At 63.5% G+C, this 226,109-nt stretch carries 220 protein-coding genes, 4 tRNA genes and 1 other RNA gene (2 of these 225 cut by a window edge); 130 read left to right on the plus strand and 95 right to left on the minus strand.

The window, feature by feature from the left end; all coding sequences use genetic code 11:
* On the plus strand, positions 1–268 hold the 3' portion of the coding sequence (locus A9D13_RS18055; RefSeq protein WP_066776961.1) for an efflux RND transporter permease subunit. It extends 2,933 nt beyond the left edge of the window; only the last 268 of its 3,201 coding nucleotides appear in the window; the start codon falls outside the window, past its left edge; its stop codon occupies positions 266–268.
* Entirely contained in the window at positions 265–1,755 is a 1,491-nt protein-coding gene (locus A9D13_RS18060; RefSeq protein ID WP_082922552.1) for an efflux transporter outer membrane subunit, read from the plus strand. Before A9D13_RS18055 ends, A9D13_RS18060 begins: the two co-directional genes overlap by 4 nt.
* A gap of 1 nt (position 1,756) precedes the next feature.
* On the opposite strand, the gene A9D13_RS18065 is transcribed toward A9D13_RS18060, so the two are convergent.
* Positions 1,757–2,965, minus strand: a complete 1,209-nt coding sequence (locus tag A9D13_RS18065; RefSeq protein WP_066776965.1) for an NHL repeat-containing protein — start codon at positions 2,963–2,965, stop codon at positions 1,757–1,759.
* A gap of 41 nt (positions 2,966–3,006) precedes the next feature.
* Positions 3,007–3,819, minus strand: a complete 813-nt coding sequence (locus A9D13_RS18070) for a sulfite exporter TauE/SafE family protein (protein WP_066777568.1) — start codon at positions 3,817–3,819, stop codon at positions 3,007–3,009.
* A 191-nt stretch (positions 3,820–4,010) separates the two neighbouring features.
* Here A9D13_RS18070 and A9D13_RS18075 point away from each other — a divergent pair, with 191 nt between their 5' ends.
* Both A9D13_RS18075 and A9D13_RS18080 read left to right on the plus strand, forming a co-directional pair.
* Positions 4,011–4,598: a malonic semialdehyde reductase gene (locus A9D13_RS18075; RefSeq protein ID WP_066776966.1), complete on the plus strand. Its 588-nt coding sequence runs from the start codon at positions 4,011–4,013 to the stop codon at positions 4,596–4,598.
* 189 nt (positions 4,599–4,787) lie between these two features.
* Positions 4,788–7,079 carry a putative bifunctional diguanylate cyclase/phosphodiesterase gene (locus tag A9D13_RS18080; RefSeq protein WP_066777571.1) on the plus strand — a complete coding sequence of 764 codons (2,292 nt, stop codon included), beginning with the start codon at positions 4,788–4,790 and terminating at the stop codon, positions 7,077–7,079.
* A gap of 6 nt (positions 7,080–7,085) precedes the next feature.
* Here A9D13_RS18080 and A9D13_RS18085 read toward each other — a convergent pair whose 3' ends face one another.
* Both A9D13_RS18085 and A9D13_RS18090 read right to left on the minus strand, forming a co-directional pair.
* Positions 7,086–7,535, minus strand: a complete 450-nt coding sequence (locus tag A9D13_RS18085; RefSeq protein WP_066776967.1) for a cytidine deaminase — start codon at positions 7,533–7,535, stop codon at positions 7,086–7,088.
* A gap of 6 nt (positions 7,536–7,541) precedes the next feature.
* Positions 7,542–8,414: a mechanosensitive ion channel family protein gene (locus A9D13_RS18090; RefSeq protein WP_066776969.1), complete on the minus strand. Its 873-nt coding sequence runs from the start codon at positions 8,412–8,414 to the stop codon at positions 7,542–7,544.
* A 577-nt stretch (positions 8,415–8,991) separates the two neighbouring features.
* On the opposite strand from A9D13_RS18090, the gene A9D13_RS18095 reads away from it, so the two are divergent.
* A complete protein-coding gene (locus A9D13_RS18095; protein ID WP_066776972.1) occupies positions 8,992–9,798 on the plus strand; it encodes a S1/P1 nuclease in 807 nt (268 codons plus the stop codon).
* A 19-nt stretch (positions 9,799–9,817) separates the two neighbouring features.
* Here the strand turns inward: A9D13_RS18095 and A9D13_RS18100 are convergent, their stop codons facing one another.
* A complete protein-coding gene (locus tag A9D13_RS18100) occupies positions 9,818–10,492 on the minus strand; it encodes a queuosine precursor transporter (protein WP_066776974.1) in 675 nt (224 codons plus the stop codon).
* A 170-nt stretch (positions 10,493–10,662) separates the two neighbouring features.
* Here A9D13_RS18100 and A9D13_RS18105 point away from each other — a divergent pair, with 170 nt between their 5' ends.
* Entirely contained in the window at positions 10,663–12,021 is a 1,359-nt protein-coding gene (locus A9D13_RS18105; RefSeq protein WP_066776976.1) for a NupC/NupG family nucleoside CNT transporter, read from the plus strand.
* An 11-nt stretch (positions 12,022–12,032) separates the two neighbouring features.
* Positions 12,033–12,980 carry an isopenicillin N synthase family dioxygenase gene (locus tag A9D13_RS18110; protein WP_066776979.1) on the plus strand — a complete coding sequence of 316 codons (948 nt, stop codon included), beginning with the start codon at positions 12,033–12,035 and terminating at the stop codon, positions 12,978–12,980.
* Between the two features lie 16 nt (positions 12,981–12,996).
* Here A9D13_RS18110 and pabB read toward each other — a convergent pair whose 3' ends face one another.
* The 6 genes from pabB to A9D13_RS20250 all read right to left on the minus strand — a co-directional run bounded on the left by pabB (position 12,997) and on the right by A9D13_RS20250 (position 19,161).
* Complete coding sequence (gene pabB / locus A9D13_RS18115) at positions 12,997–14,124, minus strand: aminodeoxychorismate synthase component I (protein WP_066776983.1); 1,128 nt, start codon at positions 14,122–14,124, stop codon at positions 12,997–12,999.
* A 150-nt stretch (positions 14,125–14,274) separates the two neighbouring features.
* Positions 14,275–14,586 (minus strand): hypothetical protein, encoded by a 312-nt coding sequence (locus A9D13_RS18120; protein ID WP_066776986.1) that lies wholly within the window; start codon positions 14,584–14,586, stop codon positions 14,275–14,277.
* A 202-nt stretch (positions 14,587–14,788) separates the two neighbouring features.
* On the minus strand, positions 14,789–17,203 hold the full coding sequence (locus A9D13_RS18125; protein ID WP_066776989.1) for a fimbria/pilus outer membrane usher protein: 2,415 nt from the start codon (positions 17,201–17,203) through the stop codon (positions 14,789–14,791).
* Entirely contained in the window at positions 17,175–17,927 is a 753-nt protein-coding gene (locus A9D13_RS18130) for a fimbrial biogenesis chaperone (protein ID WP_066776993.1), read from the minus strand. Before A9D13_RS18130 ends, A9D13_RS18125 begins: the two co-directional genes overlap by 29 nt.
* 35 nt (positions 17,928–17,962) lie before the next feature.
* Positions 17,963–18,454: a Csu type fimbrial protein gene (locus A9D13_RS18135; RefSeq protein WP_066776995.1), complete on the minus strand. Its 492-nt coding sequence runs from the start codon at positions 18,452–18,454 to the stop codon at positions 17,963–17,965.
* A gap of 200 nt (positions 18,455–18,654) precedes the next feature.
* Positions 18,655–19,161: a Csu type fimbrial protein gene (locus tag A9D13_RS20250; RefSeq protein WP_172808224.1), complete on the minus strand. Its 507-nt coding sequence runs from the start codon at positions 19,159–19,161 to the stop codon at positions 18,655–18,657.
* A gap of 242 nt (positions 19,162–19,403) precedes the next feature.
* On the opposite strand from A9D13_RS20250, the gene A9D13_RS18145 reads away from it, so the two are divergent.
* On the plus strand, positions 19,404–20,297 hold the full coding sequence (locus A9D13_RS18145; RefSeq protein WP_066777574.1) for a CHAD domain-containing protein: 894 nt from the start codon (positions 19,404–19,406) through the stop codon (positions 20,295–20,297).
* 2 nt (positions 20,298–20,299) lie between these two features.
* Positions 20,300–20,770, plus strand: a complete 471-nt coding sequence (locus tag A9D13_RS18150; protein WP_066777000.1) for a CYTH domain-containing protein — start codon at positions 20,300–20,302, stop codon at positions 20,768–20,770.
* 21 nt (positions 20,771–20,791) lie between these two features.
* Here A9D13_RS18150 and A9D13_RS18155 read toward each other — a convergent pair whose 3' ends face one another.
* A complete protein-coding gene (locus tag A9D13_RS18155) occupies positions 20,792–22,216 on the minus strand; it encodes an alkaline phosphatase (RefSeq protein WP_066777003.1) in 1,425 nt (474 codons plus the stop codon).
* 164 nt (positions 22,217–22,380) lie between these two features.
* Here A9D13_RS18155 and A9D13_RS18160 point away from each other — a divergent pair.
* Positions 22,381–22,454 (plus strand) — tRNA-Gly (locus A9D13_RS18160).
* A gap of 72 nt (positions 22,455–22,526) precedes the next feature.
* Here A9D13_RS18160 and A9D13_RS18165 read toward each other — a convergent pair.
* The 16 genes from A9D13_RS18165 to A9D13_RS18230 form a co-directional block, all read right to left on the minus strand.
* Positions 22,527–23,828 (minus strand): hypothetical protein, encoded by a 1,302-nt coding sequence (locus tag A9D13_RS18165; protein WP_156522163.1) that lies wholly within the window; start codon positions 23,826–23,828, stop codon positions 22,527–22,529.
* A 1-nt stretch (position 23,829) separates the two neighbouring features.
* Positions 23,830–24,129 carry a hypothetical protein gene (locus A9D13_RS18170; RefSeq protein WP_066777010.1) on the minus strand — a complete coding sequence of 100 codons (300 nt, stop codon included), beginning with the start codon at positions 24,127–24,129 and terminating at the stop codon, positions 23,830–23,832.
* Between the two features lie 62 nt (positions 24,130–24,191).
* Positions 24,192–24,845 carry a hypothetical protein gene (locus tag A9D13_RS18175; protein ID WP_066777013.1) on the minus strand — a complete coding sequence of 218 codons (654 nt, stop codon included), beginning with the start codon at positions 24,843–24,845 and terminating at the stop codon, positions 24,192–24,194.
* Positions 24,842–25,363, minus strand: a complete 522-nt coding sequence (locus A9D13_RS18180; protein WP_066777015.1) for a hypothetical protein — start codon at positions 25,361–25,363, stop codon at positions 24,842–24,844. Before A9D13_RS18180 ends, A9D13_RS18175 begins: the two co-directional genes overlap by 4 nt.
* Positions 25,360–25,581 carry a hypothetical protein gene (locus A9D13_RS18185; protein WP_066777017.1) on the minus strand — a complete coding sequence of 74 codons (222 nt, stop codon included), beginning with the start codon at positions 25,579–25,581 and terminating at the stop codon, positions 25,360–25,362. Before A9D13_RS18185 ends, A9D13_RS18180 begins: the two co-directional genes overlap by 4 nt.
* On the minus strand, positions 25,578–25,853 hold the full coding sequence (locus A9D13_RS18190; RefSeq protein WP_066777021.1) for a hypothetical protein: 276 nt from the start codon (positions 25,851–25,853) through the stop codon (positions 25,578–25,580). Before A9D13_RS18190 ends, A9D13_RS18185 begins: the two co-directional genes overlap by 4 nt.
* Positions 25,850–26,095, minus strand: coding sequence for a hypothetical protein (locus tag A9D13_RS18195; RefSeq protein WP_066777024.1), 246 nt, complete (start codon positions 26,093–26,095; stop codon positions 25,850–25,852). The genes A9D13_RS18190 and A9D13_RS18195 overlap by 4 nt, the downstream gene beginning before the upstream one ends.
* A complete protein-coding gene (locus A9D13_RS18200; RefSeq protein ID WP_066777579.1) occupies positions 26,095–26,370 on the minus strand; it encodes a DUF2312 domain-containing protein in 276 nt (91 codons plus the stop codon). Before A9D13_RS18200 ends, A9D13_RS18195 begins: the two co-directional genes overlap by 1 nt.
* A 32-nt stretch (positions 26,371–26,402) precedes the next feature.
* Positions 26,403–26,909, minus strand: coding sequence for an ASCH domain-containing protein (locus A9D13_RS18205; protein WP_066777026.1), 507 nt, complete (start codon positions 26,907–26,909; stop codon positions 26,403–26,405).
* A complete protein-coding gene (locus A9D13_RS18210) occupies positions 26,902–27,219 on the minus strand; it encodes a hypothetical protein (protein WP_066777027.1) in 318 nt (105 codons plus the stop codon). The genes A9D13_RS18205 and A9D13_RS18210 overlap by 8 nt, the downstream gene beginning before the upstream one ends.
* Positions 27,209–27,427, minus strand: a complete 219-nt coding sequence (locus A9D13_RS18215; RefSeq protein ID WP_066777031.1) for a hypothetical protein — start codon at positions 27,425–27,427, stop codon at positions 27,209–27,211. Before A9D13_RS18215 ends, A9D13_RS18210 begins: the two co-directional genes overlap by 11 nt.
* The gene (locus A9D13_RS20650) at positions 27,424–27,588 is read right to left on the minus strand and encodes a hypothetical protein (RefSeq protein WP_156522164.1); all 165 of its coding nucleotides are present in this window, start codon (positions 27,586–27,588) and stop codon (positions 27,424–27,426) included. The genes A9D13_RS18215 and A9D13_RS20650 overlap by 4 nt, the downstream gene beginning before the upstream one ends.
* Before the next feature lie 94 nt (positions 27,589–27,682).
* Entirely contained in the window at positions 27,683–27,808 is a 126-nt protein-coding gene (locus A9D13_RS21320; protein ID WP_268235845.1) for a hypothetical protein, read from the minus strand.
* Entirely contained in the window at positions 27,805–28,185 is a 381-nt protein-coding gene (locus tag A9D13_RS18220) for a hypothetical protein (protein ID WP_066777034.1), read from the minus strand. The genes A9D13_RS21320 and A9D13_RS18220 overlap by 4 nt, the downstream gene beginning before the upstream one ends.
* Positions 28,186–28,246: 61 nt before the next feature.
* On the minus strand, positions 28,247–28,726 hold the full coding sequence (locus A9D13_RS20655; protein WP_156522165.1) for a hypothetical protein: 480 nt from the start codon (positions 28,724–28,726) through the stop codon (positions 28,247–28,249).
* 31 nt (positions 28,727–28,757) lie between these two features.
* On the minus strand, positions 28,758–29,150 hold the full coding sequence (locus A9D13_RS18230) for a helix-turn-helix domain-containing protein (RefSeq protein WP_082922554.1): 393 nt from the start codon (positions 29,148–29,150) through the stop codon (positions 28,758–28,760).
* 84 nt (positions 29,151–29,234) lie between these two features.
* On the opposite strand from A9D13_RS18230, the gene A9D13_RS18235 reads away from it, so the two are divergent.
* The 8 genes from A9D13_RS18235 to A9D13_RS18275 all read left to right on the plus strand — a co-directional run bounded on the left by A9D13_RS18235 (position 29,235) and on the right by A9D13_RS18275 (position 34,932).
* On the plus strand, positions 29,235–29,468 hold the full coding sequence (locus tag A9D13_RS18235) for a helix-turn-helix domain-containing protein (protein WP_066777045.1): 234 nt from the start codon (positions 29,235–29,237) through the stop codon (positions 29,466–29,468).
* Between the two features lie 102 nt (positions 29,469–29,570).
* Positions 29,571–29,885, plus strand: a complete 315-nt coding sequence (locus A9D13_RS18240; RefSeq protein ID WP_066777048.1) for a hypothetical protein — start codon at positions 29,571–29,573, stop codon at positions 29,883–29,885.
* A 4-nt stretch (positions 29,886–29,889) separates the two neighbouring features.
* On the plus strand, positions 29,890–30,105 hold the full coding sequence (locus A9D13_RS18245) for a hypothetical protein (protein WP_066777053.1): 216 nt from the start codon (positions 29,890–29,892) through the stop codon (positions 30,103–30,105).
* Position 30,106: 1 nt separating this feature from the next.
* On the plus strand, positions 30,107–31,225 hold the full coding sequence (locus A9D13_RS18250) for a DUF7146 domain-containing protein (protein ID WP_066777056.1): 1,119 nt from the start codon (positions 30,107–30,109) through the stop codon (positions 31,223–31,225).
* Positions 31,226–31,528: 303 nt separating this feature from the next.
* Complete coding sequence (locus A9D13_RS18260) at positions 31,529–31,717, plus strand: Acb2/Tad1 domain-containing protein (RefSeq protein WP_066777063.1); 189 nt, start codon at positions 31,529–31,531, stop codon at positions 31,715–31,717.
* Between the two features lie 179 nt (positions 31,718–31,896).
* A complete protein-coding gene (locus tag A9D13_RS18265; protein ID WP_066777066.1) occupies positions 31,897–32,085 on the plus strand; it encodes a hypothetical protein in 189 nt (62 codons plus the stop codon).
* Entirely contained in the window at positions 32,072–32,965 is an 894-nt protein-coding gene (locus tag A9D13_RS18270; RefSeq protein ID WP_066777069.1) for a DHH family phosphoesterase, read from the plus strand. Before A9D13_RS18265 ends, A9D13_RS18270 begins: the two co-directional genes overlap by 14 nt.
* Positions 32,962–34,932, plus strand: coding sequence for a hypothetical protein (locus tag A9D13_RS18275; RefSeq protein ID WP_066777071.1), 1,971 nt, complete (start codon positions 32,962–32,964; stop codon positions 34,930–34,932). The genes A9D13_RS18270 and A9D13_RS18275 overlap by 4 nt, the downstream gene beginning before the upstream one ends.
* A 464-nt stretch (positions 34,933–35,396) precedes the next feature.
* Here A9D13_RS18275 and A9D13_RS20660 read toward each other — a convergent pair whose 3' ends face one another.
* On the minus strand, positions 35,397–35,552 hold the full coding sequence (locus A9D13_RS20660; protein WP_156522167.1) for a hypothetical protein: 156 nt from the start codon (positions 35,550–35,552) through the stop codon (positions 35,397–35,399).
* A gap of 559 nt (positions 35,553–36,111) precedes the next feature.
* On the opposite strand from A9D13_RS20660, the gene A9D13_RS18285 reads away from it, so the two are divergent.
* The 26 genes from A9D13_RS18285 to A9D13_RS18415 all read left to right on the plus strand — a co-directional run bounded on the left by A9D13_RS18285 (position 36,112) and on the right by A9D13_RS18415 (position 63,457).
* Positions 36,112–36,768 carry a hypothetical protein gene (locus A9D13_RS18285; RefSeq protein ID WP_066777076.1) on the plus strand — a complete coding sequence of 219 codons (657 nt, stop codon included), beginning with the start codon at positions 36,112–36,114 and terminating at the stop codon, positions 36,766–36,768.
* Complete coding sequence (locus tag A9D13_RS18290) at positions 36,765–38,372, plus strand: hypothetical protein (RefSeq protein ID WP_066777080.1); 1,608 nt, start codon at positions 36,765–36,767, stop codon at positions 38,370–38,372. Before A9D13_RS18285 ends, A9D13_RS18290 begins: the two co-directional genes overlap by 4 nt.
* 1 nt (position 38,373) lies before the next feature.
* Positions 38,374–38,610, plus strand: a complete 237-nt coding sequence (locus tag A9D13_RS18295) for a hypothetical protein (RefSeq protein ID WP_066777083.1) — start codon at positions 38,374–38,376, stop codon at positions 38,608–38,610.
* A gap of 34 nt (positions 38,611–38,644) precedes the next feature.
* Positions 38,645–39,478: a RyR domain-containing protein gene (locus A9D13_RS18300; RefSeq protein WP_066777086.1), complete on the plus strand. Its 834-nt coding sequence runs from the start codon at positions 38,645–38,647 to the stop codon at positions 39,476–39,478.
* 86 nt (positions 39,479–39,564) lie between these two features.
* On the plus strand, positions 39,565–41,214 hold the full coding sequence (locus A9D13_RS18305) for a portal protein (protein WP_066777088.1): 1,650 nt from the start codon (positions 39,565–39,567) through the stop codon (positions 41,212–41,214).
* A gap of 112 nt (positions 41,215–41,326) precedes the next feature.
* Positions 41,327–41,653: a Bbp19 family protein gene (locus A9D13_RS18310; RefSeq protein ID WP_156522168.1), complete on the plus strand. Its 327-nt coding sequence runs from the start codon at positions 41,327–41,329 to the stop codon at positions 41,651–41,653.
* Positions 41,643–42,668, plus strand: a complete 1,026-nt coding sequence (locus A9D13_RS20995; protein ID WP_066777094.1) for a hypothetical protein — start codon at positions 41,643–41,645, stop codon at positions 42,666–42,668. The genes A9D13_RS18310 and A9D13_RS20995 overlap by 11 nt, the downstream gene beginning before the upstream one ends.
* Before the next feature lie 698 nt (positions 42,669–43,366).
* Positions 43,367–44,302 (plus strand): phage capsid protein, encoded by a 936-nt coding sequence (locus A9D13_RS18325; RefSeq protein WP_066777101.1) that lies wholly within the window; start codon positions 43,367–43,369, stop codon positions 44,300–44,302.
* Between the two features lie 4 nt (positions 44,303–44,306).
* Positions 44,307–44,744 (plus strand): hypothetical protein, encoded by a 438-nt coding sequence (locus A9D13_RS18330; protein ID WP_066777104.1) that lies wholly within the window; start codon positions 44,307–44,309, stop codon positions 44,742–44,744.
* A gap of 123 nt (positions 44,745–44,867) precedes the next feature.
* Positions 44,868–45,071: a hypothetical protein gene (locus A9D13_RS18335; RefSeq protein WP_066777106.1), complete on the plus strand. Its 204-nt coding sequence runs from the start codon at positions 44,868–44,870 to the stop codon at positions 45,069–45,071.
* Between the two features lie 20 nt (positions 45,072–45,091).
* Positions 45,092–45,718 carry a phage connector family protein gene (locus tag A9D13_RS18340; RefSeq protein WP_066777109.1) on the plus strand — a complete coding sequence of 209 codons (627 nt, stop codon included), beginning with the start codon at positions 45,092–45,094 and terminating at the stop codon, positions 45,716–45,718.
* The gene (locus A9D13_RS18345) at positions 45,715–47,964 is read left to right on the plus strand and encodes a phage tail protein (protein WP_066777111.1); all 2,250 of its coding nucleotides are present in this window, start codon (positions 45,715–45,717) and stop codon (positions 47,962–47,964) included. The genes A9D13_RS18340 and A9D13_RS18345 overlap by 4 nt, the downstream gene beginning before the upstream one ends.
* Entirely contained in the window at positions 47,948–48,475 is a 528-nt protein-coding gene (locus A9D13_RS18350) for a hypothetical protein (protein WP_066777120.1), read from the plus strand. The genes A9D13_RS18345 and A9D13_RS18350 overlap by 17 nt, the downstream gene beginning before the upstream one ends.
* Positions 48,475–48,915 carry a hypothetical protein gene (locus A9D13_RS18355; RefSeq protein ID WP_066777124.1) on the plus strand — a complete coding sequence of 147 codons (441 nt, stop codon included), beginning with the start codon at positions 48,475–48,477 and terminating at the stop codon, positions 48,913–48,915. Before A9D13_RS18350 ends, A9D13_RS18355 begins: the two co-directional genes overlap by 1 nt.
* A complete protein-coding gene (locus tag A9D13_RS18360) occupies positions 48,915–50,849 on the plus strand; it encodes a hypothetical protein (RefSeq protein WP_066777127.1) in 1,935 nt (644 codons plus the stop codon). The genes A9D13_RS18355 and A9D13_RS18360 overlap by 1 nt, the downstream gene beginning before the upstream one ends.
* Positions 50,846–53,311 (plus strand): glycosyl hydrolase 108 family protein, encoded by a 2,466-nt coding sequence (locus A9D13_RS18365; protein ID WP_066777130.1) that lies wholly within the window; start codon positions 50,846–50,848, stop codon positions 53,309–53,311. Before A9D13_RS18360 ends, A9D13_RS18365 begins: the two co-directional genes overlap by 4 nt.
* Positions 53,308–53,688 (plus strand): hypothetical protein, encoded by a 381-nt coding sequence (locus A9D13_RS18370; RefSeq protein ID WP_156522170.1) that lies wholly within the window; start codon positions 53,308–53,310, stop codon positions 53,686–53,688. Before A9D13_RS18365 ends, A9D13_RS18370 begins: the two co-directional genes overlap by 4 nt.
* Positions 53,685–55,727: a hypothetical protein gene (locus A9D13_RS18375; RefSeq protein WP_156522171.1), complete on the plus strand. Its 2,043-nt coding sequence runs from the start codon at positions 53,685–53,687 to the stop codon at positions 55,725–55,727. The genes A9D13_RS18370 and A9D13_RS18375 overlap by 4 nt, the downstream gene beginning before the upstream one ends.
* Positions 55,724–58,675 (plus strand): right-handed parallel beta-helix repeat-containing protein, encoded by a 2,952-nt coding sequence (locus A9D13_RS18380; RefSeq protein ID WP_066777142.1) that lies wholly within the window; start codon positions 55,724–55,726, stop codon positions 58,673–58,675. Before A9D13_RS18375 ends, A9D13_RS18380 begins: the two co-directional genes overlap by 4 nt.
* Complete coding sequence (locus A9D13_RS18385; protein WP_066777145.1) at positions 58,672–59,115, plus strand: hypothetical protein; 444 nt, start codon at positions 58,672–58,674, stop codon at positions 59,113–59,115. Before A9D13_RS18380 ends, A9D13_RS18385 begins: the two co-directional genes overlap by 4 nt.
* On the plus strand, positions 59,064–59,612 hold the full coding sequence (locus A9D13_RS18390) for a hypothetical protein (protein WP_156522172.1): 549 nt from the start codon (positions 59,064–59,066) through the stop codon (positions 59,610–59,612). The genes A9D13_RS18385 and A9D13_RS18390 overlap by 52 nt, the downstream gene beginning before the upstream one ends.
* Positions 59,605–60,306 (plus strand): lysozyme family protein, encoded by a 702-nt coding sequence (locus tag A9D13_RS21000; RefSeq protein WP_188713477.1) that lies wholly within the window; start codon positions 59,605–59,607, stop codon positions 60,304–60,306. Before A9D13_RS18390 ends, A9D13_RS21000 begins: the two co-directional genes overlap by 8 nt.
* Positions 60,303–60,575, plus strand: coding sequence for a hypothetical protein (locus tag A9D13_RS18400; protein ID WP_066777150.1), 273 nt, complete (start codon positions 60,303–60,305; stop codon positions 60,573–60,575). The genes A9D13_RS21000 and A9D13_RS18400 overlap by 4 nt, the downstream gene beginning before the upstream one ends.
* Positions 60,572–61,012, plus strand: coding sequence for a hypothetical protein (locus A9D13_RS18405; protein WP_066777152.1), 441 nt, complete (start codon positions 60,572–60,574; stop codon positions 61,010–61,012). Before A9D13_RS18400 ends, A9D13_RS18405 begins: the two co-directional genes overlap by 4 nt.
* A gap of 4 nt (positions 61,013–61,016) precedes the next feature.
* The gene (locus A9D13_RS20670; protein ID WP_156522173.1) at positions 61,017–61,160 is read left to right on the plus strand and encodes a hypothetical protein; all 144 of its coding nucleotides are present in this window, start codon (positions 61,017–61,019) and stop codon (positions 61,158–61,160) included.
* Complete coding sequence (locus A9D13_RS18415; protein ID WP_156522174.1) at positions 61,160–63,457, plus strand: glycoside hydrolase family 26 protein; 2,298 nt, start codon at positions 61,160–61,162, stop codon at positions 63,455–63,457. Before A9D13_RS20670 ends, A9D13_RS18415 begins: the two co-directional genes overlap by 1 nt.
* Before the next feature lie 264 nt (positions 63,458–63,721).
* Here the strand turns inward: A9D13_RS18415 and A9D13_RS18420 are convergent, their stop codons facing one another.
* Positions 63,722–64,378, minus strand: coding sequence for an alpha/beta hydrolase (locus tag A9D13_RS18420; RefSeq protein WP_066777160.1), 657 nt, complete (start codon positions 64,376–64,378; stop codon positions 63,722–63,724).
* A 149-nt stretch (positions 64,379–64,527) separates the two neighbouring features.
* Here A9D13_RS18420 and A9D13_RS18425 point away from each other — a divergent pair, with 149 nt between their 5' ends.
* From A9D13_RS18425 to A9D13_RS18440, 4 genes are all read left to right on the plus strand, one after another.
* Positions 64,528–65,592 (plus strand): cysteine desulfurase family protein, encoded by a 1,065-nt coding sequence (locus A9D13_RS18425; RefSeq protein ID WP_066777164.1) that lies wholly within the window; start codon positions 64,528–64,530, stop codon positions 65,590–65,592.
* On the plus strand, positions 65,589–66,677 hold the full coding sequence (locus A9D13_RS18430) for a cysteine desulfurase family protein (RefSeq protein WP_066777583.1): 1,089 nt from the start codon (positions 65,589–65,591) through the stop codon (positions 66,675–66,677). Before A9D13_RS18425 ends, A9D13_RS18430 begins: the two co-directional genes overlap by 4 nt.
* Before the next feature lie 5 nt (positions 66,678–66,682).
* Complete coding sequence (locus tag A9D13_RS18435; protein WP_066777170.1) at positions 66,683–67,015, plus strand: 2Fe-2S iron-sulfur cluster-binding protein; 333 nt, start codon at positions 66,683–66,685, stop codon at positions 67,013–67,015.
* Between the two features lie 242 nt (positions 67,016–67,257).
* Positions 67,258–68,196: a transglutaminase-like cysteine peptidase gene (locus A9D13_RS18440; RefSeq protein ID WP_066777173.1), complete on the plus strand. Its 939-nt coding sequence runs from the start codon at positions 67,258–67,260 to the stop codon at positions 68,194–68,196.
* A 9-nt stretch (positions 68,197–68,205) separates the two neighbouring features.
* On the opposite strand, the gene A9D13_RS18445 is transcribed toward A9D13_RS18440, so the two are convergent.
* The 8 genes from A9D13_RS18445 to A9D13_RS18480 form a co-directional block, all read right to left on the minus strand.
* The gene (locus A9D13_RS18445) at positions 68,206–69,477 is read right to left on the minus strand and encodes an HlyD family type I secretion periplasmic adaptor subunit (protein WP_066777176.1); all 1,272 of its coding nucleotides are present in this window, start codon (positions 69,475–69,477) and stop codon (positions 68,206–68,208) included.
* Positions 69,474–70,325: a cell wall hydrolase gene (locus A9D13_RS18450; RefSeq protein ID WP_066777179.1), complete on the minus strand. Its 852-nt coding sequence runs from the start codon at positions 70,323–70,325 to the stop codon at positions 69,474–69,476. Before A9D13_RS18450 ends, A9D13_RS18445 begins: the two co-directional genes overlap by 4 nt.
* The gene (locus A9D13_RS18455) at positions 70,318–72,456 is read right to left on the minus strand and encodes an ATP-binding cassette domain-containing protein (protein WP_066777584.1); all 2,139 of its coding nucleotides are present in this window, start codon (positions 72,454–72,456) and stop codon (positions 70,318–70,320) included. The genes A9D13_RS18450 and A9D13_RS18455 overlap by 8 nt, the downstream gene beginning before the upstream one ends.
* 53 nt (positions 72,457–72,509) lie before the next feature.
* Positions 72,510–73,925, minus strand: coding sequence for a TolC family protein (locus A9D13_RS18460; protein ID WP_066777181.1), 1,416 nt, complete (start codon positions 73,923–73,925; stop codon positions 72,510–72,512).
* A gap of 11 nt (positions 73,926–73,936) precedes the next feature.
* Entirely contained in the window at positions 73,937–74,686 is a 750-nt protein-coding gene (locus tag A9D13_RS18465; protein ID WP_082922557.1) for an OmpA family protein, read from the minus strand.
* 92 nt (positions 74,687–74,778) lie between these two features.
* Positions 74,779–83,688: a DUF5801 repeats-in-toxin domain-containing protein gene (locus A9D13_RS18470; RefSeq protein WP_066777182.1), complete on the minus strand. Its 8,910-nt coding sequence runs from the start codon at positions 83,686–83,688 to the stop codon at positions 74,779–74,781.
* A 572-nt stretch (positions 83,689–84,260) separates the two neighbouring features.
* A complete protein-coding gene (locus A9D13_RS18475) occupies positions 84,261–84,806 on the minus strand; it encodes a type 1 glutamine amidotransferase domain-containing protein (RefSeq protein WP_066777183.1) in 546 nt (181 codons plus the stop codon).
* A gap of 112 nt (positions 84,807–84,918) precedes the next feature.
* Positions 84,919–85,800 (minus strand): DUF4349 domain-containing protein, encoded by an 882-nt coding sequence (locus A9D13_RS18480; RefSeq protein WP_229665468.1) that lies wholly within the window; start codon positions 85,798–85,800, stop codon positions 84,919–84,921.
* A 146-nt stretch (positions 85,801–85,946) separates the two neighbouring features.
* On the opposite strand from A9D13_RS18480, the gene parC reads away from it, so the two are divergent.
* Complete coding sequence (gene parC, locus A9D13_RS18485; protein WP_066777189.1) at positions 85,947–88,259, plus strand: DNA topoisomerase IV subunit A; 2,313 nt, start codon at positions 85,947–85,949, stop codon at positions 88,257–88,259.
* A gap of 7 nt (positions 88,260–88,266) precedes the next feature.
* Here parC and A9D13_RS18490 read toward each other — a convergent pair whose 3' ends face one another.
* Positions 88,267–89,526: a multidrug effflux MFS transporter gene (locus tag A9D13_RS18490; protein WP_066777193.1), complete on the minus strand. Its 1,260-nt coding sequence runs from the start codon at positions 89,524–89,526 to the stop codon at positions 88,267–88,269.
* 172 nt (positions 89,527–89,698) lie between these two features.
* Here A9D13_RS18490 and dinB point away from each other — a divergent pair, with 172 nt between their 5' ends.
* Positions 89,699–90,772 carry a DNA polymerase IV gene (gene dinB / locus A9D13_RS18495; RefSeq protein WP_082922575.1) on the plus strand — a complete coding sequence of 358 codons (1,074 nt, stop codon included), beginning with the start codon at positions 89,699–89,701 and terminating at the stop codon, positions 90,770–90,772.
* Here dinB and A9D13_RS18500 read toward each other — a convergent pair.
* From A9D13_RS18500 to typA, 5 genes are all read right to left on the minus strand, one after another.
* Positions 90,769–91,251, minus strand: a complete 483-nt coding sequence (locus A9D13_RS18500) for an NUDIX domain-containing protein (RefSeq protein ID WP_082922558.1) — start codon at positions 91,249–91,251, stop codon at positions 90,769–90,771. The two genes, dinB and A9D13_RS18500, sit on opposite strands and share 4 nt — an antisense overlap.
* Positions 91,252–91,295: 44 nt before the next feature.
* Entirely contained in the window at positions 91,296–91,919 is a 624-nt protein-coding gene (locus A9D13_RS18505) for a 6-phosphogluconolactonase (RefSeq protein WP_373288762.1), read from the minus strand.
* Positions 91,920–91,987: 68 nt separating this feature from the next.
* Positions 91,988–92,380 (minus strand): VOC family protein, encoded by a 393-nt coding sequence (locus A9D13_RS18510; protein ID WP_066777196.1) that lies wholly within the window; start codon positions 92,378–92,380, stop codon positions 91,988–91,990.
* Between the two features lie 120 nt (positions 92,381–92,500).
* Positions 92,501–93,985 carry a sodium/proline symporter PutP gene (gene putP, locus A9D13_RS18515; RefSeq protein WP_066777198.1) on the minus strand — a complete coding sequence of 495 codons (1,485 nt, stop codon included), beginning with the start codon at positions 93,983–93,985 and terminating at the stop codon, positions 92,501–92,503.
* A 113-nt stretch (positions 93,986–94,098) separates the two neighbouring features.
* Positions 94,099–95,919: a translational GTPase TypA gene (gene typA, locus A9D13_RS18520; RefSeq protein ID WP_066777201.1), complete on the minus strand. Its 1,821-nt coding sequence runs from the start codon at positions 95,917–95,919 to the stop codon at positions 94,099–94,101.
* A 320-nt stretch (positions 95,920–96,239) separates the two neighbouring features.
* On the opposite strand from typA, the gene A9D13_RS18525 reads away from it, so the two are divergent.
* Together A9D13_RS18525 and A9D13_RS18530 are read left to right on the plus strand one after the other, a co-directional pair.
* Complete coding sequence (locus tag A9D13_RS18525) at positions 96,240–98,870, plus strand: TonB-dependent receptor (protein WP_066777203.1); 2,631 nt, start codon at positions 96,240–96,242, stop codon at positions 98,868–98,870.
* 180 nt (positions 98,871–99,050) lie between these two features.
* Positions 99,051–99,461, plus strand: a complete 411-nt coding sequence (locus A9D13_RS18530; protein WP_066777206.1) for a DUF805 domain-containing protein — start codon at positions 99,051–99,053, stop codon at positions 99,459–99,461.
* A gap of 13 nt (positions 99,462–99,474) precedes the next feature.
* Here the strand turns inward: A9D13_RS18530 and A9D13_RS18535 are convergent, their stop codons facing one another.
* Both A9D13_RS18535 and A9D13_RS18540 read right to left on the minus strand, forming a co-directional pair.
* On the minus strand, positions 99,475–102,018 hold the full coding sequence (locus A9D13_RS18535; RefSeq protein WP_229665465.1) for an ABC transporter permease: 2,544 nt from the start codon (positions 102,016–102,018) through the stop codon (positions 99,475–99,477).
* Positions 102,015–102,758 carry an ABC transporter ATP-binding protein gene (locus A9D13_RS18540; RefSeq protein WP_066777600.1) on the minus strand — a complete coding sequence of 248 codons (744 nt, stop codon included), beginning with the start codon at positions 102,756–102,758 and terminating at the stop codon, positions 102,015–102,017. The genes A9D13_RS18535 and A9D13_RS18540 overlap by 4 nt, the downstream gene beginning before the upstream one ends.
* A 73-nt stretch (positions 102,759–102,831) precedes the next feature.
* Between A9D13_RS18540 and A9D13_RS18545 the strand changes: the two genes are divergently transcribed.
* Entirely contained in the window at positions 102,832–103,515 is a 684-nt protein-coding gene (locus A9D13_RS18545; protein ID WP_229665463.1) for an arylesterase, read from the plus strand.
* On the opposite strand, the gene recF is transcribed toward A9D13_RS18545, so the two are convergent.
* On the minus strand, positions 103,512–104,600 hold the full coding sequence (recF, locus tag A9D13_RS18550) for a DNA replication/repair protein RecF (protein ID WP_066777602.1): 1,089 nt from the start codon (positions 104,598–104,600) through the stop codon (positions 103,512–103,514). The two genes, A9D13_RS18545 and recF, sit on opposite strands and share 4 nt — an antisense overlap.
* A gap of 221 nt (positions 104,601–104,821) precedes the next feature.
* Here recF and A9D13_RS20675 point away from each other — a divergent pair, with 221 nt between their 5' ends.
* Positions 104,822–104,962, plus strand: a complete 141-nt coding sequence (locus A9D13_RS20675; protein ID WP_156522176.1) for a hypothetical protein — start codon at positions 104,822–104,824, stop codon at positions 104,960–104,962.
* On the plus strand, positions 104,959–105,168 hold the full coding sequence (locus A9D13_RS18555) for a PspC domain-containing protein (RefSeq protein ID WP_066777215.1): 210 nt from the start codon (positions 104,959–104,961) through the stop codon (positions 105,166–105,168). Before A9D13_RS20675 ends, A9D13_RS18555 begins: the two co-directional genes overlap by 4 nt.
* 34 nt (positions 105,169–105,202) lie before the next feature.
* Here A9D13_RS18555 and A9D13_RS18560 read toward each other — a convergent pair whose 3' ends face one another.
* Positions 105,203–106,021, minus strand: coding sequence for a queuosine precursor transporter (locus tag A9D13_RS18560; protein WP_229665461.1), 819 nt, complete (start codon positions 106,019–106,021; stop codon positions 105,203–105,205).
* Positions 106,022–106,090: 69 nt separating this feature from the next.
* On the opposite strand from A9D13_RS18560, the gene A9D13_RS18565 reads away from it, so the two are divergent.
* From A9D13_RS18565 to A9D13_RS18590, 6 genes are all read left to right on the plus strand, one after another.
* Positions 106,091–106,167, plus strand: a tRNA-Arg gene (locus A9D13_RS18565).
* A gap of 662 nt (positions 106,168–106,829) precedes the next feature.
* Positions 106,830–107,312, plus strand: coding sequence for a (2Fe-2S)-binding protein (locus A9D13_RS18570; protein ID WP_066777218.1), 483 nt, complete (start codon positions 106,830–106,832; stop codon positions 107,310–107,312).
* Positions 107,309–109,543: a xanthine dehydrogenase family protein molybdopterin-binding subunit gene (locus A9D13_RS18575; RefSeq protein ID WP_066777221.1), complete on the plus strand. Its 2,235-nt coding sequence runs from the start codon at positions 107,309–107,311 to the stop codon at positions 109,541–109,543. The genes A9D13_RS18570 and A9D13_RS18575 overlap by 4 nt, the downstream gene beginning before the upstream one ends.
* Before the next feature lie 141 nt (positions 109,544–109,684).
* Positions 109,685–110,599, plus strand: a complete 915-nt coding sequence (locus tag A9D13_RS18580; RefSeq protein WP_172808227.1) for a LysR substrate-binding domain-containing protein — start codon at positions 109,685–109,687, stop codon at positions 110,597–110,599.
* A 31-nt stretch (positions 110,600–110,630) separates the two neighbouring features.
* Positions 110,631–110,864 carry a Rieske (2Fe-2S) protein gene (locus A9D13_RS18585; protein WP_066777228.1) on the plus strand — a complete coding sequence of 78 codons (234 nt, stop codon included), beginning with the start codon at positions 110,631–110,633 and terminating at the stop codon, positions 110,862–110,864.
* Positions 110,865–110,877: 13 nt separating this feature from the next.
* Complete coding sequence (locus tag A9D13_RS18590) at positions 110,878–113,109, plus strand: CehA/McbA family metallohydrolase domain-containing protein (protein WP_156522177.1); 2,232 nt, start codon at positions 110,878–110,880, stop codon at positions 113,107–113,109.
* A 691-nt stretch (positions 113,110–113,800) separates the two neighbouring features.
* Here the strand turns inward: A9D13_RS18590 and A9D13_RS18595 are convergent.
* The 11 genes from A9D13_RS18595 to A9D13_RS18640 all read right to left on the minus strand — a co-directional run bounded on the left by A9D13_RS18595 (position 113,801) and on the right by A9D13_RS18640 (position 122,878).
* Complete coding sequence (locus A9D13_RS18595) at positions 113,801–114,877, minus strand: phytase (RefSeq protein WP_066777610.1); 1,077 nt, start codon at positions 114,875–114,877, stop codon at positions 113,801–113,803.
* A gap of 14 nt (positions 114,878–114,891) precedes the next feature.
* Entirely contained in the window at positions 114,892–117,762 is a 2,871-nt protein-coding gene (locus A9D13_RS18600; protein ID WP_066777231.1) for a TonB-dependent receptor, read from the minus strand.
* A 211-nt stretch (positions 117,763–117,973) separates the two neighbouring features.
* A complete protein-coding gene (gene grxD, locus A9D13_RS18605) occupies positions 117,974–118,306 on the minus strand; it encodes a Grx4 family monothiol glutaredoxin (protein WP_066777235.1) in 333 nt (110 codons plus the stop codon).
* A 43-nt stretch (positions 118,307–118,349) separates the two neighbouring features.
* Entirely contained in the window at positions 118,350–118,583 is a 234-nt protein-coding gene (locus A9D13_RS18610) for a BolA family protein (RefSeq protein ID WP_066777237.1), read from the minus strand.
* Between the two features lie 3 nt (positions 118,584–118,586).
* On the minus strand, positions 118,587–118,910 hold the full coding sequence (locus tag A9D13_RS18615; RefSeq protein WP_066777240.1) for a DUF1476 domain-containing protein: 324 nt from the start codon (positions 118,908–118,910) through the stop codon (positions 118,587–118,589).
* A gap of 84 nt (positions 118,911–118,994) precedes the next feature.
* Entirely contained in the window at positions 118,995–119,606 is a 612-nt protein-coding gene (gene leuD, locus A9D13_RS18620) for a 3-isopropylmalate dehydratase small subunit (protein ID WP_066777243.1), read from the minus strand.
* 82 nt (positions 119,607–119,688) lie between these two features.
* Positions 119,689–119,856: an isopropylmalate isomerase gene (locus A9D13_RS20680; protein ID WP_156522178.1), complete on the minus strand. Its 168-nt coding sequence runs from the start codon at positions 119,854–119,856 to the stop codon at positions 119,689–119,691.
* 106 nt (positions 119,857–119,962) lie between these two features.
* Positions 119,963–120,469 carry a DNA-deoxyinosine glycosylase gene (locus A9D13_RS18625; protein ID WP_066777246.1) on the minus strand — a complete coding sequence of 169 codons (507 nt, stop codon included), beginning with the start codon at positions 120,467–120,469 and terminating at the stop codon, positions 119,963–119,965.
* Between the two features lie 2 nt (positions 120,470–120,471).
* A complete protein-coding gene (locus tag A9D13_RS18630) occupies positions 120,472–120,888 on the minus strand; it encodes a GFA family protein (protein WP_156522179.1) in 417 nt (138 codons plus the stop codon).
* Entirely contained in the window at positions 120,885–122,336 is a 1,452-nt protein-coding gene (leuC, locus tag A9D13_RS18635; RefSeq protein ID WP_066777252.1) for a 3-isopropylmalate dehydratase large subunit, read from the minus strand. The genes A9D13_RS18630 and leuC overlap by 4 nt, the downstream gene beginning before the upstream one ends.
* A 77-nt stretch (positions 122,337–122,413) precedes the next feature.
* A complete protein-coding gene (locus tag A9D13_RS18640) occupies positions 122,414–122,878 on the minus strand; it encodes a hypothetical protein (protein WP_066777271.1) in 465 nt (154 codons plus the stop codon).
* A 174-nt stretch (positions 122,879–123,052) separates the two neighbouring features.
* Between A9D13_RS18640 and A9D13_RS18645 the strand changes: the two genes are divergently transcribed.
* Positions 123,053–123,577 carry a sterol desaturase family protein gene (locus A9D13_RS18645; protein WP_066777273.1) on the plus strand — a complete coding sequence of 175 codons (525 nt, stop codon included), beginning with the start codon at positions 123,053–123,055 and terminating at the stop codon, positions 123,575–123,577.
* Positions 123,578–123,664: 87 nt separating this feature from the next.
* Here the strand turns inward: A9D13_RS18645 and A9D13_RS18650 are convergent, their stop codons facing one another.
* Positions 123,665–124,315, minus strand: a complete 651-nt coding sequence (locus A9D13_RS18650) for a hypothetical protein (protein ID WP_156522180.1) — start codon at positions 124,313–124,315, stop codon at positions 123,665–123,667.
* Between the two features lie 8 nt (positions 124,316–124,323).
* Complete coding sequence (locus tag A9D13_RS18655; protein ID WP_066777279.1) at positions 124,324–124,632, minus strand: chorismate mutase; 309 nt, start codon at positions 124,630–124,632, stop codon at positions 124,324–124,326.
* Between the two features lie 120 nt (positions 124,633–124,752).
* On the opposite strand from A9D13_RS18655, the gene A9D13_RS18660 reads away from it, so the two are divergent.
* The 5 genes from A9D13_RS18660 to A9D13_RS18680 all read left to right on the plus strand — a co-directional run bounded on the left by A9D13_RS18660 (position 124,753) and on the right by A9D13_RS18680 (position 129,924).
* Complete coding sequence (locus tag A9D13_RS18660; protein ID WP_066777280.1) at positions 124,753–125,763, plus strand: polyprenyl synthetase family protein; 1,011 nt, start codon at positions 124,753–124,755, stop codon at positions 125,761–125,763.
* A 19-nt stretch (positions 125,764–125,782) separates the two neighbouring features.
* On the plus strand, positions 125,783–128,209 hold the full coding sequence (hrpB, locus tag A9D13_RS18665) for an ATP-dependent helicase HrpB (RefSeq protein WP_066777281.1): 2,427 nt from the start codon (positions 125,783–125,785) through the stop codon (positions 128,207–128,209).
* Between the two features lie 50 nt (positions 128,210–128,259).
* On the plus strand, positions 128,260–128,538 hold the full coding sequence (locus tag A9D13_RS18670; protein WP_066777613.1) for an ETC complex I subunit: 279 nt from the start codon (positions 128,260–128,262) through the stop codon (positions 128,536–128,538).
* 77 nt (positions 128,539–128,615) lie between these two features.
* An RNA gene (gene ffs, locus A9D13_RS18675) (signal recognition particle sRNA small type) lies at positions 128,616–128,710 on the plus strand.
* Positions 128,711–128,745: 35 nt separating this feature from the next.
* A complete protein-coding gene (locus A9D13_RS18680; RefSeq protein WP_066777616.1) occupies positions 128,746–129,924 on the plus strand; it encodes a BaiN/RdsA family NAD(P)/FAD-dependent oxidoreductase in 1,179 nt (392 codons plus the stop codon).
* On the opposite strand, the gene A9D13_RS18685 is transcribed toward A9D13_RS18680, so the two are convergent.
* Positions 129,921–131,507, minus strand: a complete 1,587-nt coding sequence (locus tag A9D13_RS18685; protein ID WP_066777283.1) for a tetratricopeptide repeat protein — start codon at positions 131,505–131,507, stop codon at positions 129,921–129,923. The genes A9D13_RS18680 and A9D13_RS18685 overlap by 4 nt on opposite strands.
* A 140-nt stretch (positions 131,508–131,647) precedes the next feature.
* Between A9D13_RS18685 and A9D13_RS18690 the strand changes: the two genes are divergently transcribed.
* The gene (locus A9D13_RS18690; RefSeq protein WP_156522181.1) at positions 131,648–132,550 is read left to right on the plus strand and encodes a TolB family protein; all 903 of its coding nucleotides are present in this window, start codon (positions 131,648–131,650) and stop codon (positions 132,548–132,550) included.
* A gap of 187 nt (positions 132,551–132,737) precedes the next feature.
* Positions 132,738–133,193 (plus strand): MaoC family dehydratase, encoded by a 456-nt coding sequence (locus A9D13_RS18695; protein ID WP_066777289.1) that lies wholly within the window; start codon positions 132,738–132,740, stop codon positions 133,191–133,193.
* A gap of 4 nt (positions 133,194–133,197) precedes the next feature.
* On the opposite strand, the gene A9D13_RS18700 is transcribed toward A9D13_RS18695, so the two are convergent.
* Positions 133,198–134,556, minus strand: coding sequence for an L-serine ammonia-lyase (locus A9D13_RS18700; protein ID WP_066777619.1), 1,359 nt, complete (start codon positions 134,554–134,556; stop codon positions 133,198–133,200).
* Positions 134,557–134,751: 195 nt separating this feature from the next.
* Positions 134,752–135,864: an alanine dehydrogenase gene (ald, locus tag A9D13_RS18705; RefSeq protein ID WP_066777292.1), complete on the minus strand. Its 1,113-nt coding sequence runs from the start codon at positions 135,862–135,864 to the stop codon at positions 134,752–134,754.
* A 128-nt stretch (positions 135,865–135,992) separates the two neighbouring features.
* Here ald and A9D13_RS18710 point away from each other — a divergent pair, with 128 nt between their 5' ends.
* Complete coding sequence (locus A9D13_RS18710) at positions 135,993–136,496, plus strand: Lrp/AsnC family transcriptional regulator (RefSeq protein ID WP_066777622.1); 504 nt, start codon at positions 135,993–135,995, stop codon at positions 136,494–136,496.
* On the opposite strand, the gene hemN is transcribed toward A9D13_RS18710, so the two are convergent.
* From hemN to A9D13_RS18765, 11 genes are all read right to left on the minus strand, one after another.
* Positions 136,480–137,793, minus strand: coding sequence for an oxygen-independent coproporphyrinogen III oxidase (hemN, locus tag A9D13_RS18715; protein WP_066777299.1), 1,314 nt, complete (start codon positions 137,791–137,793; stop codon positions 136,480–136,482). The genes A9D13_RS18710 and hemN overlap by 17 nt on opposite strands.
* An 8-nt stretch (positions 137,794–137,801) precedes the next feature.
* Complete coding sequence (locus A9D13_RS18720) at positions 137,802–138,047, minus strand: hypothetical protein (RefSeq protein ID WP_066777302.1); 246 nt, start codon at positions 138,045–138,047, stop codon at positions 137,802–137,804.
* On the minus strand, positions 138,044–138,208 hold the full coding sequence (gene ccoS, locus A9D13_RS18725) for a cbb3-type cytochrome oxidase assembly protein CcoS (RefSeq protein WP_066777304.1): 165 nt from the start codon (positions 138,206–138,208) through the stop codon (positions 138,044–138,046). The genes A9D13_RS18720 and ccoS overlap by 4 nt, the downstream gene beginning before the upstream one ends.
* On the minus strand, positions 138,205–140,319 hold the full coding sequence (locus tag A9D13_RS18730) for a heavy metal translocating P-type ATPase (RefSeq protein WP_066777625.1): 2,115 nt from the start codon (positions 140,317–140,319) through the stop codon (positions 138,205–138,207). The genes ccoS and A9D13_RS18730 overlap by 4 nt, the downstream gene beginning before the upstream one ends.
* A 35-nt stretch (positions 140,320–140,354) precedes the next feature.
* On the minus strand, positions 140,355–140,837 hold the full coding sequence (locus A9D13_RS18735; protein WP_066777307.1) for a FixH family protein: 483 nt from the start codon (positions 140,835–140,837) through the stop codon (positions 140,355–140,357).
* A gap of 2 nt (positions 140,838–140,839) precedes the next feature.
* A complete protein-coding gene (gene ccoG, locus A9D13_RS18740; RefSeq protein ID WP_229665458.1) occupies positions 140,840–142,384 on the minus strand; it encodes a cytochrome c oxidase accessory protein CcoG in 1,545 nt (514 codons plus the stop codon).
* A complete protein-coding gene (gene ccoP, locus A9D13_RS18745) occupies positions 142,371–143,309 on the minus strand; it encodes a cytochrome-c oxidase, cbb3-type subunit III (RefSeq protein WP_066777310.1) in 939 nt (312 codons plus the stop codon). The genes ccoG and ccoP overlap by 14 nt, the downstream gene beginning before the upstream one ends.
* Positions 143,299–143,463 carry a cbb3-type cytochrome oxidase subunit 3 gene (locus A9D13_RS18750; RefSeq protein WP_066777313.1) on the minus strand — a complete coding sequence of 55 codons (165 nt, stop codon included), beginning with the start codon at positions 143,461–143,463 and terminating at the stop codon, positions 143,299–143,301. The genes ccoP and A9D13_RS18750 overlap by 11 nt, the downstream gene beginning before the upstream one ends.
* Positions 143,460–144,290, minus strand: a complete 831-nt coding sequence (gene ccoO / locus A9D13_RS18755; protein ID WP_082922563.1) for a cytochrome-c oxidase, cbb3-type subunit II — start codon at positions 144,288–144,290, stop codon at positions 143,460–143,462. The genes A9D13_RS18750 and ccoO overlap by 4 nt, the downstream gene beginning before the upstream one ends.
* 11 nt (positions 144,291–144,301) lie before the next feature.
* Entirely contained in the window at positions 144,302–145,981 is a 1,680-nt protein-coding gene (gene ccoN / locus A9D13_RS18760) for a cytochrome-c oxidase, cbb3-type subunit I (RefSeq protein ID WP_066777318.1), read from the minus strand.
* 103 nt (positions 145,982–146,084) lie between these two features.
* The gene (locus tag A9D13_RS18765; protein ID WP_066777631.1) at positions 146,085–146,801 is read right to left on the minus strand and encodes a Crp/Fnr family transcriptional regulator; all 717 of its coding nucleotides are present in this window, start codon (positions 146,799–146,801) and stop codon (positions 146,085–146,087) included.
* 172 nt (positions 146,802–146,973) lie between these two features.
* On the opposite strand from A9D13_RS18765, the gene A9D13_RS18770 reads away from it, so the two are divergent.
* From A9D13_RS18770 to A9D13_RS18785, 4 genes are all read left to right on the plus strand, one after another.
* On the plus strand, positions 146,974–147,648 hold the full coding sequence (locus A9D13_RS18770) for an OmpW/AlkL family protein (protein ID WP_066777320.1): 675 nt from the start codon (positions 146,974–146,976) through the stop codon (positions 147,646–147,648).
* 199 nt (positions 147,649–147,847) lie between these two features.
* Positions 147,848–148,060, plus strand: a complete 213-nt coding sequence (locus tag A9D13_RS18775) for a hypothetical protein (RefSeq protein WP_066777328.1) — start codon at positions 147,848–147,850, stop codon at positions 148,058–148,060.
* A gap of 92 nt (positions 148,061–148,152) precedes the next feature.
* Entirely contained in the window at positions 148,153–148,905 is a 753-nt protein-coding gene (locus tag A9D13_RS18780; protein WP_066777331.1) for a phosphatidylserine decarboxylase, read from the plus strand.
* Between the two features lie 14 nt (positions 148,906–148,919).
* Positions 148,920–149,756 carry a CDP-alcohol phosphatidyltransferase family protein gene (locus A9D13_RS18785; protein WP_082922577.1) on the plus strand — a complete coding sequence of 279 codons (837 nt, stop codon included), beginning with the start codon at positions 148,920–148,922 and terminating at the stop codon, positions 149,754–149,756.
* Here A9D13_RS18785 and A9D13_RS18790 read toward each other — a convergent pair.
* Positions 149,725–149,979 (minus strand): hypothetical protein, encoded by a 255-nt coding sequence (locus tag A9D13_RS18790; RefSeq protein WP_156522182.1) that lies wholly within the window; start codon positions 149,977–149,979, stop codon positions 149,725–149,727. The two genes, A9D13_RS18785 and A9D13_RS18790, sit on opposite strands and share 32 nt — an antisense overlap.
* A gap of 342 nt (positions 149,980–150,321) precedes the next feature.
* Between A9D13_RS18790 and rpsB the strand changes: the two genes are divergently transcribed.
* Both rpsB and tsf read left to right on the plus strand, forming a co-directional pair.
* A complete protein-coding gene (gene rpsB, locus A9D13_RS18795; RefSeq protein ID WP_066777338.1) occupies positions 150,322–151,074 on the plus strand; it encodes a 30S ribosomal protein S2 in 753 nt (250 codons plus the stop codon).
* A 133-nt stretch (positions 151,075–151,207) separates the two neighbouring features.
* Complete coding sequence (gene tsf / locus A9D13_RS18800; RefSeq protein WP_066777342.1) at positions 151,208–152,149, plus strand: translation elongation factor Ts; 942 nt, start codon at positions 151,208–151,210, stop codon at positions 152,147–152,149.
* A gap of 103 nt (positions 152,150–152,252) precedes the next feature.
* Here the strand turns inward: tsf and A9D13_RS18805 are convergent, their stop codons facing one another.
* Positions 152,253–153,077 (minus strand): DUF2711 family protein, encoded by an 825-nt coding sequence (locus A9D13_RS18805; protein ID WP_066777346.1) that lies wholly within the window; start codon positions 153,075–153,077, stop codon positions 152,253–152,255.
* Positions 153,078–153,216: 139 nt separating this feature from the next.
* Between A9D13_RS18805 and pyrH the strand changes: the two genes are divergently transcribed.
* The 9 genes from pyrH to fabZ all read left to right on the plus strand — a co-directional run bounded on the left by pyrH (position 153,217) and on the right by fabZ (position 162,391).
* Complete coding sequence (gene pyrH, locus A9D13_RS18810) at positions 153,217–153,945, plus strand: UMP kinase (RefSeq protein ID WP_066777349.1); 729 nt, start codon at positions 153,217–153,219, stop codon at positions 153,943–153,945.
* Positions 153,946–153,976: 31 nt separating this feature from the next.
* The gene (frr, locus tag A9D13_RS18815; RefSeq protein WP_066777351.1) at positions 153,977–154,534 is read left to right on the plus strand and encodes a ribosome recycling factor; all 558 of its coding nucleotides are present in this window, start codon (positions 153,977–153,979) and stop codon (positions 154,532–154,534) included.
* Between the two features lie 65 nt (positions 154,535–154,599).
* Positions 154,600–155,244 carry a polyprenyl diphosphate synthase gene (gene uppS, locus A9D13_RS18820; protein ID WP_066777638.1) on the plus strand — a complete coding sequence of 215 codons (645 nt, stop codon included), beginning with the start codon at positions 154,600–154,602 and terminating at the stop codon, positions 155,242–155,244.
* On the plus strand, positions 155,231–156,022 hold the full coding sequence (locus A9D13_RS18825; RefSeq protein WP_082922565.1) for a phosphatidate cytidylyltransferase: 792 nt from the start codon (positions 155,231–155,233) through the stop codon (positions 156,020–156,022). The genes uppS and A9D13_RS18825 overlap by 14 nt, the downstream gene beginning before the upstream one ends.
* The gene (gene dxr, locus A9D13_RS18830) at positions 156,019–157,176 is read left to right on the plus strand and encodes a 1-deoxy-D-xylulose-5-phosphate reductoisomerase (RefSeq protein WP_066777355.1); all 1,158 of its coding nucleotides are present in this window, start codon (positions 156,019–156,021) and stop codon (positions 157,174–157,176) included. The genes A9D13_RS18825 and dxr overlap by 4 nt, the downstream gene beginning before the upstream one ends.
* A 52-nt stretch (positions 157,177–157,228) precedes the next feature.
* Positions 157,229–158,350 (plus strand): RIP metalloprotease RseP, encoded by a 1,122-nt coding sequence (gene rseP, locus A9D13_RS18835; RefSeq protein ID WP_172808228.1) that lies wholly within the window; start codon positions 157,229–157,231, stop codon positions 158,348–158,350.
* Positions 158,351–158,651: 301 nt separating this feature from the next.
* A complete protein-coding gene (gene bamA / locus A9D13_RS18840; RefSeq protein WP_066777646.1) occupies positions 158,652–161,231 on the plus strand; it encodes an outer membrane protein assembly factor BamA in 2,580 nt (859 codons plus the stop codon).
* Positions 161,231–161,911 carry an OmpH family outer membrane protein gene (locus tag A9D13_RS18845; RefSeq protein WP_066777357.1) on the plus strand — a complete coding sequence of 227 codons (681 nt, stop codon included), beginning with the start codon at positions 161,231–161,233 and terminating at the stop codon, positions 161,909–161,911. The genes bamA and A9D13_RS18845 overlap by 1 nt, the downstream gene beginning before the upstream one ends.
* A 9-nt stretch (positions 161,912–161,920) precedes the next feature.
* Positions 161,921–162,391 (plus strand): 3-hydroxyacyl-ACP dehydratase FabZ, encoded by a 471-nt coding sequence (gene fabZ, locus A9D13_RS18850; RefSeq protein ID WP_066777360.1) that lies wholly within the window; start codon positions 161,921–161,923, stop codon positions 162,389–162,391.
* 39 nt (positions 162,392–162,430) lie between these two features.
* Here fabZ and A9D13_RS18855 read toward each other — a convergent pair whose 3' ends face one another.
* Complete coding sequence (locus tag A9D13_RS18855) at positions 162,431–163,297, minus strand: MipA/OmpV family protein (RefSeq protein ID WP_066777363.1); 867 nt, start codon at positions 163,295–163,297, stop codon at positions 162,431–162,433.
* A 218-nt stretch (positions 163,298–163,515) separates the two neighbouring features.
* On the opposite strand from A9D13_RS18855, the gene rpmE reads away from it, so the two are divergent.
* Positions 163,516–163,740: a 50S ribosomal protein L31 gene (gene rpmE, locus A9D13_RS18860; RefSeq protein ID WP_066777647.1), complete on the plus strand. Its 225-nt coding sequence runs from the start codon at positions 163,516–163,518 to the stop codon at positions 163,738–163,740.
* A gap of 125 nt (positions 163,741–163,865) precedes the next feature.
* On the opposite strand, the gene A9D13_RS18865 is transcribed toward rpmE, so the two are convergent.
* Both A9D13_RS18865 and A9D13_RS18870 read right to left on the minus strand, forming a co-directional pair.
* Complete coding sequence (locus A9D13_RS18865) at positions 163,866–164,135, minus strand: hypothetical protein (RefSeq protein WP_172808229.1); 270 nt, start codon at positions 164,133–164,135, stop codon at positions 163,866–163,868.
* An 82-nt stretch (positions 164,136–164,217) separates the two neighbouring features.
* On the minus strand, positions 164,218–164,862 hold the full coding sequence (locus tag A9D13_RS18870) for a prolyl hydroxylase family protein (protein WP_066777372.1): 645 nt from the start codon (positions 164,860–164,862) through the stop codon (positions 164,218–164,220).
* 125 nt (positions 164,863–164,987) lie between these two features.
* Between A9D13_RS18870 and A9D13_RS20875 the strand changes: the two genes are divergently transcribed.
* From A9D13_RS20875 to A9D13_RS20685, 15 genes are all read left to right on the plus strand, one after another.
* Positions 164,988–165,464: a GspH/FimT family pseudopilin gene (locus A9D13_RS20875; protein WP_066777374.1), complete on the plus strand. Its 477-nt coding sequence runs from the start codon at positions 164,988–164,990 to the stop codon at positions 165,462–165,464.
* A 1-nt stretch (position 165,465) separates the two neighbouring features.
* On the plus strand, positions 165,466–165,837 hold the full coding sequence (gspI, locus tag A9D13_RS18880) for a type II secretion system minor pseudopilin GspI (protein ID WP_066777376.1): 372 nt from the start codon (positions 165,466–165,468) through the stop codon (positions 165,835–165,837).
* The gene (gene gspJ, locus A9D13_RS18885) at positions 165,834–166,475 is read left to right on the plus strand and encodes a type II secretion system minor pseudopilin GspJ (protein WP_066777379.1); all 642 of its coding nucleotides are present in this window, start codon (positions 165,834–165,836) and stop codon (positions 166,473–166,475) included. Before gspI ends, gspJ begins: the two co-directional genes overlap by 4 nt.
* Entirely contained in the window at positions 166,472–167,476 is a 1,005-nt protein-coding gene (gene gspK, locus A9D13_RS18890) for a type II secretion system minor pseudopilin GspK (RefSeq protein WP_082922569.1), read from the plus strand. The genes gspJ and gspK overlap by 4 nt, the downstream gene beginning before the upstream one ends.
* A 253-nt stretch (positions 167,477–167,729) precedes the next feature.
* Positions 167,730–167,806 (plus strand) — tRNA-His (locus tag A9D13_RS18895).
* Between the two features lie 59 nt (positions 167,807–167,865).
* Complete coding sequence (locus tag A9D13_RS18900) at positions 167,866–168,915, plus strand: Glu/Leu/Phe/Val family dehydrogenase (protein ID WP_066777382.1); 1,050 nt, start codon at positions 167,866–167,868, stop codon at positions 168,913–168,915.
* A 159-nt stretch (positions 168,916–169,074) separates the two neighbouring features.
* Complete coding sequence (gene ccmC / locus A9D13_RS18905; RefSeq protein ID WP_066777385.1) at positions 169,075–169,845, plus strand: heme ABC transporter permease CcmC; 771 nt, start codon at positions 169,075–169,077, stop codon at positions 169,843–169,845.
* A gap of 31 nt (positions 169,846–169,876) precedes the next feature.
* Positions 169,877–170,020 (plus strand): hypothetical protein, encoded by a 144-nt coding sequence (locus A9D13_RS20880; protein WP_172808230.1) that lies wholly within the window; start codon positions 169,877–169,879, stop codon positions 170,018–170,020.
* Complete coding sequence (gene ccmE, locus A9D13_RS18910) at positions 170,020–170,478, plus strand: cytochrome c maturation protein CcmE (RefSeq protein ID WP_066777390.1); 459 nt, start codon at positions 170,020–170,022, stop codon at positions 170,476–170,478. The genes A9D13_RS20880 and ccmE overlap by 1 nt, the downstream gene beginning before the upstream one ends.
* Positions 170,479–170,490: 12 nt before the next feature.
* Positions 170,491–172,470, plus strand: a complete 1,980-nt coding sequence (locus tag A9D13_RS18915) for a heme lyase CcmF/NrfE family subunit (RefSeq protein WP_066777393.1) — start codon at positions 170,491–170,493, stop codon at positions 172,468–172,470.
* A complete protein-coding gene (locus A9D13_RS18920) occupies positions 172,467–173,030 on the plus strand; it encodes a redoxin family protein (RefSeq protein ID WP_066777396.1) in 564 nt (187 codons plus the stop codon). Before A9D13_RS18915 ends, A9D13_RS18920 begins: the two co-directional genes overlap by 4 nt.
* On the plus strand, positions 173,027–173,479 hold the full coding sequence (locus A9D13_RS18925) for a cytochrome c-type biogenesis protein (RefSeq protein WP_066777399.1): 453 nt from the start codon (positions 173,027–173,029) through the stop codon (positions 173,477–173,479). Before A9D13_RS18920 ends, A9D13_RS18925 begins: the two co-directional genes overlap by 4 nt.
* Positions 173,476–174,198, plus strand: a complete 723-nt coding sequence (locus A9D13_RS18930; protein WP_066777402.1) for a tetratricopeptide repeat protein — start codon at positions 173,476–173,478, stop codon at positions 174,196–174,198. Before A9D13_RS18925 ends, A9D13_RS18930 begins: the two co-directional genes overlap by 4 nt.
* A 217-nt stretch (positions 174,199–174,415) precedes the next feature.
* Entirely contained in the window at positions 174,416–176,368 is a 1,953-nt protein-coding gene (locus A9D13_RS18935; RefSeq protein ID WP_066777406.1) for a potassium transporter Kup, read from the plus strand.
* A 114-nt stretch (positions 176,369–176,482) separates the two neighbouring features.
* Positions 176,483–176,638, plus strand: coding sequence for a hypothetical protein (locus A9D13_RS20685; RefSeq protein WP_156522186.1), 156 nt, complete (start codon positions 176,483–176,485; stop codon positions 176,636–176,638).
* A gap of 57 nt (positions 176,639–176,695) precedes the next feature.
* Here the strand turns inward: A9D13_RS20685 and A9D13_RS18940 are convergent, their stop codons facing one another.
* The 5 genes from A9D13_RS18940 to A9D13_RS18960 form a co-directional block, all read right to left on the minus strand.
* Positions 176,696–177,346 carry an inner membrane-spanning protein YciB gene (locus A9D13_RS18940; RefSeq protein ID WP_066777409.1) on the minus strand — a complete coding sequence of 217 codons (651 nt, stop codon included), beginning with the start codon at positions 177,344–177,346 and terminating at the stop codon, positions 176,696–176,698.
* Positions 177,346–178,266 carry a signal recognition particle-docking protein FtsY gene (ftsY, locus tag A9D13_RS18945; RefSeq protein ID WP_066777412.1) on the minus strand — a complete coding sequence of 307 codons (921 nt, stop codon included), beginning with the start codon at positions 178,264–178,266 and terminating at the stop codon, positions 177,346–177,348. Before ftsY ends, A9D13_RS18940 begins: the two co-directional genes overlap by 1 nt.
* Positions 178,263–179,456: a MiaB/RimO family radical SAM methylthiotransferase gene (locus A9D13_RS18950; protein WP_082922570.1), complete on the minus strand. Its 1,194-nt coding sequence runs from the start codon at positions 179,454–179,456 to the stop codon at positions 178,263–178,265. Before A9D13_RS18950 ends, ftsY begins: the two co-directional genes overlap by 4 nt.
* On the minus strand, positions 179,453–180,280 hold the full coding sequence (gene dapF, locus A9D13_RS18955; protein WP_066777416.1) for a diaminopimelate epimerase: 828 nt from the start codon (positions 180,278–180,280) through the stop codon (positions 179,453–179,455). The genes A9D13_RS18950 and dapF overlap by 4 nt, the downstream gene beginning before the upstream one ends.
* 67 nt (positions 180,281–180,347) lie before the next feature.
* Complete coding sequence (locus A9D13_RS18960) at positions 180,348–182,045, minus strand: putative bifunctional diguanylate cyclase/phosphodiesterase (protein ID WP_066777418.1); 1,698 nt, start codon at positions 182,043–182,045, stop codon at positions 180,348–180,350.
* Positions 182,046–182,472: 427 nt separating this feature from the next.
* Between A9D13_RS18960 and ffh the strand changes: the two genes are divergently transcribed.
* Genes ffh through rimM form a run of 3 tightly spaced genes read left to right on the plus strand, consistent with a single transcriptional unit; the run spans position 182,473 to position 185,019 of the window.
* The gene (gene ffh, locus A9D13_RS18965) at positions 182,473–183,969 is read left to right on the plus strand and encodes a signal recognition particle protein (protein WP_066777421.1); all 1,497 of its coding nucleotides are present in this window, start codon (positions 182,473–182,475) and stop codon (positions 183,967–183,969) included.
* A gap of 51 nt (positions 183,970–184,020) precedes the next feature.
* Positions 184,021–184,467 (plus strand): 30S ribosomal protein S16, encoded by a 447-nt coding sequence (gene rpsP / locus A9D13_RS18970; RefSeq protein ID WP_066777424.1) that lies wholly within the window; start codon positions 184,021–184,023, stop codon positions 184,465–184,467.
* A gap of 6 nt (positions 184,468–184,473) precedes the next feature.
* The gene (gene rimM / locus A9D13_RS18975) at positions 184,474–185,019 is read left to right on the plus strand and encodes a ribosome maturation factor RimM (RefSeq protein WP_066777427.1); all 546 of its coding nucleotides are present in this window, start codon (positions 184,474–184,476) and stop codon (positions 185,017–185,019) included.
* Between the two features lie 69 nt (positions 185,020–185,088).
* Here rimM and A9D13_RS18980 read toward each other — a convergent pair whose 3' ends face one another.
* Positions 185,089–185,250 carry a YqaE/Pmp3 family membrane protein gene (locus tag A9D13_RS18980; protein WP_268235843.1) on the minus strand — a complete coding sequence of 54 codons (162 nt, stop codon included), beginning with the start codon at positions 185,248–185,250 and terminating at the stop codon, positions 185,089–185,091.
* A gap of 143 nt (positions 185,251–185,393) precedes the next feature.
* Between A9D13_RS18980 and A9D13_RS20690 the strand changes: the two genes are divergently transcribed.
* Positions 185,394–185,780 carry a hypothetical protein gene (locus A9D13_RS20690; protein WP_156522187.1) on the plus strand — a complete coding sequence of 129 codons (387 nt, stop codon included), beginning with the start codon at positions 185,394–185,396 and terminating at the stop codon, positions 185,778–185,780.
* 281 nt (positions 185,781–186,061) lie between these two features.
* On the opposite strand, the gene A9D13_RS18985 is transcribed toward A9D13_RS20690, so the two are convergent.
* From A9D13_RS18985 to A9D13_RS18995, 3 genes are all read right to left on the minus strand, one after another.
* Positions 186,062–186,961 (minus strand): hydrogen peroxide-inducible genes activator, encoded by a 900-nt coding sequence (locus tag A9D13_RS18985; RefSeq protein WP_229665455.1) that lies wholly within the window; start codon positions 186,959–186,961, stop codon positions 186,062–186,064.
* A 16-nt stretch (positions 186,962–186,977) separates the two neighbouring features.
* Positions 186,978–188,162, minus strand: coding sequence for a ribonuclease D (rnd, locus tag A9D13_RS18990; RefSeq protein ID WP_066777433.1), 1,185 nt, complete (start codon positions 188,160–188,162; stop codon positions 186,978–186,980).
* Positions 188,163–188,316: 154 nt separating this feature from the next.
* The gene (locus tag A9D13_RS18995; protein WP_066777436.1) at positions 188,317–189,297 is read right to left on the minus strand and encodes a hypothetical protein; all 981 of its coding nucleotides are present in this window, start codon (positions 189,295–189,297) and stop codon (positions 188,317–188,319) included.
* Positions 189,298–189,786: 489 nt separating this feature from the next.
* Between A9D13_RS18995 and aspS the strand changes: the two genes are divergently transcribed.
* The 7 genes from aspS (at position 189,787) to A9D13_RS19030 (ending at position 196,832) form a co-directional block, all read left to right on the plus strand.
* Entirely contained in the window at positions 189,787–191,604 is a 1,818-nt protein-coding gene (gene aspS / locus A9D13_RS19000; RefSeq protein WP_066777445.1) for an aspartate--tRNA ligase, read from the plus strand.
* A 164-nt stretch (positions 191,605–191,768) separates the two neighbouring features.
* On the plus strand, positions 191,769–192,005 hold the full coding sequence (locus A9D13_RS19005) for an acyl carrier protein (RefSeq protein ID WP_066777448.1): 237 nt from the start codon (positions 191,769–191,771) through the stop codon (positions 192,003–192,005).
* A 174-nt stretch (positions 192,006–192,179) separates the two neighbouring features.
* Positions 192,180–193,439 (plus strand): beta-ketoacyl-ACP synthase II, encoded by a 1,260-nt coding sequence (gene fabF, locus A9D13_RS19010; protein WP_066777459.1) that lies wholly within the window; start codon positions 192,180–192,182, stop codon positions 193,437–193,439.
* 5 nt (positions 193,440–193,444) lie between these two features.
* Positions 193,445–194,419 carry an endolytic transglycosylase MltG gene (gene mltG / locus A9D13_RS19015; RefSeq protein WP_066777461.1) on the plus strand — a complete coding sequence of 325 codons (975 nt, stop codon included), beginning with the start codon at positions 193,445–193,447 and terminating at the stop codon, positions 194,417–194,419.
* Between the two features lie 287 nt (positions 194,420–194,706).
* Positions 194,707–195,234 carry a 2'-5' RNA ligase family protein gene (locus A9D13_RS19020; protein ID WP_066777464.1) on the plus strand — a complete coding sequence of 176 codons (528 nt, stop codon included), beginning with the start codon at positions 194,707–194,709 and terminating at the stop codon, positions 195,232–195,234.
* Between the two features lie 89 nt (positions 195,235–195,323).
* Positions 195,324–195,400: transfer RNA gene (locus A9D13_RS19025), tRNA-Met, on the plus strand.
* A gap of 178 nt (positions 195,401–195,578) precedes the next feature.
* Positions 195,579–196,832 carry a tyrosine-type recombinase/integrase gene (locus A9D13_RS19030; protein ID WP_066777467.1) on the plus strand — a complete coding sequence of 418 codons (1,254 nt, stop codon included), beginning with the start codon at positions 195,579–195,581 and terminating at the stop codon, positions 196,830–196,832.
* A 7-nt stretch (positions 196,833–196,839) separates the two neighbouring features.
* On the opposite strand, the gene A9D13_RS21200 is transcribed toward A9D13_RS19030, so the two are convergent.
* Together A9D13_RS21200 and A9D13_RS19035 are read right to left on the minus strand one after the other, a co-directional pair.
* Positions 196,840–197,064 carry a DUF5818 domain-containing protein gene (locus A9D13_RS21200; RefSeq protein WP_306823374.1) on the minus strand — a complete coding sequence of 75 codons (225 nt, stop codon included), beginning with the start codon at positions 197,062–197,064 and terminating at the stop codon, positions 196,840–196,842.
* Positions 197,040–197,624: a lytic transglycosylase domain-containing protein gene (locus tag A9D13_RS19035; RefSeq protein WP_066777654.1), complete on the minus strand. Its 585-nt coding sequence runs from the start codon at positions 197,622–197,624 to the stop codon at positions 197,040–197,042. Before A9D13_RS19035 ends, A9D13_RS21200 begins: the two co-directional genes overlap by 25 nt.
* Before the next feature lie 144 nt (positions 197,625–197,768).
* Here A9D13_RS19035 and A9D13_RS19040 point away from each other — a divergent pair, with 144 nt between their 5' ends.
* From A9D13_RS19040 to A9D13_RS19090, 11 genes are all read left to right on the plus strand, one after another.
* The gene (locus A9D13_RS19040) at positions 197,769–198,683 is read left to right on the plus strand and encodes a DUF7146 domain-containing protein (RefSeq protein ID WP_066777469.1); all 915 of its coding nucleotides are present in this window, start codon (positions 197,769–197,771) and stop codon (positions 198,681–198,683) included.
* Positions 198,684–198,758: 75 nt separating this feature from the next.
* Positions 198,759–203,006 (plus strand): strawberry notch family protein, encoded by a 4,248-nt coding sequence (locus tag A9D13_RS19045; RefSeq protein ID WP_066777471.1) that lies wholly within the window; start codon positions 198,759–198,761, stop codon positions 203,004–203,006.
* 104 nt (positions 203,007–203,110) lie between these two features.
* Positions 203,111–205,084 carry a ParB/RepB/Spo0J family partition protein gene (locus A9D13_RS19050; RefSeq protein WP_066777473.1) on the plus strand — a complete coding sequence of 658 codons (1,974 nt, stop codon included), beginning with the start codon at positions 203,111–203,113 and terminating at the stop codon, positions 205,082–205,084.
* A 254-nt stretch (positions 205,085–205,338) separates the two neighbouring features.
* The gene (locus A9D13_RS19055; protein ID WP_188713476.1) at positions 205,339–205,851 is read left to right on the plus strand and encodes a hypothetical protein; all 513 of its coding nucleotides are present in this window, start codon (positions 205,339–205,341) and stop codon (positions 205,849–205,851) included.
* Positions 205,852–205,860: 9 nt separating this feature from the next.
* The gene (locus A9D13_RS19060; protein ID WP_066777478.1) at positions 205,861–206,796 is read left to right on the plus strand and encodes an MvdC/MvdD family ATP grasp protein; all 936 of its coding nucleotides are present in this window, start codon (positions 205,861–205,863) and stop codon (positions 206,794–206,796) included.
* A complete protein-coding gene (locus A9D13_RS19065; protein ID WP_066777484.1) occupies positions 206,793–207,620 on the plus strand; it encodes a hypothetical protein in 828 nt (275 codons plus the stop codon). Before A9D13_RS19060 ends, A9D13_RS19065 begins: the two co-directional genes overlap by 4 nt.
* A gap of 184 nt (positions 207,621–207,804) precedes the next feature.
* Positions 207,805–208,734 (plus strand): ArdC family protein, encoded by a 930-nt coding sequence (locus A9D13_RS19070; RefSeq protein ID WP_066777487.1) that lies wholly within the window; start codon positions 207,805–207,807, stop codon positions 208,732–208,734.
* Between the two features lie 11 nt (positions 208,735–208,745).
* Positions 208,746–209,186 carry a hypothetical protein gene (locus A9D13_RS19075; protein WP_066777490.1) on the plus strand — a complete coding sequence of 147 codons (441 nt, stop codon included), beginning with the start codon at positions 208,746–208,748 and terminating at the stop codon, positions 209,184–209,186.
* Positions 209,187–209,404: 218 nt separating this feature from the next.
* Complete coding sequence (locus A9D13_RS19080) at positions 209,405–210,340, plus strand: DUF2493 domain-containing protein (RefSeq protein ID WP_066777495.1); 936 nt, start codon at positions 209,405–209,407, stop codon at positions 210,338–210,340.
* Positions 210,341–210,409: 69 nt separating this feature from the next.
* Entirely contained in the window at positions 210,410–210,679 is a 270-nt protein-coding gene (locus tag A9D13_RS19085) for a hypothetical protein (RefSeq protein ID WP_066777497.1), read from the plus strand.
* 267 nt (positions 210,680–210,946) lie between these two features.
* Positions 210,947–211,345, plus strand: coding sequence for a single-stranded DNA-binding protein (locus tag A9D13_RS19090; protein WP_066777499.1), 399 nt, complete (start codon positions 210,947–210,949; stop codon positions 211,343–211,345).
* Positions 211,346–211,411: 66 nt separating this feature from the next.
* Here A9D13_RS19090 and A9D13_RS19095 read toward each other — a convergent pair whose 3' ends face one another.
* The gene (locus tag A9D13_RS19095) at positions 211,412–211,678 is read right to left on the minus strand and encodes a DUF6437 family protein (protein ID WP_066777502.1); all 267 of its coding nucleotides are present in this window, start codon (positions 211,676–211,678) and stop codon (positions 211,412–211,414) included.
* Positions 211,679–212,021: 343 nt separating this feature from the next.
* Here A9D13_RS19095 and A9D13_RS19100 point away from each other — a divergent pair, with 343 nt between their 5' ends.
* The 4 genes from A9D13_RS19100 to A9D13_RS19115 all read left to right on the plus strand — a co-directional run bounded on the left by A9D13_RS19100 (position 212,022) and on the right by A9D13_RS19115 (position 216,393).
* Positions 212,022–212,243: a hypothetical protein gene (locus A9D13_RS19100; protein WP_066777505.1), complete on the plus strand. Its 222-nt coding sequence runs from the start codon at positions 212,022–212,024 to the stop codon at positions 212,241–212,243.
* Positions 212,244–212,844: 601 nt separating this feature from the next.
* Positions 212,845–214,017 carry a site-specific integrase gene (locus tag A9D13_RS19105; RefSeq protein WP_066777657.1) on the plus strand — a complete coding sequence of 391 codons (1,173 nt, stop codon included), beginning with the start codon at positions 212,845–212,847 and terminating at the stop codon, positions 214,015–214,017.
* Positions 214,014–215,210, plus strand: a complete 1,197-nt coding sequence (locus tag A9D13_RS19110) for a tyrosine-type recombinase/integrase (protein WP_066777508.1) — start codon at positions 214,014–214,016, stop codon at positions 215,208–215,210. The genes A9D13_RS19105 and A9D13_RS19110 overlap by 4 nt, the downstream gene beginning before the upstream one ends.
* A gap of 121 nt (positions 215,211–215,331) precedes the next feature.
* The gene (locus A9D13_RS19115; RefSeq protein ID WP_066777510.1) at positions 215,332–216,393 is read left to right on the plus strand and encodes a phospholipase D family protein; all 1,062 of its coding nucleotides are present in this window, start codon (positions 215,332–215,334) and stop codon (positions 216,391–216,393) included.
* 6 nt (positions 216,394–216,399) lie between these two features.
* Here the strand turns inward: A9D13_RS19115 and A9D13_RS19120 are convergent, their stop codons facing one another.
* Genes A9D13_RS19120 through A9D13_RS20885 form a run of 3 tightly spaced genes read right to left on the minus strand, consistent with a single transcriptional unit; the run spans position 216,400 to position 220,222 of the window.
* The gene (locus tag A9D13_RS19120) at positions 216,400–219,072 is read right to left on the minus strand and encodes an N-6 DNA methylase (protein ID WP_172808231.1); all 2,673 of its coding nucleotides are present in this window, start codon (positions 219,070–219,072) and stop codon (positions 216,400–216,402) included.
* A 44-nt stretch (positions 219,073–219,116) separates the two neighbouring features.
* Positions 219,117–220,019, minus strand: a complete 903-nt coding sequence (locus tag A9D13_RS19125) for a DNA-methyltransferase (RefSeq protein WP_066777515.1) — start codon at positions 220,017–220,019, stop codon at positions 219,117–219,119.
* Complete coding sequence (locus A9D13_RS20885) at positions 220,016–220,222, minus strand: ribbon-helix-helix domain-containing protein (RefSeq protein ID WP_172808232.1); 207 nt, start codon at positions 220,220–220,222, stop codon at positions 220,016–220,018. Before A9D13_RS20885 ends, A9D13_RS19125 begins: the two co-directional genes overlap by 4 nt.
* Before the next feature lie 616 nt (positions 220,223–220,838).
* Here A9D13_RS20885 and A9D13_RS19130 point away from each other — a divergent pair.
* The 3 genes in view from A9D13_RS19130 to mobF are tightly spaced (at most 48 nt apart) and all read left to right on the plus strand, a layout consistent with a single transcriptional unit that may run on beyond the window.
* Positions 220,839–221,147 (plus strand): hypothetical protein, encoded by a 309-nt coding sequence (locus A9D13_RS19130; RefSeq protein WP_228275086.1) that lies wholly within the window; start codon positions 220,839–220,841, stop codon positions 221,145–221,147.
* On the plus strand, positions 221,137–223,476 hold the full coding sequence (locus A9D13_RS19135; protein ID WP_066777521.1) for a type IV secretion system DNA-binding domain-containing protein: 2,340 nt from the start codon (positions 221,137–221,139) through the stop codon (positions 223,474–223,476). The genes A9D13_RS19130 and A9D13_RS19135 overlap by 11 nt, the downstream gene beginning before the upstream one ends.
* 48 nt (positions 223,477–223,524) lie before the next feature.
* Positions 223,525–226,109, plus strand: partial view of a MobF family relaxase gene (gene mobF / locus A9D13_RS19140; protein ID WP_066777522.1) — the 5' portion only. The gene runs 328 nt beyond the window's last position; 2,585 of the gene's 2,913 nt are visible here — the first part of the coding sequence; it begins with the start codon at positions 223,525–223,527; its stop codon lies off the right edge, out of view.

Here is a 226,109-nt window from a genome sequence, read left to right on the forward strand (position 1 = left end):
GCTGGATGCGGTCAAGGCGGCAGCCCGGCTGCGGCTGCGTCCGATCATCATGACCTCGCTCGCCTTCATCCTCGGCATGGTGCCGCTGGTCATCGCCAGCGGTGCAGGTGCTGCCAGCCGTATCGCGGTCGGGACCGGCGTGATGGGCGGCATGATCGCGGCGACGCTGCTGGGTATCTTCGTGATCCCGATGCTGTACCTGCTGGCGCGCCGCTATCTCAGCCGGAGCCAGCCATCTGCCGCAGGCCATATGGAGGAGGAGGCATGAGCATGCCTGTGAAGCTCTCGCGATTCCGCCTCGGCACCGCGCTGGCGCTGGCGCTGGCGCTGCCCGGCTGCGTCAACATGGCGCCTGCCGATACGCAGCCGCCTCTGGCCAGCCCTGCCGTCTACGCCCCCTCGCACGGGCCGGATGGCAGTGCGGTGGCGACCAATCTCGATTTCCGCGAATGGTTCGTCGATCCCCGGCTGGACGCGATGATAGAGGCCGCCCTGGTCAACAATCGCGATCTCGTCGCCTCCACCGCGCGGATCGAGCAGGCGCGCGCGCAATACCGGATACAGGACAGCCGCCGTCTGCCCGCGCCGGTCGTCAGCGGCAGTGCGACGCGCAGCCGCACGCCGATCACCGCGACGGATGACAATGGCAACCCCGTGGTCGTCCCGATCGAGATCGACAATTACCAGATCGGCGTCGGCGTATCCGCGTTCGAGCTGGATTTCTGGGGCCGGGTCAAGAACCTCTCCGATTCCGCACAGGCGAGCTATCTGTCGACCGTGGCGGCGCAGCGGGCATTCTATATCTCGCTGATCGCCGATGTCTCGACCACCTATTTCGAACTGGTGGAAACGCAGCAGCAGCTGGCCTTGGCCGAAGCGACGGTGCGCAGCCGTGAGGACAGCTTCGAAATCGCGCGCAAGCGCCTCGACGCAGGCGTGACCTCCGCTCTCGACATGCGGCAGGCCGAGGCGCTGTTGACCGCAGCGCAGCAGCAGGTGGCAGCGGAGCGATTGACCGAGGCGCAGTTGAAGAACCAGCTGCTCGTGCTGGTGGGCGGCCGTTTGCCGGTCGATATGCCGCAGGGGCTGACGCTGGAGCAGCAGGCCAATGGCATGCGGCTCGACGCGGGGCTTCCCTCCGATCTGCTGCTGGCGCGCCCCGACATCATTGCGGCAGAGCAGTCGCTGACGGCTGCGCGGGCCGATATCGGCGCGGCGCGCGCGGCGTTCTTCCCGACGATCTCGCTGACCGGCAGCGCGGGGTTCAGTTCCACTTCGCTGTCCGGCCTGTTCGGGTCCGACGGTCTGACGTGGAGCTTTGGCCCCTCACTCTCGCTCCCCATCTTCAACTGGGGTGAGTTGAAGGGGCAGTTGAACCAGGCCAAATGGGTCGAGGTCGAGCAGGTCGCGACCTATGACAAGACGGTTCAGACCGCCTTTCAGGAAGTGTCGGACGCGCTCGCGGGTCGCCGCTGGCTGACCGAGCAGGTTGCTGTGCTTGAGCGCAATCTCGCCGCACAGGAAGAGATCGCCCATATCGCGCGCCTGCGCTACCGCGAAGGCGTGACCGGCTATCTTGAGGTGCTGGACGCGGAACGCACCTTGTTCAGCGCGCAGCAGGACCTGCTCACCATGCGGCGCTCGCTGCTGCAAAACGGCGCGACGCTTTATGTCGCGCTGGGCGGCGGGTTCGAGGAAGGCGGGGCCGAGATCGAGGGCGCGGGCACCGGCACGACGCCGGCACCCGCTGAATAATTCACTCCGACAGGCCCTGGAACACGAAGCGCTGCACGCGGCGTCCGGTGCCGACTTCGCTGGTATAGACATTGCCCGCGGAATCGACATCGACGCTGTGCAGCCAGAACATCTGCCCCGGATAGCGCCCGACACGCCCGAAATGGCCCACGACCTCATGCGTTTCGCGCAAGAGCACCCAGACGCGCGCGTTCATCATGTCGGCGACATAGACATAGGTGCCATCGGGGCTGAAGGCGACATCGCTGGCCGTGCGCAGGCCGCCAGTGCCTTCGCCGATGACGATATCGCGCACGAACTCGACCTTGCCGCCCGACTGGCGGAACATCTGCAGCCGGTTGTTGCGCCGGTCGCAGACATAGATCGTGCTGTCGGGGCCATGCACCACGCAATGGACGATATCGCCAAAGCTCTTTGATTCAGGATTGGGGCCACCGTCGCCGGTGCTTGACGCCTGCGACTGGTCGAACACGCCTTCGCGCGTCTCATCGCCCGGATCGACGGCATAGGCGCCGAAGATTGCGCGGGCATCCAGATCGCCTTCGGCCAGAGCGATGATGCGCTTGTTGATATAGCCATCGGCCACCAGCACGCTGTCGCCATCGTCGGCGATATCGGCGGGATTGCCCAGAGTATCGGGCGACCCATTGCCATCGGTCGCGCCGCGCTTGCCGAACTGGCGGATGAATTCGCCATCCTTCGTGAATTCCAGGACGACATGGTCATCCTCGCCATTGCCGCCGATCCAGACAGTGCCCTTATCCGTGACGTAAAGGCCGTGGACATTCGATGGCCATTGCTCGGTTTCGCCATCGCCGGGGGCATGGTCGGGCCCGCCCCATGCTGACAGCAGCGCGCCATCCTGATCAAAGCGCAGCACATGCGGCGGCGCCTTGCAGCAGCCCAGCGCCATGGGCGGATCCTGCGACAGGCCCGATTCCAGCGGGTTCAGGGAATTGGGACGGGTGAGGATCCAGATCGTGTCCTCGCTATCGACCGAAAGGCCCGGCGTCTGCCCCAGGATCATGTCGGCGGGAAGGCGCGGCCATGAGGCATCGACCTTGAACATCGGCATCGGGACCGACGTGTCCACATGCTCGCTTTCGACCGGAAGCAGCGTATCGGCAATGGCGGGAAGCGAGGCGGCTGCGGTGGCCGCGCCCAGAATGGCGATCGCGCCCCTGAGGGCAGTCCTTGGCGTAATGATCATATGTCCCCCTTGTCGGTCCGGCCGGAGAGGGGGCCGGATCGTCAGGTCAGCATGGTGACCCCAACGAAGATCAGATACAAACCGAAAATGCGCTTCAACAGCGCGGGGCTGAGCTTATGCGCGGCGGCAACGCCCAGCGGGGCGAAGATCATGGCTGTCACCACGATGGCGGCGGTGGCGGGCAGGCTGACATGGCCGATGGACAGGGCCGGCATGCCCGCTTCGCCCCAGCCGGTATAGATGAAGCCGATGGTCGCCGGCACCGCGATGAAAGCGCCCACGCCCGATGCCGTGCCGATGGCGCGGTGGATCGATGTGCCATAGCTCGTCATCAAGAGCGTGGTGATCGTGCCCCCGCCAATGCCAAGCAGCGAGGAAAACGTGCCAAGGCTGGTCGCGATGCTCAAACGCGCCGCCGTGCCCGGCTCCCCCTTCAGCAATTGTTTTTCGGTGTTGATCGGGGCGAGGAAATAGACCGCGAACAGGAGCACGCCGATGCCGAAAGTGACGGCAAGGCCGCGGCTGGTGAAATAGTCGGCGATGAACGCGCCCAGCACGGATCCCGCCGCAATCCAGATGCCCCAGCCGCGCAGGAAGCCGAAATCGACCGATCCGCGCGCCGCATGCGATCTGACAGAGCGGATCGACGTGAAGATGATGGTCGCCAGCGACGTGCCGACCGCGACATGCATCACCTGATCGGGTTCGGTCCCCATCAACGGCAGGATCAGGGTCAGCGCCGGGACCACGACGAAGCCGCCGCCGATACCGAAAAGGCCACCGGCAAAACCGGCGCCGCAACCGGCCAGCAAAAGGGCGACATAGGGGATGAGGGCGGTGAGAGTATCGTTCAAGGCGGGCGCATCATACGGCTTGATCGGAAACAATCGAGCAAAATGTTGCACTGCAAAACAAGGGGTCAGCCGCTTCGGCGCATTTGCCCTGCGCGGCGCGGAGCGGCACAAGCCGGTCATCCGGGCTGCGCGCGATTCGATCCGCAATCGAAGCTGCGCCGCCTATCCGTTGCTTTTGCGCAGGAGCATTGATGACCGAACGACTTTCCGACGACGCCCTTTCGCAGCTGTTCCTTGACGCGCGCAGCCGCAACGCCTGGAAAAAGGAGGTGCTGCCCGAAAGCACTTGGCATGAGTTGTACGAGATCCTGCGCATGGGCCCGACCTCGGCCAATGTCAGCCCGGCGCGTTTCGTTTTCATCACCAGCGATGAGGGCAAGGCGCGAATCGCCCCGCTGATGAGCGAGAGCAATGCGAAAAAGAGCATGGATGCGCCCGCCATCGTCATCATCGCGCAGGACATGGACTTTGCCGAGAAGATGGACGTGCTCTTCCCGCACAACCCCGGCGCCGCCAGCTGGTTTTCCGCGCCGGAGGTGAAGGAAGCCACCGCCTTCCGCAATTCGACGCTGCAGGGTGCCTATCTGATGCTGGCGGCCCGCGCGTTGGGCCTGGACTGCGGGCCGATGTCGGGCTTTGACAATGCGGGTGTGGATGCCGAGTTTTTTGCCGGCACCAGCATCAGGTCCAATTTCCTGTGCACATTGGGCCATGGCATAGACGAGCCGTTCGACCGCCTGCCGCGCCTTCCGTTCGAGGATGCCTGCGAGATTCTTTGACGCCCTTCGTTCGATGATGCCCCGCGCGATTGGCCGGGGCGTCGTTAACCGAAAGCTTACCAAGACCCGCGTATCCCGTTGAGCGTGATGTTCTCTCTCGCTCGCAAAGAGGGCCGCAAGGGCCATTCGTCGGCTGACCATGATTCGGCGCCTGTCCGCAACGCGCGTGGGCGCTCGGGCGGGGGGCTGATGTCCGTCTTCGGTTTCGGCGGCGCGCAGCCGCCAAAGCTGGTCGGCCTGCAATATGCGGCGCTCGCGCGCTCGGCGACGTTGCGATTCGGCGTATTCGTGGGCGCGGCAATCCCGGCGATCACATTCTGGGAAGACAGCGCAGGAATCTGGCTGGCGGGCGGCTGGTTCGGCCTCGTATTCATGCTGGCGGCGGCGCTCCTGCGGCTTGAGCGCGGTTTCATCGATGCCGAACGCCGCACGCTGAGCAAGGAAGAGCAGCGCACCCATATCGCGACCGTGGGCCTTGCCGGCATGCTGTGGGCCGGGCCGATGCTGGCGTTCCCCGATGCGATGGCCAGCGGCAATGCCCCGCAATATGCGGTGATGGCGCTGCTGATCGGTGTATTCGTGCTGGCGCTGTCGGTGGTGCCGCGCGCGGCGCTGACTTTCGTTGGTATCTTTGGCGTTGCCGGGACGACCGCCATGGCGCTGGCTGGCGATATCTCGGGCACGATCGCAGAGCTTGCTTATTCGCTGGTCGTGGCGGCGGGCGCGATGTCTTTGTCGCGCCTGTACCTGCGCCTCCGCCTGACCGAGGCGAACCTTGCCGAGAAACAGGAAACCGTTTCGCTGCTGCTGCACGAGTTCGAGGAAAACTCCGCCGACTGGCTGTGGCAGGTCGATGCCTCGCGCCGGGTGCGCGGCGTTTCGCCCCGTTTCGCCCATGCGCTGATGATGGAACCGCGCGAGGCCGATGGCCAGCCGCTGCTTCGCCTGATCGCGGGTGAGGGCTGGGAATCGGGCGCATTGCCATCGTCCCTGCGCGACCTTGCCGAACGGCTGAAGCGGCGTGAGAGCTTTTCGAACATGATGGTCCGCGTCTCCATGGGCGGGCGCACGCGCTGGTGGGAATTGTCGGGCACGCCCAAGCACGACGAGCATGGCCAGTTCTCGGGCTTTCGCGGCGTCGGCTCCGATGTGACCGAACAGCGCGAGTCGGCCGAAAAGATCGCGCAGCTCGCGCGTTATGATCAGCTGACGGGCCTGCCGAACCGGATGATGCTGACCGAAGCGCTGGGGACTGCGCTGCAGCGCGCCGAACAGTGGCGCACGCGCTGCGCGTTCCTGATGATCGACCTCGACCGGTTCAAGGCGGTCAACGATACGCTGGGCCACCAGATCGGCGACAAGCTGCTGGCGCAGGTATCGCGCCGCCTGCGGGTGCTGATGGGCCAGCACGACACCTGCGGCCGCCTGGGCGGTGACGAATTCGCGGTGGTGATGGCCGATGTGAACGACCGTGAGGCAGTGGACCGCATGGCGCATGCGATCATCGACGTTCTGTCCAAGCCCTATGATGTCGATCACCACACGCTCTATGTCGGCGCGTCGGTAGGGTCTGCGGTCGGCCCGCGCGATGCGCGCACGGTCGAAACGCTGATGCGCAATGCCGACCTCGCGCTCTATCGGTCAAAGGACGAAGGCGGCGGCAGCCATTTCGCTTACGAACCGCAGATGCACGCGCATGCCGAAGAGCGCCGCAAGCTGGAATTCGCGCTGCGCCACGCGCTGGAGCGGGACGAGCTGGAGCTGGCCTATCAGCCGGTCGTCGATGCCGAGACCGAGGAAGTGCTGAGCTTCGAGGCGCTGATGCGCTGGAACAGCGCGGAGTTTGGCCGCGTCAGCCCGGCCAAATTCATCCCGATCGCCGAAGACACGCGCCTGATCGTCCCCATCGGCGAATGGGCCCTGCGCCGCGCCTGTGACGAGGCGGCGCGCTGGCCCAGCAATATCCGCGTCGCGGTGAACGTGTCGGCAGAGCAGATGCTGGACGCGAATTTCGCCAGCACGGTCGTTTCCGCTCTCGCCAGCAGCGGGCTTGCGCCTGAAAGGCTGGAGCTGGAGGTGACCGAATCGATCTTCCTGCGCGATGGCGGGGCGGCGCAGAATACGCTGAACCAGATCCAGACGCTGGGCTGCGGCATCGCGCTTGACGATTTCGGCACCGGCTATTCGTCGCTGGGGTACCTGCGCAACAACCGTTTCACCACGATCAAGATCGACCGCAGCTTCGTCACGGGCGCTGCCAAGGACAGCCCGGAATCACTGGCGATCATCCGCGCCGTCGTCGCCATGTGCGATGCGCTGGGGATGGAGACGACGGCAGAGGGCGTGGAGAGCGAGCGCGAGCTGGAGCGTATCCGCCAGCTTGGCTGCACCAAGATCCAGGGTTTCCTCTTCGGCCGCCCGATGGGCGCGCTGGAAGCGAGCGCCCTTTTGGAAAGCCGGACCGAGCGCCGGATCGCCTGATTGCGATCAGGCGTCCGGCAGGACGTCGGCCCCAAAGCTGTGCGGGAGGAGCGCGGAGATCGTCGTCTCCAGCACTTCATCGCCCGTCGCACTGGCTGCGATCACCACGATATCGCGTCCCGATAGCGAAGCCGCCTCGGCAATTGCCTGACGGCAGCCGCCGCAAGGAGTGATCACGGCATCACCCGAGATCGCGCCATCGGCCAGCGGGCCGCCCGCGACCACGACATGGGTGATTTGTGCCAGCCCGAACTGGTGCTGCGCCGTGGTCAGGGCCGATTGTTCGGCGCACAGGCCAAGGCGGTAGCAGGCGTTTTCCATGTTCGCGCCAGTCGCGATGGAGCCATCCTGCGCCAACACCGCCGCCCCCACGCCAAAGCGGGAGTAGGGGGCGTGAGCGCGCAAGGCAGCCTTGCGCGCGAGGTCGATCAGGCGGTCGCGCTTTGCCGTGTCCATTCGGGCTTACTCCGCCGCTTCCTTGGCAGGCTGGGCCAGCGGAACCGGCTCCTTGAAGGTATGGGTGATATAGGGGAAAGGGATCTCGATCCCTGCGTTGTCCAGCGCCTTCTTGATGTTGCGCACGACCTCGCTCTTCGTCTCGCGGCGGTCGCGGGGGCGTGCGTCCGACCACCACTGGACAAGGAAATCGACCGAGCTGGCGCCATAGTTCCATGCGAACACGCTCATCGGCCGCTCTGTGTCGATCGCCTCGATCCCGTCCAGCGCGCCGCGGATGACTTCCAGCGCATGGTCGAGATCGGTGTCGTAGCTCACGCCGACCATCAGCTCGTCACGGCGCACATGCGCGTCGGTAAGGATCTTGACCGGATTCTTGAAGAGCATGGAATTGGGCATGATCGTCAGCTCGTTCGTAAGCTGGCGCAGGTGCGTTTCGCGCAGGGAGATATGCTCGACCTTGCCCATCACGCCCTCGACCTCGATCAAATCGCCGATCTCCATGCTTTCGCGCAGCATGATGAGCACGCCTGCGAGGAAGTTTTCGAAAATGTCCTGAAACGCAAAGCCGATGGCGACGGTACCCAGGCCCAGGCCCGCGACGAGGCCGCTGGGGTCGAGGCCGGGCAGGACGACGGTGGCGGCGATCATCAGGCCGATGACCCATACGCCGACGCGCGTCACGGTCTGGATCAGCGCCTGCAGGCTTTCACGCAGATTGGCGCGGGCAGAGATGCGCCCCGTGATCCTGACAGCGATCTTGCCCACCACCCAGGTCGCGAAAAGAATGACCACTCCGATAGCGAGGCTGGGGAGTGAGGCGATCAGGCCTTCGCCCATCGAAATGAGCTCTTTTTCGAGCGTATCCATGTAATTCATGTAATTTCCTGCATTCTACCGCGAGCGGTCGCGGCGCATGCGCCGTCCCGTCATTCATCTGGGTGCCGCATAACGTGACCTGTGCGTAGCTTGCAACTCTCCCAACGACCCAGCGGTTTCCACGGCGTCTCGAATTTACGGTATTCTTACGGTTTGAGGGGCGCACCCAATGGGTCAGGCGCGCCCCTCGATCAGTCGAAAAGGCCGCATGGCGAGCGGCTACGAACGCCGGTGCGGGACCGGCATCTGCCATTGGGCAATCGACTGAATCCGCGGCTTTGCACATTTTGAGGCGCTGGCTGGTCGATGGCTGCTTCCATCATTCACAATTCTCCATCAGCCTGCCACGCATGCGGCACTCCGCCAGCCTTGATCGCAAAGCCGGAAAGAGCCGGCAGCCCTGATTTTAGCCATCGAAAAATCAGCGATCCGCAAAGATTTGTCCTTAAAGCGCCTTGACCGTGTCGATCGGAAATTTGACGCAAAATGCGTAGTTTGCTTTTTCCGCGCCAAAGGTCACATAGGGGGCATCGACCGGGTCCCTCACCGGCCAATCTACAACGGAGCATTCCTTCCCATGCGTTCACGTCGCTTCACTGGCCGCCTGCTATGCGCTGTCGCCGCCGCCTCGCTTGCCCTTACCGCCAGCCAGCCCGCGATGGCATGGGGCAAGAACGGGCACCGCATCGTGGGTGAAATCGCCAGCCAGTACCTTTCGCCGCAGGCAAAGGCCGCCGTGGTGGAAATCCTTGGCAGCGAAAGCATGGCCGAGGCTGCGAATTATCCCGACTTCATGCGGGCCAGCGGCGATCCATTCTGGGAAGAGCAGGTCTATCCATGGCACTGGGTCACCGTGCCCAAGGGCGAAACCTATGACGAGGTCGGCCCGCCCGAAGAAGGCGACGCGGTCACCGGCATCGCCTATTTCTCCGACATATTGCGCGATCCCGACGCCAGCCTGTCGGACAAGCAGGGGGCGCTGCGCTATATCATCCATGCCGTCGGCGATCTGGCGCAGCCGCTGCACAACGGCAATGGCACCGACCGCGGCGGCAATCAGCGGCAGGTGAACTGGTTCGGCAAGCCGACCAACCTGCATTCGGTGTGGGACAGCCTGATGATCGAGGACCAGCAGCTGTCATACAGCGAATATGCCAAGCTGCTGGAAGAACGCCTGACGCCGGAAGAAATGCGCGAATGGGCCAATCCCCACCCAAAGGCCTGGGTGGCCGAGGGCACGGCGCTGCGCGACACGATTTATCCCGAAGGCGATGACCTGAGCTACACCTACATCTTTGCGCACAAGGCGCAGATGGAAGGGCAGCTACAGCGTGGCGGCCTTCGCCTCGCGGCCTATCTCAACGCGCTTTACGCGCCGGAATAAGCGGATGGCGGCGCGCCGGTCAGGCCGATTTGAGCTCTGACCGCGCGCTCATCCATTTCGCGAAGCGCACCAGCCCTGCAATCAGCAGCGGCACCAGCACGATCGAAAGCACGACCTTCGCCAGCGCCTGCCCCGCGATCAGCGTGCCCAGCGGGCGTTCGCCGTAAAAGGCGACGGTGATGAAGATCAGCGTGTCGATCACCTGGCTGATGATCGAGGCGATCGCCCCGCGCACGACGGTGGGGATGAATGTCACCGTGGCAAGGCGCGAAAAGATCAGCACATTGAGCGTCATCGAGATGCCATAGGCAAGGATGCCCGCGAGCCACAGCCGCCATGTCTGGCCCAGCACGATGGGAAATGCTTCCTTTGCCGGTTCCCACATGCCTTCATCGGTCGGCAGCGCCAGCACGCCCGCGGTCAGCACCATCGCGCCGATCAGCGGGACAAAGCCGAAGCGGACCATCGTGTCGGCCATGCCCTTGCCGTAAAGCTGCGCCACCGTGCTCGACAGCGAGACCAGCAGCAGGAAGGGAAATATCCCCGCTTCCACCGCCAGCGGCCCCAGCGCCACCTGTTTCGCCCCCAGCACGCCCGCGATGCAGACCATGCCGCCATAGAACAGCGCATAGAGGAACAATGGCTTCGGGATGGAGGGCGAGAGGTCGATCTCGCGCGTGTGATCGTCTTGCATGGACGGTTCCTAACCCACAAGCGAAGCAATTGGAAAGCGCCCATGCGGTGTGATTTCCACACTCACATCGATGTCAGCAGTGGAAGGCAAGGCCCGGAAAGCTTGAGCATTGCCGTTCCATGTAGCACAACATCGCCTTCCTTCCCGCAAGCAGCCGGTAATTCTCCTTCATGCAGACCCCATTCGTGAGCCTTCTGGGCATTGCCCTCATCCTGCTCATCGCCCTTGCGCTATCCAGCAACCGACGCGGCATCCGCCTGCGCATCGTGGGCGCGGCCTTTGCGCTGCAGACGGTGATGGCGATCCTTGTCCTGCGCACGCCATGGGGCGCGGCGGTCATCGCGGGGATGGCGCGCGGCGTGTCGAACCTGCTGGGCTATGCGGCGGAGGGGACCAATTTCATTTTCGGCCCGCTCGCAAGTCCCGAAATCGGCGGCAACAGCTTCGCCATCGCGGCGCTGACGGTGATTATCTTCTTCGCCAGCCTTGTTTCCGTGCTTTACTATATCGGCGTGATGCAGCTGATCATCCGCTGGGTCGGCGGCGCGATCGGCTGGGTCACGGGGATCAGCCGGGTGGAATCGCTGGCGGCGGCGGCGAATATCTTCGTCGGCCAGTCGGAAAGCCCGCTGGTGGTGCGCCCCTATCTCGCCGCGCTGGCACCCAGCCGGCTGTTCACGCTGATGGCGGTGGGCATGGCGGGCGTGGCAGGCACCATCCTTGCCGCCTATGCATCGCTTCTGGGCGAACAATATCTGCCCTATCTGCTGGCGGCTGCTTTCATGAGCGCGCCGGGCGGCATCCTGATGGCCAAGATCATCATGCCCGACACGGCCGAACCGTCGCCCGCGGCAGAGGGTGAAGGCATCGTCACCGGCGCGGATGAGGGCGAACTCGAACTGCCCGATGGCCGCACTGGCGAAGCCCCTGCCGCGATGGTGCCCGAAGGCGCGGAATCGGGTGAAACCGACGAGGGCATTCCCGACGCGCATGACGATGAGGAAAAGCCCGCGAATGTCATCATGGCCGCGGCGCAGGGCGCGCAGACCGGCGTGAAGCTTGCCGTTGCGGTGGGCGCGATGGTCCTGTCCTTCGTGGCGCTAGTGGCTTTGGCGAACGGATTGCTGTCGGGCGCGGGCGAATTGGTCGGGATCGAGGGGCTGACATTCCAGTCCATCCTCGGCTGGATCTTCTCGCCCGTCATGTTCCTCCTGGGCATTCCGTGGAACGAGGCGCAGGTCGCGGGCGGCCTTTTCGGCACCAAGATCGTGTTGAATGAATTCGTCGCCTTCATCGAACTGGGCGGATACGGCCCCGACATTCTCTCGGCCCGCAGTCGGGCGATCGTCACCTTCTCGCTGTGCGGCTTTGCCAATGTCGCATCCATCGCGATCCAGATCGCGGTCATCGGCGGGCTTGCCCCCAACCAGCGCCCCGTCGTCGCCCGGCTTGGCCCCAAGGCGCTGGCTGCGGGCAGCCTGTCGAATCTGATGAGCGCGGCTCTGGCGGGCCTGTTGCTGCCGATGTAAGGGCACCGGTTATGACTGAAACCAATATTTCCGAATCGAAGAACATCGCTTTCGTCTCGCTCGACAAGCCGGTCGAAGAGCTGGCGGACGAGCTGGGCCGCAGCTTTGGCGAATATGGCTTTGCGGTGATCGAAAACCACGGCATCGACCAGGCGTTGATCGACAAGGCGGAGGCGATGAGCCGCGCCTTTTTCGACCTGCCCGAAGACGTAAAGCGTGGCTATTTCATCGATGGCGGCGGCGGTGCGCGCGGCTATACCCCCTATCGCACCGAACGTGCGGTGGGGCAGACGGTCACCGACCTCAAGGAATTCTGGCACGTCGGCCGCACGCTTCCCGCGGGTGATCCGCTGGAAGAATTCATGCCCGCCAATGTCTGGCCGGAAGAGCTTCCCGAATTCCGCGAAATCTTCGAAACGCTTTATGCAGAGTTCGAGAAGGCGGGGGCCAAGATCCTATCGGCCATCGCGCTGCATCTGGGGCTTGAGAAGAACTGGTTCGACGCCACGGTCGAGGACGGAAATTCGGTGATGCGCCTCCTCCATTACCCGCCGATCGAGAATGCCGAGGGCGCGGTGCGCGCGGCTCCGCATGGCGACATCAATACCATCACCCTGCTGCTTGGCGCGGAAGAGGCTGGCCTCGAACTGCTGTCAAAGCAGGACGAGTGGGTGCCCGTGTCGCCTCCGCCGGGAGCCCTGGCCGTCAACATCGGCGACATGCTGGCGCGGCTGACAAACGACAAGCTGCGTTCGACGATCCACCGCGTGCGCAACCCGGAAGGGGAAGCATCGAAGCGCAGCCGCTTCTCCATGCCCTTCTTCCTGCATTTCCGCCCCGATTTCGTGATCGAAACGCTGCCGGGTTGCGTGGATGAAGAGCATCCGAACAAGTACGAACCGCTCTCCAGCCACGAATTCCTGCAGCAGCGCCTGCGTGAGATCAATCTGACGAAGTAATCGGCGGCAGGGCCCGCTATCCGAACAGGAAGCGGGCCTTGTCCATGCATTCGCGCCATTCGCCCGGGCCATCGGAATCGGCGACCACGCCCGAACCGATCCCGAAGGTCGCGCTGCCATCCGCCTTCAGCCATAGCGTCCTGATCGCGACATTGAACTGCGCGCGATCGCCCGACACCATGCCGATCGCGCCGCAATACGGGCCGCGGCGCCAGCCTTCGACCTCTGCCAGTATCTCCATCGCGCGCAATTTCGGCGCGCCGGTGATCGAACCGCATGGGAACAGCGCGCCAATCGCGACGGCCGGATCGAAAGGAGCAGCCAGTTCGCCCGTCACCGTGCTCGTCATCTGGAATACGGTGGGATAGCGCTCGATCCGAAAAGGCTCGCTCACCCGAACGCTGCCCGGCTCTGCAATACGGGACAGGTCGTTGCGCATCAGGTCGGTGATCATCAGGTTCTCGGCCCGGTCCTTGGCGCTCCGCTCGAGGTCTTCCAATTGCGCGGCATCCTGCGCCTCGCTCACGCCGCGCGGGCGGGTGCCCTTCATCGGGCGGGTCTCGATGTGGCGGCCATCGGCGCGGAAGAACAGTTCGGGCGAAAAGGACAGCAGCCAGTCCGCACCATCGAAAATGACCGCGCCAAACCGCGCCGCCGCCCGCGGGCGCAGGGCGCGATAGATCGAGAGTGGATCGCCCTGCCAGCTACCGGTCAGCGGAAAGGTCAGATTGGCCTGATAGATGTCGCCGGCGCGGATCGCTTCGGTCACCACGGCAAATTGCGCGAGATATTCCGCCTGGCTGATCGCGGGGCGCATTTCGCCCAATTGGCCGTCACCGCTCGCCGCCTCGGCCAGCCAGCCATCGACAGCGTCGCTTGCCATGATTGTTTCATCGGCAAAGCGGGCCATCCACATCAGCCGTTCGCCATGATCCCGGCGCAGCGGGGCAAGGCGGTCTTCCAGCCAATGCCCGGCGTCATATCCGATCCATCCCGCCAGCGTGCCCGCTCTCGACAGGCCAGACATGGCGGCGAGAGCCTTGGCCAGGTCGGGGCCTGCCGGACACAGGATCTCGTCGGCTTCGCGCAGCAGACGTGCGTGGCCGTGTTCAAGGTCTTCGATCAGGGCGAAGGGGGCGTGCATGGATCCGAAATTGGCTGGCCAGAGTGGCCGAGGGATTGAGCGCAATACACGTGCGCGCGCCGCCAGACAATTCGGGCCAGCAAGGCTCTTTCAAAGGGCAGATATGGTGATGCGAAACGCGGCAGAACCCGCGTGCGGGAAGAGGGGGGCTTAACGCTGGATCTGTGTGCTGACGCGGTGCAGGAAGGCCGAGTGATTGGCAGGGCCGCGCCTGATATTGGTAAAGGCCCCGCCGGCAAGACTGGCGAGGCGTGCCTCGATCAGCATGACCTCCTCGCTCTTGCGCACGTCGATATGCGCTTTCAGCGTGCCGTCGAAGCTGAGCGTGACGGCAGCCGCTTCGGGAAATTCGCTGCGGAGCATGTCACGCAGCTGGCCAAGGTTCTCGCTCATCGCGCGGGTTGGCGCGTTTTTGGGAAAAGGCTCGATCTGTCCAGACGATTGCACCGCATTGCCGGTCATAAGTCCCCCATGTTTTGCCCCCATCGGCCCTGACCATACCCCAATCCGAGCGATTCGCCGAGATCGCGATTAAGGATTAATTGACCATCATCAGGCTCAATCCGGGACGCTTTGAAAGGATTGGCGCCTGGCATGAGCTTTAAGTTTCCGCACCCGATTGCATCATTGCCTGGATGGCCGAAGCCGAAGTGGAAAACCCGCGTCAGCGTATTGCAATGATGCCGGGATCGCATTTTGCGACCAGCTCCGGCGGTTGACCGTCTTTCAGGCCGGTTGTGGCGAAATCGCGGGGCAGGGCCACCCTGCATCTGTTATTTTCGTCCAGCGCGCCGACCAGTTCCCTTTCGCCCGAAAGCGCGTTGAAATCGATCAGCCCGTCATAGCCGACCATGTAGTCCACGCCGCCGTCCGATGTCAGCATCATGCCCAGCGGCAGCGGCTTGCCGGTTACATCGACGAGCCGCAGCGGCATCGAACGGAACGCGGTGATGTTCATCTCCACCCGGCCCACCGATCCGCGCGCGACGGCGACCCGGCTATAGGTCGAGCGCGCGACGGCATCGGCGGGCAGCTCATCGGGGTCGATGTCGAATTGCACCGGAACCAGCGGGGTGATCTGTTCCACCAGCACTCGGCCCTTGCTGTCCGACACCCCGGCGAAGCGGTTCTCGCGGGTAACGGTGATGCCCCCGATATTGCCGGTCTTGACGAAGGCATAGGCCCCGCCGGTCTGGTTGCGGGCAAAGACCGTGCCGCCTGTTGCGACCAGCGTGCCGCGCAGGTTCCCGCGCACGGCGGAGCGGCCGCCCACCATTTCGGCCTGTCCCTCCACGCGGGTGTAGGCGGTCCGATAGCTGGCCCGGCCCGAGAAGCGGTCGCTGATCGAATGGGTCGCCTCCAGCCCATAGCCGAAATCGCCGGGCTGCACGTCGGGGCGCTGCAGCGTGGCCTGCGCGCCGATGCGCGAATTGGCGTGCTGGACGCTGGCCATCGCCTGCGTCCTTTCGCCAAAGCGATACATCAGCCCCAGCATCGCGGTCAGCTGCGATCCGCTGCCGCGCCGCCAAGCGAGGTCGAACCCCGCATCCAGCTTCTCGGCGATGGAGGTGCGGGTGTTGGCGCGCAATATGTTCGTTGTTTTGGGCAGGGCCGGATAGCGCGGATCGTAGTGGCGGGAGACATGGCTGGCGCTGACGAGCAAGCGGGTTTCGGTCGTTATGTCGAAATTAACCATCGCATTAAGCTGGATCACCGGCAGCGCATCGCCCGAAGCAGAGGCGAGGTCGCGGTAGTTCTTCGTCGGCAGCACTCCTTCGATCCGGCCCGATAGCCCGCGCCCGATGCTTTCCACGCCCAGCCGGATCAAAGCTCCCGCGCCGCTTCCCGATCCGCTGGCGCGCAGTTCCGCAGTGGCCAGCGCGACGCCGCCCAGTGCGGTTTCCGCATGTGCGCCAAGATTGACGATGCCTGCGCCCAATTCGCCCGAAGCGCCAATGGTCCGGTGATCCGAAACGCCCCGGCGATACAGGAAGGTGAGGGCAAGATCGCGGTAGTCGCCGCTCTCCTTGCCGAAATTGCGACGGATCGCGCCGATATTGACGCCGCCTTCCCAAAGACCTTCGCGCAGCAATTCGCGGCTGACGTAAAGCTGCGTCGTTTCCACCCGTTCGCGCCCCAACTCGTCAAGGAGGACCACCGAGACTTCGCCGCGGCCGGGGCTGACCGGGACATTGCGCACGGCGAAGGTGCCTGCTTCCAACTCGCCCGCCGAAAAGCGTTTGTCATTGATGATAAGGTCGATGCCCGTCGGCACTGCGACCTGCCCATCGAAAGCGGGAAGGGGATAGGCGATCAGACCGGGGCGCAATGCGAAATCGCTGGCAAACTGGATGCCGGCAAGACGCAGGGCGCGCATGGAATTGCTGCCGACAGAGATATGGTCGCCCGCCGTCCATGTCACGCCGCGCTCCCGGTCGGCGAAGCTGGCGGCAGTGGCAAGGCGGGTGAGCGTGTCATAGCCGGTGCCGGGATCGGTCAATACGCGAAAGGCGGTGCCTCCCACCATGTCGCCGCGGGTCAGCCGGGCATTGAACGATCCCGCGCCATAGCTGCCGCTGCCACCGGCCGAGCCGGTCAGGTCATAATCGAAGAGGAAGGCGGTCATCGGGCGGAACATCGCGTCTTCGCGCGTGATGTTCGAAAAATCCTTCCAGTTCGGCCCGTCGCTCTTCCTGAATTTCTTGACCAGCAGCGTCTGGTCGAGCTGGCTGAAATCCCAGCTGGCAAGGTGAATATCCTCGACCGGGACATAGCCGGTCATTTCCGCTTCGACAGGAAGGCCCACCGCGCGGGCATCGTCTGCATCGATATTCAGCGCCTCGCCAATCCACGCGAGGCGGACGAGCATGTCCATTTCCCGCCCATCGACCCGGATGGAGGAGAGGCCGGGGCCGGACAGGTCCACCGCATCGGCGATGGTGACGTCACTGGGGAGCGCGAAGGGATCGTTCGATTGCGCGGCGGCGACCGGCGCTGCCAGCACCTGCGCGAAAAGCGCCGCGATCAGCAGCAGTGGCGCGCGGAAAATCTCAGCTGCAAGCGGGCTGGGCCTGGACACGGGTCTCTTCCCCGTCGATCAGGGCCGCGACTTCGACCGGTCCGTTGGGGCAGCCGCCGTCGAGCTGCCATTCGGCGTTGTTGGCACCCTGCACATAGCGGAGGCCATTGCGCAGGATGCCGACCGAGGAACCGGCGGCGTCGTTCAGCTGAAGCCCGGCGATGCGAACGGTCTGGCCGCCGGCATTATCGAGCATCAGCCGGTCGCCGCTGACCGTCCATGCAAGCTCGGCGGGCTGAGCCGCGGCGCGGTCGACGAAAAGCGGGATGGTAAAGCGCAGGCGCGGCGTGAATTCGCCGTGGTGGCGCAAGGAGGGATCGGGCAACTGGTCGATCGCGACGCGATAACGTTGTTCAGCCGTTCCCTGCGGCGTGGTGCGGACCACGCGGAAAACCTGGGTGTCGCCCGGCTTGATCTGGATGATCGAGGGCGAGACCGTGACGTCGCTAGTCGGTGCATAGACATCCTCGCCGTCCACCTGGCTCCAGGCGAAGACGCGGACCTGCACGCCGATCTTACGCGACGCGGGATTGCGGAGCCGCATGGTTGCAGCCGTTGCGGCTCCGTCCAGTTCCAGGCGAAGCGGCGCCACCGAGATATTCGCTCCCCTGTCGCCCGCGTCAGGCACTGGTGCATTTGCCTGCGCGGGATCGACGGGCGTTTGCGCTGCCAGGGGGCTGGCAGCAGCAAGGAGAGCAAAGAAAACGGCGGCGCCTTTACGCATGGATCAGTTCCAAAAGTTCAAAAATGGCCGTGCGATCAGAAATTGACCGTGACGGTGACCGTGTCCGCATAGGAACCGGCGACGACCGGCGTGGCGGATACGGGGATGCGGCCATAGGCAGCGATGTCGACGATACCGGTGGTGGCATTGCCGGCCATGGTGGCGCCAGCGGTGTTGCCCCATACGGTGGTGCGGCCCGCGTCGCTATAGATCTCATAAGGGATCTGGTCGGTGCCGCCTGCCGCGTTGGTCAGGTAACGCTGCGTGCCGCCGGATGCGTTTGCGCCAAAGTCCATGGCAACGTCGTAATTCGCGCCCACGGTGCACAGCAGCGAAATCGTGGCCTGACCGTCGATATCAGCCGAACCGAGCACGGGGATCGTGCCGAACGACATCGGGGTGGCGCTGACTTCGCAGGCGTCCAGCACTTCGGCCGTGACCTGCATCGTGGTGTCGTCGGTGCCGGCATATGCCGGAACCGAGATCAGCGCGAGCGCTGCGGCGCCGATCTTGAAAATGGTCTTCATTGGGGGGTCCTCCCTGGTTTGACCTTGGCGTTAAGGTAAACAGGGGTCCTAATGCGTATTTCTGTATTAATCGCTAAATGGGCGTTAACCCTCCGGTAACTCACGTCAATTTCCGGATATCCGGTAGGGCAGGCCAAATGCATGAAGCCCCGCGCATCACGTGATGCACGGGGCGGGCTGATCGGCTTGTCAGCAGATTGTCAGAAGTTGACGGTGACGACCACGTAATCGGAATATTTGCCGTGGCGAGCGGTCTGGGTCGTCGATTTGATCTTGCCATACGCGGTGAGGATTTCCTCACCCGTTCGGCCCGAACGGCCCGAGACGGTATTGATTCCCGGCCGGTCGCCCCACTGCGCCGTCATCTTGGAATTCGTATAGATCTCATAGGGTAGATAGGTGCCCAGCACCGGGTCGAACATGCGCCGCGTCTGCCCCTGGGGGTGCAGGCCGGTATCGATCGACACATCGTAATCGACCCCCGGCGTACAGCCCAGAGAGATGGTCGAGGTGGCCGTGGTATTGCCGCCCGCACCCGGAGTGGTGATCGGAAAGGCCATGGTCGTGGCCGAAATCGAGCAGCCCTCTGTCACTTCCGCGCCGATCGCCATGGTGCTGCTTTTCTGCCCCGCATAAGACGCCTGCGCGCCCATCGCCACGGCAAGGGCAACGCACGAAATACACAGAAAGGCGCGATTCTGTCTCATAGGCTTACCGTGCTGGTAACCTTGGAGGTTTAACAAAAGGTTTGACGGTGCCCTGCGTTGCAATACGTAATGTCGTGCCCACGCGGCGCAAAGCTCGGCAGATGCGGCAATTGTGAAGCTGATGTGACAGCGCCGCCACAGGTCTGGTATGAACGCGGCCATTGATGCACAGGCCGGACCATTCACGGTGGGCGCAGGTGCAGCACCGGACCGCAATGGAATTCGGAAAGCCAGACAGCACAATGGCATATCGCATTCGCCGCAAGGACCATGGCTGTGAAAAGGCGATGCGCCGCATCGCGCAGGAACAGATCGGCAAGGCGCTGCTGGCAATCGACGATGGCGCCTCCCTTTCCGAAACCGTCCATGACGTGCGCAAACGCTGCAAGAAAATGCGCGCTCTCATCCACCTGATGCGGGCCGCGTTCCCCGATGCCAGCGCCGAGAATGACGCGTTTCGAGATATCGCGAAATTGCTGGCTTCATCGCGCGATGCCCATGTGACGCTGGACTGTTTCGATGCGCTGGCAGGCGATGCCGGACGCCGATTTGGGGCCGAGCGGTTGGCGGCGTTTCGGGGCAGTCTGGCGCAGGACTTCGCTGGTGAAAATGCCGATGGTGAGGGTATCCCGGACCGTCTCGACCAATGCCGCGATCTGCTGGAAGCCGCGCGCCAGCGGTCGCGCAAATGGACGCTCGATGCCGATGGCTGGGGCGCGATGGAGGACGGGTTGAAGCGGAGCTATTCGCGCGCCCATGCCGCCGCCGATACGGTGCGCCGCCATCCCGATGTCGCGGCGTGGCACGAATTGCGCAGGCACATCAAATATCACTGGTATCATACGCGCCTCCTCGAAAAGATCGCGCCATCGGCCATGCGCCAGCGGGCGCGCATGGCGAGAAAGCTGACCGAGGCGATCGGCACGCATCATGACCTTGCCGTGTTTTCCGATCGCCTTTCAGCGATGGGCAGGGACGTCGATCGGGAGCTGGCCGAACTGCTCGCCATATTGTCGCGCCGCCGCCGTGCGATGCTGGAAGCCAAGGCGCAGGAGATGGTGGCGAAGCTTTTGTCCCCATCGCCGGGGGAACTGGTTGCCGACTGGCGCTCGCGCTGGAAACGCTGGCAGGCCTGATCATGGGGCGAGAGATCGAGCGCAAGTACCTCGTGCGCGGCGATGGATGGCGCGCATTGGGCGGGAAGACGCGGCACATCGTCCAGTACTATCTGGCCATGACCGACAAGGCGCAGGTCAGGGTGCGCATCATCGACGATGCCAAGGCCGTGCTGACCATCAAATCGTCCGCCGCCACGCTGGAGCGGCAGGAGCATGAATACGCATTGCCGCTTGAGGAAGCGCGCGCCATGCTGCCGCTGCATATAGGGCAGCCGGTCGAGAAGCTGCGGCACCGCATCATGGGCGCGGATGGCCATGTCTGGGAAATCGACGAATTTGCTGGCGCGCATTCAGGGCTGGTGCTGGCGGAGGTCGAACTGGCCGATGCCGAGGACAGGCCTGTCCCGTTCGACTGGCTGGGGGCCGAGGTTACCGGCGATCCCGCCTTTTATAATGTCTCGCTCGCCATGGCGGGCGAGGCGGCAGGCTGACCGCCGCCCCGGCCCAGCCGGTCATTCGCCTGAGATCGACATCAGATAATCGAAGATCCGGTTCTGCTCGATCACGCCATGCACCGCCGATGAACCGGCGCCCGTGGCATAAAGCGCAACATCTTCGCCGCCATGCGTTTCCGACAGGTCATGCACGCCGTTGAAGACATCGCCGGTCGGCACCAGCGCCTGCTTCACCGCATGCGGATCGTCACTGGGCGCGCTGCGTGGCTGGCCGGGGTGGGCACCCGGGCCGTTCTGATAGCCCAATGTCGTATAGGGCAGGCCATCGGTGGCAAGGATCGGCTCTCCCGTCGGTTCGCCGCGATCGTCATTGCCGCGCGCAAGACCGAGGATCGGATTACCGCGCGTGGGATAGCCGGCCATGGTGAAAACATGGCTGTGGTCTGCCGTGACAAGGATCAGCGTGTCCGACAGGTCGACCTTGCCCAACGCCACTTTCACTGCGCGGGCGAATTCCTGCGTTTCGGAAAGGGCGAGATCGGCACGCCCGTCATGATGGCCATGGTCGATGCGTCCGCCTTCGACCATCAGGTAATAGCCTTTGCCGGTCGATTGCAGCCGGTCGATGGCGGTGGCGGTCATCTCGCTCAAGGTGGGTTCGCTGGTGCCGGGTTTACGCTCCAGCATGTAGGTCATGTGGCTTTTCGAAAACAGGCCGAAGAGCGGCTTGCCGTCGGCGGGCACGGATTTCATCGCGGCTGCCGTGCTGACGAAATGCCCGCCGGTGGCGCTGGCCCATGCCGAGGGCAGGTCGGCGGCGGCATCGCGCCGCTCACCGCCCATGTCGCGGCCGAAGAAATAGCGCGATCCACCGCCCAGCGCGACTTCGAAGGGGAAGCCGGTCAGCTGCTTCGCGATATCGGTGCAGCCCGTGGCGCGGGCCGGTTCGGGCATCTCGCCATCGCCTTCCCAATCACGTTCGGGCGCATGGGCGTAGACGGCGGCGGGCGTCGCATGGGTGATCCGCGCGGTGGAGACGATGCCGATGGCCTTGCCCCTTGCATGCAGCTGTTCCGCCGCATTGGGCATGGTTGCCGCAAGACCTTCGCCGCAATCGCCGCGGTGCGACTGCGCGGCGACATCGATGACTCCAGCGCGCGTCTTGCGCCCGGTGTTCATGGCCGAGGCGGTGCCTGCGCTGTCGGGCACCTGCTGGTTGGTATTGTATGTCTTTACCAGGGCGAGGGCGGGAAACTTCTCGAACGAGAGCAGGTTCTCCTCGCCAGTCTCGCCGCGTGTCTGGCCGTCATAGATGCGCGCCGCCGTCACGGTGGAAACGCCCATGCCGTCGCCGATGAACAGGATGACGTTGCTCGGCTGTGCCGGTGCCTGTTCGGATGATGCAAGGGGGGCGTTGCCGGCGGCGCAGGCTGCAAGCAGCGAGGCCATGCCGAGGGAGAGTGCTATCGCGCTGAGTTTCATGGACTTTCGGACATTGCTGAGAGGGACGCGGCCTATGCCGCCTTGCCACCCGCCTAGCCAGCGAATGCGTCAGAATCGCGACAATTTTCCTTCGGCCGTGGGCGCCGTTACTGTTTCTGTTGACCGATATGCCGAGCCTGTGGCAATCGGCGCGCCGCTGGAATGCGGGTGTAGCTCAATGGTAGAGCAGCAGCTTCCCAAGCTGACGACGGGGGTTCGATTCCCCTCACCCGCTCCAGTCTTTTCAAGCACTTATGAAGAGGCTGGAGCGGCTTTTCAAACTCTTCCAAAGTTTGACTTCAAACTGGCTTTAGCCTTCGGCCTGATTTGAGTCGTCCTGGCGGGGCTTGTTGCGGGCGCTGGCGAGGGCGATCGCGCGGGCGGCGCGGCCGGTTGTGCGGGGCATGTAGGTTTTCAGGATCTTCTGCGTTTCGTCGATATCGTGGCCGGTGATGGCCGCGATCAGATGCGCATCGAGGCCGAGTTCGCCCATGAAAACGACGCAGGTGCGGCGCAGGTCGCGGAATTCGATGCCGGCGAGTTCCTGCGCCAGTTCGGTGTCGCCGGAATTCTCTGCCTGGGCCGCTGCGGCGGTGCGTACAGCGGCAAAGTCGCGCTGAAAGCGGGTCTGACCCGCCTTGCCTTCGTAAAGGCCCTGTAGCCCCCCTTCGCGCGGGCGGGTGTCATCCATCAGCACCGTGGTGACGCCGCCGGCGCGGGCACTGCGGATCGCGGCCTCGATCCTGTTGCGAGTGTCGTTCACCACGGGCACCTCGATCCATGCTTTCGTCTTGCGCTGGCGCACGCGGATGCCGCGCGGGGTATGATCGGGCGCGAGGGCGGCGAGGGTCGCGAAATCCTCGGGCTGCATCTTGTGTTCGGGGATCGCGACATATTGCCGGTGCGACAGGTGCAGGAGATCGGCTTCGCGCTGGCCGGTGGCGAAGCCCAGCTCGACCGCCAGCGCGATCGAGGGCATGCCGGCGGCGGCGGCAGCCGCCATCATCGCTTCGCGCGCGGCCGGGGACCAGATCACGTCGCGCGGGGGCGGCGCGGCCAGTCGGAAATTGTCGAACGGGTTAGTCTCGACCAGCTCGCAGTCGATCGCGAAGGCGAAGAGGGTGCGGCCCATTTTCAGCGTCTGGTGCGCGGCGTGGTGGCCGATGCCGCCCTTTTCGGGGTCTGCCATCATGGCGTTCCTCAGCACGCGCACGCGGCTGCGGGTGATGAAGGCGAGCGGGTGCTTGCCCGCCCATGCCTCCAGTTTCCGGAGCGCGGTGTTGTAGGTCTTTTTGGTGCTGTCGGCGAGAACGGGGGAGCCGTCCTGCTTGGTCCCCTCCATGATCTCCTCGCGGTAGCGGGCGATCAGGCCGGCGACGGTGCCGCGGTTAATCCGCTTCTTGACTTCGCGCGGTTTGGAGCCGCCGTCTTTCCATTCCTCCACCCGCTCGTTTTGCGCGCGGGCGGCGTTGATCGCGTCGGTTTCGTTTTTGCCGAGCGAGATCGCCTTCCATCCGTTTTTGCGGAGATAGGCGCTGGGCTGCCAGTACCAGCTGGTGATGCCGGCGGCGTTGGTCTTGCCGACCAGGCAGGGGATGCGAATTTTGGCCATGTCAGTTCCTCCCGCCGTGGCGACGGGCATCGTCGCGGGTGTCGAGCAGCTGGTCGCGGGTGAGATTGCCGGAAAAGGCGGGATTGATATGGCGTTCGAGGCGGCGGCATTTCTCGCCCCGCTCGATCAGCGCGATCGAGATGCTTTCGAGCCAGGCGCGGTGGATCTCCGCCTCGCCCGAGAGCAGTTTCCGGATCGTGCGTTCGCCGCAGCCAATTGCCTGCGCGGTGGCGTGATTGCCGCCCAGCAGGCGGACGGCCTGCGCAAAGCGATTGCGCTGGAGGTCTTTGTCGATCGGCATGTCTTTGGGCCTTTATGCGACCATTCGCGCGGATGGGTCCAGCGCGTATGTGGGGAGCGGGTTTAGGGGGTGTTGAGGGCTTCGGTTGCTTCGTCGGCCCATCTGGATGCGTCGAACCCTTCGGCAGAATTGAACGGCGCACGGACAGCGAGCGCCTGCAAACGATTGCGCGCAAGGGTCAGCGCATCACGCATCGCATTGCTGTCATTGCTGGCAGAGAGTGAGGCGATGATGGCGGGGAGGCTGTTGCGAAGGGCGAGGATTAAGTCTGCGTCCGCATCTGGGCATTCGCTCTTTTTGCCATCGTCTTCCTCAAACATCCCCGCGAAATCGAAGTCACAAATGAAGCGAGCAACGTGCGGATCGGGACTTTCAGCCATGATGGTCGTTTCAACGTCTCCGCTTATCCAAGGCGGATCGAGACGATACCACGGTCCCGGCGTTGCCTTCGCATCCAGCACCGCCAATTCAGCCGCAAGCCCATCGGGTGCCATCTGTGCGGGCTGGGATGCGATACCGGTCACGCGACCCTCGATCATCTTCCAGACCGTTTCGTATTCCGGCCAATCGCCCTCAACGACCACCGCCAACGGGACTTGTGCAACGTCATACATCTCAAGCGTCTGATCGATTGCGGTCGCCTGCTCTTCGGACAGGTGCTTACGCTTGATGACGATGTAGCGATCTTCACGCTCGAATGCTTCGCTGTCCTTCACATCACCATCCTTTGCTGGGCGTCGGGCTGGGTGGCGGCGATTGCAGCCTGCACGGGGCGCCATTGTTCGTGAAGGGGTCGGCGGTCGGCGGGATCGGGGTGCCAGTCCCAGCCTTCCTCGTAATTTGCCAGCACGGCCGAGAGGCGCGCGGTGCGGGTATCGGCTTCGGCCTGCAGCATGCGCCCTTTCGCGATCCATTCGGGATAGGCGCCGGCGCGCCATGCCAGTTCGCGCTGGAGCGCGGCGCGGCGCTGTGCCCAGGTGAAGCCGTGGCTTTCGGTGCGGCTTGGCTGGCCTGCGATCTGCCGGCGGAAATCGTTGACCATGGCGGCGAATATCTCGCGCTCATACCGGCTTTCGGTGTCGGTCATGCGGCCCTTTTTCAACCATTCGGGAAAGGTGAGGTCGCGGGCGTGATATTCGCGCTGCAGCTCTGCCAGTGCGTCGGCCAGCGTGACATCGCGGTGGCGCAGGCAGGCGGGCAGGCGGGCGCGGTCGATCTTTTCGAGCTGGGTCATGCGGCTCGCCTCACGACAGCGTCGAAGTCTTCCAGCGCCGCAGACAGGCTGTAACCTTGCCCCATGTACATGGTGCGACCTCTGTTGGCCGAGACGGTCCAGAGTTGACGTTTCAGATCATCCGGATGGGGGTATGGCTGGACGCTTAGATCGGTATCGGCACCAAGCGAGTGCATCAGCTTTTCGATCGTGGCGGCGGTGCGGGGCGCGATCTTCATGCGGCGATCCTGTGGACGGTGCGGCGGCCGTTGCAGCGGGGGCAGGTGTGGAACATGCGTTCGGTCCGGGCGCCGGGGGCGCAGCACGGGCAGGGCCTCCCGGTCGTGTCGATCTCGCGCGCGGTGCCGCCGAACTGCTTGTTGTAGATCGAGGCGCAGGAGCGTGAACAGAACGACGCCTTGCCCTGTTTGCGTTCGGCGGTGCGGGCCACGAAGTTCTTGCCGCATGACGGGTTCTTGCAGGCGTAGGTCGCCTTTTCGCCGTAGATCATGTCGCTTTCTCCGGTGTTAAATGGATCGGCCAGCTGCGTCCGGTCGTGTCAATGATGCGCGAGCTGAACAGCATGTTGTCGAGGCTGACGGGCACGCCGCAGAAGCGGGCCAGTACGTTGGTCGGATCTGGTGTGAATTCGCGGATCAAGGCACCGTAATGATCGCTAGTCAGCCAGATCCGTGCGGGCTGGGCATGAGCCAGGACCGTCTGCAGGGCAGCGTCGAGGCGCTGGGCGATCATCAGCCCAGCCCCACCGCGCATTTGTAGGTTTCGAGGATGGTTTCCATCTCGCGGCGATCGTCGGGCTTCATCTTCCGCAGGCGGACGATCTGGCGCATGATCTTGGCGTCGTAACCGACGGCCTTTGCCTCGGCGTAAACGTCGCGGATGTCGTCGGACATCGCCTTTTTTTCTTCCTCGAGGCGTTCGACGCGCTCGATCAGGAGGCGCAGGCGATCGTCGGTAGCGGTCGCATCCTCGCTGGTTTGGTGGCTGTTGTGGCCGGGTTCGGCCATACCCGGGCCGCGGCCGGTGTTGGTGTAGTCGGTCATTGGCTTGGTGCCTCAAAGAGGGAGGGGTGAGTTGTCGAAGAGTGAGGTGCCTTGCCGGGCCAAGCCATCATCCAAGGCAACGGTTCGCGAGGCGCATCGATGCCCGCACGAGCCCATCTAAAAGCGCCAAGTTGACCAATGCAGGGGATGGGAAGGCATGCTTGCGCTTCCGAGAGTTGGATGGCCCATGGGCCAAAGAACCATTTGCTATCGCTTGCTTTGGTGATCCCGGTTACGGCGACGGAGCCGATAATCGCGCCGCGGACCAGTGCTGATGGATGTGGGCATCTCACACCGCACGTCTCGACCATAAAGTCCCGAGCATGTTCGTATTCAGCTTTCGACATGCCTGCCGCTGCGTGGATGGCCAACCGGCTGTGCTGATCCATGCCGCCCATTGTGATCGCTCGCTTGACGCGGTTCTCCACGTCTTTGCCGGCATGGATTATCGCGTAAGCCCAAGGCTGACGGACAGAGATCGCAAACGTCGGAAAATCAGCCATTTTCGGCCTCCATCAGATTGTCGATCATTTCGACCAGGGCGAGGGCGGTGGCGGCGGACTGGATGGCGTGTTTGCGGGCCGTTTCCAGCTTGCCGAATTGCAGATCCTCTCCCGCATCGCGCGCGGTCCGGGCGGCAATGCGGGAGAGGCGGGGGACGCGACTGGGGGCGTCGCGGTGAGCGGCCACGTCTTGCTCCGGAGTGTGGCCGAACTTTTGGATCTGGCGGTGGCGCTCGGCCATGATGTCTTCCATCGCGCGGACGGAAATGGCCTCGATGCGGGGCGGCGCGGGGATGGGTTCATGCTCCATGGGCGCGTCCTTTCGGGTAGGTGCCATTGGCGCGCTGTCTTTCGGCGCGCTGGTGGCGGATGCGGATGAACAGGTCGCGGGTCTCGCGCTCGGCCTCGCTCAGCGGGCGCAGCTGCTCGACGCGGCGGAAATGGGCGAGGCGCGAGGGCGCGATCAGCTCGAGATGGCTGATGCGATTGGCTTCGCGGCGGGTGCGTGGGACGCTCATGACCGGCGGCTCCTGCGGGCGCGGCGGGCAGCGGCGCGTTCGCGGCGGCGCCATTCGCGGCGCTGGACGATGGCGCCCGCGCCTGCGGGCAGACCCAGCGCGAAGGCGAGCATGGCCAGCACGATCGCGGCGTCGGCATGGGAGATGGGAAGGTTCAGCATCGCGGATCTCCACGAAAGAGGAGCCAGACGATCCAGATCGGCCAGAGCAGCGCGATCTGGCGCGCCAGCCCGACGGGGACAGGCTGGCGCGCCGTCACAGCAAGATCGCCGCGACTAAAGGGGAAGCGAGCGCGATCACGCACAGGCAGAAGGCGATGAAGGCCGCCTGCATGATCTCGTCGGGACGGTAATCGTCGTGGCGGTTGCCGGGGATCTTCACTGGCGGCCGCCAGTGACGAGGCGCAGGCCCAGATTGGCCGCGTTGGCGTCCATGTCGTCGGCGGCGGCGCTTTGCGCGGCGCGGTCGAGGAGGGCGGCGGTGTCGGGGGGGAGGAAGTCGTGCAGCCATTCCTCGACCGCGATGCGGTTCCAGCGGCTGTCCATGGCGACTTCGTCGACGAGCTTTGAGCCGCGCAGGTGCGGGAAGGGCGCGGGCAGGCCGCGTTCCTCGACCAGCTTTTTCACATAGGTGACGCGGCGGTGGTTGCCATAGTCGTGACGGCCCAGGGCGCGCACGATGTAATGGATGGTGCAGGTGCGGTCTTCATCGGCCGAGAGGGCCGGGAACGCGCTTGCAGAGCGGTTCTGGTAAGACATTCGGTGCCTCCGTTCGGTGTGAACGGGGCTATATTGCTCACAGTTATTTTATAAGCAAGCGTTATTTTTCTTTATGTGTTGGCTCTGTGATCCAATGGTAAAGGCCGATAAGGGCGATCGCGACGCCCACCAATGCTATCCAGCCATCTTCATGCATGTCGCGCCAGAAGTGGTCGCGCCTGACGAGATCGCCAATTACGAGGCGGTCGGCAGCGACGATCATGATGCCAACGCAAATGACCGCTGCGGCGCGCTTTCGAACGGTTTCCATGAGATTAGCTCCTGCTCGCGCAAGGGTGTGATGGTGGCTCATCAGGGTGAAGCTGATGGCTGTAACAAGGATGAGGCTGCCCGCAGTTATGAGGCCGCTATAGTCGTCACCGGTTGTATCACGGGTGTCTGCAGTTGGCGCGTTTTCAGAGGGCATCGCGTCGCGACTATAATGCAATGCACTCGACGTTTGGTCTTGCCGTGGGGTCATGGTGGAAAGCGTTCCACCGCCGTGGTGGTGTATATCTTCTTGTTCGGAAGATCCCGCCATCAGATCGAACCCTGCCAGAAATTTGATTAGGTCAAGCTATCTTCCGCTTAGTCTGCGGTTCGTCGCCACCCGTCTTTTTGAAGTCGATGGTGATCGTATTGCTCTCGATCGGCTCGGCAATGCGGTGGATCATCTCACGCTGCTGGGCGGTGGCGGCCCGGAAGTTTTCGATCAGTTCGCGCTCTTCGAGGGAAAGGCGGTCTGGGTGATCGTCATCGTCGAGGATATCGGCGGGCGTGACATCCAGAATACGCGCGAAGGTGCGAAGCCAATCCAGCGTAATCGGCCTGGTGTCGTTCTCGATCTGACTGATGGCGGGCTGGGATATGCCGGCGGCCTGCGCCAGCTCAGTCTGGCTCATACCCTTCGCCTTGCGAAGCTCGCGCACTCGGTTTCGCGGTGTCATGGCGAGAATATATCCCATCTGTTTATAATCTGACCCCGCTACTTGCTTATGTCGAGCGGAAAGACATAACTGTCCGTAATATCTTGGCGATGGTACGGATGGATGATCGTGAAACTGGCGAAGTGGCGAAAATTGCGTGGGATGACGCAGGCGCAGCTCGGCGCAGCGATCGCCTGTTCGCAACCCTATGTCAGTCAAATGGAGCGAGCTGTCGAACCGATCGTCCCCGGGGGCGATTTGATGGCTCGGATCTATCAGCTGACGGGCGGGCAGGTTGAACCCAACGATTTCTACGATCTTCCTCGATTGGATGCGGACCGCAAGGACGCCGCGTGAAGCCTGATCAATCATGTTGAATTCCCCGTTTACCAAACCCTGCGCTGGGTTCGAACGGGCGGAAGCTAAAATACCGTTAATCTAACCATTTAGGGGCACGAAATGGCGCTTAACTACTCGATCTTTCCGCCCGCGATGTCCGGCCGTGCCGGGATCGGCGCGGTTTTCAACCTGGTCGGCATGGGCGACGGGCCTGGCGGCGTGCATGGCGTGGTCGCGCTGTCGGCCGATAGTGGCGCGATCGCGGGGCCGTGCTTTCTGGTGCTGACCGCTGACGAGCGCCAGCGCGTGATCGTGCGGCGCGGGGCGGCGGTGGGGGCGGACCCTGACGACACCGATATGCTGCTGGTCGCCGATGCGCCCTATGGCTTCGAGCTGGGCGCGGGGAACTGGTATCTGCGCGCCAAGGCGGCCTGATTTCATGGCGGGGGGTAAGATCACAGAACGGGGCACCGAGATCTCTTGCGAAGGGGTGCATTTTTCCGTTCAGACGGGCGAGCATCGGTACATCGTCCTTGGGCTTCAGACGCCTCACCTGGCCGTGGCGCAATCGCTTTCTCCTCGCATGTCCCGCGAGCTGGCCGCGGCGCTGATCCGGCAGGCCGATGCGACCGAGAAAGCCGCTGTGGCCGCCTGACATGATGGAAGTGGCCGAGATCGAGCAGCGATTGCGCGACCAGGTGGCGGCATTGGCGCCGCACCTGCTGCCCAATGGCGTGCGCGATGGCCATTATCTGAAAGTCGGGTCGATCGAGGGTGAGCGCGGGCAGAGCCTTGTCGTCGAGCTGTCGGGCGCGCGGCAGGGCAAGTGGCGCGATTATGCCGCCGACAGCAATGGCGACATGCTCGATCTGATCGAGGCGACGCAAGGGCTGGCCGACAAGCGCAGCGCGGTGCAGTGGGCCAAGGACTGGCTGGGGATCGAGGAGGAATATTCCCCCGATCGCCCGGCGCGGCTGTCGCCCGAGGAACGAGAGGCCCGCGCCCGCGTGGCGCGCGAGCGGGCGGCCCGACACGAGGCCGAGCTGGAGCGCGAGCGCGCCGCCAAGATGAAGGGTGCGCGCTCGCTCTATCTGCATGCCGAGGCCGAGACGGCGCGCACGCCGGTGGATTTCTATCTGCGGGCGCGGATGCTGCGCCCCGACCCGTTTGACCGGTGGCCGGGTGTGCTGCGCTATCACCCCGAGGTTTTTTGCAAGGAAGCGCGGGTGAAGGTGCCCGCGATGGTGGCCGCGATCTATCTGGCCGATGGCACGCATGTGGCGACGCATCGCACGTTCCTGGCGAACCATCCCGAAAAGGGGTGGGGCAAGATGGATGTGACCCAGCCCAAGAAGGTGCTGGGCCCGATGGGCGGCGGGTTCATCCCGATTTCCAAGGGATCGAGCGGCAAGCCGATGTCGCAGATGGTCGAGGGCGAGCCGGTCTATATGACCGAAGGCATCGAGGACGCGATCGCGGTGCGCATGAAGATGCCCGAGGCGCGGATCGTCGCCGCGATTTCGCTGGGCAATATGGGCGCGGTGATCCTGCCCGAGAAAGCCCGGCGGCTGACCATCGTGACCGACCGCGACGATGGCAATGAAACCGCGCAGGAGGCGCTGGAGCGCTCGATCGGCCGCCAGCAGGCGCGCGGGATCGAGGTGAGCCTGGTCGTGCCGCCCGAGAAGGTGAACGGCCTGCCGGTCAAGGACATCAACGACTGGATCCGCGCCGAGGCGTGGGGTGCGCGGGCGAAGGCCGCGAGGGGAGCATGATGGCACATTACAATCCGACGCAATCCGACGCAATTCGCGCCGCGCTACTGGCTGGCCGATCCGTTCGAACACATGATGCCGGTGCTGCCGCCCAGGCGGGTGGCGGATCGCCCGCGCCTGAAGGCGTTCGCGTTTGCGTCGGTGTCGGTCGAAGCGCTGGCGACGGGGCTTTCACGGTGAGTGTTTTGACGCGCTGGGGTTTCGACCGAGCGGCGGGCTGCAGGCTGCGGCCGGTGCCGCTGGTACGGCGCCATGAGATGCGCGCGGGTGCGCTTTCGCCCGCAATGTCCAAAGGAGAATGCAATGGACAAGGAAACGACCATTCCCGAATTCAACCCGTCAGGCAGCGACGTCGTGGCCGAGATCAAGGCGCGGACCGAGGATCTGATGGAATTCATCCGCGCGAACGTGCCGGACAATCGCCGGCGTTCGATCGCGCTGACGAATTACGAACAGGCCGCGATGTGGGCGGTGAAGGCGAACTTCACCTAGGCGGCGACGATATTGCGGCAGGGGGGTTTTCTCGAGCCGACCGCGGGCGCGGCTTGGCAAAGGAGAGGCACCGGAAGGAACAAGGGCGGTCCCTGCCGTCGTGCGAGATTACTCTCCGCCCGAATGTCTCTCCACGCCCGCAGCCTGTTCGCATCGATCTGAACGCGGCCCCCAGTGCGATGGAGAGCGCCGCCGACAAATGGCTGCGCGAACCCCGGCCCGCGCCTGAGATCGTGGCCGCTGCCGCAGCCGGAAAGGTGTGGTGCAAGGGCTGCGCCGCGCATGTGCCGCCCAGTTTTGCCGATGGCTGCATCGCCGCGAAATGCGGGCTGAAAACCGAAAATGGAGGGTCCAATGTGGGCGCCTGATATCGTCGTCTATCACGACAAGTGCATGGATGGGTTTACCGCCGCGTGGGCGTGCTGGGTCCGCTGGGGCGATAGCTGCGAATATGTGGCGCGCAATTATGGCATGGAACCCGATATCGATGTCGCAGGCAAGAACGTCCTAATCGTCGATTTTTCGTTTCCAGCGCCGGTTATGGCGGATCTCGTCTCTGTGGGGCGGGCTGCGTCGATCGTGGTGCTAGATCATCACAAGACAGCAAGGGAAAATCTGGAACCCTTTGCCACTTACAAGGAAAAACCTGAACGGTTCACGCTGAAAGTCGTTTCCGCGATGATCGCCGATTTGCAGAAGGGCGGCTATACGCCGATCCGCGCCTTGTTCGACATGGATCGATCAGGTGCCGGCATGGCATGGGATTTCGCAAATGAAGGCGGGCCAAGGCCCATGCTTGTCGATCTGGTCGAGGATCGCGATCTTTGGCGCTTCGATTTGGGCGATAGCAGCAAGTTCCTGCATCTGGCCCTGACTGCAGGTGAAGCCAATTTCGAGCGTTGGACGGCCATCAATGCCGATATCGACGGTGCAATAGCCCAAGGCATGGCGATTGCAGCATGGCGGGACCGGTTGGTTGACGAGATTGTCGAGCGAGCGACCTGCGTTGTCATCGACGGCGAATATGGCATCGGCGTCGACTGCCCCTATGGCCTTGCCAGTGACGTCGGTCACCGGCTGCTGCAGGACTGGCCCGATGCGTGCTTTGCCGCTGCGATTGTGCGCGGGGAGCTAACGACCAGCTATTCATTGCGGTCGACCGACGATCGCGCGGATGTATCTGCCATCGCGGCCAAGTTCGGCGGCGGCGGGCATCGCAATGCTGCCGGTTTCAAGGTTCCGAGATGAGCGACCCGATCCGCGATGCATTGGCCTCGCCGGTGGTAGCGCCGGTCATGGCGCAGGAAGGCGAGGCGGTGGAGCTGGCCAAGCGCGAGCGGCCGCCGTTTCCGCCCGGCTGCCCGGTGCGGCCGCTGGGCATATCGAGCAATATCGGCGGGTCGCAGCTGTGTTTCTATCTCGATTACAACGGCCAGTTGGTCGGACTGGAGGCGGGGAACCGCCACGGCAAGAACAGCCTGATCGCGCTGTTCGGCCCGGCCAGCGACTGGCTGGAGGCGAGTTTCCCGCAATGGTCGGCCCCCAAGTTCGAGGGGCGCGGCAAGGACCGTAAGCAGGTCGCGCCGCCCGAGATCGTGGGGTTCGACCAGGCCGAGGCGAGCCGGGCCATGATCGAGGAATGTGCGCGCAAGGGGATATTCGATCCTGCGGGGCGCATGCGCGGCCGCGGGGCGCATCGGCACGAGGCGAATGGCCTTGTCATTCACTACGGCGACAAGATCCTTGCCAGCAAGCACACGGCCAAGGGCGAGATCAGCGGTTGGACCTGGTACGATGCCGGGCTGTTCCAGCGCCATGTCTATCAGGCGGCGACGCCGATACCCCGGCCCTGGCACGAGGACGTGGACAGCGAGCCGGGCGAAAAGCTGCTGGGCCTGCTGAACCGCTGGCACTGGCGCCGCAAGCTGATGGACCCGGTGTTCCTGCTGGGCTGGATCGGCGCGGCGATGCTGGGCGGGGCGCTCGACTGGCGGCCGAATATCTGGATCACGGGTGGGCGCGGCACGGGCAAATCGTCGATCAATGGCGACGATCAGATCATTCACCAGCTGCTGGGCGATGCGCAGTTCCGCACCGCCGAGGCCAGCTCTGCCGCGATCCGCCAGTCGCTGCAGAATTCGACCGTGCCGGTGATCTTCGACGAGATCGAGGCCGAGGCGGATAATCGCCGGGTCAACGAGGTCATCAAGCTGGCGCGTATTTCATCGAGCGGCGGCAAGGCGCATCGCGGGTCGCAGGACCACAATGCCAAGGAATTCACGCTGGCGAGCTGTTTCATGTTCAGCTCGATCCTGATCCCGCCCTTGCCGGCGCAGGACAGGAGCCGTCTGGGCATCCTCGAGCTGCAGCCCTTCAAGCAGGGCGCGGAGCCGCCGGTGCTGGCGAATTACGGCCTGCCCGAGCTGGGGCGCAAGCTGCAGCGCCGGATGATCGATGGCTGGCCGATCCTGATGGAGACGCGCGCCCGGTTTCAGGCGGCGCTGTCCATGGCTGGGCACGATGCGCGCGCCTGCATGCAGTTCGGCACGCTGATGGCCTGCGCCTATCGCCTGCTCAATGACGGGCTGCCCGACGACGAGGCGGTGAATGCGTGGGTCGACAAGTCCCGACCCGATCGTATGGCCGAGATCAGCGAGGCGGAGAGCGAGCAGGCCATGTGCCTGGCGCATGTGCTGACCAGCCCTGTGCAGGCGCGTGGCGGCGAAGAGCGCGAGGCGTTGAGCCATTGGGTCGCGCTGGCTGTCAACGAGCTGATGGTGCCGCTGGACGCCTTTGCCGAGGGCGTGGGCAAATATGACAAGCGCCTGCAGCAGATGGGCCTGAAACTGGTCAATGCGAGCTGGCATCCCGACGAGCGCGATTTCGCTGGCAAGGTGGTTAAGCCGGGCCGCTGGGGCACGAGCATGGCCAGCAAGGAAGATCCGATCTTCCTGGCGGTCGCGGCCAAGCATCGCGGCCTCGATGCGCTGTTCCAGAACACCAAGTGGGCCGGCGGCGTGTGGCGCCAGGCGCTGGAGCGATTTGAGCCCGAAGGCGCGATCGACGGGCCCAAGGTCAAGTTTTCGCACAGCTCGCAGCGGGCGGTGCTGGTGCCGCTGCATGTGGTGCTGGACGAGGATGAATTGCCTGCCGAGAGCAAGCGGGACGCGGTGCTGAAATGGCGCGAAAAGCAAAAATCGGGAGAGGCGGAATGATCGCTGGAACCCCGCATGAATGCGTGTGTCAATCGCGCTATCCACAAGTGAATGGTGCCGTGTATGCGGCCCTGTTTTGCGTGTTCACCCCGATACATCGCGGCCGCAGCGGCGGCGTAGCCGACGCGGTGCGCGGCCGCTCATTCGATCCCCGACCCGCTGGGGAGGGGAGAGCGCTGGGGGTTGCTGTGGCTGGTCGCTTGACCCCGGCCCGTGGCTCTGCGAGGAAATTGGATGTCAATTCTCGGCGTGCCATCGGGTCAGGGGGAGCGGTTCCAGCGGAACCGGCTTGGAACCGCACGCGGAACTGGCAATCCATTGAAATCGCTACGATTTTCTCTCGGTTCCAGCGGTTCCAGCCTGTGGTCTCGCGTCATGTGCGCGCGCCCGTGTGTGCGCGATCACGCGCGCATATACGCGTACGAGACGCTGGAACCGTGGAACCGTATAAACATATCTATGTATTACAGATAGATATAGGTTCCAGAGGCGGTTCCAGAGCGGTTCCAAGCGGTTCCAGAGATGGCGAGCGTGGAACCGGGCCTGCGGATCTCGGTGACGGCAATATTCTGGCGGGTCGATATGACCGCCGCGTCGTCCAGCTGGGCTGGAGGGGTCACTTTCACGCCCCTCTCCGCGAAAACTTTGGGCGTTTTCGCCTGGGCGGGGCGGTGGCCGGCGGGGGCGATGGGCTCGATCGGGGCGGTGCGCGACCGTTGGTCGGGAATGGCGGATTTCTGCGGGTTTCGGGCTGTCGATCAGAGCGAGTTGGAAGACTGCGGTTGGAAGGGTGCGCGCAAGGCGTTGGCGTTGCTGCATTTTCCGGCCTTCGGCATCAGCCTAGCAGGCTACGGCGTCGCATCGCCCAGGCGCGGCAGGGGGGCCTCGATCGGGCCGGGCACCCCCCCATGCCCCCATTTCGCGCGGCGATCTCCCCGAGGGGGCTGGCGCGCGAGGCTGGCCGGAATTTGGATCGGCGTTTCCGATCGGACCTGATTGATCACGGTATCAAGTGCGGCGTGGCCGGAAATCGCCAAGGTTTGAGCGGCACCATCGGGTCGGGGTTGGGGGTCGAGCAGCGCCGGGTGGCTGAACTGGCCACGGGTCGGGGTGCCATGCTTTCCGGATCTGATCGGGAAAAGCTGCGTCGATCGGCACAGGCTAGAGCGGGGGGCTGCGATGTCAACTGACCGCGATGACAGCCGTGGGGAAAAGACCGTGATGGATGCCAGCCTGCGCGAGGCGCAGCAGCTGGTGCGCGACGCGGCGGCCGAGGAAGAGCAGCTGTCGATGCTCGATCCCGTGACGCCTGACGAGCTGGCCGCGTCGGCTGAGGTCCTTGGGCGGTCTGCCGGGCCGCTGGCGGTGGCGCGGCATGCGCGGGAGCAGCGCGAGAAGCGCGGGCGCGGGCGGCCCAAGGGCACGCCCAACCGGCGCAATGACGATTTCCGTAATTTCCTGCTGGCGCATGGGCGGCATCCCGCGCTGGTGATGATGGAGATCGCCTCGAGCCAGCCCGAGGCGCTGATGGAGATCTCGCGCAATCTCGATCCGGAAAAACGCAAGATGACATTTGGCGAGGCGCAGGCACTGCGCGTGCGCTGTGCGGAGGGGCTATTGCCATACGTCGAGAGCAAGAAACCGGTCGCGGTCGATATGTCGATCGACGGCGACTTCGTGCTGGCCGTGCCGGGGCTCAACGTCAATCCGCAGGATGAGGGCGGATTGCTGGGCGGCGATGAGGTGCTGATCGGCGACTGGTCGGAAGTGGACGGGAACGAATGGCCCGACCGCGGCGATGAGGCGGCCGATGCGGATGGGGAGCCGACGCCATGATCGCAGCGCATCAGCGCGAGGCGCGGCGGGCCAATCGGGCATTGAAGCGGATCGGTCCGGTGGCCGATGCGTTCGTGGCGTCCAATGCTTTCATCGTCGGCATCATGGGTCCGGTGGGATCGGGCAAGACGATTGCCAGTGCGCAAAAGATGCTCCAGCTCGCCGCGCGGCAGCTGGGGACGGTGAACGAGCACGGGCAGATCGTGCGCAAGGCGCGCTTTGCATTTATCCGCGACACCTATCCGAACCTCGATCGCAATACGATCCCCAGCTGGTTCAAGGTCGTGCCCAAGCACATGGGGCAGTGGGTCGGCTCTTCGCCGCGCGTCCATCGCTTTACGATGATCCTGCGGCAGGATGCGAATGGGCGGGCTATCGACCTGGTCGAGGTCGAGGTCGAATTCCGCGCGATCGGCGACCAGTCGGTCGAGGATGCGCTGCGCGGGCTGGAGGTGACGGCCGCGTTCATCAACGAAGCCGACCGTACCAGCCCGGAAATCCTGCAGTTCCTTGCCGGGCGCGTCGGCCGCTTTGGCGATATCGGCGTGCCGCAGCCGGTCGATCCGTGCATCATTCTCGATCTCAACGGCGCGGATGATGACAACTGGACCTACAAGGTGCTGGTCGCCGAAGAGCTGGGCGAGGGCGTTACGCAAGCGCTGTCGGACATCATGGGCGGGCGCGAGCTGATCGCCTATTTCCAGCAGCCCGAGGCGGTGAACGACAATGGCGAGGTCAATCCCAAAGCGGAGAACCTGTCGAACCTGCCGCAGGGCTATTACCAGCGGCAATATGCGCTGGCGAAGGCGCGCGGCGATGAGCAATATATCGACCGCATGCTGCGCAGCCGGTTCACCCCGCTGCGCAACGGCCTGTCGGTCTTTCCCGAATATGTCGACAAGATCCATGGCGGTGAGTTCGAGGCCATCCCCGGCCTGCCGCTGATCGTGTGGGCCGACCAGGGCCTTGTCGGCGGGGTGCTGATCGCGCAGCCCGTCAAGGGGCAGCTGCGCGTGCTGGAGGAAATCGCGGCGGTCTTTGAAAGCCATGACGGCGATATCGTCGTCAACCGCATGGGCGGCGAGGCGCTGGGCACGATGACGCGCAATCTGCTCAACCAGAAATACCCGGATTTCGAGCTGGCTGATGCGGTGTGCGATCCCGCCGGGGCGCAGGGCGAAGGCGCGGTGAATTTCCGCAGCTGGCGGCAGGATTTTTCCAAGGGGCTGGGCCACAGGGTGCGCAAGGCCAAGGTGCCCAGGAACGCCATCGGGCCGCGGCTGAAGGCGGCGCGGGCGCGGCTCAACATGCCGTTTGGCGAAGAGCGCGGGCTGCTGATCCACAAGCGCTGCAAGATGCTGCGCCGGGCCTTCATGACCAAATATTACTATGCCCGGGTGCGCGCCAGCAGCGGCGACGGGCATTACACCGACCAGCCCGTCAAGGTGCAGGGCTATGGCGATCTGATGGATGCCTGCCAGTACGGCTGTTTCGAATATGACCGCGCGCCCGCGCTGTCTGCCGGTGGGCAGACGCGGATCGGCGTCGCCACGCTTCCCATCCAGAACGACAGTGATTTCGACGTTTTGCGAGGAGGTTTCTGACATGTCGAAGGTGATCAAGACGGTGGGCCGGTTCGTGACCGGCGGGGTGCTGGGGCTGGCCATGGGCGGCAAGAAAAAGACCGTGGCGCAGCCCGGGCCGGTGTCGCGCGACGATGCGGCCATGGAGGCCGAGCGCAATGACGCGCTGCGCAAGCGGCGCGGCGGCGCGGCGGACATGCTGACCGGGACCGGCGGGGCCGAGGCCGGCGGCGGGGCCAAGTTTATCGCGGGTAATTGAGGCCGGTTTGTCGGCCCTGAAAAGGAGATAGGTGATGGCGAATACGGTAATCGCGTCCGCGTCGATCGAGACGATTGCGGCGATGGCGCATGCGGCGAATGCTGCTTATTGCAAATCGCTTGGTGATGACAGCCAGATGCCATGGGTCGACGCGCCTGAATGGCAGCGCGAAAGTGCGATCAACGGCGTGGAATTTCATATCGCGAACCCCGAAGCGGGCGATGCTGCCAGCCATGAAAACTGGATGAAGGAAAAGCTCGAGGCGGGCTGGAAATACGGCAAGGTCAAGGACGTGGAAAAGAAAACCCATCCGTGCCTGGTCGAATTCGACAAGCTGCCGCCCGAACAGCAGTTCAAGGACGCGCTGTTCCGCCAGATCGTTCACGGGTCGGTGCATCTGCTGCTGCCGGTCGAGGCCGAACTCGCCGCCACGAAACGCCAGCTGACGGCGCAGAAGGGGGTGGCGACGCGGGCCAAGAACGAAGCCGCCGCGATCAGGGCCGAGTTGCCGCCCACGCCGCGTAGCGTCGGGCCGGTCGACAAGCCGCTGAAGGCCGAGGAGCTGCTGGCGCTGATCGAGGATGCCGACAGCGTCATGGTCGTGCTGTCGGATGGCAAGCGCGAGATCGCGGGCGTCGCGCCCTTTACCGTCGAGGGCAATGCCTGGCGCCGATCGGGCGAGCGGCTGCTGCTCGACGTGCCGAGCCTGCAGGTCGAGGGGCCTGCCGCCGGCAAGGGCGGGATCGCCAGACTGGCGGGCTATGGCCTCGTCATCGATGGCGATCTGGTCGCCTATGCCAACCGGCCCGATGCGCTGCCGCTTCCGCCCGGTAGCCGGACCGAGCTGAAACACGACGTGGTGTTCTGACGCGCCACGTTCGTGGTCGCCGCGCGGTGATGGGGATCTTCCGCGCGGCGACATCCTTTTTCCCCTTCACCAAGAGGTGACCCGCAATGGATGACAGACTGCAGGATGAAGAGCTGGCGAAGGCGGATATCCGCGATTTCGGGCGGCTGAAGGAAGAGCGCGGCCCGTATGAAAACATGTGGCGCGAGATCGACGAACGCTTCCCCGACGGGGCGGGCGGGTTCGACCAGGTGACGCCGGGCGGCATTCGCGGGGCGCAGAATTTCGATGTCACCCATGTGACCGCGCTGGAGCGGTTCGCCGCCGCGGGCGTTGCCATCACCACGCCCGAGGAAAGCCAGTATATCCGTCCCAAGTTCGCCGACGATGAGCTGATGAAGATCCGCGAGGTAAGGCTGTGGTGCGAGCGGGCGGGCAACCGGCTCTATGCGATCCGCCATGCATCGCGCACCGGTTTCGGGACGGCGGCGAACGAAGACTGGGACCAGCTTGGCCGGTACGGCACCTCGCCCATGTGGACCGAAAAGCGGCCCGATGGCACGGGGCTGTTCTATCGCACGTTGCATCTGTCGGAGACCTATATCGACACCGATTTTTCGGGGCTGGTCGATACGGTGTTCCGCTGCTTCAAGCGCACGGCGCGGCAGCTGTCGCAGCAATTCGGCAAGGCGGCGCTGACGCCCAAGATGATCGACGCGCTGGAAAACGGGAAGGAACACACCCAGTTCGAGATCCTGCACATCGTCATGCCCAATGACTGGTGGGATAAGGACATGCTGGATTACCGGCGCTTTCCCATCGGGTCGCGCTATCTGGCGCTGGATGAAAAGATCTATTTGCGGCGCGGCGGATATCACACCATGCCGATCGCGGTGTCGCGCCATTCGACAAGCCCGCGCGAGAAATACGGGCGCAGCCCCGCGATCAAGGTGCTGCCCGCGATCCATGGCGCCAATGCGATGCGCCGCACCACTTTGCGCGCCGCGCACAAGGCGGTCGATCCGGCGATCCTGTTCAACAATGACGATGGCGTCACGCGGCTGTCGACCAAGCCGGGCGGGCTGAACCCCGGGCTGGTGAGCGAGGATGGCCGCGTGCTGGTCGCGCGCATGCCGGGGGGCGAAGCTGGCCTGCCCTTTGCCGAGAATGAGATCGAGGTCGAGCGCGGGGTGATCCGCACCGCGTTTCTGGAAGAGTTCTACAAGATCCTGACCGATCCCAATTCGCGGATGACCACGACCGAAGTGCTGGAGGTGATGGCGAAGCAGGGCGTGCTGGTCCGCCCCTTTGCGAGCCGATATGCCACCGAAAAGCAGGATCCGGTGTCGCAGCGCGAGATGGATATCGCCCTGCGTGAGGGCCAGCTGGAGGCGATGCCCGAGGTCGTGCGCGAGGCGGGTGCGTGGCCGGTGATTGAATATGAGAACATGCTGGCCGCGATGGCGCGGGCCGAGGCGGTGGGCCGCACCATGCGGTATATCGAGGCGCTGACCCCGATGGCGCAGATCGATGAAGGCGCGACCTTCGACTGGCTGGACATGGACGAGCTGGCCCCGGGCGTGGCGCGCGAGCTGGGCGTGAACCCCAGCTATATCCGCGACCCCAAGGTGGTGGCGCAGATCCGCAGCCAACGGGCCGAGGATAAGCAGGCGGCGATCGATGCCGAGGCGATGGAGAAATCGGCGGGCGCCGCGCTCGATCTTGCCAAGGCCGGTGCCGTGCAGGGGGGGATGTGATGATTGAGCGGTTTCGACATTTCTTGCATATTTGGCGTCGCCGAGGGGCGGCAACCCTGCCGCTGCGCGTATGGGTTCCTTGGGTGCTGTGGGGCAGCTGGGCAGGTCGCAAGTGAGCGTCACCCCCGGCAACCGGCTGCGCTGGCGCGCGATATGCGTGTCGCGCATGGTCAAGGATGTATTCTGGGCCGTGGTGCCGCGCCGGTGGCTCTGGCGCTGGCTGTTCCTCGATGAGGAGGGGCGGGTGCATCGGCCGGGCGAGGCGGTGCTGGCGGACCTGCGCGATTATGCGGGGCTGGGCCGCAGCAATTTCAATTCCGATCCGCTGATGATGGCGCGGCTTGCCGGACGGCAGGACGTGGCCTTGCGGATCATCAACTATCTGAACCTCGATGAGGCACAGGTGCAGCAACTGATGGAGATCGACGATGGACTTTGAAGGCGGTGATAACGGGGCAGCTGCTGGCGGCGATATCGGCAGCGCGGCGGATATGCTGGGCGGCGATGCTGGTGGCGCTGGTGCGGGGGCCGGTACGGGGGCCGGTGCGGGCGCTGGCGGTGATGCGGGTGCTGGCGGCGATGCCGGTGCTGGTGCGGGACCCGGTGCGGGCGGCGATATCGCGGGCGGTGCCGATCCCGATTGGTATGGCTCGCTTTCGGCCGATACCGATGGCGAGAGCGCGTCGAACCGCGACTGGGTCAAGGCCAAGGGGTTCAAGGATCTTGACGGCATGGCCAAGGCGCTGCGCTCTGCCGAAAAGGCCATCCACGATACGGGCCGCGTGAAGGTGCCGGGCGAAGGCGCGAGCGAGGCCGAGGTCGCCGCGTTTCACAAGGCGATCGGCGTGCCCGACGCGCCCGATGGCTATGCGGTCGAGCCGTTGAAGGGTGAGGATGGCGAGGTCATGCGGCTTGCCAATGGCGAGCCGGTCGAGTTCGACAAGGCGATGATCGACCGCGTCGCGCCGATCGCGCACAAGGCGGGCGTGCCGGCCGCGGCGTTCCAGGCGTTGGTGCAGGAAGTCGCGCGCGCCGATCTGGAGGCGATGGCGACCCGCCAAGCGGCCGAGCTGCAGGAGGCGAACGATATCGCCAAGGGCTGGGGCAAGGACCGGGAGGAAAACCTTGCCGCGATGGATAATGCGGCGCGGGCGCTGGGGCTGGGCCGCAGCGACCTGATTTCGATGCGCGGCGCGCTGGGGCCGGAAAAGGCGATGGGCCTGCTGGTCAAGATCGGCAATGGCATCCGCGAGGATACGATGATCGATGGCGGCGGCCGCCAGTCGTTCGGCCTGTCGGGCAGCGAGGCGCAGGCGGAAATGGACCGGATGAAGGGCGATGCCTCGATCAGCGCCAAGGTGATGGTGCCGGGAACGCCCGAGCATGCACGCTGGAAGCGGCTTGAGGCCGCGGTCGGGCAGGCGGCGGACCGGCGGGCGGCGCAGGGGATTTAGGTTTGAGCGGAGGGTCAATACCCCTTCCGAGATAGTTATGCACAGGTCGATCGTGCGTACGTCTCGACTCGAGCGTCCTTCTCATTAACCACGAAAAAGCCCGGGTGGTGGAACACCCGGGCTTTAAGGAAACCCGCGATCATGGCGCGGATAGTTTTGCTAGCGGCCCGCTTCTGCGTTCCGAGAGTCGGATTGTCAACGTCAATGATCGCCAACTAAGGACGATCGACTATGGCAGTACGGAGAAAAGCATCTCCGCCTGTGACGCCCGAGATGGCGGCACATATCCGGTACCTGGTGAAATCTCAGGGCCTCTACCAGCACCAGGCCGCTGCGCTTGTCGGGGTCAATCCCGGCAGGGTCAGCGAAGTGATGAACGGGCACCGGTATCCCGACGTGCCACCGGCACAGGGTTCTTTCCCGTTCTAAACTTCGGGACTGTGCATAAATCGCCTTGACAGGGAAAAGCACCGGTTGACCGCGAGTCGCGGGTGCGGCATTTTCCTGTTTCTGCGACCCGGCGGGGGTGGCCGATGGCCATCCCCGTTACCGGGTCCAAGTCCCGGGCAAGCCGTTTGGCCCTGGGCCCAGCTGCGGAGCAGCCGCCGACCGCGGGCGTAAAACGATAGAGAGGCCCGGCACCTGACCGGCAAGCCCTTCGCAATCGGTTCAAACCTTTTGACGAAAGGGCACATGCGATGTCGTTTCAGGTACCCGCGTCTTTTCAGACGAAATACAAGAATAATGTCGAGATGGTGCTGCAGCAGCAGCGCTCCAAGCTCCGCGCCGCCGTGATGGAACAGCACGATGCGGGCGCCGAGATGGTCAAGGTCAAGGATCTTGTCGGCAATAGCGCGCCGCAGGAGGCGTCCGAACGCCACGGCGATACCAAATACGGGAACACCTCCCATGACGGCGTGTGGCTGTCGAAGCCCAACGAGCTCTATTTCGCCGAGCTGGTCGACAATGCCGACAAGCTGGCGACCTCGATCGAGCTGACCGGTTCCTATGTGACGGCCGGTGCGGGCACCGTTCGCCGCGCATGGGATCAGCGCATCCTTGAGGGGTTTTACGATCCCATCGTCAGCGGCAGTGACAAGCAGAAGATTTCGACGCCGTTCCCGAGCTCGAACATTCTGCCCGCGACGCTTGGCGGCGGCGGCAGCGCGACCAAGCTGAACACCAACAAGCTGCGCGGGGCGAACAAGATGCTGACGCAGCAGTACGCGCTCGAGGATGAAGAGATCGAGCGCTTCATGGTGTTGACGGCGGACGACAATGACGCGCTCCTGACCGAAGTTCCGGCGACCAGCGAAGACTTCAAGTCGTCCTATGGCGGCGTCGTCTACAAGGGCAAGCTGCAGACCCTGCTGGGGTGGACGTTCATTCACCTCGAACTCGACAACCCGCTGCTTGGCCCGATTTCCGATCTCGCCACCGATGGCAGCGGTTATCGCAAGACGCCGTTCTGGGTGAAGCCGGGCCTGTGCATGAACTTCTGGCAGGAAACCAACACCTCGATCGACAAGGTGCCGACCAAGCAGCTGTCGACGCAGGTTTGGGCCGGCACGACCGCATCTTGCACCCGCACCCAGGCCGGTCAGTCCGGCATCCTCCTGAACGTGAAGGGCTAAGGCGATGGCGACCCATTATGCAAAACAGCAGACCGGCGTGGCCGACGGCACCGTCATTCCGCCCAACAAGGCCGATGGCCGCGAAGTCAATGCCAAGCGCCGTTCGATCCTTGCCAGCAAGGTTACCGGCACCGCCTGGGCATCGGGCGACAAGGTGTTCCTGGGCAAGAAACCGGCGGGCTACAAGGTCACCGCGATCAAGCTCTGCACCGGTACCAGCCTTGGCACCTCCACCGTGTCGATCGGCACGGCGGATACCGCCGACAAATATGTGGCGACCAAGACGCTTACCGCCACCGACGTGCCCACCATGCTGGGCCCGAAGGCTTCGACGCTCGACGACACGCCGGGCGACGAGGAGGATCTGTATGCGACCGTTGGCACAGCCTCGATCGCGGCCGGTACCGAGCTGACCTTCGACATCGAATGCACCGGGCTCTGACCCGGTAACCGATAGGCAGGACCGGCATTGGGGAAGCGGTGCCGGTCCTGCCCCAGGCGGGGGCGCCAGCTGCGTCGATCGGTCAGCGCCCCCGCCGCCTTTCCCTGAGATTTGGAGGCACCCATGCCGCAGACCAAGTTCACGATGACGCAGGGCCAGACCGATGTTGGCGCGGTTCAGCCCGAGGCTGGCGATGCGGAAGCCTCGAGCGAGACGATATCGATCAACATCGATGCCACCAATCTGACCAAGGGCGAGGCGCTGGTGATGATCGAAAAGATCACCGAGACGATCCACCGCGGGGAGTGGCCGCCGGTCGTAGCCTGACGCGCGCGGAGGGGTAGCGCGTGGCGGACAAGACGGCGATCTTCAACGCGGCGGCGGTGCGCATGGGCACCGAGGCGCGCGTCACCGATGCGGAGCTGGACGATCGCCCGCTGCCGCGCACGTTGCGCGAGATCTGGGACATCGAGCGGCAGGGCGCGATCCGCGACGGGGCGTGGAATTTCGCGGTCATGCGCGATGCGCTGGCCGCCGACGCCGGCGTAGTCCCCTATCCATTCCAGTTTGCCTATCCGCTGCCCGCCAAGTGTCTGCGCCTGCTGGAAGTGCTGAACGATCCCGGCCGGGCCAGCTATCAGCTGGAGGGCGGCAAGATCCTGTGCGATGCCGCCGCGCCGCTTTATGTGCGTTATCTGGTCGACATGCCCAATCCCGCGACATGGGATGCGGCTTTTGCCGATGCCTTTGCCTGGCGGCTTGCATGGAAGGCGGGGCCGCGCATCGTCGGTTCGACCTTTGACGAGAATGCGGCCTTTCAGGGCTGGCGCATGGCGGTCAGCGCGGCCAACCGCGTTGATGCGCGCGAGAACCCGCCGATCGAAATGGAAGAAAGCGAGTGGGTGACCGCGCGCTTTGCCGGGTATAGCGGGCCGGTGCCGGGCAGCTATCGCGAGGAGGATTATTCCTCGTGACGACGATCCGCCATCTGATCGCCGGTTTCGTGGGCGGCGAGATCAGCCCGATGCTGTCGGGCCGCGTCGATCTCGACATCTATCCCTATGCGCTGGAAAAGTGCGAAAATTTCGTGCCCGTCAATGAAGGGCCGATCGTCAAGGCGCCGGGGTTCGAATATATCCGCGATGCCGACGATGCGAGCCGCTGGCTGTCGGCGTTTCGCTTTTCGATCACGCAGGAATATGTGCTGGAATGGTCGGAGCAGAAGCTGCGATTGTTCACCAATGGCGGCCGGATCGAGAGCGCGCCGGGGGTGCCGGTCGAGGTGGCAGTGCCCTATGCCGCCGCCGAGGCCCCGTTCCTGTCGTTCCAGCAAAGCTATGACCGGCTGTATATCGATCATGCCGGATATGCGCCGGCGGCGCTGCTGCGCACGGGCGCGACCAGTTTCAGCCATGCCTATTCGGCGCTGAAGAACGGCCCGTTCCTTGACCAGAATACCGACGAAGCGAAGACGGTTACGGTCAGCGCCACGACAGGCAGCGGCATCACGATCACCGCCAATAGTGCGATTTTCGAGGCTGGCCATGTCGGCGCGCTGATCGAGATCGAGGCCAAGGATTATTCGGACGTGCCCGCGTGGGAGCCGGGCATGAAAGGCGTGTCGATCGGCGACAAGGTGCGATCCGATGGCAAGGTCTATCAGGCGGCGACCGCCGGTACGACCGGTTCTGTCGTACCGACGCATGGCGAGGGTGCGGCATGGGACGGGTCGAACAAGAACGATCTGGTCAATGACAAAGGCCCTTATGGCATCAAGTGGACGTTCCTGTACGAGCGGCAGGGCGTGGTAGAGATCACGGCGGTCGCCAGCGGTACCAGCGCCACGGGCACGGTGCAGAAGAGGCTGGCCGATAGCCTGACCAGCGTTCCCAGCTATCGCTGGGCGCATCAGGCGTTTTCGAATGCGCAGGGCTGGCCTTCGCTGGTGCTGCACTGGGCGGGGCGGCAGATCCACGTCAAGGATTTCGATATCGTCGGATCGGTCGTCGGCGATTATGGCGGCGGCACGGTCAATTTTTCGGCCCGCACCAATAGCGGATCGGTCGAGACCGATCTTGCCTTTCGCCGCACCTTGTCGGCCGAGGATCCGCCGCTGTGGATCGCGGGCGACCGCAAGGCGATGATCCTGGGCACCGCGAGCCGCGAATTGGCGGTATCGGCGGTTAATCCCAATGCGGCGCTGTCGGGCGAGAATATCTCGGCCGAGCCGCAGAGTTTCTATGGCAGCGAGCAGATCGCCCCGGTGCAGGTGGGCGCGCAGACCATTTTCGTCGAGCGCGGCGGGCGGCGGCTGCGTTCGGCCAATTACGATTTCAGTTCGGATCGATATCGCGCGGACGACATCACCGCATCGGCGCGGCACATCACGGCGGGCGGGCTGGTGCAGCTGGCCTATCAGCGCATTCCCTATGCGCTGGTCTATGCCGTGCGGGCCGATGGCCAGCTGATCGTGCATCCCGATACGCGGCTCGACATGAAGGGCTTCGCCCGCCGCGTGCTGGGCGGCGATGCGCGCGCGCTGTCGGCGGTTTCAGTCGTCGGCGCCGATGGCAAGACGGACGAATTATGGCTGCTGGTCGAGCGGACCCGCGCCGATGGCGTGAAGAAAGAGATCTGGCGCCAGACCGCATGGCGCGAGCTGGGCGACGATGCCGCCGATAGCTTTTACGTCGATGGCGGGGTGCGGATCGCGGCAACGGGTGGGCAGACGCATTTTTCCGGGCTGGTGCATCTGGCCGGAAAGAGCATTGCCGCGCTTCGCAATGGCGCGGTGGTCAACGGGCTGACGGTTTCGAGCGCGGGCGAGCTCGACGTGCCGAACGCGCCGGCGGATGATTATACGCTGATCGTCGGCCTGCCCTATACCGCCACCGCGATTACCCTGCCGCCCGAACGGCAGCTGCGCGACGGCACGATGCAGGGCCGCATCCAGCGCCTGGTCAAGGTCGTGGCGCGCGTGCTGGAGACGTTCGGCCTGAAAGCGGGCAGCCCGGGCGGCTATGACCCGCAATATCTGCTCGACCGCAATCCCGCCGATGGCATGAACGCGCCGGTGCGGCTGTTTTCGGGCGATACGTCGGGACCGGTCGATGCGCAGCACGATCGCAAGGGGCAGGTGATCTATACCAGCGCCGATCCGCTGCCCGCGATCATCGCCAGCACCATTCTGAAAATCGACGTGGATGACCGCGATGCTTGAGGTCGTGGATCTTTGCGCTGATCATGTCCGCGAGATCGCGGCGCAGCCGTCGCAGGCGATGCAGCTGGGCGTGCCGATCGCGCGCATTTCCGATGACGAAGCGGAGGATCTGGCGAGCCAGCAGACCACGGCGGCATTCCTGCGCGATGGCCGGGTTATCGGCGTGATGGGCGTGGCCGAGACCTTTCCCGGCACCCATGGCGTGGCCTGGGCGATATTCGCCGAGGGGCTGGGCGCCGATCACCTGGCGATCACGCGCGAGGCGCGCCGCCGCCTCGATACATCGCCGCTGGCGCGGATCGAGGCGATTGCGCCTGCCGCCGATGCCGAACCGCTGATGGCCCTGCTGCCCGATATCGATGCATCGGTGCTGACCGCCGCGCTGTCATCGCCGCAGGCCCTCACTCCCGAAATTCGCTGGGCGATGATGATGGGGTTCCAGCCCGTCCACGTCCTCAGGAAATACGGCATGGGGTGCGAGACGCACATGCTGCTGGAAAGGATCGCCTGATGGTCGCCGCCATTCCCGCAGCGCTAGCCGTCGGCGGCCGTGTCATTCAGGGCATCGGCGCATATCAGGCTGGCAAGGCCAATTCCAAGGCCCTGATGGCCGAGCGCCGCGACACCATGCGCGAGGGTGCCGACCGCGAGCTGCAGTCGCGTGCCGAGGCGCGCAGCAAGATCGGCGAGCAGGTGGCGGCGAGCTTTGCCAATGGTTTCGAGGGCGGCAGCGGCACCGCATTGAATGCGCTGAAACAGAGCCAGATCAATGCCGCCATGGACGTGCTGACGATCCGCCGGGAAACGCAGGGCCGCGCGGCCGGCCTGAAAGCCCAGGCGAAACAGGAAAAGCGGCGCGGCAAGTTCGCGCTGATCGAGGGCATATTGTCCGCAGGGTCCGCCGCTGCCGGTGCCGACTGGGGCAGTCCGGCCAAGGCGGGCAGCAGCTGATGGCGGTGCAGCCGACCCGATATGAGCGCCAGCTGGGCCCCGCGCGGGCGCAGCGGGCGGTGCTGTCCAGCCCGGAAGATTTCGGGGCGGGCGTCGGGCGCGGCATGGCGCAGCTGGGCGACCGGTTGCAGGGGCTGCAGGTCGAGGCGCGGCAGAACAGCCAGTGGGCCGAATGGCAGAGCCGGTTCGGATCGGCGCGCGAGAATGCCAGCGGCATGGCGCGCGAGAGCCGCAATGGCGGGGCGGACAACCATGCCGAGCGCATGGGCGAGGCGTGGGAAGCGGGCCGCGAAGCGCTGTTCGACGGGATCACCGATCCTGATGTATTGCGCCGCGCCCAAGCTCAGTTCGACGATTTCGGGGTGCGGTTCCGCACCGGCGAAGCGGATTGGGAAACGGTGCATACCGCCGAGCGTGCGACCGATGATTTTCGCGACGCACGCGATATCCGGTTCAACCGCATTCGGCGCCTCGACAGCCCCGAGGATTACCAGGCGGAGGTCAGCTATGGCCTGCAGGGCATCGATGCGCTGCATGTGCCCGAACAGGTCAAGGAAGGTCTGCGCCGCGAAGAGCAGGAAGGGGCCGGCGAGAACTTCCTGCTGGGCCGGGTCGACGATAATCCCGATGTGGCGATCGGGCTGATCGACAGCGGGGCCTATGATTTCATCGATCCGGGCAAGCTGTCGCAGATCCGCCGCTCGGCCGAGGTCGAGCTGCGCTCGCGCGCGAATGCGGCGAAGACGGCGATCGAGGGTGAGAAATCGGCACTGCGCACCGCCGTCAGGATCGCCAAGGAAGCGGACAGCCAGGGGATCGATACCGGCCCGCTCGACGAATTGCGCCAGAAGGCCGAGGCATTGGGCATGCCCGATGTCGCGCTCGACCTCGACGGCATGGATGCCAATCGCGATTTCGCGCGAGTCTATGAAGGGCAGGCCCCGCTGGTGCGCGAGCGCCGTGCGGCCGAGCTGGAGGCGAAGGAAAACCCGAGCCTTGACGAACAGCGCGAGCTGAAATGGCTGGGCGATCACAAGTCCGCGCTCGACGGCAAGTTCGAGAGTGACCCGGTGGCTTTCGCGGCGCAGAACGCGCCGGCCAGTCTGAAGCCGCCCGCGCTTGACATGACGTCGGGCGATAGCTGGCAGGCGCGCAGCGAATGGGCCGAGACGGCGAGCCGCGCCTATGGCCGCCCGATCCCGATCATGACCAATGCCGAGGCGAAGCAACTGCGCGCCAATGCCGGCGATGCGGGCGGGCAGGCGCAGGTGATGGAGATCCTCGACGAAATCCCCGATGCTTTCGCTCGGGCCGATGCGGCGCGGCAGGTGTTGCCGGACGATCAGCTGTTCCAGCGGCTTTCCATGCTGCAGCCCCATGTGCGCGGGATGGTGCGCGCGGGCTATGAGGCGATCAAGGCGAACCCGGCGCTGATGAAGCCGGAAGATCCCGATACCGAAGAATTGCTGGCGCAGTGGGATGCGGGTCTTCGCGGCGCGCTGCGCGAGTTTTCGCCGGCCGAGGTCGAAAGCGTGCGGGAAACCGGGCGGGCATTGATCGCCGGGCAGCTGACCAAGCACACATTGCCATCGGTCGACGGTATCGGGGAGGATTTCCTGAACAATGCCGTCATGGCGGCGATGGGCGGGGAGCGCCGCAACGGCGTGCAATATGGCGGCCTGGGCACATGGGGCGAACACCGGGTGGCGGTGCCCGAGACGATGACGCCGATGCAGGCGGCGCAGGCGCTGGTCGCCGACGTTCGCCGCAGCAAGAACCCGCCGGTCAATCCCGATGGCAGCCCGGCAAACATCAAGCGGGCCTATCCGGTCTATCAGGGTGCAGGCCGCTATTACTGGATCGCGCCTGATGGCCGCCGCCTGAAGGCGCGCGACGGTTCGCTGTATGTAAGCCAGATCAAGGTGCCCGAATGAGCGGCCCGGGCGTCCTTTCCACGCTGACGCGGCGGCAGGACCAGACGGTGCTGCCCAGCGCGATCGGCGGCGATACGCGCGATGCTCCGAGCCTGATGGAAACAGCGGGCGCCAGCATGCGCAGCGTCGCGGACGACAGCTGGTTCGTGCAGGATCACCGACTGAACGATGCCTATCAGCCCGTCGTCAGTGCGCTGCGCGAGCGCGATGGATCGGGCTATTGGGATTATGCCCGCAGCCCCATCGCGCAGTCGCTGGTGCCATTCGATGACGAGGTGTGGGACGGCAAGGCGATCTGGCGCGCCGTCGAGCGGGCGCGCAAGTCTGATCCCGCAGCCTTTTCCGAACTGCCCAAAACCCGTGAGGAATTCGAGCGCACGGCGCTGCGACGCGGCGATGCGCGTTCGCGCGACCTCGATACGGTATCGCGCGGCGGGATGGTCGCCGGGTTCGCAGGCGGGATGGTCGGATCGTTTGCCGACCCGGTCAACGGCGCGGGGCTGGTCATCGGCGGTGGCGGCAAAACCGTAGCCCAGCGGGTTCTGACCGAAGGGCTGGTCAATGCCGCGCTCGAAACGGCGACACTTCCCGGCACTGCGCAAGCGCGCGCCGCCATGGGCGAAGAGTTGACGCTGGGCGAGGCGGCGACCCGGATCGCCATGGCGGGCGCTGGCGGGATGGTGTTTCGCGGGGGCATCGAGGGCGGTGCCAAGGCGCTGCCCGCGATCGACCGGGCCGGCTATAACGCGATGCGGCCCGTGCGCGAGATGATCGATGGCGTGTTCGCCGATCGCGATCTGGCCCGCGCCTTTGCCGATGCGGTGCCTGAACATGTCCGCACGCCCGAACAGCAGGCGGCGCTGAACGTGCTGGTGCGGCAGGCGGACATCGATGACGCCAGCCCGTTCGCGCGCACCTATGAGGGCTATGCCGCGCATGAGGCGCGGTTGCGCCAGGCAGAGGATGCGCTGGTCAATGGCCGTCCGCTGGCGCCGCGCGCGAAGCCCGCGCCGCTGCGCCCCGCGCGCGAGCTTGATGTCGACGGTTTCCTGAATTTCGCGGTCGATGCGCTGGAAGGTGGCGGCAAGGTCGTTTCCGATACGGGCGGCGTTACCCGCTGGGGCATTTCGTCGAAGGCCAATCCCGGCATCGATGTCGCGCGGCTGTCGCGTGCGGCGGCGATGGATATCTACCGCGAGAAATATGTCGCGCCGCTCGATCTCGCCGGCCGTAATGGCGACGTGGCCGAGGTGGCGATCGATGCCTCGATAAATCATGGCCCGGGCTTTGCCAAGCGCCTGCTGGAGGTAGCGGACGATCCGACCAAGATGATCGCGCTGCGCCGCGCCGAATATGCAAGGCTGCTTCGCGAAGACCCGGCCAAATACGGCAAATATGCCGAGGGCTGGGAAAACCGGCTGCGCAAGCTGGAGGGGCGGTTGGGCCTGCGCCGGGGCGAAGCGGCGGCCAGTGCGCCGGGGCGCATCGCCGATGAAGGCGATGGCGACATGATGCGAGCGCTGGAGGCCGAGCGCGCCGATATCGATGCCGCGCGGACCCGGCTTGACGAAGAGATGGCCGCGCCGCGCAGCGAAGCGGATTGGGCGGCAGATATCGAGGCGGCTGCGCCCGTGCCGCCGCTGCAGCGCGATCTGTTTCCCGATACGAATAGCTGGCGGGTGGCGCAGGCGGCGCAGGAAGCCGAGACACTGGGCCTGTCTGAGCCGATGGTGACGTGGAACCGGATCGGGCAGGAGGCGGTGCAAAAGCTGCTGCGCGAACGCGACGGCGAGGTGAATGCCGCGTTCCATCATCCCGAAATCGGCACGATAGATTTCGTCTGGGGGAAGCCGGGTGATGCCGCGCGCGATTTCAAGGGCGGCAGCGGGATTGCGCATATCGAGGCCAAGCATGGCCACGAAGGCATCCTCGATGATCTTCCCCAGCGCCTTTCGGAAATGAAGGTCGTGGCAAGAACGACCCAGCGCGGACGCCCCAAGATCCAGCTGGAGGGACCGCGGGGCCATGCGACCATTTCGGAAGATTGGCACGGGGCAGAGCGCCGCTGGCTGCTGACTGCATTCGATCCGGAGTGGAAGCCCTCGCCCGGCAAGAGAGCTGGACGGATGCCGGATGCAGACGGGCCCGGCTCTGCCCGTCGCGAGGGTTCTGCTGATATAGGCGAAGCCGCGCCGGTGCGCAATGGACCTGCCGCAGCGGCGCCCGCCAAGACGCCGCGCGCGCTGGAGGATTTCGACGATCCCGCCGGGCCCGGTGTCGCCCGCGCCATGGACAGCACCTGGCACGATATCCGCATGCGGATGGAGGCCGAGCCCGATGCGAAGTTCGACCTGGGCGACGGCAAGGGCGAGCGCAGCGCGCGCGAGATCTTGGACGAGCTCGAGGCCGATGATGCCGATATCGCCGCGATCAAGGGCTGCATGCCGGGAGGCATGGCGTGAGTTTGAGCGAATGCATCGTTGGGCTGGTCGCCGAGGGCCGCATCCGCAAGGGGCAGGCGGGCGAGGCCGAGCGGATCTATACCGAGCGCTTCAATGCGCTGAAAAACCAGATGGGCGCATCCGCCGCGGCCAGCCAGGCGAGCGAGGAAGCGATCGCGGCGCTGGAGGCGCAGGCGCTGCGCCGCAAGTTCCTGGCAGGGTTGCAGCTCGATACGCAGGCGCGGATCTCTGCCGACATGAAAGCTATGCCGGCGGCAGCGGAGATGGCCCCATCGATCCGCGCGCCGGGGCGGCGCTGCTGGGGCGCGATGGCAAGGCGGGCTATTCCAACGTCGAAGGGCGCTGGCAGGCGGTGCGCGGCCGCGCGCATGGCATGATCGACCGGTTGCTTGCCGATCATTCGTCGAACCTGCTTGGCAAGGTGCGGAACAAGGCGCAGCTATCCGATATCGTGCGCGAGCTGTTTGGCGAGAATACCGGCAATGCCAGCGCGCGCGAGCTGGCGCAGGCATGGTCCGATGCGGCCGAGATGCTGCGCATGCGTTTCAACGCCGCCGGCGGCGATATCGGCAGGCTGGAACGCTGGGGCCTGCCGCAGGCGCATGACAGCCAGGCGGTGCGCAAGGCCGGGTTCGATGCGTGGCGCGCCGAGATCCTGCCGCGCCTCGATCCCGAGCGCATGATCGACAAGACGACGGGCCAGCCTTTCACGCCCGAGGCGCTGGATGGTGCATTGCGCGAGATCTTCGAGACGATCCGCAGCGACGGCATGAACAAGGTGGAGAACCCCGGCGCGGCCGGCGGCAAATCGATGGCCAACCAGCGCGGCGATGCGCGGTTTTTCGTCTTCCGGTCGGCCGATGACTGGATGGCCTATTCCGAAGCATTCGGGGCAGGCAATGCGTTCGACGCGATGATGGGGCATATCGACATGCTCTCGCGCGACATCGCCATGATGGAAGTGCTGGGCCCCAATCCCAATGCGACGATCGACTGGGTCAAAGGATCGATCGACAAGAGCGCCAAGATCGATCAGGCGCCCAATAGCGCGGCACCCGAGGCGGCGCACAAGGGCGCGGCGGTGATCGACCGGCTGTGGCGCGAGCTGAAGGGCGAGAACAGCAGACCCGAAAGTCGCAAGCTGGCGCTGGCTTTTTCCTCGCTGCGCAGCCTGCAGACGGCGGCGAAGCTGGGTGGGGCGTTCCTGTCGGGCTTTTCCGACCAGGCGTTTTCGATGACGACGCGCGCGTTCAACGGGCTGTCGATCGCATCCAGTGTCACCGATCACATGAAGCTGTTCCGGCCCGGGTCGAAGGCGGACCAGCTGGCAGCCGTGCGGCTTGGCCTGATCGCGGATGAATGGTCGAGCCGGACCGCGTCGCAGAACCGTTATCTGGCCGAGGAGCTGACGGGCGAAGTATCGCGCCGCTTGGCCGAGGGGGTGCTGCGCGTATCGGGCCTGTCGCGCTGGACGCAGACCGGGCGCTGGGCATTCGGCATGGAATATCTCGGCCATGTCACGGCCGAGGCGGGGAAGAGCTGGGACAATCTGCACCCGGCCTTTCGCGGCTCGCTGGAGCGTTACGGCATCGATGCCGCCGGGTGGGACGCAATCCGCGCGACGCCGACGGTCATGGAAAAGGGCGTGCCCTGGATCAAGCCTGACACGATCGCCGATCGCGAGCTGGGCGACCGGCTGCTGGAGGCTGTGCTGACCGAGACCGATTACGCGGTACCGGTGCCGGATCTGCGCACCCGCGCGGTCATGAATTCGGTTGCGCCCAAGGGCACGATCCCGGGCGAGCTGATCCGTTCGGCCGCGCAGTTCAAGGGCTTTGGTGTGTCGATCGCGCTGATGCACGGCCGCCGCATCATGGAGGCGGGGGGCTGGAAGGGCGCAGGCTATGCCGCGGGACTGGTCGGCCTTTCGACGGTGATCGGCGGGATCTCGGTGCTGTCAAAGGATATCGCCGCCGGGCGCGACCCGCGCGAGGTCGACGGCAATTTCTGGCTGGCCTCGATGCTGCAGGGCGGCGGGCTCGGCATTTTCGGCGATTTCGTCAACAGCGCCAATAGCCGGTTCGGTGGCGGCATCACCCAGACGCTGGCGGGGCCGATGGCGCAGGATGTCGATGGCATTCTGAACATCGCGCATTCGAAGAAGCCTGCCGCCAAGGCGGTGAAGGAAGGCAGCTCGCTGATCCCGGGGCAGTCGCTCTGGTACCTCAGTCTCGCCTTCGACCGGATGGTGGCCGACCAGCTCTATGAAGCGGCGGACCCCGATTACCGCAAGAGCTGGAAGCGGATGGACCGCTGGGCCGACGAACAGGGCACCCAATACTGGTGGGCGCCCGGCGACGCCACGCCCGAGCGCGCGCCCGATATGGGCAATATCACGGAAAGGAATGGACGATGACCGTTGCGGCCAAGACCCCGCGCGTCGAGTATCAGGAAAACGGCGTCACCAAGGTGTTTGCCGTTGGCTTCCGCTTCGACGCGACCTCTCTGCGAGCGCGCCGCTATTTCGCGGACGGATCCGTTGCCGAGCTGGTACGCGGTGTGGATTTCACCCAGTCGGGCGGCGAGACCGACGATGGCGGCGTGCTGAGCGTTACCGCGCCCGCCGCGACCGGGACCAAGCTGCGGATCTGGCGCGAGACCGAAAAGGCGCAGACGGCCAATTACACGGCCACCGACGATTTCCCGGCCGAAACGCATGAGGCCGCGCTCGATCGCGACATGATGATCGCGCAGGAGCAGGAAGTCGCGCGGAGCGACCTTGCCGCGCGCGCGATCCTGATGCCCGAGGGCGAGGGGGGTCTTTCGCTGGGCAAGGCAACCGACCGCAGGCTGCGGCTGCTGGGCTTTACCGATGACGGCGATCCTGCGGCGCTGGGGGCGGCCGCCGTGGTCGACATCCTGCGCGCCCAGCTGACCGCCATCGCCAAGGGCGATCCGGGTGGCAACGTGGAAAGTGTCGGGCTGTTCGCAGCGCTGGAAGGCAAGGCGATCCCTGCCGGGACCGACCGCGTGCGCAGCGCCGGCTATGGAGCGATCGGCGTGGGCATGGCCGAATATGTTGCGGATGCATCGCTGGATGCGGCCTATGCCGCCGCGCATCCGCTGTCGTGTTTTACCGCCGAGGATGGCCGGTTTTTCCGCCTCGACGTGTCGCGCGGCGTATTGCTGACCCAGCTGGGCGCGGTGATCGACGATGCGGTAGCGACGGCCGCGAACGATGCGGCGATGGTCGAGGCGCTGGCGATCAGCGACGTGGTCATCTTCCCGATCGGGACCGTGCATTTCGATGATGCGATCGTCGTGCCGTCGGGCAAGTCGCTTGTTGGCCTCGATCGCAAGCGGTCGAAGATCAGCAATGTCAATGCCGATACCGGCCTGTTCGAAACGCCGGCCATCGCTGGCGGCAGCGAGTTCACGAGCTGGCATACGGATATTCTCTTTGCCAATTTCACGATCGCCAATGCGGCGGTGCAGGAAGCGACGGCAATCGCGCTGCACAATGTGCGTAGGCTGGTTGTGCGCGATATCGATTGCACGAATTATTCGCTGCTTTCGATCAAGCATGGCGCGCAGCTGAACGGGATCTATGACCACACCACCGGGGTGTCGGGCGATGAGGGCGTCGGCGTGGATCCTGCCGTGACGGCGGGCTTTTCCTCGGCCGAGAATGCGGATGATCTTTCCTGCGATATCGTGCTGGCCGGATGCCTGCACGACAGCGGGCGTTACAATGGGACGCTGGCTCGTCTGGAATTCGCGCAGCGCGTGACGATCACCGGCAACGTCTGCCGGGGTGGCAAGGTTAGCTGGTGGGGCGGCGGGGGACCCGTCAGCGAGGGCGGCGAGCCGTGGATGCGCCGACGCGTGCGCAATGTCGCGATCACCGGGAACTACTTCGATTACGTCAATGGCGCGGTCTACGGTAACAACGGCGATGGGATCACTGTTACTGGCAACACCGCGAAGAATATCACCGATACCTGCTATGACATGGAAGGGTGTTTCAACTGCACGATCGTGGGCAACCATGTGCAGGATGCCGGCAATTTCTGCCTGTCGATCTTTTACGCGGCGAAGAATATCGTCTTTTCCGGCAACAGCTGCGTCCAGACGCTGGAGGCACGCAATGTCGGTTTTGAGGATGGTGAGGTCGGTTATTCGGCATCGCGGTCGCCGACCAGCCTGAGCGCAGGTACTGCGAGCCGGGTGCGCATGACGATCGCCGGGCACCGCATGATGACCGGACAAAAGATCTGGATCCCGGCGGCGAGCGCAACCGGATCACTGGCGGCAATGGGCGACATTTGTTGGTCTATTACGAAAATCGACGCCGATAATTTCGAGCTGGACGGATCGGAAGCATATGGCGCGGTGGTCGGATCGGGCGCCATTGCGAGCTTTTATTTCCGCCGTGGCTGGACCTTTTTTGCCGCGAACACCGCAGGCTTCGCGACGGGTGACGATGCGCATACGGTGCTGGTGGCCGATAATGCGTTCGAATATCGAACCGCCGAGGATCTGGGTATTCTGGCTGCCGATCAGGATATCCGCAGTTTCACCCTGCGTTCCAATTACATGCGCAATGTGCGCATCGATCTGACCGGGTCGTCGGCCAAGCATATCGTTGATGGCAATACGCTCGACTTCACGAACGCTGCCTATGCCGGCGATCACCTTTTGCGCGCGATGGGAACGATCAAGGACAACCATCTCGTTATTCTGGCTGCCCAGCCAGCCGGAACGGCCGCGATCGTGGGATATGAGTTCGCTTCAGGCGGCAATTGGAACCGCTGCCAGGGCAACCAGATATCGTTCGGCGGAACCGGTAGCGTGGAAACCGAGCTGGCGATCTATGCGCGGCAGGGGTCGAGCCACACCGCTGACACCCATTACCTGGTCAAGGATAACGTGCTGGTCGATGGCACCTTCGCCGATCTTTCAAGCAATAGGGGCGCTGCCCGCGTCCGCTTTGAGGGAAATAGCAGGTTCCGGCTGAACCGTATCAGCGAGAGCTGGCCCGATGCCGATGGCGAACAGTCTGAAATCGGCGGCATTGTGCATGGGACGATCCTGTTTTCGAATGCGCCGGCGGCATCCGGATATATGGGCCTGATCGCGACGAATGATGGGTGGGCGACCGAACAGCAGTGGGTGAGCGGCGCTGACTATGCGGCCGGTGCCGTCGTCTACAACGGGGCCGAAGTCTACATGACGGTCACGGGCGGCACTGCGGGCGCCAGCGCGCCCGTGCACCCCAGCGGGACCGTCAGCGATGGCACCGTCGACTGGATCTGGATCGCCAAGAAGGTGGTCTGGAAAGGCGTTGGGCAGATTGCGGCATGACTATCGGTGCGGGCATGATGGCGAAGCTGATTATCGCAGGCTATTTCGCGCTGGTGGGCGTGGCGGCGGTGCTGGTGTTCCTTGCGCTGGCGCGGATCGCCTGCCGTGCGCGGGCCAGTATCATCTCCCGCGTGGGTGCGCCGCTGCCCGATATCCCGGCGCCAACCGAACTATGGTGGTGCGCCATGGGGCTGACGCTGGGCGGCGCGGCGATTGCCGGCATGCTCAGCACGATCCTGCGGCTTGACCTGTTGCCGCCGTTCTTCGGCGGGCTGCTACAATGGCATGACGCGCCGTGGATGCAGTTTGCGCGCGTCTATCTGGCGCTGATCGTGCTGGTGATGTTCGTCATGCGGCTTGCGCCCCATCCGCGCTGGAAGCTGGGCTGGTGCGTCCTCTGGACGCTCTGGTGCATGGCATGGGTCATGGTGCTGCGGTGATGCAGCTGGCACCCGCCAAGACCAGCCTAATCGGGGCTGTGAGCGGCGTCGGCGTCGGGCTGGCCGCGCCCGCGCTGTCGAGCGCGGAGCTGGCGTTTATCGTGATCGGCAGCTGCATCATGGGACAGGTCGCGCAGCTCGGCCGCTTGCTGAAAGCGAAAGAAGAAGGCGCCATACTTGGCGTGGCCATGAGCGCGGGCGCGCTGTGGATCGCGGCCTATGCGCTGGCGCTGCTGATGGTGGCGGTGGGCACGCCTGCGCCCTTCATGCTGCCGCTGGCGCTGATGCTGGGGCTGGGCGTCGGGCTGGTGGGCGAACCGATCCTGCAGCCGATCGAGGAATGGGTGAAGCGCAAGGCCGCCTGGGCGACCAGCCTGCGGCTTGTGACCAAGGCCGAGCTGGATGCGCAGCTGGGCGAGGAACGCAACCGCACGCAAGGCGCGATCGCGGAGCAGGCGGTGGAGCGCAAGCATAGCGAGGGGGCCGATAATGACTGATCCGAGGAAAGCGATTTTCGATGCGGTGCGCGCGGCCGCGCCCCAGGGCGTGTTTGAGGATAGCGGCAATATCCTCGCGCTCGACAATCTGCTCGACGCGCTGGGCGTGCCGCGCGCGGGCAAGGTGGCGGGGACGCATGCACTGACCAGGCCGGGCGCGTTCTATGACGCGGTGCGCAAGATCACCGGCGGCATGGGGCAGGCACAGGTCGATAGCGTCAATCTGATCCTGCAGGCGGGCGCGGTGCTGCCGATCGGGTGGATGGCCTATGTGCTGGCCACCGCATGGCATGAGAGCCGTTTCCTGCCGCAGGAGGAATGGGGCAAGGGCGATGGCAAGGAATACGGCAAGCCCGCCAAATATGCGAAGGCCCCATATGGCCGCGGCTTTGTCCAGCTGACATGGGATTACAATTACGAATGGGCAGACAGGGCGCTGGGGCTGAATGGCGCGCTGCTCAAGGATTTCGACATGGCGCTGCAGCCGCGCATCGCCGCCGAAATTCTGGTGACGGGCATGCTGCAGGGGGCGTTCACCGGCAAGTCGCTGGCCGATTACCTCGATCCCGCCGCGCCCACGACCGACCAGTTCACCAAGGCGCGGCGGATCGTCAACGGCAATGACCGGGCGAGCATGATCGCCATGCATGCGGTGGGCTTTCTGGACGCGCTGAAAAAGGGCGGGTTCCAGTGACGCAGGACTGGCAGCGCACGATCGCGGTCTTTCTCCTCGGCGGGCTGGGCGGCGGCGTGCTGTGGATAGTGGGCCTGATGGTCATGGCCGATGGCAAGGTGACGATTGGCGATGCCGGCAACATCACCGCGGGCTGGCTGTCGCTGCGCGAGATCATTTCCAAGATGGAGAAGATCGCGCTGGGCGTGCGCACGCCTGCGCCGCCGGTCGATCCGATCGGGGACCATCCGCTCGCGAATTCACCGACGGCCAAAAGGATCGAGCGATGAGCGTCATAATCATTTCGTGGATCTTCCGGCGCCTGCTGAAAGCGGGTGTGCCCGAGGAATGGGCCGACAGGCTGGCCAAGCCGCTGCTGATCGCGGGGCTGGTGCTGCTGGGGATCGTCTGCGCGATCGGCGCGGTGCAGCTGCACGATCGCGGCGTGATTGACGATTACGAGAAGGATCGCGCCATCGCCTCGATCGAGGCCACCGACAAGGCCGCCGAGCAACGGGCGCGCGACGAGATCGAGAATTTCAAACAGGAACAGGAGATGCGCGATGCGATCGATGCTGCCCCGGAAAGTGATGTGCCTTTGCATCCTGCCATCAGTGCTGCTGTGTGCCTCCAGCTGCGCCCATCGGAACGGGAGCGAACCCCCGCGTGCCGATCTGCAGGCGGTGACGGAGCAGGCACCCGAAGCATCAAGCGAAGCGGCAACTGACCCGGTGGCCTTTGCGCATTTCTATGCGGGCTATGTCGCATGGGCCGGGCGCGTGTCTGACGCGGGCGGACGGCTGTGCCATTATTTCGAGGACACCTACAAGCGGGATTTCGGCTGCCCGGTGAAGCCGGTCGAGGGGGGCGAATAATGCCTGCAATCGGTGTCGGTGTCGGGCCTGTTTTCTGGCGCAGGCGGGGCGGCGGCGGAACGCCTAGCCCGACGCCGAGCCCGTTTTCGTTCGAGAATGGTGTCCATACTGGGAACACCCAGATCGGGCTTGATAGTTTCGACCGGTGGTTGGGGCGTGATGCGGACAGTGTGCAAGTGCACTCTGGGCGCGCCAATAGCAGTGACTATCAATCCTCTGTCGGATGGCTTGCCAACACCGCTACCCAGTTCGGAACCGAGACGCGCGCGATCCGCTGGTCGATCCCAATGTTCTGGCAGGGCGAGACGTTCCTATCGAGCGCGTCGGATACCAAGTTCGATAGTGCGTGGACATCGATTGCTAACACGCTCGCCACTCGCCACCCGACCGGCGACATAAACGTTCGCACGGGCTGGGAGTTCAACGGGAATTGGCAGCCGTGGGCGGCCTCTGGCTCAGAGGCGGCATATGTCACGACTTGGCAGCGAATGGTGGATATTTTCCGTGCGGTGTCGACGCGCTTTCGGTTCGACTGGTGCCCGAATATCGGCGTGGAAAGCATGTCGCAGGCGACTATCGAAGCCTGCTATCCCGGCGACGCCTATGTTGATGTGATCTCCATCGACTTTTACCACAAGCCGGAATACGGCGACAGCACCGACCCCGCGACAGCATGGAACGAGATGCTGACCAAGACATGCGGCATCAATTGGGCGTCGGCCTTCGCAGCGACCCACGGCAAGCCGCTTGGCTTTGCGGAATGGGGTGTGAAGTCCTCTGGTTTTGGCCCCTATGTCTCTGCGGCAAAGGCTTATATGGCCGCCCACGGGAACTTTGAATATCACTGCTATTGGAGCAGTGGGGCCGATTACGACGGCATCATGTCGCTGGGGCAGTATGTTGATACGGGTGACACCTATCGCTCCGAATTCGGCATCCTATCGTTTCCTGCGTCTGACGAGATCACCGACCTTTATCCCGATTATGATTTCGCCTTCGACCCGATCAACGGGTTCTACAAGGTCGATAGCTTTGTCACGGATAGTCTGACCAAGTTCCTCGCGCATCCATCGGTCTATTACTATGATCCTGCGCTGGCGACCTACTTCGACGAAAACGGGTTCACTCCGACAGCAGACGCACAGTTGAAAGTTGCGCTGGACCCATCCACGAACTGGACGATGTATGTTGAAGGCATCCCGAATGCATACACAGCCGGCGTGTATGAGGTTTTTGCCTGTCTCACACACTCCGATGACGACACCGATGCGCTGATAATCGCACGCGATGGATATGCGAACGAGCTGCGCGCGAATGCACGATTGAATAACGGCACTCTTGGAACCGACACGAACATAGGCTGGCTGGCCGCTGGCAGCAGCATCCGCGCTGCCGCGATCCTCGACACGGTGAGCGCCCGGTTCTTCAACCACGGCAGTCTTCAGCACACCAACACGGGTGCCAACGTACTTGCTGCGGCTTCCGCTCTGGATATGATCAACATAGGCGACAGGGGTACTGCGGCGGCGAACTGGCCGAACGCAATTACACTTGTCCTAGCGCGCAAAGCTGCGAACCAAGATAGTGATGCAACGACCTGGACGGGCGGCGGCACAGAGGTGCCCGCGCCAGCACCAGAGGTCACCGATCTTTATCCAGCCTACGACTTTGCATTCGACCCGGTAAATTCGTTCTACAAGGTGGGTTCGTCGATGACGGACAGTTTGGCGACCTTCCTCGGATATAATGAGGTGAGCTTCGCCAGCGATCCTACTTCGAAGATTAGCGCCTCCGGTTATCTGGCTTCCAACGCGGAGGAGCTGAAGGTTACGATGTCTCCCTCTGCGGAGTGGTCTCTGTACGCTCAAGGCGTGATCCCGACATCGGATGGAAGCAGCTACAACAACATCGCTTCCCTAGCCAAGTCATCCGACACGACTACCTACTTCTCGATCACGAGGGAGGCTTGGTCCTACAACATTCGCTCTGGTGTCCGCAAGAACGGTTCGACCATCGGTGCAGACACCAACTTTGACGGCATCGTTGAGCACGCATCCGACAAGTTTGCTGTGGTGGGGGATGCTGCTGGTGTCCGTTTCTACTCGGACAACGCACTCGGCTACAACAATACCGGCGACCTTGCATATATGGCCGACGCCATGCTCGATCAAATCTGGATCGGCGATCGCGCGGGGAGCCAGTCTTGGGCGAACTATGACACCGATGAAGCTTATGTCACACTCATTCTGGCGAAGCGTTCTGCGGACAGTGCAGGGGCGCAGGCTTGGACCGCTTGACCCCTTCCAACATTTTGGCAGGTTAACGCCGGATATGAAGAAATGAAAAAAATAGTCGTTTAAATTCAGTGATGGATTAGTATTCCCAAGCTGACGACGGGGGTTCGATTCCCCTCACCCGCTCCAGCGCCTTCCCCATGGAAACGCAATGGCCGCCGCCCTGACCGGCAGGCGAGCAAACGGCAGGCAGGCAAAAGCCCGCAAACAGGGCGCACCTGTTCGCGGGCTTTCGATGTGCTTCCAAACGCCTTGGCGCTGATCGCCTTAGCGGATCGGGCAATCCGGATTGAGGCGGAAGTTGAGGTAATTGTCCACGCTGCGCATCAGCTCGTCGAACTCATGTTCGAAGAAATGGTTGGCGCGGGGAATTTCCTCGTGATGGATGGTGATGTGCTTTTGCGTGCGCAGCTTGTCGACCAGCTTTTGCACCGCACCCGGCGTAACGACCGTATCGGCCGCGCCCTGAATGATGATGCCGCTGGCAGGGCACGGGGCCAGGAACGAGAAATCATACATGTTCGCCGGCGGTGCGATCGAGATGAAACCGCGAATTTCCGGGCGGCGCATCAACAGCTGCATGCCGATCAGCGCGCCAAAGGATACGCCCGCGACCCATGTAACCTGCGCTTCGGGATGGATGGTCTGCACCCAGTCGAGCGCGGCTGCGGCATCGGACAATTCGCCTACGCCATTATCGAAACTGCCCTGGCTGCGGCCCACGCCGCGGAAGTTAAATCGCAGCACGGCAAATCCGCGCGCGGCGAAATCCTTGTACAGCGCCTGGCTGATCCGGTCATTCATCGTACCGCCCGACTGGGGATGTGGATGAAGGATCAGCGCCAGCGGTGCGCGCGGACGGGGCGCAGGGTGATAACGGCCTTCGAGGCGGCCTTCGGGTCCGGGAAAGATGACGGAGGGCATCGGTTGAGACGGTACCTGTATTTTGCCCCGGCGCGGCCAGATCGGCCGCGGGGGTATGATTGGCTGTTGCAGCCTATATAGATAGCAAGCGCGCAAGCGCAATCTCGATGAAATAACCGCAATAAAGCGAAAGAACAGTTCACCTGCCTGTGCCTGACGATTCACCCCCCTCGATTTACCTCGATCATGCGGCCACCGCGCCCATATTGCCCGCCGCGCGCGAAGCGATGCTGGCGGGCCTCGCCCTCGATGCCAATCCGTCGAGCCCGCATCGCGCGGGCCGCGCCGCCCGCGCCGCGCTGGAGGATGCGCGGGCGCGGGTGAAGGCGGCGCTGGGCTGGGAAGGGGAGGTCATCTTCACCAGCGGCGCGAGTGAGGCGCTGGAGCTGGCGCTGACGCGCAGCCACCTCTCCCGCCATGCCGTGTCGAGCGTGGAGCACGAGGCAGTGATGCGCCATGTGCCGGGTGCGCGGATCATTCCCGTAAATGCGCATGGCCTGGTCGATCCCGATGCTCTGGGTGATGTCAGCGACACTCTGGTCGCGATCCAGCAAGTGAATAACGAGACCGGGGTGATCCAGCCGCTCCACCTGATCCATGACCGCGTGCGCGAAGACGGCGGGATGCTGCTGGCCGATTGCGCACAGGCCGCGGGCAAGATTTACCTGCCGCCATGCGACATGGCCGCGATCAGCGCGCACAAGTTCGGCGGCCCACCCGGCATTGGCGCTCTGCTGCTGCGTGATCTGGGTCTGCTGGCCCCCACGGGCGGGCAGGAACGCGGCTATCGCGGCGGGACCGAGAACGTGGCGGGCGCGATGGCGATGGCCGCCGCGCTGGAAGCGGGACATGATTGGATGGAAGACGCATTGCGCCTGCGCGCGATGCTGGAGGATGCGGTGATCGATGCGGGCGGAGAGGTGATCGCCGCTGCATCGCCGCGCATTGCCGCCATCGGGTCCTATCGCCTGCCGGGGCTGGCGAGCGCGGTGCAGCTGATCCGGCTGGACGGCGCAGGGATCGCGGTATCGGCGGGCAGTGCCTGTTCGTCGGGATCGCTGAAACCCAGCCGCGTGCTGATGGCACTGGGCATGGATGAAAAGGCTGCGGCGGAGGTCATCCGCGTGTCGATCGGGCGCGAAACGACCATTGCCGAGATCGACGCCTTCCTCGGCGTATGGCGCGAATTGGCGGCGCAGGTGGCGGGTTCGTGATCTATCTCGACTATCAGGCGACAACGCCGCTCGCACCCGAAGCGCGCGATGCCATGCTGCGTTGGCTGGACGGGCCGGACGGCATGGGTTTTGGCAATCCGCACAGCCCGCATCGCTATGGCCGGCAGGCCGCCGCTGCCGTCGATCTGGCCCGTGAACGGGTGGCGGCGCTGTTTCCTCCCGGTGGGCGCGTCATTTTCACCGGCACCGCGACAGAGGCGCTGAACATGGCGCTGCTGGGCAACGAACCGGCGCGGGCGGGCAAAGCCTGCGCCATCAGTGCGATCGAACATAGCGCGGTGCATGAAACCGCGGCGCGGCTGGCAGGCGGGCGGCATATCATCCCGGTTGGCGAAAACGGGCTGATCGACGCGAATGCCGAATGGCCGGAAGACACCGGCGTCGTATCGGTCATGCAGGTGAATAATGAGATCGGCACGATCCAGCCCATCACCGAAATCGCCCGGCGGGCCAGAGAGGCGGGCGCGTTCTTCGTCTGCGATGCGGTGCAGGCGGCGGGCAAGCTGGACATCCCCATGGCCGATGCCATCGCCATTAGCGCGCACAAGCTGCACGGACCGAAAGGCATTGGCGCGCTCTGGCTGCGCGAGGGGGTAGAGCTCGCTCCGCTGATTACCGGCGGGGGACAGGAGGACGGGCTGCGATCCGGTACGCTGTCACCCGCGCTGATCGCCGGGTTCGGCGCCGCGGCAAAGCTGGCGAAAGAGCGGATGATCGCCGACCGCGAGCATATTGAAACGCTTTGGGCCAAGGGCCGCCAGTTCTTTTCAGACTGGACGCTGAATGGCAGCGAAGAGGCGCGCTGGCATGGCAATCTGAGCATCCGGCGCGATGGTCTGGATGTGGCGCGTTTGATGAGCGATTGCCGCAATGTCGCCTTTTCGGCGGGGTCTGCCTGCGCATCATCGTCGGTGGAACCAAGCCGGGTCTTGCGGGCCATCGGTTTGGATGCCAAGCTGGCAAAAACAACGATACGGCTAGGGTTTGGCCGATACACAACCGGAGAGGACCTGGAGGAAGCCGCGGCCGCAATCAATGCGGCGGCGTTAGCGCAAGGTGCTTGAGTAAGATGGTCCGCGTCACGTTCGTCACCCCCAAGGGCGAGAAAATCGAAGCCACCGGAAAGGTCGGCGACAGCCTGCTGACCATCGGACAGGCAGCTGGCATGCCGCTGGAAGGGACGTGTGAGGGTCAGATGGCCTGCTCCACCTGCCATGTCATCGTCGTGCCCGACTGGTTCGCGAAATTGCCCGAAGCGAGCGAGGACGAGGAGGACATGCTGGACCTTGCCGCAGGGGCGGGGCCGACGAGCCGCCTTTCCTGCCAGATCATCGTGGATGAGGATATGGATGGCATCATGGTGCGCGTGCCCGATACCGCGCATGACATGATGAAGCGTTGAAGACCGGGATTAACCCCTAATCGTAAAACGTTTTTCTGCGCTTGGGCTGGTAAGGATTAACCGCATCCTCGGCGTGGCATGCAACATCAGATCTGTTTAAAACCTTTATAAAACAGTCATTTGCATCATGAGCGCGAGGCTCGAGATGGCAGGTGCGGGTTTGCGCGAAACTTCTCGTTAACCAGCATTGGAAGCCATTAGTGCAAAGCCTTTGTTGAAGGGCTGTGGGCCATGTTCCAATCATGGCCGGAAAGAAGCATTTCGCACGGATTACAGCGCAGCTGGCGGCAGGCATGGCCGTGCTGGTCGCGCCCGCCGTACATGCCGCGCCCTGGAATGTCGGGGCGGTCAGCGCCGCCACCCAGTTTGCCGCGGGGCATCTTGCCGTTTCGTCGCTGATGACGTCGCAATGTGCTGCCGCCCCATTGGCGGTGACGCGCATCGCCGCGCCGCAGCCGGCAAAGCCCATGTCCGCGCTGGAGCGCATTCGCATGCGTCAGGCCGGCTTTGCAAAGGCGGCCGGGCCCGTCGCATCGGCTGACGTCGAGGCGCAGTCGGCGGGGGTGAAGATGACCCCGGCTGCAGCGGGCATCGGCTGCGCGAACATTGCGCCAGCCGCCGGTTTCGCGTTTCCCGCGAAACCGGCGCTCAATGCCGGGCGCGGCACCGATTTTCTCGCCAGCAAGATTATGCCGATCAGCCGCACCGCTTTCGACAGCGCATGGTCCCGCGTCAGCAGCCATGGGGCAGGCCGCGCCAATGTGCGCGCCGCTTCGCTCAGCGTGGGGCAGGGCGCGACCGCGCGCGACAAGGTGGCGGCGGTCAATCGCTGGGTGAATGCCCGGATCAGCTTTACCGACGACATGCGCAATTACGGGCGCAAGGATTACTGGGCTGACGCTGCCGAAACGCTGCGCCGGGGCAAGGGCGATTGCGAAGATTACGCCATCGCCAAGATGCAGATCCTGGCCGCGATGGGCGTGTCACGCGACGACATGTATCTGACGCTGGCCCGCGACAATATCCGCCGGATCGATCACGCAGTGCTGATCGTGAAGCTGGATGGCGCGGTGCTGATGCTCGACAATGGATCGGACGATCTGCTGGATGGCAGTGCGTCGAATGATTACCGCCCGGTCTATTCCTTCAGCGGCGACAAGCGCTACCTTCACGGCTTTTAAGGCAGGCGGTTACTGTTCCGTCAGCGCGGTCGACAGGCCGCGGGTGAAGGGCGTGAGCAGATAGCCCAGCACGCTCTTGCGGCCAGTGATGATCTCCACCTCGCAGATCATGCCCGGCATGATCGCCAGCTTCTGTCCGCCGCGCTCCATGAAGCTGCGCGTCGTTTCAACCTGGACGAGGTAATAGCTTTCCCGCTCATTCTCGTCATAGACGCTGTCGGCGCTGATCTGCCGGACGGTGCCGTTCAGCCCGCCGTAGATCGAAAAATCATAGGCTGTGACCTTCACATTGGCGCGGTCGCCTACCTTGATGAAGGCGATGTCCGATGGGCGAACCTTGGCCTCTACCAGCAGGCGTTCGCCGGTGGGCACGATCTGCATGATCTTTTCGCCCGGCGACACAAATCCGCCGACGGTGGTGACCTGCAGATCGTTGACGATGCCATCGACGGGCGCGCGCAATTCGTTCCTTTGCACACGCGCCTCGGCCCCCTTGATCGACTGCTCGTTGACTGCGATCCGGGTGGCAAGCTCGCTGCGTTCGTTCAATGCCTGCTGCTGGAAATCGAGGCGGGCGCTGGAGAGATCCGCCTGCGCTTCCGAAACCCCGGCACGGGCACGCTGCACGGCCTGTCGCGCGCCCGACAGGCGGCCCTGGAGATCGGCAAGGTCGCGCTGCGCCGACAGCAGGTCGGTCTGCGGCACGATGTTCTTGGCGGCAAGCGGCGTCAGCATGTCGACCTGCTGCTTGGCCAAGGACGTGCTTTTTTCCAGCGATGCGACCGTGGCCTGCCCTTCGGAAAGGTCGCGGCGGCGTTGTTCGACAGCGGCGGCCAATGCGCTTTCGCGGCTGCGCGCGGCGGCCTGCCGGACCTGCTGCAGACGCTGTTCCTCGGCGCAAATGCTGCCCGGTTCGCAGCCGGTGCCTTCGCCGCTGGCTTCGCGGTTCAGCCGGTCGGCGCGGGCTGACAGCCGCTGCGTTTCGGTTTCCAGCTGGCCCAGCTGGCTCGCGCTTTCGCTGTCGTTGAGGCGCACGAGAAGCTCGCCGCGCTTCACCTGCTGGCCGTTCTGGATCAGGATTTCAGCGACCTGCGCGGGATCGGCGGCCTGCACGACCTGCACCTTGCTCGACGGGATGACCTTGCCCTGTCCGCGCGTGATGTCATCCAGCGGCGCAAAGCTGGCCCAGATCAGCAGCGCCAATACGCCGATGGCGGCGACCACGATCAATCGGCGCGGGGAATCGAGGCGGCTCCATCCGGCCCGTGCAGCAGCGATCATTCGCCAGCCTCCGGCTGGTCATCGGGCGTGATCTTGCCCGCGACCATCTGCGCATAGCGGCCCTGTGTCGGCGCCGGCAGTTCGAGCTTCCAGCCCTTGGTCGTATCCAGCCTGCCGCCGATATCGGCAGGGGCGTGCCGGTCGGCGTCGCTGGGCGCGACGGTGAGGCCATTTTCATACCGCCCGGTCAGCGGATCCGGCCCGCCCGCGACCAGCACGCCATCGTCGGTCTTGATGTCAGGCATCTGTTCGCGCCCGGCGTAAAGCTGGGTAAAGGCGCGCGCACGCCCTGCGCCGCCGTTGAACCGATAGAAGATATGGGTGCCAATCTTGGTGACCTTGCCCATTGTGTAAGCCCATGCGGGGACCACGTAATCGGCGTGATAGTTGATGGCGCTGCCCACGCTTTTCTCAACCCGGCCTGCCAGTGCGTCGCGCGCGATGCGATTGGCATCGGCCCAGGCGGCGGCGGACGGGCGGCGCGACAGCGAGCCGTCGCAGGTGAAGGAGAACTGGCATACGGGCCGGTCGACGCCCTGATAGACGACGCCGCAGACAGAATTGGGGAAGGCGGGATGGCGCACGCGGTTCAGCACGACCTGCGCCACGGCGCGCTTGCCTGCATCGGGCTCGTACCCGGCTTCGTAATAGATCGCCTGCGCCAGACAGCGCTGCGCGGTGGCGCCGGATGGGCCCTGCGCGATAAAGGCCGCCATGGTTTCAACACGTGCGTTCGTGGCGATCGCGGCATTGGTGTCACGCGCACGCTCGGCGTCGCCGGCGGCCATGACGGGCGCGGCGGCGCACAGGGCAAAGCCTGTAACAAGGGCACGGATCGCCTTAACCATCTGAACGCATGCCCACGCTGCGGATCACCTCTTCCTTGGGCCCGTCGGCGGCGATGCGTCCGCCGTCGATCACGATAACCCGTTCACACAGGGAGAATAATGCCGGACGATGGGTCGAGACAATAAGCGTCTGATCGGCTGTCAGGTTTTGCGACAGGCACTGGATGAACAGCTTTTCGGTTTGCGCGTCCATCGCGCCCGTCGGCTCATCCATGAACAAGAGTTTCGATGGCGCGACGAAGGCGCGGGCAAGCGCGAGGAAATTGCGCTGACCGCCCGACAATTGCCGCCCGCCTTCGCCGATGGGCCTGTCAAACCCGCCCGCATCGCGCGACAGGTACCGGTCCGCGCCAACCTTACGCAGCGCCGCGACCAGCTCCTCTTCGCTCGCGCGTGCGGAGGCGAGGGAGAGATTATCCTTGATCGTGCCCGAAAACAGGTTCGAATCCTGCGCGACGAAGCGGAAGTCGCGGCGCAGGTCATGCGGGCGGTACTGGCGGCTGTCGATGCCATCGACCAGCATCGCGCCTTCGCTGGGTTCGAACAGGCCCGAAATGACGCGGCCCAACGTCGACTTGCCCGCCGCCACGCGTCCGATGATGGCGATGCGCTCACCGGGCTTGATCGTGAGGTTGATGCCCAACAGCGAAGCGATATTCGCGCCCGGATAGGTAAAGCTGACATCGCGCAATTCGACATTCGCGCTGCGCACCATGGGCGGCAGCGAGGACGAACCCATGCGGCGCTCGTCCGGCTGGTCCCACAGGCGTTCGATCGAATCGAGCGTCTCCTTCGCCTGCCGCCAGCGAGTGAGGAGATAGGCGAGCTGTCCGGCAGGAGCGAGCGCCCGGCTCGACAGCATGACGATCGCGATGATCGCACCCATGGTGATATAGCCCGCATCGAACAGGTAATAGCCGCCCACGACCAGCGAGATTGTCGAGAATTGCTGAAACGTCGACGCCGCGCCGATGGCGGTGGAATTCACCGCGCGCAGCCGCTTTTGCGAGCGGCTCGCCATGTCGGACAGGCGGCGCCAGCGGCCCAGCATTTCGCCTTCGCCCGCAATGCTTTTCAGCGTTTCGAGGCCCGCGATGCTTTCGACCAGTTGCGTTTGCTGAAGCCCATGATCGGCCTGCGCATCGCGCGCGGCTTCGGTCACCTTGCGCTGAAGATAGAGACCCAGCAGCGCCATGCCGCTGATCGCAAGAATGGGCACCAGCGCCAGTGGCCCGGCAATGATCGCGATGAAGGCCACGAAGATCGCAAGGAAGGCAACATCGACCACCAGCACCACGGTGGTGGAGGCGAAGAAGTCCCTGAGCACGCCATATTCGCTGACCCGCGCGACCAGATTGCCGGTGTGCCCCGCCTTGGCCGACATGGGGGTCGCCATTACGCGGGCATAGATCTTTTGCGACAGCGATATGTCGAGATCGCGGCTGATGCCATCGAGCACGTCGGTGCGGGCGCGCCGCAGGGAAAACTCCAGCGCAAAGGCGATCAGCACCCCGATGGCCAGCACCCAAAGGCTGGCGTCGGCGCGATTGGGGATCACCCGGTCATAGACATTCATGGTGAAGATCGGCAGCGCCACGGCAAGCAGGTTGATCACCACCGAGCCTAGCAGCACCGGCCAGAATTCGCGGCGGCGCTTGACGATTTCCGACCAGAACCAGTGCTGCCGCGCCTTGCGGTGCCATGGCTGGCCCGCATCGCGCAGGGCGGTGGGATCGCCTTCGACCGAAATCAGGGTGAAGGCCTGCTTGCCCGCGAAATCCCTGGCAGGCGTCCACGCGCCCGAAGCGTCCAGCGCCTCACCCGCATGCCAGACGAGCACGTCGTCGTCCTTGCGGTCGAGGAGCAGGGCAATCTCACCATCGCGCCGGAGGATCAGCGGATAGAGCGTGGCGTCGAGGGGCAGCTTCTTCGCCGACCGCTCTTCCCAGTTGAGGCCAAGCAGTTCCAGCGCCGGCCCGGCCTGATGCCATGGCAGCAACCCATCCGCCCCCATGGCGAGCGAGCTTTCCAGCATCGCAGGCGCAAAAGGCGTGTCGAACCGCCTCGCCACTCGCGCTAGGCAAGCGGCCAGCGGATCGACGCCGGAAGCGGTTACGGGGCTGTTAGCCATGTCCATTTGGCAATCGCCTGTCAGTCATCGCAGCGGCTATACCGCATTCCCGCTTATTTTGGGTAAACGCGGCCCTGGCGTTCCGCCGGGACCGAGGGGCCATAGTCGAAACGTTCCCGTTCAGCCTCGCCAGCACCATAATGCGGAGCGACGGCCAGTGCTTCGAGGAAGCGATTGGTCGCGGCCAGCACCTGATATTGCGAGAAAATCTGCGAGAAGCGCGCGCTTTCAAGGCGAACCTGCACGTTATAACGCGTGTTCTGCGCGTCGAGCACGTCGAGCAGCGAGCGGCGACCGACATTGAACTGGCTCTGATAGCTGTCGATCAGCCCGTTGGTGACGGTGCTCTGCTTGCCCAGCTCCGAAACGATGCGGCCCTGCGTCTGCAGCGCGTTCCATGCGGTGCGCACGTCTTCCTCGGCCTCACGCTGACGGGCGTGCATGGCAAAGCGCGCTTCCGACGAACGGCGGACCATCTCCTGATATTTCGCCGCGTTGATGCCGCTGTCGAACAGCTGCCAGCGGACATAGGCGCGGGCCAGCAGGTCGGTCGTCTCACCCTGAAAACCGTCGATGTCGTCACCGGCGCGGGCATAGGCTTCGACGCCGATGGTGGGGTAGAGGTCGCCCTTGGCACTATCGGCCATGGAATTGGCGGCATCGACATCGGCCTGCGCTTCGCGGACCAAAGGGTTCTTGGTGCGGGCAAGGCCCACGGCCTCCGCCTCGCTGCCCGGAATAAACATCGCCAGATCGGGCGGCAGCACCACCGCGTCGACCGGAATGCCGGCAAGGCTCTGGAGGCGCACCTTGGCGTCCTGCATGGTCTGCATCGCCTCGGCCTCGCGCACCAGCGCGGCCTGCAGGCGTTCCTCGGCCTGCTGGCTGTCGGCGATGGAGATCGAGCCCTGGCGCACGCCTTCCTGCAGGTTGGTCACCAGCGTGCGGTGAAAGGCCGTGTTGTCCATGCTGGCCGCGACCACGCGTTCCTGCAGCAGCACATCCAGATACTGGCGCGCGATCTGCAGGGCGATGAATTCGCTGCGTTCGAGGACACGGAGCGACGCGCCATCGACGCGGGCCGACTGACGCAGCAGTTCGCCCCGGCGGCGGCCGAAGTCATAGACGGTCCAGTCGCCGCGGATCTGCGCATCGATCGGGTTGAGCCAATCGTTGGAAATGCCGAGCGAACGGCGCGTCGGATTTTCAAGCCGGCGCGCACCCACGCCCGCCTCGACCTCAACACGCGGGCCATAGAGGCCTTGCGCCTGCTTGCGCTCGAACTGGATGGCTTCCTTGTTCATCTGCGCCTGGCTGATCTGCGGATTGGAATCCACGCCGATCGCGACGACTTCGGAAAGCGACATGGGTTCGGCTTCCTGAGCATGCGCGATGGTCGAGATCGCGACGGTGGAAACGCTGGCGGTCAGCACGGAAGCGATGATCGCGGCTTTTTTAAGCTTCTGCATTGTTCTTCCCCTTACCGGACCGTGATCACGACGCGGCGGTTCTGCGGATTGCGTTCGCCATCGACGGTGGGCACGGCCAGATCGGTTTCACCCACGCCGCGGCTGATGATCGCGGCACGGTCTGCGCCTGCGGCGACCATCACTTCGGTCACGGCATCGGCGCGGGCGATGGAAAGCGCCTCGTTATAGGCGTCGCTGCCCGAACGGTCGGTGTGGCCGACGATCTCGTATCCGCTCCAGCCGCACATCGGCGCGTTCTTCAGCAGGAACTGCGCCGTGCTCATCGTGTTGGCGGGCGCGGTCGCGGAATCGAAGTCGAAGAAGACCTGGTTCGTCGGCTGATTGCAGACCTCGGGCGGGGCCGGCGGCGGCGGCGGTGGCGGCGGCGCCATCGGCGTCGTCGGCGGCGTGCCGGTCAGGCGGCCATAGGCGCCCTGGCACTTTCGGATCGAATCCTCGTCGCGCAGGCCGTTTTTCATAAAGCCGCGTGCGATCGCGCACTGCACCTTTGCTTCGGACGCCCAGTGATAGCGGGCATCCAATGCGTTCACGATTGCCGGGTCTTCCGTTGCGGCCAGCGAAACCTCGTAACGGCGCTCAAGCTCGCTCTTCAGCTCGCTGTCGGAAAGCTGCATCAGGTTCCCGTCGCCCGGCATCACCGTCGTGACTTCCTGCGCGGCGGCAGGCGATGCCAGCGCGCAGGCGAGAGCCAGGGAGGCTCCGCCAGCGGCAGCCATGCTGCGGATCGAGTGAATGGTCATTTCATTGCCCCCTAACTTGCAGGTCTGCGCCTGCTGTTCGGTAATTCTCAAAACATTCCATGCGGACGGTCAGGCCCCCTGCCAGACCGCCCTTAATGCGCCACCGCCGCTGCCAGCGCAGCTTCGTCGGCGCCATCTGTCATCTGCATCGCAGCGCCATGGCCGGCCCCGGCGATCTCACCCCCCAGCAGGGCGGCGATATCGGCAGCGGCGATCGGATGTGCGCCATGGGCAGCGATTGCATGATCGGCCGCGCCGTGGGTCTCTACACCGGCAGTGTCAACAATTTGCTGCACGAGGGCGGAGATATCGTCCTCACCCGTCACCTCGGCCAGCGCCTCGCGCACTGCGTCCAGCGCCTGCATGCCCTGCGCACCTTCTGCCGGGGCAGGGGCGGCGGTAAGGTCGAGCATGGCTTCCATCATCTGCGCCGTCATCGCGCCTGCGCCTGAGAAATCCGCAGCCGCGTCAGAGGACGCGCCGAGATCGGCAGCCTCCACAGCGGCAGGCTCGTTGCTGGCGGTCAGCGCGGTTTCGAGGCCTGCGTCGGCAGCCGCCGTGGCCAGCGAGGACTGGGGCATGGCGTTCTCGACATGCGAAGCGGTGTCGAGCGTCGGCAGATCGGCTGCGGTGAAATCGCCGCCATCGAATGCGGAGAACTTCGTAAACTGCTGGGTAAGGAGAGGTGTTTCATCGAAATTAACCATCTCCGGGGCAGCGAACGATGTCGTCGCCTGGGCGGCCGCAGTTTCCAGCAGGGCAGGGGCGAGAGCGGCGATGGTCGCCATCTCCGCCGTGCGCTGCTGTTCGGTGCCATATTGCGTGCGGAAGGCCGCATCGACCAGCGTGCCGGTCCCGCCGTTGAAGCTGCCGGTGCCCAACACCTGCACTTCGCCGCCATCGACTGCATAAGCCTCGCCATCGCTGGTGAGCTGGATGTCGGTGATGCCGGCTTCGGCCAAGGTCATGTATTCGCCAGCTTCGAACACGCCGTCGCCATCGTCGGCCCATACGCCGAACTGCGCGTAGTCGGCGTCATTGGCATCAAGCGTGTCGCCATAGATCGCGGCCAATGTTTCAAGATCGGTCATGCCGTCATCGTGAAAGATGAACTCACCCGCGTCGTCGACCGCGCCGTTGCCGTTGAGGTCATGGATCAGGATCGCATCGCCTGCGCTGATCCACGATGTCGCATCGGCAATGCCGTCGCCGTTCATGTCATAGGTGACACCCGCATCCAGCGACTGGAAGGCGATGCCATTGCCATCCAGATCCAGCACCACCGGATCGGAGAACGGGTTGATGTGGAAGTCATAGTAATAGCTGTCGCCATCCGCATCGGTCGCGGTCGCGCGAATGTCGAGCGATACGGCCGACTGGTCGATCACCGTGCGGATCAGGCCGATGTCGGAGATCTTGATGACGTCATTGTCATCGGTCGCCGCGCCAAACGCCACCGTGCCCGTGCTACCGCCATCGTCACCGACCGCGCCATTCAGGTCGATGCCGCTGCCCGTAAGCCCGCTCGACGACACCATCAGCTGCGCGCCGACGATCACATAGGCTTCACCATCCTCCAGATAGTCGTTGCCCTCGATGATGACGAACCCGTCATTATTGTCGAGCGTGGGAGCGCCATAGCCATCGGGAATGGCGTCGCCGTTGCGATAGATGTCGTCCGACCCCACCACGACCGCGCGGGTGGTGATGATATTGGTCGGATCGCCGGGATCGGCCAGCTTGAGGATGACGATCAGGTCTTCGTTCGCGCCCACGCCATCAAGGCTCAGCGTCATGCCGGATACAAAGCTGTCCTGCACCTTGTCATATTGCTTCGGGTCGAAGCTGTAGAAGTCGAAATCGAGGACTTCGCCATCCTGGATGGTGTCGCCCGCGACCCCGTTTTCTTCATTGGTGATCGAAACCCAGGTCTGGGTGCCGCCAACTTCGTCGCCTGCGGCAAAGGCATTGTCACCGCCAGCGGTCAGCGTGCCGTTATAGCCGCGGAACTGGACGTAGATCGGATCGCCGTCGCCAATGTCGAGCTTGGACACCACGATCTCGGTCTGGCCACCTGTCATGCCCGGCGCGTCGTAACCGGTGCGAACCGTCGCATCGGACTGGGCGAGGATAGCGCTGAATTCGAAATTATCATCGAGCGTCAGCGTCCACGCATCACCGTCATAGGTGATCTCGCCCGCATTGCTGCCGCTGGTGCCGGTGCTGGTCGTGTACTCAAAGGAGAACTGCCAGCTATCGCTCACCGGATTGTAAACCGGCTGGCTGATGCTGGTGAGCGGGATGGAGTCGACCGAGCTGGTCGAGAGCAGCTCGAACGTCATGCCGGTGCCGAGCGAGCCGCCGAGCGGGCCATCGGTGCCGAAATCGAAGTCGAGGTCGCCATTGGCGATCAGCGCATATTCGGTCGTGCCCGACATTTCGAAGGGCGTGTACTTGGTCTTGGTCCAGACGCTGGGGCCATCGTCCTCGATGGTGAAGGCGCCGTCCGACAGGTCGATCAGGGCAGAGGCGACATCGTTATCGCTGTCGGTGACGGTCGCTTCCAGCGTCAGCGTGCCTTCCGGCATGGAGATGGAAACGCCCTCGTCCATGAAGTTCCAGAAGCCGGGTTCATCGTGCCAGATGTTTTCCGACTGGCTGAAGGTGACGACGCCGGTCGCCTCATCCAGTGCGATGCGGAAATATTCGGTGCCGTTCGCGGTGCCGACGACATCGCCGCCATCCATCGAAAGCAGGATTTCCGTGCCCTGGCCGATCCCGTCGCCATCGCCGTCGGTGACATCGGTGTTGTCGAGCGCATAGAGGCCCGAGCCAACGCCGTCGGCCGAAAGCTGCAGCGCGTAGGCCACTGCGTTCGGTGTGTCGGCGCTGGCCGTGACATTGAAGTTCGCCGAGTAATCGACCGAAACCTCGCGGATGCCGTCATAGGGCACATGGGTAACGCCGTCGCCCGCATCGGGCAGCGGGGATTCGTCGAGCAGGGCGACGGCGGGCGTGCCGGTCGCCTCGATCGCGGGAGCGTCGTCGTTGAAGACGAGATTGCCGCCAAGGTCGATGCTGGCATCGTCGCTAACCGTGTCGCCGTCGCCATCGGTGACGATGACGTCATAGCTCGCTTCGATCAGTCCGGTCGGCAGCGACAGGCTGTCGGTCCCGGTCGCATGGTCGAGCGGCGCATATTGCTGCAGGCCGACTTCGCCGGTCGAGGTGTTCACATCGACGACAAAGACCGTGTTCGCGCTTGCCAGTTCGCCATAGGTCGCTGCGGTCGCGCCGATGACCGTGTTGCCGATCTCATAAAGATAGATCGTCGCCCCGCCCGAAGTCAGCGTAGTGCCGGTACCCGCATCATAGGCGGCGGCGATGTTCAGCGCATAGGTTTCGGAAAGCCCGCCCGAAGCCGCCGCGCCATCGGTGCCGTAATCGAAACTGGTGGTGGCAAAGATCGCGGAAAGCTGCAGCGTGTCGACATTGGGGCTGCCGTCATCGTCGGTCGCGGCCTGTTCGCTGTCGTCGTCCATGGCGGAAACGGTGAGCGAGGGGCCGTCATCCTGTATGCTGAAAACGCCGCCCGACAGGTCAATCGTGTCGCTGGCGCTGTCCGTGTCGAAATCGGTGATGGTGGCGGTGAGCCCCATGGTGCCATCGGCCAGCAGGATCGAGACGGCATCGTCATCGCTGCCGGTATCGCCGTGCCAGACATTGGCGCTTTGGCTGAAATTAACCATTCCGTCGGCAGAGACCGAGATGGCGAAATATGCCTGCCCGCCCGCCGTGCCGACGATCTCTCCGCCGACGAGGTTGAGGACGATTTCCTCACCCATGCCGGTGCCCGTGTCGGACAGGGCGTAAACGCCCGAAGCGACATCGCTGCCGTTCAGGGTCAGCGCGTAAGTGGTCGAACCCGCGCCATCCGCGCCGTAATCGCCGCTGAAGCTGCCCGAGTAATCGACGGTGACGCTGGCAATGCCGTCGCCATCTGCAGGCAGTGGGCTTTCGTCGAGCGTGGCTGCAATCGCCCCGCCGGTCGCCGTGATGGTCGGCGTGTCATCGCCAAAGGCGATATTGCCGCCAAGATCGATATTCGCAGTCTGGGTGACGCTGTCGCCGTCGCCATCGGTGATGGTGACGCTGTAATCGGCCTGAACCAGCCCATCGGCCAGCGTCGCAAGATCGCTGCCCATGGCATGGTCAACGGTCGCCAACTGATCGAGCGTCAGCGTGCCGTCAGCCGCGACGGTGATGGTGAACACGGTGCCTTCACCGGTGGAACCGGTCACCACCGAGCCATCGCCATAGACGGACAGGACGATGGCTTCACCGCCGCTGGTCAGGCCCGAGGGCGAACCCTCGGCCACGAGCAGTGAGAGCGAATAGCTTTCCGTGGTGCTGCCAGCGCCATCCTCGCCGTAATCCGCGCCCGAGAAGCCGAATACCGCCGAGAGGTCGAGGCTGGTCGCATCGCTGTCGGGCAGGGTGGCATCGCTGGTCATCGCCATGCCTGCGTCAATGGCGGCATCGGCGGTGATGGCCGGGCCATCGTCTTCGAACATCAGCGACTGACCGATGTTCAGCGTATCGCTGGCCATATCGCCGTCGCCATCGGTGACGGTGGCGGTCAGGGTGATGAGATCGGCAGAGCTGAGCGTTTCGGCAGCATCGCCGCTTTCGATCGGGTCGGCCGGGCCGCTGTGATAGATCGCGCGAAGCTGGTCCAGCGTGACGGTGCCGGTCGCATCTACGCTGACGGTGAAGGCGATGTCGCCGCTCTCGCCACCGACGCGGCCCACGACTTCGCCGCCCTCGACGTAAAGCAGGATCGCTTCGCCGCTGGCAGTGTCGGTCAGGCCGCTATCCGCGCCCGCTGCCGAAACGCCCAGCACATAGGTGACGCTGTCCGCGCCATCAGCACCCGCGACAATGGTGAACGCGCCTGCGAAATCGGCGCTGGCATCAACCCCAAGCGTCGTATCATCGACCGTCAGAACCGGCGCGCCATCCAGCACCGCATCGGCAGACGGCACATCGTCGACGATGGTCGCGTCAAAGCTGCCCGAGACGGTGTCGATCACGTCGCTGTCCGCCACGGTAAAGCTGATGCCCGCGATGGTGACGCTGTCCTCGCTGCCTGCGGCCGGGTGGTCGACCGGCTGCGACAGGGTGACGGTATAAATATAGGAGACGCTGCCGCCGCTGGGGGCAGAAGCATCGGTCAGCGCGATCGTGATGACATTGGTCGCGCCGCCATCGACGGTGCCCACGATATTGCCATCGCCATCCAGCGCGAAATCGACCGGCTGACCATCCGAGGTGATCGAGCCATCCAGCGCATCGACATTGTCGAAGCTGAAGGCCGCCATCGGATCGGCAGGAACATCCGCGCCGAAATCGACGACGATGGTCCCGGTCACGGTCGCAAGGCCAGTGGACGTGGTCTCTGCCGGATCGGTCTGGCCATCGTCGGCATTGGCGCCGACAAGGCCGTCCTCGTCCACCGTGGCATCGTCGATGCTGCGGATCACGGGCACGCTGTCGGGTGCGATGGTCAAGGACACAGTCGCGGTCGAGGTGTCACCATCGGCATCGGTGATCGAATAGGTGAAGCTGTCGTCGCCGCTCGCGCCCGCATCCGGCGTGTAGTCGAAGGTGCCGTCGCCATTATAGGTGACAGTGCCCTTTGCAGCGTCAGTGACGATGGTGATGCCGGTGGCGAGATCCACACCATCGGTGCCTGCATCGTCATTGCCGAAAACGTCGATGTCGGAGAGGGTCTGGTCTTCATCGACCATGAAGGCGCCGTCATCAGCGGCGGTCGGACCGTCATCCTCGATCACGAAGGTCCCGTTGCCGAGGTCGATTGCCGCGCTGGCGCTGTCGAAGTCGCTGTCGGTTGCGGTGGCGACCAGGGTGAGCACGCCGGTACCTGCCATCAGCGCGGCGGGATCGTCATTGCTGGTCGCGTCGCCATTGGTGATATTGGCGTAGTCGCCGGTGAAGGCAAAAGTGACCGAACCCGACGCATCGACCGAGATGGTGAAATAATCCGTGCCATCGGCCGAACCGGTGATCACCCCGCCCGCGATGTTGAGGACGATCTCCGTCCCATCGAGCGTGTAAAGGCCCGAACCTGCATCGCTGCCGCTAAGCGACAGGGCGTAGGTGACGCTGCCGGGCGCGTCATTGCCATTGTCGGTGGTGAAATTGCCCGAATAATCGACGGTGACGCTGCTGATGCCATCGTCGCTGACCGGGCTTTCATCCAGCACCGCGCTGGCAATGTCGCCGGTCGCCACGATGGTCGGCAAATCGTCGGTGAAAACGAGATTGCCGCCAAGGTCGAAGCTGGCATCGGCAGATGCGCTGTCGCCGTCGGCATCGGTAATCGTGGCGGCGAAAGTCGCCGCGATCAGCCCGTCGGCGAGAGCGACACTGTCGCTGCCTTCGGCATGGTCGATCACGGCTTCCTGGGTAAGGGTGAGCGAGCCGGTTTCGGCATTGACGGTCACGGTGAAGACCGTGCTGCTGGCGGTCGCGCCAGTAACGGTGTCGCCGTCGATGGTCAGCGTGATCGCTTCACCGCCGCTGGTCAGGCCGCTGGCAGGCGAAAGCAGGGCAAGGCCATAGGTGCCAGTGGTCGAGCCAGCGCCATCGGTGCCGTAATCGCCGGTTGCGGCAAAGATCGCGGAGAGATCGAACCCGTCGCTTTCGGTGATCGCACCGTCGCTAGTGGTCGCCGTGTATCCGGCTTCGCCCATGGCGGAAACGTCGATCGCCGGGCCGTCATCTTCGATGGCAAAGGTGCCGGTGCCCAGATCGACCGATGCGCTGGCCGTATCCCCATCGGCATCGGTGACCGTCGCGACCAGCGACAAGGCGCCGCCCTCGATCAGCAGGCTGGCCGCATCGTCGGCGCTGGTGGTGTCGTCATGCGCGATATTGGCATAGGCATCGGTGAAGGCGAAGGTCACCACGCCGCCCGCTTCGACGCTGATGGTGAAATAGTCGGTGCCATCGGCCGAGCCGGTGATTACGCCATCGGCAAGGTTCAGCACGATCTGCGTGCCATTCAGGGCATAAAGGCCCGAGCCGACATCGCTGCCGGTCAGCGACAGGGTGTAATCCACCGCCCCGGCGCCATCCGCGCCGAATGCAGAGGTGAAGCTGCCCGAGAAATCGACGCTGGCGCTGGCGATGCCGTCGGCGGCCAGCGGGCTTTCGTCCAGCACGGCCATGCCGGCTTCGGCGCCGGTCAGAGTGATGATGGGGCTGTCGTCGTCGATGATCACGCTGATCGCGCCGGTCACCGCATCGCCATCGCTGTCGGTGACGGTGACGTCGATGGACAGCGTCGCATCATCCTCGTCGGCGCCGGGGTGCGACACGGGGGAGAGCAGGTTGAATTCATAGGCACCGGTGGCGGTGTCGGTGATGGTCAGCGTAAAGACCGCTTCGCCCGTCACCGCGTCCTGGCCGGTCAGCGTATGCGTCGCCGCGTCCCACACGGTCTCGACCGCATTACCCGCCAGCGTGACAAGGCCGGTATCGGCTTCAGCCGCGAGCACGATGTCACCCGCGCCATCGCCGCCAAAGTCGAGACCCGAGAGCATGCCGCTCGCCGTGATGGTCTCGCCTGTCAGATCGCCTTCACCACCGGCGATACCGCCCGGCAGACCGTCTTCGTCAACCAGGATCGAGGCCGCCTCTGCATCGAGCGCAGGGCCGTTTTCGGTAAGCGTGACGGTGAAGGTCGCCGTGTTCGAAACGCTGCCGTCGCCATCGGTGATGGTATAGGTAAAAGTCTCGACCAGAGTTTCGCCCGGAAGCGCGTCGCCGCCCGCGGTATAGACCAGCTCGCCATCGACGATGGCGATGGTGCCGCCCTGATCGCCGCTGCCGATGTCGATGGCAGGCGTGCCCATGCCATCTGCGCCGAAATCGTCGTTCGCCCAGATCTGCTCCAGAGTGCCGACGACAATGCCGGCAGCTTCATCGGGTAGAGTGGCGAGATTGCCGTCGTCCGTCGTGATCGGCGTATCGTCGATGATCGAAATCACGACATTGCCGGTGTCGCTATCGCCATCAGGGTCGACCACGGTGATGTCGAAATCGACCGTATTGCCATCGCTGATGGTGTTGTCGGTCAGCGTGTAATCATAGGTGATTGTACCCGCGTCGAGATCGACGTCGACAACGGTCAGGATGCCGTTGCCTAGCGGAGTGGGCTCGAAAATGATGACCAGCTCGCCGTCGACGATCTCGAACACCGGCTCGCCATCGATCAGCAGCTGGTCGACGCCGTCAGGCGATACGAAATTGATGACGCCGACGGTGCTTTCATCGTTTGAAGCGGAATCGGTGCCCGCCGGTTCGTCGCCCATGTCGCCTTCGCGCGCGGGCAGGCCGTCTTCATCGACGATGGTCCCGGCATCGCTTTCGGCGATATTGGGGACCGAGGTGACTTCGGGCAGGCCGTTGATCGGTCCGGGAAAAACCTCCGGATCGTCGGCCTGGGTGAACTGCAGCTCGGTATAGGGAAGCAGGTCGCCGATTGCATAGGCGGGATCGATCGGATTGACCGCATCGGCGAAATTGCCGCCCGAACTTTGCGCATTGCCGCCTTCGGGATCGATGGGCACTTCGACGCCTAGGTAATCCTTCCAGTTCTCGTCCGGCACAGTCGTGCCCGCGATGACGAAATCGACATCGTAGAGGACTGCGTCGACGACGGTGATCATGGTGCCATCGGGCAGGCGCACCACGATATTGTCGCCGGAAACTTCCAGGTCGTTGATGGTAACGCCTGCAGGCAGCATCACGGTGTTCTGCTGGCCGGGCTGGGCGATGACGCGCTGGCCAAGGCCTGCCGATGCGGCAGCGGCGGAACCTTGCGCGAAATTTGCGTCAGCAGCGCTCATGTCGCCGAGGCCCTCATGGCCTTCGCCATTGGTGCCGCCATCTTTGCCGCTTGCCTGAAAATCCATCGTCTACGCCTCATCCACACTTCGGAGCCTGCCGCTCCCGGCGGGATGACGATGTCGCCGAACCCCCCGTAACATGCCCGACCGTTTGCGCGTGGGCCGCGCCGTGGCCGGGTACCAAATATCGGCTGGAAGCGTGTCACCGACCCGAAAGGGTGGGTGGCGGCATCGTGCGTGACGGCATCCTCTCCCGGGATTGCGTCAGCCGGTTCGATACCCGCGCGCCAGTTGTTCCGATGTATTTAATGTCTGCCGTTAACGGCCTTCAGGCAAGCTGTGCCCCCCATTTGCGCCAAAATGGGAAGTTCCCGACCATTTGACGTCTTAATATTTGTAGATGCCCCTGATTCTCTTGCAAATTTACGATGCTCAACGATGCGCGGCAAGGGATGTTCCCGCGCCAGTCATGCTTAAGCGGTTTGGTTAACGACAAGTCACTAATCGGGCGTGATTTTCGCGACTCGGACGGGGGTTCAAAAGTGTTAACGAACGCTACCATGAAAAACCCCGCCCGGAGCGGGGTCCGGACGGGGTATTGGCCGCAACGTGATTGCGGCGTTTCTGGCATGGTCGGATCAGGCGGGTTCGGCCTCGCGAACCTTCGCGAGTTCCGAAATCAGCGCCTTGGAAAAGGCGGGAATGTCATCCGGATTACGGCTGGTGATCAGACCGCCGTCGACGGCAACTTCCTGATCGACAACATTGGCACCTGCATTGCGCAGATCGGTGCGGACAGACGGCCAGCTTGTGACCGTTCGGCCTCGAACCAGATCTGCTTCGACCAGAAGCCACGGGGCGTGACAGATGGCTGCAATCGGTTTGCCCGCGTCGGCGAACCCCTTGATCAGGGCGATCGCGTCCTCGTCGATGCGCAGGATATCGGGATTGATCTGGCCACCGGGAAGGACGAGCGCGTCGTAATCCTCCACTTTCGCTTCGGAAAGCGGCTTGTCGACGGTGACGCTGTCGCCCCAGTCGGTGTTGTCCCAGCCCTTGATGCTGCCGCTTTCGGGGCTGGTGACGGTGGTGCGAATTCCGGCCTGCTCGAGGTTGTCGCGGGGACCGGTCAGCTCCGACTGCTCAAAGCCATTGGTGGCGAGAATAAGGACCTGTTGGGTCATGTGAAACCTCCGTATTTTCAATTGTTTGCGTCTTCACCTAACCAACGGGCGAGGGAGGGTGGCGTTCCGGCGATCGCCACGGTTCGTCGTGCCTGAGGCGCGCTCTGGAGTATTAGTCGGAGATGACGGAGCTGCTGTGCGATTTCGCAGCCGACGAGGCCGCTCTCCAGCGCATCAAAAGCCGGACGGTCAGCCATCCGAGCCAGCCGATCAGCCCCAGCGGCAGGGCGATGGTGGCAAGCGTGATCAGCCCCGCGACGATGACGCCCAGAATGCCCGAAATACTGGCCAGTGCCGCGCGGACGGGCGCGGTAAAGCCGCCGCTGACCGGCGCGCCGGAAGAATAGGTGATGCTGACACGGCTGAAGGCGACGTGGCCCTTCATCTCGGCAAGCCAGCTTTGCGCCTGGTCGATTTCCTCGTTCACCTGCGCGACGCTGCGCTCGGCCTCGACCAGCTCCCTGACCGTGCCGCGCCGGGTCTGCAGCACTTCCAGCAGGCGGTCGCGCAGTACGGTGCGGGCGCGCAGGCGCGCCTCGGTGTCGACGATGCGCTTCGACAGGTCCTCGCCGCTGATCGTGCTCGAAATCTGCTCGCCGCCTGATCCTTCCGCCATTTGCGACAGCTGCGTTCCGAATGCGCGGGCGCGGCTGGCGGCGACGGAGAGAGTGAGCGAACCGCCCGCGTAATCGCCCTCCATCCCGTGCTGGCGCATGTCGATGATCCGGCAGATAGATGGCCCTTGCGCCTCGCACAGATCGGCATGGCGCATCTGCAGAGGTGCAATCGCGTCGGAGGCAAGGCGGAAGCCGTAGTCATAGACATAGGCGATTTGCGGCAGCGACACAGCGATGGGACTGGTGCCCGCATCGGCGGCGCTCTCGGCCCTGTCTGCTGTGGGAGCGGCGGCGTCGATGCTGGCCGCCATCGTTTCACTCTGCGCTCCGTCATCTGCCGCGCCGCACCCTGCCAAGGCCAGGGCCATACCCGTCATCAACGCCACCTGCCGCATTCTCGCCTCCTTTATGCCATATTCTTGCCACATTCTGCCTCGGTTCGGGGCATGGCGCAAGCGCGGACCGGTGGATTGCGCGCCCTCTCGCTATTCCCGCGCCTCGTACTGCTTGCTAACCCTCGCAAATGGCCGACGAGATTCCCGACACGCTTGAACCCGATCCCTTCGACCGGCTGGTCGATGCACCCTTCGATGCGGCGCTCTCTGAACGCTATCTCGTCTATGCGCTCTCCACGATCACGGCGCGCTCGCTCCCCGATCTTCGCGACGGGCTGAAACCGGTGCATCGCCGCCTGTTGTGGGCCATGCGGAAATTGCGCCTGTCGCCTGACAGCGGCTTCAAGAAATCGGCGGCCGTCGTTGGCGACGTGCTGGGCAAATACCACCCGCATGGCGATGCATCCGTCTATGACGCGATGGTCCGCCTCGCGCAGGATTTCTCGCTGCGCTATCCGCTGGTGGAAGGGCAGGGGAACTTCGGTAATATCGATGGCGATAATGCCGCGGCCTACCGTTATACAGAGGCGCGGCTGACCCGCACCGCCATTCTGCTGATGCAGGGGCTGGACGAGGGCACGGTCGATTTCGCGCCGACCTATAATAACGAGGACGAGGAGCCGACGCTCTTCCCCGGCATCTTCCCGAACCTGCTTGGCAATGGCGCCAGCGGGATCGCGGTGGGCATGGCGACCAATATTCCGAGCCACAACGTGGCCGAGATCGTCGATGCCACGCTGAAGCTGATCGATAATCCCCGCGCCGAACATGCGGAACTGATGGAAGTCTTCCACGGCCCCGATTTCGCGACCGGCGGCCTTGTCGTCGACAGCGCGGAGATCGTGTCCAAGGCTTACGAGACGGGGCGCGGCTCCTTTCGCATGCGCGGGCGTTTCCACGCGGCGGAGGCTGAAGCAGAGGCCGACCGCGAGGCCGGGATCGAGAGACTGGGCGGCGGGCAGTGGCAGCTGGTCATTTCCGAGATTCCGTACCAGGTGCAAAAGGGCCGCCTGATCGAACAGATCGCCCAGCTGATTGCCGACCGGAAGCTGCCGATCCTTGAGGATGTGCGCGACGAAAGCGATGAGAGCATCCGTATCGTGCTCGTGCCCAAGAGCCGCAATGTCGATCCGGAGCTTTTGAAAGAAAGCATCTACAAGCTCACCGACATGGAAAGCCGCTTCGGCCTCAACCTCAACGTGCTGGATGCGACGCGCACCCCGCAGGTGATGGGGCTGGGCGAGGTGCTGCGCCACTGGATCGCATCGCAGATCGAGATTCTGCTCAGGCGCTCGAACCATCGCCTCGACCAGATCGCGGGTCGGCTCGAGCTGGTCGAAGGCTATATCATCGCCTATCTCAACCTCGACCGGGTGATCGAGATCATCCGCAGCGAGGACGAGCCCAAGCCGATCATGATGGCCGAATTCGGCCTCACCGATCGGCAGGCCGAGGCGATCCTCAACATGCGGTTGCGGTCTTTGCGCAAGCTTGAGGAAATGCAGCTCAAGAACGAGCGCGACGAGCTTTTGGCAGAGCGCGACGAATTGCAGAAGCTCATCGACAGCCCGGCGCGCCAGCGCACCCGGCTGAAGCGCGACCTCAATGCGCTGCGCAAGGAATACGGCCCCGAAACAAAGCTGGGCGCGCGCCGCACCACCATCGCCGAAGCGGAACCGACGGTTGAATTCAGCATGGACGCCATGATCGAGAAGGAGCCGGTTACGGTCATCATCTCGGCGCGCGGCTGGGTGCGCGGCATGAAGGGGCATGTCGATCTTGGCCCAGATGGCAATGGGGCGGAGTTCAAGTTCAAGGAGGGCGACGGCCCGGCCTTCGCGCTTCATGCGCAGACCACCGACAAGCTGCTGATCGCCAGCGGCGACGGGCGGTTCTATACTTTGGGCTGCGACAAGCTGCCGGGCGGGCGCGGCTTTGGCGAGCCTTTGCGCACCACGCTCGACATTGACGCCGGATCGCCGCTGGTGGCGGTGATGGTCTACAGGAAGGGCGGGCAGATCCTGCTGGCCAATAGCGTCGGACGCGGCTTTGCAGCCGAGATGGACGAACTGCTGGCCGAGACCCGCAAGGGCCGTCAGGTCGTGAACCTGAAGGACAAGGTCACGCTGCAGGTCGTGCGCGAGATCGCGCCCGAGGACGACCATGTCGCCGTGGTCGGGGAGAACCGCAAGCTGGTGATCTTCGGCCTCGACGAATTGCCGGTCATGTCGCGCGGGCAGGGCGTGCAGCTTCAGCGCTACCGCGATGGCGGTCTGTCGGATGCGATCACGCTGAAGCTGGAAGACGGCCTGTCATGGACCATGGGCGGCGAAACCGGCCGCACGCGGACGGAAAAGGACATGTGGCAATGGAAGGTCGCGCGCGGCGCTGCCGGCCGTCTGCCGCCGCAGGGCTTCCCCCGCGACAACACGTTCGGCTGACCGGGCCTTATTTCGGACCTATCGGCCCCGCGACCTGCGTTACCGTCTCCTTGCGGCGGCGGAACAGCTTGCCCTTTTCGCTGAACAGCACCAGCAGCAGGCCCAGCAGTGAAAACAGGAACATCGACATGCCGACCGGCTGCGCCGTGCCGTCATAGGCTGATCCCACCAGCGCCCCCAGAATGGCGCCGCCGCCCACGCGCATGGCGTTTTGCAGCGACGATGCCGATCCTGCGAAATGGCGGAAAGGCTGCAAGGCGATCGAGCTGAAATTAGCGCCAAGGAACCCGATCAGCGACAGGTTGACTGCCATCAACGGGGCGAACAGCCAGAAATTGTCCGGCGCGTAATGGGCGGCCAGCCACTGCAGCCCGGCCATCACCACGAACAGCAGCAGCGCCGAATGGCTCACCCGCCGCGCGCCGAATTTCTCGACAATGCGGGCATTCACGAAATTGCTGGCCGCCATGCACAATGCCATGCCGCCGAACACATAGGCGAATTTCTCACCCAGTCCGAAATGATGCGCGACAAGCTGTTCCGAGCTGTTGAGATAGCCATACAGCCCGCCGAACACGAGCGTCGCGCCAAAGACATAGCCGACCGCGTCGCGATTGGTGAGGATAGTGCGGAAATTGCGCCCGACCCTGCCAAGGTCGAGATCCTGCCGGTGATCTGGATGCATCGTTTCGGCAAGGCGCAGATAGACCCAGCAGAACATGATGATCCCCATGGCGAACATCAGCCCGAAGATCGAACGCCAGCCCGCGAAAAGCAGGATCGCCTGCCCGATGGTCGGTGCCAGCACGGGCACCACCATGAATACCACCGCGATCATGGAAACCATGCTGGCCATGGCGTCGCCTTCATACTTGTCGCGCACGACGGCATTGGCGATCACCGCGCCTGCCGATGCGACCATGCCATTGGCAAAGCGAAAGGCGATCATCATCGGGAAGCTGTCGATCACCATGCACAGGAAATCGAAGCAGCAATAGGTAGCGATGCCAGCCAGCAGCACGCGCCGCCGACCGAACCGGTCGGCGAGGAAGCCGAACACCAGCGAACCGGCGCCCATGCCGATGAGATAGCTGCCGACAATGAGCTGGCGATGATTGGGATCGCTCGCACCCAGATCGACCGCCATTTCGCCAAGGGCGGGCAGCATGGTGTCGATGCCAAGGGCCTGAAGGGCCATGACCATGGCAAGCATCATCGTGAACTCGGCGCGGCCGAGTTCTGCCGGAGGGCGGGGAGGGCGGATCATTGGTCATCCCTTGCGCCGATTATTGCCGGCGCTCAACCGAAAAAGCCTGTGACCCATATTGTAAAAGCCGTCTGCCGGTCTGCAATTTTCGCCATTGATCGCCTATCTGTTGGGCGTGAGCGAACAGGATGCCTTTGACGATGAGGAGGACGCGACCCGCGAGGCAGCGGGAATGCGCAAGATCATCCATGTCGACATGGACGCCTTTTTCGCCAGCGTCGAACAGCGCGATAATCCCGACCTGCGCGGCAAGCCCGTGGCCGTCGGCGGGTCATCTGGGCGCGGCGTGGTCGCGGCGGCAAGCTATGAGGCGCGCCGCTTTGGCGTGCGTTCCGCCATGCCATCGGTCACGGCCAAGCGGCTCTGCCCCGATCTCGTCTTCTGCAAATCGCGTTTCGACGTCTACCGCGAGGTAAGCGGCCAGATCCGTGACATTTTCCGCGACTATACCGATCTCGTCGAACCGCTTTCGCTGGACGAGGCCTATCTCGACGTTACGGAGGACCGGCACCAGCTGGGCAGCGCCACAGCCATCGCGCAGGCCATCCGCCGCCGCATCCGGGACGTCACCGATCTGACCGCCAGCGCCGGGGTCAGCTACAACAAGTTCCTCGCCAAGCTGGCATCGGACCAGAACAAGCCCGATGGCCTGTGCGTCATCAGGCCGGGGGAAGGGGCAGCCTTTGTTGCCGGGTTACCCGTTTCGCGTTTTCACGGCGTCGGGCCCAAGGGCGCGGAGAAGATGGCGCGGCTGGGGATCGAAACGGGCGCCGACCTTGCGGCAAGGGACCTGCCTTTCCTCCGCGCCAATTTCGGCAGCTTCGCCGACTATCTGTTCCGCGCCGCACGCGGCGTCGACCTGCGCGAAGTGCGCGCCCACCGTATCCGCAAGTCGCTGGGCGGAGAGCGGACCTTTCATGAAGACCTGTCGGCGCCCGGCCCGCTGCGCGAGGCGATGGACAATATCATCGACATCGTCTGGGACCGGATTGAAAAGGCCGAGGCGCGCGGCCGCACGGTCACGCTGAAGCTGAAATACAATGATTTCCAGATCGCGAGCCGCGCGAAGTCGATCCCGCATTTCGTATCGGGCAAGGCCGAGTTCGCGCAGATCGGGCACGCATTGCTGGCCGAGACGCTCCCCCTCCCGCGCCCGATCCGGTTGATGGGGCTGACCCTATCAAAGCTGGAAGGTGTGGAACCGAAAAAGCGCGGTGATGAGAGGCGCCAGCTCGACCTGTTCTAATTGTCGAGCGCGGCCATCGCATAGCGCCTTGCCCATAGCGACATGTTGGCGGGCAGCGCGTCGGCGGGAAAGAAGCGTGCCTCGGCAATTTCGCGCGCGTCGATGACGGGTTGGCCGGAAACGCTGGCGGCATAGACGATGACATCGTTCACCGCGCCATGCATCTCGACATCCTCGCGCATGACCTGCGCAAGGGCGCTTGCCGTCAGTCCGACCTCTTCGGAAAGCTCGCGATACGCGGCAATCTCATGCGTCTCGCCCTTGTCGACGCCGCCGGTGACGAGCTGCCATTCATCCTGCGCGCGATAGGAATGGCGCACCAGCAGCACCGCGCCCGAGGCATCGCGCGGCACCAGCGCGACACCGCGGATGCATGGCTTTCGCGCCTTCCAATAGAGCCTGCGCACCCTTTCTCCCACGCGCAGCACCGCACGGTGCACGGGCGCGGGCAGGCGATGGACGAGCGGAATGTTGGGCATGGACAGGCAGGCTCAGGGGCAGGCAGGCTCAGGGGCGGGCAGGCTCAGGAGAAGCAGGCGATCTCGTTACGCGCAGCGCCCAGCAGGCGGGCGACCGGCAGATCGTTTTCGCCACGCGCGGCAGCCTCGAACAGCGCCAGCTTTTCATCGCCCTTGACCACGAACATCAGCGCCTCTGCGGTAAGGAATTTCGGCAGGGTTAGCGTGACGCGGTCGAACGGCGCTTCGGGCGGCAGCGGGTCGGGGGTGAGGCGCTTGACCTGCGCCGGATCGTCGACCTTGGGATCGGTATTGGGGAAGAGCGAGGCGACATGGCCATCCAGCCCCATGCCCAGCCATGCCAGCGTGAAATGCGGCGGCTGCGCATCCTCGGTCAGTTCCACGACTTTGGCACCGGTATCGGACAGGGCGGCGGCGAGGCGGCCGTAATTGCTGGCTTCATGCGTGGCAGGCACGATGCGATCATCGCCCGGCCAGATCTCGATCCGGCTCCAGTCGAGATCGTGTTTCGCGAGTTCGGCAAAGATGGGGAAGGGGGTGGACCCGCCCGGAACGGTGATCGCGACCAGCCCCTCGCGCTCTGCCAGTGCCTTGCCCAGATGGCCTGCCAGCCATTCGGCGATCTCACCATCGGTCCAGCCCTTGTGATAGGCGATTTCGGTCATCATGGGCGGGGGCTCCTGTCGTATTCGTGTGAGCCCGCGAGGTGGCGATCCCGCTTATCATTGGCAAGGGGCTAGGCGGGGGCTTCGCACTGATCGGGCGGATTGCCGATCTGCTGCCACAGCTCGATCTTCACGCCATCGGGATCGAGCAGCCATGCGAACTTCCCATAGGGTTCGGCGATGGAATCGAGCACCTCGACCCCGCGCGCAGCGAGATCGGCGATGAACCCGTCCAGATCGTCGACCCGCAGGTTGATCATGAAGGGGGCTGTGCCCGGCTTCATATAGGTGTCGTCCTTGAAATGGCTGACCAGCGAATAGGGCTGCTCGCACGGCTCCTCGCTCCAGCGCAGCATCGGGCCGAAATCGCCATCAATGCCAAGGACGTCGCGATACCACCGGCGCGTCGCCTCGGGGTCCTTCGTCACATAGAATACGCCGCCAAGGCCTGTGATCTTTGCCATGATGTGCCCCCTTGAAATCCATGCGCGATCTTACATGCATGGCGATAGGGCGCCATGAAAAAGGGGAGCGGCAAGGCGGTGCCCCGTCGCTCCCCCTGAATGGGGCGATGGAAACCGCGATCAGTGCATCGTCGCTTCACGCGGGACAGCCGGGCTTGTGCCCAAACGGCTGACCAGCACGATCGCGGCCCACGAAGCGATGAAGCCGGGAATGATCTCATACACGCCGGGGCCGCCAAGGAAGCTGTCGCCAAAGCCTGCCGAGATCCAGCCGATCACCACCAGCGCGCCGGTAACAAGGCCCGCGACCGCGCCCGATCCGGTCATCTTGTCCCAGGTCAGCGCCAGCACGATCAGCGGGCCGAAGGCCGCGCCGAAACCGGCCCACGCGTTGGAGACGAGGCCCAGCACTTCGCTTTCCGGGTCTGCCGCGATCGCGATGGCGGCCAGCGCCACCAGCAGCACGCATACGCGGCTGACGTTCACGGTCTCGCGCTCCGTCGCATCCTTGCGAAAGAACAGGCGGTAGAAATCTTCCGTCAGCGAGGAAGAGGCGACGAGGAGCTGCGAGCTGATCGTCGACATGATCGCGGCCAGCAGCGCCGCCAGCAGGAAGCCGGTGATCAGCGGGTGGAACAGCGTGTCGGCCAAAAGGATGAAGATCGTTTCCGGATCTTCCAGCGTCAGGCCATTCAGTTCCACATGCGCGCGGCCAAGGATGCCGACGCCCAGCGCGCCGATCAGCGAGACGAACATCCAGCTCATCCCGATATTGCGAGCGGTCTTAACCCCGCCTTCCTTCACCGCCATGAAGCGCACGATGATGTGCGGCTGGCCGAAATAGCCAAGGCCCCAGGTGATCGCCGACAAGAAGCCGATGACGCCAAGCCCGTGGAACAGGGACAGGAAATTAGGGTCGACACCGTGCACCGCGCGGCTGGCCGCATCCATGCCGCCATCGCTGGTCAGCACGACGATCGGCATCAGGATCAGCGCGACCACCATGATGCAGCCCTGTACGAAATCAGTAAGCGACACGGCAAGGAAGCCGCCGACCATGGTGTAGGCCAGCACGACGCCTGCGGTCATCCAGATGCCGGTCATGTAATCGCTCATCCCCGTATCGCCGAACAGCCCTGCGAAGGAGGACACGAACAGCTTGCCGCCGCCGACAAGGCCTGCCGCGGTATAGACGGTGAAGAACAGCACGATGATGATGGCCGAAACGACACGCAGCGCGATGGCGCGGTCGGGGAAGCGGTTGGCGAGGAATTCAGGGATCGTCAGGGCATTGCCGTAAGACACGGTCTGGTCGCGCAGCCGGGGCGCGACGACGATCCAGTTGACCAGCGCGCCGATGAACAGGCCGATGCCGATCCATGCCTCGACAAGCCCGCTGGCGTATAGTGCGCCGGGCAGCCCCAGCAGCAGCCAGCCCGACATGTCGGACGCGCCGGCGGACAGCGCCGCGACGGCCGGAGGCAGGTTACGCCCGCCGAGGAGATAGCCTTCCGACGAATCGGTCGACTTCTTCCAGGCGAACAGGCCGATGCCAAGCATCAGCACGAAATAGAGGGTGAGGGATATGAGTGTTCCGGTAGCCATGGGGAGGCCACATAAGGGGCCGAGCCGGTTTTGGCCACCGCCCGACGCAATAAAGACCGGAATCTGCGGAGATTCCGGTCTTTATTCTTGCATCATTGCGTGGGTCGCGCGGCTTACGCGTCAACCTTGCGCTTGGCTTTCTTGCGCTCATGCGGGTCGAGCAGGGCCTTCCTGAGACGGATGTTCTGCGGCGTGACCTCGACCATCTCATCGTCGTCGATATAGGCGATGGCCTGTTCCAGCGTCATCTTGGTCGGCGGGGTCAGGCGGATGGCATCGTCCTTGCCGGTCGAACGGAAGTTCGTCAGCTGCTTCGACTTCATCGGGTTGACTTCAAGATCGTCGGGCTTCGCATTTTCGCCGATGATCATGCCTTCATACAGCTTTTCCTGCGGAGAGACGAACAGGATGCCGCGTTCCTCAAGGCTGTTGAGGGCGTAGCCGACGGCTTCGCCGGTCGCGTTCGAGATGAGCACGCCGTTCTGGCGGCCTTCGATCGGGCCCTTGTAGGGGCCGTATTTCTCGAACAGGCGGTTCATGATGCCGGTGCCGCGCGTGTCGGACAGGAATTCACCGTGATAGCCGATCAGCCCGCGCGAGGGGGCCGAGAAGGCGATACGCGTCTTGCCCACGCCCGAGGGGCGCATTTCGGTAAGGTCGGCCTTGCGGCGCTGCATCTTTTCAACGACCGTGCCCGAATATTCGTCGTCCACGTCGATGACGACGGTTTCATACGGTTCGGTGCGCTGGCCGTCTTCTTCGCCAAAGATCACGCGCGGGCGGCTGATGCCCAGTTCGTACCCTTCGCGGCGCATCGTCTCGATCAGAACGCCAAGCTGAAGCTCGCCGCGGCCGGCAACCTCGAAGCTGTCCTTGTCGGCAGATTCGGTGACGCGGATGGCGACGTTCACTTCGGCTTCGCGCATCAGGCGGTCACGGATCAGGCGGCTGGTGACCTTGTCGCCCTCGCGGCCCGCATAGGGGCTGTCATTGACCGAAAAGCGCATGGCCAGCGTCGGCGGATCGATCGGCTGTGCGGCGATGGGATCGGTGACGGCAGGATCGGCAATGGTGTTCGACACGGTCGCCTTTTCAAGCCCGGCCAGCGCGATGATGTCGCCAGCGCGCGCTTCCTCGACCGGAACGCGGTCAAGGCCGCGGAAGGAGAGGAGCTTCGATGCGCGGCCGGTCTCGATGACCTTGCCGTCGGCGTCCAGAGCGCGGATCGGGTCATTGACCTTGATCGTGCCCGACTGGACGCGGCCCGTAAGGACGCGGCCCATGAAATTGTCGCGGTCCAGCAGAGTGGCGAGGAAGGAGAAGGGTGCGTCCTCGTCAAGGCCCGGCGAGGGGACGTGGTCGCGGATCAGGTTGAACATCGGCGTCAGGTCGCCCGAACGCGCCTCGATGTCCTCGCTCGCATAACCGTTGCGGCCCGAAGCGTAGAGCGTGGGGAAGTCGAGCTGTTCGTCATTCGCGTCGAGCGAAACGAACAGGTCGAAGATCTCGTCCAGCACCTCGTCGGCGCGGCCGTCGGGACGGTCGATCTTGTTGACGACGACGATGGGCTTGAGGCCCAGCGCCAGCGCCTTGCCGGTCACGAACTTGGTCTGCGGCATCGCGCCTTCGGCCGAATCGACCAGCAGGATCACGCCATCGACCATCGAGAGGATGCGCTCCACCTCGGCGCCGAAGTCGGCGTGGCCGGGGGTGTCGACGATGTTGATCCTGAGGCCTTCCCACACGATGGAGGTGGGCTTGGCGAGAATGGTGATGCCGCGTTCTTTTTCGAGATCGTTCGAGTCCATGGCGCGTTCTTCCACGCGCTGATTGTCACGGAACGTGCCCGATTGGCGGAAAAGCTGGTCGACGAGCGTGGTCTTGCCATGGTCGACGTGCGCGATGATCGCGATATTGCGAAGGTCGGCGGACATGAGGTCCCTCTTCAAAAATGCATCTGTCAGCTGGTCGAGGGAGGGCCGGCTGCCCTGCATTCGCCGCGTCGCCCACCCAAACAGGCAGGCCGCGCCCTTTTCACGAGCGCGCCCCTATAGCAGAGTGTGCATTGCAGCAAGTCTTTTGCCTGTTGCCATTGCGCCACACCGCGATCCATAGCAGTGGGAAATTATATTACCCCGATTGCCTGCACACCCCGGCTTTTCTAGGTTTCGCAGCATAGATTGGCTCACCGGGAGGATGCAAAGGCACCACCGGATCGGACAGGGCCTGAGAGGACAAGCAGAGGAACATCATAATGCGAATGACTGGTCGCGGCTATTCGGCCGTGCGCGCTGTCGTATTGTCGGGCGTGAGCCTGGCGGCGGTGGCTGCGCCGGTTCAGGCACTGGCGCAGGACGCCGAAAACCCCACCGAAGAAAGCGCGGAGCCGGTCTATGCCGAGCCCGTCTATGCGGATGCCGCGTTCGAGGATGGCGAGCAGCCGATCGCGCAGGGCAATGACATCATCGTCACCGCGACGAAGCGCGCGCAGACGTTGCAGGATGTACCGGTCGCCGTGACCGTCACCACCGAAGAGCAGCTTGAGCGCGCCGAGATTCGCGATCTGAAGGACCTCACGACCGAGGTGCCCTCGCTGCGCGTGACCCAGCTGCAGTCCAGCGCCAACACCAATTTCATCATCCGCGGTTTCGGCAATGGCGCGAACAATGCCGGCATCGAACCTTCGGTCGGTGTCTTTGTCGACAATGTCTATCGCTCGCGCAGTGCCGCGCGCGTCAACGACCTGCCCGACCTGCAGCGGATCGAAGTGCTCTCAGGCCCGCAGTCGACCCTGTTCGGCAAAAACGCCAGCGCGGGCGTGATTTCGATCACCACGCGCGAACCGCAGTTCGAATTCGGCGGCCAGGGCGAGGTGAGCTATGGCAATTTCAACGCCATCGTCGCCAAGGGGCTGGTCACCGGTCCGCTCACCGACAGCATCGCGGCATCGCTGGCTGGCGGCATCAACAAGCGCGACGGCTATATCCGCGACGCGGCGCAGGGCAAGGACACGAACGAGCGCAACCGCTGGTTCACTCGCGGCCAGCTGATGTTCGAACCCAATGACATCTTCAAGGTCCGCCTGATCGGCGATTACGAGAAGGTGGACGAGGACTGCTGCGCCAATGTGCTGCTGTTCAACGGCCCGACAGGCTTTGCGGTCAATGCGCTGGGCGGCCAGTTCTCCGACCCGGCCGATCCCTATGCCGATGTCGTCTATTCGAACAAGCCTTCGACGAACGACATCAAGAACTGGGGCTTTTCGGGCCAGGTCGATTTCGGCTTCGGTCCTTTCGGGCTGACCTCGATCACCGCCTATCGCGGCGTCGATGCGCTGACCGACCAAGATTCGGACTTCACCAGCGCCGACCTGATCAGCACCAATGCGCAGGACCTGAAGATCCGCACCTTTACGCAGGAGCTGCGCGCCACCGCCGAATTCGGTCCGGTCAGCGTGCTGCTGGGCGCGTTCTATTTCAATGAGAATATCGACCAGACCAACGACCTCCTGCTTGGCAGCGATTTCCGCAATTACGCGGATCTGCTGATCCAGCAGCAGACCGGCGGCGCATTGAACGCCACCTCGGTCGAGGCGACCATCGGGCAGCTGACCACGGGCGATCCAACCACCTATCTCGGCCAGTTCTTTGGCAACGGGCAGGGGCTGGACGAGGCCTACACGCTCGACAACGAGGCGATCAGCCTGTTCGGCCAGCTCGATTTCGAGCTGACTGACCGCCTGACGCTGACGGCGGGCCTCAACTACACGAAGGACAACAAGACCTTCGCGACCGACACTTTTACCACCGACACGTTCTCGACGATCGACCTGGTGCAGGTGGGGCAGACCGCGATCTATGCGCAGGCCGTGGGCGGCGGGCTCGATCCCGCGACGGCGCTTGCCTATGCGCAGGCCAATGCCACGAACCCGGATGTGAACCCGCTGCTGGGGCTGCAGGCGCTGCAGTTCCTGCCGCCGTTCCTCAATGTGCCGAACGTGGTCGAAAACGGAAAGATCAAGGACGACGACCTGTCATACACGCTGCGCGCAGCCTATGACATGACCGATACCGTCAATGTCTACCTGTCCTATGCAACCGGCTACAAGCCGCCGTCGGTCAATCTGTCGCGTGACAGCCGCCCGTTCCCGGCGGACCGCGCCGCGATCCAGGCCGCAGGCATCGACGTGCCGAACCTGACCTACACCAGCCGCTATGCCAATGCGGAGGATTCCAAGGTCTATGAGCTGGGCATCAAGGGCAATTGGGGGCTGGCCTCGGTGAATTTCGCCGCGTTCCGCCAGTCGATCACCAATTTCCAGTCGAACATCTTCACCGGCACCGGCTTCTTCCTCGCCAATGCGGGCAAGCAGCAGGTCGACGGGTTCGAGTTCGACGGCACCGTCACCCCGGTCGATCCGCTGACGCTGCGGCTCGCGGTCACCTATCTAGATGCCGAGTACAAGGATTTCCCCGTCTCGGGCGTGGGCGACCTGACCGGAACGAAGGTCGCGGGCGTGCCGCCGCTGTCGGTGACGTTCTCGGGCCAGTACACGCATGAGCTTTCCAGCGGATCGCTGATCGCGCGCGGCGCGTACCACTATGAATCGCCTGTCCAGGTCATCGAAGGGCTACCGGGCCTCCTTAGCCAGGGACAGGAAGTTGCCATCGGGGCGGTGCGTCCGTTCCCGCGGCAAGTGGATGAATTATCCGCCTCGCTTACCTATGCGATGGACAATGGGTTCGAGATTTCTGTCTGGGGCCGTAATCTTCTTAACGATAGATATTTGCTATCTATCTTCGATACGCCTATTCAACCGGGGAGCTTCTCCGGTTACCCGAACCAGCCTCGCACCTATGGCGCGACGGCACGCTTCAAGTTTTAAGGGGCGTTCGGACCACCGGAACACGAAATCTGACCGTGAGTGTCAGGGGAGAGGGAAGGGGCCGAGCCGTCTGGCATCGGCCCCTTTTTCGTTGAAATTTGCAATTTCCCACCGGCCAAGCGATAGTTGCGCCGGACGTTTCCTCCCGTGGGGTTCGGGAGGGATAAACGGGGGAAATCAATGGAATACATGCTGATGCCGTTCGCGCGCTTCTTCGACTTTTCGGGTCGGTCGCGGCGTAAGGAATACTGGATGTTCGTGCTTTTGAACACGATCGTGCAGATCGTGCTGGCCGGAATCATGTTTGCGGGCGGTGCCAGTTTCGACGTGTACGGGCAGGCCAGCTATGGCCCTATGTTCTGGCTCGGTGGCGGGCTTCTGGCGCTCTATTGGCTTGCCGTATTGATTCCCTCGGTCGCGGTGACGGTGCGGCGTTTCCACGATCAGGACAAATCGGGCTGGCTCACCCTGCTGGTCTTCGTGCCATATCTGGGCGGGCTGATCGTCTTTGTCTTCATGCTGCTGGAAGGGACGCGCGGTCCCAACCGCTATGGCCCCGATCCCAAGGAAGGCCTGCCGCGCGGCGTCTGACTGGCGGCGGTTTCTAAAGACTGCGCAGCGCGCTCGCCGGGCGGGCGCGCAGCACGGGCAATGACGCGGCGGTGGCGGCGATAATCACCAGCGCCGCGCCGCCCAGCAATACCGCGAATACGATGGGCCAGTCAGGCTGAAACGGCAGGTCGAAAAGCTGGACCATCACGCCCCAGCCGACCGCGCCGCCCAGCGCAAATGCGACCAGCGCCAGCAGCCCTGCAAGCAGCGCATAGCGCACGGCCAGCGCGCCCAGCACCTGTGCCCGGCTCGCGCCCAGCACGCGCAGCACCACGGTCTCGTAACTCTCTCGCGCCCGCGCGGCGGCAATCGCGCCCAAGAGCACGGCAAGGCCCGCCAGCACGGTGACGCTGGCCGCGGCAAGGATCGCGGCGGCCATGCTGCCCAATATGTCGCGCGCCTGCCGCAGCACCTGCCCGACCTCGATCACGGCGCTTCCGGGAAATTCGCGAACCAGAGCGCCCAGCAGGGCACGCCTGTCCGCCCCCGGCGACAGCGATACGGTGGCGGCGTAATTATGCGGCGCATCGGCAATCGCGCCGGGGCTGAAGACCAGCACATGGTTGAAGCCGAGGTCATCCCACTCGATCCGGCGCAGCGATGCGATGGTCGCCTCCCGCTCCGCGCCCAAAAGGCTGATGACGAGCGTGTCGCCTACGCCAAGGTCCAGCGCATTGGCCAGATCCTCATCGACGGACACAAGGCTTTGCGATGCGCCTTCCTCCTCGCTCCACCATTCGCCGCTGGTGACCGAATTGCCATCGGGCACATTTGTCGCATAGGTCAGTCCGCGTTCCCCGCGCAGCGCCCATGCGCCTTCGGGGATGTCCTCCAGCTCATCCACCCATGTCAGCGCGTCGGCGGGGCCGTAGGAAAGGATGGAGCCGCGCATGTTGGGCACGCTGCGCACGGCCGATCCGGGGGCCAGCCTGTCGACTTCGGCGGTGAAACCATCCACCCGGCCCGACGGCAGGTCGAGCACGAAGTAATCGGGTGCCGCGCTGGGCAGGCTGTTTTCGACATGATTGTCGAGCGCGGTCTGGATCGCGGCAATGGCGGTGAACGCGGCAAGGCCAAAGCCCAGCGCCGTGGCCAGCGCCACGGTCGGCGCGCCGGGTCGATTCAGTGCAGCCAGCCCCATGCGCACGGCAAGGCCCGATCCGGTGCGCGGCAGGCGGGCAGCCAGAAATTTGATGCCGAACCCGATCAACGCCAGCAGCGCCAGCACCACGGCGGCCCCCACGATGAACCAGACATTCAACAGCGGATCGCGCGCACCCACCAGCACCAGCGCGAAAAGCAGCACGATGCCGATCCCCACTGGCCATGCCGCCGCGCGCCACACCGCCTTTTGCCGCGTCACGGCAGAGCGGAACAGCGCCATGGCCGTCACTTGCCGCGCCGCGATCAGGGGCGGGGCGGCAAAGATCAGCGCGACCAGCAAGGCAAAGGCGGCTGCGCGCAGCAGCGCCCAGACATCGAAGCTGAACTGCGCCTCTACCGGCAAGAGGCCCGACAGCATCGAGGCCAGCAGCGGTACGGCAAGAAAGCCCAGCGCCAGCCCCGCGATCACCCCGACCAGAGAAGCCGCGACGACCTGTATCGCGTGGATGCGCATGACATCGCCGCTGGACGCGCCCACGACTTTCAGCGTGGCGATCGCGCCGCGCCTGCTGTCGAGCCAGCTCGTCACCGCACCCGCGATCCCGATCCCGGCAATGAACAGGGCGGCCAGCCCGACCAGCGTCAGGAATTGCCCCATGTTCGCCATCAGCCTGTCCGCACCGGGCGAAGCGCGATCACGCGTGCGGCTGTCCCAGCTTCCCAGCTTGAACTGTTCCTCGAACCCCTTGGCCGCGGCGTCGACATCGGCAGTAGCGGGCAGCTTTACCCGATATTTGAAGCGCGCCATCGATCCGGGCTGGATCAGCGCGGCATCGTCCAGCGTTGCTTCGGAAATCAGCATCGGCGGGCCGAGCGAGAATCCTTCGGACAAGCGGTCGGGTTCATTGGCGATCAGGCCGGCGATGCGCACCTGCGTGTCGCCAAGGCGAACTTGAGCGCCTTCCTCGATCCCCAGCCGGTCGAGCAGGCCGGGATCGACCCATGCCTCTCCGCGTGGCGGCGCGCCGACGGTGCGGCCATCGCGCAGGGTCAGCTGTCCGTACAGCGGGTATGCGCCGTCGACGGCCTTTAATTGCACGGGCGCGGCGCGGGTGTCGTCGCCGCTGCCGACCGACGCCAGCGCCTGCATCCGCGCTCCGCCGGATACGGCTCCCATGGCCTGCAGTGCGACCAATTCCTCTGGCCCGGCGGGCTGGCCATAGCGGCGCAGTTCGATGTCGCCGCCCAATATTTCCTGCCCGCGCGATGACAGTTCGCCGCGGATCGTTCCTTCCAGCGTGCCGATGGCGGACAGCGCCGCTGCGCCCAGGAACAGGCAGATGATGAGGAGGCGAAGCCCCTTGAACCGCCATGAGAAATCGCGGCGAGCCAGTCGAAGCGCCAGCCCCCAGCGCGAGGAGAAATCGTTCACGCCGGTTCCGCTCCGGCCCGGTCGGAGATGATGCGCCCGTCCGCCAGTTCCAGCACGCGCTGGCATTTCTCGGCGAGCGCAGGGTCATGGGTGATGAGGAACAGGGTCGCCCCGCTCTCGGCCCTGCGGTCAAAGAGCAGGCGGATGATGTCCGTCCCGGTGGTGCTGTCGAGATTGCCGGTGGGCTCGTCCGCGAAGATCAGCGCCGGGCGCGGGGCGAGCGCGCGCGCGATGGCGACGCGCTGCTGTTCCCCGCCCGATAACTGCGTCGGGTAATGATCGATCCTGTGGCCAAGACCCACCGCCTCCAGTTCGGCGCGGGCGCGGCCAAAGGCGTCGTCCATTCCGGCGAGTTCCAGTGGGGTGGCGACATTTTCCAGCGCGCTCATGGTGGGGAGCAGGTGAAATGCCTGCAGCACGATGCCGATGCGGCCCCGGCGCGCGGCGGCCAGCTGATCTTCCGATAATGTCGGCGCGCCCGGTCCTGCGAAATGCGCGCCCGCCACTTCCAGCGATCCGCCGGTGGCGCGTTCCAGCCCGGACAGAACCGCCATCAGGCTGCTCTTCCCCGAACCCGAGGGTCCGAGCAGCGCCACGGTCTGTCCAGCGGGCACCGCAAGGTCGATCCCCTTCAGGATCGGAACTTCTGCCCGCGTGTTGCCCAATGTCAGGGTCAACCCCTGCGCAAGGATGGCGGGGTGGTCGGTGCTGGCGGCGGTGTCGGGGATAGGAGCGGTCATTGTCTCGGCCATGGTGCATGACATAGGGTGCGGCTGGCAACAGGATAAGAGCCGGATGGAAGGAAGTGTCGCAGTGGCCCAACGAATAATGTCGAAATTGATGGTGCCGGTGATGGCGCTGCTGCTTGCCGCCTGCGGGCAGGCCGATGGTGGGGCCGATGCAAAGGAGACCGCAGCGCCGGTCGTTACGGGTGAGCCGGTCACGGTGCTGGCATTCGGGGACAGCCTGTTCGCGGGCTACAAGCTGGCGCGCAGCGAAAGCTATCCGGCAAAGCTGGAGCGGGCCCTGCGCGCGAGGGGGCTGAACGTGACCGTGCGCAATGCGGGCGTTTCGGGCGATACCACGGCGGCGGGGCTGCAAAGGCTCGACTTCGTGCTGGATTCGCTTTCCACGCCGCCGGACCTCGTGCTGGTGGAACTGGGCGCGAACGACATGCTGCGCGGTCTTTCAGCGGGGGATGCGCGGGCCAATCTCGACACCATCATGACGAAGCTGAATGGCCGCGACCTGCCAGTCATGCTTTACGAGATGAAGGCCGCGCCCAATCTGGGCGGCGAATATGGCGGGGAGTTCAATTCGATTTATCCCACGCTGGCGGACAAGCATGACGCCGAACTGGTGCCGTTTTTCATCGAGCCGCTGATCTTTGACCGTTCGCTGGTCCAGTCCGACCAGGTGCACCCCACGGCCGAAGGCGTGGATGCCATGGTCGAAAAGACCGTCGACGACATCGCCGAGCGGGTGGAGGAGCTTTAGGCCTCTTTCTCGACCGCGCCGCCGGTCACGCGCCAGACGGAGGCCTTGCCTTCGAGCCCGGTGAATAGGGCAAGCTCGGTTCCGGTCATCCAGACCTGTGCGCCGCTTGCCTCCAGTCTCTCGAACAGGGCGGCGCGGCGAACGGGATCGAGGTGGGCCGCGACTTCATCGAGCAGTAGCACCAGAGGGCGGCCGCCATCGGCCAGCATCGCATGGGCGAGCGTGATCGCGATCAGCAGCGCCTTTTGCTCTCCGGTCGAGCAATCGGCTGCGGGGCGGCCGGTGCCCGCCATGTGCACCGACAGATCATCGCGATGGGGCCCGTGCAGCGTGCGGCCCGCACCTCGCTCTGCCGGGCGGGCGCTGCGCCAGCGGGCAGCAAGCGCATCGGCATCCGTCGGGCTGGACGGATCAATCGCGATTTCGGGCCGGGCGAAGGGCTGGTCGGGCAGGGTGGCAAGGCGCTCTGCCAGCATCTCCACCACGGCGGCGCGGTTCTCGGCAATGGCGGCGCCTGCCTCGGCCATTTCCTTTTCCAGCGCGTCGAGCCATGTGGGATCGGGCGAGCGGTCGCCCGATAGCAGCCGGTTCCTTTCGCGCAGCGCCTTTTCGTAACGGCCCGAATGGCTGGCGTGTTCAGGCCTTATCGCCAACACCATGCGGTCAAGGAAACGGCGGCGGCCCGATGCGCTGTCCATGAAGAGCCGATCCATCGCCGGGGTCAGCCACGCGACCGAAAGCCATTCGGCAAGGCGCGAGGCGGGAAGCGCCGCTCCGCTTGCCTGCACGATGCGGCGGGAGGGCCCGGAGCCATCACCGGCCTGAACCGCCGTGCCCAGCCGAACCGGGGTCACGCCGCTGACGAGGTCAGCGCCGATGGCAAAGCCGGGCGCATCGTCGCGGCTCATTTCGCTCAATTGCGCGCGGCGCAGCCCGCGTCCCGGTGTGAAAAGCGACAGCGCCTCCAGTACATTGGTCTTGCCCGCGCCATTGGGGCCGACCAGCAGGTTGAAGCGTGCCGTGCCCTCAAGCCTTGTCGCCTGATGGTTCCTGAAATCAGCCAGCCGAATACGGTCGAAAGCCATGCGCGATGCGCTAGCGGCCAGCGCGAGGTGCGACAATGAAAACAGCGATCCCAAAGTTTGGGAAAAATTCCCGAAACATGGTTTCGTTCATCGTGCAGCCAGTTTTAGTATATTCATAAGTCATTGTTAATCCGTGACTTTTAAAACTGGCACGGTCCCTGCAAAGTATTTGGCATGGAGGGCATGTGGCCCGATCCGAACCAAACTAAAGGGGAAATATAATGTTCAAGTCTTCCGAATTCGCCTCGCAGGCCGTTGCCATGGTCATGGCGCTTGCCATCTCGATCTCGGCCTTCGGCGTGACGGTTGCTCCGCAGGATGTTAACCTCGACGCTCCGATCTCGCAGGGGATGATGGCGTGAGCAATCTGATGAATGGCAATAACAACGCCCCGAGCAAGTTTCACCTCGACAAGCGCAATGCGAAATTGATGGGTGTCTGCTCGGGGATCGCCGATTACTTCGGCATCGACGTGACGCTGGTGCGCATCGCCTGGGTTGCAGGCACGCTGCTTGGCGTCGGATCGCTGATCCTGGTCTATATCCTGATCGGGCTTATCGCGGATTGAGGAGCGCTCTCGGGCGCTCCCCAATTTCCAACTCTCATGACTGTTCGCGATGCGCGAAGGGCGAAAAATCGGTGCTGGCATCGAAAACATCCACGCCCTCGCGCCGCTTGAGCCAGCCCACCACGACATAGGTCACCGGAGTCAGCACCGCTTCCCACGTGGTCTTCAGCACCCATTGCGTGATCGCCACCCAGATCACCAGATCGGTCGTCCAGCCCGACACGCCCAGAAAGGCGATGGGGTAAAACAGGGCGCTATCCACCCCCTGTCCGAAAATGGTGGATCCGATCGTGCGGGTCCAAAGCCATTTCCCGCCGGTCCAGACCTTCATCTTCGCCAGCACATAGGCATTGACGAATTCGCCCGCCCAGAACGCGATGATCGAGGCGAGGACGATGCGCGGCACCTGACCGAACACGGCTTCATAAGCGGCTTGATTGCCCCATTCGGGCGCGGGCGGCATGGCGACGACGACCCAGCTCATGAACGCCATGAAGACCAGCGCGCCAAAGCCTGCCCAGATGCAGCGGCGCGCGGCGGCATAGCCATAAACCTCTGTCAGCACGTCGCCGATGACATAGGACACGGGGAAGAACAGCAACCCCGCGCCAAAAGGCCACAGCCCCACCACCGGCAATTCGATCGCGGCCACCTTGCCCGCGCCGATGACGTTCGAGAGCAGCAGGATGGTGACGAAGGCCGCCATCACGAAGTCGAACCAGCGATATTGCGACGGGGCGGGCGCCAGCTTCGGGTCGTGCTGGGCTTCGCCGATCGGCGGTTGGGCGGGATTGCGCGCGGCCTGGGCGGGCGCGTTGCTGTCTGGCTGCATGAGAACGGGCGATAGCGCCATTTGGATTGCTAGCAAAGCGCCTAGCCGATTGCAGGAGCGGGATGACGCCGCTATGCGCATCGCCAGCGCGCGCCCTTAGCTCAGCTGGATAGAGCACGAGACTTCTAATCTTGAGGCCGCAGGTTCGACTCCTGCAGGGCGCGCCAATCTCACCATCCAAGCCGGTTCGCCATCTGGCGGCACATAATGCGGGCGGCAGGCGGGCGTGCTGCTTCTTTCGGGGCAATTTGGTCCGTCTCCGAACCCGATACAAATCGCGACACGTTTCGTCCCATCCGAATGGAAACTTTGATGCCTTTGGACGTTAGGCCGGGCAGAATCCATTTCGGAGTAAGGGTTTGCAATCATATCGGGTAAAGTTCGCCGACGGCAGCGGTATATCGAAGCATCTGAGCTTTCAGGCCGCAAACATCGACCGGGCGAAAGAGCGCATGGACCGCGAGGCATTCGGCAGCTGGGCCTGGCTGTGGGAGAATGACTCGCTCGTTTTCGAAAACAGGATCTGAACGCGGCACGCAGGTCTGCCGATACAGATCTGCCCGACGAGATCCTACCTCTGTGCCGATGGCAATATCAGGCGCGCCTTTGCGCGACGTCTATCCAGAGCATGATGTACCTTGCCCCTGGCGTGCCGGTTCTGACGCCTCGCGGGGAAGCCGGTGTGCGAAACGCAACGCCGGATGGTGATCTTTAGTCACCGCCCACGGGGCTGATAGCGCCTTTCAAATCCCGGGATCCCGTGCAATTGCTGCCAGCCGGCGCGGTCGGCCAAGGTCGCTGCGCAGTTCAATCGGGATCGGGAAAGACCATGGCCTACAGCTTCACCATCAACGACCGGCAGGTCACCGCGGAAGAGGGCGACATGCCCCTGCTCTGGTTCCTGCGCGAAGAGATGGACCTGGTCGGCACGAAATTCGGCTGCGGCATTGGCAGTTGCGGGGCCTGCACCGTGCTGATCGATGGCGAACCGACGCGCAGCTGCGTCATGCCGGTCGAAGCGGTGGACGGCGCCGCCGTCACCACGATCGAGGGGCTGGCGAAGAACGGCGAATTGCACCCGGTGCAGCAGGCCTGGATCGAGGAAGACGTGCCCCAGTGCGGCTATTGCCAGACCGGGCAGATCATGGCGACCATCGGTCTCCTCAAATATACGCCCGACCCCAGTGAGACCGAAGTTCGCGAACAGCTGAACAATTTCTGCCGCTGCGGCACCTATGCCCGCCTCATGAAAGGCGTGAAGCGCGCTGCCGAGCTGACGAAAGCCGCAGGCGAAGCGGGAGAGAAGGCATGACGCTTGCCCTTGATCGTCGCAGCCTGCTTCGGGTCAGCGCCTATGCGGGCGGGATGATGCTGACGGTGGGCGGCGCGGCTGCCCGCGCCGCGCAGGGCGATGCCGCCGCAGCGGCGCAGGACCTTGGGCTTTATGTCCAGATCCGGCCCGATAACACGATCCTGATCCGCACCGCCACGACCGAGATCGGGCAGGGCACGCTGACATCCGTTCCCATGCTGATCGCCGAGGAACTGGACGCGGACTGGAGCCGGGTCGAGACCGAAATGATGACCCCGCAGCTGAAGTCGACCGACACCGGCGGCATGCCCGAAGGCGTGTTTGCGCAAGGGGCGGGCGGTTCGCGCGCGATCATGACAAGCTGGACCCCGGCACGAAAGGTGGGGGCGATCGCCCGCGCCATGCTGGTGGCGGAAGCCGCCGCGCGCTGGAAGGTGAAGCCGGACACTCTCGAAACCGAGAGCGGCTGGGTGGTCGATGCGGCAAGGGATCGCCGTATCGCTTACGGGGAGCTGGCGGCAGGGGCCGCTGTCCGCGCTTTGCCCGATGGCGAAATCGCGCTGAAAGACCCGGCGGATTTCCGCATTGTCGGGCAGCCGCAGAAACAAAAGAATACGCTGGCCATCGTGACCGGCAAGCCGATGTTCGGCATCGACCACAAGATGGAAGGCATGCTCCACGCCGTGGTGCTGCGCCCGCCGCAGGTCGGCGCGCAGGTCGCCTCTGTCGACGATAGCGCGGCCAAGGCGATGAAGGGCGTGCATTCCGTGGTGCGCCTGCCCGACCAGACTCCGGGGCAGGTCTGGGGTTATGACCCGATCGGCGCGGGCGTGGCGGTTGTCGCGACCAGCCATTGGGCCGCGCTGAAAGCGCGCGACGCGCTGGCCGTGGAGTGGACCGACCCGCCGACGGCGGAAAACAGCGCCGACATGGTGGCAGAGGCCGAAGCAAAGCTGGCCGGGGGCGAGGGGCTGAAGGTGCAGGAAGTGGGCGATGTCGATGCCGCCTTCGCCAATGCGGCCAAGGTCGTGAAGGCGCGCTATCAGGCCCCACTCGTGGCGCATGCCACGCTGGAGCCGCAGAACACCATCGCCCATGTCACCGCCGAGAAGGCAACGATCATCACCCCCAGCCAGCAGCCCGGCAGCTGCGCCCGTACGGTGGCGGCCATCACCGGCCTGCCGCTGGAAAAGATCGACGTCACCATGACGCGGTCGGGCGGCGGTTTCGGGCGCAGGCTCGCCACCGATCAGGTCGCCGAAGCGGTCTATATCGCCAAGGCGGTCGACCGTCCGGTCAAGCTGCTGTGGACCCGCGAATGCGACATGCGGACCGATTTCTATCGCAATGGCGGCGTGCATCTGATGGAAGCCGCGCTCGATGCCGATAATCGCGTCATCGGGTGGAAGCATGGCGTCGCCAGCCATTCGATCAATTATCGCCGCAGCGAGGACCAGAGCATCGAGGCGCTATCGAGCCGCGAAGTCCCGACCGAGGATGCGCCGGGCGTGCTGGTCCCCAATCGCCGCTATGATTTCATGCCGATCTATAGCGCGGTGGCGCGCGGATGGTGGCGCGCGCCGCGCGCCAATATTTTCGGCTGGGCGGAACAGGCCTTCGTCGACGAATTGGCCGAAGCGGCGGGCGAGGACCCGCTGGCCTTCCGGCTTAAGCTGTTGGAGGGCGAGGGCAGCTATGGCGACGGGCGCGATCAATACACGCTCGCCCGCTTGTCTGGCGTGCTGCGCCATGTTGGCGAAAAGGCGGCATGGAAGGGGCCGGAAGCGGGCGGCGGCAAGGCGCGCGGGATCGCGGGTCATTTCTCGTTCGGCAGCTATGTCGCCCATGTCGTCGATGTGACCGTGACCGAGGGGGGCGCATTTTCCGTCGACCGGGTCGTATCGGCCATCGATTGCGGCGTGGCGGTCAACCCGAACGGCATCGCCATGCAGAACGAAGGCTCGATCAACGATGCGCTGTCCACCGCGCGCGAGCTTGAGATCACGCTGACGAATGGCGCAGTCGATCAGACCAATTTCGACAGCTATCAGGTCATGCGCATGATCGGGGCGGCAACGCGGATCGAAACGCATATCGTGCCCAGCACCGAGGCGCCTTCGGGCATGGGCGAACCTGCCCTGCCGCCCTTTGCCCCGGCGCTGACCAACGCGCTTTATGCCGCGACGGGCAAGCGTATCCGGCAATTGCCGATCGGCACGCAGCTCGCCTGATTGGAACAGACCCGTCGAAGGTGGTGCGAACTGACAGGGTTTCGCGGGCCTCGCGGTAATGCGGGGCTTGCGTTGCTGCGTCATGCTTCTATCGACGGGGCACGATGCCGCGTCACCTCGCCATGCTCCGGACCAGCGCCCGTGATCGATAAGCGCTTCCTGCCCCCGGTGGCCGCATTGCGCGCGTTCGAGGCGGTCGGAAGACTGGGCGGCATACGCAAGGCGGCAGAGGAGCTGGGCGTCGATCACGCTGTCGTCAGCCGCCATGTCAAATCGCTGGAATCGTTGATGGAAACCCCGCTGATGATCCGCGACGGACAGGCCAGCCGCCTGACCGAGGAGGGCGCCGAATATCACGACAAGATCTCGGTCGCCCTCAACCTGATCGTCAACGCGACGGCAGGCGTGCTGGGGCCCGAAGGTGAGCGGGAACTACGCGTCTGGTGCTCGCCGGGCTTTGCGCTGTTGTGGCTGAGCGATCATATCGGCGAGTTCATCAGCGCCAATCCCGATCTCGACGTCGAATTTCGCCCTGCTGACAATCTGGCCGATTTCCGATCGCGCGAGGTGGATTGCGATATCCGCTATCTGCGCGACTGGCAGACGACCAGCCTGCCGAAAATCCTGCACCGGGCCGATTTCTCGCGCCCCGCCGTGTTTCCGGTGGCCAGCCCGGAATTCATCGCGACCATGCCCCCGATCAGGGATGCAGGCGACATGCTCGGCCTGCCGCTGCTGCATGAAGAGAGCAACGACGAATGGCGCCATTGGCTTGAGGCGCAGGGTGTCAGCGTTTCGGCCCCGATCCCCGGAGCGCGGCTATGGCAGGCGCATCTGACGCTGAGCGCGGCGCGCAAGGGGCATGGCATCGCGCTCGCCAATCGGTTCATCATCGGCGATGCGCTTTCATCGGGAGAGCTGGTCGAGATCAAGCCGGCAAGCGGCGAGTTCGAGGCGGTCTCGTTCGGTGCCTATACCTTCCTCGCGCGGGAAGAGGAGTGGGGTGCCGACCACATACGCCGGTTTCGCCGCTGGCTTCAGGACGTTTCCCTCTAACGCCTCCGCAGGCGAAGCAGATGGTGCAAGCATGACCGAAACAGCCAGAGCCGCCGCCATTACCGCGGTGTGGGACCCGGGCAAGGAGTTGAAGCCGATGTGGCTTAATCTGCCAGATAGCGATGGCCTGTGCATCGAATGCCCGGCGTACTCGCCGCTTTTTGACGTGAAGCATGGCGCAGCGCCTGAAGGGCCGGGCAATATCGCGCTCACCTGCTACAAGTCCGAAATGCGCGATGGCGCGATCCACATCCAGCTGTCCTGACCCGGTGCCTGTTATGCGATTTCCTGTCCTTTTGATTGCCGCCTTTTCCTGCCTTGCTGCTCCGGCGCCGATCCACGCGGCCGAAAGCTGCAGCGTGGATGGCGCGTGGGCGCATGCCGATCTGGCTGCCACCACCATATCGGGCGGGGTGGAATTGGACTGGCGGGGCGGGGACGACCAGCCGATGCGCCTGCGCATGGCGGTAAAGGACGGGCAGCCGGTCATCGAAAGGCTGGACATCGCCGGCACCGCCGTGCTGCGCGATGCGGCGATCGATTATACCATCACCTCTGGCATGCGCCGCATAACGGGCCAGCAGCTTGCCCCGCTGCGCAAGCTGGGCGTGGAGATCACGGCAGAAGAGGTCGACCGCCACAAATGGGACGCGTTCTGGGACGCACCGCTCGACCTGCGCGAACCCGATCCATCGGCCCGGCTCGCTTCATCAAACCAGCCGCCGATCGACGGCATCGCCAACCAGCCCGGCCTGCCGCGTTCACCCGGTGAGATCGAGCGCAGTCAGCTTACCTATGCCATCGACAGCTGCACCGTCACCGGAAAGGGGTCGCGCGCGACCATCCGTTTCGGCGGGGTCAGCGCGGGGCCTTTTGCGGGCGATCTGGTCATCACCGCATTTCGCGGAACCAATCTGATCAAGGTCGAATATGTCGCATCCACCGACAGGCCTTCGGTCGCCTATAAATATGACGTGGGCATCACCGGGATTCCGATCGGCCCCGAAACGCGCGTCGGTTGGCGCGATCTGGCGGGCGGGGCGCAGCATACGACATTGACGGGCCGGGCCAATGACGCGCCAGCCGTGATCAAGGCTGCCAACCGCCTGATCGTCGCCAGCACGGGCAATGGCGCCAGCCTTGCCGCATTCCCGCCGCCGCATGATTTCTTCTGGGCGCGGGAGTTGGAGGAGGTCGTCGGCTATAATTGGTACGAGAAATCGAGCGACGGCACATTTGGCTTTGGCATCAGGCAGGGCGAGCAGGAAGTGCGCGAGAAATTCCGCGCCAACTGGACGCTCTATGGCGCGCCTCCCGGCAGCGAGCAGCGCATGGCGCTCTTCCTTTATCCTACCGCCGATGGGGCCGAAGCCGCGCGTGACGAGGCGCTCGCCTTTACCCGGGGCGATCGTTACGCGCAGCTTCCCGGTTACAAGGTGATGGCGCATCACTATCACCTCGGCATGGGGGAGCGGCTGCTGGCATCTGGCGATCCCGACATGCGCCTGCCTGATTTCGACGCGCTTCGCGCCAGCGGGATCGACATCGCCAGCGTGACCGACATTTTCCCCGACCAGCGCAATCCCGGCGGCCCGATGCGGCTGGAGGTGCTGAAGGCCTATTACGACGGCGCGGCACGGCTTAGCGACAGCGATTTCCTCGTCATCCCCAATGTCGAGGCGATCAACATCCTTGGCGGTCACTGGGACGTGTTGCAGTCACGCCCCGTGCTCTGGCTGGAACACAGGGCCGATGACGAGCCGTTCCGTTCGGTCGATGCAGACGGCGACACGGTCTACAGATTGGGCAATGCCGAAGAAGCGGCGCGCATGATCGAGGAGACCGGCATGCTGGTATACATGCCGCATCCGCGGACCAAGGGATCGACCCATTATCCCGACGCGATCAAGGACGGCCCGGCATTCAATTCCGACTGGTATCGCGGTGCCGGCTGGCGCTGGGGCATGGGGTCGGACTTGTCCGAACGCCGCCTTTCGGGCAAGCGGGTGCTGCCTCTGTTCGACGACATGAACAACTGGGCGGCGGTGCGCGGGACGCGCCCGAAATATCTCCTCGCCATTACCGAGACTTTCGACAAGAAGCCGGGCGACGACATCTATGCCAATAATCCGGTGAACTATCTCAGGCTGGATGCGCTGCCAGCGGGACAGGATTATGGCGCGGTCAATGAAGTGCTCAACCGGGGCGATTACTTCGTCACCTCGGGCGAGGTACTCATCCCCGATGCGGGCATCACCGGGCGGGGCCGCACGGCGCGGCTGGAGGCGGATGTCCAATGGACCTTCCCGCTCGATATCGTGGAAGTCATCTGGGGCGATGGCAGGCAGACGCATCGCGAGGCAGTCGATACCAGCGACCTGCCTGCCATGGGTTCGCGCCATTTCAGCATTCCTTTTGACGGAAGCGGCGCAAAATGGGTGCGTTTCGCCGCCTGGGACACGGCTGGAAACGGCGCGATGACGCAGCCGGTGGTGCCGGGACGCGATTGACCGCAGGGTAACGGGGGCGCGCCGCTGGCCCGGTGCGCGCGACTTGCCGTCCGTTTTCGCGCCTTGCGCAGCGTGTATCGGCTGAATGCGCACAGCCGCGAAACCGCATCGTCATTCGCTGTCGCCAGACGGCGGCGACGACGCTGATCCGGGCGATCGGCGGTGGGCGAAACGGCGAGTGATTCGCAGGTGATTCGCGCCGTTAACCATCGGAATCGACGGGATTCGGCGCAAAACCGCAAAAATTTTTCAAAAAAAATTAACGGCGCCGTTAACCTTTTTGCGCCGCAAAAATGCTTGGCAAAAGGGGTGGTGGCGACAGAATGCCAAGCCGACAGGCATAGTTAACCGGTTCGACACGGGAACCAGCATGTGGCTCTGAGGGTTCAAGCGGCAAGATACAAACTGCATGAGGTAAACCGAGCCATGTTCACGCCCAGCTATCGCACGAGCGCTCCGGATCGTTGGACTCTTCCGCGTCCATATTCAGATGCTTCGCAGCGTTATATGAAATTCGGCGCTTTGCAGCCGATGGATGAACCGACCTTCTGGGAAAAGCTTCTCCGCGCCATCTGAGCGGGGAAAGAATCCTTAAGATGGATATTCTGAAAAGTTAACGGCCGGCACCCTTTCGGGGCCGGCCGTTATCGTATCTGCCATTGTGCAGTTGCGAAATTGCGGGTTTCGGGCGTTAATTTTTCGCCCCCAGCGCCGCGATCAGGGAATCGCCCCGCACCAGCTTGAAATTCTGGGTCGAAGCCCCGCTGATAGACGCGCCTTCGGATGCATTATCGCCATCCTGCGCGATGAAGATGCCGTTCGGGAATGCCGGCCCGAAATCGCCCGCGGCAAAGGCGATCCCGTCGGTTTCGCTGGTCCCGTCGATCATCTCGCCATCGCCGATGCGGACGCGCCCGACATATTCCATTCCGGGCAGCATGAAACCCACATAGGCATTGTCGCCCTGGCTCGACGCGATAAGCATGCCGCCATTCTTGCCCATGGGAGCAAGCGCCAGCCCCTCGACATCGGCCACCAGTGCAAGGCCATCGGCGCTTGCGACGATCTCGCCCTTGGGATCGGCTTCCGAAAGGTCGAAGCGGTGAACGCCGACAAGCTCCTCGCCGACGTAAAGCATATCGGTGCGCGGATCGACGACGCAGCCTTCCGACTGGGTGGGGATCGCAAGCGTGCGGGTGGAAATCGCGATCGGTGCGTCCGCTGTTCCGCCCAGCACGGTTTCGATCACCGGCCCGGCCTTGGTCACGACATAGCTGCGTGCCAGCTGGCCCGGCGCAGCGGCGGGCGCCATGCAAAAGCCATAGGCTTCTCCCGAACCCACCGGCAGTTTCGGGCCGGCCGTCAAAGTGCCATCGGCAGCCAGCGTAAAGAACGCGATGCGCGCCACCGTTTCTTCCGTCCGATCGCTCGCCGCGACAAGCACGGTGCCATCGGCGAGTTCGACGAGGTCGACATTGTTCAAAAGGCCCGCGGGGACGAAATCCATGACTTTTCCCGACAAATCATAGGAATAAATGCCCGCCTTCTTGTCGGTGCCCAGCACGATGGATTTCGCAGGGTCCGCCGCATTGCGCCAGATCGCCGGATCGTCTGCGGCATCGGCATTGGCCGTGCCGACAGGCGCTGTTTCGACCGAGGCGGTGACAGTGCCCGTGGGCCATGGGGAGAAAGCAGGCGCTTCCGCCCCGGCGCAAGCGGCCAGTACGAGTGCGGGCGCAAGGGCGGACAGACCCGCCCTCGCATTCATGATCCGCTCCAGCATCAGAACTTCACCCGCGCGCCGAACTTCATGGTCCAGTTATATTCCTCGTACTGGTAGAGGTTCCGCTGGCCGCCCATCGTGTTGTAGGCGAAATACTTGGCGTTGTTGATGTTCACCCATTCGTAATAGAGCTGGACCGCCTCAGTCAGGCGATACTTGGCCGACAGGTCGAGCTGGAAGTGATCGTCGACCCAGCGGTCTTCCGCTGCCTCGCCGTTCACCTCGTCGAGATATTTGCTGCGCCAGGTACCCGCAAGGCGCAGGCTGACCGGGCCCTTTTCATATCCCAGCACGCCATTGACCGTATGCTTCGACGAAGCGGGCAGGCTGATCTCCCGCGTTTCGGCAAGGCTGCCATCGACCGCCACGTCGCCGGTCGCATCGGTGTAGGTGTAGTTCGCCTGCACGAGGAAGCCCGACAACAGGCCCGGCAGGAAGTCGAGAACCTGCGAGGCCGAGAGTTCCACGCCAAAGACGCTGGCCGACAGGCCGTTTTCGTAGATCACCGCCTCGTCGAAATCGATGCCGCGATAGGATCCGAAATAGGGGCCGTCTTCAGCATTATATTCGGCTTCATAGATGAAATTGTCGATGTCCTTGTAGAACACGCCCGCGCTGATGCCGCCGTTGGAGGACATGTAATATTCGACGCTCGCGTCGAGGTTCCAGCTTTCATAGGGCTTCAGATAGGGATTGCCGAAAGTGCCCTCGATCTCGTCCTCGTCATTGACCTCCACCTCGAAACGCGGGGCGAGGGCGGAGAGCTTGGGCCGCATGATCGAGCGATATCCGGCAAGGCGGACGAGCATCTCGGGCGACAGCTCGTATTTGAGATTGAGGCTGGGAAGCCAGTGGCCATAGCTGCGGCTGAAGTCATAGGTGCCGACGCAGACAAGATCGTCATCGGCCACCACGCCCGCATTGGCGCAATCGGTGCCAAGCGTCGATCCCTCTTCATAAAGCATCGCGGCGTTGCCGGTGGTCCTGTTCTTCGTATGCTCATAGCGCACGCCGCCGATCGCGGTCAGCGGGCCGGTCTCGAAGGTGCCCATCAGATAGCCCGCCATGATGTCCTCGCTGGCGGTGTAATCCTCTACCGCGCTGTCGAACTGGCTGTCGGCCTGCTGCAATTCGAAGCTGTCGAAATTGTCGCGGAAATAATCGGTCGCGCCGTCATAGCTGGGCACCGGGTCGATGGAGATGAGGCGATAGGTGCTCGCGCCCAGCACATCGGCCAGCGTCATGTCGTCGTTTTCATAGAATTCGACCGACTTGTCATAGGTCTTGTCGCGCCAGCGGCCCTTGAAGCCGGCCTGAAGGGTCAGGCTGGACGCATCCATCGCGAATTCGCGGCCAAGGTCGAAGGTCGCGGCATATTCCTCGTCCTGCGCGTCGGAGCCGGTGACATATTCGATGTCCTTCAGCCCATAGGCGGTATCGTCGCGAAACGCATAGCTGTCGCCCACGATCGAGAAGAGCGGCACGCGCGGATCGGAATAGTCGATGGCGACGCCAACGTTCTGATTGTCGAACGACTGCTCGAACTGGGTCGGGTCGAGCGAGCCGTTTTCCTGTTCCGATGCCTTGGCGTAGCTGGCCGAATATTCGGCGAACCAGCCGCTATCCAGCTCGGTCTTGCCGCCTGCGACCACGTTCCAGATGCGCTGGCGTTCGAAACGGTCCTTGATGTCGCGTTCGGCCGTCCATTCCTGGTCGGCGTCGGAATAGGTCACGGTCTGGCCGTCATAGCTGACATCGCCATCCTCGAAATCGCCAAGGTCGAAGGTAAGGCGGCGGCGGTATTCCTGGTCGTCGAACTGGCTGAACACGCCCTTCACGTAAAGCTCGGTCGTATCGCTGGCCCTGAAGTCGAGGCCGAGCGTGGCGCTGATCCGCTCGCGCTCCACGTCATAGTCGCGGTATTGCACCTCGGTCGCATAGGGGATGCCGCCTTCCTGTACCCAGTCGTCGGCCTCGATATTGTCGGTCTCGAATTTGCGCTTGTAGTAAGAGACGCCGCCCGAGATGCCGAGATCGTCGGAAAGCTTGGTCGCGAAATCGAAGCTCATCTTGGGCGTCACGACATTGGCGTAATCGTTGTAGCTGCCTTCGATCCGGGCGCTCCAAAGGTCCTTCTTGCGGTCGAAGGCGCTGGTCGTCTCGATCTCGACGCTGCCCCCGATGGTGTCGCCGTCCATGTCAGGGGTGAGCGATTTCTTGACCGTGATTGATTCGATGATGTCCGAGCTGATCACGTCCAGCGCGACCGAGCGCACATCGCTTTCGGGTGCTGGCAGGCGCACGCCGTTCAGCGAAGTGGAATTCAGTTCCGGATCGAGCCCGCGCACCGAGACGAAGCGCCCTTCGCCCTGGTCGTTGAGGACATTGATGCCGGGCAGACGGCGCAGCGATTCCGCCACGTTCTGGTCGGGAAACTGACCGATGGCATCGCGGGTCAGAACGTCGGAAACCACATCGGCGGCCTTCTTGCGCGACAATGCGCTGGCCTGGTTCGCCAATTGCCCGATGACAAGGATCGAGCTGTCGCTTGCGCCCAGCGCGATTTGCTGCGTGACGCTGCCGGTGGCGCTAACGGTGACGGCCATCGTTTCGGTCGCCGCGCCGACATAGCGGACTTCCAGCGTGTAACTGCCGGCGGGAACGTCGATAAAGCGGAAACTGCCGTCGCGCGCGGCATGGGTGGTGCGGCCCAGTTCGATGATGGTGACTTCGGCTGCCTGCAACGCGCGGGTGCCCGTTGCGTCGACGACCGATCCGTCAATCGTGCCTGCCATGGCCTGCGGCGCGGCGGAGATCGCGGTAATGGCGGTGGTAAGCGCCAAGGCGCGGCGGAATGTGCGATTGCTCATGGATGACCCCCTGAATTGAGCGCGGGGCAACCGGCCCCTTCGTCGGGCCGCTCGCTAGGGGGTGTTCAAGTCAGGGACGCGACAGTTCGGTTGCAGCTTGGTGACATTCGCAATTTTGTCGCCCGGCTGTCACTAGCGCATGGCGCATATGCAAAAGGGGCCGCGCCATTGGCGCCGCCCCTTTTGCGTAATTCGGGTTGAGAAGTGGGCCTCAGCCCTCGGCCTTGGCCACGTTCTTTTCGTTCATCAGCTGCTGCAGTTCGCCCGCCTCGAACATCTCCATCATGATGTCGCTGCCGCCCACGAACTCGCCCTTTACATAGAGCTGGGGGATCGTCGGCCATTCGGAGAATGCCTTGATGCCCTGCCGGATTTCCATGTCCTGCAGCACGTCGACCGAGCCATAGGCGACGCCGCAATGTTCGAGGATCGCGACCGCGCGGCTGGAAAAGCCGCACTGCGGGAAAAGGGGCGTGCCCTTCATGAAAAGGACGACATCGTCCTTGGAGACAATGTCGGTGATGCGATCGTCGATTTCGGCCATTACTGCAGATCCCGCTTGGATATTCAAAAAATCAGTGTGGTGCTCAATTGGGAACCGCGGTGGTCAGTTGCAAGGCGTGAAGTTCCCCGCCCATGCGTCCGCCCAGCGCTTCATAGACCGCCTTGTGCTGCTTCACGCGGGTCATGCCGGCAAAGCTCGCCGACACGACATGCGCGGCGTAATGGTCGCCATCGCCTGCAAGGTCACGGATCGTCACCTCTGCATCGGGGATGCCTGCGCGGATCAGTTCCTCGATCTTTTCTGCTTCCATTGCCATGGATCAGCTCTCGCTCATCAGCTGGCGGCGGGCTTCGATCATCTTTTCTTCAAGGGCGGCGCGCACCTTGGCATCGTCGGCATCGACCCCTGCGCTGGTCAGGTCGCCCAGAACCTTGCGGATCACGTCCTCGTCGCCCGCTTCCTCGAAATCGGCCTGCACGACCGCTTTCTTGTATGCCTCGGTCTCGACGTCCGAGAGGTTCATGAGGCCAGCGGCCCATTCGCCCACCAGCCGGTTGCGGCGCGCGGTGATGCGGAACAGCATCTCTTCGTCCATCGCGGCCTTGGCTTCCTCGGCGCGGCGGCGGTCGTTGAAATCGGTCATCGCTTGTGTCCTTTCACGTGGCGCCCGGCGGGCGCTCCCCCTTTATATAGTCAGGCCCAATGTATGATCAGGCCCAATTCTTTTTCAGGCGGCGCCGGGAACGGCGACCTGCTGGCCGGAGAGGAAGGACAGCGCATCGGCTGACTTTGCCTCATAGGCCGAAATAGCGTCCTTGCGCTCCAGCGTCAGCCCGATTTCGTCGAGGCCATTGAGGAGGCAGTGGCGGCGGAACGGATCGATCTCGAAAGTGAAGCGATCCTGAAACGGCGTCGTCACGGTCTGGTTTTCAAGATCGATCGAGATCTCGTCGGTCTCGGCCACTTCCATCAGCCGGTCGACCTGTTCCTGCGGCAGCGCCACGGTCAGGATGCCGTTCTTGAAGGCATTGCCCGAGAAGATGTCGGAAAAGCTCGGCGCGATCACCGCGGTCACGCCCATGTCGAGCAGGGCCCATGCGGCATGTTCGCGGCTGGAGCCGCAACCGAAATTATCGCCGGCGATCAGGATCGGCGCGCCGGCATTGCGCGGATCGTCGAAGACATTGCCTTCCTTCGCACGCACCGTTTCGAACGCACCTTGTCCCAGCCCCTCACGCGTGATGGTCTTCAGCCAGCGGGCGGGGATGATGACGTCGGTGTCGACGTTCTTCGCTCCGAAGGGAATCGCACGCCCTTCGATATGGTCGATCTTCTGCATGGGCCCAGCCTATATGGGGCTTTGGCGGCGTTCTCAACGCCGATTGCGCATGATTCCGCCCGTCGGAGCGGGAAAAACGCGATCAATCGGTTTCAGGCGCTTCGCCGGTGGGCACAGGCGAGGTGGCGGGCTTCTTCTTGCCGCGCTCCATCCGGCGCGATGCATAGAGCACGGCGGCTGCCAGCGCCGCCGAACCGATCGCGGCCCCGGCCATCGCGGCCTTCGAGGTCCAGCTGTTGTCTTCGCTCATCAGATCATCCGTTTCATGTCTTCGGGCGTGTTCACCCTTTACCTGATGCTATCGCCAGTGTGCCGGGGCGAATGCAACCGGACGCACCGGTTTATCCGCCAGAGCGTCACCGGCATGCGATCCACGGCGAAAGGGCAGACCATCGCTCCTGCTTTTGCTCGCGGGTCATGGCGGCATGGGCCGGGCTGGAGGAAGGCAGGTCGATCAGCGTGATTCGCAGGGAATCGGCCATCATCCGTGGCCCGATCTTCGCAGCGGTCGCGCCGTTGAAGCCGATCGCTTCCAGTTTCGGCAATCGCGCGGCGAGGGCGGGCAGGTCCGCATGGTCGATATCGCGCATGGCGGCATCGAGGCTGCCCCTGCGGCTGGCCGAGCGCGCCACATCCCAAAGCCCGATGCCGCGATCGAGCAGGGCGGCAAGGCGGTCGTCATAGGGCAGGGCAGGCAGGTTGGCGATGCCCGCAGCATGGCCGATCAGGTGCCAGAACAGATTGCGCGGATGGGCGTAATATTGCGCTGCCTGCAGCGAGGCGTCGCCCGGCAGGCTGCCGCAGACCAGCAGGCGTGTGCGGTCATCGACAACAGGCTCGAAACCGGTTTTTCGGTCGGACAAAATCAGGGTGCGAGGTCCGGCTGATATGGGCTCGGCGGTGCGTAATAGCGGGCCTCGCCGCTATCATCGTCACCATCGGTCCATGACAGGCCATCGGGAAAGCGCGTTTCGATCCCGGTCAGCAGACCGGGTTCGAACAGGCGCATGTTGACGCCCATCCGGTCATAGCCGGGCTCTGTCGAAACCCACGCGACCGTGTTGCCGCAATTGGGGCAGAACAAGGTGGCGAGACAGGCCTTCGCCAGATCGCCGCGCACGAACCGCCGCGTTTCGCCGGTAATGGTGACCTCATCCGGCGCGTAATAGCCCCACATCCCGCCAGTGCGGCGGCACAGGGTGCAATTACAGCGGTTCAGATAATCGGGCAGCCGCGCTGCCGAGACGGTGACGTCCCCGCAGGCGCAGCGGCCCTCTATCATGCCGGTTCTTCGGCCAGCACACCCAGTTCGCGCACATCGGTCAGGCGACCCGTGACAGCAGCAGCTGCCGCCATCGCCGGGCTGACGAGATGGGTGCGCGCGCCCGGTCCTTGCCGTCCGACGAAATTGCGATTGCTGGTCGACGCGCAGCGTTCGCCCGCAGGCACCTTGTCGGGGTTCATGCCAAGGCAGGCCGAACAGCCCGGCTCCCGCCATTCGAGGCCTGCATCGGTAAAGATCTTGTCGAGACCCTCTTCCTCAGCATGCATCTTCACGAGGCCGGAGCCTGGCACGACGATGGCCCATTTGATGTTGGGCGCGATTTTCCGGCCCTTCAGCACGGCGGCCGCGGCGCGCAGATCCTCGATCCGGCTGTTGGTGCACGAACCGATGAAGATGTTCTCCACCTCGATCTCGTTCATCGGCGTGCCCGGCTGGAGGCCCATGTATTCAAGGCTGGCCTTCGCCGCCGCCTGCTTCGCCGGATCGGCAAAGCTGGCCGGATCGGGCACCATGCCCGTGATGCCGATGGTGTCTTCGGGGCTGGTACCCCATGTCACGGTCGGCTCGATATCGGCGGCGTCGATCACGACCGACTTGTCGAATTTCGCGCCCTCGTCGGTGGGCAGCGTCTTCCACCACGCCAGCGCCTTGTCCCAGTCCTCGCCCTTGGGCGCCATGGGGCGGCCCTTGATAAAGGCGAAGGTCTTTTCATCGGGCGCGATCAGGCCAGCGCGCGCACCGCCCTCGATCGCCATGTTGCACACGGTCAGGCGGCTCTCGATGCTCATGTCCTCGAACACCTTGCCGCGGTATTCGACAACATAGCCGGTGCCGCCAGCCGTGCCGGTGACGCCGATCACGTGCAGGATCACGTCCTTCGCCGTCACGCCGGGGGCAAGTTCGCCATCGACGCGCACTTCCATGGTCTTCGACCGCTTCAATTGCAGCGTCTGCGTTGCCAGCACATGCTCGACCTCGCTCGTGCCGATGCCAAAGGCCAATGCGCCCAGACCGCCGTGGCAGGCGGTGTGGGAATCGCCGCACACGATGGTCGCGCCCGGAATGGAAAAGCCCTGTTCGGGCCCCACGACATGGACGATGCCCTGCTGCAAATCGGCATCGCCAATATAGCGGATGCCGAATTCGGGCGCGTTCTTTTCCAGCGCGGCAAGCTGCTGGGCGCTTGCCGGATCCTCGATCGGGATGCGGTTGCCCGCATCGTCGCGCCGCGCGGTGGTGGGCAGGTTGTGATCGGGCACAGCCAGCGTCAGGTCGGGGCGGCGCACCTTGCGCCCGGCAAGGCGTAGCGCCTCGAAGGCCTGCGGGCTCGTCACCTCGTGCACGAGGTGGCGGTCGATATACAGGATGCTGGTGCCATCGTCGCGGCGTTCCACGACATGGGCGTCCCAGATCTTTTCGTACAGGGTGCGCGGATTTTCAGTCATGAACGCGCGATTAGGCGCGCTCGCCACGCAATTCAAGCGGGACGAGCGCGCCCTTGCGCGTCATGTCATTGCGCGCATCAGCCGCGGCGGCGGTCGTTGTCCCGGCGCTCGGCACGCAGGGCCAGTTCGAGCCGGTTCACACGCTTTGACAAAGTGCTGATTTCCGAGCGGTTAAGCCCGTTTCGGGCATAATTGCGATAGAGCCTCTGAAGCTGCGCGGCATCGCGGCTCAGCGAATTGGCTTCGCGGCGGCTGATCGCGCCGCGCCGCTCGGCCCGGTCGATGCGGTTGGACAGGGCGGCAATGTCGCTGCGGATCGAAGCACCGCGATCCGACATGCGCGAGTCCCTTGCGTCATAGCGCGCCTCATGGCGGTTATCCCGCGCATCGTTGCGGTTAGACGAACTGCCCGATTCATAGCGCGAATGGCTTGCCGTCGGTCCGTCATGGGCTGCCGCCATCGCGGGCGCGGGCGCGGGGACGAGGGCGACCATGCCCATTGCTGCGATCGCGGGGGTGAGGATCTTGGTCATCTTACGCATATTCTTGCACTCCTTTGCCTGATGGGACCGGATGAAAGCGCTCTCTTGCGAGCGCCTCCTGTGCATTCATAAATACGGCCATGAAAATGAACGCCGGGAATATCGACTGCATCAAAAAGCATCGCGATGGTAAGAGATTGTCGCAATGCGCTCAGGCGGTGCTATAGGCGGTTCATGCCTGTTTTGAGTGCCATAGCGATCACCCTTGCCGCCTGCGCCGCGATGGAAGGCGTCGCATGGGCGAGCCACAAATATATCATGCATGGCTGGGGCTGGGGCTGGCACCGCGACCACCACGAAAGGCACGACGGTTTCTTTGAGCGGAACGACCTTTACGCACTGGTCGGCGCGGCGATGAGCATTGCCATGTTCGCCGTCGGCAGTCCGCTGGTGATGGGCGCCTCGGCATGGGAGCCGGGGACGTGGATCGGGCTTGGCATTCTTTTATACGGGGTGATTTATACACTGGTGCATGACGGCCTCGTTCACCAGCGCTGGTTCCGCTACGTGCCGCGCGGCGGCTATCTCAAACGGCTGGTGCAGGCGCACCACCTCCACCACGCGACCCAGTCGAAGGAAGGCGGGGTCAGCTTTGGTTTTGTGATTGCGCGCAGCCCGGCGGCGTTGAAGCGCGATTTGAAAGCGCAGAAGGCGGCGGGGAAAGCGGTGCTGCGCGATGGGGCGGTGTCTGCGGATTAGCGCGGGCTGTGGGCTGCGGGAGGTACGGCAGCTTTCGGGTGTTGTGGTATTTGGCGCTGATGGCCGAAACGGGGTGGGAAGCGGACATTAGAAATTGAAGTTTACAGCGGTGCTGACCTGAGACGAGGCCAACTTTTGAGTATTCGACTTGCCAGACTGGAACGCTCGATGGCCACAGATTTCTTCGAGTTTATCAAGTGGCGATCGGGGAAGATAAATCTGTACCATCCTCGAGGCGTTTGTCCATGCGATGTTCTTTAGCTGCGCCTTGATTTTTATTTCGTCCCAATCAGCATCTTCGTCGAAGATTGCAAGCCAAAGTGCGCAGAATTTGGCTACATAATCGTCATCCGCACTATCAGCATTCTTCGCAAGCTTTTCACTTTCCTTAAGGCGCGTATGCGCTTGTTCGTAACGCCCTTCGCCAATCATCAGTAGCCCGTCGAACGCCGCGATAAATGCAGAGGGCTCCGGGCTTGAAATAATGGCGAGTTCCATTCGTTTTCTTGCTCTGGCCCACCTCCCTTTACGTTTATGCAACCACGCTAAATAGAGGTGGAAGAGTTGCTTAAACTCGCCAAATGGGAAGTCCTTCAACATTATTCCAACATCAGCGATGTACGCGAGCAATGCAAGGTCGGCACCATAGGAATTGGCAAGACGGCCAACGTCCGCAATCGGTCGCTTGCCGCCAGTCCGCTTTTGTCTGAAAATTTCCAATAGCGGACGCGCCAGCAACCTCAGCCTCAATCCTTCGCAGCCGCCGCCCGCTCATGATGCCGGATCACCTCATCGATGACGAAGCGCAGGAACTTTTCGCTAAACTCGGGATCGAGATCGGCCTCTTTCGCCATGGCGCGCAGGCGCTCGACCTGCCGCGCTTCGCGATTCGGGTCGGCGGGAGGCAGTTCCACCTTCGCCTTGTACTCGCCCACGGCCTGGGTGATGCGAAACCGTTCTGCCAGCATGTGAATCAGTGCCGCATCGATGTTGTCGATGCTCTTGCGAAAAGCGGCGAGCGTGGCATCGGGCGTCTTGCTGGCGTTATCGGTCATGGCATCGGCCTATAATGCGGGTTCTTGCGGGCGCAAACCCCTATGGGTCATGCCAGTTCTATGCCGCGCCCGCGAAGATGATGCTTGCCATCGCCCGCCTTGCTTCACTAGGGAGGCTCGGTGAGCGCGACCGTCCATACCCTGCCTCGTAGCGAAGCTTCGCTCGGCCCCATCCTGTCTCTGACCGCAGACGGCATGAACCAGGTCAATTCCATCATCCTCGATCGCATGCAGTCGAAGATCCCGCTGATCCCGGCGCTTGCCGGCCACCTGATCGCGGGCGGGGGCAAGCGTCTGCGCCCGATGCTGACGCTGGCGAGCGGTGCGCTGCTGGAATATGGCGGCACGCGCCATCACAAGCTGGCGGCGGTGGTGGAGTTTATCCATACCGCGACCCTGCTCCACGACGATGTGGTGGACGGGTCCGACATGCGCCGCGGCAAGCAGGCCGCCAATGTCGTGTTCGGCAATCCCGCCGCCGTGCTGGTGGGCGATTTTCTCTTTTCCCGCAGCTTTGAGCTGATGACCGAGGATGGCAGCATCAAGGTGCTGAAGATCCTGTCCAACGCCAGCGCCATCATCGCCGAAGGCGAGGTCGACCAGCTGACCGCGCAGCGCCAGCTGGAAACGACGGAAGAGCGTTACCTGCAGATCGTGGGTGCAAAGACCGCCGCCCTGTTCGCTGCCGCCTGCCGCATCGCCGCCGTGGTGGCAGAGCGCGATCAGGACACGGAAGAAAAGCTCGACGCCTATGGCCGCAATCTGGGCGTGGCCTTCCAATTGGCCGACGATGCGATCGATTACGATTCCGAAGTCGGCGAAAGCGGCAAGGACAAGGGTGACGATTTCCGCGAAGGCAAGATGACGCTGCCGGTAATCCTCGCCTATGCGCGCGGCACGGATGAAGAGCGCGCATTCTGGACCGATGCGATGAAGGGCAAGCGCACATCTGACGAGGATCTGGCCCACGCCATCAAGCTGATCGCCAAATATGACGCGGTGAACGCCACCCGCGAACGGGCGCGTCACTATGCCGATCGCGCGATTGACGCGATTTCGGGCTTTCCCGCCAATGCCGCCCGCGCCGCCATGATCGAGGCTGCGCAATTCGCGGTGGCGCGCCGCTTCTGATCCGATTAGGCGGGCCGGAATGAGCCTGCCCGTCGAAGAAATCCTGCCCCAGCTGCTGGCCGCGCTGCGTGCCGGGCCTAATGCCGTGCTGGTCGCACCGCCGGGTGCGGGCAAGACCACTGCGGTGCCGCCTGCGCTGATTCATGAACCGTGGTGCACGGGGCAGGTCTGGGTGCTGTCCCCCCGCCGCGTCGCCGCGCGCGCCGCTGCCGAACGCATGGCGCAGATGTTGGGCGAAAAAGCGGGCGAGACGATCGGCTATCGCACCCGCATGGACAGCCGCGTGGGCGCAAAGACCCGCGTCGTCGTCATGACTGAGGCGATCTTCGTTAACGCCATTGCCGAGGACCCGGAATTGTCCGGCGTTTCCGCCGTGCTGTTCGACGAGGCGCATGAGCGCCATCTCGATTCCGACCTCGGCCTCGCTCTGGGGCTGCAATCGCAGGAAGTGCTGCGCGAAGACCTGCGCCTCTTGGTCATGAGCGCGACCATCGACGGCGCGCGTTTCGCGGCGCTGATGGGGGCGGGCGTGCCGGTGCTGGAAAGCGCGGGCAAGGCGTGGCCGCTGGATGTGCGCTGGCTGGGTGCGAACCCGGCGCAACGATTGGACGAGCGCATGGCGAGCGCGGTGCTGACCGCGTGGCGCGAAACGGATGGCGACATCCTCGCCTTCCTTCCCGGCGTGGGCGAGATCGAGCGCGTGCGCGAGAGGCTGGAGGAACGGCTGAAGCATGTGCCCATCCTCCCGCTCCACGGCCAATGCGAACCCGCCGCCCAGCGCGAGGCGATCCGCAAGGATGGCGAAGGCCGCCGCCGCATCGTCCTCGCGACCGCGATTGCGGAAACATCACTGACTTTGGACGGGGTGTCGGTCGTCGTCGATTCCGGCCTTTCGCGCCATGCTCAATTCGACGTGGCAGCGGGCACCAGCCACCTCGTCACCCGGCAGGCGAGCCGCGCCGCATCCGACCAGCGCGCAGGCCGCGCCGCGCGTCAGCAGGCGGGCGTCGCCTATCGCTTGTGGGAGCAGGCAGGCCATGCGGGCCGCCCCGCCTATGACCCGCCCGAAATCGCGACCGCCGATCTTGCCCCGCTGGTGCTGACATTGGCACGGATCGGGGAGGGCGATCCGGCGGCATTGTGCTGGCTGGACGAACCGCCTGCGCCATCCATCGGCGGCGCGCGCGAACGGCTGCAGGCGCTGGGCGCGCTGGATGCGGATTACAGGACAACCGATTTCGGCGAAGCCTTGGCCAAGCTGCCCATGGACCCGGTGCATGGCGCGTTGGTGCTGCATGGTGCTCGCGCCGGAGAAGCGGAGCAGGCCGCGAAGCTGGCGTTGCTGCTTCAGGAACGCGCCCTTGGCGGAAGAGGGGAAGACCTGCACCAGCGGTTGATGCGCTGGGACGGGCAGTCTGGCGGCAAGCCTTCACAGGCAAGGAAACTGGCCGCAGGCTGGGCGAAACGCGCCGAAAAGCTGGTCGAGAGCGCGTCCGATGCGCCCGGCGGTCATCCCGGCATCCATCTTGCGCTTGCCATGCCGGGCCATGTGGCAAAACGCCGCGACCAGAGTGGTGAGAACTGGATCAGCGCAGGCGGGCGCGGTTTTATCCTCGATCCCGCATCGCCACTGGCGCGCAGCGAATGGCTGGCCATCGGCGATGCGCAAGGGCAGGCAAAGGGCGCGCGGATCACCGCGGCGTGGCCGCTGGACGCGGCCGATGTCGAGCTGGCGCTGGGCCAGCGGGTTGAAAAACGCCAGACCCTGCGCTGGAACGCAAGCGAAGAGCGGGTCGAGGCGCGGCAGGAAAAGAAGCTGGGCGCGATCACCCTGTCGACCGGGCCGGACCCTGATCCGGACGCGGAAGCGGTTGTGGACCTGCTTGTGGAAAAGCTGTTGGCGGACTCGGCAAAACATCTGCCGCCCGCGCTGATGGCGCGTGCGGGCTATGCCGGTCTGGACGCGCTCTCGCCCGAGGCGCTGGCAGCCGATGCGGAGCTTTGGCTTCGGCCCCTGCTGGCGGGGCGGCGCGATTTGAAATTGGGGCGCGGGAAATTGACCGAGGCGTTGCTGAACCGACTCGACTGGAACGAGAGGCAAGCGCTGGACCGGCTGGCGCCGAAGGAATTCACCAGCGCGGCGGGTACGCATCATGCCATTGATTACGAAGGCGAGGGCGCGCCTTCGGTGGAGGTGCGGGTGCAGGCCCTGTTCGGGATGGACCGGCACCCGATGATCGCGGGCACGCCGCTGCTGCTGCAACTGACCAGCCCTGCGGGGCGGCCCATTCAGGCGACTCGCGACCTGCCCGGTTTCTGGCGCGGAAGCTGGGCGGACGTGGCCAAGGACATGAAAGGGCGATACCCCAAACACCGCTGGCCCGAGCGTCCTTGGGAAGAGGCAGCGTCCTTGAAGACCAAAAACGCCTTCAACCGGCAGGGCTAGGGCGCATTTGCCCGCTTGATTTTCGCGCCGTCTTGCGCAAATGCGGGATCATGCCTGCAAACATCTACCAGCGCCCGAAGAACGCCATGCAGTCGGGCAAGGCCCGCACCTCCGACTGGGTGCTCGATTTCGTGCCCGCAGAGGCGAAGAAGCCCGACCCGCTGATGGGCTGGGCCGGTTCGGGCGATACGCAGCAGCAGGTGCAGCTGAGCTTCCCCGACAAGGACGCTGCCGTCGCCTATGCCGCGAAATACGGGATCGAGGCGCATGTCGTGCCGACCCCGCCCAAGCGGCTGAAGATCCAAGCCTACGCCGACAACTTCCGCTGATCGCCCTGTTGCGCGGGTGATGTAAGGCCCGCCGATCACAGGACTTGCCAAGCGGATCATCCGTCGCCATATGGGCGCCGGGAGTCGGGCGGACGTTCGCGTTCGCCAACCTGGTCAGGTCCGGAAGGAAGCAGCCACAACGGATTGCTGCGGGTCGCTCGGCTCCTTTTTACCCCTCCATTTCAGCAGCGCTAGCGGGGCATGCACATGGTCAGCCCCGATTACGACGCGATCATTCTGGGCGCAGGCGCGGCCGGCATGATGTGCGCTATGCGCGCCGCCCAGCGTGGCCGCCGCGTGCTGGTGGTCGAACGCAATGACGCGCCGGGTCGCAAGATCCTAATTTCGGGCGGGGGGCGGTGCAATTTTACCAATATCCATACCGCGCCCGATCGCTTCCTCTCTTCCAATCCGCATTTCGTGAAATCGGCCTTGAGCCGCTACACACCGCGCGATTTCCTTGCGCTGGTGGAAGCACATGGCATCGCATGGCACGAAAAGACATTGGGCCAGCTATTCTGCGACGGCTCCGCGCGGCAGATCGTCGACATGCTGGTCGAGGAAGTGACCAGGGCGGGCGGCGAATTCGCGTTTGGGCAAGAGGTGGAGGCCGTCACTCATGACGGCGAAGCGTTCACCGTCCGCACGCAAGCGGGTGAGGTCAGCGCCCCTGCGCTGGTGATCGCCACGGGCGGCCCCTCGATCCCCAAATTGGGTGCGAGCGGCTTCGCCTATGACCTCGCGCGTCAGTTCGGGCTGAAAGTGGTGGAGCCGCGCCCGGCGCTGGTGCCGCTGACGCTGGCGGGTGATGACCTGCTTTTCCGCGAATTATCCGGCGTATCGAGCGAGGTCGTGGCCAGTGCGAAAAAAGCGAAATTTCGCGAGGCCGCGCTGTTTACCCATCGCGGGCTTTCGGGCCCTGCTATCCTGCAGATTTCCAGCCATTGGTATCCCGGCGAAAGCATCGCCATCGACTTCTTCCCCGATCTTCCGGCCGACTGGCTGATCGCGGCAAAGCGTGAACAGCCGCGCCGCCGGTTCGACGATCTGCTGGGCGAAATGCTCCCGGCGCGACTGGCGGGCGTGCTGGCGGAGAAGCTGGAGCTGGACGGCCCGCTTCAGGAACTGGCCGACAAGAAACTGCGCGCGGCGCAAGAGCGGCTTAAACGCTGGCCGTTCACGCCCAATGGCAGCGAGGGTTTCGCCAAGGCCGAAGTGACGGTGGGGGGCATCGCCACCGCCGAACTATCGTCGCAGACGATGGAGGCGAAAAAGCGCCCCGGCCTTTACGCCATTGGCGAGGCGGTGGACGTGACCGGCTGGCTGGGCGGGTATAATTTCCAATGGGCATGGGCATCGGGCCATGCCTGCGGCGAAGCGCTTTAGTCCGCACTCTGGCCTGAAGGCAGGCCCAGTCGCGCAAAATCGCTGCACATGCGCTGCCGCATCGCCGCCGGATAGGCGAGCGCGTTTTCAAGGCTGGCGACCGTCAGATCCGGATAGTGACGCCGCACTTCGTTCAGCGCCGCGCGGGCGGCGCGGTCCTGCCCCATGGCGGCATGGGCGGAGGCGAGATGGCGATAGATCCAGGTCGCGCTCGGCCTTTCGCGCAGGGCGCGGTGATAATGGGCGATGGCGGCTTCGTGATCGTCCGAAAGCTCGCAAGCAGATCCCAGCCCTGCATGGACGTTGAAGTTCATCGGGTCGAAAGGGCTGAGACGCAGGGCCCGCTGCAGCGCCTTGCGCGCCTTGGCCGGGCGACCGCAATAGACTTCCAGCCAGCCGAGGCGTTGAAAGCCGATCGCGCTATTGGGATCGATGGCAAGCGCCCGTTCGATCAGCAACCGCGCCTTTTCCGTGTCGCGGGCGATCGAATGGATCGCGCCCATGATTGTCAGCACCAGCGGATCGTCGCTGGCCTGCGCCGCGCGTTCGGCATGGCTGCGGGCGCTGGCCCATGCTGCCTCGACATCGAAGCTCCAGTTATAGACCGAGCGCTGGGCATGGCACCAACCCGCCAGCGCCAATGCCAGCGGGTAATCGGGATCGGCGACAAGCGCACGTTCCAGCAGGGTCAGCGCCTGTGCGCAGGCATCGCGGTCTAGCTGCCAGACATGCGCCATCGCCTGCATCGTGCAGTCATAGCTGTTGAGATCGCCCGGGCTCTTGCGCAGTGCCTGCGCGATCTCGGCCCGCTGGATCGAGGGCTGGACCTGCCCGACCAATGTTTCGACCACGGCGTCCTGCAGGGCGAAGAAATCGCCGATCGTGCCGGATAGGCTGTCGGACCAGATGACATTGCCGTAGCGGGTCTCGACCAGTTCCACCTGCACGCGCAGATTGGGGCCGATGCGCTGGACGCTGCCCTCGATCAGGAATGAGACGCCAAAGCTGCGCCCTGTCGCCACCGGATCGGGCGTGGCCGCGCCGAAATGCATCCGGTCGCTCGACCCGCGAGAGATGACGAAGCACGATCCCAGCCGGGACAATGCCGCGATCAGGGTTTCCTGCATGCCGTCGGCAAGGAAATCGCTGCCTTCCTCCATCGCGATCACGCGAAACGGCAGCACGGCAAGCGAAGGGCGATCGACCACCGGGCGCGGCAGCGTGGCCGGCGTGGTCACGTGGGCTGCGGCGGGGTTGATCGGGCGCAGGCGATAGCCGGTCTTGGTGATCGACTGGACGGTAAAGGCGCCGTGCCCCTTGCCCAGTTTCCTTAGCCGGACGATGCAGCGATGCACCGCGCTTTCGCCGACGATCCGCCCCGCCCAGCAGCTGGCGATCAGCTCTTCGCGCGACACCACCTCTCCACCTGCCCGGGCAAGCGCGACGAGCACCTGCATGACGCGCGGTTCCAGCCTGTCGCGTCCGTTAACGGACCACACCTCGTGGCTGCGCGGCCTTACCTGCAGATCCGCCAGGGCAAAATCGCCCTCTTCGGCAAGCGAGATGGGTTTGTCTTTCGACACCGGATTGCCCCGTTAAATGATCATCATGAAATGATCATGAAATCATCAGCAACGATCTGTCTTAGCTTCCCTTATAGTCGGATCATCAATGGCGGGCCGAAAATTCAGTCGCAGCTGTATACGCCAAGGGGGAAAGTATCATGCAACGGATTAACAGACAATTTGCCGCAGGATTGGCAGGGATTGCAGCGCTTTGCGCCGCGCCTTCGCTGGCGCAGCAGTTTGGGCCGTGGCAGCCGCCGGTTTCGGCCGAAAGCCTGACCGGCTCGTCGCCCCAGCTCAATACTCCGGCAACAGAAGGGTGCCCGATCCTCGATCCCTATACCAATGACCTGCTTTTTGCCTCTAACCGCGATGGCGGAGCCGGGGGGCTCGACATCTGGCGGGCGCCATGGCTGGGCGATGGCTGGGGGGAGCCGGTCAATGCAGGGGCGCCGGTGGTGAGCAGCGAAAACGATTACTGCCCGACGCCGGTGCGCGGTCGCACGCTATTTTTCGTCAGCCGGCGCGATGAACCCAATGGCGATATCTATGTCGTGAAAATGCGGCCCAATGGCTATGGCGCGCCCGAACGCCTGCCCGAACCGATCAACAGTCCGGCACAGGAATGGAGTCCGTCCTTCTTCATCGCCGAAGATGGCAGCAGGGTGCTGTATTTTTCCAGCACGCGCGATGGCGGGCAGGATATCTTCGCCTCGGTCGACGGGGCGGCCCCGGTCAAGATCGCCGCACTCAACACCGCCGCCGACGATGCGCGCCCGAATGTCAGCCATGACGGACTTGAGATCGTGTTCGATTCCAATCGCGGCGGCGGCGCGCCCGATATCTGGACATCGAGCCGCAGTTCGACATCCGTGCCTTGGTCGACCCCGCAGCCGGTTGCCGCGGTCAATAGCCCGGCCGGGGAAAGCCGCGCTTCGCTAAGCTGGGACGGCACGGCCATGGTCTTCGGCTCCACCCGCGAAGGCGGCGATGGCGGGGCCGACATCTATGTTTCCACGCGTGAGAAGATCACCGGGCCAAAGATCGTCAGACCGAAATAAGGAGGACCGCCTGCCCAGGCGGTCCAGTCCCCCGCCTGCCGGGCGTTTCAACCGTCCTGGCCCGCCAGCCCTAGTCCAGCCGGCGGGCCGGGATTGTTTGTGGGCGCTCTGGCAAAGGGCTTGTGATTTGAGCCGGATTGTCCGATCTCCGCGCCCGATCACAGGGCGACAATACGGGACAGGAAACATGGCAGGCGTCTGGTTCGACGAGATGGAAGTGGGGCAGGTTTTCGACCACCCGATCAGGCGCACGGTGACCGAAACCGACAATGTGCTGTTCACAACGATGACCCATAACCCGGCGCGCCTCCACCTCGACGAGGAATATATGAAGGGCACCGAATATGGGCAGCGGCTGGTCAACAGCTGCCTGACCCTGTCGCTGATGGTCGGCATTTCCGTGAACGAGACGACTTTGGGCACGGGCGTCGCCAATCTCGGCTGGGACGAGGTGCGCTTCCCCAAACCCGTCTTTCATGGCGACACGCTCAGGATCGAGACGGAGGTCGTCGCGCTGCGAGAATCGAAGTCACGACCGGGGCAGGGTATCGTGACGTTCGAACATCGCGCCTATAACCAGCATGACGAACTGGTCGGCAGTTGCAAGCGCAGCGGCCTGCAATTGAAGAAGCCGAAGGACTAGCGGATCAGCATTCGGGGAAGCTGACGGCAAGGCCGCCGCGCGATGTTTCCTTGTACTTGTCATGCATGTCGCAGCCGGTGCGCATCATCGTTTCGATAACCTGATCGAGCGATACGATATGCTGGCCACTGCCACGCAGCGACAGGCTGGCGGCGTTGATCGCTTTGATCGCGCCAAAGGCATTGCGCTCGATACAGGGGATCTGGACAAGACCCGCCACCGGGTCGCACGTCATGCCCAGGTGGTGCTCCATTGCGATCTCGGCCGCATTCTCGACCTGCAGGTTCGTTGCGCCCATCGCGGCCGCCAGCCCCGCTGCGGCCATGGCGCTCGCTGTGCCAACCTCCCCCTGACAGCCGACTTCCGCGCCGGAGATGGAGGCGTTTAGTTTCGTTAGCGTACCGATGGCGCTGGCGGTCAGCAAAAACTCGTAACAGCCCGCCCGGTCCGCGCCGGGCCAGAAATCGCGGTAATAGCGCAGCACCGCCGGCACCACGCCCGCTGCGCCATTGGTAGGGGCGGTGACGACCTTGCCGCCTGCGGCGTTCTCTTCGTTCACGGCGATGGCGAACAGGCTGATATGATCCATGATCGCATGCGGCGCCTGCCGATTGCGATAGCGGTCGGCATCGAGCTTTTGCTTGATCCCGCGCGCGCGGCGCTTGACGTTCAGCCTTCCAGGCAGAACCCCCTCGGCCCGCGTGCCATGTTCGATACAGTCCATCATAACGGCAATGATGCGGTCGAGATAATCGTATAGCTCGGCCTCCGACGTGCGGGCGCGTTCGTTGGCGCACACGATCTCGGCGATGGAGAGGCCATTATCCTCGCACAGGGCAAGCAGGCCGCTGGCGGTGGTGAAGGGGAAGGGGACCTCTTCCTCCTCTTCCAGCACCGGGTCGCCGACCATGCCCTCCTGCGCGATGAACCCGCCCCCGATCGAACACCAGCGCTGGGCCAGCACTTCGCCGCCATCGGCGTCCATGGCGACCAGCCGCATGGTGTTGGGGTGGACCGGCGTTTCGCTTTCGCGGTCGAAGGCGATGTCGGTGTCAGGATCGAAAGCGATGTCGCGGTGCGCGATGCGCAGGCGCTTCGTATCGTGCACCTGCGCGATGATGGTGTCGATTTCTTCCGGCTCGATCCCGTCAGGGCGAAAACCGGCAAGGCCAAGGATGACCGCCCGGTCGGTCGCATGACCGCTGCCCGTCCAGGCCAGCGATCCCATCAGGTCGCAGCGCACGGCGGCGAATTTGCGGCCCTCCAACTCCTGCGCAAAGGCATGGGCGGCCTTCATCGGCCCCACGGTGTGAGATGAGGACGGGCCGATCCCGATACGGAAAAGATCGCGAACGCCAATCATGATTGCAAAGCCCGCGTCCCTTCCCATGCGCAAATGGCGATCAGAAAGTGCAGGGTTTAGCACGGATTATTCGCGCAAGGGACCGCCTTGATCAGGAATTTTAGGCGGAATCTTATTGGATCACGCCGGATTGCATCACAAAAAAGGCCCGCCGCGCAGGATTGCGCGACGGGCCTTTTTGCAAGGCTTGTCCGATCAGGCGGCGATGACTTCCGCCGGGGTCGAGCAGGCGAGGCCAAGCGCTTCGGCAACCGGTGCGCTGGTCAGCTTGCCGCGGTGGGTCGACAGACCCGCGCGCAGACCTGCGTTCTCCATGATCGCGGACAGGCCGCCATCGGCGAGCGCCAGCCCATAGGGCAGGGTGGCGTTGTTGAGAGCATGGCTCGACGTGGTGGGGACGCAGCCGGGCATGTTGGCAACGCAATAGTGGATCACGCCATCGACCTCATAAGTGGGGTCTTCGTGGGTGGTGGCGTGGCTGGTCTCGAAACAGCCGCCCTGATCGATGGCGACATCGACCACGACCGAGCGCGGCTTCATCAGGCCGAGCATGTCCTTGGTGACCAGCTTCGGCGCGTTGGCGCCGGGGATCAGCACCGAACCGATGACGACATCGGCCTGCGCCAGCTCCATCTCAAGCGCTTCGCTGGTGGAGAACAGGTTGCGGGCGCGGCCGGTGAACAGTTCGTCCAGCTGACGCAGGCGGGGAAGCGAGCGGTCGAGGATGGTGACATCCGCGCCAAGGCCGACAGCCATGCGGGCCGCATGCGTGCCGACAACGCCGCCGCCCAGCACGAGGACGCGGGCCGGGGCAACGCCGGGTACGCCGCCCATGAGGAGGCCATTGCCGCCATTGAAGTTGCGGCTGGCAAGCGCAGCGGCTTCGATCGAAAGACGGCCTGCGACTTCGCTCATCGGGGCGAGAAGCGGGAGGCCGACGCCTTCGGTCACGGTTTCATAGGCGATCGAGGTGACGCCGCTTTCAAGCAGGCCCTTGGTCTGCGCCGGATCGGGCGCGAGATGCAGATAGGTGAAGAGCAGCTGGCCTTCGCGAAGCTGGACCCACTCGCTGGGCTGGGGCTCCTTGACCTTGACGATCATCTCGGCCTTTTCGAAGACCTCGGCTGCGGTTGCGGCGATCTGGGCACCGGCAGTGATATAGGCTTCGTCATCGGCGCCGATGCCGATGCCGGCATTGGTTTCGACCAGCACGGAGTGGCCGCGTTCGACATATTCGCGCGCAGCTGCGGGGGTGAGACCGACGCGGGCCTCCTGCTTTTTGATTTCCTTGGGAACGCCGACCAGCATGATGAAAACTCCTCGTCAGTTGATGTTTTCAATATAGCGGCCATGCCATGCAAAGTCTGATCGCTTTGATGCCATGTCATGTGCTATTACAAACATATTGTAAGCAAATTGACGATGGCGTGATCGAAATGACGATAGACAGTTTTGACCGTGCGATTCTCGGTCACCTGATGAATCATGGCAATGCCACCCATGCCGAACTGGGCGAAGCGGCCCATCTGTCCGGCCCGGCGGCAGGCCGCAGGCAGCGGTTGATGGAGGCGCAGGGCTATATCGCGGGCTATGCGCCAAGGCTGGATTTCGAGAAATTCGGGTTTGGCGCGCTGGTCATGGTGCTGATCCAGCTGGAAAAGCAGGCGACGGACACGCTGGAGGCTTTCGAGGCAGCGGTCTGCGCCAGCCCCTCGGTCCTGTCGTGCCACCTGCTTTCAGGTTCCGAGGATTACCTGCTTTCGCTGCGCGCGCGCGACCTTAACGATTTTGAACGCATCCACCGCGACGAATTGTCGAAGCTGCCGGGGGTGACGCGCATGCAGTCGCTGTTCTCTTTGCGCGAAGTGCTGGCGCGCACGGCATCGCCCGCCATGCTGGACGAGCCGGTGAAGAAACCCGCCGCTAGATCGCGGAGCTGAAGCGCCGGGCCGATTGCTTGCGCCACGGATCGAACTGCGCGGCGATAGTGCGCGCATAGGGCAGGCCGTCGGGAGTGATCTGCAGCCTGTCGCCGGTGATGTCGGCAAGACCGCGGCAGCTGAAGGGCGCGATCATCGCCTTGGCCTCGGCCAGCAGCGTGGGCGGGATGACAGCCTCGCCCTTGCACAGCACATCCTCGATCAGCGTGCCGCGGATCTGGTCCTCTGCCGTGCGGCAGATGCCGCGTTCGATCGGCAGGCGGCCTTCGCCGGTCAGCACGCGGTAACGGCCCGCGTTCTTTTCATTCTGGGAAAGCAGGCCCGGAAAGCAGCTTATGGCGGAACTGCCAAGACCGATCAGCACCGGCGCCTGGTCATCGGTAAAACCCTGGAAATTGCGGCGCAGCGTGCCCGACAATGCCGCCCGGGCCAGCGGATCGCGCCCCGGCATGGCGAAATGGTCGAAGCCGACCGGCGCATAGCCGTGAGTACAGAAATAGCTGAATGCCAGCTGCGCCATGGCAAAGCGTTCGCGCGGGCCGGGCAGGGCGGCGGCGTCAATGACGCTCTGGCGCTTTACGATATGGGGCACATGGGCATAGCCGAAGACGGCGACGCGGTCCGCGCCCAGCACGCGGGTGCGGTGCATGGAATCGATCAGGTCGTCGGTATTCTGGCCCGGCAGGCCATACATCAGGTCGAAGTTGAGGGATTCCACGCCCGCATCGCGCAGCCAGTCGACGGTGCGCACGATCAGGTCTTCGCTCTGCACCCTGCCGATGGCTTCCTGGCAATGGGTGGCGAATGTCTGCACGCCAAGGCTGGCACGCTCAAACCCGATGGCGGAGATCACGCCCGCCCATGCATCGGTCATCGTGCGGGGGTCGAGTTCGATGGAGAGTATCGGATCGGCGAGGTGGAAATGGACCGTCAGATGATCCATCAGCCGGACGAAATCGATGGGGTCGATGGCATTGGGGCTGCCCCCGCCAAACGACACCCGGCGCACCCGCGCGGTTTTCGGGAGCAGGGAGGCGACCGTCTCGATCTCATGGTGCAGCGCGACCATGTATGCGTCCATCCGCTGGCGCTTGCCCGCGGCGGCGGTGTTGCAGCCGCAGTAATGGCAGATCTTCTCACAAAACGGGATATGGACGTATAGCGAGATGTCGCCATCTGCGCTTTCTATCGCCGCGATCGTTTGCTCAGGCGCGAGTTCGCCGAACTCGGCCGCCGTGGGGTAGCTGGTGTAACGCGGGACAGGCACCGCGAGCAGGTCGGGATGATAAGGCCACATGGATAGCCTTATTCCAGCGGCTCCGATTCGGGTCCTTGCGCTGGATCAAAACGCTTGCGGCAGCTGGTGCCATGGCAGCCCTGCGGGTGGCAGGGGGCGTTGTCGCCGCCTTCGTCGTCGTCGCCCAGCGGGATTTCGATCGAGCCGCCATTGCACAGCGCAACGATGATGGACGGCCCGCCTTTCGCCGAGGCCGGGAGCGGGCCCGTGAGCGCTGGAAAGAGCGCCAGCAATGCGAACAGGCGGGGGTTCACCGTGGCGTTTCCTCTTCGTCATCCTCTTCATCGATAAGGATGCGATTGGCCGCGCCGTCGAGATCCTCGAACTGCCCGTTGCGCATGGCCCAGAAGAAGGTGAGGAGGCCGATCGCGCCCATGAAAAGCGCGATGGGGATGAGGAAGGTAAGACCGCTCATTTCGCGCCATCCTTTCCGGCAGCGCCCGCCAGCCGCAACGAATTGCCGACCACGACCAGCGAGGACAGCGACATCGCGATGGCCGCGAGCAAGGGCGTGACCATGCCTGCCAGCGCCAGCGGAATGGCGCAGACATTATAGGCGATGGCAAAGCCAAAATTCTGGCGGACGACAGCCATGGTGCGGCGCGCGACGCGCACGGCCAGCGCGACCGGCATCAGCCTGTCACCGATGAACACGGCGTCGGCGGCCTGCTGGCTGGCGTCGCTGGCGGTGCCCGGCGCGATGCTGGCGTGGGCGGCGGCAAGGGCGGGCCCATCGTTAAGGCCATCGCCCACCATCAGCGGGCGGCGCCCAGCCTCTGCCAGTTCGCGCAGGCGTGCCAGCTTGTCCGCCGGGCTCTGCGCGCCAAGTCCATCAAGCCCCAAATCCCTCGCCGTGGCGGCGACCACGTCCTTGCGGTCGCCCGACAGGATCGTCGAGGCAATGCCGAAACCTGCAAGGGCGTTCAGCGCGGGTCGCACATCCGGGCGCAGCGGATCGTGGAAGCGGATAATCTTGCGCTCATCCCCGATGCGCAGCGCGCTTGCCATGACCGCGCCTGCATGCTCCGCCCGTTCGATGGCGACCGGCGTTCCGGCATGCAGGGCGCTGATGCCATGACCGCTCCATTCACTGATGTCGCTGAGCGGTGCAGGTGCGATCCCCTCGGCAGTCAGCGCGGCGACAAGGCCCTTGCTCAGCGGGTGGCGGCTGGTCTGGGCGAGCGCGAGGGTGATCGATTTCTGGATTGGCGACAGGCCCGAAAGATCGGGGCGAGGTTCGCCCAGGGTCAGTGTGCCCGTCTTGTCGAGCAATGCGACATCGACCTCGGCAAGGCGCTCCAAGGCACTGCCGTCCTTGACCAGCAGGCCGTGCCGGATCAGCGCATTGCTGGCCACGACCTGCGCGGCAGGCACGGCAAGGCCCATGGCGCACGGGCAGGTGATGATCAGCACCGCGATCGCGATGACGAGCGACTGGTACCAGCCCGCGCCCGCGATCATCCATCCGGCAAAGGCCAGCGCGGCAAGCGAATGCACGGCAGGGGCATATAGCCGCGCAGCCCGGTCGGCGATGCGCACATAGCGGGAGCGGGACTGACCCGCCTCGTCCATCAGTCGCGCGATTTCGGCGATCGCGGTGTCGCCGCCCACTGCGGTTACGCGGACGTGGACTGGCGCCATCAGGTTGATCGCGCCGGCATGCACCTTGCCGCCCGTCGTGACGGTTTCGGGGGTGCTTTCGCCGGTCAGCATGGAATTGTCGAGCGCGGCTTCGGCCTCGCCCTCGACCACGCCATCGGCGGCGAGGGCCTCGCCTGCGGCGACCAGCATCAGCATGCCGGGCTCCAGCTTGTCCGCGCTGACGCGGCGGGTGGAGCCATCGGGCTGGATCACGCTGGCGCTGCGGCCCATGCGGCCCAGCAATGCGCCGATCCCGGCGCGCGTCTTTTCGCGCATGGTGGCATCCAATGCGCGGCCTGCCAGCAGGAAGAACAGCAGCATGACCGCGCCGTCAAAAAACGCATGTTCCCCGCCGGTGAAGGTTTCATACAGGCTGAGACCTGTCGCCAGCAGCACGCCGATGGAGATCGGCACATCCATGTTGGTGCGGCGATAGCGCAGCGCCATCAGCGCCGAGGAGAAGAAGGGGCGGCCCGAATATGCCACCACCGGCAGTGCGATCAGCGCGCTGATCCAGTGGAACATGTCGCGCGTGATGCCATCCGCGCCCGCCCAGACGCTGACGGAGAATAGCATGATGTTCATCATGCCAAAGCCCGCCACGGCGAGCGCGCGCAGCAGCTGCTTCGTGTCGCCCTTGTCCTGCGCCAGCGGATTGTCGGCCACCGCCTGCGCTTCGAACCCCAGATGGCGCAGCGCATCGACGAGGTCGTCGTCATCCAGCCTGTCGTCATGGCGCACCGCGACCCGCTTGGCCGAGAAATTGACACGGGCCGCCGACACGCCCTCGATCTCGCCCAGCCCGCGTTCGATCTTTGCGATGCAGCCGGCGCAGCGCATGCCCGGCACCGTCAGCCGCGTATCGCTAAGCGTGCCATGCTCCATGGTGGCAGGATCGGGGAAGGGGGCGGTGGGGGCGGTCACGCGATCTCACTCTCGCTATGCCAGCTTTCGCCATTTGCCGTGATCGTCAGCCGGACGATCCAGCGGCCAGCCGGCAGCGCGGCGTGGGAGAGGTAGCGGTCCGCGTCCCTGCTCGTCAGCGCCAGCACTTCGGCATCGGCATCGCCCAGAGGGCGGCGGATCTGCGCGCTGATTTCCGCGCCCGTGGGAACGCCGCTGGTGGCGACAGCGAGGCGTCCCTCCTCATCGCGGCGGACCTCGGCGCTCCAGCCCAGCCTCTCCTGCGCCTTCGCCTCTGCCAGCCAGCCATTGTATTTCTGGCTGGCGATATAGCCGTTTTCGACCACGACACCGTGAAAGCCGGAGGTGGCGACGAAGGCCATGGTGAAATTAACCGCGACGACGACGCCGAAACCCAGCACCAGCACGGCGGCCATGTGTTTTCCGGTAAAGGGGCGCTGGCCAGTAAAGGGGCGCTGGGGTTTCAATGACTTTGCCATGATCAATACTCCGGCGCCGAGAGGCGCGTTTCCTCGGTGTCGCTTTCGCCTTCCTCACCGGGCGCGGTGACGGAAAAAGCGAAGTCTTGCGGTTTTGTGCCCTCGGGTACCTGCACATAGGCGCGCATGGTCAGCGTCTGGTCGGCAGGCACGCTGACGGTCTGGCTGGTGGCAGCCTCGTCGCGGTTGATGGTGTCGGTCCAGAAACTTGCCTGCGGCAGCCCCTCGATCGCGACGACCATGTCGCGCGGGCGGCCCTGCATGTTCCTCAGCTTTAGCGTATAAGCGTTACGGATCGACCCGTCCGACAGCATCATGAAGGGCGGGTTGCGATCGGGAGCGACCGTCATGCCCACGTGGGCGCGGGTTCCCAATGCGAACAGCAAGGCCAGCCCGATGCCCGCCCAGATCGTGAAATAGATCACAGTACGCGGGTGGAGCAGCGTCTTCCAGACCGGGCGCGGGGTCTCGCCCGCGGCTTCGCGGCGGCAATCTTCCAGCGTGGCGTAATCGATCAGGCCGCGCGGGCGGCCGACCTCGGCCATGACCTTGTCGCAGGCGTCGATGCACAAGGCGCAGGTGATGCAGCCGATTTGCGGCCCTTCGCGGATGTCGATGCCGGTGGGGCAGACCGCGACGCATTGGTTGCAATCGATGCAGTCGCCATATTCACCGGGGTTCTTCTGCGCCTTTTTCACGCTGCCGCGCTTTTCGCCGCGCCAATCCTTATAAGTGACGATCAGCGATTTTTCATCCAGCATCGCGGTCTGGATACGCGGCCAGGGGCACATGTAGATGCACACCTGTTCGCGCATGAACCCGCCCAGCGCAAAGGTGGTAAAGGTCAGCACCGCGACCGTGCCATAGGCGACGAAAGCGGCGTTCCCGGCGAAGAAATCGCGGAAAAGCGTGGGCGCATCGGCGAAATAGAGGATCCACGCGCCGCCCGTCAGGAAGCTGATGGCGAGGTAGATCGACCATTTGAAGCCGCGCTTGAAAATCTTCTTCGGTCCCCATGGCGCGGCATCCATGCGCATGCGGGCATTGCGGTCGCCATCGACCATCCGGTCGATGTGCTGGAACAAATCGGTCCAAACCGTCTGCGGGCAGGTATAGCCGCACCATGCGCGGCCCACCGCGCTGGTGACGACGAACAGGCCGATCCCTGCCATGATGAGCAGGCCCGCGACGAAATAGAATTCATGCGGCCAGATCTCGATCGAGAACATGTAGAAGCGGCGACCCGCGAGATCGACCAGCACCGCCTGATCGGGCGCATAGGGGCCGCGGTCCCAGCGGATCCACGGGGTCACGTAATAGATGCCAAGCGTGACGAGCATCACCAGCCATTTGAACCGGCGAAAAGGCCCGTCGATCCGCTTGTTGTGGACCGCCTTGCGCTTTTCATAAAGCTGCTGGGGCAGTTCCTGGCGCGCAGGTTCCCTGGGAGCGTGACGTTCGGTCGCCGCCTTGGGCGAGGCCTCGCTTGAAGAGAGGGCCTCGCCTTTGGGGTCGTCCAGCGTCTTCATGTCCTCATTCTGGGACATCGGTCTCCTCCACCTGCGCGTCGACAGGGGTATCGGTTTCTGGCTGCGCGATCAGTTCCTCGCCCCCGCCCAGCGAATGGACATAGGCGGTGAGCATCTTGATCGTACCTTCGTCGAGGCGATCGCTCCAGCCGGGCATCACGCCCATGCGGGGCTGCTGGATCTGGCGGGCGATTTCTTCGCGCGAAGAGCCGTAGATCCAGATCGCGTCCGACAGGTTGGGCGCGCCGAAATTGCGGTCGCCTTGCCCGGCAGGGCCGTGGCAGCTGGCGCAATTGTCGGCATAGATCTGCGCTCCGACTGGGTTCGCCTTGCCCTTTCCGCTGAACGACAGGACCTGGCTGACAAGGCCGTCCATCTGCGCATCGTCGAACATGCCGGCAAAGGCGGGCATGGCGCTGAAACGGGTTTCGTCGTCGCCGGGATAGCGGATGCCATGTTCCAGCGTGGTGTGGATCGCGGTCATGTCGCCGCCCCACAGCCAGTCATCGTCGTTGAGGTTGGGATAGCCCTTGGCCCCGCCGGCGGCGCTGCCCGCCGCGCCCGAACCGTGGCACTGCACGCAGTTCACAAGGAATGCGGCGCGGCCCCCCGCGACGGCGCGAGCCATGAGGTCGGGATCGCCGGCCAGCTTCTCGACCGGCGTGATGGCGAGCTGGGCGCGGAATTCGCTGCGGCCCTCGTCGGCCTCCGCCATGTCCTTGGCCAGTTCGCCGCGGCTGGACCAGCCCAGAACGCCGCTGGTCGCGGTGTGGATCATCGGCCATGCCGGAAAGGCGATGACGTAGCCGATCGCAAAGACGATCGAGGCATAGAAGGTCCACAGCCACCAGCGCGGCAGCGGCGTGTCCAGTTCCTCGATGCCGTCCCATTCGTGGCCAACGGTCTCGGTGCCGGTTGGCTGGTCGACGCGCTTATTCGCCACCTTCGTTCTCCTCGAAGATAGAATGGGCCGCTGCCCGGTTGTGGTGCTTGGAGCCGGGCCGGAAGGGCCAGGCGCAAAGGGTGAGGAAGACGCCGACCATGATGATCAGCCCGATGCCATCGGCGAAATGGCGCATGGTGTCATAGGTGCTCATTCGCCTGCCTCCTGCGGTTGGGCGGGGGCTGGGGCCGCATCGGCATCGACGATTTCGGCGGGATCGAGCGCCAGTTCCTCGACCGGGGCCGCGGCCTCGAAATCGACCAGCGTGCCCAGCATCTGGAGATAGGCGACCAGCGCGTCCATCTCGGTCAGGCGCTTCGGATCGCCGTCATAATCGCGGATCTGCGCCTTGGGGTAACGCTCCATCAGGTCGCCCGCGTCGAGATCGGGGTTGGCCTGCGCCTTCATGTCGGCTTCGGCCTGCTCGATGTCGGTGTCGCTATAGGGCACGCCGACACGCGACAGGGCGGTGAGATTGCCCGCGATATCGGGAACGTTGAGGTCGCTCTCTTTCAGGAAGCCGTATTGCGGCATCACGCTTTGCGGCACCACGCTCTGCGGATCGGTAAGGTGCTGGACGTGCCATTCATCCGAATAGCGGCCGCCGACGCGGGCAAGATCGGGGCCCGTCCGCTTCGACCCCCACTGGAACGGGTGGTCGTACACCGATTCCGCGGCAAGGCTGTAATGCCCATACCGCTCGACCTCGTCCCGGAAGGGGCGGATCATCTGGCTGTGGCAGACATAGCAACCCTCACGGATATAGATGTCGCGGCCAGCCAGTTCGAGCGGGGTGTAGGGGCGCATGCCCTCCACTTCCTCGATCGTGTTGTCGAGCCAGAACAGCGGCGCGATCTCCACGATGCCGCCGATGGCGACAGTGATGAAGGTGCCGATGCCCAGCAGGGTGACGTTGCGTTCAAGCTTCTTGTGCTTTTGCAGGAAGCCCTTGGCGGGTGCGTTTTCAGCAGTTGTGCTCATGGCTCGTTCTCTCACTCGGCCGGAACGGCAGCGGGAAGGGGACGGTCGGCTTCGGGGTCGTAGGCGGCGTCGCGCATGGGCGCTTCGTCACGCAGCTTTCCGGCCAGCGTCATCCAGACGTTGTAGGACATCACCAGGGCGCCACCGAGGTAGAGCATGCCGCCCACGGCGCGCAGCACATACATCGGGAACATGGCGGCGACGGTGTCGGCGAACGACCACACGAGGTAGCCGTCGGGGCCGTATTCGCGCCACATCAGGCCCTGCATCACGCCTGCGACCCACATGCTTGCGGCGTAAAAGACGATACCCACCGTCGCGAGCCAGAAGTGCCAGTTGATCATGCGCAGCGAATACATGCGCTCACGCTTCCAAAGGCGCGGGAACAGGTAATACAGGCAGGCAAAGGTGATCATGCCGTTCCAGCCCAGCGCGCCCGAATGAACATGGCCGATGGTCCAGTCGGTGTAGTGCGAGAGCGCGTTCACCGTCTTGATCGACATCATCGGGCCTTCGAAGGTGGACATGCCGTAGAAGGCCAATGCCATCACCATCATGCGGATGATCGGGTCGGTGCGCACCTTGTCCCACGCGCCGTTGAGCGTCATCAGCCCGTTGATCATGCCGCCCCAGCTGGGCATCCACAGCATGATCGAGAACACCATGCCGAGCGTCTGCGCCCAGTCGGGCAGCGCGGTATAGTGAAGGTGGTGCGGACCGGCCCAGATATACAGGAAGATCAGCGCCCAGAAGTGGATGATCGACAGGCGATAGGAATAGACGGGCCGCTCGGCCTGCTTCGGCACGAAGTAATACATCATGGCGAGGAAGCCGGCGGTCAGGAAGAAGCCCACCGCGTTATGGCCGTACCACCACTGCGTCAGCGCATCCTGAACGCCCGAAAACAGCGAATAGCTGCGCGTGTTGAGGAGGCCCACGGGCATCGCGAGGTTGTTGACGATGTGGAGCATCGCAACCGTCACGATAAAGGCGAGATAGAACCAGTTCGCCACATAGATATGCGGTTCTTTGCGCTTAAGGATCGTGCCGACGAAGACCGCGAAATAGGCGACCCAGACGATCGTCAGCCAAAGGTCGACGTACCATTCGGGTTCGGCATATTCCTTCGACTGCGTGATGCCGAGGAGATAGCCGGTCGCGGCCAGCACGATGAACAGCTGGTAGCCCCAGAAGACAAAGCGGGCGAGGCCGGGGAAGGCCAGCTGCGCGCGGCAGGTGCGCTGCACCACGTAAAAGCTGGTCGCCAGCAGCGCATTGCCGCCAAAGGCGAAGATCACCGCGCTGGTGTGCAGCGGGCGAAGCCGGCCAAAGTTGAGGTAGGGTTCGAGGTTCAGCCAGGGAAACGCCAGCTGCGTGGCGATGAACACGCCCGCCAGCAGGCCCGCAAGGCCCCAGAACATCGTTGCGATCGCGCCCCAGCGGATGACGTCGTCGTCATAGACATCGGGCGTGGCCGGCATCTTGAAGAAGCCGCGCGCCCTTGCCGCGGGGTCGAGCCCCGTCGGGTCGAATCGCCCGGCCGACATCCACATCAGGATGAATGCGACCAGCGCGACGATCGTCGCGTGGACGGCAAAGCCCCCGTCGTGGGTCAACAGGGCGGCGAGCCCTGCCAATAGCATGATGCCGAACCATAACAGGACTCGGCCGATTGCGGATTCCGCTTGCATCGATATTCCCTCCGTTTGCCGCCCTCGACTAGACGGCGCGACTCATCGCCGCATTGATCCATCGCAATTTTGAAAGCCTGGACGCCTTTTCCTGAACTCAGATTCAGGCGGCGTTGCGCTCGGGCAGCTGCATGTAACCGCCCAGATCGCGCAGGGAGCCGATATCCGGGACCGTCACCAGCGACCGGCCGCTCGTCTCGATGATGCCGCTCATCCGCAGTTCGGCGAACTGGCGGCTGATCGTTTCATTCGTCAGGCCCAGCGCATCGGCAATGTCGCGGCGCGACATCGGCAGGCGCATGGCAAAGCCATTGCCCTGACGCACCCCGATCCGTTCGGTCATGCCGACAAGGAACGAGCACACGCGTTCCTGCGCCGTCTTGCGCCCGAGCGCGACCGACTTTTCGCTGGCGCGGTGCAGCGCGACCATGACGCGGTCGCACACTTCGCTCAGGATCGCGGGCTCGCTGCGGGCAAGATCGAGGAATTCACCGACCGGGAAGGCCAGCAGTTCGCACGGGGTCAGGGCCTCGATCGAATAGGCGTGCAATGCGCCGCCCGGCACGCAGGCCAGCTCTCCGGCGAAATGGAACGACACCACCTGTTCGCGCCCGCCCGATGCGCGCGCGACCAGCTTGGCCGATCCGACGCAGACAAAGGCGAGTTGCTCTGCCTTGGGATCGAATTCGGCATGGCCGTGCGAATCCAGCCTTATCGCCCGCGCGATCGAACGAAAGCGCAGGATGGTTGCATCCGGGGTCTCGGCAGGCAGCAGGGCCGCGGAGAACCGATCGAACAGTTCGGGGAAGGTGGTGCTCATGGCGACCGCATTGGGACCGCTGCGCATTTCCTTCATTGATCCGTGTCAATGAAGAGATGGGAAAGGCGGCGCAATTGAGCGCCAAGCGAAGCAACAGCAACGCAGGTGCCCAAATTGAAAAGGGTCGCCGCTGCCTCGCCCCAAGACCAGGTACAATAAAATGAGGGTTACTATGAAAAAGATTGCTCTTGCAGGCGTGGCCGCCATCGCTGCCATTGCCGCCCCTGCTGTGGCAAACGCACAGGAAGCGGGCGACGTTCAGGTCAAGCTCTTCGCCACGGGCGTCGTTCCCGATGGCAAGATCAAGTCGGTCGATGTCGATCTTGTCGGCCTGCCCGCAGGCACCGACACCCATGCCAACAACAATGTCGTGCCGACCGTGGCGGTCGAATATTTCTTCACCGACTTCCTGTCGGTCGAGACGATCTGCTGCATGACCGAGCATGACGTCGATGTCTTTAGCGGTCCGCTGAAGGGCGCCGAGCTGGTGTCGGACGCCAAGCTGATCCCGGCCACCGTGACGGCGAAGCTTCACGCCGATCTGGGCGGCGTGAAGCCTTATGTCGGCGCCGGCCCGACCCTGTTCCTGTGGCTCAACGAAAAGGCGGGTTCCACCGCCAAGGGCCTTGGCGTCAACGGTTTCAAGATGAGCAATGACGTCGGCTTTGCCCTGCAGGCCGGTTTCGATATCCCGATTCCCGACAGCAAGTTCGGCGCGAGCGTCGATGTGAAACGCTATTTCATCGACACCACCGCCAAGTGGTACGTCGATGGGACCAAGGTCATCCAGACCGTGCACGAGCTGGACCCCTGGGTCGTGAGTGCGGGCGTTACCTATCGCTTCTGAACCTGCCATCAGCCGGATGAACTTTTCCGGCTGATCATACCAAATGTTACAACTGATCAGGCCCTGGCCTGTTAGAAGTTCCCGGACCAATCGCAATGGCATGAATTGGGCCTGTCGCGATGCCGTCCGGGAACTTTTTGCGTATGTTTCCGGTTTTTGCCGCATTGCAGCGCAATTGGCAGTACGAAGGGAGGCATGCGTGCAAAGCTTCCGACTGAAGCTGACCGACGATGGCATCGGTCTTGAGAAATTTATCGACTTCGACGGCAGGGACGCCGGCGCCGCGCTTGAGGTGCTGGACAATGAAGCCGCCGGCCGCCGCGCCGAATTATGGAGCGGCGAGCAATTCGTCTGCGCCCTGACGCGCGACAGCGACGGCGGCGGATTCTGGCAGGTCAATCCGCGCGATTGAGCGTGGGCCGGTGCCGCAATGGCGGATCGGGACGGAGGACAGGGGCGGTTTCACCGCTTGCCGCCCGGCGGGCCAGCGCCTAGACGGTGCCGATGGCTGGCGAAATTCTCGATAACAACGGACGCGGCGATGCTGGCTGGAGCTGGCCTGCGATTCATCCCGAAGGTCGCAAGTTCGGCCTGATCTCCGCCGCGATCGCGCTGTTCTTTCTGCTCGCACTCGACTGGGAAATCGTCGGCTGGCCGCTCGTGCTGGTGACCATTGGCGTCTTCGCCTTTTTCCGCGACCCGAAACGCGTCGTGCCGCAGGACCCGGACGCGATCATCTCGCCTGCCGACGGGCTTGTCACCATGATCAGCCGCACGGCTCCGCCGCTTGAGCTGCAGATGGACGATGGCGCCGGTTCGCGCGGGATGGGAACGGAAGAGCTCGTGCGGGTTTCGATCTTCATGAGCGTGTTCGACGTCCACATCAATCGCGCCCCGATTTCGGGCACGCTGCGCCGCCTGGTCTATATTCCGGGCAAATTCCTGAACGCCGACCTCGACAAGGCGAGCGAGGAGAACGAGCGCCAGCACTTCCTGATGGAGCGCGAGGATGGCTCGCTGGTCGGCTTTACGCAGATCGCGGGGCTGGTGGCGCGCCGCATCGTGCCGTTCGTGAAGCCCGGCGACATGCTCGCCAAGGGGCAGCGCGTCGGTCTCATCCGATTTGGCAGCCGCGTCGATGTCTATCTGCCCGCAGGCACGGAACCCTCCGTGGTGCTGGGCCAGAAAGCGATCGCCGGCGAAACCGTGATCGCCCGCATGGGCGAGGCGAAACTGGTCGAAGGCATTGCACTTTGACCGAAGAAGGCTTGATGACCGAACAAGACGATAATCCTCGCAATGATCCCGACGCCGATATCGGCCCGCGCATCACCCACGGCGAACGCCCCGTTCCACGCAGGCGCGCCAAGGGGCTGACCGTCCGCGCCGTCACGCCCAACGCCATTACGGCTGCGGCGCTGTGCCTGGGGCTGACGGGCATTCGTTTCGCGATTTCGGGTGACTGGCGCATGGCGGTACTGGCCGTGCTGATGGCAGGCGCGCTTGACGGGATCGACGGGCGTATCGCTCGCCTGCTCAAGGCGCAGACGCGTTTCGGCGCAGAACTCGACAGCCTTGCCGATTCGCTCTCCTTTGGCGTTGCCCCGGCGCTGATCCTGTTTCTGTGGAGCCTGCAGGACCTGCCGCGCATCGGCTGGTTCGCCTCGCTCGCACTGGCGCTGTGCTGCATGCTGCGGCTGGCGCGTTTCAACGCGCAGATCGACATGGAGGAGCAGCCGCACAAGTCGGCCGGTTTCCTGACCGGCGTGCCCGCGCCCGTGGGGGCAGGTCTGGCGTTCCTGCCGCTCTATTTATGGATGGCGACGGGTGAACCGATCTTTCGCGAACCCGTCGTGGTCGCGGTGTGGGTGGTGCTCAATGCTTTCCTGATGATCTCCAACCTCGCGACGATCAGCTGGACGTCGTTGAAGCCGGGCCGCACCGTCAGGATCGAAGTCATTGCGCTGGTCGGCCTGCTTGGCGCCGCGCTTTTGCTGGAGCCATGGCTGACGCTGGCCACGCTATGCATCGGTTATCTGCTGCTGCTGCCCTATGGCTGGCTGCGTTATCGCAAGGTCAAGCGGCTGCGCGCAGCTGCTGCATCGTAACCGCGCGACCGCCGCTGCGGCGGGGCAGGGCAACGACGGTATCGCCATCTTCCTGAAACGCGGTACGCGGCATTGCCGCTGCATTCGCGGCGGGCAGTTCACCGCCCGCGATCTGCTCGAACATTCCGGCCATTTCCCGAAGCAGGACGCCGATCACGATCGCCGCGCCCAGAACAAGGGCGGAGAAGGCCAGTACGGGCGCCATTGCCATGAAGTCGGACATGATATACGGTCCCTTTTTGTTCCAGCGGTCGTTCCGCAAGGGCGGGGACCGGGTGAGCGAATAGGTGATTGCACGTAATTGACTGTGTGAACCAGTTTGTTCTCTATTTGTTCCGTTAAGTCAAGTGCAATCGTAACGGTCCATGCCATGCCGCATCGTCGCAGGGGGCTTCCCATCGGTTCGAAATGCCGCTAATGGCGCGCCGTTCGATCCGAATCCCTTCCGATCTCCGGGCGGGGCGGGCGGACGAAATCCACATGGAAGGCACACATAAACCGGTGCCGCGCGGCGCATGCCGCGGGTCACACGCCTTCCAGAGGTTCAACCGGAAAGGAATTACCTATGGCGTCCACTGGCGTCACGATGCAGCAATTGATCGAGGCCGGCGCACACTTCGGCCACCAGACCCACCGCTGGAACCCGCGGATGAAGCCGTATATCTTCGGCGCCCGCAACGGTGTTCACATCATCGACCTGTCGCAGACCGTGCCGCTGTTCCAGCGCGCGCTCGACTTCGTGTCGGCCACCACTCAGGCCGGCGGCAAGGTTCTCTTCGTCGGTACCAAGCGCCAGGCGCAGGATCCGATCCGCGAAGCCGCTCTTTCGTGCGGCCAGTACTTCGTGAACCATCGCTGGCTGGGCGGCATGCTGACCAACTGGCAGACCGTTTCGAAGTCGATCAAGAAGCTGAAGACCATCGAGGAACAGCTTTCGGGCGACACGTCGGGTCTGACCAAGAAGGAAATCCTCGACATGACCCGCAAGCGGGACAAGCTCGAGCTGTCGCTGGGCGGCATCCGTGACATGGGCGGCATTCCGGACGTGATGTTCGTGATCGACGCCAATGTCGAAGAGCTGGCCATCAAGGAAGCCAACGTGCTTGGCATTCCGGTCGTCGCCGTGCTCGACACCAATGTCGATCCTTCGGGCATTTCGTTCCCGATCCCGGGCAACGATGACGCCAGCCGCGCCGTGCGCCTGTATTGCGACGCGATCGCCGACGCAGCGCGTCAGGGCGGCACGCAGAACCTTGCCGATTCGGGTGCCGACATCGGCGCCATGGACGAGCCGGTTGCCGAGGAAGTTGCCGGCTGATCAGGCTGACGCGGGTGTCATGCCCGCGTCACCTCTGGCTGCTTATCGGCAGCCCGCATGAATTTCGCCCGCCGGGCCAGCGCGCCATTGCCGCGCACCCGGCCGGGCTTCACAGATGAAAAGGACATGAGCGATGGCTTATACCGCCGCTGACGTTAAGGCCCTCCGCGACAAGAGCGGCGCGGGCATGATGGACTGCAAGAAGGCATTGGAAGAAACCAATGGCGATCTGGAAGCAGCCGTCGATTTCCTGCGCGCCAAGGGTCTGGCCGCTGCCGCCAAGAAGTCGAGCCGCACCGCGGCCGAAGGTCTGGTCGGCGTTGCCGTTTCGGGCACCAAGGGCGTTGCCGTCGAAGTCAACTCGGAAACGGACTTCGTTGCCAAGAACGAGCAGTTCCAGAACTTCGTGCGCACCACCACCGAAGTCGCGCTGGGCGTAGACGCCGACGATGTCGAGGCGCTGAAGGCCGCTGCCTATCCGGGCGGCACCACCGTTGCCGACAAGCTGACGGACAATGTCGCCACTATCGGCGAGAACCAGCAGATCCGCCGCATGAAGTCGGTTTCGGTCACCGAAGGCGTGGTCGTTCCCTACATGCACAATGCGGCTGCCCCGAACCTCGGCAAGATCGGCGTTCTCGTCGCTCTGCAGAGCTCGGCTCCGACCGCGACGCTCGAAGAGCTGGGCAAGCAGCTGGCAATGCACATCGCTGCCGCTTTCCCGCAGGCGCTGACGGCTGAAGGCCTCGACGCCGAGGTTATCGAGCGCGAGCGTACGATTGCCCGTGAAAAGGCAGTCAAGGAAGCAGCCGACAGCGGCAAGGAAATCCCCGAGAACATCCTTGAAAAGCGCGTTGACGGTGCTGCTGCCAAATACGCCAAGGAGAACGCTCTCCTCTCGCAGGTCTTCGTCATGGACAACAAGACCCCGATCGCGCAGGTCGTCGAAAAGGCCGGCAAGGATGCGGGCGCCAAGATCGAGCTGGTGGACTATGTCCGCTTCCAGCTTGGCGAAGGCATCGAGAAGGAAGAGAGCGACTTCGCAGCAGAAGTCGCCGCTGCCGTGGGCGGCTGATCATTCAGCCAATCGCGGTTCCTTTGCGGAACTGACAAACAGACGGGCCGGGGAGCATCAGCTTCCCGGCCCTTTTGCTTTGCTTTGTTGGCGTCATTGCTGCCTATCGAGGTTGGACCAGAGGCAGAGGACGCTGGGTGAGCCAGAATGTCTTCGTTTCCTCCGCGCACCAGAAACCTTCGAACGTAGTATCCAGATCAAGGCTCGCCGCTCGCTCTTTCGTGGCGAAAATTGCGGTGTAGAAACTGTCCCAATGCACCCATGCCAACATGGAGTGATCGGGTGCCATCAGGCGAAGATGGCCGTATGTCGGGAAGTCATCCCGTGTGATCCACGGTTTCTCGTTGTCCAGCCCAATTACGGGAACGATGCATTCGTCATCGCCGAATTCGTCACCCGCGATGATCTCGGTAAAACCGGCGCGTCGAAACATCGCAGCCAGCTTGGCTTCGAAGAGTGGCGGTATATCGCCTTCTACCGGGAGGAATATCCGGTTTGCGGCGCAATGCCGTACCATGCGATCTGCGGCCTCAGGATCCGTAAGATCATCGCGCAGGCCCTTGATGTGGGTTCGCAGGGCTGCGTCCAGTTCGCAGTGATCCTCGAGGCCCAGTCTCTCGCACATCTCGCCCCAGCCGATCATTTGCCCGAAACGTTTTGCCATGTGATCGACCGATCGACCGTGCAGTTCCTTCCCCTTGCTGTGCTCGGCGGAAAGCTGGTCCATCCATTTTATGAAGTCAGCTCCGGCGGGACGGTCCTTGCCTTCCAGCACCAGCGTTCCGTGCTCGTTCAGGCGCGGGTCGAGGCCCTCGATGACAAAGAACGGGTGAAGGGAGATGAAGCCGCAATCGAATATGCCGCGATACCATGGCAGCATGGCCTCATCTTCGGGGGGCGGGAATTTTCTGCGATCAAACTCCGTCATGGGGCTAGCTTGCATGTCCGGGCACGGATGTCTCCCCCTGTGGACATCGACATAACCCCAACACACCACTTGGCATTCGCGTCCCGCGACCGTAAGGCCATGCCCAATCCCAGATCACTATATTCGAGTACGGCCCTTCATGTCCCTCCCGCAGTTCAAACGCATCCTCCTCAAGCTTTCGGGTGAGGTGCTGATGGGCGACCAGCCTTTCGGGATCGACACGGATTACGTGGCGAAGCTGGCCGAAGAGGTGAAGGCGGCCAAGGAGACCGGGCTGGAGATCTGTCTTGTCATCGGTGGCGGCAATATTTTCCGCGGCATGGCAGGCGCGGCCAAGGGCATGGACCGGGCGCAGGCCGATTACATGGGCATGCTGGCGACGGTGATGAACGCGCTGGCCATGCAGTCGGCGCTGGAGAAGATCGGCGTCGAAACCCGCGTCCAGTCCGCCGTGCAGATGGACCAGGTGTGCGAACCCGTGATCCGCCGCCGTGCGGAACGCCACATGGAAAAGGGCCGCATCGTGATCTTTGCCGCCGGTGTCGGCGCGCCCTATTTCACCACCGACTCGGGCGCGGCGCTGCGCGCGGCGGAAATGCGCTGCGACGCCTTGTTCAAGGGCACCAGCGTCGATGGCGTCTATAACGCCGACCCGAAAAAGGATCCGACGGCCACGCGCTATGAAACCGTCGGTTTCGACAAGGTGCTGGCCGATAATCTTCGTGTCATGGATGCGAGCGCCGTGGCGCTATGCCGTGACAATGACATCCCCATCGTCGTCTTCTCGATCCGGGAGCGGGGCAATCTGGCCCGCGTGCTCGCGGGTGAGGGGACGCAGACCGTAGTCGGAAACGTCGCGGCGGCCTGAAAACCCCGCTTGAACCGAGAGGACATGTGACATGGCCAAATATGACAAGGCCGATATCGAACGCCGGATGGCCGGCGCTGTTGAATCGCTGAAGAGCGACCTTGCGGGCCTGCGCACGGGCCGCGCCAATACTTCGCTGCTCGATCCCGTGGTGGTCGAGGTCTATGGCTCGATGATGCCATTGAACCAGGTCGCGACCGTTTCGGCCCCTGAACCGCGCATGCTGTCGGTGCAGGTGTGGGACAAGGCGAACGTCACCGCTGTCGAAAAGGGCATTGCCCATGCGGGCCTTGGCCTCAATCCGTCGATCGATGGACAGACCCTGCGCCTCCCGATCCCCGACCTGACCGAAGAGCGCCGCCGCGATCTCGCCAAGCTGGCGGGTAAATATTCCGAAGGCGCGAAGATCGCGATCCGCAACGTGCGCCGTGACGGCATGGAAGCGTTGAAGGAAGACGAGAAGAAGAAGGAAATTTCCGAAGACGAGCGCAAGCGTCACGAGGACGAGGTGCAGAAGCTCACCGACAAATACGTGGCCGAGACCGACAAGGCGGCAGAGGCCAAGGAAAAGGAAATCATGTCGCAGTGAGCAGCGCTGCGCCTTCCTTGTCTCCCGCGGGTGGCGATATCGTCCCTGCGCATGTTGCCGTCATCATGGATGGTAACGGGCGCTGGGCGAAGAAACGCATGCTGCCGCGCGCCATGGGGCACAAGAAAGGCGTGGAGGCCGTGCGTAATCTCGTCCGGTCGCTGCGCGGCACCGGGGTCAAGGCGCTGACGCTTTATGCGTTCAGTTCCGAAAACTGGAAGCGCGGCGCGGACGAGATCGACGACCTGACGAAGCTGATGAAGCATTTCATCCGCTCCGACCTTGGCGAGATGATCGAAAATGGCGTTCGCCTGCAGATCATCGGTGATCATTCTGCCTTCGAACCCGAGGCGGTTGCGCTGATCGACGATGCTCTGGCGCGCACCGCGCATAATACCGACACGACGCTGACCGTTGCGCTGAACTATGGCGGCCAGCAGGAAATCGCTCGCGCCGCCGCTGCGGCTGCCGCGGTGGGCGACGTAACGGTCGAGACCATCGCCGCCCATCTCGACACGGCTTCGCTGCCGCCACTGGACCTGCTGATCCGCACCAGCGGCGAGGTGCGGCTTTCGAATTTCCTGCTCTGGCAGGCGGCCTATGCCGAGCTTTATTTCACCGATGTGCTCTGGCCCGATTTCACGCCGGAACATTTCCGCGAGGCACTGGCGTCATTCTCGGCGCGCGAACGGCGTTATGGCGGACGCTGAACCTGAAACACCTGAAGAGCGCCGCCGCGACCGCTTGATGCGCGCCATGCGCGTGCCACTCAACGTGCGTACGTCGGACCTGCCCAAGCGTGCGGCTTCGGCCGTGGTGATGCTGCTGGCCGCGGGCGTGTGCTTCTGGCTGGGTGGCTGGTTTGTCGATGGGCTGATCGGCGCAGTCGCGGCGGCTTGCTATTGGGAATGGCAGCGGCTGGTGCGCGAACGTGGGTTGAAGCCGTTCACGCGCGCGATCTGGTATGCGGGCGGAATACTCTACATCGGTCTTGCCGCATGGCTGCTGATAGAGATGCCCGAGCGCATGTTCCTCCTCATCCTTGGCGTGGTGATCGGGACGGACACATTCGCCTATTTCACCGGGCGAACATTCGGCGGGCCGAAGATCGCGCCGCGCATCAGCCCGTCTAAGACATGGTCCGGCCTTGTCGGCGGGATGATCGGCGCAACTCTGGGCTTGCTGCTGTTCCTGTGGTTTTCGCACATGTGGCTGGCGGGCGTGCTGCAATCGGGCGGTGACGGCGTGCACCATGATACCTATCTCATCTTCGGTGCACCGGCGCTCTTCGGCTTTGCATTGCTGTCGGGCGCGGTGCTGGCGGTCGTTGCGCAGGCGGGCGACTTTTTCGAAAGCTGGATGAAGCGCAAGGCATCGCGCAAGGACTCCTCGAACCTCATTCCCGGCCATGGCGGCGTGTTCGACCGTGTCGATGGCATGCTGCCCGTCGCCATCACCATCGGCCTGTTCATGCGGTATCTGGTATGACGCGCACGATCTCGATCCTGGGGGCTACCGGTTCCATCGGCGCATCGACGCTGGATCTGGTGCGGCGCAATCCCGATGACTGGCGCGTCGTCGCGCTCTCGGCCAATTGCAACGTGGCAGAGCTTGCCGCGCTGGCGCGCGAGTTCAACGCCGAGGTCGCGGTTGTCGCGGACGAAGGCTGCCTTGGTGATCTGCGTGAGGCATTGGCGGGCACCGGCATCGAAACCGCTGGCGGCGAGGGCGCTCTGGTCGAGGCGGCATCGCGCCCGGTCGACATGTTCGTCGCCGCCATCGTCGGCTGCGCAGGGCTTGCCCCCACCATGGCCGCGATCGAGCAGGGCGGCACCATCGCCCTTGCCAACAAGGAAGCACTGGTGTCGGCGGGCGAGGTGATGACAGCCGCCGTCACGCGCCATGGCGCGACGCTGCTGCCGGTCGACAGCGAGCATAACGCGATCTTCCAGTGCCTTCAGGGCGCACGGGTCAGCGATGTGCGCTGGATCACGCTGACGGCCAGCGGCGGGCCGTTCCGCGATGCGACATTGGAGCAGTTGAAAGCCGCGACCCCGGCGCAGGCGGTGAAGCACCCCAACTGGTCGATGGGCGCGAAGATCAGTGTCGACAGCGCCACGATGATGAACAAGGGGCTTGAGTTCATCGAGGCGCATCATCTGTTCCCCGTGGGGCTCGACCGGTTGCGCATCATCGTGCACCCGCAATCCATCGTGCATTCCATGGTCGAATATCGCGATGGCTCGACGCTGGCGCAGCTTGGGCCGTCCGACATGCGCGTGCCCATCGCCAGCGCGCTGGCGTGGCCCGCGCGCATGGACACGCCCTGCGATCCGCTGGATCTGGCGGCCATCGGCACGCTGGAATTTCGCGCGCCCGATGAAACACGTTTTCCCGCGACCAGGCTGGCGCGCGAGGCTGCGGCCCATGGCGGCGCTGCCCCGGCGGTGCTGAACGCCGCGAACGAGATCGCGGTGGCAGCTTTCCTTGATGGGCGCATCGGCTTTACCCGCATTGCCGCCATGGCCGAAGACATGCTCCAGCAAGGGACGCTTCCGCCAGCGCCTGTGACACTGGACGAGGTTCTGGTTATCGACCGGGAAACCCGTTTGCGGGCCAAGGCGTTGTTGCAGGCGGCCTGAGCCCCATATTGGGCCTGTATCCCTGCGTCTTGCGGGCGGCTAAGGAAACTGAATGTTCGAGAACGTATCGATCTTCACTGCGATCATCGGCTTTATCCTTGTGCTGGGCCCGCTGGTGGTCGTGCACGAGTTGGGGCATTATCTGGTCGGCCGCTTTTTCGGCGTGAAGGCAGAGGCGTTTTCGGTCGGTTTCGGCAAGGAGATTGCCGGGTTCACCGACAAGCGCGGCACCCGCTGGAAGCTCTCGGCCCTGCCATTGGGCGGCTATGTGCAATTCGCAGGCAACATGAACCCCGCCAGCCAGCCGACCGACGAATGGCTGGAACTGCCCGAGGAAGAGCGGCAGAAGACTTTTCAGGCCAAATCGCTGGGCGCGCGCGCGCTGATCGTGGCGGCGGGGCCGGTCACGAATCTGATCGTCGCGGTGCTGATCGTCGCAGGCTTCGTCTTTGCCTATGGCGAGCAGGTGGCAGAGCCGATCGTGGGCGGTCTGGTCGACGATTCGCCCGCACTGGCAGCAGGGCTTGAGCCGGGCGACCGCATCGTCGAGGTCGACGGTGCGCGGATCGAGACTTTCCGCGATGTCATTGACCGCGTCGCTCCCTATCCCGGCGATCCGGTGGAGGTGACGGTCGAGCGTGACGGGCGGGAAATCCCGTTCAGCTTCGACATTGGCACCAATCTCGAAAAGGACCGCTTCGGCAACGAGTTCCGCACCGGCTATCTCGGCGTGTTGAGCTATGAGGGCGGCTATCGGTTTGAGGAGCGCGGGCCAATCGAATCGCTGGCGGCGGGTTTCGACCGCTCGATGATGCTGATGAAACTGCAGGCGGTCGGAATCTGGCAGATCATCACGGGCCGCCGCTCGGTTAAAGAGCTGGGCGGGCCGATCAAGATCGCCAAATATTCGGGCGAACAGCTCGTTTCGGGATGGCCTGCCTTCATCTCTTTTATCGCAGCGATCTCAATTAACTTGGCATTCATTAACCTCCTGCCAATTCCCGTGCTCGACGGCGGGCATCTCGCCTTTTACGCGGCGGAAGCAGTTCGCCGGAAACCGATATCCGCAAAGGGCCAGGAATGGGCTTTCCGCACCGGAATGGCATTCGTGCTGACCTTGATGGTCTTCGTGACCATTCTCGACATCTCCTCGCTGCCGATCTTCGGCGGCTAGGCGCGCGTTCATCGGCGGTTCCGGCCGCTGCGCCGGTCCGTGCCGCGTATCGGTCCGGCAGGCTCCCTTTCGCGGATAATACACGGCAGCGGCTTGATCGCTGCCCTTCCATGATGCACAGGGCCACGGTTGAAAACGGCGCCCGTTGTCCGGCCCCGTGGTTTGAATTGATGGGGCGGGGACATCACCGCATCAGGATCGAGATTTGCGCATGACGAGACGGGAAGGATCGCCGATGGCGAAGACGGCAGGCTTTGACGCTGTGGCCGGTGCCAGATTTGGCGTGAAAACAGGCGGCGGCATGCTGACCGCATTGCTGGCATCGACGGCGCTGTGCGTGCCAGCGGCGCTTGCGCAGGATGCACCGGTCGCCGCTGGCGAGGTGCAGGTTCCGGAAACGACCCAGTCGGTCCCGAACCAGAGCATCATCCGCACCATCGCGGTCGCAGGCGCCCAGCGCCTCGAGCCGCAGACCATCCTGTCCTATATCCAGCTGCGCCCCGGTCAGGTCTATACGCAGGAAGCGGCCGACCAGGCCCTGAAGGACCTGTACGCGACCGAGTTGTTCAGCGACGTCAAGATCGCCGAGAACAATGGCGCGGTCGTGATCGAGGTTCAGGAAAACCCGATCATCAACCGCATCATCCTCGAAGGCAACAAGCGCCTCAAGGACGACAAGATCCAGCCCGAGATCAAGCTCGCCCCGCGCCAGATCTACACCCGTTCCAAAGTCCGTGCCGACGTTGCGCGCATCATCGAACTATACAAGCGGCAGGGCCGCTTCGCCGCCACGGTGGAGCCCAAGGCGGTGCAGCTCGACCAGAACCGCGTCGACATCGTCTTCGAGATCAAGGAAGGCCCCAAGTCCAAGGTCCGCCAGATCAACATCATCGGCAACGAGGTGTTTTCCGATGGCGAACTGCGCGGCGAGATGCTGACCAAGCAGACCGGCTTCCTGTCCTTCATCAAGGGCAACACCAGCTACGACCCCGACAAGCTCGCCTTCGACCAGCAGAAGCTGCGCCAGTTCTACCTGACGAATGGCTATGTCGATTTCCGCGTCGTATCCGCCGTCGCCGAGCTGACGCCCGACAAGAAAGACTTCATCATCACTTACGTGGTGGAGGAAGGCGAGCGCTACAAATATGGCGATGTCGCGGTCGACAGCCAGCTGCGCGACTTCAATTCCGAGGCGCTGACCAGCCGTCTCGCGATGCGGACGGGCGAATGGTACAACGCCGAGCAGGTCGAGAGCGTGATCGAGGGCCTGTCGGAAACGATCGGTGCCTTTGGCTATGCCTTTGCCACGGTCGATCCGCGCTATGACCGCAATGCCGATGAAAAGACGATGGGCGTCACCTTCGTCATCAACCAGGCGCCGCGCACCTATGTCGACAAGATCGAGATCAACGGCAACACACTGACGCAGGACAAGGTGATCCGCCGCGAGTTCCGCCTGGCAGAAGGCGATGCGTTCAACTCGCTGCAGGTCAAGCGTTCGACCAACCGCATCAAGTCGCTGGGCTTCTTCCAGGAGAACTTCGAAGTCGAGCAGCAGCCCGGCAGCGCGGACGACCGCGTCAATCTGATCGCCAATGTCGAGGAAAACCCGACCGGCGAACTCCAGCTCTCGGCCGGTTTCTCCAGCCTTGAAAGTTTCATCCTGCAAGGGTCCATCCGCGAGCGTAACTTCCGCGGGCGTGGCCAGACCGTGGGGCTCAGCCTCAACTATTCGCGCTATTCGCGTTCGGCGCAGGTGTCCTTCACCGAACCCTATGTCTTTGACCGCAACATCTCGTTCGGGATGGACATCTATCGGCGCGACTACAACAGCTTCAACTACTACAACTCGAACCGCAACACGACGTACGAGAGCACGACGACCGGCTTCTCGATGCGCGCGGGCACGCCGCTCAGCGAGTATATGACGGTCATTGGCAAATACACGCTGAACTTCGAGGATGTGAGCCTTGGCAGCGAGTATTATTCCGACCTCGACGGCGATGGCATTACCGAGTGCGATCCGCTGCGCGCGGGCCGCTATCTGTGCGATGCGCTGGGCAAGCGGACCAGCTCGATCATCGGCGGCTCGCTGGTGTTCGACAATCTCGACAACCGTATCCGCCCCTCGCGCGGCAATCGTGTGGTAGCGAGCGTCGATTTCGCCGGTGTCGGCGGTGACGTGAACTATCTGCGTGGCCGGCTTGAGGCATCCAAGTATTGGGGCCTTGGCAGCGGCTTCATCTTCAGCGTGCAGGGCGAGGGCGGCTATATCTACGCGCTCGAGGATCGCGGCGACCAATATACCGACGACGTCCGCCTGACCGACCGTTTCTTCCTGGGCGAACCCGACATGCGCGGCTTTGACATTCGCGGCATCGGTCCGCGCGTGCTGAGGAAGACGATCGACTCGACAACCGGTGAAGTCTCGACCAAGCGTAGCCGCTGGACCGATGACGCGCTGGGTGGCCGTGCCTATTATCGCGGTCGTGCCGAGATGGAGATTCCGCTGGGCGCAGGCGCCCGCGAAATGGGCCTGAGGCCTTCGATCTTCGCCGATATCGGCGCTGTCTGGGGTCTGACGGACCCGCAGGTGAACAACATCTATCAGTACACGACCACGGTCGAGAACGAGGATGGCAGCACCAGCACCACAACCACCACGACGACCAGTCCGACGGCACCCGACGGCAGCGACGCCACCCTTGTCGCGGTCGAGGAATATGTCGGCGATTCGCCCAAGCCCCGCGTAGCCGTGGGTATCGGCGTGAACTGGAACTCACCTTTCGGTCCGCTCCGGATCGATTTCTCGAAGGTCCTGCTCAAGGAGAAGGGTGACGACCCCAAGACCTTCAGTTTCAACGTAGGGACTCAATTCTGATGAAGAACTTTACCAAGAAGGCGGTTCTGGCCGCCCTGATCGCCGGTGCAGCACCGGCCGGCATGATCGCAGCCGCGGCCCCCGCCGCAGCGCAGGTCGTGCCCGGCCTCGGCGTTGCCAACCCCGACGCGATCGTTGCCAATTCGAACGCGTTCAAGACGGCAGAGACGCAGCGCCAGACCACTTACAAGGCGCAGATCGACCAGGCCGAAGCACGCCGCCAGCAGATCGCGGCGCAGCTCGAACCGCTCTACACGAAGTTCGAGGCCGACCGCTCTGCCGCGAACCCCGATCAGAACGCGCTGCGCCAGCAGGCTGCCCAGATCCAGCAGATCGAGCAGTCGGGCCAGGCCGAGATCCAGCAGATCCTGCAGCCGCTGGCCCTGTCCCGCGCCTATGTGGTCGAGCAGATCAGCGACAAGCTGATGGACGCGATCAACGCCGCCAAGACCAAGCGCAAGATCACGATGGTTCTCGACCCCTCGGCCGTCGTCATGGCGGATCAGGCCTATAACCTGAACCAGGACGTGGTGAACGAGCTGAACACGCTGATCCCGAATGCGCAGATCGTTCCGCCGCAGGGCTGGATGCCGCGCGCCCAGCGCGAAGCCGCTGCCCAGCAGCAGGCTGCTGCGCAGCAGCAGCAGGCAGCCGGTCAGCAGACCAGCGGCGGCCGTTAAGGAGCGATCATGAGCGACACCGGCGATAAAGAAACGGGCGGCGCGGGCGAGCTTTCGATCCCGCGCATCCTCGAACTGCTGCCGCATCGCTATCCGATGCTGCTGGTGGACCGCGTGGTCTCCCTCGACCCCGAGGCCGGCATCCACGCGGTAAAGGCCGTGTCGTTCAACGAGGATTTCTTTCAGGGCCATTTCCCGGGCCGCCCGATCATGCCGGGCGTGCTCCAGATCGAGGCGCTGGCACAGGCTGCGGGTCTTCTCGCGGTGGAGGCGCTGGGCCTCGCCGGAACGGGCAAGCTGGTCTATTTCCTCGCGATCGAGAATGCGAAGTTCAGGAAGATGGTCGAACCCGGCCATCTGCTCGACCTCAAGGTCGAATTCCTGCAGCGCCGCGCCCGGATCTGCAAGTTCAAGGGCGAGGCCTCGATCGACGGTGAAACGACATGCGATGTCGAATTCACCGCCATGATCGAGAAATAAGCATTTGCGGGCGGGGCCAGTGGCTCCGCCCGTTCTGCATCAGTCGGTCGTAAAGCTGTAGCTGAGCGCGACGCCCACACCGAACTGGTCTTTTGACCCGAACGCGCGCGTCACTGGCGATGATGCCGCATCGCCGACCAGCCTCACATAGCTGGCATAACCGGCAACGCCCCACGGGCCCCCGATAGCGAAATCCGCGCCCAGCGTGGCGCCCACGCCCTGAATGCCGCTTCCTGCGTCATATTCGGGCAGGCCGGTCGCGATGGCTTCTTGCGGCGTGACGTCGAAATAGGCGCCGGTCTGCTTGCCATCGCCCCATTTGACGCGTGGACCAAAGCTGATCAGCCAGTCGTCGCGGTCGCGCATGACATAATCGACGCCGGCCTGCGCGACCCACCCATCATGGCCGCTCACCGCTTTCCTGACTTCGGCAAAGCCATAGAGGTGCTCGCCCACCTCCAACTGCGCCGCGCCGCCCAGCTCGACGCTGCGTTTCACCACATCCATGCCCGGTGCGTCAGACTGTTTGCGTTTTCCCACCAGCGCGAGGCTGGGGCCGATTGAAAAGCCGGAGCGCGAAAAGATCGGGACGGAAAAGCTTTCATCCGGCGATTCATGCGCGAAATAATCTGTGCCGCGCGCCCGGTCGAGGTCGATATAGGGCGAGAAATTCATATGATCGGCACCGGGGTAGGGTGTGCCGAAACCCGGACCCAGCGCGATGCGATAGCGGTGGGCGCGCTTTTCGGGCGGTGGTGCAGGCTGGATCGCAGCGGCATCCACCGCGGCGCTTTCCGTTGCGGATTCGGTATCGCTGCTTTCATCGGCATATGCGCTACCCGGCAGTGCGAGAGCGCAGATCGCGAGCATGGCGGCGGGGGCAGTGGCGGCCCGTGTCGTTTTCATTATAGTCCCCTTTACCCGCAAGATCGCATGAGCGCCCGGTTCGTTCCCATAAGCGCGCGATCGCGCCGCTACGAACAGCCATTTCAGGGCGGACCCGGACCGGCCGTCGCAAGCAAGTTCCGCTGTGCTTGCCAGAATCATCGGCAGGCGTTATGGGCGCGCCTTTCGACACCCGAGCGGCCGGTCGGTACCGGCGCATCACCGCGGAGCATTATGCCATGAAGGCCGATACCCACCCCGATTACCACATGATCACGGTCAAGATGACCGATGGCACCGAATTCCAGACCCGCTCCACCTGGGGCGCGGAAGGCGACACGCTGACGCTGGAAATCGATCCCACTTCGCACCCGGCGTGGACCGGCGGCACCAAGCAGCTGCAGGAAGGTGGCCGCGTGGCACGCTTCAACGCCAAGTTCGGCGGCCTCAAGCTCAAGAAGTAAGCGCTGCGTCAGCGGCCCGTGCGCCCCGATTGGGGCAAGGGCCGCGACCGGTGACCGAAGAACGAAAAGGGCGGCTCCGCATCATGCGGGCCGCCCTTTTTGCGTGTGGGTCGTGGACCGGGCGATCAGCCCAAGAGATAATAGCCCGCGGCCAGGATCGGCGCCCACAGCGCCAGTGCGACCGGCACCCCGATCAGCATTCCGCGAAATGCGCCAAAGGTTGCGGTCTGCGGCTCGGCCAGATGGACATCGACCGACGCCGTGTCTTCGGCGCAAGACGCCTCATCGCGCCAGAGCTGGCTCTCATGCTCGATGATTTCGTCGAATGTGGTCGAATAATGATCCATGAAACCCCCGATCACGGACGGGATGTTCCCGGCCCGTTCCTGTTTCACGGATAGTCGCACGCGCGCGCCAACGGAATCGTTGGAAAATACCTAGGTAACAGTCCCTAGCCTGTGCGTGCCGGACAAGAGATCAGACATAGGGCTTTTCGCGATACCATTTGGTGATCACGTATTTCAGGCCTTTCCTGACCTTTAGCGCATGATGCAGCGTCGCGGCATTGGGTGACAGATCGGCGCGGCGGTTGTTCCAGCATACCAGCCTGCCGGTTTCGGGGCGGAAGGTCTTGTCCACGACCTTGAACCGCGTCGCGCCGCCTGCCTGCGGTTCGTTCAGATAGACCATGAAGGTCCAGGTCCGGTTGCCCGCTTTCGCGCAATTGGCTTCCCAGTCCTTGCCATTGGGTTCGAAGTAATCGGTATGGGCCTTGAATTCCTGCCCTACGTCATAACGCTGGCCCTGCATCGGTTCGCCCAGCACCGGATCGATACCGTTCAATTCGGCCAGCCGGTTTTCCAGATTGACGACCGGCGCATCGTCGGGGGCGAAGTGGCAGGTTTCACTGGTGCGGAAATAATGGTCGCCATTGCTGTCGGTGATGGTCGATGGCTGGCGGTTCCTGTCGATCAGTTCGACCAATGCGGCGCATTCCCCGGCGTCGAGGAACAGCGGCATGGTGTAAAGCTCCAGCTTGGGCGAGGGGAAGACGCGCATGCCCTCTGCTGCGCGCAGGCGATCGGAAACGGGGGCGTCTTCAAACAATGCTTGGCTGGCCATTTGCGCGCTCTAACCCTTTGGCAGGGAGGCTGCCAAGTATCGATCTGTCTTTCCTTTGTGCTGCCCCCTTGCCGATGTGCGGCGCGGCGCGCATAGCCATGGCCGCTATGGCAAGGACGGGTCCCATGGGCAGAAAGGCCGCGCGCCGCAATCATGCAGGCAGGCGCGCCAATGGCTTCAGCCTGATAGAGATGCTGGTGACGCTTTTCGTGCTGGCGCTGCTTGCGACGGTGGCGGTGCTTTCGCTGCCCGGAGAGCAGGCCGAGCTGCGCCGCTCAGCCGAAAGCTTTGCCGCGCGCACCGGCGCTGCCCGGAACGAGGCCATCGTTTCCGCCCGGCCGATGGCGGTGGTGGTGGGCCCCGCCGGCTATTATTTCGAGGAACGCCGCAGCGGCGGATGGCAGCCACCCGATGCGCGCAGCCTTCAGGGCGGTGACTGGCCCGCAGGCGCGTCGCTGAACGGGCAGACAGGCAACCGCCGCATCATCTTCGATTCACTCGGTCTTGCCTCTGCCGATGCGCGGCTGGTGCTGACACGCGATGGTCACAGCGCGGTCGTATTGATCGCGCGCAATGGCGATATCCGGACAGAGGCGCGCTGAGATGGAGCGCAAGGCGGCAAACGGCTTCACACTGATCGAGATGCTGGTGGCGCTCGCCATCTTCGCGCTTGCCGCTCTGGCCCTGCTTCGCATGGAAGGGGCCGCGATCTCGCGCACCGCCGATCTGGATCAGCGGGTGGCGCTGGAGGTGACGGCGCAAAACCTTGCCGCCGAATGGATGAGCGATCCCGCCGCCCCCGCTCTGGGAGAGGACAGCGGCATCGTGCAGAACGCGGGCCGCAATTTCGCATGGACCCGCATCGTCGACCGGCCCGAGGAATTATCGGGCGCGACCCGCATCCTGCTTTCCGTCCGGCAGGCCGACGGGCAGGGCAGCGCGGTCAGTTTCGAGATTTTGAGGGCCGCGCCATGACGCGCCGTCCCAACGGATTCACGCTGGTCGAGATGATGATCGCGCTGCTCATCTTCTCGGTCATTGCGGGCGGGGCGCTGGTGCTGCTGCGCTTTTCCGTCGATGCCGAGCTGGCCAGCGCGCGGGCGACCGATCGCATCGCTTCGGCCCGCAGGCTGGTCGCGGTGTGGAACGCCGACATGGCGCAAGCCTCGCCGCGCCCGGCGCGCGGTGATGGCGGCGCGCTCGAACCGGCGATGCTGGTCGGGCAGGGCGGTGACCTCATTACCCTGACGCGCAGCGGGTGGGACAATCCTTCGGGTGAGCCGCGCCCCTCGCTACAGCGCGTGACATGGCGGATGGACGGCAATCGCCTGCTGCGCATCGGCCGCGGCTTTACCGATGGCGCGATGGCGCAGGAGCCGGGGGTGATGGCCGAACTGTCGGGCATCCCGCGACTGCGTTTCCGCATGGCGCAGGGCAATTGGATCGAGAGGTGGGAGCCTGAAGATCCATCGGAATTGCCCAGTGCGATCGAACTGGTCCTGCCGCAGGCGACCGGCGCGCCGCTGCGCATCGTGACGCTGGTCGGCTCCGGCCCGCAGCCGGAAATGGAGAGCGATGCCCCCGGCGATAATCCACCCGGAGGGCAGCCGTGACGCGCCGCGCGGCAAATGAATGGATGCGCGCGCGCGGGCGCGGGGCGGCGCTGCTGGCCGTGCTGGTGCTGGTCGCGCTGATGGCGGTGATCGCGACCCTGATGCTCGACCGGCTCAACCTTGCCACGCGGCTTGCCGCCAATAGCCAGGCCATGGCGCAGGCGCGGATCTATGCCGCCAGTGTCGAGCAGGTCACGCTGGCGCGCCTGACGCAGCTGGTGGCGATGGATGAGGACAAGACGGTCGACCGCATCAATCTGCTGGGCCGTGAAACCGTGCTGCCGCTGGGACGCGGCAGCGCCATGGTCATGGTCGAGGATGCGAGCAATTGTTTCAACGTCAACGCCATGGGGGCGGGCCGCGACGGCAATGGCGGACGTTTCGATACGCCGGCGCGCAACCAGTTCGTGCGCTTGATGGAGGGGCTGCAGGTCCCGTCCAATGATGCGCAGGCGATTGCGGATTCCCTTGGCGACTGGGTGGACGAAGACGGCAATGTGCGCGGCGGCGGAGCGGAGGACGATTATTACCTCGGCCTGCCCACACCCTATCGCACGCCCAACCGCGCGATCGTCGAATTGTCCGAACTGCGATCGATCAAGGGCATGAGCGAGCCGATCTACCGCCGCCTCTATCCATGGCTATGCGCGCTGCCGACGGGCGATGATGCCAAGGTCAATGTCAACACGCTGCGCCCCGATCAGGCGCGGCTGATCGCGGCCATGTCCCCGGGGCTTGACGTGAACCGCGCCCGCGCCTTCATCGCCTCGCGCCCCGAAACCGGCTGGAACAGCATGAGCGAGGCGCTGGGCATGATGGCGCGCGGCGACAATGCGGTGTTCGGGGCAGGAGCCCTGCGGCAGATGGCAATCAAGAGCGAGATGTTCACGATCCGCATCCGCGTCATGGTCGATAATATCGAGTTGACCGAAGTCGCGCTGGTCGATGCAACGCAGGAAGGCAGCCGCGTGATCGCGAGGAGCTGGGGCGAGCAGCCCTGATTCGGCGCACATGATTCGGGGCAGGCGACTCGCAGGCGGCAATTACGGTCGAAATCGCCTCGCTGACGCGACGCATCATTGCGCGGCTTTATAATATTGCGTAGTTCGCGGCCCGCGCGCGGTTTTTGCTTTCCTTGCGGGAAGAGTTGTGCAACAGGCCCCCTCCGCTGCTTGGAGATGGTTGACGCCATCACCGCACAGTGAAATCAGGGCGCCCCGGCCGGGCCTATCCGGTCGGCAAAGCGCATTTATGGCGATCGTAGCTCAGTTGGTTAGAGCGCCGGTTTGTGGTACCGGAGGTCGTGGGTTCGAACCCCATCGGTCGCCCCATTTCACTCGCAGGGGCAAGCACTTACGCCCCTTGCCCACGCGAAAGGCGGCATGGCGGCATGTGGAACAATCCCGCATTTGACGAACACGAAAAGCTTACTCTCGTCCATGATCGGGCCAGCGGGCTTTCGGCCATTATCGCCATTCACTCCACCCATCGCGGCCCCGCCGCGGGCGGCACGCGTTTCTGGCATTACGCCAATTCGAAGGACGCTATCACCGATGCGCTGCGCCTGTCGCAGGGCATGAGCTATAAGAACGCCATGGCCGATCTGCCTATCGGCGGCGGCAAGGCGGTGATCCTGGCCGATGCGGACCGCACCAAGACGCCCGAGATGCTGGCGGCTTTCGCCGATGCGGTCGACGCGCTGGGCGGGCGTTACATCACTGCCGAAGACGTGGGCATCACGGAGGCCGACATGGTCGCCGTGTCAAAGCGCACGCGGTTCGTGACCGGCCTGCCTGCCGACGAAAGCGGCGCGGGCGGCGATCCGGGGCCCTATACCTCGCGCGGGATCTATCTGGGGCTGAAAGCTGCGGTGGAGCACAAGCTGAACCGTTCTCTGGATGGCGTGCATGTCGCGCTTCAGGGCACCGGCAGCGTGGGTTCGGGCCTTGCCCGCCTGCTGGCCGCCGATGGCGCAAAGCTGACGCTGGCCGACATGAACGAGGCGCGGGTGAAAGCCCTGGCCGAAGAGCTGGGCGCACAGACCGTCGCGCCCGATGCGATCATGACCGTGCCGTGCGATGTCTTCAGCCCCAATGCGCTGGGCGGCATCCTGACACCGGAAAGCATTGCGGCGCTCGATTGCCGGATTGTCGCTGGCGGGGCGAACAACCAGCTCGACCGGGTCGACGATGGCAGGCTGCTGGCGGATCGCGGCATCCTTTATGCGCCCGACTATGTGTTGAACGCAGGCGGGATCATCGCGGTCAGCTATGAATATTTCGCGCGCATCGACGGTAAGCCGGTTGATACGGATGCCATCGACACGCGGATCAGCGGCATCGCGGATCGCCTGCGCGAGGTCTGGGCCGAAGCGGACAGCAGCGGCGAGCCGGTGAACCTTGTCGCCGACGCCATGGCAAGGCGCAAGATCGGGCGCTGATCTCATTAGCGGATGGGCGGACCGGATCGGGGCTGAACGCAGCCTTGATCCCCGCCTTGGTCGATGGTGGGACTTGCGGGCGCGCATCAAGCCTGCAAGAGCGGTGCCGGGCGCGTATTGACGTGCCCCGAGGACACGGACTGAAGCGCACCATACGCCATGCACGGTTTTGCCAATCCCGCACGTTTCCTGCGCCTTGCAAGGTGGCTGACACCGCTGTGCCTGTTGCTGGGCCTTGCCCTTGCGGCGGGCGCGCTGATCTATGGCTTGCTGTTTGCGCCGGCTGACCGGCTGATGGGCGACACGGTCCGTATCCTTTACATCCACGTGCCTGCCGCATGGCTGGGGATGGGCGGGTGGACGACCATTGCCATCGCTTCGCTGGTCGAACTGGTCTGGCGGCATCCGCTGGCCAATATCGCGGCGCGCGCGGCTGCGGTGCCGGGTGCTGTCTTTACCGCCATCTGCCTTGTCACCGGCTCCATCTGGGGGCGGCCCACATGGGGCACATGGTGGGTGTGGGACGGGCGGCTGACTTCCATGCTGGTGCTGCTGCTTCTGTACTGCGCCTATATCGCGCTGGCGGGCGCGGCGCAGCGGGACATGGCGGCGGGATCGGGCGGCAGCCGGGTGACCGCGATCTTCGGCCTTGTCGGCGCGGTCAATGTGCCGATCATCAACCGTTCAGTCGTGTGGTGGAATAGCCTGCATCAGCCGCCGAGCATCACCATGGGCAAATCCGCGATCGACCCTGCTTTCCTGACCCCGCTGCTGATCGCTACGCTTGGCTTTTCGCTATTGTTCGGCGGGGTGGTGCTGGCGCGCATGCGGATGCTGCTGGCCGATATCCAGGCAGAGGCTCGGCTGCGGCGCAAGGCGCAGAAGGCCCAGATGAAGGCGGAGCTTTCCGCTGGCGCGGATTGGCAGTAGAGCGCCTGTTGACGGATTGAAGACGGACCCGATGACCGAACAACTCGACCAATGGCCCTTTGTCATCGCATGCTATGCGATCGGCGTTGCCGGTACGCTTGCCATGGTGGGCTGGGCATGGTTCGCCATGCGCCGCGCCGAAAAGCGTCGTGACATGTCGCGGGAGAAGAAGTGATGGCAGCAGCGGTAAAGGCCAAGCACCAGAGGCTGGTGCTGTTGGTGATCGCGCTGGTCGTGCTGATCGGTGCGGGGCTGCTGGCGGCTTGGGCGTTGCGCAATCAGGCCAGCTATTTCTACGTCCCCTCCGACATCGCCTCCGATCCGCCCGAAGCGGGGCGCGCGATCCGGCTGGGCGGCATGGTGCAGGAAGGATCGATCCAGCGGCAGGCCGATGGCGTGACCATTGATTTCGTGGTCGGCGACGGAAAGGCCGTGGTGCCGGTGCGCTTCTCCGGCATCACGCCCGATCTATTCGTCGAAGGGTCCGGCGTAGTGGCAGAGGGGCACATGATGCCCGACGGCACGTTCCTCGCCGATAATCTGCTGGCCAAGCACGATGAAAATTACATGCCGCGCGAACTGGCAGACATGTCGGACGCGCAGGCGAAAGAGGTGGTGGCCGAAACCGAATGATCCCAAATACTCATGATTGCTGAAATCGGCCTTGTCCTGCTGTGGCTCGCCGCGGCGCTTGCCATGCTGCAATTGCTGTCGGGCGCATGGTCGCTGACGGGCAAGGACGGCACTGACGAATTGCGCGCCGAAACGGCCGGCATGGTCCGCCCGGTCGCGGTGATGCAGGGCGTGCTGGCGGCGCTGTCCTTTGCCATGCTGGCATGGCTGTTCGTGCGGACCGATCTTTCGGTGCTTCTGGTCGCGCTCAATTCGCATTCGGACAAGCCGTTTATCTTCAAGCTCGCGGGCACATGGGGGAATCACGAAGGTTCGATGCTATTGTGGGCCACGGTGATGGGGCTGGCCGGTGCGCTGGTCGCATTGGTCGAACGGCGGCTGCCGGAAAAGACCATCGTCGCGACGCTGGCTGCGCAGGCTTTCGTATCGCTCGGCTTCTATGCCTTCCTGCTTTTCAGTTCGAACCCGTTTGAACGGATCAGCCCGGTTCCCGCCGATGGCAATGGCCTCAATCCGCTGCTGCAGGATATCGGCCTCGCCTTCCATCCGCCGACGCTTTATTTCGGTTATGTCGGCCTGTCGGTCGCGTTCAGCTTTGCCGTCGGTGCGCTGATCACGCGCGAGGTCGGCCCTGCCTTTGCCCGCGCGATGCGGCCATGGGTGCTGGGTGCGTGGATATTCCTGACGGTGGGCATCACTGCCGGTTCCTACTGGGCCTATTACGAGCTGGGCTGGGGCGGCTGGTGGTTCTGGGATCCGGTGGAGAATGCATCTCTGATGCCCTGGCTGGCGGCGACCGCGCTGCTGCATTCGGCGGGCGTGCTGGCCGCGCGCGATGCGCTGCGGACGTGGACGATCATGCTGGGAGTTGTTGCCTTTTCCATGTCGATGGTGGGCACCTTCCTCGTGCGGTCGGGCATTCTGACCAGCGTGCATGCCTTTGCCGTCGATCCCGAACGCGGCAGCTTCATCCTCGTCCTTCTGGCCATCTATATCGGCGGGGCATTGACCCTGTTCGGCCTGCGCGCCGCCACGGTGACAGAGGGCAAGCAATTCGCCGCCGTCAGCCGCGAAGCGAGCCTTGTCTTCAACAATGTCGCGCTGACCGCGATCCTTGCCATCGTTCTGTTGGGCACGCTCTACCCGCTGGTGACAGAGGCGTTCGGGACGCGCGTTTCCATCGGGCCGCCTTATTTCAATCCCATGGGCGCGGTATTCGCGCTGCCGATGATGGTCGTGATGGCGATCGGCCCGCTGCTGCGCTGGCGCGACGATCGCTTTGGCCGCGTGGGCAGGGCGCTGATCCTCCCCGGTCTTGCCACCATCGCCGTGCTGGTCGCGACACTGGTGCTGGCGCCCGGTATCGGGGTGCTGCCGCTGCTGGGCCTTGCGCTGGCGGTGGGTCTGGCGATTGCCAGCGTCATACCGCTGTTTGGGCGCAATCTGCGCCGCACGCCGCTGCCGATCTGGGGCATGGTCGTCTCGCATCTGGGGCTGGCCGTCGCGGTGGGCGGCATGGCCAGCGAAAGCGCCTTTTCGACGGAACGTCTGGTGGCGGCGCAGGTTGGCGACACTGTCACCGTCGGCCCGTGGAGCATCGAACTGGCCGCGGTCGAGCCGGTCGCCGGCCCCAACTGGACCGCGCTGCAGGCCGACATGCAGGCGAGCTATGAGGGCGGTGCGCCCACGCAGATGCTTCCGCAGTCGCGCACCTTCACCTCGCCGCCCCAGACGACGAGCGAAAGCGCGCTCCACACCCGCTGGAACGGGCAGCTCTATACCGTGATCGGCGAGTTGGGGGAGGATGGTCGCTGGCAGCTGCGACTGTGGTGGAAGCCGTTCGTTCCGCTGATCTGGCTGGGCGGCCTGCTGGTGGCCTTGGGCGGCGCTTTGGCGCTGGTCGGGCGCATCATCAGCGGCTGGCGCAGGCAATATCAGGCGCGGCGCATCGCCATGCGGCGTGAGGAACGCCCGGTGGGAGACCTGCGATGAGTGCGCCCGACACGGCAAAGCGTCCCTCGCGCTGGGCAATCTGGCTGCCGCTTGGCCTGTTCGCACTGCTGTGCGCGCTGGTCGCATGGGGTCTTGCCAATCCCGGATCGACCGAGGTTGAAAGCCGCATGATCGGCCAGCCGCTGCCCGCCATCGAATTGCCGCAGGCGGTGGAGGAGAACCCCGGTGTCACGCTGGCGGGCGCGCGCGAAAGCGGGCCGCGCCTCCTCAACATCTGGGCCAGCTGGTGCGTTCCGTGCATCGTCGAGGCACCGGTGCTGGAGGAGCTGAAGGCAAGGGGCGTGGCCATCGACGGTGTCGCCATCCGCGACAAGAGCGAGGATATCGAGATGTTCCTGCAAAGGAACGGCAATCCCTATCGCGGCATCGCGCGCGACGATGTCAGCGCGGTGCAGATGGCGATCGGATCGTCGGGCGTCCCTGAAACCTTCGTCATCGATGCCGATGGCATCATCCGGTACCAGCATATCGGCCCGATCATGGAGCGGGACATCGCGCAGATCATGGCCAGGCTCAAAGACGCGGAGGAGCCGGCATGAGGCGCGCGCTTGCCGTTCTGGCGCTGGTCGCCGTTCTCGCCATCGGGGCGCTGACGTCGATTGCTGCGCCTGCCGATGCGCAGGATTCGCTGCCGCCTGCCCCCTATGCCTATCGCCAGCTGGAGGATCCGGAGCAGGAGGCGAAAGCGCAGGAGCTGATGGAGACGTTGCGCTGCCTCACCTGCCAGAGCCAGTCCATTGCCGATTCTGACGCCTCCATCGCGGGCGACATGCGCAGCCAGGTGCGCCAGCGGATCATGGCGGGCGAGGAGCCGGAGGAAATCCGCCAATGGCTGATCGACCGCTATGGCGATTACATCAGCTACAAGCCCGTGGTGAAGCCGCTGACATGGCCGCTTTATATCATTCCGGCTCTGGTGCTGCTGCTGGCCGTGCTGCTGCTGCGGCGCCGTTTCCGTCGTGCGCGCCGCGATGGAGGTGAGGCATGAGCTGGATCGTCGTCATCCTTATCGCCGCCATCGTGTTTGGCGTGCTGGCATTCGTGCTGAAACTTCCGCGCAGCGGGTGGGAGCTGGCGGGCGCGGTCCTGCTGGTCGGCCTCGCGGGCTATGCGCTGCAGGGCAGCCCCGGCATGCCCGGCGCGCCCAAGGCCGCGCGCGAAAGCAAGGCCGGTGCTGCCGCCGCGATGGTGGAGGCGCGGCGCGAGATGGACGATCAATATGGCCCCGGTCGCCGCTATCTGATCACCGCCGATGCCATGGCCCGCAATGGCCAATATTCCGCCGCCGCAGCAATCCTGCGCGGGGCGATCCGCGAAAATCCCGATGATCCCGATGCGTGGCTGGCGCTGGGCAATGCGCTGGTCGGCCATGCGGAGGGGGTGGCGACGCCTGCTGCTCTGTTCGCTTATCGCCGCGCCGCCGATATCGCGCCCAGCCATCCGGGGCCGCCGTTCTTCATGGGGCTGGCGCTGGCCAGTTCCGGCCAGTTTCAGGAAGCGCGCGATCTGTGGCAGGGCCTGCTCGACCGCCCCGTGGCAGAGGGTGACGCGGCCGAGGACGAGCCATGGCGCGCGCAGCTCCAGTCGCAGGTCGACAAGCTTGACGCGCTTATTGCAGCGCGTGAAAACGCGGCGCGCGGGCAGGGCATGAGGCAGGAGACGGATCAGCAGATTCCGCCTGCCGCGCCCGCGAATCAGGCTCCTTGAGGGCTTGCGCAATAATTGCCGCTTGCCCATGAAGCGATGCTGCAGTGCGGTGAAGCGTGGCTGGGGCATCGGGATATGCCCTCCTGCCTTTCTTGCCGGGGCATGAACACACTGCTAAGCGCGCCCTCCGGCCTTGGGACTGGTCTCGATTCAATCCCGCGGCTCGAAACGGACCGGAGTATCATTCAGCTTGACCCATGAAACGGCAGCAGACGGCATGACGGGGCAGGCCGATGGCACCGCCCGCAATGGGCCGCGGCCTGCCGGTCCGGTCGGCGGGCATGGCCACGGTTCGGATCGCACCAGCGCCAAGGTGAAGCTGGCGGCAGGCGCGATCGGCATCGTCTTCGGCGATATCGGCACCAGCCCGCTTTACGCCTTTCGCGAAACATTCGTCGGTCCGCATCCGCTGGCGCTTGACCGGCTGCACGTGCTGGGCGTGGTTTCGTTGATCTTCTGGTCGATGACCTTGGTCGTCGCGATCCAGTATGTCACCATCCTCATGCGCGCCGACAACAAGGGGCAGGGCGGCAGCCTTGCGCTGGTCGCGCTGATCTCGCGCCATATTTCCGGCTCGCGCTTTGGCTGGCTGGCGGTGCTGCTGGGCGTGATGGCGACATCGCTGTTCTATGGCGATTCCATGATTACGCCGGCCATTTCGGTGCTGTCCGCCGTGGAAGGCCTGACCGTGGTAGAGGCGCGGTTCGAGCAATGGGTCATTCCCATCGCTCTGGTCATGCTGGTCGGCCTGTTCCTCATCCAGAAACGCGGCACGGCCAAGGTCGGCGCATTGTTCGCGCCGATCATGATTACCTATTTCTGCGTGCTGGCGGTGCTGGGACTGGCGCAGATCTTCCAGAACCCGGGCGTGCTGGTTGCGCTGAACCCGTGGTACGCGCTTCAGTTCTTCCTCGTCGACAAGACGCTGGCTTTCCTCGCCCTCGGCTCGGTCGTGCTGGCGGTCACCGGGGCAGAGGCGCTTTATGCCGACATGGGGCATTTCGGTCGCGGCCCGCTGCGCCTGTCCTGGTTCGGCTTTGTCATGCCGGCGCTGCTGATCAATTATTTCGGTCAGGCCGCCATGGTGACCAGCCTTTCAGGCAGCGCCGCGGCAGAGGCGATCCGCAATCCCTTCTTCATCATGGCGCCCGATGTCATGCGCCTGCCGCTGGTGCTGCTGGCCATGATGGCGACCTTCATCGCCAGCCAGGCGGTGATCTCGGGCGCGTTCTCGGTTACGCATCAGGCGATGCAACTGGGTTTCATCCCGCGCCTTTCGATCCTGCACACGAGCGAGACCGAGGCGGGGCAGATCTATATCCCGGCGATCAACTGGGCACTGATGGTGGCGGTGATCCTGCTGGTGCTGACGTTCAAGAATTCGTCGAACCTCGCCAGCGCATATGGCATCGCGGTGACCGGCGCGATGCTGATCGATACCTGCCTGATGGCCGCGCTGTTGCTGGCGGTCTGGCGGTGGAAATGGTATCTCGCGGTGCCGGTGGTGGTCCTCTTCTTCATCGTCGATGGCGCCTATTTCGCGGCCAACGCGACCAAGGTGCCCGACGGCGGCTGGTTCCCGCTGCTGATCGGGGCGGTCGCTTTCACCTTGCTGACGACATGGGCCAAGGGCCGCAAGCTGATGCGCGAACGCATGGCCGAGGTGGCCTTGCCGATCGAAATCTTCGCCAAATCGGCGACCAATTCGGCGACCCGCGTGCCGGGCAGCGCGATCTTCATGGCTTCGTCCACTGCGGGCGTGCCCTCCGCGCTGCTCCATAATATCAAGCACAACAAGGTGCTGCACGAACGCGTGGTCATCCTGACGGTGCAGATCGCCGATTTCCCCTATGTCGAGCCCGACGACCGCGCGGAAATTCACGATCTGGGCGAAGGGTTCTACCGCATGATCCTGCATTACGGGTTCATGGAGGAAACCGACGTGCCGTTGGCGCTGAAGGGCCTGGAAGGCTGCGGCGGCAAGTTCGACATGATGCAAACCAGTTTCTTCCTGTCGCGCCAGACGCTGCTGACATCGGAAAATCCGGGCATGATGATCTGGCGAGAGAAGATCTTTGCATGGATGCTGCGCAATGCGGCCAATGCGATGGAATTTTTCCGCCTTCCGACGAACCGCGTGGTCGAACTGGGCAGCCAGGTCGAGATCTAGACCCAACGACCCGCCGCGACGCGCTGACCTGCCGCAAATGGCGGCTCGTTGCGCTTGGCGGGGGCTGCAAACGTGCTATCCTCTCATCCTAAAAACAAAAAGGAGAGTGAAGCCATGCAGGAGACCACCAACAGCGATCGTGCGAACGAACTGCGCCAGCTGATCGACAAGGTCAGCGCCCAGCCCAATCGCGCATGGACGGAAGAGCGCAAGCGCATCGGCGTGCTGCAAAGCCAGCTGGCAGCGCATGAGGGCGCCAAGGCGCATTGAGCGCCTGACGGGCCGGGGCGGGGCGGGTGACGCCCCGCTCGGTCCTTACACCAGCCCTTAGACAGGAGGCTGGGTCGTTTCGACCTCGGTCTCTTCCTCCTTGCCCAGACCTTCGCGCATCATCATCGGCAGCTGCATGAAGGTGAAGAGGAAGGACAGTGGCATGAACAGCCAGAATTTCGACGCCAGCCATTGCTCGAACGGCAGGGCGGCGCGCAGGATCTCGTTCAGCACGGCAAGGGCGATGAAATAGAAACCCCAGTTGCGGCTGACCTTCATCCAGCCGCGATCCGACAGCCCCTCAAACGCGGCGCCCAGCAGATATTTGAGGAGCGGCTTGCCCATGCGCCAGCCAATCAGCAGAGCCAGGGCGAAGATCGAGTAGATGATCGTCGGCTTGATCTGCACGAAAAGCGGATCCTGAAAGATCACCGTCAGCCCGCCGAAAAACACGATCAGCGCGGTCGACAGCCACAGCATCGGGGTGACGTGCCCCAGCTTCCATTTCGACACGATCAGCGCGATCACGGCGGCAACCATGAACGCGCCTGTCCCCTTCACCACGGCCAGAACCGCGCCGATGCTGTCGGCGGAATCCTCTGGCGAGAAATGGCGATAGACGAGGAAGAAGACGAGCAGCGGCCCGTAATCGATGGCAAGGTTGAGCCAGCCGGATTTTTTCTTCGGGGATGCTGTTTCTTCGCTCATCAGGCGACTCCTGCAATGACGCGCGCGACAAGGTCGGGGTCGAAGGGGCGCAGGTCATCGAGCCCTTCGCCAACGCCGATGGCGTGGATGGGCAGGCCATATTGCTCTGCCGCCGCGACCAGCACGCCGCCGCGCGCCGTGCCATCAAGCTTCGTCATGACGAGGCCGGTAACGCCCGCGACTTCCTTGAACACGTCGATCTGGGCCAGCGCGTTCTGCCCATTGGTCGCGTCCAGCACCAGCACGACATCATGCGGTGCCTCGGGGTTGAGGCGGCCCAGCACCTTCCGGATCTTGGCCAGCTCGTCCATCAGCTCGCGCTTGTTCTGCAGGCGGCCCGCAGTGTCGACGATCAGCGCGTCGATGCCCTGCTGCGTCGCGGCCTTGACCCCGTCGAACACGACGCTGGCCGGGTCGCCGCCTTCGGGGCCGGTAACGACGGGCACGCCGATGCGGTCGGCCCAGACCTTCAGCTGGCCGATCGCGGCAGCGCGAAACGTGTCGCCCGCCGCCAGCATCACCGCGTAATCCTCTTCCTGAAAGAGATGGGCGAGCTTGGCGATGGTGGTGGTCTTGCCGCTGCCATTGACGCCGATGACCAGCACGACATGCGGGCGGGGGAAGGCGGTGACTTCCAGCGGCTTTGCCACGGGGCGCAGGATCTCGGCGATTTCCTCGGCCACGGCTTCCTGGATCGCGCGCTCGTCCGAACCGCGTGGAAACTGACGCGTGGCCAGCCTGTCGCGGATGCGCATCGCCGCACGGGGACCGAGGTCGGAGAGGATCAGCGCATCCTCAAGCTCGTCCAGCTGCGCGTCGGTAAGGCGGGTTTGCCCGCCAATGCCGGCCAGATTGCCGCTGAGGCGTTCGGAGGTCTTGCGAAAGCCGCCGAAGACGCGGTTCTGCCAATTATCGCTCATGCCGCTTCCCCTATCAGCATGCCGCCATCGCGGCCCGTGATCTTGAGGCGCGCAGTCATGCTCGCGCCCATGCCCGTGGGCAGGCGGACGGGCGCGAAATTCTCGGCATGGCCGCTGCCGCCTTCCTCGCCCAGCACGATCTGCGTCGTGCCGACAAGGCCATCCAGCCAGCGGCTGCGGGTCTGCGCCACGCGCTCGCGCATTTCGGCGGCGCGGGACTTGACGCGCAGGGGATCGACCTGCGGCATGCGTGAGGCGGGCGTGCCGGGGCGCGGACTGAAGGGGAAGATATGGCCGTGCACGATGTCACAGGCATCGATGATGGAGAGGTTGTTGGCGTGCATCTCTTCGGTTTCGGTTGGAAAGCCGGCAATCAGATCCGCGCCGACGGCAATGTCTGGGCGGCGGGCTTTCAGGCGCTCTACCAGAGCGATGGCGTCGGCGCGGCTATGGCGGCGCTTCATGCGTTTGAGGATCATGTCATCGCCCGACTGCAGCGACAAATGGAGATGCGGCATGAAGCGCGGTTCATGCGCGGCGATCTCCTCCAGCTCGTCGTCGATCTCGGCCCCGTCGATGGACGACAGGCGCAAGCGGGCAAGCGAGGGGCAGCGGTCGAACAGGGCCCGGACCAGCGTGCCCATGCGCGGGCTGCCGGGCAGGTCATGGCCCCAGCTGGTCACGTCAACACCGGTCAGCACGACTTCGGGCGCGCCTGCTTCCAGATGGGCGGTGACGATGCGCACCACCTCATCGACCGGCAGGGACCGGCTGGCCCCGCGACCCTGCGGGATAATGCAGAAGGTGCAGCTATGGTCGCAGCCGTTCTGCACCGGGACAAAGGCGCGGGTGCGGGCGCGCGGCGCTTCGACCACGGGCGGGGCGGCAGGAGCCCAGTGCTTGACGTCCAGCTTGTTTGCGTTGGGCACCAGCGCGTCGACTTCGGGCATGGCGGCAAGCTGCTCGCCCTCGATATCGGCGGCGCAGCCGGTTACCATCAGGCGGGCACCCGGATGGCTACGGCGCAGGCGGCGGATTGCCTTCCGGGTCTGGCGCACGGCTTCCTGCGTGACCGCGCAGCTGTTGACCACGACGGTGGGCGTGTCCTGCGCCGACAGCATGGCGTGGATGCGCTCGCTTTCGGCTGCGTTCAGGCGGCAGCCCAATGTGATGATCTCCGGCACGCTCAAGCGAAATCGCCCCAGTCGAACTCCCCGGTGAAGGCGATCGTCGCAGGGCCTGTCATGGTGATGCTGCCGGGGCCGGCCTCGCTGTCCGCATCCCAGCTGATCGTCAGGTCGCCGCCGGGCAGCGACACGGTGACGGTGCGGTCGACCAGTCCGCGGCGCATGGCCGCGACTGCGGTGGCGCAGGCGCCGGTGCCGCATGCGCGGGTGAGGCCTGCACCGCGTTCCCACACGCGCAGCTTGATGGCGGAGCGCGAGACGATCTGCGCGGCATTGACGTTGACGCCTTCGGGGAAGATCTGGTCCTTCTCGATCACCGGGCCGATTTCGCCCAGCGGCAGCGCATCGACATCATCGACGAAGAAAATCGCGTGCGGATTGCCGACATTGACCGCAACGGGATGGTCCATGCCGCTATCCCACCCCACCGGCATGGAAAGCGTGTCCATCGCATAGGCGAGCGGGATCTGGTCCCAGCCAAGGCGCGGCACGCCCATGTCGACCGCTATGCCCGCATCGTCGGGGCGGGCGGTGATTTCGCCGCCCAAAGTCTCCATGGTGATCGCATGGCCGACCAGCACGCCCACGGCGCGCGCGGCATTGCCGCAGGCTTCTACCTCGCCGCCGTCATGATTGAAGATCCGCATTCTGAGATCCGCCGCGTCCGACGGTTCGATCAGCACCAGCTGGTCGCAGCCGATGCCGGTATGCCGGTCAGCCAGCGCAGCGGCGATGTCGCCGGTCATCGGCGGCAGGGCGCTCTCGCGCGCGTCGAGCACGACGAAATCATTGCCGAGCCCGTGCATCTTGGTGAAGGGAATGCGCATTACGCGCTGCATCTATGCACCCGGCGGGGCCGCGTCCAGCCCCGTGCGCGTGGCGGGGTGCGAAAGATCAGGCGCCAGCAGCGCGAGGCGCGTCGTCGCCTGCCTCTTCGTCCTGCGGCAGGTCTTTCAGCGGATCGCCGAATTGCAGGCGCGGCTCGGTCTTGCAATCCTCGGCAAGGCGGGCCTCGCTCTTCAAGCGGGCGAGCACCTTTTCGGCAGGTTCGGGGCGGCCATAGAAATAGCCCTGGCCCTTGAACTGGCCCAGACCGCGCAACCGATCGCGCACGCTCTCGCTTTCGATCCCCTCGGCCGTGACGGGCAGGCGCATGCCCTTGCCGATGGAGGTGATGGCGCTGACCAGCGCGGCATTGTCGCCACTGCGGCCAAGCTCCGCGATGAAGCTGCGGTCGATCTTGATCCGGTCGAAAGGCAGGGCGCGCAGCTGGGCGATCGACGCATAGCCGGTGCCGAAATCGTCAAGACTGACCGACACGCCCTGGTTTTTCAGGCTGGTGACCAGCGAACGGACGAGGCCGATATTTTCGTGGAGGCAGCTTTCCGTCACCTCGATCTCCAGCCTTTCGGGCGGGAATTTGGCCTCGGCGAGCAGCTTCAGCAGCTTTTGCGCGAACCACGGATCGCGCAGCTGGATCGGCGAGATATTGACCGACAAGGTCAGCGACGGGTCCCACCTCGAGGCATCGGCCAGGGCCTGCCCGATGACCGCTTCGGATAATTCGGCGATGCAGCCGATTTCCTCGGCCACCGGGATGAAGAAGTCGGGCGTGACGAGGCCGAGGGTGGGCGACTGCCAGCGCGCCAGCATTTCAAAGCCGGTCAGCTCGCCTGTCTCCACATCGACCTGCTGTTCGTAAAAGGGCACGAATTCGCCGCGCATGATGCCCCGGCGGATGCCGCTTTCCAGCTCGCTGCGCAGCTTCAGCTCACGCTCCATTTCAGGGGCGAACCAGTCATAGCGGTTCCGGCCGGTCTTCTTGGCGTGATACATGGCGACATCGGCCATGTGCAGCAGTTCACCGGCCATATTGGGGCCGGGCTGATCCAGTTCGACGCTGGTCGACAGGCCAAGTGAGAGGCCGACGGCCAGCTCGCCGCCGTTCACCTGAACCGGCTGACGGGTGGAATCGATGATCTTGGCGGCCAGCTGGTCGATAAGGTCGGGCGACGAACGGTCATAGGGCACGACACAGGCAAATTCGTCACCGCCCAGCCGCGCCAGCTTTGCGCCCCGCGGCAGATGCGCGCGAATGCGTTCGGCGATCTCGATCAGCATGCAGTCACCGGCGCGATGACCGTTGAGGTCGTTGATCTGTTTGAAATTGTCGAGATCGATCATGACGAAGGCGACCGCCTTGTCGGCCTTCTCGGCATCGATCACGAGCTCTTCGGTCAACGGCAGGATCGAGCGGCGATTGAGGGATCCCGTCAGCGGATCGGTCAGCGCCAGCTCGCGCGCTTCTTCCTCGGCGATGCGGCTCTTCTCCACCTCTCCGACAAGATCGCGATAGCGGCGCCAGCCAAAGATGATCAGCGCGATGTTGAGAAGGAGGGCGCTGGCCGCCCATTGCGCGGGGCCACTGCCCTCTCCTTCGAGAAATTCGAGAACGCCCGGCATCACAGCGCTGGCATGGCCGACGAGCATGATGATCGAGGCGGCGATGATGCCAAGCAGGACGATATCGCGCTCGGCCCGGCGGCGGTCGCCGCTGGCCGATCGGTGGGGGATGTTTGCGCGATCACTCATCGCCAGTACTTTTCGCTCCGCAACCCGGACCGCGAATTCATGCGTCCTGTGCCTGCGATAGCGGCGCATCGCTAAAAAAGAGGTTAAGCATCCGGCCCGGCACGGTTAGGGATAATATGCGATTACGGCGGGGCGTTCGCTTTGCGGGGCAGGCTGCCAGCAGGGGCGCGGACGCAAGCTGCTTGCCAGCAGGGGCGAGGCGCTGTATGTGGCGCCCCGTATCGGACGTGGGTGGCCCGCGTGGCAACCGTCCGGACATTCAGGTCATCCGTGGTCCATCATGGATCGGAAGGCATCGACATACACGCTGGTCGGCGAGGTTTCGCCCACCGGCGTTTTCGGCGTTTGGCGCCGGAAATGAAGGATTTACGCGCGGATCGCAGGCCGCGCAGCAGCAAGGAGCGGCCTTTCGGGGCCGGAGACAGATATGTTCGACACATTGTCAGACCGGCTCGGCTCCGTCTTCGATTCGCTGCGCGGTCGCGGCGCGCTGAAAGAGGAAGACGTTCGCGCCGCCATGCGCGAGGTGCGCATCGCCCTGCTTGAGGCCGATGTCGCCCTGCCGGTCGTGCGCCGCTTTATCGACACCGTCACCGAGCGTGCCGTGGGCGAGCAGGTGCTGCGTTCGGTCACGCCGGGTCAGCAGGTCGTCAAGATCGTCAATGACGCGCTGGTCGAAATGCTGGGCGGCACTGCCGAGGATGGCGGTAGCCCCGACGCGGCCAAGCTCGACCTGGAGGCGAAGCCCCCCGTCGTAATCATGATGGTCGGCCTGCAGGGTTCGGGCAAGACCACCAGCACGGCCAAGATCGCCAAGCGCCTGAAGGAGACCGAGGGCAAGAAGGTCATGATGGCCTCGCTCGACGTCAATCGTCCGGCGGCGCAGGACCAGCTGAAAGTGCTGGGCGAGCAGGCGGGCGTCGCGACGCTGCCGATCATCGCGGGTCAGCAGCCGGTCGAGATCGCCAATCGCGCCATCTCTTCGGCCAAGCTGCAAAGCTTCGACGTGCTGATGCTCGACACTGCGGGCCGCCTGCATGTCGATGAAGCGCTGATGGCCGAGATGAAGGCGGTCGCCGCCGTCTCCACGCCAAAGGAAGTGCTGCTCGTCGTCGACTCGTTGACGGGTCAGGACGCGGTGAACGTCGCGCAGAGCTTTACCGGCGAAGTGCCGCTGACCGGCGTGGTGCTGACCCGCATGGACGGCGATGCACGCGGCGGTGCGGCGCTGTCGATGCGCGCCGTTACCGGCAAGCCGATCAAGTTTGCCGGTACGGGCGAAAAGCTCGACGCGATCGAGCCGTTCCACCCCTCGCGTGTCGCCAATCGCATCCTCGGCATGGGCGACATCGTCTCCATGGTCGAAAAGGCCGCGCAGGCGGTCAAGGAAGAGGACGCGGAGCGCCTTGCCAAGCGTATGGCGAAGGGCGAGTTCGACATGAACGACCTTCGCATGCAGCTGCGCCAGATGACCCAGATGGGCGGCATCGGTGCGCTGGCGGGCATGCTGCCGGGCATGAAGAAGGCAAAGGCGGCGATGGCGCAGTCGGGCATGGACGACAAGGTCCTGCTCCACATGGATGCCATCATCGGTTCGATGACGCCCAAGGAACGCGAACGCCCCGCGCTTTTGAACGCGAAGCGCAAGAAGCGCATCGCGGCAGGTTCGGGCACGCAGGTTCAGGACGTGAACAAGCTTATCAAGATGCACCAGGAAATGGGCAAGGCGATGAAGCAGATCAAGAAGATGGGCGGGCTGAAGGGCCTTGGCGCATTGTTCGGCAAGGGCGGCATGGGCGCTGCCATGCCCGGTCTTGGCGGCGGTATGGGCGGCGGCGCTGGCGGCATGCCGGGGCTCGGCGGTCCGGGTGGCGGGATGGGCGATATCCCGCCGGAGCTTCAGGACCTGCTCAAGAAGAAATGATTTAATTTACGTATTTTCAGTTATTTGAATTTGATCGAAAGGTAGTTTGAAATGGCAATTGCACTCCGTCTCTCGCGTGGTGGCGCGAAGAAGCGTCCGTATTACCGCATCGTGGCTTCGGACAGCCGCAGCCCGCGCGACGGTAAGTATCTGGAGCAGGTCGGCACCTACAACCCCGTCCTCCCCAAGGACAGCGAAGACCGCGTGAAGCTGATCGAAGACCGCGTGCGTTACTGGCTGGGCGTTGGCGCGCAGCCGACCGACCGCGTCGCTCGCTTCCTCGATGCCGCCGGCATCCTTGAGCGTAAGGCCAAGAACAACCCCAAGAAGGCTGAGCCGGGCGAAAAGGCCAAGGAACGCGCCGAAGAAAAGGCCGAGAAGGCCCGTGAAGCCGAGGAAGCTGCCAAGGCTGCTGCCGAAGCTCCGGCTGAAGAGCCCGCGGCTGAGGAAGCACCGGCTGAAGAAGCTGCTGCTGAAGAAGAAAAGGCTGCCGAGTAATCATCGGTGGTTCAGTCTGACAAGCCGGGCGCAGAGCGTATCGTTCTGGCCGCCATCACCGGCGCGCACGGTATCAACGGCGAAATCAGGCTGAAGCTGTTCGGGGAAGGCGTGGAGTCGCTGTCGCGATTCCGCGCCTTCACCCTATTGCGCGAGGGCACCGGGGAAACCTGCGAGGTAAGCCCCAAGCGCATGAAGGACGATGGCAAGGGCGGCGCGATCGCCAAATTTGCCGGGATCGACCACCGCAACGCCGCCGAACCTTTGCGCGGCATGGTGCTCACCGTTTCGCGCGATGAACTGCCGCCCTTGGAAGAGGGCGAATATTACCACGCCGACCTCCTCGGTCTGGCGGCGGTGTCCGATGCGGGCGAAACGCTTGGCACGGTGATCGCGGTTGAGAATTACGGCGCGGGCGATGTGATCGAGATCGAACGGCCCGCAGCCGAGGGCGAGAAGCCCAAGCGCTTCATGGTGCCGATGCGGCCCGAAGCGGTTCCCGAATGGGGCGAGGGGCGGATCGTGATTTCGACGGATTTCGTCGGGGACTGAGATGCGGCGTTCGGTTCCGCCGCTTCATCTGCGAACCGGAAGGCCGTTCAGCCCCCCGGTCCATTGGCGTCAGCGCAGATAGTTGACGTACAGGCCATGGATCAGGCCCGGGACGTACAGAATGATCGTCAGGACCAGATTGATCAGGAAGGTCTTGCCCACCCCATGCTTGAGCGCAACGCCAAGCGGCGGCAGCAGGACAGTGGCAATCAAAGTTATCAGGGCCATCATCGGCAGTTCTCCTTTGATAGGACAATCCAGCCGGGATGCGGTCGTTCCGAAAAGCTGCCGTTTGAGGCCAGATCGAGCGTTACACAGTAAGCGCAGGGCTATTTGGCTGATGGAGGCTCATCGGTCAGCGTTCGCGTGGGCTGGTGGCCGACAGCGATCCGTTCAAGGTGACAGCCGCGGCTTTGCCGTGGCTGCGGCAGCTTTCGGGCCTTTTCGGTTGGCTAGCTGACGACTGGAATGGGGTGGGAAGCGGACATTGCGAAATGATTGATCCCAAGGCATCATTTGCCAATGACGCTCTACCGAAAAGGACTGCTATTTTTGGGTTGGGTCCTTGTGATCTTCTTTACGTTTCCGATTTGGTTGCCGCTTCTTGCAAAAACCTTCGGAGATGCAGGATTGATCGCGGGGATAGCGCTTTGGCTGAGCCATGGTCTCTTGATGATGGTCGGCTTTCGGTGTCCCGATTGCGGGTTGTCACCTTTTCTCAGCAAGAAAGGCTTTTTGGCAATCTCCACCCCATGGCCTAGGAAGACTTGCGGACATTGCGGTCGCGATCATCAAGAGCCTGACGTCCGGTAACGGTCGTTAGCCGACAGCCAGCTTTTATTGTCCTACACGCTTTCGCCAAGCTACCGCCCGGACCCGCGCCCGTGTCGGCGCACGGCTCTTTCATCCGTCAATCTTTTCGTGGGGGTCGCTGCTGTAACCCTGCACCTGTAAAGCGCGGATTTGCGCGGGGTGCGGGCAGCGGACGCAGGCTGTAGGACATGTCACTTATGTCAACTTGGGTCCGCAGCAAGGCAGTCGCTCACCCCTCGCGCAATTCCTTGGCCAGCAGGCGGAATTCATCGGCGCGCGGGGATCCCCGGCGCCAGACCAGGGCGATTTCGCGCGCGGCGTTCTTCGATTTCAGCGGGCGGGCCACGACATGGGTGCCGTCGAGTATGCCGGCCTCCAGCGCCATTTCGGGCAGCATCGTAAGGCCAAGCCCATTGTCGACCATCTGCACCAGCGTATGGAGCGAGGTGCCGATCATCGTGGCCGATGCGCGCAGTTCGGGCCGGTTGCAGGCCGCCAGCGCATGCTCTTTCAGGCAGTGCCCGTCTTCCAGCAGCAGCAGCTTGCCTTCGTCGATCATCGCAGGGGGAATAAGCTCGGGCGGATCGCCCGGATCATCCTCGGGAAAGGCGACGAAGAGCCGGTCATCGAAGAGATGCTCGCTTTCCACATCGCCGGTCGCGAAGGGGAGGGCGAGGAGCACGCAATCAGCGCGGCCATGCTGCAGCGATTCAATGGCGTCGGCGCTTGGCTCTTCACGCAGGAAGAGCTTCAGCTGCGGGCGTTCCTTGCGCAGGCGCGGCAGGATCTTGGGCAGCAGGAAGGGTGCGATGGTCGGGATCACGCTCATGCGCAGATCGCCCGACAGAGGCTTGCCGGCCGATTGCACCAGTTCGGCCAGTTCCTCGGCCTCGCGCAACAGGACATGGGCCTTTTCGACCACGCGCTCCCCCAGCGGGGTAAAGCGCACGACGCGGCGGGTGCGCTCGACCAGCGTCACGCCCAGCAGCGATTCCAGTTCGCGAATGCCCGCCGACAGCGTTGATTGCGACACATAGCAGCTTTCCGCCGCACGGCCGAAATGGCGCTTGTCATGCAGCGCCAAAAGATACTGCAACTGCTTCAGCGTCGGCAGATATGTGTTCTTCACGAGGCTCCCCCCTCGTTCATGCAGTGGGCACCGGCATGTCATCGATATGCGTCATCTTGAGCCGTCCGTTCTCAACCGCAAAGGCCAGCTTGCCCTCTACCAGATCAAGCGCGTCGCTGCCGAACTGTTCGTACCGCCAGCCTTCCAGCAGCGGCAGGTTCTTGCGAACGCCCGCGGCCAGCGCCTCAAGATCGTCGGCGCGCGCGATCAAGCGCGAGGCGACATCGATCTCGCGGCTGCGGATTTTCAGCAGCAGCTTCAAAAGGTCGGCGACCAGCGCGCCTTCCTTGCCCAGCGGCACTCCCTTCTTGCGTTCGGGCATTTCATCCTTTGGCAGGGGTTCGGCGGTTTCCAGCACCTTCATCAGGCGCTTGCCGATGTCATTGTCCTTCCACCCGCCCGAAAGTCCGCGCACCTTGGCAAGGTCGGCCTGCTTTTTCGGCGGGTGGCTGGCAAGATCTGCCAGCGTTTCGTCGCGGATGATGCGGCCGCGCGGGATGTTCTTGTCCTGCGCCTCGTCCTCGCGCCACGCGGCCAGTGCCTTCAGCCTGCCCAAAACCTGCGGATTGCGGCCGGGCGAGCGGATGCGGTGCCACAGCGTATTGGGGTCGGTGGCGTAATTGTCGGGATCGGCAAGGCGGTCCATTTCCCGGTTCAGCCATTCGCCGCGTCCGGTCTTGATCAGCTTCTTCAGCATCTTGGGGAAGATGCGCGACAGATAGGTGACGTCGCCGATGGCATATTCGATCTGCCGTTCGGTCAGCGGCCGGCGCGACCAGTCGGTGAAACGCGCGCCTTTGTCGATCTGGATATTGAGCCAGCTATCAACGAGGTTCGAATAGCCGATCTGTTCGGACTGGCTGATCGCCATCATCGCGATCTGCGTGTCAAAGATCGGGTGCGGGGTCTTGCCGGTCAGGTTGTAGATGATCTCAACGTCCTGTCCGCCCGCGTGGAAGATCTTGAGGACGTCCTCGTTCTCGGTCAGCAGGTCGAGCAGGGGCTTGAGGTCGATGCCTTCTGCCAGCGGGTCGATGGCTGCAGCTTCCTTGCCGTCCGAAATCTGGACGAGACAAAGCAGCGGCCAATAGGTGGACTCGCGCATGAATTCGGTATCTACGGCTACGAACTCAGCCTGGGCCATGCGCGAGCAGATGTCGGCAAGGGCCTCGGTCGTCGTGATCAGGTCATGTATTTTCATTGAACAGGCGGGTTACGCTGTGCGCGCGTAGCATGCAATCGACTCGGTAGTTGCAACGCCAACTTTTTTAACGATGGCCGGGTCGAAACCACCGGATTGCAGGCTGAAGGCCGCTCAAGCGACCGGCCGGAGTGGCAGTTCTGTCGGTTTGGGGTCAGGCGCGGTTACGGCGCAGGCGTCCGAAAAAGCCGCTGATGCCCGAAGCAGCCGGAGCCACGTCATTGGCGGGCTCTTCGGCCTGCGGCGATGCTTCGCGGATGCGGCGACGCAGGCTGGTGCCCGAGACATGATTGTCGTCATAGAACAGGCTGCCCGGATCATAATCGTCGGGGCGGGGCGCAAGGGAGAGGCTGGCGAATTTCGATTCCTCGACCTCGCCGTCCTCGCCATCCTCGATGATGTCGTAATATTCATCGCGCGTGATCGCGGGGGCGTCGAAGAAGGGATAGCTCTCGTTCGAGCCGACAAGTACGCTGATCGGGCGGGGGATGCCGCGGCCCTCGACCACGGATTTCACCGCCTGGTGCAGGCGTACCGCGACAAAGGCATGACCCAGCGCCAGAGCGTCGAAATCGGCGGCGTCGGTCAGCATGCCTTCGTGGCGCATGCGTTCGAACAGCAGGACCTCGCCGTAAAGGCCGCCAAGGCCACGCACCTGGATGTCGCTGCCCGCTTCCTCGAAAGCGCCGCGCCAGACGCCCGCGCGGCTACCATAGCCGCCGACGATCTCTTCGCGCGAGGCGCGACCGAAATGAAAGGCGGTGTCGGTGAAAAACAGGGTTTCTAGGTCGGGCTCGCGATAGCTGCCCTTTTCCTTGTCGGGTTCGGGGATCGACATCGGCGCGCTGATGTCGATCGAGATCGCGGTAACCGGATGCTCGGGTTTGTCGATCATGGCAAAGGCTGTGTCGAGGTTTTCCCAGCCGATCAGGCGAACGGCGCTGACAGGCGTTGCCTGGGCCAGCTTGGCGATCGGGTGGCGTCCATCCTGAAGGTCGAGAAGCTGCGCTTCGAGCAGGCCTGCCGCGACGTCGGGCTGGCCCTGCCGCATCAGCGATTCGACATTGCCGAGGAATTGATCGAGTTCCTCGTGGGACTCGAAAATCTCGCTGGCGAAGATGTCGGCTACAGTCATGGACGTCGTTTCCCCTGGCGCACCTTTAAGTGTGCATCTGCCATCAACTTTTAAGGGCCGATGGTTAAGAATAGCTTGGGCGGAGAGGTTAACGTTTCGTGTCCCGAAAACCGGATATACGAAAGCGGTGAGGGCGACCGGCCCGCCGGGCGCAAAGCGCGATCCGATAGGCGGGCCGATCAAGAGGCGAAGAAGCGCTTGTAATTCCGCCCGAAAAGCGCGTCCTTCGCCTCTTTTGCCGGAAGGTTTGCGCCGCTTGGATGCGCATCCCGGACCGCATCCTTATGCCGCGGCAAGGTTAATAATCGGTAACCATCGCATCACGCCTGCTACGGGGTTCATCGCCTATTTCGACCGATGGCGGTCGATTGTGTGCCCGAGCCTCTGGAAATGGCGCGCGCTTTCACCTAGTGCGCGGCGCACGGGCCCCGCGCGTTCGCGGCTGGCCGACCCCTTTCAGACGTTAAAGACACGAGAAGCGATCAACCCATGCATGCCTATCGCACCCACACCTGCGGCCAGCTGAAGGCCGCCAATGTCGGCGAAACAATCCGCCTGTCGGGCTGGATCCATCGCAAGCGCGACCATGGCGGCGTTCTGTTCGTTGACCTGCGCGATCATTACGGCATCACCCAGATCGTCGCCGACGAAGACAGCCCGGCGCTGTCGGTCCTCGATAGCCTGCGCGTGGAATCGGTGGTCACCATCGACGGCGAAGTAAAGGCGCGCAGCGAAAGCACGAAGAACCCGAACCTGCCGACCGGCGAGATCGAGGTCTATGCCCGCGGCATCACCGTGCAGAGCAGGGCCGAGGAACTGCCGCTCCCCGTCGCGGGCGAGCAGGAGTATCCGGAGGAAATCCGCCTGCGCAATCGCTTCCTCGACCTGCGCCGCGACAAGGTGCATTCGAACATCGTGCTGCGTTCGAAGGTGATCTCCTCGATCCGTCAGCGCATGATCGACAAGGGCTTTACCGAGTTCCAGACCCCGATCCTGGGCGCATCCAGCCCCGAAGGCGCGCGCGACTATCTGGTGCCTGCGCGTCTGCACCCGGGCCGTTTCTATGCACTGCCGCAGGCGCCGCAGATGTTCAAGCAGCTGCTGATGGTCGCTGGCTTCGACCGCTATTTCCAGATCGCGCCCTGTTTCCGCGACGAGGATCTGCGCGCCGACCGCAGCCCCGAATTCTACCAGCTCGATTTCGAGATGAGCTATGTCACGCAGGAAGACGTCTTCCAGACGATCGAACCCGTGCTGGCCGGCGTGTTCGAGGAGTTCGCGAACGGCAAGACGGTGACACCTGCGGGTGAATTCCCGCGCATCCCCTATGCGGAATCGATGCTGAAGTATGGCTCCGACAAGCCTGACCTGCGCAACCCGCTGATCATCTCGGATGTCACGAACCACTTCGAAAAGTCGGGTTTCGGCCTGTTCGAAAAGATCGTCGGTTCGGGCGGCAAGGTCCGCGTGATCCCCGCGCCGAACACCGCGGACAAGAGCCGCAAGTTCTTCGACGACATGAACAACTGGGCGCGCGGCGAAGGTTTCGCGGGTCTGGGTTACGTCACCCGCAAGGGCGGCGAGTTCGGCGGCCCGATTGCCAAGAACCACGGCCCTGAGCGCATGGAAGAGCTGTATAACGAGCTCGGCCTTGGCCCCGACGACGGCCTGTTCTTTGCTGCTGGCAAGGAAAAGGACGCGGCGAAGCTCGCTGGTGCCGCCCGCACGCGCACCGCGCAGGAACTGGGTCTGATCGAGGAGGGCTGCTTCAAGTTCTGCTGGATCGTCGACTTCCCGATGTTCGAATATGACGAAGAATTGAAGAAGGTCGACTTCAGCCACAACCCGTTCTCGATGCCGCAGGGCGAGCTGGAGGCGCTGGAGACCAAGGACCCGCTCGATATCCTTGCGTGGCAGTACGACATCGTCTGCAATGGCTATGAGCTGTCGTCGGGCGCGATCCGGAACCACCGCCCGGACATCATGTTCAAGGCTTTCGAGATCGCCGGCTATTCCAGGGAAGAGGTCGAGGCCAATTTCTCCGGCATGATCAATGCGTTCAAATATGGCGCTCCGCCGCATGGCGGTTCCGCGCCGGGCATCGACCGCATCGTCATGCTGCTGGCCGATGAACCGAACATCCGCGAAGTCATCGCCTTCCCGATGAACCAGCGCGCGCAGGATCTGATGATGGGCGCGCCGTCCGTCGTCAGCCCGAAACAGCTGCGCGAATTGTCGATCCGTACGGTTGAGCCGCCCAAGGCGGCAGAAGCCGAAAAGGCCCGCGTCGACAATATCGGGGATTAACCGCGTCTCCGGGTGGTAAAAGCCCGGAGCCCAAGCGATTTGTCCAATGGCGCGTGGGCCCACTTGCCATGCAGGCATAGTGGGACTAGGGCCACGCCTGAGATTTCATCTGCCCTTTGCCGAATTCTCGCGGAACGGGGCCTTAAAGTACCGAGAGGTTATTCATGAGCGACACCGAGGAACGCGTAAAGAAGATCGTCGTCGAGCACCTGGGCGTGGAAGCCGACAAGGTGACCACCGATGCCAGCTTCATCGATGATCTTGGCGCAGACAGCCTCGACATCGTCGAGCTGGTCATGGCGTTCGAAGAAGAATTCGGGGTCGAGATCCCGGACGACGCCGCCGAAAAGATCACCACCGTGGGCGACGCGGTGAAGTATATCGAAGAGCATAAGGGCTAAGCCTGCTAGGAGCCGGTCTCGGCCGGTTCCGCTCTGAGAAGCCTGCGCATCCATGGGTGCAGCGGGCAACCGGCAGGCTCGGCCATGATTGGCTGGGCCTGCTGTGTTTGAGCCTCCGACCATGAGGGGCCAAAAGAATCAGGGCGGGCGAATGTCTGAAGGAAAGGATCATCCATGCGCCGTGTCGTCGTAACCGGGCTTGGCCTCGTCACCCCGCTGGGGGCTGATGTCGAAACCGTCTGGGCGAATCTCATCGCCGGGAAATCGGGCGCAGGCCCGATCACCCGCTTTGATGCGAGCGACCAGAAGTGCAATATCGCCTGCGAGGTAAAGCCGGCCGATCACGAATATGGCTTCGACGCGTCGAAGCGCGTGGACCCCAAGATCCAGCGCCAGGTCGATCCCTTCATCGTCTATGGCATCGATGCCGCCGGGCAGGCGATCGAAGATGCCGGTCTTCTGGACATGGACGACGATCTCAAGCTGCGCGCGGGCTGTTCCATCGGTTCGGGCATCGGCGGTCTGCCCGGTATCGAGAGCGAATCCATCGTACTGCACGAACGTGGCCCGGGCCGCGTTTCGCCGCACTTCGTCCATGGTCGCCTGATCAATCTGATCAGCGGTCAGGTCTCGATCAAATACGGCCTGATGGGTCCGAACCACGCGGTCGTCACCGCTTGTTCGACCGGCGCTCACTCGATCGGCGATGCTGCGCGGATGATCAAGGACGACGATGCCGACATCATGCTGGCGGGCGGTGCGGAAAGCACGATCAACCCGCTGGGCGTCGCAGGCTTCGCCCAGGCACGCGCTCTCAATTGCAGCTTCAATGATCGCCCGACCGAGGCGAGCCGCCCCTATGACAAGGACCGCGACGGCTTCGTCATGGGTGAGGGCGCTGGCGTTGTCGTGCTTGAGGAATACGAGCATGCCAAGGCGCGCGGCGCGAAGATCTATGCCGAGGTCGTAGGCTATGGCCTGTCGGGCGACGCCTATCACGTTACCGCCCCGCACCCCGAAGGCAAGGGCGCGGAAAACGCCATGCGCATGGCTTTGCGCAAGGCCGGGATGGAAGCGGGCGACATCGACTACGTCAATGCGCACGGCACCTCGACCATGGCCGACACCATCGAGCTTGCCGCGGTAAAGCGCGTGCTGGGCGATGATCTTGGCGGCGCTTCGATGAGCTCGACCAAATCGGCCATCGGCCACCTTCTGGGCGGCGCGGGCGCGGTTGAGGCGATCTTCTGCATCCTCGCCATGCGCGACCAGATCGTTCCGCCGACGCTGAACCTCACTAACCCGGACGAGGGGACCGAGGGCGTCGACCTCGTGCCGCTGACCGCGAAAAAGCGTGAGGTTAAGGCCATTTTGAACAATTCGTTCGGATTTGGCGGCACCAATGCCTCGCTGATCATGAAGAAGGTCGACTGACGCATATGAAACGCGGCTGCCTTGTCCTCGTCGCCATTGCAATCGTGGCGGCGCTGGGCATCGGCGGCTGGTTCATGAGCGGCTGGTATGGCGGTTCTTCGGGTGAGAAGGACGCCAGCTTCATCGTGCCGCAGGGCGCGACGCTGACATCAACGGCGGGCAAGCTGGAGGAGGAGGGACTGATTACCTCTGCCGACAGCTTCCTGCTGCGCGCGAAAATCCTTGGCAGCGGCGATCCGATCAAGGCGGGCGAATTCGCGATACCGGCCGGTAGCAGCCCTGCCACCATCCTGAATACGCTTCAGCATGGCGAAGTGGTGCGCCGCATGGTCACCGTGCCTGAGGGACTGCCCTCGATCATGGTGCATGAGCGGTTGATGGCCGAGCCGCTGCTGACCGGAGAGGTCGAGGTTCCGGCAGAGGGTTCGATCCTTCCCGACAGCTATGATTTCGAGCGCGGCGAGGCCCGCAGCGCAGTCCTGCTGCGCATGCAGCAGGAAATGAGCGACTTCATCGCCGCCGAATGGCCGAAGCGGGACAAGGACCTGCCCGTCACCACGCCGCAGGAGGCATTGAGCCTTGCCGCCATTGTCGAGAAGGAAACCGGCGTTCCCGAAGAGCGCCGCATGGTCGCCGGACTCTATACCAATCGGCTCAAGACCGGCATGCGCCTGCAGGCCGATCCCACGATCATCTACCCCATCACCAAGGGCAAGCCGCTGGGCCGCCGCATCAAGCGCAGTGAGATCAACGCGGTGAACGGCTACAACACCTATTCGATGGATGGGCTGCCCAAGGGGCCGATCACCAATCCGGGCCGCGAATCCATTCTGGCCGTGCTGCATCCGGCAGAAACCAAGGCACTCTATATGGTCGCCGATGGCAGCGGCGGCCATGCCTTTGCCGCGACGCTCGATGAGCATAACGCCAATGTCACCAAGTGGCGCCAGATCCGCCGTGAACGGGGCGAGATCCCATAAATTTTCAGCCCATGTGACCAAGCGTTCTGCCGGTGCGACCGGATGTTGCATCGCAGCGGAACGCATCCCCTGAAGCGCCGTTATCCCGCCATAGGACATCGACGGCAGCCGAAGCCTCTCTCTTCTGCCGCCATCGATGCCCGCCCAGTTTCGACCGGCGATGCACGCGCGCCGGTCATCCGGATGCGGCCCGAAAGAGGTCGTTGAAACGGGGCGGGCGGTGCCAATCCCCCCTCCAGGCGCCGCCCGACCTCGTTCGATCCCTCGCCCCATGCTAGGGCCATGCCATGACAGATCCGATCATCGTCACCGCTGCCTTGCCAGATGCGATCTTTTCCTATGCCGACGGCCTTCGCCGCGCGCATTTTCCGCCCGAGCGCAATGTGCTGAGCGCGCATCTTACCCTGTTCCACGCCATTCCGCCCAGCTGCGAGAGCGAATTGTTCGGTCTGCTCGCCGATATTGCCGCGACCACGCCACCCATCGGGGCCGAGCTTGTCGAGATAATGTCTCTGGGGCGAGGTACCGCGCTCAGGCTTCAAAGCGGAGAACTCGGCATCATCCGCGCAGGAATCGCCGATCATTTTCACGGCAGCCTGACCGCGCAGGACCAGGCGAGGCCGCGCTTTCACATCACCATTCAGAACAAGGTGTCGCCTGCCGAGGCCAAGGCATTGCAAGGCGCTCTTGCTCCAACTTTCAGGCCGCGCAGCTTTGCCATTCCCGCGCTGGAGGCGCATTACTATCGCGGCGGGCCGTGGGAGCGGGCAGGGCGCTGGGCACTGCGCGGAAAGCCCGGTAAAAAACCCTTTTAATCGCATATTGACCCGCAGCGATTGTGCCCGTAAGAGGCGCGCCTGTCAGACGCGAACGGGCTTTCGCCTCGCCCTGGCAATGCCCATGGGGCGGAGTAGCTCAGCCGGTTAGAGCAGCGGAATCATAATCCGCGTGTCGGGGGTTCAAGTCCCTCCTCCGCTACCAATCTCGAATCCGCATGGGTTCGCTTGCTTCCGCATGCATCCGTAAAACTCAATTAAAACAGAATGATGTGAGTGATTCGCGTCCGCCTGCGTGCGCATGCATTCGCTTGAAGCCGGATTTGGTGTGGGGGTATTTTGGGGGTATTTTCCGGGGGTAGCGAAAAGGAGCGATACCCCCAATGGCCTTGAGTGAGATTCAGATCAAAAAAGCGAAGGCGGCTGAGCGTCCATACAAGCTTGCGGATGGGGAGGGATTATTCCTCCTCGTGCAAAAGAACGGCTCGAAGCTCTGGCGGCTGAAATACCGGTACCACGGGAAAGAGAAGCTGCTTTCTTTCGGTGCCTACCCCGAAGTCGGAATAGCGGCCGCAAGAGAACTCAAGAGAGCTGCCAAGGGTGTGCTGGCCGAAGGCAGGGACCCGATGGTTCACAAACCGGGTCGGGACTTCGAAGAGGCTAAGACCTTCAGGGCGATTGCCACCATGTGGCATGAGAACAGAGCAAGTAGTCTCAATCCCGCCCATGCGAAGCGCGTGTGGTCGCGGATGGAGCAGGACGTGCTTCCTGTCTTAGGCGAGCTCATGATGCATGAGATAACTCCACCAGAAGTCCTGAAGGTCATTCGGAAGATCGAGGAGCGCGGCGCGCTCGACATCAGTCGACGGGCCAAGCAATGTATTGGTCAGGTATTCCAGTTCGCGATTGCCAGCGGACTTTGCGATTCCGATCCAACGGCGCATCTTCGGGGGGCTTTGAAGCCACGTCCTCGGGTCAAGCATATGGCGAAGCTGCCTCTGGCACAGCTACCCGAACTCATCATCAAGATGGAGCGATACCAGGAAGAGGGTGAGAGACGATCCGAAATTACGCGGGCGGCATTGACCTTTGCTCTTCTTACATGGGTCCGGACCAAGGAACTCCGGTTCGCCAAGAAGCACGAGTTTGAAGGTCTAGTCGGAGATTCACCAGTTTGGCGCATTGGCGCTGATCGGATGAAAATGGGCCGCGAGCATATCGTGCCTTTGTCGCGACAAGCCGCTTCTCTTGCTCAAGATATGATCAGCAAGTCCGAAGGCGAATACGTCTTTCCAGGCCAGAAGCCCAAGATGCCGCTTTCCGAGAATACGATGATCTATGGCCTCTATCGGCTCGGTTACCACGGGCGACAAACTGTTCACGGCTTCAGGGGTCTGGCGAGCACCTGGGCGAATGAGCAGCTGGTCGAGGTCGGCGAACCACCGATGTGGATCCGCAGATATCATGAAGACTGGGTCGAACTGCAATTGGCACACAGCGAAGAGAACGAAGTTCGCGGAGCATACAATGCTGCCGAATATCTCGCTCCTCGGCGTGCAATGCTGCAGGATTGGGCAGACTTCCTCGATTCCATCGGCGGCAAAGCGCGAAACATTGCAGTTTTGAGAGCCGCGTGACCTGCTCCTAGGCGGGCACCTGCCCCAGCCATTCGACGCGAAGGCGGTCGAACCCGACAACGATACCCTCTGCGGTAACCTCAAATCCAAAGTCTTCGTTTGAGGGTTCGTAGTCTTCGAGAACCCAATGATCTCCGGCAACGGTTACAATTACAGCTCCCCGAGGAAGGTGCTCGAGCCGTCCGCTGATCCTTTTCCGATTCGTAGTCATATCGAACTGTATGCCATCCATCGGTCGATAACGCTCTTCACATATCCAGGTGTTTCCCGATTTGTCGGTATCCCGCCGGCTCGCGACACAGCGCCGGGTCCAGCATTGTATGCGGCCAGCGCGAGATGGATCGCACCGAAGCGCTCTAGCATCTGCTTCAGATACCGCGCGCCGCCATCGATGTTCTCAGCCGGATCGTGGCGATTGCTGACACCAAGTTCTCTTGCCGTTCCCGGCATGAGTTGAGCGAGCCCAGCGGCGCCAGCCGGACTGATTGCCATCGGGTTGAACCGCGATTCCTGCCAAATCAGGGCCTGAAGCAGTCGAGGCGGCAATTGATATCGCGCTTCAGCTTGCCGGATGAGTGGCTCATACAAGGCTTCCTTGAAGCTTCTATCGATATAAGCTGTGCTGCCGTCTGGCTTGCCCAAGTAGATTGCAGTTGGGTTGAAAGCGCGCCCTTCGTCGGTTGTAACCTCAACTCTGCTGAGGTCATGGTCGAATACCTGAAACTCCTGCGCGCGCGCGGATCCCGAAATCGCAATCGCGAGCGCACCGCAACCGCAAGCCACTAGAGACATTCGCATTGAATTACCTTTCACCTTGCCTCGATCCGCAAGAGAACATAAATAGAACGCGTGGGTGTAGGAAAACGTTTTTTGCAAGTTTAGCCGAGAGAAGAGGGGGTCTTCTGGAGGGGGCAATTGTGAGGCTATGGAGCTGGTATGCCCGTTTCGAATTCAACCCTGTCACGTCATTCGCTCGAGGACACCGCCCGAAGGATCTGTGAAAGCCGAGGGGGCAAATGGTCAGGCACAAAGGGGATGGCCTGCTGCCCCGCACACGAAGACCGCACACCTTCGCTCGGCGTGACGCTCGGCCGAAAGGCTATTCTCTTCCATTGTTTTGCGGGCTGCGATCAGCAGAGCGTGCTTTCCGCTCTGGCCCGCGAAGGTTTCGAGGTGGCCAGGTTTTTCTCGGGTTCTTCGGCCGAGGATCAGCTCGAGCCAACCAGGGTGCGCAAACCCTCGGCAGCAGCGTTGAGGATCTGGCACGAAGCGGAACCATTGGGTGGCAGTCCGGCGAAGGCCTACCTTGAGAGCCGCGGCATCCTGGCCGCATCTTCAGCTCTTCGCTTTCATCCGCAAACGCCGCTCGGGCCGAAAGGACGAACCCGATTTCTTCCCGCTATGATTGCGGCGGTCAGCCTCGACGAGGGGCCGATCGCGATCCACCGCACGTTTTTGTCCACCGAGGCTTCAACCAAGGCCACCTTCGACAAGCCAAAGCGCGCGCTTGGCTCGCTCGGTGAAGCTGCTGTCCGTCTTTTTGCTCCGGTTTCCGGGAAGCTCGGCCTTGCCGAGGGGATCGAGAGCGCGTTGTCAGCCTATGCGCTCACCGGCATTCCCGTTTGGGCGACCCTTGGGAATGAGCGTTTCGGTCTCGTAAGCATTCCCGAGAGTGTGACCGAGCTTCATCTGTTCGTCGATCATGATGCTGGCGGCGAGCTGGCCGCCTCGCGTGGCCTCGGAGCCTACGCGCAGGAAGGGCGGACGATCCAAGTCCGCAAGCCACATCCAAGCGATACCGACTGGAACGATGAACTCATAGCATGGCTGCGCCGCAAAGCGGCGCGTTAGAGGAGAGAGGGCTTCTCGATTTCCTGATCCGGCAGAGGGCGTGTCCCGATGCCCTCATCAGGAGGACGAATTGCCATGTTCCAGTCAGACTTTTTCCCAGACCGTCAAACATCAAGCACGGTTCCGCTCGCTTTCGCAATCGGTGAACAAATTGCCCGGCGACTTGCGGATGGATGCCACCTCACTCGACCTGACATTTCCGGCCTGTTCGCCAAAGACACCGGCGCCCTGGACTGGGGAAGCGCCTGGACCATCGATGACTACAACAACGCGACCGAGATCGGCGCAATGCTGTGGCTACGGGAATCTTCACGCATCGATCTGGCGACAAGCGTGCATGAAGCAGAAGCGCGTTTCGACTGGCTCGAGGCTGCCTTGCCGCCGCGGCACGTGCGCAGCGAAGCACAGGTCGAGCTCCAACAGTTCTCGACCCCGCCGATGCTGGCCTGGCTGATGGCGAAGGCCGCAGCCGTCTCTGCGCAAGACACGCTCCTCGAACCGTCCGCAGGCAATGGCGCTCTTTCTCTCTGGGGCAGCGTCCAGAACGCCTCATTGGTCCTCAACGAGATCGATCCGGCAAGACGAGACGGCCTGGGCCACATCTTCCCTTCGACCACGATCACCGCGCATGACGGGGAACTGATCGCGGACCTGCTTCGCGGTCCTGCACCATCGGTCGTGCTGATGAACCCGCCGTTCGCCCGCAGCCAGGAGCGCGGCAAGGACGGCGATACAGCCCAGCGCCACCTGCGAAGCGCGATCCGGTCTGCCGCCGTTGGAGCGAGGATTGTCGCCATCATGCCCGAAGGCTTCGAGGCCTCCTCCTTCGCCGAGGCTCAGGAGGAAGCATCGCTGCTCCTCGATGTCCGGTTGCAGCAGATGTTTCGCCGGACCGGAACGGGCATCGCTGTTCGTCTGGTCGTGATCGACAAGGTGCCGACTGCGTCCGCGCCAGTTATCGCTGGAGATACATGCGACCTGATCGCGCTCGGCGAACTTGTTACCGAGCTTCCGCCACGTGCGCAAATTTCCGCCAGCCTCCATCGCCTCCCAGTCAGCAAGCCAGTGCGCCTCGTTGGCAAGACCTCAACGCATCGCGCGCCGGTGCGTCCTGTGGCGCCTTTCGCAGCGACACCAGCAGCCACAGCGAATGCGACCAATCTTGCCTATTCGGTCCTAGCCGAACCTGCGCCTGTACCCGAACAGACCGGCATCTACCTGCCCTACCGGCCGAGTCGTATCGCGTTCGAGGATGCGCCGGTCCATCCCACCCCGCTTGTGGAATCGGTCGCCATGGGTTCGGTCGCGGCGCCCCAGCCGGACGTTAGCCCGCGCCTTCCCGCAGGTTGGCAGGCCGACGGCCTTCTGTCCGAAGCGCAGTGCGAGACACTGGTCTACGCTGCGCAGGCATTCGCGCGCAACCTGCCGGGCCAGTTCAAAGTCAGTCAGGAAGCCACCGCGCTGGAATTGTCCGAGGACGGCCAAGCCTACCGTCAGGGCTTTTTCCTCGGCGACGGGACCGGTGCGGGCAAGGGGCGGCAGATCGCAGCGGTGATCATGGATCGCTGGCTTGCAGGCGAGCGGCGTCATATCTGGATCACCAAGAACGAGGCGCTGCTCGAAGACGCACGCCGCGACTGGGAAGCGCTCGGCGGGCTGCCGCTCGATCTCCAGCCACTCTCGCGCTGGAAACTTGGGTCTGGCGTGACGATGTCCGAAGGCATTCTCTTCGTCACCTATCCGACGCTGCGCTCGGGACGCGCCGAAGATACGCGCCTTGACCAGATCCTTGCCTGGGCGGGCGAGGATTACGATGGCGTGATCGCTTTCGACGAAGCCCACGCCATGGCCAATGCGCTCGGGGGCTCTTCAGCCCGCGGCAAGGTCAAGGGCTCCGAACAAGGGATGGCGGGCCTCAGGCTGCAGAACCATCTCCCGCGCGCCCGCGTGCTCTACGCGTCTGCCACTGGCGCTTCGGATATCGCCAACCTCGGTTACACTTCCCGCCTTGGCCTGTGGGGACCCGAGACCGCTTTCCCGACCCACGAGGCGTTCATGACCGAAATCCGCGCTGGCGGCGTCGCGGCGATGGAGCTCGTCGCCCGTGATCTCAAGGCCCAGGGCCTCTATCTTGCCCGTGCGCTGTCCTTCGCCGGGGTCGAGTACGAGATCCTCGAACACAGCCTGACCGAAGCGCAGATAAAAATCTATGATGCCTATGCCGATGCCTGGGCGATCATTCACCGCAACCTCGAAGCAGCGCTCGAAGCAACCCGCGTGATCGACGAGGACAGCGGCGACACGCTCAACCGCAATGCCAAGGCTGCGGCGCTATCGATCTTCGAAGGCACCAAGCAGCGCTTCTTTGCCCAGCTCTTGCTTTCGATGAAACTGCCGAGCCTGATCCCCGCGATGGAAGCGGCGCTTGGAGAGGACCATTCGGTTGTGGTGCAGCTGGTCTCGACCGCCGAGGCCATGCTCGACCGGCGCCTTGCCGACCTTACCGTGGAAGAACGCGAAGCTCTCGATATCGATCTGTCCCCGCGTGAATATGTCATCGACTACCTCGCCAAGAGCTTCCCGGTACGATTGATGCAGGTCTTCGCCGACGAGGATGGCAATCTTCGCTCCGAGGCAATGAGCGACGAGGAGGGCAATCCCGTTTTCTGCCCGCGCGCCATCGCCGCGCGCGATGCGCTGATCGAGCAGCTCTGCGCGCTGCCGCCCATCGCGACAGCGCTCGATGCGATCATCGAGCATTTCGGGACCGAGGCCGTCGCCGAGGTGACGGGCCGGACCCGCAGGCTTGTCCTGGGCCGCGATGGTGAGCAGCGCCTCGAACGGCGTAGCCCCAGCGCCAATGTCGCCGAAGCCCAAAACTTCATGGAAGGGACCAAGCGCATCCTGGTTTTCTCGGATGCGGGCGGCACGGGGCGTTCCTATCATGCCGACTTGGGCGCCAGGAACCAGCAGCGCCGGGTTCACTTCCTGCTTGAACCGGGATGGCGCGCCGACAACGCCATCCAGGGTCTTGGTCGCACGAACCGCACCAATCAGGCCTCGGCCCCGCTGTTTAGGCCGGTCACCACCGACGTGAAGGGCGAACGCCGCTTCATCTCGACCATTGCGCGCAGGCTTGATGCACTGGGCGCGCTTACGCGCGGTCAGCGCCAGACCGGCGGTCAGAACCTGTTCGACCCGGCAGACAATCTCGAAAGCGACTATGCGCGCGACGCGCTCAGCCGCTGGTTCCAGCTGCTCTATGACGGCAAGCTTGAAGCCACCACCTTCGGCAACTTCGTCGAACGCACCGGCCTCCGGCTTGAAAGCCCCGATGGCGGACTGACCGATAATCTCCCGACGATCCAGCGCTGGCTCAACCGCATTCTCGCCCTGCCGATTGCGCTCCAGAACGCCATATTCGACGAATATCTCGGGCTGGTAGAGGCGCGGATAGAAGCCGCGCGCGAGGCCGGAACGCTCGACCAGGGACTGGAAACCGTGAGGATCGATCGCTTCTCAGTCCTCGCCGACGAACTCTTGCGCACCGATCCTGTGACCGGTGCCGAGACCCGCCTCGTCTCGCTCGAAGTGATGAGGCAACTTAGGCCTCTGCGATTGCAACGCCTGGTGCGGATGCACGAGATCGGCAGCCCGCACGCGATCCCGATGCGCAATGCACGCTCAGGCAAGGTCGCGCTGTCGGTTCCTGCCCGGCGCCTCATCGCCGACGACGGGGCAGTGATCGAACGCCGACGCCTTTTGCGCCCGCTCAACTCCGCGAACTGGACAATCGAGGCACTCGCTGAAAGCCACTGGGAAGATATTGGCGTCACCGCATTCACGAGGGCCTGGCGTGCCGAGGAAGAGCAAGCGGCCAAGTCACCGGTGACCGAGCGCGTGCATCTCGCCACCGGACTGTTGCTTCCGGTCTGGAAGCGCCTGCCAGGCGATCATGTCCGCGTCACCCGGCTCGTTGCCGAGGACGGTCAGTCGATCATCGGCCGCGAAGTGCTCGATATCGATCTCGCTGCGATCGCTGAGACCTTTGGCCTCTCCGGAGTTACCGGTCCGGCGCCGGACCAGATCGGTGAGCTCGTCATCGCCAGAGGCAAGCCGCTGGGCCTCGCAAGCCACGATGCCTTGACCGTCAAGCGATCGCTGGTCGGCGGCGAACAGCGCCTTGAACTGACCGGATTCTCGCCCGATCGCCTCGACTGGTACAAGGGCAAGGGCTGCTTCACCGAGATCATCCGCTACCGCACGCGGCTGTTCGTCCCGGTGTCGAGAGCCTCATCGGTCCTCCCCGCGCTTGCCGCCTGATCCCTCGGGCAGACCCCAATCTCAGAATGAGAGTGGAGGGAGCCCTTTGGGCTTTTGGGCCTCGTGATCCTCACCTGCGCCTTCATTCCATCAGGAGAACACCCATGATCCAGTCGATCCCCTTGAAGAAGCTTGCGGCGAGCCCGCGCAACGTCCGCAAGTCGAGCGACCTGCTGGCCGACCTCCAGCTGCGGGCAGACATTGCTGCGCGCGGTCTGCTGCAGAACCTTGTCGTGCGCAAAGGAAAGCGCGGCAAGTTCGAAGTCGAGGCCGGCGGTCGCCGTCTCGCCGCGCTGCAGGCGCTGGCCGAAGAGGGCACCTTGCCCGAAAGCCATGAGGTCACCTGCCTCGTCATCGAAGGCGAGGAAAGCGAGGTGCGCGAAGCCGGCCTTGCCGAGAACTTCCAGCGTCTAGCGATGAACCCGGCCGACGAGGCGCAGGCCTTCGCTTCCATCATTGAGGCAGGGGCTACCACGGAAGACGTGGCGCGCCGCTTCGGCCTCACCGTCCGTTTCGTCGAGGGCCGCCTGCGCCTGGCAGGTCTTGCACCTTGTGTCTTCGAAGCTCTCGCTGAAGGCGCGATCACGCTCGACATGGCAAAGGCCTATGGGGCGATCTCAGACATCGAGCGTCAGGCGCATGTCTATGCTGAACTGCAAGATGCCTGGTACCAGGTCACGCCAGACACGATCCGCCGCATGGTGCTCGATGCCACTGTTCGTGGCTCCGATCCGCGCGCGGTTCTGGTCGGGCGCGATGCGTACCTCGCTGCAGGTGGCCGGATCGAACGTGAACTCTTCGACGACGAAGCCAGCGAAAGCTGGATCGATGTCGCGCTGCTCGAAGACCTTGCCCAAAAAGCGATGGATGATGCTGCGAAAAGGGTCGCTGAAGAACACGGACTTGCCTGGGTGCGACCGACGCTTGGGAACTATGTCAGCCACGATCTCGTCGAAGGCCTCAATCGGCTCCCATGCGAACCGGCTCCGCTAACCGAAGAGGAGGCCCGCGAGCTCAGCGACCTTGAAGCCGACTACGACCGGACGGCGGCCATCCTCGAAGATGAGGACAGCGACGAAAGCGAGGTCGCCAAAGCGGAAGAAGAACTTGTCTCGATCGACCGCGCCATGCGCGCTCTCAATGACCGGCCGCCAGTGCTCGCCGACGAACTGAAATCCGAGGCCGGTGCCTTCCTCGTCCTCTCGCGCAATGGCGAGCCGACCTTGGTCCCACAATTCTACACCGAGACCGAGGTCATCGCTGACGAAGGTGTGGTCGAGGCCATTGAAGAGAACGGTCCGGCGAAGCCCACGGGAAGCTCGTTGTCGCAGCGCCTGCTCGACGAGCTCGCGATGCAACGCCGCGATATCCTGGCCATCCATCTGGCCAACGATCCGGCACTGGCGCTCGACTTCATGGTCTTCACGCTTGCCGATGCCGATGGGCATGATTGGCGCGCCAGGAAAGCGTCGACGCTTGTCGGATCGGTAGCGTCCGGCCCGGTCACCGGGTTTGAGGCCAAGGATGCGCCGGCGAGTGCTGCTCTGGCCAAATTCGCGGGGTCGCTCGATGAAAGCTGGCGTGCTGGCGAGAGCGATGTCGAGCGGTTTGCCAGGTTCCGGGCACTTTCCGACGAGGCGCGCTCGGCATGGCTTGGTCATGTCGTCTCGCGCACACTCGTTGCCAGCCTGTCCTGCGGAGGCGAGCGTTCGGTGCCGATGCACGAGGCGCTCGGCTCGCTCCTCGAAATCGAGACCGCGCATTGGTGGCGTCCCACGGCGAACAACTACTTCGACCGGGTGGCTAAGGCCCGCACGCTCGAGGCGCTCGATGCCGCCGGCGGTCCCGAACTGGTCAGTCGCTATGCAGCCTCCAAGAAGGCCGAACTGGCGAGCGCTGCCGAGCGCATCTTCTCCGGCAACTTCATCGGAGAGGCTGAGATTAAAGAACGGGCACAGGCCTGGGTGCCGACATTTATGCGTTTTGCCGGTTCCGAAGAAGTCGAATTGGCCGACCACGAAGGAGGCGAGGCGGTCAACGCCGAAGAAACTGACGAGATTGCCGAGCAGGCTGCCTGACCCCTCCTGACAGGTCCAGGTCACTCGGCAGGCGGTCCGTCCCAATCGGGACGGGCCGCCCTTTCATGTCAGATATCGGTTCGATAGATGACCACTCCCGCTAGATGATCAGACGCCAAAAGCAGGAGATAAATGTGCCGCTGTATTGATTTTTTTGGCTTCTAGAGAAAGGGTGTAGCGATCACGAGAACCACGATCGCCACCACATGTGCGGAGCGATACAAGCACCTGACAAGAAGGGAACGAAAGCAGGAATGACGACGAATACCCTGACGCGACGAGCTGAGCCATTCCTAATGGGGTTCGCCACTGAGCGAAGTGGGGAAGTCGAGGAGTTGCGCGGTCGTTACAGCGACCGTCGCCAGATGTGGGTCGTCGAGGCCGAGGGCGTCGAGATCCCGATCGTCGAGGCCGGGGCAACGATGTTAGGCCAGACCCACACTAAGACCATGACCCAAGTAGAGGCGGACGACGACGACCAAGCGCGCGGCGTCTTGGGAGAGACGTCGACCACAACCCGCGTGCGGCAGGAGACGGACGACCAAGACCATGACATGATGGCGTTCGGAGGGACAAGGACATTGACCGAGGTACAGCAAGAGGCCGACGACCAAGACCAGAGCTTGGCCCCGATGGCGGAGACCTCTACGCTGACCAAGGTTAGGCAGGAGGCGGACGATCAAGATGCATCGCTTGCACTCCCTGAGCTGCAGACAAAGACCGATGTCCAGCAAGAGACTGACGACCAAGCTGGAATGTTGATCTGAACGGCCCCGATGACCGTCCTTCTGGCCACCAACAGGCGCGACGTGACTACGGATTTCATAGCCCTTGAGCTTGAGCGTAGGGCCGTGGTGTTCCACAGGCTCAACACTGAGGACATGCTTGAATACCGCGTCTTACTGCCGAACGGTGATCCATCCTGTATGCGCCTCGTCAATCGAACACGCGAACTTGAACTCAGCGAGGTGACCGGCGCCTATTACCGCCGCCCCCTTCCGCCGGAAATCCCCCATAATGCGCCGTCAACCGCTGCCTATATGCAGGCGGAATGGTCAGCCATACTAAGGAGCGTGTGGAACGCGCTCGAAGGGCGGTGGCTCAATTGTCCCTTTGCGATACTGCGAGCTGAGGACAAACCAAGACAGCTTGCCGTTGCACGCGCGGAAGGGCTGCAGGTTCCGCGGACTCTGATTACAAACGATGCTGAGCATGCGAAGAACTTCTTGGCGGACGGTGCAATCGTGGCGAAGCCGCTACGCCATGCACTCATCGAAGACGGGGGCGCCGGCAAAGTCGTTTTCACCTCGCGAATCGAACAGGACAACGGGCTGACTGGAATCGAAAGCGCACCGGTGATCCTGCAGAGTGAGGTACCCAAGCGTGCGGATGTGCGCGTTATAGTCGTCGACGACCAAGTGTTCGCGACCATGATCGAATCGCAGGCGCACGAAGAAACAAGTGTCGACTGGCGCAAGGGCGTGCGGACGGACTTGGAGCATCGCGCTTTCACTCTGCCTCACGAGGTCGAAAAGGCCTGCGTCGCAGTTACGCGTTCTCTCGATCTGCGGTACTCTGCGATTGATCTCGTCGAAGATCCTGACGGCACTTTCTGGTTCCTCGAGGCTAATCCAAACGGCCAATGGGCTTGGATTGAGCAACGCACCGGCGCTCGGATCGCAGAAGCTATCGTTTCGGGCCTGGTACGATGAATCTCCGCGACTTCCTGTTCCCCTATGCCGAGCCTCTGTCGGACGCTGAGAACAAAGCACAGAACGAAGGCCTCGCCAACGATATCGCCGCCATCGAGTCTGCCAAGTTCAACAACGATCCCGCCCGCGCGCTTGCGGAGGCCCAACGCGTGGCCGATGCCGAGACCGCTAGGGTCCGCACTGCTGAAACAAAGGCTACGACCTATCTCGCCGTTCTCGCGGCGCTGGTCCCTCTTATCATCGCGTTCCAGGCGGCGACTTGGGAGGAACGAGCTGGTCCGGCCCCGACTTGGTTGAAACTGCTCGTCCTGAGCGTGGCCACGATCTACTTGGCGGCTGCGGGATACCACGCGTTCCGAACATTGCAGGTTTCGGGCTTCGAGCGGGTCGTGGAAGGAGAGATCGCGGCTGCTTGGAGCACGCGTCAACCGCTCCGCAGGCTGACACGCAGCACACTGCTCGCTTCCCGCCGGTCGAGAAACGCAGTCAACCGGAAGGTCACCTGCATCAAGGTTACCCACGAACATCTCATCCGCGCATTCGCGGCGTTCGTGCTCCTGCTCGCGCTCGACCCAATCTTCTATGCAGTTGATTGGACGATTGACGATGTCGACGGGTCGCTCAAAGATACTCCGACGGCCGCAGCAACAATTGCTGCCGAAGCCACCGGAGAGGTCTCTGGTGAAAGTAGAGAAGCGTTGCCGGAAGACGACCATCCGGTGGTCGGCTCTTCGGACACGTCTTCCACTGGGCCTCCTGAGGCACCGCTAGCACAACCGGACTCAGATGCCGGCGGACCTCCAAGGGGCGTTCGAAAGGACTGAACGCAGTATTGATGGGTGAGGTGCTTCCGTCAGGCTGAGGCCCCGACATATGCTGTTAGGATCAGCCTCCTTCATCACGACCATTCCAAATTTGGGCGCAAAGGCGCCATCAAGTGCTAGAGCAGAGGGAGCTTTGCTCTTCCTGAACCGGGGCATGCCCGTCCCGGCGTTCAGGAGAACTCCCATGACCAAGTCCCGCCGCACTGCCTCTGCTTCGCCAGCCCAGCGCATCACCGCCGCCATTATCGAAAAGCTCGAACAGGGCACTAAGCCCTGGGTCAAGCCATGGCGCGGTGTGCCGGTCTCCCGGCCCTTGCGCTCCTGCGGGACGCCCTATCGCGGCATGAACACCTTCTGGTTGTGGATGGTGGCCGATGGCTGCGGCTACGCATCGCCCTACTGGATGACCTATCGCCAATGTCAGGCGCTCGGGGGTCAGGTCCGCAAGGGCGAAAAGTCGACCATCGCAATCTTCTACAAGAGCTACACCAAGGAGGTTGAGAACGCCGAAGGCGAGGCCGACACCGAGAACCGGCGCGTGCTCAAGGCCTATGCCGTGTTCAATGCCGATCAGTGCGATGGCCTCCCCACATTCTATCACCCCAAACCATTGGTTGCCGCGCTTGAGCCCGAAGGACGCGAAGAGCGGCTTGATACCTTTTTCGCCGAGATCGGCGCTGACCTGCGCCATCATGGCGCCCAGGCCTATTACGAGCCGCTGCGCGACCGCGTCACCATGCCGCCGGCCGAGCTATTCGAAGCTTATGACCACTATTACGCGACGCTCTCGCACGAGCTGTCGCACTGGACGGGGCATTCCTCGCGGCTCGACCGCGATCTCAAGAACCGCTTCGGAAGCGACGCCTATGCTGCCGAGGAACTGATCGCCGAACTTTCCTCGGCCATTCTCGGGGCAGAACTGGGTCTTCCCGTTACCCATCTCGACCATCACGCCAGCTACATCGCGTCCTGGCTCAAGATCCTCAAATCGGACGAGCGCGCGATCCTGACGGCTGCAGCAAAGGCCGAGGAAGCGGCAAGCCTGTTGCTCGAACTGGGTGGCCAGCAATCTAACGAAGGCGAGACCGACATCGATCTCGCTGATGCAGCCTGAGGAGCAGTGCGATGGGACGTTCCGTCAGCTATCCAACCGGCTCCGTGGTTGCCTTTCGCCTGCTTGATGACGGCGAAGACGACGATGTCGACTGGGCCTACGAGTGCCTTGTCGACGAGGTCATCGATACCACAAAGGCGACCTTTCCTTCATTCGAGCGCTTCGAGGGATGGCGCGGCCGCGAGGACCGTATCCTCCTGCGCAACGCCTTCGCCGAATGCGGCATATCGACCTATTGCGGGCTCGCGGCGATCTGGCTCGCCGAACGCGATGATGCCCGGTACTGGGAGGCCGATTTCTACATCCCACGAGCGGCGAGGGCACGGCACTGGCTCGACCAGGTGTCGGCAAGGTTCATCGAATTGTTCGGTGAGCTGCGCATGGTCGGTCGGTTCTCGAATGGCGAAGCGATCTTCGAGCGCTCCCGATCCACCTGTGACACCGGGGCCTGATCCTGCCTCGTCCCAGTCCGCCGGGAGAGGCCCTTGGCCGGTCGGGGCGCGCCGCAACCTGCGGCCCGTCGGCCCGTGTTGCCCGCGCCAGCCTAGGGCCGCAGGTTTCCCGCTGCGCGGTGCGTCACGCCCCTTCTCCCGGCCCTGATCGGGCTCCGGCGGACAGGGCCGAGGCAATGGTGCCTCCTTTCCTTGTCCCCGCGATCAGGAGACACCCCATGTACGACAGCTTCATCGACCAGTTGAGCGGCCTTGACCTTTCAGGCCTCAGCATCAGGCCAGCTCCCTTCAACGAAACCGACTTTCCCTGCGAGGACGCGATCGAGCACACCCTCGCTGCAGTCTGGTCCGATCTTTTCGCGATGTTTTCCGACACGGCCCTGGAGGCCGATGCCGAGGACATTGCATGGGGCGTGGTCAATCTCTTTCACCGTGCCGCCAGCCGGAAGTCCGCTCAGCTTGACCGGGCGAGCGACGAGATCCGGGTCCTCCTCGCATCAGCCGATGGCTCCGAAGTGCATTCGAGCAATCTGGAAGAGCAGGTCGAGCGCGCGCAGGCTGCCGAAGCCAGCATGCTGGCCTTCGAACAGATGCGCGAGGCTGCGGCAGCACTCTATCGCGACGAGACCGGTTCCTCGTGGAAGCCCGTTTCCGGCTCGCGCACGAGCCATTCGCGCCACCTTACCTCGGCTGTGATCGATGCCCGCGATTTCCTCCGCGCGCGTGCCGAGAACCGGCGTCATGCCCTGATCCCGGAAGGAACTCCAATCGTCTTTGCCGGTGGTCGTCAGACCTTCGAGAGCGCCGAGGACGCGCGCGTTTATGCCGACAATATCTGGGCAACGCTGGACAAGGTTCGCGATGCGGTTCCCGATCTCTTCCTGGTCCATGGCGGCGACGGCAAGGGTGCCGATCGCCTGGCCGCCAGCTGGGCCGAACGCCGCGAAGTCCAGCAGCTGACTTATTCGCTCGATCGTCGTCTCGGTGCCCGCGCCGGGTTCAAGCGCAACGAGCAGATGCTTTCGCTGGGTCCGCGTTACGTCGTCGCCTTTCCGGGCAATGGTGTAACCGAACGGCTTGTCATCGATGCCAAGGCGCGCCGTATCACCGTCGTCGATCGTCGCGGCCTCTTGGGTACCTCTCCAGGGGCCTGAGGGCCCTTCGTCATCCATATCTGAATTGCCTGGATGTGCATTCGGCGCCGACCCTACTATGGACCGGTCATGCAACTTGACGATCTGCTGCAGCGCTACTTTGCCACCACCGACCTCTCCGGGGTTTCTCCCGACACCTTTGCAGCCGGCATTGAGCATTGCCGGGTCGATCTCGGCCTTGAGAAGGACCGGGGCAAGCGCTTTGCGCTGTGGTCGTTCCTGCACATGTTCGGGTCCGCCCCCGATCTCGATGTGGCGTTCGAAAGCGAGGAAGACCGGGAGGCAGCCCGCAACTTCATGGATCTTCTGGCGGCATCGGAGGGCGATGGGGTAAGTTGATTGCAGCTCGGTCTTGGCACCTTCAGACCCGCACCTGATACCCATCCGGCTTTCTTCGCGAACAGTCCTGAACCAGGTCAGCTGAGGAGCCGCAACCCGTTCCTTTCCGGCCGTGTTGGCAGCTGCGCTGCCTGCCCGCACCACCCGTCATGAACAGGTTTCCCTTGGAGCTTTGCTCCTGCGGTGCAGTCCTCCCATGCCCTGCTTCTTTCAGATGTTCGCAAGCCGGAGATGGTCTCCGGTTTGAGGAACTGAAGGAATACAACCATGACCAATATCGCAATCCTCACCGGCCGCATCGCTCGCGATCCCGACACCCGCGAGACCAAGGGCGGCACCAATGTCACCGGGATCACCGTCGTCACCGATCGCCCTGCGCGCGACAAGGACGGCAAGACCTACAAGGACGAGAACGGCTACACCGCCAAGGAAAGCGAGTTCCACCGCGTGACCTGCTTCAACGGCCTCGCCAAGACCGTCGGCCAGTACTGCTCCAAGGGCCAACTGGTATCGGTCCAGGGCCGCATCCACTACACCCAGTGGGAGGACAAGGACGGCGTCACGCGCTACGGCACCGAGATCCTCGCCGACAAGGTCGACTTCCTCTCCCGCGGTAACGGCTCGAGTGACGACAACGACAACACCGACGCTCCCGAGATCGACTGAACTCTCCCGTCGGCCTCCCTCCTGAAGGGGTCCTGTCCTACCGGACAGGGCCCCTTCTTGCTGTTCCTACTCTCCCGATGACTGTTCGGTGCGAGAAGATGAGCGAGCCGGTGGAAGCAGCCTCTGCAGAGACGCCTCTTCGCCCAGCTTTCCAAGCTCTCCGGCAACTCTTGCGAGCGCCTTCTTCGAGAAGGTCTCAAGTCCCGTGCCTAGGATGATGCGGCCCAGTTCAAGGGCGGCTTGCTCCTCAAGTTGCTTCTGGCGCTCGGCGAGTGCCAGTCGGTCGGCTTCGAGTTTCCGGAGTGCTGCGACAGCGCTTCGTTTGGTTGGCATCGGGGTTCCTTTCCTGCACCCCTCGGTGGATCCTCCCATCGATCAACATGCACCCGGGCACAGCCTGTAGGAAAGTCCAATCGCGCAGGTCGTCCCTTGCACTACGTAATGGAGCGGGGGAGGGGGCTGGCTCACCGAATTCCAAGGGTGATGGGCATGGGGCCGGCGCGTCAAGGACGGCGGGGCCCCACCATTTTGCCTCCCCTGCGCTTTGCTCTGGTCCGACAAAATCGTTGCCCCCACCGCCGCTTCGCGGTCGCCCTCGGGGCGATCCCTGACCCGCCGGCCCCATGCCCCTCCGCCTGTTTCCTGTCGTCTCAGCGACAGGTTTCAGGAGGATATCATGACTACAGTCAGCACCTTGGACATGAACGCGCACAGCTATTTCGAAGCGCTTGCAGTTGCCGAAAGGCGCGCCCAGCACAGTTTCTTCGACCAGCACGTGGTGGAAGATGAAGACCTGGGCTATTTCGCCCTGGACGAGGGTGACTACAACGCACTGCCTGCGCACCTCGCCAGCCGCGTGGTGCACACGGTCCATGGGGCCATGCTGGACGAATACTGACGACCATACGAGGGCAGGAGCCGGTGACGGTTCCTGCCCTTTTTTCGTGTTTGCTTTTCCTGGAGCGGGTCGAAAAGCGGAGCGGAGCGGGGCTGGGGTCGCGCTCGGTCCCGCCCCGCCTTCGGCGGTGCTCCTGCGGGCGCGGCCATTTTTGTTCTGGGCCCCGCGCGCACTCCCGAGCGGCAGCGGGCCGGACCGGCGCGGTGACGCGGGAACCGACAGGCCCCGGTCCCGGGCACCGCACGCGCTCCTTTGCCGCAGCCTTTGCGGGGGTGCGGACCTTGTGCGTGGTATTCATTCAAACGCAGATCAGGCTCAATAACGGTCGCGAACTGGATGCTCGCGCCTCCGAGGGCTCAGTTGGAAAATGCCTTCGAGAAAGGAGCGACCATGATCACTGGATCTCGCCGCGCAATGGGGAACAGAATTGGCACACCGTACGCAGTAGCACTGCTGTGTTTTGGGAAAAAGTGCAATAAAATCAGTGCGCGAAACGCTCAAGGTGCTCGGCAGAGAGGGCGCTGTTGAATGCCGCCCGGTCCCCGCAAATGACAGAATTTTCAAGGGTTCTGGGGGCAGCTTGCATGAGGGCGAATGCCATATGGTCCCCAAGCGTCGAAGGTCCGCGCGCAGAGCGCTTCTCGATGGGAATTTTGCCCGCCGCAAATTGCCGCTGCGCGAGCGCGAATATTGCATATGGGACACCGAGCTTGCAGGATTCGGCCTGCGCGTAAGGCCGAGCGGCAACTACTTCTGGTTCGTTCGCTTGCGCCATCGCGGGAAGCATCGTCGTATCACTCTTGGCCGAACCGACGAGCTTGAGGCGGGGCTGGCGAGGGCGCAAGCCCGTCGCATCCTTGCCGAAGCCGCGCTCGACGGATTGCCCAAGCGCGCCGTGGTCAAGGCCACACCGACGATGACCGACTTCGTCGAGGCCTACTGGGATGATCTCTCGCACGTCTGGAAGCCATCGACCACCAAGCGGAACTGGGATGCGTGGCGGCTCACCATCAAACCCACATTTGGTGACAAGCGCGTAGCGGACATCCTCCCACCAGACATCCACCGCTGGCGCGATGGATGCGCGGGAGAGAGCGAGGTGAAGTTCAACCGCGCCGTGCCCGTGCTGTCCGCGCTGTTCAAATATGCCGAAGCGCTCAAGATGCGTCGGCCAGGTTCGAACCCCTGCCGAGGAATGCCGCGCTACAAGCGGCAAAGCGTCGAACGCTATTTGACGCCAGCCGAGTATCGCCGGATCGGAGCGGCCTTGCGCGAGGCGGAGGCAGGCCGACCGGCAGAGGTCGCTATTGCTCGCCTGCTACTGTTCACCGGCGCGCGCGTTGGCGAGATCACGAATCTGCGCTGGGAGTGGGTTAAGCCACCGCGCCTGCTGCTGCCAGACAGCAAGACCGGCCCCAAGGTGATCTGGCTCAATTCGCAGGCGCAGGACATCCTTGCGGGGATCGAGCGGCGCGAAGATTGTGAGCTGGTATTCCCGAACAAGACCGGCAAGCGTCCGGTGAACTTCGACCAGTGGTGGTTTGTCTTCCGGCGGCGCTGCGCTTTGCCCGACGTTCGCATCCATGATCTGCGCCATAGCTTCGCTTCGACCGCAATCATGGACAACGTGCCGCTATCGACCATTGGCAAGCTGCTTGGCCATAAGCTGGTCGAGACGACCGCGAAATATGCCCACTTGTCCGATGATGTAATCGGCGAAGCCGCCGAGCGAGTTTCCGGCTCGCTGGCGCAAGCGATTGGCCTCAGGCCATGACCGCCGCCAGTCTCAAGCGGATCGTCGAGGAGGCGCTTGCCGAGGTCGGGGCAAGCGTCAATTTCAAGCTCGTTCCCAAAGGCAAGGCGCGTACGACAACTTGGCTCGGTGTAGAGCACGGCTTTGGCATCCGCCACTATCCGAGCGGTCGTAACGTCTACATCGTCCAGACCCGCATGGCAGGCCGTATGCGCACGGTCACAATCGGGCCTGCATCAGTCCTTACTCGCTATCAGGCTCAGATGGTCGCGCGTCGCGTTATCGCCTACGCGCAGGTCGGTCGCGATCCCGCGACCGAACGCCAACGCATCCGGTCCGCGCCGAGCTTCGCCGACTTCGTGACCGAGTATTGGGATCGCTGGGCGCCACGCTGGAAAGCGTCGACACTGGAAACGCACACCGGCTACCGTCGCCGCTATCTCGATGACGCCTTCGCTGGTGTTTACATAGACGAACTCAACGAAGGCCACGTCACGCGCTGGTTTGCGGACCTCAACAATCGGACCGGACCAGGAGCATCGAACCGGACGTTCGAAATCCTCAAGCACATGCTGAACAAGGCCGAGGAATGGGGCTACCGGCTCGAAAACACCAACCCGTGCCGCTCTGTCCGGCCCAACCGCAAGCGCCAGTGCGAGCGCTTCCTTACCAATGATGAGCTGGCCCGTCTGGGTGCCGAGTTGGCGAAGTTGCGATCTTCAGATGATCGCACGAAGCAATGCGCGGGCGCGGCCATCACGCTCCTGTTGCTGACCGGTTGTCGCAAGAGCGAAATCCTCTCGCTCGAATGGACGGACATCAAGGGCAACCGGCTGCACTTACGCGACAGCAAAACCGGACCGCGTACAGTTTGGCTTGGCTCGGCAGCCCGCGAGGTGATCGCCGCGCTTCCGCGCTTCGAGAGAATTCCATATCCGTTCTGGAACTACAGCTACCGCAAGCCGCTTCGCTGCGTGAACGGATTCTGGCGCAGGCTTAGAGACGAGGCAGGACTACCCGGCGTTCGGATCCACGATCTGCGCCACACCTTTGCCAGCCACGCGGCGATGAATAAGGAAACCCTGCCGATGATCGGACGGTTGCTCGGTCATGCAAATGTGCAGACCACGGCCCGGTATGCTCACCTTGATGACGGTCACTTGCTCGAAGCGGTTCAGCAGATTGGTGATGCTATTGCTCAGGCTCTTCAATGACTTCGTGACGCACGAATAAAGCATCGTGCTGTAGACTTCTCAATTTTCATGTGCATCCTGCGTTTCGAGGGGGTGCATCAATGACTGGGTATTCGATCATACACATTCTTGGCGGTCTGCGTTGAAGTGGACGCTGATCTCGCAGGGTGGAGCGGCAGACCAAACGCTGGGTAAGGCCTTAGCCGGTTCCAGTGCGGCGGGAAATTTCGACCGTCTGGATGTCGCCGTTGCGTACGCCACTTTACCCGGCGTGAAAGCGCTCGCCTTGGCGGTGGGTGGCATCCCGCAAGTATCAAGATGGGTAGTCGGTCTAGACGACGCGATCAGCCAGCCAGAAGCGCTGGAATACATAGAGCAGTTGCCCGGTAGCGAACTGCGTGTTGTGAAGCTTACACCATCACGCAGATTTCACCCCAAGATGTACCTCCTTTGGTCTTCGAGCGAAAAGAGCAATGCTGCTGCCGCCATTGGCTCGGGAAACATGACGGTAAACGGTCTCCGCAAGAATGGGGAAGTTGCCGTGATACTGACCGCCGAGGCCGCAAAGGAAGCCAACGCCCTTAAGAAGCAATGGCGGGAGATGTGGAACTTGGGTCACTCTCTCACCGTCCAGGAGCTTTCTGACTACAAGGAACTGTTCAAAAAGGCGAAGAAGCAACGAAAGAAGGTTGCTGACATCGGAGCCGCTCCACCTGAACCTGATCCCCACGAGGCTGTAGGCGAAGAACCTACGTTTGACGGCAGTCCAAAAAGCGCAACTATCGCTTGGCTCGAAGTCGGTAGCGCAAATGCTGGCGGGCGAGACCTTGAGTTCCCAAAGGCAATGATGCCCTACTTTGCGTTGAGTGCTTCACCGGAAAAGAGAAGGTTCGTCACTGTTGATGGACAGGAGCACGCGCTCGTTTTCACGAAACGGGTGCGGAACGACATGTGGCGCCTGATGCTCAATTCCGCGTCCATTCAATCCGCAGTCAACCGAACAACAACGAGGCCTGCATCAGGAGCGAACCGTTCCGATCTTGCAATCGTTTTCCGGAAACTTCCTGGAACTAAGAAATTCAATATGCAGTTGCTCAAAATCACGAGCCAAGAATTCAAAAATATTGTTAAACAATCGAAGGGCATTGATGCCCAGTTTGTGACGAGGAATGGGCCCAGCGGGCGACGATTCGGCTATATTTGATCCGTACTATTCGTTTGCCGTGCGACGGATTTCTGCAAGCGAGAGCAGGGCATCATAAATCCGGTCCAGATCGATATCTAGTCGGAAGGCATTGAGCACCGCCTGGTCGAATTCACGACGATCTACCTGTTCCAGCTCATCGGCAATCTCAAGAATATCGCGCGAAGTAAGAGGCGTGAACGCCGCTTTGATCGCTTCAATGCCTGCCGTGTCGAGTTCCCCCGGATCGAGGCAGTGCATGTAATTTTCAATGCGATCCTTGTTCAAGTCCAAGGCACCCAAGCCTCTCCCGAACCCCATACCTTCGATTAGGAACATTGATATCGTGCTGTTGAGCAACGCATGCATCAAATCGATGTCGATCTCGCGAACTGGGTCAAGCCGCACCAAACGCTGATCTGCGAATGCCGGCGGATCAACACGACCGACAAACAGACGGTCACCATAAGCAATAAACATCACCAAATCGGTCAGCGTGTCCGCGCGCATCTCATACCAATGCATGCCATTCCGGCTCAACTTGGCAATGTTTTCGGGCGTCTCGAATCGCTTGATCCAAGCTAGTGCTCCCTTGTGCCCCAGAGCTTCAAGTTCCGCCTTGGATCGGGAACAAGAAAAGGCCACCTTTGCGGCGGGACTTGTCAGTCGGGCGAAATCGCTCGGTCCTTTTGCTAGCGGTTTGACATATTCCGCCTCGATGCCATGCCCAGCATCAGGGTAGAAAAGCGCATTCATTCCCCGACGTTCTCCACGCCGGATTGCGAAGTGATCGGTCAGCGGGCTCAGCGGTAGGTCTAGAACCCAATCACAGTCGACGAATTGCGCGTTCCCGCCTAATCCGAATTGCCGATACCGGGCGAGGTCAGCGTGACTGACTTCGCGAATGGTCATCGTGTCATTCTGCGTCTGACCTAGTTCAATTTGAGCCGCTGCGATCTCAACCGCTTCCTCATCGGCAAGCTCTTCTAGCGGTCGGGTCAAGACCACGTACTTAACATTGCCGCTGGGCGTTGACGGATCAGCCTTCTTGTCGAGAATCAGTATGTTGGTAACAACCTCGCTGTTCTGAAACCAGCGCCCAGCGCCAGACGTGATCACGCATTTGAGATCATAGTAGCGTCCCAGTAGCGAGTAGAAATCGTCGCCCCAATCCGTACCAAGCCATGCATTGGTAATGATGATCCCAAGGCGCCCATTGTCATTCAAAAGCGGATGCAATGCGAACGGCAAATATGCTGAAACGTCTGCGCGTCGCGTGAACCGTTCGCCGCCTTCGCCGAGGCTTGCCGCCACGCGGTCAAGGGCATTCCCATATTGCTTTCGTCCGGCCTGCGCCACGAAAGGCAAGTTGCTAGTAATGGCGTCAAACTGACCAACGCGCTCGGCAAAGACATTGCCGTTGGTGGGATTCCGGAAGTCGAGATCGGTTTCGCGTTCCAGGGAAAAAGCGTCCCTTTGGAATATGCGTAGCGGCTGATGCATCAGGCTTGCTTTTGCCAACGCGAAGGTCGCGATCTGCACTGCTTGTGGATCTTGGTCGCCTGCGAAAACCGTCGAAGCCACTCCGTCGGGATCGACACCGGCCGATAACTTCTGTTCAATTGCGGCGCGCGCAATCGTCCCGCTTCCGCAGCACGGATCGAGAACCCGGTCCTCCACTGTGTTCCGAATGCAGAGGCTCGTCAGGAGGCGCGCGAGCTCGATTGGTGTGGGATATTGTCCGCGAAGTTTGCGAACGGCCACCTCGACGGTGGCTTCTAGTACTCCGGAGAGCTGACCCTGGTCGACCGAACCAACCCGTAGGTCAGACAGCAGTTTGTGGAACTGCAAGAGTTGGTCCCAGACCGGCGTGGGCACTAGATTGAGCCCTAGGCTATCCGAAAATATCGTCCAGAAATTGCAGTCCTCGGACAATTGCCGGAATAGGTCGAGAGCTTCGCGAGGAGTGGTGTCTTCATCAATCGCAGCAACTCGCCGAGCGCGCACATCCTTCTCTCTGAGAATGTGTCCGAATAGAATTTTCCCAATCCAATTGGATATAACTGCTTGCGCTAAGACCTGCTCTTTCGAGCCCTCACCATACTCGGCCCGGTATCGGTCCCACCACAATGTCATCTCGGCTCGGAGTCGAGAATCTCGGCGCGCGGCATCCGTCAGCGCCTGCGCGACCAACCCCGCATTTTCCATAATTAGAGATGTTACGCCACCGCTGCGATAAGCGTCGATAAACTGTCGACCTTCGAGCGACCCACGGTCAAAAAGGTCATTCAGGTGCCCGAAAATTTTCTCAGCTAGGGCTTCCCACCGCCCTCGGCTGCTTGCCACGCTAGCGCGGGTCTTGATGTCCGAAAGTTCATCCCAACGCTCTGCTGTTTCAAACTCGTCGGTCTCATCGTTGCGGGTGTAAAGCCGCGCATGCGACACGTTCCAAAGCAGAAAACTATCTAGGCCGAGAGCTCGCGCCTTGGTCTCCGCGTTATCGCGGAAATCGAAATCGTCGATGCTCGTATCGGGCATCTTCAATTCCCAACCCTGCAGTATCCGCGCGGTTGAACGATCGCCGAAAAGTAGGACATCGGGGAAAAGGCTACCCCCTTCCGCCTTGACGGTTTGCTCACCGCCTGCGTCTTTGATCGAACGATTATCGCGGGCGGCGAGCAACTTCATATGGCCGATCAAATCAATCGCCCATGACCGCTCATTGTAGCTAGCAGAGGGACCACTCACGCGGTTAGCTTCTCTGAGTCTCTAATGACCGCATCAACATCAACCATACCCCGACGGTTTGGCTGACCAGCTCGCGCCGCAGGTTGAAGTGCCGAATACAAGGGCGGTGCGGGGGTCTTGGCTTTGATGGCTGCTTCAACCTCTGCAAGCCGCTCCTTGGCGACCTTAATGTAGTCAATTTGCTTTTCCTTGAAGAGGTGGACCTCCTCGTTCTTTTCGATTCCGATGAAACGCCGCCCCTCAAGCGCTGCGGCGACCAAAAAGCTTCCGCTTCCGAACGCGTTGTCCAAGACAACGTCACCCGGCCCAGTGAACATCCGTATCAGGTATCGACCCAATGCAACGGGCTTCTGCGTGGGGTGCCACACTCGGCCGCCCGCTTCGCTTTCAGCTGTCTTGCAGTAGAGCGTATCGGTCGGAAACCGCTCGCCATCACTCTTCACCTGGACAGGCTTAAAGTCCCCATAGCTTCCGGTATACTGCGCTTTGCGGGTCCCCTTATCGTACGGTTCACCCTTCGACATGACAGGCCTATAATTTGGTTGCCTGCCGTAGAAAATGCAGATGTCCTCGTGTTGCCGAAGGGGCTGCCGACGAGCATTGAGAAAGTTGGTCGGCTTGCTTTTTACCCACACGAATTTGTACTTGAACCACGCCTCATTGCTCAGCATCAGTCGCGCTGTGAAGATACCCTGGGATGACAACGCGATCACGCCTTTCGGCTTGATGATCCTTCGATATTGAGACCAAAGCTCGTCCAACGGAATGACGCTGTCCCACTTATTCTGCGTGGTCCCATATGGTAGATCGCAAAGGATCAGATCGACTGACTGATCGGGCAAGTCAGCCATCACCTTGAGGCAATCACCTTCGTGTATGTCGCCGCCGAGATACTTCATCCTTTGGGTTTTCCATGGAATGAGTTGCCCGTTCCCGCGGTCGCGAGAAGAGGTACTTCTTTCCGCTCTTGAGACGCTAGGAACTCCACGATTGCTTGCCTTCCGACCCAAGCAATTGAGCGGTCGGCTCTCGCGGCAACGTCAACGAGAGCTTCATAATCTTCGTCCTCAAGATTGACCGTGACTCGATTTTTGGCTGCCATCGTCGTTCCCCTTTTGCAGCACCTTGCAGCACACTGAGGCACTTTGCAATAGGCGGGAACAGAAAGGGAACATATACGCCATATTTCTCTAGAGCAATACCGGAAAAGGTGGGTTGGATCAGCAGGCAGAGGCCGGCCTGCTGGTGATGGCTATTTGGTCCCCATTCCGGAACAAATCAGGAAAAATCCGACCCGGACGTGTCCCATTCCGCAAACTTATTCGGCGCTCAATTGCCGCGCCGCGCTTCGCGATCCGGTTGAAACAAAAAGCATTTTTCGACGGTGAAGTCGGGCGAACTTCCTGGTCACTCACGCGCACTTGAGAATGGGCTTGACCCAGCACACCGTACGCAGCGGGTGCTGCAATGCAAGGCGTGGAATTGCTTCGCGAATTCACGAAAATTCGCCGATACCATCTTCCGTGCCGGATGCGGCCCAGTTGCTCGCTCGTCCGTGCCGAGTCGGCACAGATCCGTTTAATCTGCTGAAAAGCTGTGTGAATTTTCCGTTTTCCTACACCCCATGCTGCGGCCTAGAGTGGCACTTGCCTTTCGAAGGGTGAGCCAGGTTCTTTGAACACAAGGAACTTGGAAAAATGCAAAGACACCACCGGTTCGTGACCTATGTCACGCCCCTGATCGCCGAATGGATCAGGAAACAAGCCGACGAGCGCAGGGTCAGCGCGAGTATCGTTGTTTGCGATTGCATCTTCGATGCCTGGCAGCGCGCGACCGAAGCTGATCTGAGGACGCCGGCGACCGATCCGGTGCGCCAGAACATCTTCATCACGGTCGCATTGGATGCGCTGCTTACGCATCATCCCGACAGCACACTGCGCGACAGAACGGTCGCAGCCTACCAGCGCCGGCTGGAGCGCCTCGGTATCGTTGCACCCCGACCCATGGGAGGCGATGATGAAGCATAATCTCGTCAACTTCACCCGCGGCAGCCAGCTCCTCGGGCATTTCGGCTTCATGTTTGCCGCGGGCCTCAAGGGACCCCTGATCGTGACACTCCTGGTCGTTCTCGGGCTGGTCTATTGGGACGTAAGCAGCGCGCTAGATGACTACCAGGTCTACCTCCTGTGGATGCATGCCTATGCCTCTGGCTATGCCTTCATGGAGTTCGATCCGGACAAGCTTGTGAACCTCAAGCTGGCCGATGGTAGCCTCGTCGCATTTCCCATTTCCGTGGTCACCGATTACCCGCCGATGCGCGAAGCGGTCGCGCTTTTCCGGAGTGCGGTGATCAGCGCCTTGTGGCTTGCAGGGTTCATTCTTGCGCCGCTCTGCGCGCTTTTCTGGTGGGTTGCCGAACGCTTCGGCGAGAAGTCGAAACAAAAGAAGCATGTGCGCGGAGCCGAGCTCGCTACCTTGCGCGACCTTAGCCGCGAGATCGCTGCGCACAACCGCGATGCCCGTTCCCGCGAATATGGCGATGCTTTGGGCTGGCGCTGGCGTCTGGCCGGGTCGGCTTCGCTGCGGAATGCGGGCTTCTATTCACCCGCGCATCTCGCTGGTGTCAGCTGGCCATGGCGGCTTGAGCAGAGTCATGCGATGCTTGTTGGCACAACCGGGACAGGCAAGACCGTTGTCCTAACTGAACTCACCAGGGAGATCCGCGAACGGGGCGAACGCGCGGTCATTTTCGACCTTACCGGGGCCTTTGTCGAAACCTTCTACGATCCCGAGCGCGATGTTATCCTCAACCCGCTCGACGCGCGCTGTCCCGCCTGGAGCGTCTTCAACGATTGCTCCACGCGTGCCGAATTTCATGCCGCAGCAGAGTCGCTCGTCCCGCATGATGGGGGCGGCGCCGAACAGTTCTGGGTGCTCGCCGCGCGCACGCTGTTCGTCGAGACCTGTCTAAAGCTCGCCGAAGCAGGGCGGGGCACCAACGCCGCGCTGGCCCACGAACTCATGAACGCCGATCTCTCCGATCTGCACCGTCTCGTCGAAGATACCATGGCCGGTCCCATCAGCACGCCGAGCGCGGCGCGCATGGCGGAATCGGTGCGTGCAGTGTTCAATGTCAATGCCAAGGCGCTCCAGATGCTGCCCGAAGACGGGAAGCCCTTTTCGGTCCGCGAGTGGATCAATGGGGCAGGAGGACCGGGCTCGATCCTGTTCCTGTCTGCCCGCTACATCGACATGAGCGTGCTCTCGCAGTTGCTCACGCTGTGGCTCGATACCGCGATCAATACGCTGATGGCGGGCCAGCGCTCGCGGGACATCAGGCTCTGGTTCCTGATCGACGAACTGGGCGCCCTGCATCGTCTCCCTTCACTCGAAAAGGGCCTCCAGACCGCGCGCAATTTCGGGGGCGCGATCGTCACCGGGATTCATGCCTTTGCCAAGCTCAAGGATGTCTACGGTGAGAACATGGCGATGACCCTCTCCTCGCTTGCCCGCACCAAGCTGATCCTTGGCACAGCAGATCGCGAGACCGCCACCTGGTGTTCCGATATCATCGGCCACCGCGAGGTTCGCGAGATGGAGGAAGGTTACAGCTACGGCTACAACAATGCGCGTGACGCGGTGAGCCTGACGCCCCGGCGCCAGGTCGTTCCGTTGCTGCTTCCTGACGAGCTGATGAAGCTCAAGAACCTTCATGGTTTCATCAAGTTTCCCGAAGGATTTCCGGCGGCACCCGTGGTTCTCGCACCGCGCAACTGGCCTCGGGTAGCCGAAGGCTTCATTCCCCGCGATATGCCGAAGCCACCGCCGCAGACCCGGCACTCTGATGGTAAAGATGGAGCAGGGGGCGGTGCCGGAGCAGCCTCTGAAACAGGCGACAATGATGGTGATCCTCGCCGGATGAGGGACGCGCACGATCGCTCCGACAGCGCTGAAAAGAAAGCCGACAAGGAAGACAAAAAAGAACTGCGCCGGACCCGTCGCAGCAACAAGGGCGATCAGGCTCGACCGGACCAGACAAGCAAGCGTCGCGATCCGAATGCGCGAGGGAAAAAGGCGACATCGGACCCTCAGCGGCCGGCTCAATCCGAACTCCCTCTGTCTTCGAAAGCTGAGGAGCACCGCGGCATGGAGCAACGGGCTGTGCCTTCCGCCAGATCCGATATTCCCGATCCCGCAGCGCATCAGCGAGCACAGGTCGCGCGCGGCAAGGCCGACCAGAGGCTCCAGGAAGAGCAGCAGAAGTCGCTGCTTGGCGGTGCAGCGAAGCAGGGTCGCGATGCCGATCAGGGGCAGGACCATGGTCACGATTACGGGGACTTCGATCCGGATATGTGACGCTCAACCGGGGAGGGGACGAGGGCCAAGAGAAAGTGATCCCAGCCCATGCTTTCCGTCGCCAATGTCCGCTCGCCTTCGGCGGCGGCGAGCTACTTCGCATCGGACAATTACTACGCGAGCGCCGATGCCGACCGCTCGGGCCAGTGGGTGGGCGAGGGTGCAAAGCGCCTTGGTCTCGATGGCAAGGTCGAGGCCCAAGCGTTCGATGCGTTGCTGCGCGGCGAGCTGCCCGACGGCAGCAACGTCGGCAATCCCGGACAGGTACACCGTCCGGGTACAGACCTCACCTTCTCCGTCCCCAAGAGCTGGTCGCTGCTGGCACTTGTGGGGAACGACGAGCGGATCATCGCCGCCTACCGCGAAGCCGTCCTCGAAGCGCTGGACTGGGCTGAGAAGAATGCGGCCGAGACCCGGATGGTGGAGAAAGGCAAGATCGTAACGCAGGCCACCGGGAACCTTGCGATCGGCCTGTTCCAGCACGACACCAACCGCAACCAGGAGCCGAACCTCCATTTCCACGCGGTCATCGCCAATGTCACGCAAGGCAAGGACGGGAAGTGGCGTACGCTCAAGAATGACCGGCTCTGGCAGCTCAACACCACGCTCAATACTATCGCGATGGCGCGCTTCCGTGTCGCGGTCGAAAAGCTCGGCTATGAGCCGGGACCGACCCTCAAGCACGGCAATTTCGAGGCGCGCGGTATCACCCGCGAACAGGTCATGGCGTTCTCGAGCCGCCGCCAGGAAGTGCTCGATGCGCGGCGCGGTCCTGGTCTTGAAGCAGGCCGCATCGCCGCGCTCGATACGCGCGCCAGCAAGGACACGATCGAGGACCGCGAAACCTTGGGCAAGCTCTGGAGCGAAACCGCGAAATCGATCGGGTTGGACCTCGCGCCCTTGGTCGAGCGGGCCCGGACCCGTACACTGAAACAGTCGATCGAAACTGGCAGGTTCGGCTCGCTTGTCGAGCGCGGGCGCGCATGGCTGGGACGCTTCGCCGCGCATGTCAGGGGCGATCCGGCTGATCCGCTTGTGCCCAAGTCGGTCCTCAGACAGGACCGTGAGACGATCGCAGCGGCACAGGCCGTCGCTTCGGCGGTGCGTCATCTTTCGCAGCGCGAGGCTGCCTTCGAGCGCACCGCGCTCTACAAGGCTGCGCTCGATTTCGGGTTGCCAGCGACGATTGCTGATATCGAGAAACGGACCCGCGCCTTGGTGCGCTCTGGCGAGCTCATAGCAGGGATGGGAGAGCACAAGGGCTGGCTCGCCTCGCGTGACGAGGTGCTGACCGAGCAGCGGATCGTGTCCGAGGTTGCCGCCGGCAAGGGTGCGAGCTCATCTGCAGTTGAGCCGAAAAGCGCGACTGATCGTGTCCAGGCCGCTGCAATGACAGGGCAGGGGTTCCGTCTCAACGAGGGTCAGCTCGGGGCGGCGAAGCTGATCCTGACGTCCGAGGATCGAACGATCGCGGTCCAGGGAATTGCAGGGGCCGGCAAAAGCAGTGTTTTGAAGCCCGTCGCCGCGGTGTTGCGCGACGAGGGCCGCCCGGTCATCGGGCTCGCGATCCAGAACACGCTCGTCCAGATGCTCGAACGCGACACCGGTATAGCCTCGCAGACGCTGGCCCGGTTCCTTGGTGGCTGGAACAAGCTGCTCGACGATCCCGGTAACGCGGTGCTGCGTTTGGAGGCAAAGGCAGCGCTGAAGGACCATGTGCTCGTGCTCGACGAAGCATCGATGGTCTCGAACGAGGACAAGGAAAAGCTCGCCCGCCTTGCCAATCTGGCTGGCGTTCACCGCCTGGTCCTGATGGGGGACCGCAAGCAGCTCGGCGCAGTCGATGCGGGCAAACCTTTCGCGCTCCTGCAGCGGACGGGTATGGCAAGCGCTGAAATGGCGACCAACCTGCGCGCCCGCGACCCTGTCGTTCGCGAGGCGCAGGCAGCAGCGCAGGCGGGTGATGTGCGCACGGCGCTGCGTCACCTGCAGCCGCACACGGTCGAGGGCAGGGGCGATGGCGCGCTGGTCGCTGCTGAGACCTGGTTAGCGCTCGACAAGGACGCCCGTGCGCGGACATCGATCTACGCCTCGGGCCGTGCAATCCGCTCAGCGGTCAATGCTGCTGTCCAGCAAGGACTTCTCGCCAATGGCGAGATCGGTCCGGGCAAGGCCGAGCTCGGAGTGCTGGACCGCGTCAACGCGACCCGCGAGGAGCTGCGACATCTCTCGGCCTATCAGCCTGGCCGGGTTCTCGAGGTCTCGAGAAAGCAACAGGCCCTGGGACTGTCAGCGGGCGAGTATCGTGTCCTGGGACAGGACCGGAAGGGCAGGCAGGTCGAAGTTGCGGACAAGCGCGGCAAGCGGTTCCGGTTCGATCCCGCGCGGATCAGGGCAGGGAAGGGCGACCAGAATCTGACCTTGCATGAGCCGAGGAAGCTCGAGATCCATAAAGGCGACCGGATCCGATGGACCCGCAACGATCATCGCCGCGGCCTCTTCAATGCCGACCAGGCCAGGGTGGTTGCCGTTGTTGGCGGGAAGGTCACTTTCGAAACTTCCAAGGGAGACCAAGTCGAGCTCAAAAAGGACGATCCGATGCTGAAGCGGATCGATCTTGCCTATGCGCTCAA

It is taken from the genome of Croceicoccus mobilis, assembly GCF_001661965.1.
GTDB classification, from domain to species: domain Bacteria; phylum Pseudomonadota; class Alphaproteobacteria; order Sphingomonadales; family Sphingomonadaceae; genus Croceicoccus; species Croceicoccus mobilis.

Coding starts and splice junctions, on each gene's coding strand:
- A9D13_RS18060 (WP_082922552.1), top strand. CDS start 265: ATGAGCATGCCTGTGAAGCTCTCGCGATTCCGCCTCGGCACCGCGCTG.
- A9D13_RS18065 (WP_066776965.1), bottom strand. CDS start 2,965: ATGATCATTACGCCAAGGACTGCCCTCAGGGGCGCGATCGCCATTCTG.
- A9D13_RS18075 (WP_066776966.1), top strand. CDS start 4,011: ATGACCGAACGACTTTCCGACGACGCCCTTTCGCAGCTGTTCCTTGAC.
- A9D13_RS18080 (WP_066777571.1), top strand. CDS start 4,788: ATGTCCGTCTTCGGTTTCGGCGGCGCGCAGCCGCCAAAGCTGGTCGGC.
- A9D13_RS18085 (WP_066776967.1), bottom strand. CDS start 7,535: ATGGACACGGCAAAGCGCGACCGCCTGATCGACCTCGCGCGCAAGGCT.
- A9D13_RS18090 (WP_066776969.1), bottom strand. CDS start 8,414: ATGAATTACATGGATACGCTCGAAAAAGAGCTCATTTCGATGGGCGAA.
- A9D13_RS18095 (WP_066776972.1), top strand. CDS start 8,992: ATGCGTTCACGTCGCTTCACTGGCCGCCTGCTATGCGCTGTCGCCGCC.
- A9D13_RS18100 (WP_066776974.1), bottom strand. CDS start 10,492: ATGCAAGACGATCACACGCGCGAGATCGACCTCTCGCCCTCCATCCCG.
- A9D13_RS18105 (WP_066776976.1), top strand. CDS start 10,663: ATGCAGACCCCATTCGTGAGCCTTCTGGGCATTGCCCTCATCCTGCTC.
- A9D13_RS18110 (WP_066776979.1), top strand. CDS start 12,033: ATGACTGAAACCAATATTTCCGAATCGAAGAACATCGCTTTCGTCTCG.
- pabB (WP_066776983.1), bottom strand. CDS start 14,124: ATGCACGCCCCCTTCGCCCTGATCGAAGACCTTGAACACGGCCACGCA.
- A9D13_RS18120 (WP_066776986.1), bottom strand. CDS start 14,586: ATGACCGGCAATGCGGTGCAATCGTCTGGACAGATCGAGCCTTTTCCC.
- A9D13_RS18130 (WP_066776993.1), bottom strand. CDS start 17,927: ATGCGTAAAGGCGCCGCCGTTTTCTTTGCTCTCCTTGCTGCTGCCAGC.
- A9D13_RS18135 (WP_066776995.1), bottom strand. CDS start 18,454: ATGAAGACCATTTTCAAGATCGGCGCCGCAGCGCTCGCGCTGATCTCG.
- A9D13_RS20250 (WP_172808224.1), bottom strand. CDS start 19,161: ATGAGACAGAATCGCGCCTTTCTGTGTATTTCGTGCGTTGCCCTTGCC.
- A9D13_RS18145 (WP_066777574.1), top strand. CDS start 19,404: ATGGCATATCGCATTCGCCGCAAGGACCATGGCTGTGAAAAGGCGATG.
- A9D13_RS18150 (WP_066777000.1), top strand. CDS start 20,300: ATGGGGCGAGAGATCGAGCGCAAGTACCTCGTGCGCGGCGATGGATGG.
- A9D13_RS18155 (WP_066777003.1), bottom strand. CDS start 22,216: ATGAAACTCAGCGCGATAGCACTCTCCCTCGGCATGGCCTCGCTGCTT.
- A9D13_RS18165 (WP_156522163.1), bottom strand. CDS start 23,828: ATGGCCAAAATTCGCATCCCCTGCCTGGTCGGCAAGACCAACGCCGCC.
- A9D13_RS18170 (WP_066777010.1), bottom strand. CDS start 24,129: ATGCCGATCGACAAAGACCTCCAGCGCAATCGCTTTGCGCAGGCCGTC.
- A9D13_RS18180 (WP_066777015.1), bottom strand. CDS start 25,363: ATGACCCAGCTCGAAAAGATCGACCGCGCCCGCCTGCCCGCCTGCCTG.
- A9D13_RS18185 (WP_066777017.1), bottom strand. CDS start 25,581: ATGAAGATCGCGCCCCGCACCGCCGCCACGATCGAAAAGCTGATGCAC.
- A9D13_RS18190 (WP_066777021.1), bottom strand. CDS start 25,853: ATGATCTACGGCGAAAAGGCGACCTACGCCTGCAAGAACCCGTCATGC.
- A9D13_RS18195 (WP_066777024.1), bottom strand. CDS start 26,095: ATGATCGCCCAGCGCCTCGACGCTGCCCTGCAGACGGTCCTGGCTCAT.
- A9D13_RS18200 (WP_066777579.1), bottom strand. CDS start 26,370: ATGGCCGAACCCGGCCACAACAGCCACCAAACCAGCGAGGATGCGACC.
- A9D13_RS18205 (WP_066777026.1), bottom strand. CDS start 26,909: ATGGCTGATTTTCCGACGTTTGCGATCTCTGTCCGTCAGCCTTGGGCT.
- A9D13_RS18210 (WP_066777027.1), bottom strand. CDS start 27,219: ATGGAGCATGAACCCATCCCCGCGCCGCCCCGCATCGAGGCCATTTCC.
- A9D13_RS18215 (WP_066777031.1), bottom strand. CDS start 27,427: ATGAGCGTCCCACGCACCCGCCGCGAAGCCAATCGCATCAGCCATCTC.
- A9D13_RS20650 (WP_156522164.1), bottom strand. CDS start 27,588: ATGCTGAACCTTCCCATCTCCCATGCCGACGCCGCGATCGTGCTGGCC.
- A9D13_RS18220 (WP_066777034.1), bottom strand. CDS start 28,185: ATGTCTTACCAGAACCGCTCTGCAAGCGCGTTCCCGGCCCTCTCGGCC.
- A9D13_RS20655 (WP_156522165.1), bottom strand. CDS start 28,726: ATGGCGGGATCTTCCGAACAAGAAGATATACACCACCACGGCGGTGGA.
- A9D13_RS18230 (WP_082922554.1), bottom strand. CDS start 29,150: ATGGGATATATTCTCGCCATGACACCGCGAAACCGAGTGCGCGAGCTT.
- A9D13_RS18235 (WP_066777045.1), top strand. CDS start 29,235: ATGATCGTGAAACTGGCGAAGTGGCGAAAATTGCGTGGGATGACGCAG.
- A9D13_RS18240 (WP_066777048.1), top strand. CDS start 29,571: ATGGCGCTTAACTACTCGATCTTTCCGCCCGCGATGTCCGGCCGTGCC.
- A9D13_RS18245 (WP_066777053.1), top strand. CDS start 29,890: ATGGCGGGGGGTAAGATCACAGAACGGGGCACCGAGATCTCTTGCGAA.
- A9D13_RS18250 (WP_066777056.1), top strand. CDS start 30,107: ATGATGGAAGTGGCCGAGATCGAGCAGCGATTGCGCGACCAGGTGGCG.
- A9D13_RS18260 (WP_066777063.1), top strand. CDS start 31,529: ATGGACAAGGAAACGACCATTCCCGAATTCAACCCGTCAGGCAGCGAC.
- A9D13_RS18265 (WP_066777066.1), top strand. CDS start 31,897: ATGGAGAGCGCCGCCGACAAATGGCTGCGCGAACCCCGGCCCGCGCCT.
- A9D13_RS18270 (WP_066777069.1), top strand. CDS start 32,072: ATGTGGGCGCCTGATATCGTCGTCTATCACGACAAGTGCATGGATGGG.
- A9D13_RS18275 (WP_066777071.1), top strand. CDS start 32,962: ATGAGCGACCCGATCCGCGATGCATTGGCCTCGCCGGTGGTAGCGCCG.
- A9D13_RS18285 (WP_066777076.1), top strand. CDS start 36,112: ATGTCAACTGACCGCGATGACAGCCGTGGGGAAAAGACCGTGATGGAT.
- A9D13_RS18290 (WP_066777080.1), top strand. CDS start 36,765: ATGATCGCAGCGCATCAGCGCGAGGCGCGGCGGGCCAATCGGGCATTG.
- A9D13_RS18295 (WP_066777083.1), top strand. CDS start 38,374: ATGTCGAAGGTGATCAAGACGGTGGGCCGGTTCGTGACCGGCGGGGTG.
- A9D13_RS18300 (WP_066777086.1), top strand. CDS start 38,645: ATGGCGAATACGGTAATCGCGTCCGCGTCGATCGAGACGATTGCGGCG.
- A9D13_RS18305 (WP_066777088.1), top strand. CDS start 39,565: ATGGATGACAGACTGCAGGATGAAGAGCTGGCGAAGGCGGATATCCGC.
- A9D13_RS20995 (WP_066777094.1), top strand. CDS start 41,643: ATGGACTTTGAAGGCGGTGATAACGGGGCAGCTGCTGGCGGCGATATC.
- A9D13_RS18325 (WP_066777101.1), top strand. CDS start 43,367: ATGTCGTTTCAGGTACCCGCGTCTTTTCAGACGAAATACAAGAATAAT.
- A9D13_RS18330 (WP_066777104.1), top strand. CDS start 44,307: ATGGCGACCCATTATGCAAAACAGCAGACCGGCGTGGCCGACGGCACC.
- A9D13_RS18335 (WP_066777106.1), top strand. CDS start 44,868: ATGCCGCAGACCAAGTTCACGATGACGCAGGGCCAGACCGATGTTGGC.
- A9D13_RS18350 (WP_066777120.1), top strand. CDS start 47,948: ATGACCGCGATGCTTGAGGTCGTGGATCTTTGCGCTGATCATGTCCGC.
- A9D13_RS18355 (WP_066777124.1), top strand. CDS start 48,475: ATGGTCGCCGCCATTCCCGCAGCGCTAGCCGTCGGCGGCCGTGTCATT.
- A9D13_RS18360 (WP_066777127.1), top strand. CDS start 48,915: ATGGCGGTGCAGCCGACCCGATATGAGCGCCAGCTGGGCCCCGCGCGG.
- A9D13_RS18365 (WP_066777130.1), top strand. CDS start 50,846: ATGAGCGGCCCGGGCGTCCTTTCCACGCTGACGCGGCGGCAGGACCAG.
- A9D13_RS18375 (WP_156522171.1), top strand. CDS start 53,685: ATGATCGACCGGTTGCTTGCCGATCATTCGTCGAACCTGCTTGGCAAG.
- A9D13_RS18380 (WP_066777142.1), top strand. CDS start 55,724: ATGACCGTTGCGGCCAAGACCCCGCGCGTCGAGTATCAGGAAAACGGC.
- A9D13_RS18385 (WP_066777145.1), top strand. CDS start 58,672: ATGACTATCGGTGCGGGCATGATGGCGAAGCTGATTATCGCAGGCTAT.
- A9D13_RS21000 (WP_188713477.1), top strand. CDS start 59,605: ATGACTGATCCGAGGAAAGCGATTTTCGATGCGGTGCGCGCGGCCGCG.
- A9D13_RS18405 (WP_066777152.1), top strand. CDS start 60,572: ATGAGCGTCATAATCATTTCGTGGATCTTCCGGCGCCTGCTGAAAGCG.
- A9D13_RS18415 (WP_156522174.1), top strand. CDS start 61,160: ATGCCTGCAATCGGTGTCGGTGTCGGGCCTGTTTTCTGGCGCAGGCGG.
- A9D13_RS18420 (WP_066777160.1), bottom strand. CDS start 64,378: ATGCCCTCCGTCATCTTTCCCGGACCCGAAGGCCGCCTCGAAGGCCGT.
- A9D13_RS18435 (WP_066777170.1), top strand. CDS start 66,683: ATGGTCCGCGTCACGTTCGTCACCCCCAAGGGCGAGAAAATCGAAGCC.
- A9D13_RS18440 (WP_066777173.1), top strand. CDS start 67,258: ATGGCCGGAAAGAAGCATTTCGCACGGATTACAGCGCAGCTGGCGGCA.
- A9D13_RS18445 (WP_066777176.1), bottom strand. CDS start 69,477: ATGATCGCTGCTGCACGGGCCGGATGGAGCCGCCTCGATTCCCCGCGC.
- A9D13_RS18450 (WP_066777179.1), bottom strand. CDS start 70,325: ATGGTTAAGGCGATCCGTGCCCTTGTTACAGGCTTTGCCCTGTGCGCC.
- A9D13_RS18455 (WP_066777584.1), bottom strand. CDS start 72,456: ATGGCTAACAGCCCCGTAACCGCTTCCGGCGTCGATCCGCTGGCCGCT.
- A9D13_RS18460 (WP_066777181.1), bottom strand. CDS start 73,925: ATGCAGAAGCTTAAAAAAGCCGCGATCATCGCTTCCGTGCTGACCGCC.
- A9D13_RS18465 (WP_082922557.1), bottom strand. CDS start 74,686: ATGACCATTCACTCGATCCGCAGCATGGCTGCCGCTGGCGGAGCCTCC.
- A9D13_RS18470 (WP_066777182.1), bottom strand. CDS start 83,688: ATGGATTTTCAGGCAAGCGGCAAAGATGGCGGCACCAATGGCGAAGGC.
- A9D13_RS18475 (WP_066777183.1), bottom strand. CDS start 84,806: ATGACCCAACAGGTCCTTATTCTCGCCACCAATGGCTTTGAGCAGTCG.
- A9D13_RS18480 (WP_229665468.1), bottom strand. CDS start 85,800: ATGACGGGTATGGCCCTGGCCTTGGCAGGGTGCGGCGCGGCAGATGAC.
- parC (WP_066777189.1), top strand. CDS start 85,947: ATGGCCGACGAGATTCCCGACACGCTTGAACCCGATCCCTTCGACCGG.
- A9D13_RS18490 (WP_066777193.1), bottom strand. CDS start 89,526: ATGATCCGCCCTCCCCGCCCTCCGGCAGAACTCGGCCGCGCCGAGTTC.
- dinB (WP_082922575.1), top strand. CDS start 89,699: ATGCGCAAGATCATCCATGTCGACATGGACGCCTTTTTCGCCAGCGTC.
- A9D13_RS18500 (WP_082922558.1), bottom strand. CDS start 91,251: ATGCCCAACATTCCGCTCGTCCATCGCCTGCCCGCGCCCGTGCACCGT.
- A9D13_RS18505 (WP_373288762.1), bottom strand. CDS start 91,919: ATGATGACCGAAATCGCCTATCACAAGGGCTGGACCGATGGTGAGATC.
- A9D13_RS18510 (WP_066777196.1), bottom strand. CDS start 92,380: ATGGCAAAGATCACAGGCCTTGGCGGCGTATTCTATGTGACGAAGGAC.
- putP (WP_066777198.1), bottom strand. CDS start 93,985: ATGGCTACCGGAACACTCATATCCCTCACCCTCTATTTCGTGCTGATG.
- typA (WP_066777201.1), bottom strand. CDS start 95,919: ATGTCCGCCGACCTTCGCAATATCGCGATCATCGCGCACGTCGACCAT.
- A9D13_RS18525 (WP_066777203.1), top strand. CDS start 96,240: ATGCGAATGACTGGTCGCGGCTATTCGGCCGTGCGCGCTGTCGTATTG.
- A9D13_RS18530 (WP_066777206.1), top strand. CDS start 99,051: ATGGAATACATGCTGATGCCGTTCGCGCGCTTCTTCGACTTTTCGGGT.
- A9D13_RS18540 (WP_066777600.1), bottom strand. CDS start 102,758: ATGACCGCTCCTATCCCCGACACCGCCGCCAGCACCGACCACCCCGCC.
- recF (WP_066777602.1), bottom strand. CDS start 104,600: ATGGCTTTCGACCGTATTCGGCTGGCTGATTTCAGGAACCATCAGGCG.
- A9D13_RS20675 (WP_156522176.1), top strand. CDS start 104,822: ATGTTCAAGTCTTCCGAATTCGCCTCGCAGGCCGTTGCCATGGTCATG.
- A9D13_RS18560 (WP_229665461.1), bottom strand. CDS start 106,021: ATGGCGCTATCGCCCGTTCTCATGCAGCCAGACAGCAACGCGCCCGCC.
- A9D13_RS18570 (WP_066777218.1), top strand. CDS start 106,830: ATGGCCTACAGCTTCACCATCAACGACCGGCAGGTCACCGCGGAAGAG.
- A9D13_RS18575 (WP_066777221.1), top strand. CDS start 107,309: ATGACGCTTGCCCTTGATCGTCGCAGCCTGCTTCGGGTCAGCGCCTAT.
- A9D13_RS18585 (WP_066777228.1), top strand. CDS start 110,631: ATGACCGAAACAGCCAGAGCCGCCGCCATTACCGCGGTGTGGGACCCG.
- A9D13_RS18590 (WP_156522177.1), top strand. CDS start 110,878: ATGCGATTTCCTGTCCTTTTGATTGCCGCCTTTTCCTGCCTTGCTGCT.
- A9D13_RS18595 (WP_066777610.1), bottom strand. CDS start 114,877: ATGAATGCGAGGGCGGGTCTGTCCGCCCTTGCGCCCGCACTCGTACTG.
- A9D13_RS18600 (WP_066777231.1), bottom strand. CDS start 117,762: ATGAGCAATCGCACATTCCGCCGCGCCTTGGCGCTTACCACCGCCATT.
- grxD (WP_066777235.1), bottom strand. CDS start 118,306: ATGGCCGAAATCGACGATCGCATCACCGACATTGTCTCCAAGGACGAT.
- A9D13_RS18610 (WP_066777237.1), bottom strand. CDS start 118,583: ATGGCAATGGAAGCAGAAAAGATCGAGGAACTGATCCGCGCAGGCATC.
- A9D13_RS18615 (WP_066777240.1), bottom strand. CDS start 118,910: ATGACCGATTTCAACGACCGCCGCCGCGCCGAGGAAGCCAAGGCCGCG.
- leuD (WP_066777243.1), bottom strand. CDS start 119,606: ATGCAGAAGATCGACCATATCGAAGGGCGTGCGATTCCCTTCGGAGCG.
- A9D13_RS20680 (WP_156522178.1), bottom strand. CDS start 119,856: ATGAGCGAAGACAACAGCTGGACCTCGAAGGCCGCGATGGCCGGGGCC.
- A9D13_RS18630 (WP_156522179.1), bottom strand. CDS start 120,888: ATGATAGAGGGCCGCTGCGCCTGCGGGGACGTCACCGTCTCGGCAGCG.
- leuC (WP_066777252.1), bottom strand. CDS start 122,336: ATGACTGAAAATCCGCGCACCCTGTACGAAAAGATCTGGGACGCCCAT.
- A9D13_RS18640 (WP_066777271.1), bottom strand. CDS start 122,878: ATGCGTAAGATGACCAAGATCCTCACCCCCGCGATCGCAGCAATGGGC.
- A9D13_RS18645 (WP_066777273.1), top strand. CDS start 123,053: ATGCCTGTTTTGAGTGCCATAGCGATCACCCTTGCCGCCTGCGCCGCG.
- A9D13_RS18655 (WP_066777279.1), bottom strand. CDS start 124,632: ATGACCGATAACGCCAGCAAGACGCCCGATGCCACGCTCGCCGCTTTT.
- hrpB (WP_066777281.1), top strand. CDS start 125,783: ATGAGCCTGCCCGTCGAAGAAATCCTGCCCCAGCTGCTGGCCGCGCTG.
- A9D13_RS18670 (WP_066777613.1), top strand. CDS start 128,260: ATGCCTGCAAACATCTACCAGCGCCCGAAGAACGCCATGCAGTCGGGC.
- A9D13_RS18680 (WP_066777616.1), top strand. CDS start 128,746: ATGGTCAGCCCCGATTACGACGCGATCATTCTGGGCGCAGGCGCGGCC.
- A9D13_RS18690 (WP_156522181.1), top strand. CDS start 131,648: ATGCAACGGATTAACAGACAATTTGCCGCAGGATTGGCAGGGATTGCA.
- A9D13_RS18695 (WP_066777289.1), top strand. CDS start 132,738: ATGGCAGGCGTCTGGTTCGACGAGATGGAAGTGGGGCAGGTTTTCGAC.
- A9D13_RS18700 (WP_066777619.1), bottom strand. CDS start 134,556: ATGATTGGCGTTCGCGATCTTTTCCGTATCGGGATCGGCCCGTCCTCA.
- ald (WP_066777292.1), bottom strand. CDS start 135,864: ATGCTGGTCGGCGTTCCCAAGGAAATCAAAAAGCAGGAGGCCCGCGTC.
- A9D13_RS18710 (WP_066777622.1), top strand. CDS start 135,993: ATGACGATAGACAGTTTTGACCGTGCGATTCTCGGTCACCTGATGAAT.
- hemN (WP_066777299.1), bottom strand. CDS start 137,793: ATGTGGCCTTATCATCCCGACCTGCTCGCGGTGCCTGTCCCGCGTTAC.
- ccoS (WP_066777304.1), bottom strand. CDS start 138,208: ATGAGCGGTCTTACCTTCCTCATCCCCATCGCGCTTTTCATGGGCGCG.
- A9D13_RS18730 (WP_066777625.1), bottom strand. CDS start 140,319: ATGGAGCATGGCACGCTTAGCGATACGCGGCTGACGGTGCCGGGCATG.
- A9D13_RS18735 (WP_066777307.1), bottom strand. CDS start 140,837: ATGGCAAAGTCATTGAAACCCCAGCGCCCCTTTACTGGCCAGCGCCCC.
- ccoG (WP_229665458.1), bottom strand. CDS start 142,384: ATGTCCCAGAATGAGGACATGAAGACGCTGGACGACCCCAAAGGCGAG.
- A9D13_RS18750 (WP_066777313.1), bottom strand. CDS start 143,463: ATGAGCACCTATGACACCATGCGCCATTTCGCCGATGGCATCGGGCTG.
- ccoO (WP_082922563.1), bottom strand. CDS start 144,290: ATGAGCACAACTGCTGAAAACGCACCCGCCAAGGGCTTCCTGCAAAAG.
- ccoN (WP_066777318.1), bottom strand. CDS start 145,981: ATGCAAGCGGAATCCGCAATCGGCCGAGTCCTGTTATGGTTCGGCATC.
- A9D13_RS18765 (WP_066777631.1), bottom strand. CDS start 146,801: ATGAGCACCACCTTCCCCGAACTGTTCGATCGGTTCTCCGCGGCCCTG.
- A9D13_RS18770 (WP_066777320.1), top strand. CDS start 146,974: ATGAAAAAGATTGCTCTTGCAGGCGTGGCCGCCATCGCTGCCATTGCC.
- A9D13_RS18780 (WP_066777331.1), top strand. CDS start 148,153: ATGGCTGGCGAAATTCTCGATAACAACGGACGCGGCGATGCTGGCTGG.
- A9D13_RS18785 (WP_082922577.1), top strand. CDS start 148,920: ATGACCGAACAAGACGATAATCCTCGCAATGATCCCGACGCCGATATC.
- A9D13_RS18790 (WP_156522182.1), bottom strand. CDS start 149,979: ATGTCCGACTTCATGGCAATGGCGCCCGTACTGGCCTTCTCCGCCCTT.
- rpsB (WP_066777338.1), top strand. CDS start 150,322: ATGGCGTCCACTGGCGTCACGATGCAGCAATTGATCGAGGCCGGCGCA.
- tsf (WP_066777342.1), top strand. CDS start 151,208: ATGGCTTATACCGCCGCTGACGTTAAGGCCCTCCGCGACAAGAGCGGC.
- A9D13_RS18805 (WP_066777346.1), bottom strand. CDS start 153,077: ATGACGGAGTTTGATCGCAGAAAATTCCCGCCCCCCGAAGATGAGGCC.
- pyrH (WP_066777349.1), top strand. CDS start 153,217: ATGTCCCTCCCGCAGTTCAAACGCATCCTCCTCAAGCTTTCGGGTGAG.
- frr (WP_066777351.1), top strand. CDS start 153,977: ATGGCCAAATATGACAAGGCCGATATCGAACGCCGGATGGCCGGCGCT.
- uppS (WP_066777638.1), top strand. CDS start 154,600: ATGGATGGTAACGGGCGCTGGGCGAAGAAACGCATGCTGCCGCGCGCC.
- A9D13_RS18825 (WP_082922565.1), top strand. CDS start 155,231: ATGGCGGACGCTGAACCTGAAACACCTGAAGAGCGCCGCCGCGACCGC.
- dxr (WP_066777355.1), top strand. CDS start 156,019: ATGACGCGCACGATCTCGATCCTGGGGGCTACCGGTTCCATCGGCGCA.
- rseP (WP_172808228.1), top strand. CDS start 157,229: ATGTTCGAGAACGTATCGATCTTCACTGCGATCATCGGCTTTATCCTT.
- bamA (WP_066777646.1), top strand. CDS start 158,652: ATGCTGACCGCATTGCTGGCATCGACGGCGCTGTGCGTGCCAGCGGCG.
- A9D13_RS18845 (WP_066777357.1), top strand. CDS start 161,231: ATGAAGAACTTTACCAAGAAGGCGGTTCTGGCCGCCCTGATCGCCGGT.
- fabZ (WP_066777360.1), top strand. CDS start 161,921: ATGAGCGACACCGGCGATAAAGAAACGGGCGGCGCGGGCGAGCTTTCG.
- A9D13_RS18855 (WP_066777363.1), bottom strand. CDS start 163,297: ATGAAAACGACACGGGCCGCCACTGCCCCCGCCGCCATGCTCGCGATC.
- rpmE (WP_066777647.1), top strand. CDS start 163,516: ATGAAGGCCGATACCCACCCCGATTACCACATGATCACGGTCAAGATG.
- A9D13_RS18870 (WP_066777372.1), bottom strand. CDS start 164,862: ATGGCCAGCCAAGCATTGTTTGAAGACGCCCCCGTTTCCGATCGCCTG.
- A9D13_RS20875 (WP_066777374.1), top strand. CDS start 164,988: ATGGGCAGAAAGGCCGCGCGCCGCAATCATGCAGGCAGGCGCGCCAAT.
- gspI (WP_066777376.1), top strand. CDS start 165,466: ATGGAGCGCAAGGCGGCAAACGGCTTCACACTGATCGAGATGCTGGTG.
- gspJ (WP_066777379.1), top strand. CDS start 165,834: ATGACGCGCCGTCCCAACGGATTCACGCTGGTCGAGATGATGATCGCG.
- A9D13_RS18900 (WP_066777382.1), top strand. CDS start 167,866: ATGTGGAACAATCCCGCATTTGACGAACACGAAAAGCTTACTCTCGTC.
- ccmC (WP_066777385.1), top strand. CDS start 169,075: ATGCACGGTTTTGCCAATCCCGCACGTTTCCTGCGCCTTGCAAGGTGG.
- A9D13_RS20880 (WP_172808230.1), top strand. CDS start 169,877: ATGACCGAACAACTCGACCAATGGCCCTTTGTCATCGCATGCTATGCG.
- ccmE (WP_066777390.1), top strand. CDS start 170,020: ATGGCAGCAGCGGTAAAGGCCAAGCACCAGAGGCTGGTGCTGTTGGTG.
- A9D13_RS18915 (WP_066777393.1), top strand. CDS start 170,491: ATGATTGCTGAAATCGGCCTTGTCCTGCTGTGGCTCGCCGCGGCGCTT.
- A9D13_RS18920 (WP_066777396.1), top strand. CDS start 172,467: ATGAGTGCGCCCGACACGGCAAAGCGTCCCTCGCGCTGGGCAATCTGG.
- A9D13_RS18925 (WP_066777399.1), top strand. CDS start 173,027: ATGAGGCGCGCGCTTGCCGTTCTGGCGCTGGTCGCCGTTCTCGCCATC.
- A9D13_RS18930 (WP_066777402.1), top strand. CDS start 173,476: ATGAGCTGGATCGTCGTCATCCTTATCGCCGCCATCGTGTTTGGCGTG.
- A9D13_RS18935 (WP_066777406.1), top strand. CDS start 174,416: ATGACGGGGCAGGCCGATGGCACCGCCCGCAATGGGCCGCGGCCTGCC.
- A9D13_RS20685 (WP_156522186.1), top strand. CDS start 176,483: ATGCAGGAGACCACCAACAGCGATCGTGCGAACGAACTGCGCCAGCTG.
- A9D13_RS18940 (WP_066777409.1), bottom strand. CDS start 177,346: ATGAGCGAAGAAACAGCATCCCCGAAGAAAAAATCCGGCTGGCTCAAC.
- ftsY (WP_066777412.1), bottom strand. CDS start 178,266: ATGAGCGATAATTGGCAGAACCGCGTCTTCGGCGGCTTTCGCAAGACC.
- dapF (WP_066777416.1), bottom strand. CDS start 180,280: ATGCGCATTCCCTTCACCAAGATGCACGGGCTCGGCAATGATTTCGTC.
- A9D13_RS18960 (WP_066777418.1), bottom strand. CDS start 182,045: ATGAGTGATCGCGCAAACATCCCCCACCGATCGGCCAGCGGCGACCGC.
- ffh (WP_066777421.1), top strand. CDS start 182,473: ATGTTCGACACATTGTCAGACCGGCTCGGCTCCGTCTTCGATTCGCTG.
- rpsP (WP_066777424.1), top strand. CDS start 184,021: ATGGCAATTGCACTCCGTCTCTCGCGTGGTGGCGCGAAGAAGCGTCCG.
- A9D13_RS18980 (WP_268235843.1), bottom strand. CDS start 185,250: ATGATGGCCCTGATAACTTTGATTGCCACTGTCCTGCTGCCGCCGCTT.
- rnd (WP_066777433.1), bottom strand. CDS start 188,162: ATGAAAATACATGACCTGATCACGACGACCGAGGCCCTTGCCGACATC.
- A9D13_RS18995 (WP_066777436.1), bottom strand. CDS start 189,297: ATGACTGTAGCCGACATCTTCGCCAGCGAGATTTTCGAGTCCCACGAG.
- aspS (WP_066777445.1), top strand. CDS start 189,787: ATGCATGCCTATCGCACCCACACCTGCGGCCAGCTGAAGGCCGCCAAT.
- A9D13_RS19005 (WP_066777448.1), top strand. CDS start 191,769: ATGAGCGACACCGAGGAACGCGTAAAGAAGATCGTCGTCGAGCACCTG.
- fabF (WP_066777459.1), top strand. CDS start 192,180: ATGCGCCGTGTCGTCGTAACCGGGCTTGGCCTCGTCACCCCGCTGGGG.
- mltG (WP_066777461.1), top strand. CDS start 193,445: ATGAAACGCGGCTGCCTTGTCCTCGTCGCCATTGCAATCGTGGCGGCG.
- A9D13_RS19020 (WP_066777464.1), top strand. CDS start 194,707: ATGACAGATCCGATCATCGTCACCGCTGCCTTGCCAGATGCGATCTTT.
- A9D13_RS19030 (WP_066777467.1), top strand. CDS start 195,579: ATGGCCTTGAGTGAGATTCAGATCAAAAAAGCGAAGGCGGCTGAGCGT.
- A9D13_RS21200 (WP_306823374.1), bottom strand. CDS start 197,064: ATGGATGGCATACAGTTCGATATGACTACGAATCGGAAAAGGATCAGC.
- A9D13_RS19035 (WP_066777654.1), bottom strand. CDS start 197,624: ATGTCTCTAGTGGCTTGCGGTTGCGGTGCGCTCGCGATTGCGATTTCG.
- A9D13_RS19040 (WP_066777469.1), top strand. CDS start 197,769: ATGCCCGTTTCGAATTCAACCCTGTCACGTCATTCGCTCGAGGACACC.
- A9D13_RS19045 (WP_066777471.1), top strand. CDS start 198,759: ATGTTCCAGTCAGACTTTTTCCCAGACCGTCAAACATCAAGCACGGTT.
- A9D13_RS19050 (WP_066777473.1), top strand. CDS start 203,111: ATGATCCAGTCGATCCCCTTGAAGAAGCTTGCGGCGAGCCCGCGCAAC.
- A9D13_RS19055 (WP_188713476.1), top strand. CDS start 205,339: ATGACGACGAATACCCTGACGCGACGAGCTGAGCCATTCCTAATGGGG.
- A9D13_RS19060 (WP_066777478.1), top strand. CDS start 205,861: ATGACCGTCCTTCTGGCCACCAACAGGCGCGACGTGACTACGGATTTC.
- A9D13_RS19065 (WP_066777484.1), top strand. CDS start 206,793: ATGAATCTCCGCGACTTCCTGTTCCCCTATGCCGAGCCTCTGTCGGAC.
- A9D13_RS19070 (WP_066777487.1), top strand. CDS start 207,805: ATGACCAAGTCCCGCCGCACTGCCTCTGCTTCGCCAGCCCAGCGCATC.
- A9D13_RS19075 (WP_066777490.1), top strand. CDS start 208,746: ATGGGACGTTCCGTCAGCTATCCAACCGGCTCCGTGGTTGCCTTTCGC.
- A9D13_RS19080 (WP_066777495.1), top strand. CDS start 209,405: ATGTACGACAGCTTCATCGACCAGTTGAGCGGCCTTGACCTTTCAGGC.
- A9D13_RS19085 (WP_066777497.1), top strand. CDS start 210,410: ATGCAACTTGACGATCTGCTGCAGCGCTACTTTGCCACCACCGACCTC.
- A9D13_RS19090 (WP_066777499.1), top strand. CDS start 210,947: ATGACCAATATCGCAATCCTCACCGGCCGCATCGCTCGCGATCCCGAC.
- A9D13_RS19095 (WP_066777502.1), bottom strand. CDS start 211,678: ATGCCAACCAAACGAAGCGCTGTCGCAGCACTCCGGAAACTCGAAGCC.
- A9D13_RS19100 (WP_066777505.1), top strand. CDS start 212,022: ATGACTACAGTCAGCACCTTGGACATGAACGCGCACAGCTATTTCGAA.
- A9D13_RS19105 (WP_066777657.1), top strand. CDS start 212,845: ATGGTCCCCAAGCGTCGAAGGTCCGCGCGCAGAGCGCTTCTCGATGGG.
- A9D13_RS19110 (WP_066777508.1), top strand. CDS start 214,014: ATGACCGCCGCCAGTCTCAAGCGGATCGTCGAGGAGGCGCTTGCCGAG.
- A9D13_RS19125 (WP_066777515.1), bottom strand. CDS start 220,019: ATGAAGTATCTCGGCGGCGACATACACGAAGGTGATTGCCTCAAGGTG.
- A9D13_RS20885 (WP_172808232.1), bottom strand. CDS start 220,222: ATGGCAGCCAAAAATCGAGTCACGGTCAATCTTGAGGACGAAGATTAT.
- A9D13_RS19135 (WP_066777521.1), top strand. CDS start 221,137: ATGAAGCATAATCTCGTCAACTTCACCCGCGGCAGCCAGCTCCTCGGG.